This window comes from Streptococcus sp. SI1, from assembly GCF_030439945.1.
GTDB lineage: Bacteria > Bacillota > Bacilli > Lactobacillales > Streptococcaceae > Streptococcus > Streptococcus intermedius.
In genome coordinates this window covers 1-171,079 of record NZ_JAQFJE010000005.1, presented here as the reverse complement: position 1 = coordinate 171,079, position 171,079 = coordinate 1, and the positions used below count along the sequence as shown (strand labels likewise).

The following is a 171,079-nucleotide window of genomic DNA, read 5'->3' as shown; positions in this document are numbered from 1 at the left end:
TAACCCGAAGGTCGTAGGTTCAAATCCTGCTCCCGCAATAGGTTGGCTCGGTAGCTCAGTTGGTAGAGCAATGGATTGAAGCTCCATGTGTCGGCGGTTCGATTCCGTCTCGCGCCATTTGTTTGATATTAGGAAGGGTAGCGAAGAGGCTAAACGCGGCGGACTGTAAATCCGCTCCTTCGGGTTCGGGGGTTCGAATCCCTCCCCTTCCATCTTGTACGGGCATAGTTTAAAGGTAGAACTAAGGTCTCCAAAACCTTCAGTGTGGGTTCAATTCCTACTGCCCGTGTATAGAATTATGGCGGGTGTGGTGAAGTGGTTAACACACCAGATTGTGGCTCTGGCATGCGTGGGTTCGATCCCCATCACTCGCCTATTTTAATTTTATAGTATTGGGGTATAGCCAAGCGGTAAGGCAAGGGACTTTGACTCCCTCATGCGTTGGTTCGAATCCAGCTACCCCAGTTTAACTTGCCGGCGTGGCGGAATTGGCAGACGCGCTGGACTCAAAATCCAGTGTCCGCAAGGACGTGCCGGTTCGACCCCGGCCGCCGGTATAAAACTAGCTCAGTAGAAAGCTTATTCTACTGGGCTTTTTTTGATGTTTTTGTTTATCGTATCCCAAATTGTACACCAATTATAATCTATCCATGATAGATTATACGTCTTTGAACTCTTTATCAATTCTTTGTGTCATAGTATGACCATACACCTTTATCAACATTTGGATATCTTTATGACCTAGTATTTTTGCAACTACTCCCATATCAACATTGTTGTGTAATAAATATGAGCCGTAGGTATGGCGTAAACCTTTTGTAGTTATTATTGGTTGAATATTTAGTTCTTTTAAAATATTATTTTTAAGGGCTTTATTTGCTGTCGCAACAGATGGTATATCATGCTCTAATCCATAATGGAAAAAGAGAAATTTCTCGTTATTTGTCCGCACTAAAATAGCATTGATACGAGCTTGCTCTTTTTTTAGTTTTGTCAGAATCTTAATGGTTTTGTTATCTATTGGTATTGCTCGTATTGAGGTATCATTTTTAGGTTTTGTCTACTTCCATGTTGTAGTGTTATACCTTCTATGTGTATATAAATAATGGTGTTCTACTTTTCTTTCTTTGCTATATTAGTTTTATAATACTGGTTTAAATGTACTTCTATTTGATTTAATGTTAGAATAAAAATAAAATTTAATAATAATTATTAAGTAAGGGGAATTTTTTTTGGTTAACAATATATGTCCTGTAAAACTTACATTATCGCTAATATCCAATAAATGGAAAGTTCTTATAATTCATGAGTTGCTTAGTGGGAAGAAACGTTATGGTCAATTAGAACGGTCTCTTAATCCTATAACGAAAAAAGTATTAAGTGAAAATTTACACGAATTAGAAGAAAGTTCTTTAATTGGTAGAAAAGTTTATTGTGGAAAGCCCATTAAAGTAGAATATTATCTAACCGACTTAGGTCTTAGTTTAAAGCCAATTTTATATGCTTTAAGAGATTGGGGGGACACATATAAAAAGTAAATAATAAATAAAAAGAGAGAGTTATTAAGTTAGTTGTAGATTAATTAGATAATGTATATTCTTTTGCTCCATGTTCAAAATCAAAAGTTTTTACTGTCTCAATATCTACATAAAAAATTTCAAATATTGGGTTTTCTGGGAATTTGTATAGCTCTTTTATAGCTGGGTATTCTTCCATTGCTCGAGTTTTTAACGATAAATCATCAACAAAGTTAATTTTTCCGTTAATTGACAACACATTCATATAATCTGGTGTGTGTGAACAAAATGATATATAGGGATTCTCTATTAATTGCCTATAAGTGGGTTTATCATTAGTTGTTCCAAAATATACCTTATCATCAACAGAAAAGAGATATTGAAAAATTCTTGTTTGAGGTTTCCCGTTAGCTGTTGTTGCGAATACACCATAAAGGTTCTTTTTTAAAATTGAATGGAAATCAATCATATAGTTTGTACCTCCTTTTAGACTCTCTCTTTATATATTAATTGTATAATTCCTTAAATACTTTGTAAAGTAGGCACTTTTTAGGAAGTTGGTATTAAATAAGTAACCTTGACATCAAGAGATTTTTGGATCATAAAAATGAGGCGTTTAGATTAAGTGTAAAGCAATCGTACTTTCTGTTGCATTTTGTTATAAATTAGTGGCTAAGTTTATATTGTTATTATTTTTGGTCACCTATTTGGCCAACTTTATATTTAAGTTTGTAGTAAGGGGAATTCGTCGCAGAGGTGATGGGGATTGAATGTGGAAGAAAATACCCATAAGAACTGCGATGAAAAGCATCCAAACCATCATTAGAAAACCGCTATATGGAACAGCTTCATTTCGGCACAAACTTACTGGGAATTGAAGATTCTAGTATCATTTTTATAAATGTCGAACAGGCTAAGACTCATCAGATAATTCTAAGAAAGGCAGATTCCTTGTCTATTGCTCTGTAAAAATGGCTGAAGAGGATTTCCGAAAGCCTTCTAAAATCCCTTAATCTGGTAACAGTTGCCTATAAGATTTTGATCTTGATCTGCTTAAAAAGCAACGCTTCACATCTCAAGCCTGCGAGGAATGGCTATTGTGGAGACCTTTTTAGTAAAAAAGAAGCACTAAATTCTGTACAGTATTCACCAGAAAATGGTTCAAAAACAAATCACCAAGGTTTCTATGAAGACCACTGCCGTTCAGTCGGTGGTCTCTCCTTCATTTGTCATTCAAAATAGATTTTTCCTATTTGCTCCCAATTATGAGTTGGGACGAGGCTGCTTTTAAAAAGGCAAAGATGAGTTCTGCTGCGCCAGATTTTGACTCTAAAAAAGTCTTAGTTGTCGTCGAATGGAGAACTCAAATTATCATCTGAATCGTTCCCTACACTATCTTCGAAAGGTCAAGCACCAAGTTAAGGGTGCTACCATGGACGTGTTCAGTCCCATTTTGCAGATTGCCTTTATGACTTTCATCAAAGATAAGAAGAAAATTATCAATGTACTGGAGTTTCTTTATTCCAATGCAAAATTAGCAGTTGCCAACAACCTTCTAAAAGGAAGTAAGCGCCATACTTTTAGCTTTCAAAAATTTGAAAGCTATAAAATATGTATTTTCAGTGTTTTGAATATCAAAAAGGAGAAGACCAAAACAGTCCTCTCCACAGATTAAATCTAGCCACCCTACTACAGTTGACGAGATTGTGACAGAAAAATGTGGTGATACTAGAGAATTTTTGATTCTAATATCAACTATAAATGTGATTTGTTAGTTTTTCTTTTTATCTAATTTTTTACCCAAATCGATGATATATTGTTTCATGTCATCTTTTACTTGGGGATGTTTGAGGGCGTAATCAATAGATGTTTTCATAAAGCCAAATTTGTCACCAACGTCATAACGATCACCTGTGAATTCACGGGCAAATACTCTTTGTGTTTTATTGAGAGTATCAATGGCATCTGTCAGTTGGATTTCATTTCCAGCACCTGGAGCTTGTGTTTCCAAAATGGAAAAGATTTCTGGTGTCAAAAGGTAGCGACCAATAATCGCAAGGTCACTTGGTGCGTCTTCTGGTTTTGGTTTTTCAACAAAGGTCTCCACGCTGTAGAGTCCATTTACTCCTTCACCTTGCGGGTCAATAACACCATAAGACGAAACGTCATCGTGTGGTACTTTCATGACAGCAATGGTTGACGCATGTGTTTCTTCGTAATCATTCATTAACTGTTTGGTTAGCGGAACTGCTTTGTCGTTTGTAATGTCCATCAGATCATCACCTAACATAACGACAAAGGGTTCATTTCCAACGAAAGCTTTGGCTTGTAAAACGGCATCTCCAAGACCGCGTGGATGGCTTTGGCGAATGAAATGAAGGCCGATACCAGTTGTTTCATCTACGAGTTTTAAAAGGTCAGATTTCCCTTTTTCTTTGAGGTTATACTCCAATTCAAAGTTTGAATCAAAGTGGTCTTCAATAGATCGTTTAGATTTTCCGGTTACAACCAAGATGTCTTTGATACCAGATTTTAATGCTTCTTCGACAATAAATTGAATAGTTGGTTTGTCAACAATAGGTAGCATTTCTTTGGCGAGCGCTTTTGTGGCTGGCAAGAAACGAGTTCCAAGTCCAGCAGCAGGAATAACAGCTTTTCTTACTTGAGTCATATGACACTCCTTTTTTAGTAGCTAATTACGACCATTCGTTTTCAGCTTTAAATTCATTATTCATTATATCATAAATGGCGTCTTTTATGTTAAGGCTTTCATAAATTACGTGATAGATTGCTTGAGTAATTGGCATATAGACACCCAGTTCTTGTGCGAGTTCGTAAGCAGCTTTGGTGGTGGAAATTCCTTCGATAACCATGCCCATGTTGGCTTCAATATCTTCTAACTTTTCGCCACGACCAAGAGCATCACCAGCGCGCCAATTACGTGAGTGAACGGAGGTTCCTGTGACAATTAAATCTCCTACTCCAGATAAACCACTATATGTTAAGGGACTAGCACCGAGTTTGACGCCAAGACGAGTAATTTCCGCTAAGCCGCGTGTGATAATGGCAGCTTTGGCATTGTCACCGTAACCGAGACCATGAAGAGCACCTGCTCCGACAGCAATGATATTTTTTAGTGCACCGGCTGTTTCTACGCCAATGACATCTGTATTAGTGTAGAGGCGGAAGTAGTGATTGCTGAAAAGTTCTTGAACATATTTTGCTGCTTCTAAGTCTTTTGAGGCTGCTGTGATAAGAGTAATATCACGAACGATAGTTTCTTCAGCATGACTTGGTCCAGATACAACAATCACTTCGCTTCGTAAATTTGGAGACAATTCTTCTTCTAAAATCATGGAAAGTCGTTTATGAGTATCGGGTTCGAGTCCTTTTGAAGCGTGCATCACCTTAACTGGGTGATCAAGTACTTGAGCGACTTGTTTGGCTACAAGACGTGTAACTTTTGTTGGAACAACGAAAAGAATGGCATCAACACCGTCAAGAGTTTCTTTTAAGTCATAATAGGCAGTAATCTTTTCATCGAGAACGATATCCTTGAAATAGCGTTTATTGGTATGGTGTTCGTTGATTTCAGTGATTTGCTCGGCAATATTACCCCAAATACGAACTTCATGTCCATTATCATTTAATACTTGTGCCAAAGCAGTGCCCCATGAACCAGGGCCTAAAACAGCAACTGTTTGTTTTTCCATGTTCTTCTCCTTGTAGAGTTTTCTAGTTTTATTTTACCATAGAAAGCGATAAATTTCTTGTCTAATGTTGGGGGTGGATTGCTCGACAGATGAATGTTGGTAAGTCTTTCTATCTGGAATGCTTATTTAGAGATGTGTTAGAAGTAGTTTCTCTTGAAGAAGATGCGAGAAGAGAGAATAACTGTTAAGGAAAAAATCGTACAAGCGGGCCACTTGTTGTAGCAACCATTACTCTTTGCCTTACCGGTAAGATGGGAAAAATTCATTCTTCTGTTTCTTGTAAACACAATAAGAGTATTAAAGTTACTGTAGAACTGCCTATGATGTTTCCTCTTGTGATAACCATTTGATGAAAGATTATGTTGAGAGTATTGATGAGTTGATTTTGTGTGGGAGACAACATAGGCATCTTTGGTTTTACGAGGAATGAAAAAGAGATGATTAGTGAGACCTACAATATGACGCGAGACGAATTAGGACGGGATATAATGGCAAAAATGTTTCACTAAGAAAAATCAATGATAATAATTTATCAGGGGTTGCAGTTATTCAATGTTTCATTTTGGGCTCTCACTCAGCACATTGATAGCTATTACCTGTTAGGGTTTCTTGAGTTATTCAAACTGAGAAAGGGAATATTGTTAATCGTACTAGCCGGCTTGACCTTAGCTACCGAAGTATCAAAATGTCCTTTAAATCTTTGGCCAACAGCTTCTAATTTTAGAGTCTAAACAATGGTAGCAGATGATAGTCGTATCATTGGAATTCGAGGCTACCCAGCATTTTAGTCAATAAAGAAAACAGCCAGCTAGAACTTTTTCGGTACCTTTCTGTATGCATTATAAATTTAAAATGAATCTTAAGCTTCATTTAAGAAAATCATTCTATAATAAAACTATCAAATGAAGACCTCCTAACTTTATTTGATGAAATCCTAAACTTTTTCATAATAATCTCCCTATAAAGATCACCAAAAGGTGGTCTTTTTGTTTTATATTTTTGTCGTTGGTTTTGGATGATTTATGTTATAATGTACTACATAACTATTATTATGAAAAACAAAGGAACCAACAAATGATTAAGATGGATTTAGTGTCCTCAGATGACCAAGCTAGTTCCATGAACACGGTTTCCGCCAATCGCATTGCAGGATATCAGAGTGCGCTTAGCGCTCTAGAATCGTTTAGTAATGCTTCAGAACTGACAGGTGCAGCATATGATAGTGCAAAGCACTATGGAGCCAGAGTCTTGACTCCTTTGATACAAGGAGCAATCCTCTTATCTGAGGGAGTCAGTCAAGACACTATGGCGCTTCCGAACAAGTATCGGGCAGAGGTTGGCGAGGAAAGCCTGGATTCGGATGTTCTAGAATCCCAGATTCAAGCTTATGAAAGCAGCCTAAGCAGTTTGCGAGGAATTTACCGGTATTTGGAGCGCGATTGCAGCACCAAACCGTCTACGCTTCGGAGTATGTCTAGTCGCATGGCAAGTTTAAGCAACCAGAAGACTGAAGCTATGGAAAAATTAAGGAAGCTCAATGCCTTTGCGATGAGTTCCCCTACGGTCTTTAGCAATTTACCCGAGGTGAGCGCAGCGATGGATGTTGGAATCGGGCAAGTCCAAACAGCCTTTGCGAATTTCAATGGGAGTTTCCAAGTTCCATCGGCTGATCAGCTAGGTTGGGCGAAGACAATAGGAGTTGAATGGAAGAAGAAGGAGGAGCTTGACCGAGCTTATCAGAGAGTTTTGGATAAACTGAAGAACGGAGAGAAGCTCACAGATAAGGACATCAAGGCGATTGAGGCTTATCAGAAACGTTATCCAGGAAGAGAGTTGCCAGAGGATGTTCATGCAGCTCTAAAAGCAGAAAGTTATAATATCAAACAAGCCAAGGTATTAAAGAAGCAAATTACTGAGATTAAGAAAAGCAACCTACCCGCATCTAAGAAAGTGGATGCTATTGTTAAGGCATACGAAGATTATCTTTTTCATACGAACAAGAAAGCCTTTGAGGAATATTGGAAGAAACGGAAAGCTATAGGAGATGATTGGGGAAAAAATAATACTGAAATTAGAAATAAAAAGAAAAAGATAGAAAAAGAATTTTTTAAATCAGTAACTCCAAGAACTGATATCAAAACCATAGCTCAAAATATGGGCGATGATATCTTAGATGTCAAAAAAATAGAGGACGAAAAGAAAGCAGAACTCATTCACAAAGGCCAGAATATATGGAAAAGTCCCGGAGGCAGTGGATTAGTAGCTAGCTCCAGTGCTATTGGTTCAAAGCTTGGTGATAATGGAACCTTTATTGACTTGGTGAATACAAAAAACCACTAGATCTTAAAAATCGAATCTATGGCGACAATTATCCTTTTTCTGTTTGGGGGCGTCAATGGGAAAAAGGTATGACATCAGACTATATGGGAAATTATCTCTTTGGTTATGTCGGGAAGGGCTATTTGAGAGCCAATGATGTCTACCTAAAATTAGGGGCAGGAGCTGCACAAGGTATTTCAGATAAAAATCCTCTTAAATATATAAAAAATATTTTCAACGGGAACTATGGAGACAATTCTGGAGATGCGTCGGCCATTCAAGACGGTATGGATGCTTATAAGGAGGACCACAGATGATGTCAAACAAGAAAAAATTCAATTGGAGAGTCGGTTGTAATGTCATGCTCGTGGGATTTCTTGTAGGTGGTTTTCTCTTTTATCAATGGGCAAAAACTCTTGGGAAATACACTCTTCAATCAGGTCAGAGTGTGAAGTTCAGAGTCAATCCAAAAACAGAACAAGTTGAATTTTATTCGGAATTGATTTTGAAAAAGAAGGACAGAAATAAATTAAAATTAACAGGTGCAAGTGTTTGGTCCGAGGAATCTGGAGATATTCTATACGGAGTAAAAGAGAATAAAATTATCAGAATAGGTAGTTCAAGCAATAGTGAGAAAGTCCTTCCTAATAACCAAAAGAATATCCATTTGGTAAAAGATGGCATTGTAGTAAATTATCAGGGTGAAAAAGTTTTTGATGTTACCAATAATAAACCTTACACCATTACTATCACCAACGTAGATAGCAAACCAGCTCGTTTTGAGGCACAGGTGGTGGATAGGTGATGTAGCTAATAATGTAGGATTTCTATAAAAAGTACGGGAGTAATCGTGGCCGCTAATTTCATTGTTTTTGCGTGTTTTTTGCGAATTTAGTATAATAGAGGAAGCAAAAGTAGAAAAGAGAAAAATATGAGAATTCGTGGTTTTGAGCTTGTTTCAAGCTTTACAAATGAAAATTTATTGCCAAAACGTGAGACAGCTCATGCAGCTGGTTATGATCTGAAAGTGGCAGAGCGGACGGAAATTCCTGCGGGAGCAATTGTTCTGGTCCCAACAGGTGTCAAAGCTTATATGCAAGCTGGTGAAGTTCTCTATCTGTTTGATCGTTCGTCCAATCCTCGTAAAAAAGGCTTGGTATTGATTAATTCAGTTGGGGTTATTGATGGTGATTATTACAATAACCCTAATAATGAAGGTCATATTTTTGCCCAGATGAAAAATATGACAGACCAAACAGTTGTGCTTGAAGCTGGAGAACGTGTGGTTCAAGGCGTTTTTATGCCTTTTCTGTTAATAGATGGTGATAAAGCGACTGGCACACGTACAGGCGGTTTTGGATCAACTGGAGAATAGAGAAAGAAAATGGCAGACTATTTATTAGTTATAGATATGCAGTCAGACTACGTTGCTACTGGAAAAGCTTATGATAGTGAAGCGCTGACTGCGGCTGTTAATGACAAAATTGCTAGCTATTCAAGAGACCATGTGATTTATATAGTTAATCGTTTTTTCTGGGAATTAACAAGGAAACCGAAGAATTTTGCAATTGGCCTTTCCTTGGTGTCTGATAAAGTCTTTGAAAAGCGTCAAGCATCTTGCTTTACGAACCGAAACTTAACAAGATTTTTGGAGGAAAGTGGTGCAGAGAGTTTAGAATTTATTGGTGTTGATGGCAATGGCTGCGTCAATGCTTCAATTCTGGCAGCAGCACATAAGGGCTATCAAGTCTCAGTTGATTTATCCTATCTTGGCGTTATCAATAAGGAAAAATTTCAAAAGACACTGCAACAATGGCAGATTGCTGGAATAGTAACGAAAGGAGAATTACCATAGCTAAGAAAAAAACAACTTTTGTCTGTCAAGAGTGCGGCTATAATTCGCCCAAGTATCTGGGACGTTGTCCTAATTGCTCGTCTTGGTCTTCTTTTATTGAAGAGATTGAAGTTGCTGAAGTTAAAAATGCTCGCGTTTCACTGACAGGTGAGAAAACACGGCCAGTCAAGTTAAATCAGGTCACCTCCAGCCAAGCCACTAGAGTCAAGACCAATATGGAAGAATTCAACCGTGTTTTGGGCGGTGGTGTTGTACCAGGCAGTCTGGTTCTTATCGGCGGCGATCCCGGTATCGGGAAATCGACCCTACTTTTGCAAGTTTCAACACAATTAGCCAATAAAGGAACCGTTTTTTATGTTTCTGGTGAAGAATCAGCAGAGCAGATCAAATTGCGTAGCGAGCGTCTCGGTGATATTGACAATGAGTTTTATCTCTATGCTGAAACTAATATGCAAAGTATTCGTGCTGAGATTGAAAAAATCCAGCCTGATTTTTTAATTATTGATTCTATTCAAACAGTGATGAGTCCTGAAATTTCCAGTGTTCAAGGTTCTGTTTCTCAGGTGCGTGAAGTGACAGCAGAATTAATGCAATTAGCTAAAACCAATAACATTGCGACTTTTATTGTTGGACATGTGACTAAAGAAGGAACCTTAGCTGGACCGCGAATGTTAGAACACATGGTGGACACTGTGCTCTACTTTGAAGGCGAGCGGCAGCATACTTTTCGTATCTTACGAGCCGTTAAAAATCGCTTTGGTTCTACTAATGAGATTGGTATTTTTGAAATGAGGTCGGGTGGTTTGGTTGAGGTTTTGAATCCCAGCCAAGTTTTTTTAGAAGAGCGTCTAGATGGAGCAACAGGCTCAGCTATTGTTGTTACCATGGAAGGAACACGGCCTATTTTAGCGGAGGTACAAGCCCTAGTAACACCGACTGTCTTTGGGCATGCTAAACGGACAACAACAGGACTGGACTTTAATCGTGTTAGTTTGATTATGGCGGTTTTGGAGAAGCGCTGCGGACTTTTATTGCAAAATCAAGATGCCTATCTCAAATCAGCTGGTGGTGTGCGCTTAGATGAGCCTGCTATTGATTTAGCGGTTGCGGTAGCCATTGCTTCCAGTTATAAGGAAAAGCCAACTAACCCTCAAGAATGTTATATTGGTGAAATTGGTTTGACAGGTGAAATTCGTCGTGTTAATCGTATCGAACAACGTCTCAATGAAGCTAGTAAGCTCGGTTTTACCAAGATTTTTGTACCCAAAAATTCCCTGTCAGGTTTAACGATTCCACAAGGTATTCAGGTAGTTGGTGTGACAACTGTTGGTGAGGTTTTGAAAAAGGTGTTTGACGAAGTAAATAAAAACTGAGAGTTGGATTAAGAGATGAGACAGACAGTATTACCTTATTGTTAAGGAGGGTTTGTCTTTCTCTAATCTTTTGTCAATGAGAAAGAATAATAAAGTTTCATTATTTCTATTATTTCTTTTTGGCAACTATGTGGTATAATGGTAACGTTTAAAATAAAAACAGGCTTTTCCTGTTAGAACTATAAGATAGATACTAGGAGAAATGAAATTGGCGAATCAAATTCGTGTGCGTTACGCACCAAGTCCAACGGGACTTTTACACATTGGAAATGCGCGGACTGCGCTCTTTAATTATCTTTACGCTCGTCACTACGGTGGAACTTTTATTATTCGGATTGAAGATACAGATCGCAAGCGTCATGTGGAAGATGGAGAGCGTTCGCAGTTGGAAAATCTCCGCTGGTTAGGAATTGATTGGGATGAAAGCCCAGAAACACATGAAAACTATCGCCAATCTGAACGTTTAGACATTTATCAAGGTTATATCAATGAACTCCTTGAAAAAGGCTTGGCATACAAATCATACGTGACGGAGGAGGAGCTGACAGCAGAGCGTGAACGCCAAGAAGCCGCTGGTGAAACTCCTCGTTACATCAATGAATATCTAGGAATGTCTGAAACTGAAAAGGCAGCTTATATCGCAGATCGTGAGGCGAAAGGAATTGTTCCAACAGTACGTCTTGCAGTGAACGAAGCTGGTATTTACAAGTGGAATGATATTGTTAAAGGTGAGATTGAATTTGAAGGTGGCAACATCGGTGGTGACTGGGTTATCCAGAAAAAAGATGGCTATCCGACCTATAATTTTGCGGTGGTGGTAGATGATCACCTAATGAAAATTTCCCATGTTATTCGTGGGGATGACCACATCGCAAACACACCAAAACAATTAATGGTTTACGAAGCGCTTGGTTGGGAAGCACCAGAATTCGGCCACATGACATTGATTATCAACTCTGAAACGGGAAAAAAATTGTCAAAACGTGACACTAACACACTTCAATTTATCGAAGACTACCGTAAAAAAGGTTACATGCCAGAAGCAGTCTTTAACTTTATCGCACTTCTTGGTTGGAACCCAGGTGGTGAAGATGAAATCTTCTCCCGTGAAGAATTGATTAACCTCTTTGATGAACACCGTTTGAGCAAGTCGCCAGCAGCTTTTGACCAAAAGAAAATGGACTGGATGAGCAACGAATACATCAAGAATGCAGATTTCGAGACAATCTTTGCAATGGCGAAACCATTCTTGAAAGGAGCTGGTCGTTTGACTGATAAAGCAGAAAAATTAGTTGAACTTTACAAACCACAAATGAAATCTGTTGACGAAATCGTTTCATTGACTGATTTGTTCTTTGAAGATTTTCCAGAATTGACAGACGCTGAAAAAGAATTCATGGCAGGTGAAACAGTACCAACTGTTTTACAAGCATTTAAAGAAAAGTTGGAAGCGATGAGCGATGAAGATTTCAAATCAGAAAATATCTTCCCGCAAATCAAAGCGGTTCAAAAAGAAACGGGGATTAAAGGCAAAAATCTCTTCATGCCAATTCGTATCGCTGTTTCAGGTGAAATGCACGGTCCAGAACTTCCAGATACTATCTATCTGCTTGGACGTGAGAAATCAATTGAGCACATCGAAAATATGTTAAAGAACATTCAATAAATCCAGTTAAAACATCACATTTTTCAAACTTGTGGTGTTTTTACTTACTTCATATGATGAAATGTTTGATTTTATGTTATAATAACCCTTAATACTAAATCAAAGCGAGGAATGTCTATGACAGCGACTAAAATGACTGCTCAAGAAATTATCCAGTTTATCGCAGATGCCAAGAAACGTACGAATGTAAAAGTGACGTTTGAAGGCAAACTAGTAGGCGAAGTGTCAGATTCTGTTGTCAAGTTAGGCAATGTTCTCTTTGGGGACTGGGAAGACATTGAGCCACTTTTAGCTGATTTAATAGAAAATAAAGACTATGTGGTAGAGCAAGATGGTCGCAATTCGGCAGTTCCCTTGTTAGATAAACGCAATATCAATGCTCGGATTGAGCCAGGTGCTATTATTCGTGATCAGGTAGTAATCGGAGATAATGCTGTCATCATGATGGGAGCAGTCATCAATATCGGTGCGGAGATTGGTGATGGGACTATGATTGATATGGGTGCCGTCCTGGGTGGTCGTGCTATTGTCGGTAAAAACAGTCATGTTGGTGCCGGGGCAGTTCTGGCAGGAGTTATTGAGCCAGCTAGTGCTAGTCCAGTTCGGGTTGGAGATCGTGTCTTGATTGGTGCCAATGCTGTTGTTATTGAGGGAGTGCAGATTGGCAACGGTTCTGTCGTAGCTGCAGGTGCTATTGTGACAAAAGATGTACCAGAAAATGTCGTAGTAGCTGGTGTGCCTGCGCGTGTGATTAAAAAAATTGATGAACAAACTGAGAAGAAAACAGCGTTGGAAGATGCTCTTCGGATACTGTAAAGAAGGAATAGTATGATTGATTATCAAAAAATTCGTCGAGACTTGCACCAAATTCCAGAAATCGGATTAGAAGAGTACAAGACCCATGCCTATCTGATGCGAGTGATTGATGAACTTACTGCAGGTTTGGATTTTGTTGAGATTCGGGTTTGGCATACGGGGATTTTGGTTTTTATTAAAGGAAGTGCACCTACTAAGACGATTGGTTGGAGAACAGATATTGACGGTTTACCGATTGTTGAAGAGACTGGACTTGCCTGTGCTAGTCAACATGAGGGACGGATGCATGCTTGTGGACATGATATGCACATGACAATTGCTCTAGGGCTGTTGGAGCTACTAACTACTGAGCAGCCTAAGAATAATCTGCTTTTTCTTTTTCAGCCAGCAGAGGAGAATGAAGCCGGTGGCATGCTTATGTACGAGGACGGAGTTTTTGGTGACTGGTTGCCGGATGAATTTTATGGGCTTCATGTACGGCCTGATCTCAAGGTTGGAGAGATTGCTACCAATACTAAAACACTTTTTGCGGGAACTTGTGAAGTCAAATTAACCTTTAAGGGTAAGGGCGGTCACGCTGCTTTTCCGCAGGATGCTAATGATGCTTTAGTAGCGGCCGCTTATTTTGTTACTCAGATTCAGACGATTGTGAGTCGTAATGTGGATCCAATTGAAGGAGCTGTTATTACCTTTGGTGAACTACATGCTGGAACGACGAATAATGTGATTGCTGAAACTGCTTTTCTCCACGGAACGATTCGGACGTTGACGCAGGAGATGAATCTACTTACTCAGAGACGCTTGCAGGAAATTGCCGAAGGAGTGGCTCAGTCTTTCGGTGTAGAGCTTGATTTGGAATTAAAACAAGGCGGTTACCTTCCTGTAGAAAATAACCCTGAATTAGCTGTTGAATGTATGAATTTTTTCCGAAATGAGAACGGTGTGCACATGATTGAGATTTCGCCCGCTATGACTGGTGAAGACTTTGGATATCTACTCAGTAAAGTTAAGGGTGTTATGTTCTGGTTGGGAATTGACAGTCTCTACGCTCTTCATCACCCTCAGATGACACCAAATGAAGCAGCATTACCTTTTGCTATTGATAAATTTGGAAAACTTTTAAAGGCTAAGGTTAATGAATAGTATGGTTGGAAACCTTGGTGATATTTCTGAGTAAGGAGAAGGTAAATGAAAGTAAATTTGCGAAAAAACATCATCAGACAAATGAAGGAGCAGGAAGTTATAGCAAAACAACAGAGAGATGCTGTTCTTACTCAAAATTTACTGGAAACCCTTGCTTATCAACATGCTAGAATAATTGCGACCTACCTTCCTTTGCCGCATGAATTTAATACTATACTTTTCATCAAGCAGGCTCAAACAGATGGTAAACGGATTTTGATTCCGAAGACTTATCGCAATGGACGCATGGTATTTATGGATTATGATCCAAATGACTTGGAATTGACTGCTTTCGGTCTCTGGGAGCCAAGAAGTGAACGAGTAGTAGAGCAGACTCATATTGATTTGATTCATGTTCCGGGTGTTGCTTTTAACAAAAAAGGATATCGTATTGGTTATGGAGGTGGCTATTATGATCGCTATTTGGCTGAGTTTCAAGGGAAGACAGTAAGCACAATTTATCCTTGTCAATTAACAGATTTTCAACCAGATAATTATGATATTCCCGTTCAGGAGGTATTGATTTGTGAATAAACTGTATGATAAACAGTATCCTGTTACAAGTATCTTATTACTTGTAACGACAGGATTTTTTTTAACGATGTTTTTATTACGTGGCTTTGCGTACGCCAGCACTCAAACAATTTATGAGTTTGGTGCTATGCATGGGCGCAGTATCCAATATTTTCCGAGTCAAATTTGGCGTTTGGCCTCAGCTATTTTTGTTCATATCGGCTTAGAGCATTTTGCGATGAATATGATTACGCTATATTTTATCGGGCGGCAAGCTGAGGATATTTTTGGCTCGTGGAATTTTTTGTTTCTTTACTTGATGTCTGGTATCTTAGGAAATGTCTTTGTGTTCTTTTTCACTCCAAGTGCTGTGGCGGCGGGTGCTTCTACATCTTTGTTTGGGATTTTTGGGGCTATTATTACGTTGCGCTATGCAGTCCGCAATCCCTATATTCAACAACTCGGCCAGTCATATTTAATCCTTTTAGTGATGAACTTGGTGTTAAGTTTGACACCAGGAATTAGTTTGGCAGGACATTTAGGCGGAGCAGTTGGAGGAGCTCTGTGTGCTGTTATTTTCCCAGTTCGTGTGGACAAAAAAGCTTATCAAATACGTCAACGTATCTTAGCATTAGCTATCTATCTGATTCTAGTTTTAGGGATGATTTTTCTGGCTTTTAATCGAGGCATATAAAAAGAGGCTAGATAGATTGTTGTATTTCGCAGCAATCTGTTTCTACCTCTTTTTCGTTTATTTTTGTTGGCCAATTAAAATCTTTGCAGCAATTGTGATGTTGTCTAATGATGACCAGTCGATGTTTTTAATATTTATGTTGAAAAGGAGAGGGGTCATCTTCAGTAGAGCATTTTTTTCATTTTCTTTTAGTGAAAAAGTACCAGCAACGTCATAGGAATCTATAATGGTAAAGGACTCTTTGAAGTGATCAAGGATGTTTTGATTGGAATAGTTCGTGTTTGTTAATTTATCAGCTACAATACCTCGGATTTCTTGCAAGTGTTGGCTATTGGGAATAACTTTAATCAGCAAGCCGTTTTTCCGCAATACACGCTGAAATTCTTGGTAATTGGCAGGAGAGAAAATATCTAAAATCACATCCATACTGGTTTTCTGGATGGGAAGGCGTGCCAAATCTCCAACAAACCAGTTTACTGCAAGGCTGTGGTCGCTTTTGGCTGCTAACTGAATCGAATCCTTTGATAAATCAAATGCGTAGATACGGCTATCCGGCAGCAGTTGCTGTAAATGTCGTGCATAGTATCCCTCTCCACAGCCGATATCCAGAATATTGCTATGGTGTGAGAAGGAAGTTGCAATTTTTATTAGTTGATTTAAAATCGGCTGGTAAAATCCCGCTTCGAGAATCAATTGTCGATTTTGGAAGTTGGATTTATCATAGGCTTTGGACTGTTTTATCTGTGGTGCTAGGTTAACATAACCAAATTTCGCCAAATCAAAGGAATGGCTGTTTTGACATTTGAGGCTATTTGCTGACAAAAACAAGGCTTGTTGGCAAATTGGACAAGCAAAAAGATTAGCTGTTTCAAAACGTTTAAGTTTGACTTTCATGCAATTTCTCTTTCATGCAATTTCTCTTTCATCAATTTCTGTGTTTAGTGTAACATGTGGAAATGCTTTGGCAAGCAGGCAAAGAAAAATGAAGGCTAAAACAATCCACATTTTTAAATTATAGAGCAAAATAAACACTAGTCAATATGTTTTTGCTGAGTGAAAATGCAAAGAGGCTGGGACGAAGCTCCCCAACCTCAAAGGACATAGTGCAATCTGCCACGATGCAGTAGCTGATTGGTCTATTGGTTTCTTATTTTAGTAAGTCAAAACAAAATATTTTTTCTTGCCGCGACGAATGACAGTTAGTTCGTTTTCTAATTTGTCAGCATCCGTTAATGTATAGTTAAGGTCTTGAATACGTTCGCCATTGACATAAATAGCGCCATTTTGAACATCTTCACGAGCTTGGCGTTTAGAATTGACAACGCCAGCTGTTACCAAAACTTCCACAATATTGAGATTGTCATCTGTTTTCACTTGATAATTTGGCACCCCGCGAAGTCCTTGTTTCAGTTCTTTGACAGAAAGATTTTTAATATTTCCAGCAAAAAGCTGCTCGGTGATATTGAGTGCTTCTTTGTAGGCTTCTTCGCCATGTACAAGTGTGACCACTTCTCGTGCTAAGATTTTTTGTGCCAACCGTTCGTGGGGAGCTGCTTCAAATTGTTTTTTGATTTTTTCGATTTCATCAAGCGGAAGAAGAGTGAAAATTTTAAGGAAACGTACGGCATCAGCGTCCATGACATTCATCCAGAATTGATACATTTCGTAAGGGCTGGTTTTATCGGCATTGAGCCATACAGCATTGCCTTCTGACTTACCAAATTTCTTACCAGTGGCGTCTGTGATGAGTGGCACTGTAATAACATGACCTGTTTTATCTGCTTTGCGGCGAAGTAATTCTGTACCAGCAGTCATATTGCCCCATTGATCTGAACCACCGATTTGCAAAGTGACATCGTATTGTCGATTTAACTCAAAAAAGTCATAGCCTTGCATAATCTGGTAAGCAAACTCGGTATACGAAATGCCTGTTTCAATCCGTTTTTTTACGGATTCTTTACTCATCATGTAGTTGACAGTGAAATATTTTCCAACATCGCGTAGAAAGTCAATAAAGCTAATACCAGAGAACCAGTCGTAGTTGTTGACCATTTCAGCTTTGTTGTCGCCATTTTCAAAGTCAAGAAAACGTGATACTTGTGCTTGAATGCTGCGGACCCAACCTTCAACTGTGTCTTTTGTTTGTAAGCTCCGTTCTGTATCTTTAAATGATGGATCGCCAATTAAGCCAGTTGCACCGCCAACGAGAGCATAGGGTTTGTGACCAGCCAACTGTAAATGTTTCATGACAAGGATTGGTACAAGATGACCAAGATGGAGGCTGTCAGCTGTTGGGTCATAGCCAGAATAAAAGCTGACATTTCCTTCCGCTAGGGCCTTGCGCAATGCTTCTTCATCAGTTGTTTGAAAAACCAAACCGCGTTCTTTTAGCTCATCAAAAATGTGCATATCTGTCTCTCCTTTATAAAATTTCTAGTTATTGTAACATTGTATCACAAACAGGTACTAGAAGGTAGTAAAATCGTAAAAATAATTAAAAAATCAATGATTTCAGCCAAGGCTTGCTTTTCCTGTTGTCAGAAGTTTCATAAATTTGCTATAATAGGCACAGAAAGTTCAAGGAGAAAGAATGATTAAACAAGTGTTAGAAAAGATGAAATCCCTGTTTGCAAGGCTGTCTCAGCTGTCTCAAACAAAGTTTCATATCAGAAAAAAAGAATTAACTCTTTTGAATATTGGCGGCATTACGCTTCGAACTTTGAAATTGTTGTCGAATGTTGTTTTTGTATTGGTCTTTTTAGGTGGTTTGTTTGGGGCAGGAATTGCTCTTGGTTACGGAGTAAGAATTTTTGATAAAGTAGAAGTTCCGCAAAAAGATCAATTAGTTAAACAGATTCGGAATATTTCTTCTATTTCAGAATTGAAATATGCTGATGGAAGCTCTATTTCAGCCATTGACAGTGATTTAATGCGGATTGCAGTAGAGAGTAAGAATATTTCTGATAATGTAAAAAAGGCCGTCATTGCGACTGAAGATGAAAATTTCCACAAGCATAATGGAGTGGTTACAAAAGCAGTTTTGCGAGCCACACTAGGTTCTGTTGCGAAGATTGGTTCTTCCAGTGGTGGTTCTACCTTAACTCAGCAATTGATTAAACAGCAGGTTGTGGGAGATGCGCCGACCTTTAAGCGAAAGGCAACTGAAATCATTGATGCTCTGGCTTTAGAGCGTTATATGAGTAAAGAGGATATTTTAGCATCTTATCTCAATGTTGCACCATTCGGGCGTAACAATAAAGGGCAAAATATTGCTGGTGTGGAAGAAGCCGCTCAAGGAATTTTTGGAGTGCCTGCTAGCAAGTTGACAGTTCCTCAAGCAGCTTTTATTGCTGGGCTGCCACAAAGTCCGATTGTCTATTCTCCTTACACGGCTGATGGTAGTCGAAAAAGTGCTAAAGACATGACATTGGGACTCAATCGTGCAAAAAAAGTCATTTATAATATGTATCGAACTGGTGCAATTAGTAAAGATGAATACCGATTGTACAAAGATTATGATTTAAAACGGGATTTTCTACCTGCCGATCGCTCTTCAAAAAATTCGCATGATTACTTATATTACGTTGCTCTGAAAGAAGCGAAAAAGGCAATGTATGATTATTTGATTAGTCGGGATAATGTTTCACAACAGGAATTGAAAGATGACGCAACGGTCAAGGCTTATCAAGAATTAGCAGCAAAAGAGCTAAGCGATGGTGGCTATACTGTTACTACAACGATTAATAGAAAAGTTCACAATGCTATGCAAAAAGCGGTTGCTAATTTTGGTAGTGTATTAGATGATGGAACGGGTGCAGTTGAAGCCGGAAATGTTCTCATGGACAATCGTACAGGAGCTGTTTTGGGTTTTATAGGAGGACGTAATTATGCTTCTAATCAAAACAACCACGCTTTTGATACAGAGCGCTCGCCCGGTTCAACGATTAAACCGATTTTAGCTTATGGTATAGCCATTGACCAAGGTCTGATGGGAAGCGCCAGCATGCTGTCTAATTATCCAGCAAATTTCTCTAATGGTGATCCCATTATGCATGTGGACAGTCGTGGAACAGCGATGATGGATTTACAGGAGGCTTTAAATACTTCTTGGAACATTCCTGCTTATTGGACTTATAAATTACTTCGCGACAAAGGGGTCAATGTCCGAGGATATATGGAAAAAATGGGTTATCAGATTGATAATTATGATATTGAAAGCCTACCAATGGGAGGTGGTGTTGAAGTATCTGTTGCCCAACACACGAATGGTTTTCAAACCTTAGCTAACAACGGAGCATATCAAAAGCGCTATATGATTGAAAAGATTACGGCAAAAGATGGGAAAGTTGTCTATGAGCATAAAACAAAACCTGCTCAAGTTTATTCCAAAGCAACAGCGACAATTATGCAACATCTCATGCGCGGAGTTCTGAGTTCAGGTGCTACAACGACTTTCAAATCTCGTTTAACACAGATCAATAGCGGCTTGGCTAATGCTGATTGGATTGGGAAAACTGGGACAACTAACAATAATGGAGATATGTGGCTCATGGTATCTACTCCTAAATTAACATTAGGAGGTTGGATTGGTCATGATAACAATGCCTCAATGGCGGCTTTAACGGGTTACAATAACAATGCGCAGTATATGGCTCATTTGGTGAATGCAATTTACCAAGCAGATCCAAGTATTTGGGGTGTTAAAGATAAGTTTAATCTTGATTCTAGCGTTATTAAATCAAATGTCCTTAAAGCAACTGGTGAAAAATCTGGAAATGTCAGTGTGAATGGTCGTACGATTAATGCAACTGGCCAAACAGTCACAAGTTACTGGGCCAAAAACGGAGCGCCGACTACAACTTATAAATTTGGAATTGGTGGGACAGACAGTGATTATCAAAAAGCTTGGGAAGCACTTTTAGGTGGACGCTAAAATAAAAACACTTTCATAAGTAAAGGAGCTTGAAAAGCGGAGTAAATTAAGGTATAATATTATTAATAATTTGTCGTCTGCTTTATTTGAAATATTGTCCATATAAAGCTTACAGCAGTTAAATCATACTTTTAGAGTCAGATTTAGCTGCTCTTTTTGTGCCTATTTTTAGGAATTTTGTGTTTTGTCATCAAAATTTAAAAATTCTAAAAATTCAGCAGAAAGGACAAATGAAATTGCTACTTTATCCTAGTGATAGAGAATGTAGAAAGAAGGAGTAAAAAACTTGGCAGGACATGAAGTTCAATACGGGAAACACCGTACTCGTCGTAGTTTTTCAAGAATCAAGGAAGTTCTTGATTTACCAAATTTGATTGAAATCCAGACGGATTCGTTCAAAGATTTTCTTGACCATGGTTTGAAAGAAGTATTTGAAGATGTACTTCCTATCTCGAACTTTACAGATACAATGGAGTTAGAGTTTGTTGGTTATGAAATCAAAGAATCTAAATACACCTTAGAAGAAGCACGCATTCATGATGCTAGCTATTCTGCACCTATTTTTGTGACTTTCCGTTTAATCAACAAAGAAACGGGTGAAATCAAGACGCAAGAAGTGTTCTTTGGTGATTTTCCAATCATGACAGAAATGGGAACCTTTATTATCAATGGTGGTGAGCGGATTATCGTATCTCAACTTGTTCGTTCGCCAGGTGTTTACTTTAATGATAAAGTAGACAAAAATGGGAAAGTTGGTTATGGTTCAACTGTTATTCCGAATCGTGGAGCTTGGTTAGAACTGGAAACTGATTCAAAAGATATTGCTTACACTCGAATTGATCGTACTCGTAAGATTCCATTTACGACACTTGTTCGTGCACTTGGTTTCTCTGGTGATGATGAAATCTTTGACATTTTTGGAGATAGCGAACTTGTTCGTAATACGATTGAAAAAGATATTCATAAAAATCCGATGGACTCACGTACAGATGAAGCGCTCAAAGAAATCTATGAGCGCCTTCGTCCAGGTGAGCCTAAAACGGCAGATTCCTCACGTAGTCTTTTAATTGCGCGATTCTTTGATGCTCGTCGTTACGATCTGGCAGCTGTTGGTCGTTACAAAATCAATAAAAAGCTGAATATTAAAAACCGTTTATTGAATCAAACGATTGCGGAACCTTTGGTAGACCCAGAAACAGGGGAGATTTTAGTAGAAGCTGGAACAGTTATGACCCGCAGTGTCATTGACAGCATTGCAGAGCAGTTGGATAATGGTTTGAACAAAATCACTTATATTCCAAACGACTCAGCTGTCTTGACGAACTCTGTAGAGCTGCAGAAGTTCAAGGTTGTGGCACCAACTGATCCAGATCGTGTAGTGACTATTATTGGGAATGCTAATCCAGGTGACCGAATTCATACTATTACACCAGCGGATATCTTGGCTGAGATGAGCTACTTCCTCAACTTAGCAGAAGGCATCGGCCGTGTGGATGATATTGATCACTTGGGAAATCGTCGGATTCGTGCAGTAGGTGAATTGCTTGCTAACCAAGTTCGTCTTGGTCTTTCTCGGATGGAGCGTAATGTCCGCGAACGGATGAGTGTACAAGACAATGAAGTATTGACACCACAACAAATCATTAATATCCGTCCAGTAACTGCAGCTATTAAAGAATTCTTTGGATCTTCCCAGTTGTCTCAGTTCATGGACCAACATAATCCGTTGTCTGAGCTTTCTCACAAACGTCGTTTGTCAGCTTTAGGACCTGGTGGTTTAACACGTGACCGTGCTGGTTATGAAGTGCGGGATGTGCACTACACTCACTATGGTCGTATGTGTCCAATTGAAACACCTGAAGGACCAAACATCGGTCTGATTAATAACTTGTCTTCTTATGGGCATCTAAATAAATATGGATTTATCCAAACACCTTACCGTAAGGTAGACCGTAAAGCTGGCATAGTAACCAATGAAATCGTTTGGCTAACAGCGGATGAAGAAGATGAATACATCGTTGCACAAGCAAATTCTAAATTAACAGAAGATGGTCGCTTTGCAGAAGCGATTGTTATGGGACGCCACCAAGGGAATAACCAAGAATTTCCTTCAGATCAAGTAGATTTCATGGATGTATCACCTAAGCAGGTAGTTGCGGTGGCGACAGCATGTATTCCTTTCCTTGAAAATGATGACTCAAACCGTGCCCTCATGGGTGCTAACATGCAGCGGCAAGCTGTTCCGTTGATTGACCCACACGCACCATATGTTGGGACAGGAATGGAATACCAAGCAGCTCATGATTCTGGAGCAGCGATTATTGCACAGCACGATGGTAAAGTTGTTTATTCTGATGCTGCTAAAGTTGAAGTTCGCCGTGAAGACGGTTCCCTTGATGTTTATCATATTACGAAATTCCGCCGTTCTAACTCTGGAACGTCTTATAATCAACGCACGTTGGTGAAAGTTGGTGATATGGTTGAAAAAGGAGACTTTATCGCCGATGGGCCTTCGATGGAAAAAGGTGAAATGGCACTTGGTCAAAATCCAATCGTTGCTTATATGACATGGGAAGGTTACAACTTTGAAGATGCCGTTATCATGAGCGAACGTCTAGTAAAAGATGACGTTTATACCTCTGTTCACTTGGAAGAATTTGAGTCAGAAACTCGCGACACCAAGCTTGGGCCTGAAGAAATTACCCGTGAAATTCCAAATGTTGGGGAAGATGCTCTTCGCAATTTGGACGAAATGGGTATTATCCGAATCGGTGCTGAGGTGAAGGAAGGTGACATTCTTGTCGGTAAAGTGACACCAAAAGGTGAAAAAGACTTGTCCGCAGAAGAACGTCTACTTCATGCAATTTTCGGTGATAAGTCTCGTGAAGTACGTGATACATCCCTTCGAGTACCACACGGTGGTGCAGGTGTTGTTCGTGATGTAAAAATCTTTACTCGTGCAAATGGTGATGAATTGCAGTCAGGCGTCAATATGTTGGTGCGTGTTTATATCGCTCAAAAACGAAAAATCCGTGTTGGGGACAAGATGGCAGGACGTCACGGGAACAAAGGGGTTGTTTCCCGTATCGTTCCAGTAGAGGATATGCCTTATCTTCCAGATGGAACGCCGGTTGATATCATGTTGAATCCACTTGGGGTACCATCCCGTATGAATATCGGACAAGTTATGGAACTTCACCTTGGTATGGCTGCTCGCAACCTTGGTATCCACATTGCAACGCCGGTCTTTGATGGAGCTAGCGCAGATGATCTCTGGGATACCGTTCGTGAAGCAGGTATGGATAGTGATGCTAAGACAATCCTTTATGATGGTCGTACGGGTGAGCCCTTTGATAATCGTGTATCCGTTGGTGTCATGTATATGATTAAGCTTCACCACATGGTAGATGATAAGCTTCATGCTCGTTCAGTTGGTCCTTATTCAACCGTTACGCAACAACCTCTTGGTGGTAAAGCACAATTTGGTGGACAACGTTTTGGAGAGATGGAAGTTTGGGCTTTGGAAGCTTACGGTGCTTCTAACGTCCTTCAAGAAATCTTGACCTACAAGTCAGATGATATCAATGGCCGTTTGAGAGCTTATGAAGCTATTACTAAAGGTAAACCAATTCCAAAACCAGGTGTCCCAGAATCCTTCCGTGTCCTTGTCAAGGAACTACAATCGCTTGGCCTTGACATGCGCGTCTTAGATGAAGATGACAATGAAGTAGAACTTCGCGATTTGGATGAAGGCATGGATGACGATGTGATTCACGTAGATGACCTTGAAAAAGCGCGTGAAAAGGCAGCTCAAGAAGCGAGAGCAGCTTTTGAAGCTGAAGGAAAAGAATAAGAACTGATTCAATAGATAATAAAGAAAGGTAAGAAATAGTGGTTGATGTAAATCGTTTTCAAAGTATGCAAATCACCCTAGCTTCACCTAGTAAAGTCCGCTCTTGGTCTTATGGGGAAGTGAAGAAACCTGAAACAATTAACTACCGTACACTAAAGCCAGAACGTGAAGGACTCTTTGATGAAGTCATCTTTGGCCCTACGAAAGATTGGGAATGTGCGTGTGGAAAGTATAAACGGATTCGTTATAAAGGAATCATTTGTGACCGTTGTGGTGTTGAAGTCACTCGTACAAAAGTGCGTCGTGAGCGTATGGGACATATTGAGTTAAAGGCTCCTGTTTCCCATATTTGGTATTTTAAAGGAATCCCGAGCCGAATGGGCTTGACTTTAGATATGAGTCCTCGTGCACTTGAAGAAGTCATCTATTTTGCAGCTTATGTGGTAATTGATCCAAAAGATACACCGCTTGAACACAAATCCATTATGACAGAACGTGAATATCGTGAACGTTTACGTGAATATGGTCAAGGGTCATTTGTTGCAAAAATGGGAGCTGAAGCAATTCAAGATCTTTTGAAACAAGTAGATTTAGAGAAAGAAATTGTTGACCTCAAAGAAGAGTTAAAAACGGCAACTGGGCAAAAACGGGTAAAAGCTATTCGCCGTTTGGATGTTTTAGATGCCTTTCAAAAATCTGGTAACAAGCCAGAATGGATGGTATTAAATATCTTACCAGTTATTCCACCAGATTTACGTCCAATGCTTCAGTTGGACGGTGGACGTTTCGCCTCATCTGACTTGAACGACCTTTACCGTCGTGTTATCAACCGGAATAATCGTTTGGCACGTCTTTTGGAATTGAATGCTCCGGGAATCATCGTGCAAAATGAAAAGCGGATGCTACAAGAAGCAGTTGATGCTCTGATCGACAATGGTCGTCGCGGTCGTCCAATTACTGGGCCAGGTAGCCGTCCGCTCAAATCGTTGAGCCACATGCTTAAAGGGAAACAAGGACGTTTCCGTCAAAACTTGCTGGGTAAACGGGTTGACTTCTCCGGACGTTCGGTTATTGCGGTAGGTCCAACCCTCAAGATGTACCAATGTGGCGTTCCGCGTGAAATGGCGATTGAGCTTTTCAAACCGTTTGTGATGCGGGAAATTGTTGCTCGTGATTATGCGCAAAATGTGAAAGCTGCTAAGCGCATGGTAGAGCGCGGCGATGAGCGTATCTGGGATGTCTTAGAAGACGTTATCAAAGAACACCCAGTACTTCTTAACCGCGCACCGACTCTTCATCGTTTGGGGATCCAAGCATTTGAGCCGGTCTTAATCGATGGTAAAGCTCTTCGTTTGCACCCATTAGTCTGTGAAGCCTACAACGCCGACTTTGACGGAGACCAAATGGCTATTCACGTACCATTGTCTGAAGAAGCTCAGGCAGAAGCACGGATTCTTATGTTAGCTGCTGAGCACATCCTCAATCCGAAAGATGGTAAGCCAGTTGTTACACCTTCACAAGATATGGTATTAGGGAACTACTACCTAACGATGGAAGAAGCCTGTCGTGAAGGCGAAGGTATGGTCTTTAAAGATCGTGATGAAGCTGTAATGGCTCTTCGCAATGGTTATGTTCACTTGCATACGCGTGTTGGGATTGCGACGGATAGTTTAAACAAACCATGGACTGAAAATCAAAAACATAAAATTCTCTTGACAACAGTTGGTAAGATTCTTTTCAATGACATCATGCCAGATGAATTGCCATATTTACAAGAGCCATCTGCTTCAAATATGGCAGAAGGTGTGCCTGCTAAGTATTTCTTAGAACCTGGGCAAGATGTTAAAGAAGCAATCAGTAAACTTGACTTAAATGTACCGTTCAAGAAGAAAAATCTTGGAAATATCATTGCGGAAATCTTCAAGCGTTTCCGTACAACTGAAACATCGGCTTTCCTTGACCGCCTGAAAGATCTTGGCTATCATCATTCAACGCTTGCTGGTTTGACAGTAGGGATTGCTGATATTCCAGTTGTTGAAGATAAGGCTGAAATCATCGAAGAGTCACATAAACGTGTTGAACAAATCACGAAACAATTCCGTCGTGGGATGATTACAGACGATGAGCGCTATAACGCGGTTACTGCAGAATGGCGTGCTGCTCGTGAAAAATTGGAAAAACGCTTGGTTGCTAACCAAGATCCGAAGAACCCAATCGTTATGATGATGGACTCTGGAGCCCGTGGTAACATCTCCAACTTCTCCCAGTTGGCCGGCATGCGTGGTCTGATGGCTGCGCCAAATGGACGTATCATGGAGTTGCCAATCTTGTCTAACTTCCGTGAAGGTTTGTCTGTTCTGGAAATGTTCTTCTCAACTCACGGAGCGCGTAAAGGGATGACTGATACAGCCCTTAAGACAGCTGACTCAGGTTACTTGACTCGTCGTCTAGTTGACGTTGCCCAAGACGTTATCATTCGTGAGGATGACTGTGGTACAGATCGCGGTCTTGTGATTCGCTCTATTACTGATGGTAAGGAAATGATAGAGCCACTAGAAGAACGCTTAACTGGTCGTTATACGAAAAAATCTGTCAAACATCCTGAAACGGGTGAAACCATCGTTGGTCCAGATGTATTGATTACTGAGGATATGGCACGTGAGATTGTAAACGCTGGTGTCGAAGAAGTCACTATCCGTTCTGTCTTTACATGTAATACGCGTCATGGTGTCTGTCGCCGTTGTTATGGTATTAACTTGGCAACGGGTGATGCAGTTGAGGTAGGTGAAGCAGTTGGAACTATTGCTGCCCAATCAATCGGTGAACCAGGAACACAGTTGACCATGAGAACCTTCCACACAGGTGGTGTTGCTTCTAATACTGATATCACGCAAGGTCTCCCTCGTGTTCAAGAAATTTTTGAGGCTCGCAATCCGAAAGGGGAAGCAGTCATCACAGAAGTGAAGGGGGAAGTTACCGCTATTGAAGAAGATGCTTCTACTCGGACGAAGAAGGTCTTTGTTAAAGGTGCAACTGGTGAAGGCGAATATGTAGTGCCATTTACAGCCCGTATGAAAGTGGCTGTAGGCGACCAAGTTTCTCGCGGTGCAGCATTAACAGAAGGTTCTATCCAACCGAAGCATTTATTGGCTGTTCGTGATGTTTTATCTGTTGAAACTTACCTGCTTGCTGAAGTACAAAAAGTTTATCGCAGCCAAGGGGTAGAAATTGGAGACAAACACATTGAGGTAATGGTTCGTCAAATGATTCGCAAGGTGCGCATCATGGATCCTGGGGATACAGATCTTCTTATGGGCACTCTAATGGATATCACAGACTTTACGGATGCTAACCGTGATGTGGTTATCTCAGGCGGTGTTCCTGCAACGGCTCGTCCAGTCCTTATGGGGATTACCAAAGCTTCTCTGGAAACTAACAGCTTCCTGTCTGCAGCTTCCTTCCAAGAAACGACTCGTGTCTTGACGGATGCCGCTATCCGCGGTAAGAAAGATCATCTGCTTGGCCTGAAGGAAAATGTTATTATTGGTAAAATCATTCCAGCTGGTACAGGTATGGCTCGTTACCGTAATCTCGAACCGCAAGCTGTCAATGAAGTTGAAATTATCGAAGATACAACGGCAACAGAAACTGTGGAAGAGACTACTCCAGCAGAATAAGAAGAAAGAGTCGAATTTCTCGGCTCTTTTCTTCTTCAAATTATTTGTGAAAACTTTCCTTATATCAAGAAAATTTCTAGAAAATATGATATAATAGTTCCGTATAAAATAGAAAAAGGAGTTTTTGTAACATGGCAAAACTTACTGTTAAAGACGTTGACTTAAAAGGAAAAAAAGTCCTCGTTCGTGTAGATTTTAATGTACCATTGAAAGATGGAGTAATCACTAACGATAACCGTATCACTGCAGCTCTTCCTACTATTAAGTATATCATCGAACATGGTGGACGTGCTGTTCTTTTCTCTCACCTTGGACGTGTTAAAGAAGAAGCAGACAAAGAAGGCAAATCACTTGCTCCAGTAGCAGCTGATTTGGCCAAAAAATTAGGTCAAGAAGTTGTTTTCCCAGGTGTAACACGTGGTGAAAAATTGGAAGCTGCTATCAATGCTCTTGAAGATGGACAAGTTCTTTTGGTTGAAAACACTCGTTTTGAAGATGTTGACGGTAAAAAAGAATCTAAAAATGCTCCAGAACTTGGTAAATATTGGGCATCACTTGGAGATGGCATCTTCGTAAACGATGCATTCGGTACAGCTCACCGTGCACATGCGTCTAACGTTGGTATCTCAGCAAACGTTGAAAAAGCAGTTGCTGGTTTCCTTCTTGAAAACGAAATTGCCTACATCCAAGAAGCGGTTGAAACTCCAGAACGTCCATTCGTAGCTATCTTGGGTGGTTCAAAAGTATCTGACAAGATTGGTGTTATCGAAAACTTGCTTGAAAAAGCTGATAAAGTCCTTATCGGTGGTGGTATGACTTACACATTCTACAAAGCACAAGGTATCGAAATCGGTAACTCACTTGTAGAAGAAGATAAATTGGATATAGCGAAAGCTCTTCTTGAAAAAGCAAATGGGAAATTGATCTTGCCAGTTGACTCAAAAGAAGCAAACGCATTTGCTGACTACACTGAAGTGAAAGATACTGAAAGTGAAGCAGTGGATCCAGGCTTCCTTGGTTTGGATATCGGTCCAAAATCTATCGCTAAATTTGATCAAGAATTGACTGGTGCGAAAACTGTTGTCTGGAATGGTCCTATGGGTGTCTTTGAAAACCCTGACTTCCAAGCTGGTACAATCGGTGTCATGGACGCTATCGTGAAACAACCTGGCGTAAAATCAATCATCGGTGGTGGTGACTCTGCAGCAGCAGCTATCAACCTTGGTCGTGCAGATAAGTTCTCATGGATTTCTACTGGTGGTGGTGCCTCAATGGAACTCCTTGAAGGTAAAGTATTGCCAGGATTGGCTGCACTTACAGAAAAATAATTTTGACCCATTAGTCTCTATAAAATTATAATTTTGTAGAAAGGGATCAAAACTGAAATGTTAACAAAAAGGTGGCTATGTCACCTTTTTGTGTTAGCGGAGGTATTTGTGATGCGGTGGCAATGCAGCTATGAAACTTTTTGAAGGTAAAAAACCTCCAAGATTTGGAGCATTGACAGAGAAAGAAGATAGTATGGATGGCTATAAGCCACCTTTTTATCTCATGCTCTGACTGAATTTTGTAGGGAAAAGGTTTCCATTTATTTTTATAGAAAAAACAGATGAAATAGTTGCATATGGTTCATAAAACTGATATTATATACAAATGTATGAAATTAATTATACGTAAGGGAGGATTAAAATGAAGAAAAGAAAAGAAGTTTTTGGTTTTCGTAAAAGTAAGGTTGCTAAAACTTTATGTGGAGCTGTCTTAGGGGCAGCTTTACTTGCTATGGTAGATCAGCAAGTTGCAGCTGAAGAAACTACAAAATCAAATAGCACAACAAATGTAGCGGTTACAACAACTGGAAATCCAGCGACCAATTTACCAGAGGCTCAAGGGAGTGCGAGTAAGGAAGCTGAACAAAGTCAAAACCAAGCTGGAGAGACAAATGGTTCAATACCAGTTGAAGTACCTAAAACTGATCTTGATCAAGCCGCAAAGGAGGCTAAGTCTGCTGGTGTCAATGTTGTCCAAGATGCCGATGTTAATAAAGGAACAGTTAAAACAGCTGGAGAAGCAGCCCAAAAAGAAACTGAAATTAAAGAAGATTACACAAAACAAGCTGAGGATATTAAGAAGACAACAGATCAATATAAATCGGATGTAGCTGCTCATGAGGCAGAAGTTGCCAAAATCAAAGCTAAAAATCAGGCAACTAAAGAACAGTATGAAAAAGATATGGCAGCTCATAAAGCAGAGGTTGAACGCATTAATGCTGCAAATGCTGCCAGTAAAGCAGCCTATGAAACTAAATTAGCTCAATATCAGGCTGAACTAAAGCGTGTTCAGGAAGCTAATGCTACGAACGAAGCAAACTATCAAGCTAAATTGACTGCTTATAAAACAGAGCTTGCTCGCGTTCAAAAGGCCAATGCGGATGCTAAAGCGGCCTATGAAGCAGCTGTAGCAGCAAATAATGCCGCAAATGCAGCGCTCACAGCTGAAAATACTGCAATTAAGAAGCGCAATGCGGATGCTAAAGCTGATTACGAAGCAAAACTTGCTAAGTATCAAGCAGATCTTGCTAAATATCAAAAAGATTTAGCAGAGTATCCGCAGAAACTCAAAGAGTACAATGAAGAACAGGCAAAAATCAAAGAAGCTCTAAAAAAACTTGAGCAAGATAAAAACAAAGATGGCCACTTGACGGAGCCATCTGCTCAAAGTCTAGTGTATGATTCGGAGCCGAAAGCTCAGCTTTCTTTAGAAACAAATGGGAAACTTCTAACTGCTAGTGCTGTTGATGAAGCATTTAAGAAAGATGCAATACAATATGGTAAAAAAAATCTCCAGTTAGATAATTTAAATGTGGCACATTTGGAGAATAGCGCTACAGCTTCTTCATTAGAGTTATATGGAAATATTGGAAATAAATCAGGCTGGACTACCAATGTGGGTGGTAATACTGAAGTGAAGTGGGGTTCAGTACTTTTGAAACGTGGGCAAAGTGTAACTGCAACTTATACCAATCTTCAGAATTCTTATTATAACGGTAAAAAAATTTCTAAGATTGTTTATAAGTACACTGTGGATCCAGATTCAAAATTCCAAAATCCTAGTGGAAATGTATGGCTTGGCGTCTTTAGCGATCCAACTTTAGGTGTTTTTGCTTCCGCTTATACAGGTCAAGATGAAAAAAACACCTCTATTTTTATTAAAAATGAATTCACCTTCTATGACGAAGATGGAAAACCAATTAATTTTGACAATGCCCTTCTCTCAGTAGCCTCTCTTAACCGTGAACATAACTCTATTGAGATGGCTAAAGATTATAGTGGTAAATTTGTCAAAATCTCTGGTTCATCTATTGGTGAAAAGAATGGCATGATTTATGCTACAGATACTCTTAACTTTAAACAGGGTGAAGGCGGCTCTCGCTGGACTATGTATAAAAATAGTCAAGCTGGTTCAGGATGGGATAGTTCAGATGCGCCGAATTCTTGGTATGGAGCAGGGGCTATTAAAATGTCTGGTCCGAATAACCATGTTACTGTTGGTGCGACTTCGGCAACAAATGTTATGAGCCTTTCCGAAATGCCAAAAGTTAATGGCAAGGATAATACAGCAGGGAAGAGACCAAATATCTGGTATTCTCTCAATGGTAAAATTCGAGCAATCGACGTTCCGAAAATCACCAAAGAAAATCCAACACCACCAGTTGAACCAACAGCTCCAACTAAACCAACTTATGAAATAGAAAAACCATTAAACCCGGCACCAGTAGCTCCAAATTATGAAAAGGAGCCAACACCGCCGACACCAACACCAGATCAACCAGAGCCAAACAAGCCTGTTGAACCAACTTATGAGGTCATTCCAACACCGCCGACTGACCCTGTTTATCAAAATCTTCCAACACCTCCAGCTGTACCAACTGTTCATTTTCGTTACTATAAACTAGCTGTACAGCCACAGGTTAACAAGGAAATTAAAAATAATAATGATGTTGATATTGATAAAACTCTGGTGGCTAAACAATCTGTTGTTAAGTTCCAGCTGAAGACAGCAGATCTCCCTGCTGGACGTGCTAAAACGACTTCCTTTGTGTTGGTAGATCCCCTGCCATCTGGTTATCAATTTAATCTTGAAGCTACAAAAGCTGCCAGTCCTGGCTTTGATGTTTCTTATGATAAAGCAACTAATACAGTCACCTTCAAGGCAACTGCAGCTACTTTAGCTACGTTTAATGCTGATTTGACTAAGTCAGTGGCAACGATTTATCCAACAGTTGTCGGACAAGTTCTTAATGATGGTGCAACTTATAAGAATAATTTCACACTCACGGTCAATGATGCTTATGGTATTAAGTCCAATGTTGTTCGGGTGACAACTCCTGGTAAGCCAAATGATCCAGATAACCCAAATAATAATTACATTAAACCAACTAAGGTTAATAAGAATGAAAATGGCGTTGTTATTGATGGTAAAACAGTTCTTGCCGGTTCAACGAATTATTATGAATTGACTTGGGATTTGGATCAATACAAGAATGACCGCTCTTCAGCAGATACCATTCAAAAAGGATTTTACTATGTAGATGATTATCCAGAAGAAGCGCTTGAATTGCGTCAGGATTTGGTGAAGATTACAGACGCTAATGGCAATAAAGTTACTGGTGTTAGTGTGGATCATTATACTAGTTTGGAAGCAGCTCCTCAAGAAGTTAGAGATGTTCTTTCTAAGGCAGGAATTAGACCTAAAGGTGCTTTCCAAATTTTCCGTGCCGATAATCCAAGAGAATTTTATGATACCTATGTCAAAAATGGAATTGATTTGAAGATTGTATCACCAATGGTTGTAAAAAAACAAATGGGACAAACAGGTGGTAGTTATGAAAATCAAGCTTACCAAATTGACTTTGGTAATGGCTATGCGTCGAATATCGTTATCAATAATGTTCCTAAGATTAACCCTAAGAAAGATGTGACCTTAACACTTGATCCAGCTGATACAAATAATGTTGATGGTCAGACTATTCCACTTAATACAGTCTTTAATTACCGTTTGATTGGTGGCATTATTCCTGCAGATCACTCAGAAGAACTTTTTGAATACAATTTCTATGATGACTACGATCAAACAGGAGATCGTTATACTGGGCAGTATAAAGTTTTCGCCAAGGTGGATATCACTCTTAAAGACGGTTCTGTTATCAAGTCAGGTACTGATTTAACTCAGCATACGACAGCGGAAGTTGATGCAACTAAAGGTGCTCTCACAATTAAGTTCAAAGAAGACTTTTTACGTTCTGTTTCAATTGATTCAGCTTTCCAAGCTGAAAGTTATATCCAAATGAAACGTATTGCAGCTGGTACTTTTGAAAATACTTATATGAATACAGTAAATAAAGTTGCCTATGCGTCTAATACTGTTCGGACTACAACTCCTCAAGCTCCTCGGCCAGAAGTTCCAAAAAGACCAACTCCAGTGAGCTACTTAACTAACAAGCTATCATCAGCACCTGCTACCCTTCCTCAAACAGGAACAACTGATAGTTCTTATATGCCATATTTAGGAGTCATTGCTCTTCTTAGTGTGCTTGGTTTAGGTCAATTAAAACGTAACGAAAAATAGTAGATTAATAGTATTTATCTACATTAGAATAAAAGAGGCTAAGAAAATTGGATCTTAGTCTCTTTTTGTTAAACCAATTCTTATTGGAGCGACTAATTGTTAAAAACTCTAGTCAATCATGAATCCAATCAGATATATTAAATTGATAGGTGGAGATTGTAGTTTGAGATGATAGGGCCAATAATTGTAGTATAGTAAAGTAAGAGAGCTTTTTGCTTAATCTCAACGATGAGAAGAGTAGTAAATAAAAAATGTTAAGATACATTTCTCTTCTAGTGTTTTCTTTAGTAGAAAATTAGATTATTATTTGTTTAATGTTAAATTTGTAACAAGTTTAAAATACGTGTTTAAAATACTTGCAACAAAAATACAGTATTATAGACTAGGAAAGAAGAAGGGGTACTTTATGAAAACAAATCAATTAAATCGTCATTTAGGAAAATTAGCTATAGGTCTTTCTTCAGCTACTTTATTAGCTTTTTTTAGCCAGCAAGCCAATGCTGACACTTATACTGTTCAGTATGGTGATTCATTTTATGCTATTGCAACAAAATATGGGATGAGTCCATATGATTTGGCAGCTAAAAATGGAAAAACAATTTATGATACCATTCTTCCAGGAGATGTTCTGCAAGTAAATGGAGCTAGAGCTAATACATATCAAGTATCCAATCAAGCCACAACTGCACAAGCAACAAATGCAAATTCTGGTGCGGATTCTGATACAGAGAATGTTGTCTTAAATACACCTACAGCAACAGGAAATTCTTATCCAATTGGGCAATGTACGTGGGGAGTGAAATCCTTGGCACCTTGGGCTAGTAATTGGTGGGGGAATGCAAAAGACTGGGCTACAAATGCTGCATATTCAGGCTTCCGTATAGGAACAACTCCTCAAGTTGGCGCTATCGCTGTTTGGAATGGAGGCCAGTATGGTCACGTTGCCTATGTAACTGCTGTAGCCAATAATCGTGCTATCCAAGTTTTAGAGTCCAATTACAAACGTCAAAAACAAATTAATAATTATCGTGGATGGTTTGATCCAACGACATTTTATGGAAAGGTGACTTACATTTATCCTAATTAAGCTTTTCAAGTAGCAATGTATAGGAAAGATTATATCCCAGTATAACCTTTATATGTGAGTTTAAAATTAAGAGTCCTTTGCGACTCTTTTTGTTTTGTTTAAAGCAATTAACTAGATATTTATATCTAATTTTAGAGAAAATATGTTAAAATAATGATAAAAGGAAAGATGTGAATGGGTTATTTCAAGAAGTATAAATTTGATAAATCGAAATTTAAATTAGGCTTGCGAACCTTTAAGACGGGTGTCGCTGTTTTTATTGTTCTTCTGGTCTTTGGTCTTTTTGGCTGGAAAGGATTGCAGATTGGTGCTTTGACGGCTGTTTTCAGTTTGCGTGAAGACTTTGATAAGAGTGTTCATTTTGGAACTTCTCGTATTTTGGGGAATAGTATTGGTGGTTTCTATGCCTTGTTGTTCTTCCTTATCAATTATCTTTTTCATGAACAATTTTGGGTAACATTATTGATTGTCCCTATTTGTACCATGTTAACGATTATGACAAATGTTGCGATGAACAATAAAGCAGGTGTGATTGGCGGTGTTTCTGCTATGTTAATTATTACCTTGTCGATTCCGACAGGAGAAACTGTTTTGTATGTATTTGCGAGAGTATTTGAAACCTTTATGGGAGTTTTTGTTGCCATGATGGTTAATTCTGATGTTGATCGCCTGCGAAAAGTAGTGAAATTAAAAAGCAAAAATTAATGTTAGAAAATATAACATGATCCCTTGACATAGAAATTTTTTCGGACTATAATAGAGCATGAGAAAGGAATTTGCAATGAAGGAAAAGGAATTTCGTCGCAATATGGCTGTTTTTCCCATTGGTAGCGTTATGAAATTAACAGATTTGACGGCACGTCAGATTCGTTATTATGAAGATCAAGCATTGATTAAGCCTGACCGAAATGAAGGAAATCGACGCATGTATTCATTAAATGATATGGATCGCTTGTTGGAAATTAAAGATTACATTTCAGAAGGTTACAATATTGCTGCTATTAAACGGAAATATGCTGAGCGTGAAGCGAAATACAAAAAACCGGTGAGCGAGAAAGATGTTCGTCGAGCCCTTCATAACGACATTTTACAACAAGGTCGCTTTGCTTCTTCCCTTCCACCATTTGGTCGTATGCATTGACCAATATCAATTCTTTAAAATTTCATAAGGAGATACTCATGTCAATTACAGTAGCTGACATTCGTCGCGAAGTGAAAGAAAAAAATGTTACCTTTATCCGTCTGATGTTTTCAGATGTTTTAGGAACGATGAAAAATGTCGAAATTCCGGCGACAGATGAACAGCTGAATAAAGTTTTGTCCAACAAAGTGATGTTCGATGGTTCTTCTATCGAGGGTTTTGTGCGTATCAATGAGTCAGATATGTACCTTTATCCTGACTTGGATACATGGACTGTTTTCCCTTGGGGAGATGAAAATGGCAGTGTCGCAGGACTAATTTGCGATGTTTATACAACAGAAGGAACTCCCTTTAAAGGGGATCCGCGTGGAAACTTGAAGCGTGCTTTGAGACATATGGAAGAACTTGGTTTCAAATCCTTTAATTTGGGCCCTGAACCAGAATTTTTCCTCTTCAAATTGGATGAAAATGGTGATCCAACTCTTGAGGTAAATGATAAGGGGGGCTATTTTGACCTTGCTCCGACGGATCTTGCGGATAACACACGTCGTGAAATTGTCAATGTTTTAACGACAATGGGCTTTGAAGTAGAAGCTAGTCATCATGAAGTAGCTATTGGCCAGCATGAAATTGACTTCAAATATGATGAAGTACTTCGTGCCTGTGATAAGATTCAGTTGTTTAAACTGGTTGTTAAAACAATTGCTCGTAAGCATGGCCTGTACGCAACGTTCATGGCAAAACCAAAATTTGGTATTGCAGGTTCAGGTATGCACTGTAATATGTCACTTTTTGATCAAGATGGTCAAAATGCATTTTTTGATCCAGCAGATCCAAACGGGATGCAATTATCACAAACAGCTTATTATTTTCTTGGCGGCTTGATTAAACATGCCTACAATTATACAGCGATTATGAACCCAACTGTTAACTCATACAAACGTCTGGTTCCGGGATATGAAGCGCCTGTTTATATTGCTTGGGCTGGACGGAACCGTTCTCCGCTTGTTCGTGTGCCAGCTTCACGCGGTATGGGGACTCGTTTGGAATTGCGTTCGGTTGACCCAATGGCGAACCCTTATATTGCTATGGCTGTCCTTCTTGAAGTTGGACTTCATGGGATTGAAAATAAAATTGAGGCTCCTGATCCAATTGAAGAAAATATCTATGTGATGACAGCAGAAGAACGCAAAGAAGCAGGTATTACGGATCTTCCATCTACTTTGCATAATGCGGTGAAGGCACTAACAGAAGATGAAGTTGTAAAAAATGCACTGGGTAGTCATATCTATACAAGTTTTGTAGAAGCCAAACGCATTGAATGGGCAAGTTATGCAACCTTTGTTTCCCAATGGGAAGTAGATAATTATCTTGATTTGTATTAATATTGAAAAAGAGGTTGGGAAATAGTTCTCAGCCTCTTTTGTGGTCAATCTAATTTCATCTTTCAAGGTAGCTTTTCGTTATATTATGGCAAGTGAGTCTGATAGTCGAAAGCTTGTCTTGCTTTAGAGTATCATGCTGAACAATTTTATACATGGAGCAAATCTGTTTAAAAAATTTAAGATTTTCGATATAATAAATAGGACAAAGGGAGGCGAAGCAGATGTATTGTGTGATTGAAATGTATGGTAAAGATGAGCCTTGGTGGTTTTTTGATGGCTGGGAAGCTAATATTGTATCTATACAACATTTTGATAACTATTATACTGCTTTAAAGTATTATAAGCACCAATGGCTGAAGTTGGCAGCTGCTTTTCCTTTTTATAAAAGTCGAAGTGATTTGATGTCTATTTTTTGGAATGTAGGAGATTTGCGCTGGTGTGAAGAATGTGGCGATTCTATCCAGCAATATCATTCTCTTGCTCTGTTAGAAAACGATGACGTTATTCCGAAAGAGAAATTGCGACCGGGCTATAATAAACAAAATCATGTAGGAGCTCCTTGTGCTTGTCCTATAACTTTTAAATAATTTAAAAAATGGTGATTTTTCACCATTTTTTATTGTCTTCTGCGAATAGTATAAAGTGAGGAGGGGATATGGTTCAAAACATTGCACAAGATATTATTTGCCAAGCTAAGGAAAAACAGGCTCAAGATATTTATTTTATCCCAAAGGAAAATAGTTATGAACTGTACATGAGAATTGGTGATGAGCGACGTTTTATACAACAGTATGCATTTGAAAAGATGGCAGCGGTGATTAGTCATTTCAAATTTACTGCTGGGATGAATGTTGGTGAAAAACGTAGAAGCCAACTAGGGTCTTGTGATTATCAATACAGGGATAAGAAAACATCACTGCGGTTGTCAACAGTAGGGGATTATCGCGGATATGAAAGTCTTGTGATTCGTTTATTGCATGATGAAAAAGCAGAGTTGAAGTTTTGGTTTACTCAAATTCCAGAGTTGAAAGGACGACTCAAGCAACGTGGACTTTATCTTTTTTCAGGACCGGTAGGGAGTGGCAAAACCACTCTTATGCATCAGCTGGCTCAAGAACGTTTTGCCGATGAGCAAATCATGTCTATCGAAGATCCTGTTGAAATTAAGCAAGACAGAATGTTGCAATTGCAATTGAATGAAGCGATTGGCTTAACTTATGAAAGTTTGATTAAACTTTCTCTTCGACATCGTCCAGATTTATTGATTATTGGAGAAATTCGAGATACAGAAACAGCACGGGCGGTTGTACGAGCCAGCTTGACAGGAGTGACGGTCTTTTCAACGATTCATGCTAAAAGTGTGCGAGGCGTTTATGAACGATTGCTAGAGTTGGGAGTGACAGAAGCAGAGCTGAAAATTGTCTTGCAAGGTATTTGTTACCAACGTCTAATTGCGAAAGGAGGAATAGTGGATTTTGTCAGTGAAAGGTATCAAGAACACGATCCAAGCGAATGGAATAGGCAAATTGATCAACTTTATGCAGCAGGACATATCAATCTTGAACAGGCAAAAGCGGAAAAAATTATCCACAGTTAAGCAGAAAAAAGTCGTAGAGTTACTAAATAATTTTTTTTCTAGTGGTTTTCACTTGGCAGAAATTATTGATTTTTTGAAACGGAGTGCTTTGTTAGAAAAAGCCTATGTGGAAAAGATGAAAGAGGGTTTGGCAACTGGAAAGCCTTTTTCAGACATCATGGCAAGTTTAGGTTTTTCGGATAATGTAGTAACACAGCTTTCATTGGCAGAATTGCATGGAAATTTATCGCTCAGTTTGAGTAAAATTGAAGAGTATTTGGAAAATATCTCAAAAGTCAAGAAAAAGTTAATCGAAGTGGCGACTTATCCATTTATTTTATTCATTTTTCTAGTGTTTATTATGTTAGGATTGCGCAATTATTTGTTACCGCAGTTGGAGAGTCAGAATATTGCAACACAACTGATTAGTCGTTTACCACAAATTTTTCTGGGTTCAGTAGGAGTTGTTTTTGCTTTGTTTGCGATCGGTTTTTATTGGTTTAGAAAAAGCTCACAAATAAGAGTATTTAGTTTGTTGTCTCGCCTTCCTTTTTGGGGCACTTTTGTTCAAACCTATTTGACAGCTTATTATGCGAGAGAATGGGGGAATATGATTGGTCAAGGCTTAGAACTCAGTCAGATTTTCCAGATGATGCAAGGACAGCGCTCTGCTATGTTTCAAGAAATTGGAAAAGATTTAGAAGTAGCACTGCAAAATGGTCAGGAATTTTCACAAGTAGTTAAACATTATCCATTTTTTAAAAAAGAATTGGGCTTGATGATCGAATATGGGGAAGTGAAATCCAAATTGGGGTGCGAATTAGAAGTTTATGCTCAAAAAACGTGGGAGGTGTTTTTTAAACGTGTTCATCAAGCGATGAATATCATTCAGCCATTAGTATTTATCTTTGTGGCGTTAATGATTGTATTGTTGTATGCAGCCATGTTGCTGCCAATTTATCAAAATATGGAGGTTCAATTGTGAAAAAAATTAAAAATTTAAAGGTTAAAGCTTTTACTTTAGTGGAAATGTTGGTCGTGCTTTTAATTATTAGTGTTTTAATGCTCTTATTTGTGCCGAATTTGACCAAGCAAAAGGAAGCAGTAACAGAAAAAGGAAATGCAGCTGTGGTCAAAGTTGTAGAGAGCCAAGCGGAACTTTTTGAGGTCAATCATAGCAATGAAAAAGCAACGCTTTCAAAATTAGTCACTGAAGGCACGATTACAGATAAGCAGGCAGCGTCATATAAGGCTTACTATGCGAAACATACAAAAGAAACTCGTTCTGTTGCAGATTAAGGGATTTACAATTTTGGAAAGTTTGCTGACTTTGTTTGTAGCGAGTTTTTTATTACTTGCTGTGTCAGGGGCTGTCCGTTCTTCTTTTGAACAAGTGGAAGAGCAGATTTTCTTTCTTGAGTTTGAGCATTTTTACCGAGAAAGTCAGAAGTTGAGTAATGCTAGTCAAAGGCAATTGGACATGAATTTTTCTCGTGAGCGAATTTCTAATGGGTACAATTCTTTATCAATTCCTCGCTCGGTTCACGCTCCAGATGATTTAACACTTCGTTTTGATAAGGCAGGTGGTAATTCCTCGCTTGGTAAGATTGTATTTCAGACGAAAAGACAGACAATTACGTATCAATTATATCTAGGAAATGGAAAATTTAAGAAAACAATATGTTAGAGGGACAATTTTATTAGAAGCACTGCTTGCGTTAGCTATTTTTGCGACAATTGTAACCCTGTTGTTGGGACAAATTCACCAGTCTCGAAAACTAGAAAATGAGTTATTGAAAAAAGAAGAAGTCTTAAGGGTAGCGAAGATGGCCTTGCAAACAAATCAAAGGCATTTAACAATGAACGGTATTGAAGTACGTGTCGAAAAAAGCCAACAAGATATTCGGGTTTATCATGGGAAGGAGCTGATTTTTGGTGTTCAAAGCAAATAAAGTAAAAGCTTTTACACTTTTAGAGGCTCTGATTGCCCTATTCGTACTCAGTGGAAGTGTGTTGCTATTTCAATCTATGACGCGTCTTCTGGCTTCTGAAGTCCAAACTCGACAACACAGTGAACAGCGAGAATGGCTTTTGTTTGCCGATCAACTAGAAGTGGAGTTGACGCGTTCTTCATTTGAAAAAGTGGAGAATAATCGTTTATACATGAAGCAAGATGGTAAGGTAATTGCATTTGGAAAAGCAAGTGGACAAGATTTCAGGAAAACCAATGCGAATGGGAAAGGTTATCAGCCCATGGTTTATGATGTGAAAAAAGCAGAAATTTCACAGGAAAATGAGCTAGTTCGTATTCGATTACTGTTTAAGAGAGGATTGGAAAGGGAATTCATCTATCGTGTGGAAACAAAAAGTTAAAGCAGGTATTATGCTCCATGCCCTTTTTATGACAGCTGTCTTTAGCTTGCTTTTGCAATTTTATCTTCATCGTCAGACCGCTAGTCATAGAAATTTTACTCTAAACCGAGAACGACTACAGGCGTATGCAATGGCAGTTATCGCAAACGAAGATTCTAGACACAGAGAATTTGATAAAGGACATGTCCAAGAGCAACAAGGTGAGAAAGAGCTCATTCTGACAGTAACAATGAAGACAGGTCGCCATTATCAATTTCGTTTTCCGTTTGAGAAGACCAAACTAACCAATGACAATCGAGACAAATAATCGAGAATGGTACAGGAGCTACTAGTGAGCAACTAGGGATTCGCTCGCCAAAAGAATGAAATTTTGGTATGATAGGGAGCGGAGGATGCTATGAATTTTGAAAAAATTGAACAGGCCTATACACTCCTGTTAGAAAATATCCAAGAAATCCAAAATGCTCTTTTAACGAATTTTTATGATGCCTTGGTAGAGCAAAACGGGATTTATCTGGATGGAAAGACAGAGCTAGCCATTGTCAAAAAAAATAATGAAATACTAAACTCTTTGAAATTAAGTAAAGAAGAATGGCGCAGGAGCTACCAATTTTTACTGATGAAGGCAGCCCAAACGGAGCCTTTGCAAGCCAATCATCAATTTACTCCGGATTCTATTGGTTTTATCGTAACATTTCTCATTGACCAATTGAGTAATAAAGAACATATTGATGTTTTGGAAATTGGTAGCGGAATGGGGAATTTAGCAGAGACCATTCTCAATAATACAAAGAAAAATGTGGATTACCTAGGACTAGAATTGGACGATTTGTTAATTGATGTATCAGCTAGCATAGCAGATGTGATGGATGCAAAGGTTAGTTTTGTACAAGGTGATGCAGTGCGCCCACAAGTATTAAAAGAAAGTGATGTGATTGTTAGCGATTTGCCGATTGGCTATTATCCGGATGATCACATTGCATCGCGCTATGAAGTGGCTAGTACTCAAGAGCATACCTATGCCCATCATTTGTTAATGGAACAATCGCTCAAGTATCTGAAACCAGGCGGTTATGCGATATTTCTTGCGCCAAATAATTTATTAACTAGTAGGCAGAGTCAATTATTGAAAAATTGGTTGCAAAAGTATGTTCAGATAGTTTCAATGATTGCGTTGCCGGAATCCCTTTTTGGAAATGCAGCGTATGCCAAAACAATTTTTGTGCTCAAAAAGCAAGACGAACAAGCTATTCAGCCATTTGTTTATGCTTTGTCTGATTTACAAAATCAAGCTGCCTTATTGACTTTTAGCGAAAAATTCCAAAATTGGAGGCAAGAAAGTGAAATTTAAACAAGTTTTTGATATAATAAATGAAAACGCTTAAAAGAGGTAACTTATGTCAAAAACAATTTCAATCAATGCTGGAAGTTCCAGTTTAAAATGGCAATTATACGAAATGCCAGCTGAAAAAGTCATTGCTAAAGGGCTGATTGAACGGATTGGTCTCAAAGATTCTATTTCAACGGTCAAATTTGATGGTCGAGCAGAGAAACAAATTCTAGATATTGATGATCACACACAAGCTGTAAAAATTTTATTAGATGACTTGATGCGCTTTGACATTATTCGATCTTATGATGAAATCACGGGTGTTGGTCATCGTGTTGTTGCAGGTGGTGAATATTTTAAAGAATCTGCACTTGTTGACAGCGAAGAAGTGATTCAAAAAGTTGAAGAGTTGGCACTTCTTGCGCCCCTTCATAACAAAGCAAATGCAGCAGGTATTCGTGCCTTTAAAGAGTTGTTGCCGGATATTACAAGTGTTGTTGTATTTGACACATCATTCCATACGACGATGCCTGAAAAAGCTTATCGTTATCCATTACCAACTAAATATTATACTGAAAATAAGGTACGTAAATATGGAGCGCATGGTACAAGTCATCAGTATGTTGCGAAGGAAGCTGCTAAAGTACTTGGTAAGCCACTAGAAGAGCTGAAGTTGATTACTTGTCATATTGGGAACGGGGCTTCTATTACAGCGGTTAAAGAAGGTAAATCTGTTGATACTTCAATGGGCTTTACACCGCTAGGGGGAGTAATGATGGGAAGCCGCACAGGAGATATTGATCCAGCGATTATTCCTTATTTGATAGAGCATACAGAAGATTTTAACACACCAGAAGATATTAATCGTATTTTAAATCGTGAGTCAGGCCTCTTAGGGGTATCTGAGAAATCTAGCGACATGCGTGATATTCATGCTGCTATGCGAGCTGGTGATGCTAAAGCACAGTTGGCGAATGATATCTTTGTTGATCGTATTCAAAAATATATTGGTCAATATTTGGCTGTTTTAAACGGAGCGGATGCCATTATCTTTACTGCTGGAATTGGTGAGAATTCTGTGACGATTCGTCGATTAGTTATTGAGGGAATTTCTTGGTTTGGTTGTGAACTTGACCCGGAAAAGAATGTCTTTGGTAACTATGGAGATATTTCAATGCCAGATTCCAAGGTTCGAGTGTTGGTTATTCCAACGGATGAAGAATTGGTTATTGCGCGTGATGTTGAACGATTTAAAAATAAAAAATGAAATGTTAAAAGATTGAACTTAGAGCAATCATATAGCAGAAAAGGCTGGTTTTATCCAGTCTTTTTATTTCTAGTTATGAAGTAGCAGATTATTTAGATCATAGATTGAATGTTCAAGAGACAATGGTAAAAGTATACTTTGATCTTGTACAGAAAACATATAGATGCTTCATTGTTTACAAAAGATAACTAAATTTGCTTTTGAAGCCTTTTGGTTGTACCGCCCTTCTTTTTTGAACTATACCAATTCTGTTGTTGACAAATTCACAATAAAAGTATATACTGACTTAGCTTGTTTTGTATAGCTTATATTAGCCTATACCAATTTATAGAATAAAGGAGGATATAGCAATTTTTAATTGTTATAAGTATTAGTATGTGTGGAATTGTCGGAGTAGTTGGAAATCGGAATGCAACAGATATTTTAATGCAAGGTTTAGAAAAATTAGAATATCGTGGCTATGATTCAGCGGGAATCTTTGTGACAAATGGAAAAACATCCAGCTTAGTCAAATCGGTTGGTCGTATTGCTGACCTTCACTCAAAAATCGGTATTGATGTCTCTGGAACAGCTGGTATTGGGCATACGCGTTGGGCAACGCACGGAAAACCAAGTGAAAGTAACGCGCATCCGCATACTTCTCAAACTGGGCGCTTTGTTTTAGTGCATAATGGCGTCATCGAAAATTACCTAGATATTAAGAATACGTATCTTGCTGGACATGATTTGAAAGGTCAAACAGATACAGAAATTGCTGTTCACTTGATTGGAAAATTCATTGAGGAAGACGGATTCACAGTATTAGATGCGTTTAAAAAAGCACTGCACATCATTGAGGGTTCCTATGCTTTTGCTTTAATGGATGCAGAAGATGCGGATACAGTTTATGTTGCCAAAAATAAATCACCTCTTTTGATTGGCTTAGGAGAAGGCTATAATATGGTCTGCTCAGATGCTATGGCAATGATTCGTGAAACAAGTGAATTCATGGAAATCCATGATAAAGAATTGGTCATTGTGACAAAAGACAGTGTTCAAGTACAAGATTATGATGGTCATGTTATTGAGCGTGAAAGTTACACGGCAGAGCTTGATTTGTCCGACATCGGTAAGGGAACCTATCCTTACTATATGTTGAAAGAAATTGATGAGCAGCCAACAGTGATGCGTAAGTTGATTCAAGCATATACAGACGATAATGATCAAGTAGTTGTCAATCCAGCTATTATAAACGCTGTTCAAGAGGCTGATCGCTTGTATATTTTAGCGGCTGGAACTTCTTATCATGCTGGATTTGCAACCAAGCGGATGCTAGAAGAATTGACGGACACACCTGTAGAATTAGGGATTTCTTCAGAATGGGGCTACAGATGGCCATTACTGAGCAAGAAACCAATGTTTATCCTGATTAGCCAATCTGGTGAAACAGCTGATAGCCGTCAGGTTTTGGTCAAAGCGAATGCTATGGGAATCCCAAGCTTGACTGTAACCAATGTACCAGGCTCCACTTTGTCTCGTGAAGCGACTCATACAATGTTGCTGCATGCTGGACCAGAAATTGCTGTTGCTTCAACTAAGGCTTATACGGCACAGATTGCGACTCTGGCTTTTCTAGCAAAAGCAGTTGGAGATGCCAACGGCAATGAAAAAGCAAAGCAATTTGATTTAGTACACGAATTATCCATTGTAGCGCAAGCTATTGAGGCTACGCTATCTGAAAAGGATAGTATTGATGACAAAGTGCGTGCTTTACTTGCTACCACACGTAATGCTTTTTATATCGGGCGTGGTCAAGATTATTATGTTGCCATGGAGGCTAGTCTAAAGTTAAAAGAAATTTCCTATATTCAGTGTGAAGGATTTGCTGCAGGAGAATTAAAACATGGTACGATTTCTTTGATCGAAGATGGCACACCAGTGCTGGCCTTGATTTCTTCTGATGAGCAATTGGCTCGGCATACTCGTGGGAATGTATCAGAAGTTGGGGCGCGTGGTGCAAATGTCTTGACCATTGTAGAAGAAAATGTAGCAAAAGAAGGAGACGATATTATTTTGATGTCTGTTCATCCATATTTGTCACCGATTTCTATGGTTGTTCCAACGCAATTGATAGCTTATTTTGCTACACTACAACGCGGACTAGATGTGGATAAACCACGGAACTTAGCTAAGTCTGTTACCGTAGAATAGAGAAAAGAATCATCAAGTACAGTACTTGATGATTTTTTGTAGTATTGACATAAAGTTAAAAAGTTAATTTTGGTGAAATTGTGGAAAATGAAATTAGAAAAACTATTATTAAGATTATAGTTCAAAATATCAAAAATTATGTAATTTTTTACAAAAATCTATTGACTTTTTGTTTGGAATACTGTATAATTACAATTGTAAACGGAAAGAGACAAAATCCGTTACACTCGCCAAAACAAGATGAATTTCTAGAGGTATTTTGCTAAAAGAATTTCATCTCTATTTTGGGAGACAATAAAAATTATGTAAACTATTAAACTGCCTTTGATAAATATAAATCCAAAAGATAGAGTTGCTCACTTTGTCTTATATTTTAAGCAGTTTCAAAAATTATGTAAAACATAAGCGAGGTGCAGATATGAATAATAATTATAACAACTTTGATAATATGGATGATCTTTTCAATCAATTGATGGGAAGAATGGGTGGTTTTAACAGCGAAAATCGGCGTTATCTTATCAATGGACGTGAAGTGACACCAGAAGAATTTGCACAATATCGTGCAACAGGTAAATTACCGAAGCAAGTAGCGGAAGGTCAGGCATCACAAATGCAAGGACAAGCAGGTGAGCTTAAACAAGATGGTATTTTAATGAAGTTAGGGCGTAATTTGACAGAAGAAGCACGTCAAGATATGTTAGATCCTGTTATTGGACGCAATAAGGAAATTCAAGAAACGGCTGAAATTCTTTCTCGGCGGACGAAAAACAATCCAGTATTAGTCGGAGACGCTGGAGTTGGTAAGACTGCAGTTGTCGAAGGTTTAGCGCAAGCGATTGTTAATGGAGATGTTCCTGCAGCCATTAAGAATAAAGAGATTGTTTCTATTGATATTTCTGGTTTAGAAGCAGGGACACAGTATCGTGGTAGTTTTGAAGAAAATATTCAAAATTTAGTATCTGAAGTGAAAGAGGCTGGCAATATCATTCTCTTCTTTGATGAAATTCATCAAATTCTGGGCGCTGGAAGCACAGGCGGTGATAGTGGATCAAAAGGTCTAGCAGATATTTTGAAACCGGCTTTATCTCGTGGTGAACTGACAGTTATTGGTGCGACGACTCAGGATGAATATCGAAATACCATTTTGAAGAATGCAGCTCTAGCTCGTCGCTTCAATGAAGTAAAAGTCAATGCCCCATCTGCAGAAGATACTTACAAGATTTTGCAAGGAATTCGTGATTTATACGAAAAACACCACAATGTCATCTTGCCAGATGACGTGTTAAAAGCTGCCGTGGATTTCTCTATTCAATACATTCCGCAACGCAGCTTGCCAGATAAAGCGATTGACCTGGTGGATGTGACAGCGGCTCATTTAGCAGCTCAACATCCTGTTACAGATGTGCATACAGTAGAACGTGAAATTGCGGAGCAAAAGAAAAAGCAAGAAGCTGCGGTTGAAAAAGAAGACTTTGAAACTGCTTTGAATGCCAAGATGCGTATTGAAGAGCTAGAAAAAAAGATTGAAAATCATACGGAAGACATGAAAGTAACTGCAACTGTCAATGATGTAGCAGAATCTGTAGAACGTATGACGGGCATTCCTGTTTCCCAAATGGGGACTAGTGATATTGAACGGTTGAAAGAGATGAATGCGCGATTGAAGACAAAAGTCATTGGACAAAACGAAGCAGTTGAAGCAGTGGCGCGCGCTATTCGTCGGAATCGTGCAGGTTTTGATGAAGGAAATCGTCCGATTGGTAGCTTTCTCTTTGTTGGCCCAACTGGTGTTGGAAAAACAGAGCTAGCGAAGCAATTAGCGCTTGATATGTTTGGTACTAAAGAAGCCATTATCCGTTTGGACATGTCTGAATACTCTGACCGCACAGCTGTGTCGAAATTGATTGGTACAACAGCTGGTTATGTGGGGTATGATGACAATAGCAACACGTTGACAGAACGTGTTCGTCGGAATCCTTACTCTATCATCTTGCTGGACGAAATTGAAAAAGCCGATCCACAAGTCATCACATTGTTACTACAAGTTTTGGACGATGGACGTCTGACAGATGGACAAGGAAATACTGTCAACTTTAAGAACACAGTTATTATTGCTACATCAAATGCTGGATTTGGGTATGAAAGCTTTACTGGTGATGAGGAAAAGGATAGGAAGATTATGGATCGCTTAAAACCATACTTCCGCCCAGAATTCTTGAATCGCTTCAATGCAGTCATTGAATTCTCTCATCTTGGTAAAGAAGATTTAGCCGAAATCGTCGACTTGATGTTGGATGAGGTCAACCAAACACTTGCTAAGAAAGACATTATGCTAACAGTAACAGATGCGGCCAAACATTATCTAGCAGAAGAGGGATATGATGAAGTTATGGGTGTTCGTCCGCTTCGTCGTGTGATTGAGCAACAAATCCGTGATAAGGTAACAGACTATCATCTTGATCATTTAGATGCGAAACATCTTCTTGCATATTTGAAAGATGATGAATTAGTTATCGAAGAAGCGAAAGAGCATCAAACGAAAAAATAAACAGAAGGGTAACGCCGGAGCGGATTTCCGGCGTTTTTTAAGTGTGCTTAATTTTCAGGTCCAAGAGTGAACAGTTGCTTGTGTAATTCTTGGTCTTTTTGTTACCGCTTACATCTTTTATAATAGAGTTAGAAAGAACAAATAAAATAGAAAAAAGGAGAGTTAAAATGAACATCATTTTAAACATTCTGAACTGGTTCTCGCAAAACATTTTGCAGAATCCGGCCTTCTTTGTAGGTCTTTTAGTTCTAATTGGCTATGCTCTGTTGAAAAAACCAGCGCATGATGTCTATGCCGGTTTCATCAAAGCAACAGTTGGTTATATGCTGCTGAACGTTGGGGCTGGAGGTTTGGTAACAACTTTCCGTCCGATTTTAGCGGCTCTGAACTTTAAGTTTAAGATTGGTGCAGCGGTAATTGACCCTTACTTTGGATTAACAGCGGCAAATACAAAGATTGCAGAGGAATTTCCAAACTTTGTTGGAGCAGCAACAACGGCGCTGTTGATTGGTTTTGGTGTCAATATTCTGCTCGTTGCTCTTCGGAAAATTACAAAAGTGCGGACGCTGTTCATTACAGGTCATATCATGGTACAGCAGGCAGCGACTGTTTCATTGATGGTTCTTCTCCTTGTTCCTCAATTGCGCAATAGTTGGGGTGTGCTGGCAATCGGTGTTATCTGTGGACTTTACTGGGCTGTCAGTTCCAATATGACGGTGGAAGCAACACAACGTTTAACGGGTGGTGGCGGTTTTGCGATTGGTCACCAACAACAATTTGCGATTTGGTTTGTGGATAAAGTTGCAGGTAAGTTTGGTAAGAAGGAAGAAAATCTTGATAACTTGAAATTACCAAAATTCCTGTCTATTTTCCATGATACAGTGGTTGCATCTGCAACTTTGATGCTAGTCTTCTTTGGATCAATCCTCCTAATCTTGGGGCCAGATATCATGTCCAATGCAAAAGTCATTACATCAGGTACAGTTTACAACCCTGCTAAGCAAGATTTTTTCATGTATATCATTCAAACAGCCTTTACTTTCTCAGTTTATCTCTTTGTCTTGATGCAAGGGGTGCGAATGTTTGTAGCAGAATTGACGAATGCCTTCCAAGGTATCTCTAACAAATTGCTTCCTGGTTCATTCCCGGCTGTGGACGTTGCAGCTTCTTATGGTTTTGGTTCACCAAATGCGGTGCTTTCAGGATTTGCTTTTGGCTTAATTGGTCAATTGATTACCATTATGCTCTTAATTATCTTTAAGAATCCAATTCTGATTATCACTGGTTTTGTTCCAGTATTCTTTGATAATGCAGCGATTGCAGTTTATGCAGATAAGCGCGGCGGCTGGAAAGCGGCGGTTATCCTGTCCTTTATTTCAGGTGTATTGCAAGTAGCGCTTGGTGCTCTCTGTGTGGCACTTCTCGGTCTGGCTTCTTACGGTGGTTACCATGGAAATATTGACTTTGAATTCCCTTGGCTTGGTTTTGGTTATCTTTTCAAATATCTTGGCATTGTAGGTTACATTCTTGTTTGTGTATTCTTGCTGATTATTCCGCAGTTGCAATTTGCCAAAGCAAAAGACAAGGAAGCATACTACCGTGGTGATGTCCAAGCGGAAGAAGAATAAAAATAGATTTAATTAACGGAGGAAAATAATATGGTTAAGGTATTAACAGCATGCGGAAATGGCATGGGTTCATCTATGGTGATTAAGATGAAAGTAGAAAATGCTCTACGTAAACTGGGGCAAACAGATTTTACTGTCAATTCATGCAGTGTAGGTGAAGCAAAAAGCCTTGCTTCAGGTTATGATATCGTCATCGCTTCTCTGCATCTGATTCATGAATTGGATGGGCGGACAAACGGTCAATTGATTGGTCTAGATAATTTGATGGACGATAAAGAAATTACTGAAAAACTATCACAGGTACTGGAATGATGTGGCTGAGATTTATCTCAGTCTCATCGCTTAAGAAATTGATATAGAGGCTTTGGACAATTGTCCAAGCCTCATTCACTTAAAAAAGATATGTGGGACTAAAAACGTAGAAAAATGGGAGTTAGGGTGCTCTTTTATTAGCGCTAGCTTTCTACTTTGCAGTCTGTTTGAAGTTCCCATTTTCTACGAAAGGAAGAAGCAATGAATTTAAAGCAAGCATTGATTGAAAACAACTCCATTCGTTTAGGTCTTTCGGCTTCAACTTGGCAAGAAGCGGTCAAACTTGCTGTTGACCCGTTAATTGAAAGCGGAGCTGTTAAGCCTGAATATTATGATGCTATCATCGAATCGACAGAAGGGTACGGTCCTTATTATATATTGATGCCAGGTATGGCTATGCCGCATGCACGACCAGAAGCTGGTGTTCAAAGAGATGCGTTCTCTTTGGTGACGTTGAAGGAGCCTGTAACTTTCTCGGATGGGAAAGGGGTGAGTGTCTTGTTGGCTCTTGCAGCAACTAGTTCACAAATCCATACTAGCGTGGCTATTCCGCAGATTATTGCCTTGTTTGAATTAGAAAATTCAATCGCGCGACTAGAGGCCTGTAAAAGTGAGGAAGAAGTGTTCGCCATGATTGATGAATCAAAAAATAGTCCATATTTAGAAGGATTAGATTTAGATAGTTAGTAACTGGTTTGATTTAAGCCATTAGAAAATAGAAAGAGAAAAATTATGACAAAACGATTACCGAATTTACAAGTAGCACTGGATCATTCTGATTTGCAAGGAGCCATTAAAGCGGCTGTGTCAGTTGGCCATGAAGTAGATGTCATTGAAGCAGGGACAGTTTGTCTCTTGCAGGTGGGTAGCGAGTTGGTAGAAGTCTTACGCAGTCTTTTTCCAGATAAAATTATCGTTGCCGATACGAAATGTGCTGATGCTGGTGGGACAGTTGCTAAAAATAATGCCGTACGCGGTGCTGACTGGATGACTTGTATCTGTTGTGCTACGATTCCTACCATGAAAGCAGCTCTTAAAGCTATTAAAGAAGAACGTAGTAACCGTGGCGAAATTCAAGTAGAACTCTATGGAGATTGGACTTTTGAGCAAGCACAGCAATGGCTTGATGCTGGTATTTCTCAAGCTATTTATCACCAATCACGTGACGCTCTACTTGCAGGTGAAACGTGGGGTGAAAAAGACCTTAACAAGGTTAAAAAACTCATTGAAATGGGCTTCCGTGTGTCTGTAACTGGTGGACTTAGTGTTGATACTTTGAAACTCTTTGAAGGAGTGGATGTTTTCACCTTTATCGCAGGACGTGGGATTACGGAAGCAGAAAATCCTGCTGGGGCAGCACGTGCATTTAAAGATGAAATCAAACGGATCTGGGGGTAGAATCTATGGCACGTCCAATTGGTATTTATGAAAAGGCAACGCCTAAACATTTTACGTGGCTGGAACGATTAAACTTTGCCAAGGAACTTGGTTTTGATTTTGTGGAATTATCCATTGATGAGAGTGATGAGCGTTTGGCACGTTTGGACTGGTCCAAGGAAGAACGTCTAGAACTGGTTAAAGCAATTTTTGAGACAGGGGTGCGGATTCCCACCATTACTTTTAGCGGACATCGCCGTTATCCACTGGGATCCAACGATCCTGAAAAAGAAGCGCGTGCTCTTGAAATGATGGAAAAATGTATCGAGTTTGCACAGGACATTGGTATTCGTAATATCCAGCTGGCTGGCTACGATGTTTACTACGAAGAGAAGTCTCCTAAAACACGTGCACGCTTCCTTAAAAATTTACGTCAGGCCTGTACTTGGGCTGAAGAAGCGCAAGTTATCTTATCAATTGAAATCATGGATGATCCTTTCATCAATTCGATTGAAAAATATCTAGCTGTCGAAAAAGAAATTGACTCTCCTTATCTTTTTGTCTATCCTGATACAGGAAATGTCTCAGCTTGGGGCAATGATCTCTGGAGTGAATTCTACATTGGGCACAAATCTATCGCAGCTATTCACTTAAAAGATACTTATGCTGTCACAGAAAGTTCAAAAGGTCAATTTCGTGATGTGCCATTTGGTCAGGGCTGTGTCGATTGGGAAGCCATGTTTGATGTTTTGAAGAAAACAAATTATAATGGTCCATTTTTAATTGAAATGTGGTCTGAAAATTGTGAAACGGTAGAAGAAACGCGTGCGGCCATTAAAGAAGCACAAGAGTTCCTCTATCCTTTAATGGAGAAAGCGGGGTTAAAATAGAAATGGCAAAATTATTATCAGAAATGCGCCAACGTGTCTGTGATGCTAATAAATCACTGCCAGTACATGGACTCGTCAAATTTACTTGGGGGAATGTTTCCGAAGTTGACCGTGAAGCAGGGCTTATTGTTATTAAACCTTCTGGTGTTGACTATGACAAATTGACACCTGAAAATATGGTGGTAACGGACTTGGATGGAAATATTGTCGAAGGTGATCTCAATCCATCTTCGGATTTACCAACACATGTTGAGCTTTATAAGGCTTGGCCGGAAGTTGGGGGTATTGTTCATACGCATTCAACAGAAGCTGTTGGTTGGGCGCAAGCTGGGCGCGATATTCCTTTCTATGGAACAACACACGCAGACTATTTCTATGGTCCGGTACCTTGCGCACGTTCCTTGACAGCAGCTGAAGTTGATACTGCCTATGAAAAAGAAACTGGGACAGTTATTATTGAAGAATTTACCAATCGTGGATTGGATCCAGTAGCCGTTCCTGGTATTGTCGTTCGCAATCACGGACCATTTACTTGGGGTAAAAATCCAGAACAGGCTGTTTATCATGCAGTTGTGCTTGAAGAAGTAGCGAAAATGAATCGTCTCACAGAACAAATCAATCCACGTGTCGAACCAGCACCAAAATACATTATGGATAAACATTACTTGCGTAAACATGGTCCAAACGCTTACTATGGACAGAAAAAGTAAGAACAATGATAAGAAATATCTTAAGGAGTGGAACGATCACCATGATTGCAAAGTGTCATGCTGGTCAGTTCCACACCTTCCTTTTCTCATTTTGTCTCCGTAAAAACTCAAGATAGCCAAATAATAACGAGGTGTTTCAATTGCGTAGGAAGATGTGTGAAAAGATGTTATAATAATTTACAATCCCTTTCAAGGAGTAAATGATGATATTATTGGACCAAACAAGTTGTGACTTACTAAGATACCTCATTCAGTTGAAAGAGCCAGAAACGATTATGACGATTTCACGGGCAACCAATCAATCGCGGAGGAAGATTTATTATCATTTGGAAAAAATCAATGACGCTTTGGCAGAGGTTGGTGAAATGATTAGCAGTCGTCCGAGAGTTGGGATTGTGTTAACTGCACAGCAAAAGGAATTATGCCAATCCTTGCTGGAAGGAGTCGATTCTTATAGTTATGTCATGAGCATGACCGAGCGCATGCAGTTGACCGTTCTGTATATTTGTGTTGCAAACAAGCGTGTCACCATTGAACAACTGATGGAATTGACCGAGGTGTCTCGGAATACCGTTCTTAATGATTTGAACGAAATCCGCAATCAGTTAGCTTCAGAGCAGTATCAAGTCAACCTTACATCCACAAAAGCGCAAGGATATCTTTTGAAATGTCATCCGCTCAATAAAATCCAATATGTACATTCTCTCTTGTATCACATTTTTGCAGAGGGAAATCATAGTTTTGTTACGATTTTAACAAAGAAGATAAGGAATTTTGTTGGTGATGAAATTCTTCTGTCGGATGATTTACAAGACTTTCTTAACCAAAGGGTACAAGATGTAGAGCAAGATTTGGGTAAGAAAATCAATCGCCATGAAATCAAATTTATGTTGCAAGTCTTGCCATATCTTCTGTTGAGTTGTCGAAATATGGCTTTAGGTGAGGAAGAACAGGAAGATTTGAAGCGTGAGTTTACCTTGATTCGCAAGCGGATTGAATATCAAGCAGCTAAACATTTGAATAACAATTTAGGGGCGACATTTGGCTTGAAACTAAATGATATTGAGATTTCACTCTTAACTGTTCTTTTGCTTTCTTACCGGAAAGATCGGGATATTCATGCAACCAGTCAAGATTTTGTCCAATTAAAAGAAGCGATTGATGAGTTTATCTGGCGTTTTGAAGTTAGTTCGAACTTTGAAATTGAAAATAAAGAAGATTTGTTGCGGAATTTGTTGACGCATTGCAAAGCTCTACTATTTCGTAAAACCTACGGCATTCTGTCTAAAAATCCATTGACAAGACAGATCAAGGAAAAATATGCAGATTTGTTTGCAGTCACTAAGTCCTGTTCCGTGATTCTAGAGGAAGCTTGGCTTATTTCATTAACTGATGATGAAGTTGCTTACCTTGCCTTGCACATGGGTGGGTTCTTAAAACACAATCGTGCTGAAAAACAAGATGCCAAACGGATTTATTTAGTCTGCGATGAAGGAGTAGCTGTGCAGAAATTGCTACTCAAACAGTGCTTGTATCATTTACCAAATGAAAATTTAGGTGCTGTTTTTACGACGGAACAATTCAAGAGTGTGGAAGATATTTTAGATGTGGACTTATTGATTACGACAAATGATGGGCTGGAAACCACTTTACCAACGATACAAGTTCAGCCTATTTTGGATTATGAAGATGTATTAAATATTACTTCTTTTGTCAAAGATCAAACTCTTTCAACTAAAGGAGTACGATTTAGTCAAGAGTTAGAGCACCTTTTAGCGTCTTACATCAAAGATTCAGCTCGGACACAAGAGCTGAAAAATAAAATTCAAAAACTTGTAAATGAAGAATTATTATCAACTTCAACGGAAGAATGAAAGAATGGATGACTAGCTAGGGATAGAATTCCCGGCTTTTTTAAGTACTAAAAATAGTCCAATCTTGAACACAGCCTTGTGTTTTATTTGGTCTTTTTTTCTCTCTTAGAGCAGATTATACTAAAAATAGAAATATAACATTATCTTGAGGAGGAACAATCATGCCAAATGTAAAAGAAATTACAAGAGAATCTTGGATTTTATCCACTTTCCCAGAATGGGGCACCTGGCTCAATGAAGAAATTGAAGAGGAAGTCGTGCCTGAGGGTAACTTTGCTATGTGGTGGTTAGGGAATTGTGGTGTTTGGATTAAGACACCAGGTGGTGCTAATGTGGTTATGGATCTTTGGTCTAACCGCGGAAAATCAACAAAGAAAGTAAAAGATATGGTGCGGGGGCACCAAATGGCAAATATGGCAGGCGTACGTAAATTGCAACCAAACTTACGCGTGCAGCCAATGGTGATTGATCCATTTATGATTAATGAGTTGGACTATTATCTGGTATCGCATTTTCACAGTGACCATATTGATGTCAATACTGCAGCAGCGATTGTCAACAATCCGAAATTGAATCATGTTAAATTTGTCGGACCTTATGAATGTGGCGAAATCTGGAAAAAATGGGGTGTTCCAGAAGAACGTATCATCGTGATTAAACCCGGCGAAAGTTTTAAGTTTAAAGATATTAAAGTATCGGCTGTGGAATCTTTCGACCGGACTTGCTTGGTAACACTTCCAGTTGATGGTGCTGATGCCCAAGATGGTGAACTGAAAGGTCTGCCTGTAACAGATGAAGAAATGGCACGTAAAGCAGTCAATTATATCTTTGAAACGCCAGGTGGTACAATTTATCATGGTGCAGATTCGCACTTCTCAAATTATTTTGCCAAACACGGAAAAGATTTCAAGATTGATGTGGCTATTAATAACTACGGTGATAACCCAATCGGTATTCAAGATAAGATGACTTCGATTGATTTGCTTCGTATGGCTGAAAATCTTCGTGCCAAAGTTATTATTCCAGTTCATTATGATATCTGGTCTAACTTCATGGCTTCAACGGACGAGATTTTAGCCTTGTGGAAGATGCGCAAAGAGCGCCTCCAATATCAATTCCACCCATTCATCTGGGAAGTTGGTGGTAAATATACCTATCCGCAAGACAAAGACAGGATTGAATACCATCACCCACGTGGCTTTGATGATTGCTTCGAGCATGATTCAAATATTCAATTTAAGGCCTTATTATAAAATGTTAACTCGAAATTATCCGTATGCGTTGCGATATACGGATAATTTTCATATAATAGAAGATGGAATGTTATCGTTTTCCAAATGATTAATAGCTTATCTTTGTTGAAGATAAGTGCTTATATAAAAAGGAGAATTCAATGTCAAATTTATCTGTCAATGCCATTCGTTTTTTAGGAATTGATGCCATTGAAAAATCAAAATCTGGTCACCCAGGTGTTGTCATGGGCGCGGCTCCGATGGCTTATGACTTGTTTACCAAGCAAATGCGCATCAATCCAGAAGTGCCAAATTGGATTAATCGCGATCGGTTTGTTTTATCGGCTGGTCACGGCTCTATGTTACTCTATGCCCTTCTCCATTTGTCTGGTTTTCAAGATGTCACAATGGAAGAACTCAAGAACTTCCGTCAATGGGGTTCTAAAACGCCTGGGCATCCCGAATTTGGACATACTGCTGGTGTAGATGCGACAACTGGGCCACTTGGTCAAGGAATTTCTATGGCAACTGGTTTTGCACAAGCAGAACGTTTCCTAGCGACTAAGTATAATCGTGAAGGGTATAACCTCTTTGACCACTATACGTATGTAATCTGTGGTGATGGGGATTTGATGGAAGGTGTATCTGCTGAAGCAGCTTCTTATGCTGGACTCCAAAAGCTAGACAAGCTCATCGTTCTCTATGACTCCAACGATATTAATCTGGATGGAGAAACCAAGGATTCCTTTACAGAAAGTGTTCGGGCGCGTTATAATGCTTATGGTTGGCACACAGATTTGGTCAAAGATGGCACAGACTTAGAAGCGATCAATGCAGCGATTGAAGCTGCAAAAGTTTCTGGCAAACCGTCCTTAATTGAAGTGAAAACAGTGATTGGTTATGGTTCACCAAACAAACAAGGGACTAATGCCGTTCATGGAGCTCCTCTTGGTGCAGAAGAAGTAGCCGCTACTCGTAAAGCTCTTACTTGGGATTACGAACCGTTTGAAATTCCTGAAGAAGTCTACGAAGATTATCGGGTCAATGTTGCTGAACGTGGGAAAGCTGCTTATGATGCTTGGGTAAAACTTGTTGAAGCATACAAACAAGCCTATCCTGACTTAGCTGATGAAGTAGCTGCTGTTATTGCGGGACAAGATCCAGTTGAGATCAAGCCAGAAGATTTCCCAGTAGTAGAAACAGGTTTCTCACAAGCTACTCGTAATTCTAGCCAAGATGCTTTAAATGCGGCAGCAAAAGTACTTCCAACATTCCTTGGTGGCTCTGCTGACCTAGCTCATTCTAATATGACCTATATCAAAGAAGATGGCTTGCAAGATGATGCCCACCGCCTTAACCGCAACATTCAATTCGGTGTACGTGAATTTGCTATGGGAACGATTCTGAATGGTATGGCACTTCACGGGGGACTTCGTGTTTATGGTGGTACATTCTTTGTGTTCTCAGATTATGTCAAAGCGGCTATTCGTTTATCAGCTCTTCAAGGCTTGCCTGTAACCTATGTCTTTACACATGATTCAATTGCAGTTGGTGAGGATGGTCCAACTCATGAACCAATTGAGCACTTAGCAGGTCTTCGTGCAATTCCAAACCTCAATATCTTGCGCCCAGCAGATGCACGTGAAACACAGGCTGCTTGGTACTTGGCGCTGAAGAGTCAAACAACTCCAACAGCTTTGGTTCTCACACGTCAAAACTTGACAGTTGAAGCTGGAACTGACTTTGACAAGGTGGCTAAAGGAGCTTATGTGGTATATGAAACAGCAAATGGTTTTGATACAATTCTTCTGGCATCTGGTTCTGAAGTTAATTTAGCTGTAGCGGCTGCAAAAGAGTTGGAGGCTAAAGGAGAAAAGATTCGTGTTGTCAGCGTACCATCAACAGATATCTTTGATGCACAAGATGCTGCCTACAAAGAAGAAATTCTACCAAATGCAGTCCGCCGCCGTGTCGCCATTGAAATGGCTGCAAGTCAGTCTTGGTACAAATATGTTGGACTTGATGGAGCTGTGATTGGTATTGACAAATTTGGCGCTTCTGCCCCAGCTGCTAAAGTGCTTAAAGAATATGGTTTCACCGTTGATCATATCGCAGAAGTTGTGAAAAACTTGAAATAATGGTGATAAAGAGAAAAAACCGAGGCAATATCTCAAGCCTCGGTTTTTCTAACTAGAAACGCTATAATGAAACTCGAAAAGTATATTTTGAGGGTGTGAAGATACAAAAAAATATATGCTTTCTCGTCTGTTGATGGAATTAAATTTCCTATGTCCATTTGAATCTCCCTCGTTCTACCGTTCTTGAGGTTGTTGAAAAAATATTGTACTACTAGGGCAACAGGCCAAAAATCTTTTTTTAAAAATAGAACAAACATCAATTTTATTTAGTTAGTTTGAGGGATAAAAAAACGACAGGCATGAAGCATTCGGCAGAAGTTTTAGAAGAAAGGTGGCTATCTTTTACTCATAACAAGGAGGAACTTTTGTAGCTGGATTCAAGAGCAGTCACACATTCTGGGGTTCTTTTTTGCTAAGAGAAATACAGCGAAGCTGATTGTGAATGAGGAGGTTAATCCAAACTTGACTGTTGATTTTCATCTCTTTGTTCATACCGCAATGCTTAAGATTACTTATACTGACTTTCTACGTTTTTGAAAAAGCAAAGCACGTTATCAAAAGAAGTTGCTACTAGCTTTGCTTCAATAGAAATCCTTTTAGAAATTTAATCCTCTCCTTGTAAATTCTCTAGGAATCTGCTATAGTAGATAATATATGAAATCTAAAGGAGACTAAAATGGGTAACGGTTTTTCAATTTTAATTATGTTGGTTGTCATGATGGGCTTGATGTTCTTCATGCAACGTTCTCAAAAGAAACAAGCAGATAAACGGATGGAAAGCTTGAATAAATTACAAAAGGGATATGAAGTCATTACAATTGGTGGTTTGTATGGTACGGTTGATGAAGTCGATACTGAAAAGAAAACAGTTGTCCTTGATGTAGATGGTGTTTACTTGACATTTGAATTAACAGCGATTAAGACGGTGTTGCCGCTGACGGAAGGAATCACAGCAGTTGCCGGTGCAGACGGAAGTGTTGAGATGTCAGAAGATACAGCTATCGAAGAAGAATAGTGTTGGTTTAAATAGGCAAAAAGAATTGGAACTCCAGTTCTTTTTTACTTTTATTTGAAAAACTCCTTTATTAAACGCTTGGTTAATTGTGAGTTTATACTAGTCCAATGAAATAGATAGTGTACAAGTATAAATGATTCTTATCCACGAGACATTTTATACAATCAGACTGAAAATGCTTTGGTTATTTGGTAGTAGGGGACAACTGATTTGTCTTTTGAACCATGTAATCAGCACAATTTACTTATTTTTGACGAAGCATTTGTTAATTGTTAAATATTTCCTTGGCAGAGTATGGTTTTACATGGATAACCTTTTTATCTATCGCAACATGATGTGAATAGGAAGTTGGAATAAAACTTTTTGTTTATCCAATTTCTTTTTTTACTTGAAAAACTAGCATAAATCCCATTTTTAGAGGATTTATGATATAATGAACTGTAAAACTTTATTAGGAAAACAAGTACATGTTTAGTTTTAAGAAAAAAGAAAAAATAGAAATACCGTTACAAATACCAAGACATATCGGTATCATTATGGACGGGAATGGTCGTTGGGCTAAAAAGCGCATGCAGCCACGTATTTTTGGACATAAATCTGGAATGGAAACCCTGCAAAATGTTACTATTGCAGCCAAGGAATTAGGTGTTCAAGTATTGACAGTCTACGCTTTCTCTACGGAAAATTGGTCGCGCCCTGAAAAAGAAGTCAGCTTCATCATGAACTTGCCAGTTGAATTTTACGATCGTTATGTGCCTGAGTTACATCGAAATAATGTAAAAATTCAAATGATAGGGGATACGGAGCGTTTGCCTAAGGCAACTTATGAAGCTCTATGCAAAGCAGAAGAGCTGACACAACTCAATACGGGGTTAATTCTTAATTTTGCTTTAAATTATGGTGGACGTGCTGAGATTATTCAAGCTGTTAAGATGATTGCTCAAGATGTGCTAGATGCCAAATTCAGTCCAGGAGAGATTGATGAGGAAATGATTGCCAACTACTTACAAACCAGCAATCTACCTCGTTTGTTGCGTGATCCGGATTTGGTCATTCGGACGAGTGGGGAATTACGTTTGAGTAATTTCCTGCCTTGGCAAAGTGCGTACAGTGAGCTGTATTTTACAGATACTTTATGGCCAGATTTTGATGAAAAAGCATTGAAAGCAGCTATTAAGGAATATAGTAAACGAAATCGTCGATTTGGTGGTGTGTAGGAGAATTTATGGATAAAGATTTACAAAGACGTGTGATATTTGGAGGCATGGCACTTGCTATTTTCATTCCGATTTTGATGATGGGAGGACCTCTTCTGCAAATTGGGATGGGACTTTTAGCTATGCTAGGTGTTCATGAATTACTGCAAATGAAAGGGCTTAAGACAACTACTCTAGAAGGCATCTTAGCCATGTTGGCAGCTTTTGTGCTGACGATTCCGCTTGAAAATTATCTAAAATTTTTGCCAGTAGACGGGAATGTTGTGGCTTATGGATTGGTTGTTTTTGTCTTATTGGGTGCGACTGTTTTAGGGAAAAATTACAGTTTCGAAGATGCGGCTTATCCGATTGCTGCTAGTTTTTATGTTGGAATTGGCTTCAATGCCTTGCTAGATGCGCGTGTCGCAGGTTTTGACAAAGTGTTGCTAGCCTTGTTTATTGTCTGGGCAACCGATAGTGGAGCCTACTTGGTAGGGCGAAGATATGGTGTTCGTCGTTTAGCTCCTCGTGTTTCACCAAATAAGACTGTAGAAGGCAGCATAGGAGGAGTAGTTTCAGCAGTTTTAGTGACAGTTATCTTTATGTTATTTGATAAAAATGTTGCTGCACCTTATCATTTGCCAGTCATGCTTCTTTTGGCTGTATTCTTTAGTATCGCAGGCCAATTTGGCGATTTGGTAGAAAGTGCGATTAAACGCCACTTTGACGTTAAAGATTCAGGTAAATTTATCCCAGGGCATGGTGGCGTTTTAGACCGTTTTGATAGTATGTTATTTGTCTTTCCTTTGATGCATTTCTTTGGATTGTTCTAATGAGAAAGGCGAAAAGAATTTCCAGAAATGGAAATTCTTTTGTAAATGTATAGTGTAAGTAAACCTTAAGCAAATTGAGTTATTCTTGCTTTAGGTTATCTATATAGACTAAGTGAAATCCTTACCATGAGAAAGTAGAAAGGTTGGTGTAATGCAAGCAGGTATTATAGGAATCGTTACCTTTATCATTATTTTTGGAATAATCGTTGTTGTTCATGAATTTGGGCATTTCTATTTTGCGAAAAAATCAGGCATTTTGGTGCGCGAGTTTTCCATTGGAATGGGTCCGAAAATTTTTGCTCATATTGGCAAAGATGGGACAGCATATACTATTCGGATGTTACCGCTTGGTGGATATGTCCGTATGGCTGGCTGGGGTGAAGACTCAACTGAGATTAAAACAGGCACACCTGCTAGTTTATCTTTGAATGAAGCAGGAAAGGTTATCCGGATTAATCTTTCAGGCAAGAAAATCGATCAGACGGCCTTACCGATGAATGTGACGAGTTTTGATTTGGAAAATAGACTTGAAATTACGGGTCTGGTTCTAGATGAGCAGAAGACTTATGCAGTCGACCATGATGCAACCATCGTAGAAGAAGATGGAACAGAAATACGCATTGCTCCGCTCGATGTTCAATATCAAAATGCTAGTTTAGGTGGTCGTCTCATTACCAACTTTGCGGGACCAATGAACAATTTCATTTTGGGGATTGTAGCTTTTTTGCTGTTGATTTTTATGCAGGGTGGTGTTGCAGATCAACATACAAACCATGTTCGGATTTTACAGGGTAGTGCCCTAGCTCAAGCCGGTGTAAAAAATAATGACCAAATTTTAAAAGTTGGTCAAGCAGAGATCAAGAATTGGTCAGATTTGACTCAAGCTGTTCAGTCTGAGACGAAAGCTAGCAAAGGACAGGCAGAACTAACCATAACTGTTAAAAGTGGAAATAAAATTCAAAAGCTTACAGTTAAGCCCAAAAAAGAGCAAGGCAGATATTTATTAGGAGTAATGCCAGGCTTGAAGTCGGATCTTCCATCGATGATCGCAGGTGGGTTTAGCATGGCTTGGAATGCTAGCTTCCGCATCTTTGCAGCTTTGAAAAATTTGATTTTCCACCCAGATATCAATAAATTGGGGGGGCCTGTGGCCATTTACAAAGCTAGTAGTGATGCTGCCAAAGGTGGGCTTGAAAGTGTTATCGCTCTATTGGCTATGCTTTCTCTAAACATCGGTATTTTTAATCTCATTCCTATTCCCGCACTTGATGGTGGAAAGATTGTTCTCAACCTTCTTGAAGCCATTCGTCGCAAACCATTAAAGCAGGAGACAGAAACCTATGTCACTTTAGCAGGTGTTGCTGTTATGGTGGTGCTGTTAATTGCAGTCACGTGGAATGATATTATGCGAACCTTTTTTTAAACAGCCATTCTAAAATAACAAAAGGAAGAATTTATGAAACAAAGTAAAATGTTAATCCCAACGCTACGCGAAATGCCTAGTGATGCTCAAGTAATCAGTCATGCCTTACTATTGCGCGCGGGTTATGTCCGTCAAATATCAGCAGGTGTCTATTCTTATTTGCCGTTGGCCAATCAGGTGATTGAAAAAGCAAAGAAAATCATGCGCGAAGAATTTGAAAAAATCGGTGCGGTAGAAATGCTGGCGCCAGCCCTCCTTAGTGCTGATCTTTGGCGTGAATCAGGCCGGTACGATACCTATGGTGAGGACCTCTATAAATTAAAAAATCGTGAGGGTTCAGATTTTATCTTGGGACCAACTCATGAAGAAACATTCACCGCAATTGTGCGAGATTCTGTAAAATCTTATAAGCAATTACCGCTCAATCTTTATCAGATTCAAGCAAAATATCGTGATGAAAAGCGTCCTCGAAACGGATTATTACGGACACGTGAATTTATCATGAAAGATGGTTATAGTTTCCATGCCAATTACGATAGTTTGGATGTGACTTATGATGCGTATAAGACTGCTTACGAGAATATTTTTACACGAAGTGAGATTGATTTCAAAGGGATTATTGGTGATGGTGGTGCTATGGGTGGGAAAGATAGCCAAGAATTTATGGCGATTACACCCGATCGTACAGATCTTACTCGCTGGGTTGTCTTGGACAAGTCGGTCTCTAGCTTTGATGAGATTCCAGCAGACGTACAAGAAGCTATCAAGGAAGAATTGACAGGCTGGTTAGTGTCTGGTGAGGATACTGTTGTTTATTCGAGTGAGTCAGGTTATGCTGCAAATCTTGAAATGGCAACAAATGAATACAAACCAAGCAATCGTGTTGTGACCGAAGACGAATTGACTCGTGTAGAGACTCCAGATTGCAAGTCGATTGATGAAGTTGCTGCCTTTCTTCATATGGATGAAAGCCAGACAATCAAAACGTTGGTTTATATTGCTGATGAAAAACCGATTGTGGCTCTGCTTGTTGGAAATGATCAATTGAATGAAGTGAAACTGAAAAATTATTTAGGGGCTGATTTCTTTGAACCAGCAAGTGAAGACGAGGTTCGTGAGTTATTTGGAGCAAACTTTGGCTCACTCGGTCCAGTTCATCTCCCAGAAGATATTCAAATCATTGCAGACCGAAAAGTGGAAGATATCCACAATGCAGTAGTTGGTGCCAATGAAGACGGTTATCATTTGACTGGTGTCAATCCAGGTAGAGACTTCCTAGCAGAATATGTGGATATTCGTGAAGTGCAGGAAGGAGAAATTTCACCTGATGGACAGGGAATTTTGAAATTTGCACGTGGTATTGAAATCGGACATATTTTTAAGTTGGGCACTCGTTACTCAGAAAGTATGAATGCGACTGTTTTAGATGAAAATGGTCGGGCAGTTCCTGTTGTAATGGGCTGCTACGGCATTGGAGTTAGTCGCCTCTTATCAGCGGTTATGGAGCAACACGCACGTCTCTTTGTCAATAAGACCCCTAAAGGGGATTATCGCTATGCTTGGGGGATCAATTTCCCTAAAGAATTGGCACCATTTGATGTGCATTTAATCCCTATAAATGTCAAAGATGAGGAAGCTCTTGCGTTGACCGCCCAACTAGAAACAGAGTTGGTCAATGCTGGCTACGAAGTCTTGACAGATGACCGTAAGGAACGTGCCGGTGTGAAATTTAGTGATAGTGACTTGATTGGTCTGCCAATTCGTGTAACGGTCGGAAAAAAAGCAGCAGATGGAATCGTTGAAGTCAAAATTAAAGCAACTGGCGATACGATTGAAGTGAATGTGGAAAATCTCCTTGAAACACTGGAAATCTTAACGAAGAAAAATAATTAAAGACATCTAAAACGAGAGATGAATTGGAATTTAAAAACAGGAAAATCGCAATTGGAGTGTTCCAAAAGAGATTTTCCTGTTTTTTAAGTAGGCATTTTGCTTCGGCTTCTTATTGTGGGATAACGAACGACGGTTAAAGGAAAGATGATTTACTTTGTTTTCTTCTCTTTAGGTGTAAAAGATGACTGTTTAGGGCTTTCTCTGATGAAGGCATAAAAATTTTTTATACTAGAAGGTAAAGAAAGGAGTTAAAATGAGAAACATAAAAAATATTCTTCAAATGAGTTTGCTGATTGTTCTGATACAAATTGTGTTGGTATTGTTGACGATACCTTTTCCCAAAACGTTATCATTTCAGCAGTCAAGTTTTGTATTTTTGTTCATTCTATTTTTTTGTGGCTTATTTTATTTTCGCTATTTTTCCAGAGAATTAACAGACTTTAAAACAGAACTATTCACTACCCGTTGCTGGTCTTTACTGCGATTATCGTATTTCATGATGGTACTTATCAATGCGATAGGGGCTTATCTGATGATTGTAGAAGGATTGGTAGAAGTTTCAGCCAGTCAGCAATTACTTTTAGATCTTTTCATCCACTCTTCTCTTTTCCTGTTGGGGATTGATGTTGTAGCCCTTGCGCCTGAAGTGCGATCGACTCTTATTCATCTTTTAGTTTCAAAAGGACACGCACAAACGAGTTTTGTGATAGGAAGTTTGTTGTTGATTATTCTAAGAAATCCAGCAGGCTTAACTTGTTTTATCATTTATACGGGCTTAGGATGTTTGCTTTCACTCTTTATTCCCAAATCACTTCTTCGTTTGGAATTTTCCATTTTCAGTCATTTAGTGCGCAATAGTTTTTCTCTTTTTTTCTTACTCTTTTTTTGGTAATTTTTTTGCCATTCACTAAGTATATCAATGATTTTCGTGGGTTAAAAATGATGAGGCGGTAGAATATTAGAGCTAGCGTCTTATTTTCTACAATAATTCTAGGCAAAAAGGCGTACAAGAACATACTCATATTAGTCTGTTTTTGTAGAAAATCCACTTCTGTGGTAAAATGAGAGCATTATGGAATGGGTGAAAACGACAATGGAACAAAAAGAAGAACAACAGTTAGAATGGTTGCAGCAGCACCAAACAAAAGAGCCTCAATTGGACTTAGAACGAGTGAGACGACTTTTGAGCTTACGAGGCAATCCGCATTTACTAGTATCGGTTATTCATGTTGCAGGTACTAATGGGAAAGGCTCAACAATTGCGCATTTGCGTCAGCTATTGCAAGCAAAGAAGTTGCGTGTTGGAACCTTTACATCGCCTTCTCTTCTTTGTTACAACGAGCAAATTGCCATCAATGGCGTGCCTATTTCAGATGAAGATTTTCATTCTTTGTTGCAAACTTACCAACAGGTCATAGAAAATCATTTTACTGATCAACTCTTACAAGCCATAACAGAATTTGAAATCATCACGGTATTGGCTTATGAGTATTTCTTCCAGAATCAGGTAGATGTGGGCATAATGGAAGTAGGACTAGGTGGTTTATTGGACAGCACCAATGTGTGCCAACCGGATTTGACAGCTATTACGACAATCGGGCTTGATCACACAGCTATTTTAGGCGCTACATTAGCAGATATTGCGGAACAGAAAGCAGGGATTATTAAGCAAGGTGTTCCGTTGGTAACAGGAAAGACTGCTTCCGAACCACTGGCCGTTATTCACAATAAGGCTCAACAAGTTCAGTCTCCTCATGTCTGTTATGGGCAAGGCTATCAGGTGGAGCCTGTACAAAGTTCGGAAGAGGGAGAAGAATTCCTGTTTTCAAATGCATATAGGCTGAAAGAAGGCTATCAAAGTGCTCTTTTGGGTGTTCATCAAGTTGAGAATGCGGGACTGGCACTTGAATTGTGCGATCAATATTGCACCTTAAAAGGTTTGTCGTTGTTAAAGAAAGATGAGGTAAGGCGGGCATTGAAACAAACGTGTTGGCCTGCTCGCTTAGAGAAACTGTCAAGTGAACCGTTAATTGTATTGGATAGTGCGCACAATCCTCATGCAATGAAAGCACTGATTGCGTCTCTAGAAAGCCATTTTCCAGATTATCAAAAAAATATCTTATTTACTTGCATTCAGACTAAGGCATTAGAGGAAATGGTTACGTTGTTAAAAACGGTGGCTAAATCTCAGTTAGTGCTCACCGTATTTGAAGATTCAAGGAGTTTTTCAAAAGAGGAGATGCAAGATTTAGCAAAACGTGAAAAGTTAGCGTATACAGAGTGGATTCCTTATTTGAAACAATATAAATCGGCCAAGCCTGAAAAGAACAAGTTGTTACTCATCACAGGCTCTCTCTATTTCCTTGCAGAAGTGAGAAAATATCTACTGAATGACTAGTAAAAAGAGGTTTTCTAAATAGTTGAAATGTGATAGAATGAAAGAGCAATTTATTTGCAACAGAGTAAGTGGTCTGCGTTAAGTGTGTATGGATGGGATGTTGCCATACAACGAAACATTTGTGCGGTAGACCATTGCATCCGCTGTCTTTTTGACGGCTCCCAAAAGAAAAGGAGCGAATATGAAAAAAAAATCACCAACGTTGACAGTGCAACTGTTAGTTGCCCTTGCTATGATTGTGGCTCTCTGTTTTGTCTTAGAGAAGTTTTCAATCTTTCTCATCCCTCGTTTATGGAAAGTGAGCCCAGCTTTTATTGGGTATACCTTGATGGGAAGTGTTGCGGGACCTATTTTATCTGGCCTGATTTCTGCTGTTTATGATGTGGTATCTTTTTTCTTTGTAAACCAAGGTCATCCATTTATTATCTGGTTTACATTGATTGAAGCCTTGCAAGGAATTCTTTATGGTTATTTCTTTTATGGCAAAGAACTGCGATTTGAGCGGAAGAGAGATTGGCTATGGGTTACACTAGCAACTGTTGCTGTTATGGGAGTGGGTACATTCACCTTAACACCCTTAGCACTCCATTTACAATATGGTGTGCCCTTTGTCGGTTTATATGCTACTCGGGCATGGTCTGTTTTTGAAATTCCTTTACGAGTTGTTGCGACGATGCTCATTGTTCCACAATTACAACAAATCCCTGAATTACGTAAGTTAATGGGATTAAGCAATAAATAAAAAAGATGAAAGCAAAAAAGCTGGGATAGTTAATATCCGCAGCTTTTTCAAATGTAAATTTATAACCTAACTTATTTTATGAATATAAATATATTAGGCTTAGAGGTATTTTTTATATCTTAAATTGACAAAAACTACAGAATATGAAGTTTGGTAGAGGAAAGTTCAGGGCTATATGCGCAATAAAAACGTCCGCAACTGGGGGAAAGATCGTCATGAACTTGAATACTTATGTTATACATATCTTTGCTCGTACTGGTGAAAGTTGAGCGTGATTTTCACAAAATATTAATAACCTTGGATCAAATCAACAGTTGAGCGATCTAATTTCTTAACAAGAGCTTGTAAGAAAGCTTGGGCTTGGAGGAAATCATCTATAGCATAAAGAGTTTGATGGGAATGAATGTAGCGCGCACAGACACCAATTGTTGTAGAAGGAACACCGCCGTTTTTCAAATGAGCTGCGCCGGCATCGGTTCCGCCTTTGCCACAGTAGTATTGATACTTGATACCTGCTTCTTCTGCTGTTGTTAAAAGGAAATCTTTCATATTTGGTAACATAAGATGTCCTGGATCGAAGAAACGAATTAACGTTCCTTCTCCGATGGCACCTTGATCGCCATAAATGTCACCAGCTGGAGAACAGTCTACCGCAAGGAAAACTTCTGGGTCGAATTTAGTCGTTGAAACATGAGCCCCACGTAAGCCAACTTCTTCTTGGACGTTTGCCCCAACATAGAGTTCATTGTCAAGTTTTTGTCCAGCCAGAGCTTGAACTAGTTCACTCACCATGAGAACACCGTAACGATTATCCCAAGCTTTAGAAATAATATTTTTGCTGTTGGCGGTGAGAATAGCAGAGCTATCTGGCACAAGTGTATCTCCTGGCCGAATGCCGTAACTTTCGGCTTCTGCTTTGTCAGCAAACCCCCCGTCAAAGACAATATCTTCAATCCTTGGCAGACTTGGGCCACCTGTTCCACGTGTTAAATGTGGCGGAACGGAACCTGAAATGACAGGGATTTCGTCACCTGTACAAGTAAATAATTTAAAACGTTGACTGCTAACTACGAGGGGATTCCATCCACCGATTTGCACCACGCGAAAAGTTCCATCGGGTTTGATTTCACTTACCATGAAGCCAACTTCATCCATATGCGCAGCTACCAAGACACGCGGTGCATCAGTAGCTTTTGAATGCTTCACTCCAAAAATACCCCCTAAGCCGTCTGTTATAACTTCATCTACGTGGGGAGTGATTTTTTCACGCAAATACTTGCGAACAGGTGCTTCGTGTCCTGAAATAGCAGCAATTTCTGTGACTTCTTTGATTTTTGAAAATAATTCTGACATCATTAACCTTCTTTCTATTCTTATTTTATCATTTTCTATCATAGTTGGGTAGCGTTCAAAGATAAAAAGCAATAGTGTTTCGATTTGTCCCAATTTCTCTTTTGTGTTAAAATATTGTCATGAAAGCTAAAAAAATTTTATTAACAACAGCTGCACTTGCAGGAGTAGGGATTGCAGCTTATGCTACTAAAAAAACATTGGATGAACGAAAAGAAGCTGAGCAACGTGAACGCTTAGTCGCTGAAATTCGGGAAAGTTTGTCTGAATGGGGTCCGATTGCCACATTGTATGTGCAATTATACAAGTCAGACGAACACCGATTGGTTGGTGGTGTAGTATATGAAGATGATCGCCATATTTCATTTGTGTATGAAAATGGTGAATTGATTTATGAGGAAGAGAAATGATTATTCCGGAAACTGTTGAAGAATTAGCTGCGTTAGTCCATCATGAAGGAAAAACTGTTTTCTTTTTTACAGCTGAATGGTGCGGAGATTGTCGCTTTATTAAACCATTTCTGCCTGAGATTGAGGCAGAAAATCTTGATTTTACCTTTGTTGAGGTTAATCGTGATGATTATATGGAAGTTGCTAAAAAGTGGGATGTTTATGGAATTCCTAGCTTGATTGTACTGGAAAATGGGCAAGAAATTGGTCGTTTTGTGAATCAAGACCGAAAAACAAAAATGCAAATCAATGAATTTTTAGCTCAATTCAACTAAAAATAGAGGGGGAACAATGATTTTTACATATAATAAAGAGTATGTTGGTGACGTATTGATGGTGATTATCGCAGACCGCCAAGATGCTAAATTAGCTGTTGAACGCATGGGTAACGTGGCACGTGTTTATCGTTTGGATAGTGCAGAAACAGTCGCTTGGAATATTTTTCAGGTTTCTAGTCTTATTGATATCACCGAACGTGGTCAAGTTTTATTAACGGACAAAGAAATTGCAATTCTTAATCAAGAATTGAGCCAAGCAGGCTTTGAACAAAAATTGGTTAATGACCTTGAGCCCAAATTTGTAGTGGGTGAAATCGTTGAAATGGTAGCTCATCCAGATAGTGATCATCTCAATATTTGTCAAGTAAAAGTAGCTGCAGATAAAAAAGTTCAAATCGTAGCAGGAGCACCTAATGTTAAAGTAGGTCTGAAGACGATTGTAGCTCTTCCAGGTGCTATGATGCCAAAAGGAAATTTGATTTTTCCTGGTAAACTGCGTGGAGTAGAAAGTTGTGGTATGATGTGTAGCCCTCGTGAGTTACAATTGCCAAATGCTCCGCAAAAACGTGGAGTTATTGAATTAGCAAGTTCAGAAGCAGTAGGAACAGCTTTTGATCCAATCAAACATTGGCAAGGATAAGTATAAATTAATCGTGAATTTTCACGATTTTTTCTTTTTACTTACGAATAAATAGTTAGGAGGAAAAGAAAATGTATAATAAAGTAATTTTAATTGGTCGCTTGGTTAATACACCAGAGGTAAATAAAACAGCTAATGATAAATCTGTGGTACGTGCAACGCTTGCCATCAACCGTCGCTATAAAGGGCAAAATGGCGAACGAGAAGCAGACTTTGTAAATGTCGTTGTTTGGGGAAAGTTAGCTGAAACCTTAGCAAGTTATGCAACAAAAGGAAGTTTAATATCTCTTGATGGAGAACTTCGTACCCGCCGCTATGAGAAAGACGGTGTGACACATTATGTAACGGAAGTGCTTTGCAATGGCTTCCAGCTATTAGAAAGTCATGCCCAACGAGCGCTTCGTGAAAATAATACAGGCGCAGATTTAGCAGATTTGGTTTTGGAAGAAGAAGAGTTACCGTTTTAAGAACAATAAGAGGACTGGATCAAAATCCAGCCTCTTTTTTTATGGTATTTACATACTATAATTAATGAACCATGTAGATGGGGAAATAGTCTATTTTTATGCTTTTTTAGTTTCATTTTTCTTAGGTGGAATTTTCCTTTTTTGTACAAATATAATATAATAAACCTAGATGAAACAGAGTTTTCTATTTCAGAACGGTGCTAATAAGGAGGAAAAATGGGAACAGGTGAAGGGAAAAACCAATGGCATTATTATCGCAACTGTCTATTATTTTCATTATTTTTCCTTGTGTTGGCTAGTTTATTTTTCCTTTATGTAAAAGGAAATTCATCAGACAGTAGACAAGTCAAAATAGGTGCGACTTATATGACGATGAATAATGATTTTTATAAAACTTTGAATGCTGAAATCGAGAAAAAGACTAATCAACAGGGAAGTCGGCTTTATGTCCGAGATCCAGAATTAGACGAAGGCAAGCAAAGTCAACAAATTGATTATTTTATTCAAGAAAAAGTAGATGTTATTGTTATAAATCCAGTTAAGAGTGACAGTCCACAGATTCTAACTTCTTTAAATAAGGCCAGAAAAGCGGGAATAAAGATTATTGTCGTGGATGCTCCTATTAGCAAAGATGCTAAAGTTGATACCACCATTGTGTCAGATAATTATCAAGCTGGTGTGTTGATAGCTAAAGACATGATGAAACGATTGGCAAGTGCGAATATTTTGTTGTTGGAACACCATAACGCCGTGTCTGCTATGGATCGAATCCAAGGTTTTTTAGATACAATTAAGGGACACTCTACTTATCAGGTAGTATCTGAACGAGAAACATTAGGGCAAACAGAAGAAAGTATGCCTCAAGTAAAAAAGGCGCTAGATGAAGGAATACAATTTAATGTTGTGATGTCCTTAAATGATCGTGCTGCTATTGGTGCGCTTGCGGCCATAAAAGATCAAGGTGTGACGAAGAAGATTACTATCTATGGTGTGGATGGATCGCCTGATATTAAGAACTTCTTAGCCAATACCAATGATATTCAAGGGACAGTTGCCCAGTCTCCACTTCAAATGGGTAGAAAGGTGATGGAAGTGATTGAGCGCATGATGAATCATCAATCCTATAAAAAGGAGTATCTCATTCCCGTTCAGTTGGTCAATAAAGATAATATCGGTCAATATACCATTACAGGGTGGCAATAATGAGACGAAATAAAAGTATTTTTTATAGCAAAATTTCTTTAATGATTATCAATTTTATTGCCATTGTTTATAATGCCTCTATTTATCTCTTTGCTACAAATTACGTGGTGGCCAAAGGTTATGCTCATTCACTGCTAGGACGTTTAGATGCTATTCCGGGATCGCCCAGTTTTAGCTTTTGGATGGCGATTGCTTTTTATGCTTGCTTATTATTTGTCTTTTATTATCGTGAGAAACATCCAAACCAGCTATCCGTTTATGATAAAGTGACAATTATTGAAATTTTGTTGATGTTAGTCATCTTTTCTGTCCTGCACTCTTCTTACAATGGTCTGATTCTTTTGGTTTTTGCCGATATTTTTTACGGCTCTAAGGAATTTAATACCTCAAAAGATCGAAAATACTGGTTTTCCTTTATTATTTTAAGTTTTAGTATCTTGCTCTTGTCTAACTATGACTTGATGTCGCTTTTTGTTAAATTACCTTCATTAGATACTTATATTCGCTTTTGTCCAGAGTCTATTCGTATGGCGCTTCTTTTTGGGAAAAACTTTCTTTTTTCACTGAATCTAGTTGTCTTTATGATTTCTTTGTTGTTTTATATTTTATCTGCAATGACAGAGAAACACCATATTGAAGAAGAATTGCAGATGGCGGCACAAGCGAATCGCGAGCTGAATAGTTATTTAGCCTTATCTGAGAAAATTGCTGAAGATCGTGAAAGAAAGAGGATTGCAAGAGAAATTCATGATACTTTAGGACATGCTTTGACCGGAATTTCAGCTGGGATTGATGCGGTTAAAGTATTAGTGGATATTGATAAAGACCGTGCGAAAGAACAATTGCAAAATGTTTCTGTGGTTGTACGAGATGGCATCCGTGATGTGCGAGGTTCACTCAATAAAATGCGGCCGGGTGCTTTAGAAAATAATAGCTTAAAGGAAGCGTTGCTCAAAATTATTCGAGAATATGAAGCCATTTCTAATTTGGAAACCCATTTTCGCTACGAATGGGATACGATTGATTTGGATGTTGCAAAAGAAGATATTGTCTTTCGGGTGATTCAAGAGTCCATTACCAATTCGGTACGGCATGGGCATGCCAAAACGGTTTGGATTGAGTTGTTAGAAGAAGAGAATTATATCATGACTATACAAGATGATGGAGTAGGATTTGACGAGCTTCACTATGGTTATGGTCTAAAGCAAATGCAGGAACGTCTAGCGATCATTGGTGGTAGTGTCCATTTTGAAAATCGTAATGGCTTTTATACCTATATTGAAATTCCGAAAATAGGAGGAAAGAATGATTAAAGTTTTAATTGCGGATGATCAGGCCTTGATTCGTGAGTCTTTACAGATTGTTTTATCAGCACATCCAGATATTGAAGTAGTGGGAACAGTCGGAGATGGCAAAGAAGTGCTTGACAAACTGCATTATGTACACCCTGATGTGATTTTGATGGACATTCGAATGCCTGTTATGGACGGTGTTCTCTGTACAAAGGCAGTCAAAGAACACTATCCAGATATCAAAATTATTATTCTAACAACTTTTGATGACGATGATTTCATTTTTTCTGCTTTAAAATATGGTGCTTCTGGCTATATTTTAAAAGGAGTCTCTACTGAAGAATTATACCAAGCTATCCAAACAGTTTACAAAGGCGGAGCTATGATTAATCCGAACATCGCTACCAAAGTATTTAAAATCTTTTCGCAAATGGCCCAATCCAATTTTGTTATTTCTGTTGCGGAAGAAAATGTAGAAGATATGAGTCAAACTGAGTGGAAGATTATTCAACAAATTGGTTTTGGAGTTTCAAACAAGGAAATTGCAGCGAAGTTGTTCTTATCTGAAGGGACTATACGGAATTATTTATCTGGCATTTTATCAAAGCTAAACTTACGTGACCGCACGCAATTAGCAATATGGGCTGTACAGACAGGCATTACCCAGCGTGATTTTAATAAGGACAATGACAAATGAAGTGGCGATTTCGATATCTGGTAATTTTAATCTCAAGCCTTCTTATAGTGGCTCTGGGCTTTGTTTTATGGACATCTACTCAGAAGAAAATTTTGCGAATCGGAGTTTATGCTGGTAGTAGCTGGGATGTCCCAAATAGCCGTGAAAATAGAATATTAGACAATATTATTAGACGATTTGAAAAGTCACATCCACAAGTTAGAGTGGTCTATGAGAGTGGTATTCCTAAGAAAGATTACGATGGCTGGCTAGCTGAAAAAATTTTAAAAGGTGAACAGCCAGATGTGTTTATGGTTCCTGAAAATGATTTTTCGATGTTAGCGGCTTCGGGTGCCTTCAAATCCTTAGATTCTTTGCTCAGTAAAAAAGACGTTGCAGCTTACTATCCGGTTTCTTACCAAGCAGGACTATATCAAGGGCATAGCTATGCTTTACCGATTGAAAGCAATCCTGTTATGATGTGTGTTAATAAAGATCTGCTGGAAAAAGAAGGCATTTCGATTCCTGATTCGAATTGGACATTAGAAGACTTGTATGCTATTTGTCAAAAAGTCACAAAAGACACAAATGGCGACGGTTTGATTGATCAATATGGTATTACGGATTATACTTGGAAACAAGCTTTGGTAGCTTACAATGGTCATTTGAGAAATAAAAGTGGAATGAATGTCGATAGCGCAGAAATGCATCAAGCATTATCTTTTATCAGCAAATTAACTTCATTAAATCAACGGTATAAGGTAACATCAAATGATTTTGATGAAGGCAAGGTGGCTTTTTATCCTATGAGTTTGGCGCAATATCGGACTTATAAACCTTATCCTTATCATGTAGCGAAGTATTCTAGATTTTCTTGGACTTGTATTCCCATGCCAGCAGCTAAAGCAGGTATTCCTGCAACACAAGTGAAGACGTCTCTTTTGGCCATGTCTTCAAAGACGAAACAGGATAAATTAGCTTGGGAATTTATGAAGTTATTGGGTCAAAATCAAAAAAATCAGCAGGAATTATTTGAAAAGTCGCAGGGGACATCAGTCTTGTTATCAGTTGTTAAAAGCAGTCAGACGAAAAAGATTTTACAAGCAGATGATTTTGGCCTGAATTCACTGACTTCTCAAAGATTGGATCATATGATGAAACATTCTGTCTTAGATATTAGTCGAGAGGTGGATTATCACTCTCTGGAACGCATTGATCACTTACTTGAAAATGCTCTCAAGAACAATGAAATCGACAGTCGCTTGCCAAGTATTCAAAGAGAAATGGAAGAAACAGGCAAATAGAAGTTTAACAGTATTAAAAAGAAAATAGCTAAGTGAGTATTGAACTGCGCCCCAAAAGTTAGATTTTTGCGTCTAACTTTTGGGGCGCAGTTTAGCTCAAAGTTGGCTATTTTTTTATTTTTGAAAATCTAGATGACAAATGTCATATTTTAACTAACAAATGTCATCTCCACAAAGTGACATTTGACAATATGAAACCGATTCCAGCTTTAGTAAAATAAAGACAGGAAATGAAGGAGGAAAGAACATGAAATATCTGGTACTAGTCAGTCATGGTGGGCTAGCAGAAGGTGTACAAAGCTCTTTGAAGATGTTTGCTGGTGATAAGACAGATCAAGTCATTGCAGTAGGATTAAAAGAAGGCAAGTCTGTTGATGATTTTGCTCTTGATTTTCGACAAGCATTATCCGGTCTTAGTGTAGAAGATACGGTTTTGGTATTAGCAGATATTGTCGGAGGAAGCCCTTTGACAACAGCTTGCAATGTCTTAGCAGAACTCGATAAGTTAAGCACCGCAGTCGTACTTGGTGGTCTTAATTTGACAATGGGGCTCACGGGCTTAGTAATGAAAGATATGTTGGAAGGGAAAGAACTGGTTAAGGCTATTCTTTCAGAAGCTTCTGCGGCACTACAAGAATTTGAAATTGTTGCTAATAGCGACGAAGAGGATGAAGACGATATTTAAGAAAGAAAAAAAGGAGACTTATCATGACTATTTCATTTGTACGGATTGACGACCGTATGATTCACGGTCAAACGGTAACCCGTTGGGCAAAAGAATATCCTTGTGACGGTTTAGTTGCGGTCAATAATGCTGCAGCAGGAAATGCAGTTTTGAAACAAGCCTATAAAGCAGCTTCTGATAAAAAAACATTCGTTTGGACAAAAGAAGCATTTAAAGAAAAATCACAAAAAGTCTTGGATTCTGACAGTCGTTATTTCTTGATTGCTAAAAATCCAATTGATATGAAAGAAATATTAGTTGACCAAGGCTTTGTTCCTAGTGATATCAAAGAAATTATTGTTGGTCCAGCTAATGACCGTCCAGGTGCTACTAAATTAGGTAACAACCAATCCATTACACAAGAGGAAGCCGAAGCACTTGAAGCAATTCAAAAAGCTGGTTATAAAGTAAAATTCCAACTCTTGCCAGATGTATCTATCGGTTATTGGGATGATTTTAAATCTAAATTTGGTTTTTAATAAAATATAATAAGCATTAAGGAGGCTTTATTATGACAATTTCGTGGTTTCAAGCCGCTTTATTAGGGCTGTTTGCCTGTTTATCATCTATGCCTGGTCTAGGTGGTACCTCCATTGGGAACTATACTCTTGGACGTCCTCTTGTCGGTGGTCTCGTTTCAGGTTTAATCCTAGGAGATGTGAAATTAGGTATTATCTGTGGGGTTGCGATGCAACTTGTTTATATCGCCTTGGTAACACCTGGTGGTACCGTTTCAGCAGATGTGCGCGCAGTTTCTTACATCGGTATTCCACTCGCTATGGTAGCAATTAAATCACAAGGATTGGCACTCACTTCAGCAGATGCTGCTAACTTAGCTAAATCAATGGGGACACTTGTAGGTACCGTGGGTACAGTTCTTTTCTATGGTACAGCTACTATGAACCTACTTTGGCAACATATTGGTTGGAAAGCCGTTGAAAAAGGTGAATTTAAACGCTTATATGTGGTAGACTGGGGCTTTCCATGGATTTCCCATTTAGTATTCTCATTCTTGCCAACGCTTATTATGTGTAAATTAGGTGCTGATGCTGTTACTGCTTTAAAAACAGCTCTTCCATTGGATGGTATTCCAATGAAAACCCTCTTTACAGTCGGCTCTCTCCTTCCATGTGTCGGAATTGCTATCCTCTTGAAACAAATCGTTGAAAAAGCTGTTGATTTCATTCCATTCTTTGTTGGATTTACTTTAGCAGCTTCATTAGGACTTAACCTTGTATCTTGTGCAGTCATTTCATTAATCTTTGCAGTATTATTCTATGAAATTCAAATGGCAAAAAATGTAAGAGCACAAGCGGCTGCCAGTGCAAGTTTTGATGATGACGATGAGGAGGATATTTAAAATGGTTAAATTAACGAAAAAAACATTAGGAAAATCTTTTCATCATTGGTATTATGGGAACTTAACTTGCTTCTCACAAGAACACATGCAAACATTTGGTTATTTGTCTTCAATGTTGCCAATTGTGGAAGAATTATATTCTAAAAAAGAAGATCAAGCAAAAGCAATGCACACCTACACCGCATTCTTTAACACGGAGCCGCAATTAGGTGCATTGATTGTAGGGATTACAGCAGGTTTAGAAGAAGCACGTGCGAATGGGGCTGATGGAGTAGATGATGAAACAATCAACGGTCTTCGTGCTGGTCTCATGGGACCTGTTGCAGGAATTGGTGATTCACTGATTGTTGGTACCTTGATTCCGATTATACTAGGTATTGCTCTCGGTTTGTCAAATGGTGGTTCGCCACTTGGTGCGATTTTCTATATCGTGGTTTGGAACTTGCTCGCCTACTTTGGTATGAAATTCGCCTACTTTAAAGGGTACGAACTAGGAGATAAAGCAGTTGAATTTCTTGTAGGCCCTCAAGGACAAGCTATCCGTAAGTCTGTGTCTATCATTGGTGGTATGGTCATCGGTGCGGTTGCAGCGACATGGGTACCTGTTAAGACAGCTTTCAAATTGAAAGATTCTTCAGGGAAAGCCTTCTTGGTTTTACAAAGCCAATTAGATGGTGTTTATCCAGGTTTATTGACAGCTTTGTTTATTGTCTTTTGCTGGTGGTTGATGGCGAAGAAAAATCTCTCACCAATCAAAGTGATGTTGCTTCTCGTTGTAGTGGCCTTTCTCGGCGTATTGGTTGGCTTCTTCAATCCAGGATTGAAATACTAAAATAGGAGAAAAATATGACAGAACAAGAATTGATTCAAGGATATGAAACAGAAATTCAATACCAAAAACACATGCTTGACAATCTAGGGCGTTGGTTTAGTCTCTTCTTTACTATTGCTAGTATCGGTCTTGTTCTGGTTTATTTCTTCCGTCAGACCAATTTTATTGGCTTCATTGCTGGAACGATCCTAGCGGTCCTAGGGATTCTAGCAATGCTTGTCTTTGGTTATGGTATTTATAAAGGACGATTGAATCTTAAAAAAGTTATTGACGATTTTGAAGAAAAATTAAGATTGATCCAATAAAAACTTATTTGCTTTCCCCCTAAAAACTTTGTCGTTTGACAGAGTTTTTTTCTTGACTATTTCTGACCAAGTGATACAATAGAAAATGTAAATATTAGCACTCACATGTATAGAGTGCTAAAGTAAGATATTGGAGGTAAATAAATGCTTAAACCATTAGGAGACCGTGTGGTCCTAAAAGTAGAAGAAAGAGAACAAAAAGTTGGTGGTTTTGTCATTGCAGGCGCAGGACAAGATGCAACGAAGACGGCAAAAGTTATAGCTGTCGGGGAAGGAATTCGTACGCTCAACGGTGAACTCGTTGCTCCAAGCGTGAAGGCCGATGATACTGTTCTTATTGAAAGTCATGCAGGAATTGAAGTCAAAGATGGCGAAGAAAAATACCTCGTTGTCAATGAAGTAAATATCCTAGCGATTGTTGAATAAATTAAACACTTATAGAAAGAGGAATTGTAAAAATGGCAAAAGATATTAAATTTTCAGCAGATGCAAGAAGTGCTATGGTACGTGGTGTCGATATTTTAGCAGATACCGTTAAAGTAACCTTAGGACCTAAAGGACGCAATGTTGTTCTTGAAAAATCATTTGGCTCACCCCTCATCACAAATGACGGTGTGACTATTGCCAAAGAAATTGAACTCGAAGATCATTTTGAAAATATGGGCGCTAAGTTGGTGTCAGAAGTTGCTTCAAAAACCAATGATATTGCTGGGGACGGAACAACCACTGCGACTGTACTGACCCAAGCCATTGTCCGCGAAGGAATCAAAAATGTAACGGCTGGTGCAAACCCAATTGGCATTCGTCGTGGTATTGAAACAGCTGTTGCAACAGCTGTTGAAGCTTTAAAAGCAAATTCTGTTCCAGTTTCTAATAAAGAAGCGATTGCACAAGTTGCGGCTGTCTCATCACGTTCTGAAAAAGTCGGAGAATACATCTCTGAAGCCATGGAAAAAGTTGGCAACGACGGTGTCATCACTATTGAAGAATCAAAAGGAATGGAAACAGAGCTAGATGTTGTTGAAGGTATGCAGTTTGACCGTGGCTATCTTTCTCAATACATGGTAACAGACAATGAAAAAATGGTTGCTGATTTAGATAATCCATATATCTTGATTACAGATAAGAAGATTTCTAATATCCAAGAAATTCTTCCTTTGTTGGAAAATATTTTAAAAACAAGTCGTCCACTTTTGATTATCGCAGATGATGTAGACGGTGAAGCTCTTCCAACTCTTGTGTTAAATAAAATCCGCGGTACTTTCAATGTAGTCGCTGTAAAAGCGCCAGGATTTGGTGACCGTCGTAAGGCTATGTTGGAAGATATTGCGATTCTGACTGGCGGTACAGTGATTACAGAAGATCTTGGTCTGGAGTTGAAAGATGCAACCATTGAAGCACTTGGCCAAGCCTCAAAAGTGACTGTCGACAAAGATAGCACAGTGATTGTGGAGGGTTCAGGAGCTGCTGAAGCGATTGCTAACCGCGTGGCTGTCATTAAATCGCAAATTGAAAGTGCTACTTCTGAATTTGATAAAGAAAAACTACAAGAACGTTTGGCGAAATTATCAGGTGGTGTGGCTGTCATCAAAGTAGGTGCTGCAACAGAAACAGAACTCAAAGAAATGAAACTCCGCATTGAAGATGCTCTCAATGCAACTCGCGCCGCTGTCGAAGAAGGAATTGTCTCAGGTGGTGGAACAGCTTTTGTGAATGTTTTGGATGCAGTTGCTGCTCTTGAACTGGAAGCTGATGAAGCAACAGGTCGCAATATTGTTCTTCGTGCTTTGGAAGAACCAGTTCGTCAAATCGCTCTCAATGCTGGATTTGAAGGTTCTATCGTCATTGATCGTTTGAAAAACTCTGAAGTTGGTACAGGATTTAATGCTGCAACTGGTGAATGGGTCAACATGATTGAAGCAGGTATCATTGACCCAGTCAAAGTTACTCGTTCTGCCCTTCAAAACGCAGCTTCAGTAGCTAGCCTTATTTTAACAACAGAAGCAGTTGTTGCTAGCCAACCAGAACCAGCTAGCCCAGCTCCCGCAATGGATCCAAGCATGATGGGCGGGATGATGTAATTTAAGATATAGAGAGTTTAATGAGTAAAATGAGCTAGAAAATCAACGAATTATTTGATGGATAAGAGAAGATTTATTTTTCTCATGCAGCTCTTAACGATGTTTAATGTTGCACGAGATTGCTTTTCTGTTGAAGCGCAAGCGTGCTTTTGAATGATATAAAAAGCGAAGTGAGTGTGGATTCGATAAATCCAAACTCACTTTTTTAAAAGTTTTTAGCTGGGGTACATGTATGATCGATACAAAGAGAGCCAAAAAGAATCAGAACTTTATTTTTCTTGCTTGATAAATTAGTGCTGTTTGAAAAAGTTATTCTCTTTCGTCTATTTGTCTTCACTTCTTTTCTGTGGTAAAATAGTCTTACATTTCAAGGAGAAAACGATGATTGATGTTGAAGAAATTCTGAGTAAAATGAATCCCAATCAAAAGATCAATTACGATCGTGTGATGCAAAAAATGGTCAAAGTTTGGGAAGCAAATCAGAAGCGTCCTACGATTTTGATGCATACCTGTTGTGCACCCTGTTCGACCTATACTCTGGAGTATTTGACCCAGTATGCGGATGTGACCGTTTATTTTGCTAATTCAAATATTCACCCTAAGGCAGAATATCAGCGCCGTGCCTATGTTGCACAAAAATTTGTTCACGATTTCAATGAAAATACTGGTAATCATGTTCAATACTTAGAAGCTCCCTATGAGCCACAGGAATTTTTCCGGACAGTACACGGCTTAGAAGAAGAGCCAGAAGGTGGCGATCGTTGTAAAGTTTGCTATGATTATCGCTTGGATAAGACAGCGCAAATGGCTGTTGATTTGGGATTTGACTATTTTGGAAGCGCCTTGACAATCAGTCCTCATAAAAATTCGCAGACAATCAATAGCGTTGGAATTGAAGTACAGAAAGTTTACGCAACGCAGTATCTTCCGAGTGATTTCAAGAAGAATCAAGGTTATAAACGCTCGGTGGAAATGTGCGAGGAGTACGATATTTATCGGCAATGTTATTGTGGTTGTGTATTTGCAGCACAGGTACAAGGAATTGATTTAGTTCAGACTAAAAAAGATGCAGTAGCCTTTTTGAAAGGGAAAGATTTAGAAAAAGATTATTCGCATATTAAATTTACCGTTACCAACAGAGAGTCTTAAAATAACCTTGTATAGGAGTCTGTCGTACATCTTCTTATAAGGTTATTTTTGTTTGTACATTTAGAAGTTGTATATCTTGACCTCATCAATATATTGTGGTTCAATTGGGCCTGATACTCTGATATTGGATAGAATTTGGAGGTATAGGAAAATAGTGATTATGTTAGCGGGTATGATTGGAGTGGGGAAGACGACCTACACTTATCGATTAGCCGAGGAATTGGGAACGCAACCATTTTTTGAACCTGTAGAAGAAAATCCTATATGAGCAACCAAATGAAGAAAATGGACTAGTTGACGACTATCAACTGCTTTATAAGCATTATCAAAATTGGTATGAGGATTACAATTACAGTCCTAAAATGAGAATTGCAACGGATGATTTAGATATTGCAAATCTAAATGACTGGAATCATGTATACCAACAAATTCAACAAAAAATGAAAACGATTGGGCTTAAGAAATAAGCTCTTTATTCTTAAGCAATAACTCCAGTGGTGATTTTCCTCTCCCTAATTCTAGGATATCTTTATACTGATCGTAGTATACGTTTTTTTAAGCTATGGACTCGTGTAGAGGTTTTTATCGTCCAATTGGTAAATGGCAGAATAATGGAAGTGATCTATGAGTTTTTTTGTTGCACCTTATTTTGCATCTTATCATGTTAATAGAGGCTTCTGAGCATACGTTAGAGGGAAAGATTGACGCAGAATTTAATCGGATTCGATTGTTAAAATACAAAAGTGGGGCAAATTGCGTTAAGAACAATGAAAAAAGCCTATATAATAGGCTTTCTGTATGGAAATTATTATGCCCCTTACAGGAATTTTTTGATTATTTTCATATTTAAAATAATCAAAAAAGTTGAAATATAAATGATTTTCAGAAGATACTTGGGATGATTTTAAATCTGATTATTTTAAAATGGGACAATGTGGGACAAGTAGGACTGCTTAAAATTATGAATCATTAAATAAAAAAATTTTCAATTTTGTATAGTTGGAAACTTTTTCTATTACTTTTAATGACTAATTATCTTGAGATAAAAATTCTGAGATCAAAACTTCTTGACTAATCGATTCAGATAAAGCTTGTTTAAATGCTAATTTTCCTAAAGAATAGGATTTGTGGTCTATCGTTGGGAGTTTCAACAGTTGCCCAACTAATAAATTTTCCTGCCCAATAATATAGGGACATTTTTTCCCACTTTCTTCATATCCTTTCATTAGCCCTGCAGCAACTTCATCACTTGTAGCTAATACACCATCTATACGAACATCTTTTATCAATTGATAAGATAAATTTAGGCCATCATTAAAATCGTGGATATTTCCAAATACCATATGTGGATTCGATTGTTGCCCATAAACATCGTGATAAGCTAATAATGCGGAGTGATACGTAGCAGATGATTCATTATCTCTTGAAAATAACAAAACTAAGCGCTCCAAGCCTCGTGCTTTCATCGCAGAGAAAGCATCCACAAATGAAGAATAGCGATCAAGGTAAGCAGAGGATAGGAGCTGATATCCCTGCAATTTTTCACAAACCACTATTCGACCATATTTCGCATAAGTTTCAATAATCTCAAGACTAATGGCTCTTGAAGTGAAGATTAAAGCGGCAATAGCTTCCATTTTGAGTTGCTTCAGGTAGGATAGTTCTAATTCTTGGTTGTAATCTGAAGGCATCATAACAAGTTGATAGTCGCTAGCTTTAGCGGCATCTAGGAGACCATTTATTAAGTGTGTAAAATAAGGGTGGCGCGTGTGTGGAATGACGACACCTATTTTTTGTGTTTTGCCTCGACTGAGATCTCGCGCTAGTTGGTTTGGCATATAATCCAATTCAGCGATAAGATCCATTACTTTTTGCCGTGTCTCATCAGAAACATATGGATGGTGATTGATCACACGAGAAACTGTTGATTTAGAAACGCCTGCTTTTTTAGCTATATCACTAATACTTGTCATTGTTGGGCTCCTACTTTAAAAATTTATGAATCCCATATCCTACGCCATCTTCATCATTGGATTTCGTTATTTTATAAGCTATCGCTTTGATGTCATCAAACGCATTATCCATAACAATAGGGTAACCTACCATTTCAAGCATAGGCAAATCATTATGTCCGTCACCAAATGCAGCTGTTTCTTCTTTAGCCAACTGCTCTTTTCGAAGAATGTGCGCGATTCCTTTAGATTTTTTGGCTAAGAGATGTGTAATTTCAAGATATGTCTTACCTGAACGTTGAATTGTGATTTGCGGTAAGTATAAACTTTGAAGATATTTTTCCAGTTCTCGCATCGTCGCTTCATCGAAAGTAATCATCATAATTTTAAAAGTATTTCCTTGGCCTTCTAAAAACTGATCTCCATTATTAATAAAGGTTGGTGTTTGACGGGTTAGACTCTGTTCGTATTGGATTCCTTCATCTATTTTATCACAATACCAGTTGTTCAGGTCGTAATAAGATAAACTAACTTGAGGAAAGTGTTGACGTATCCCTCTCAGAAGTTGTTTTACTGTCTTATTTTTAATGGTTTGTACATGAATAGGCAGAACTTTATTATTAGCCCCTATTGTATAAATTAATCCTCCGTTAAAAGCGACCTGGACTCCTTTTAATTGAAGGGCATCTGTGGCCTCCTTCATTTCCATAGGAGCTCTAGCAGATACTAAAGTTATAGGAATCCCTGCTTCACGTATCAAGATCGCATTACTGTCACTGACCTGCCCTTCGCTATTTAATAGTGTTCCATCCATATCACAAAAAATACGTTTGATTGTCATAAAATTTACCTCTTTTACTTTTGAAATCAGTATAAACTATGGAACGCGTTCCATGTCAAGCGTAAATTTAAAAAAATTTTTGAGAAAATAAATCCTGTATGACGAATCTGATCTTTATATCAAGGTTTATAATTTTGTTACTGAACAAACTAGGGATTTTTCTCCATTCAACGGGTATTTATGTTGCTTGCAAAAGGAATTATATCTGAGTGGTTGCTTATATAATGAGGTATGAAAATAAAAAACGGGCAATAGAAACGTATGCCCATCTTTTGAAAGAGAAGAAAAAGAACATCAGATACTGCGACCCTTTTTAAGTGAGTATCCATTAGTAGAATTAAAGTAGAGAAGACACAAAAAAACCTTGATTACAAGGCTTTTTCTTCTTTATTTCTATGCCCCCTACAGGGCTCGAACCTGTGACCCATGGATTAAGAGTCCACTGCTCTACCAACTGAGCTAAGGAGGCAACAGAAAAAGCTGTATTGGTGCCGAACTTTCACGGTTTGTATTGAACCCGCGCAATTAAGCAGGTGGGCAACTCGCTCTAACTGAAGCTGCTTCCGCGTGAAACGGCCTGCAAGCTGTTAGAAGTCTTTTGTTTCCCTAATAATACAAAAAATAGTCGGTCAACACTTAAGTGTGAAGTCGTACACCACAGCGTTTCTATAATTATGATACCACAATTTTTGAAAAATTCAAGAGAAAAAATTGATTTTTTGCAAACGATACCATAATTTTTTAGTCTTTTTTGAGGTGATCAATCTTATCTTTCGTCATGCCAAGGGCTCGCTCGTATTTGCCATTTTCATTGGGAGTGAAATAATCGGCGTCTTTTATCTTGTCAGGCAGATAGTCTTGCTTGACCCAATTGCCAGGATAGGAGTGAGGGTAGAGATAGTCTAGTGCGTTGCCCAATGCCTTGCTGCCGGCATAGTGACCGTCGCGTAAGTGGCGAGGAATGGGCAGGTTTCCATTCTTTCGTAGGTCGGCTAAGGCCTTGTCCATGGCTAGGTAGGCTGAGTTGGATTTGGGAGAGAGAGCCAGATCGATAACAATATTGGCAATAAGGATACGGGCTTCAGGAAAGCCGATCCGTTGGGCAGCTTCTAGAGCTGTAACGGTATGAACTTGAGCGTCTGGATTTGCCAGGCCAATATCTTCGTAAGCGATAACGGTCAGGCGTCGAGCCAGGCTAGGCAGGTCTCCTGCCTCAACGAGGCGTGCTGCGTAGTGGAGACTGGCATTGACATCGGAGCCGCGGATGGACTTCTGCAGGGCAGAGAGGACATCGTAATGGCCGTCCCCGTCCTTATCCATGGTGATATAGCTCTTTTGCAGGCTGTTTTCCATCACATCAAGCGTAATGTGGCGGATGCCCTTGTCATCTTCTGGGGTAGAGAGTATGGCTAAGTCTAGCGAGTTATAGGCGGAGCGCAGGTCTCCGTTGGTAGAGACGGCGATGAAGTCCAGAGCTTCCTCATCTAGCTTCACTGGGAAATCAAAGCCTCGCTCCTTATCCGTCAAGGCTAGCTGAATGGCTTTTCGAATGTCGTCGTTGCTAAGGGGCTCCAGCTCAAATATCAGAACCCGGCTTCGAATAGCAGGGGTGACAGAAAAGAAAGGATTTTCTGTCGTCGCTCCAATCATGATGACCAGACCGCTTTCTAATAGCGGCAGCAGAAAGTCTTGCTTGGTCTTGTCCAAACGGTGAATCTCGTCCAGTAGGAGAACTAGACCGCCGGAAAATTTCGCTTCTTCAGCGATCTCTTGCAGACGCTTCTTGCTATCTACGGTGGCATTAAAGGTTCGAAAAGCATATTTGGTCGTGCCGGCGATAGCTGAGGCGATAGAGGTTTTGCCGATACCCGGTGGCCCGTAGAGAATCATCGAGGATAGGCGGTTGGCTTCAACCATGCGACGGATGATTTTTCCAGGTCCGACCAGATGCTGCTGGCCGATGATCTGATCAATGTCGGTCGGCCTCATACGCAAGGCGAGATTTTCTGGCATAAGATTTCCTTTCTGCAAGTGTTTTTCTTGGCTTTTTGTGTTACTATTGTAGATAGTAATATTTTATCACAATGAAAAGAGGAAATCATGGCTAAGTACGGTTTTTTGGAGATATTGGACGAGGAAATGGGAAAGAGCTTTCCTTTTGACTATGAGATAAACTGGGACAAGAAGAATCACGCAGTGGAAGTGGCCTTTCTCCTTGAGGTGCAAAATCCAGGTGGGATTGAGACGGTTGATGCTGAAGGCAATGCCTCGGCTGAGGATATTTACTTTGAGGAAGCCGTGCTTTTCTATAATCCGGTCCAGTCTCGTTTTGAGGCCGAGGACTATCTGGCTGCCCTGCCCTATGAGCCTAAGAAGGGGCTGTCACGGGAGTTTCTGGCTTATTTCGTGGATTTCCTAACCCAAACAGCTGAGTCTGGCCTCGATGTACTCATGGACTTCTTAGCAGATCCAGAGGCAGCAGAGTTTGAGATAGCTTGGAATGCTGAGGCTTTTGAAAATGGCAGAGCTGACTTGGCTGAGACAGACTTTTATCCTTATCCGAGGTATTAGGAGGCGCTTATGGAAAATGCAGAAGGACTAGATTTGCTGCACAAACAGATGGAATTTTCCGGCTGCAAGATTGCTTTGATATGTGATGATAGGCTACTGACTATCTTGCGAGATGATAAGGCAAGCATTCCATACCCTAATATGTGGGAGTTACCGGGCGGTGGCCGCGAGGGCGAGGAGACACCTTTTGAATGCGTCCAAAGAGAAGTTTTTGAAGAGCTTAGTTTGAAGCTTGAAGAAACGGATATTGTCTGGGCTAAGGAATATCAAGGAATGCTTGTTCCTGACAAAACCTCTATTTTTATGGTGGGAACCATCACTCAGGAAGAATTTGCCAGTATCACCTTTGGCGATGAGGGACAGGCTTATCAGATGATGGATGTGAGCCAGTTCTTATCAGATGACAAGGTTATTCCGCAGTTGAAGGACAGGTTGAGAGATTATTTGGAGGTGCGAGCATGATTCATATTGAACGGGCGGGAGCTGAGGATTTAGAGACCATTATCGCTATTCAGCGAGCGAGTTTTAAGGCCGTTTATGAGAAATATCAGGATCAATACGACCCCTATCTGGAGGAGCGAGAGCGGATTCGCTGGAAGCTGGTTGAGCGGCCCAATAGTTTTTATTATTTTGTCAAAGAGGCCGAGAAGATTCTGGGCTTTATTCGATTGAATACAAATGACGAACAGACAGCAGGCTGGATTGGGACAGTGGCGATTTTGCCAGAGTACCAGAATAAAGGATATGGCTCTGAGGGGCTTGGTCTGATTGAGGAGAAATTCTCCACAATTACGCAATGGGATTTGTGCACGGTTTTCCAGGACAAGGGCATGGTAGCTTTTTATGAGAAAAACGGCTATCATCAGACCCATACTGAGCCCGAAAAAGAGGGTATGGATATGGTCTACATGACGAAAACAATGAAATAAACAAAGAAAGGATTGTTCAGTTAAATTTCTAAACTGAATCCGCCCTAAACATTGTGGCCAAAAAGATGAATTTCTCATAGACGCAAGCGTCGTCAGAGAATTTCCTATTTTGGCTTTGTGTTTTACGGGCTTGGTATTTTAATGATGGATACTTGGCAGGAATTAACGATTGAAGTGAAGCGTGAGGCGGAGGAAGCGGCCTCTAATATTCTGATTGAGATGGGCAGTCAGGGGGTGGCTATCGATGACAGCGCAGATTATCTGGGGCAGGTCGACCAGTACGGTGAGCTTTTTCCAGAAGTTGAGCAGAGCGAGCGGGTCAAGATTACCGGCTACTACCCGGATTCAGTGGATATAGAGGCTGTTGCGGCCCAGGCCAATGAGCGTCTGGCTGAGCTGGATGGCTTCGGCTTGGAGACAGGAGATATTCAGCTGACTCGGCAGGAACTTGCTGAGGAAGATTGGGCGGACAACTGGAAGAAGTACTTTGAGCCGGCTCGGATCACCCATGACTTGACAATTGTACCGTCCTGGACGAAGTATGAGGCAACAGCAGGTGAGAAGATTATCAAACTGGATCCTGGCATGGCCTTTGGTACAGGGACTCACCCGACGACCAAGATGAGCCTCTTTGCTCTGGAGCAGGTCTTGCGGGGCGGAGAAACGGTACTGGATGTAGGCACAGGCAGTGGTGTTCTCTCCATTGCCAGCTCTCTCTTAGGCGCAAAGGATATCTACGCCTATGATTTGGACGAGGTGGCGGTGCGCGTAGCGCAGGAAAATATTGAGCTCAATCCAGGTATGGAGAACATTCATGTAGCGCCAGGTGATCTTCTCCGAGGCGTAGAAATCAAGGCGGACGTCGTCGTTGCCAATATCTTGGCCGATATTCTCATCCATCTAACAGAGGATGCCTATCGTCTGGTCAAGGATGAGGGCTATCTGATTATGAGTGGGATTATTTCTGAGAAGTGGGAAATGGTGTGCGAGTCAGCGGAAGCAGCAGGATTTTTCCTGGAAACGCATATGATTCAGGGCGAATGGAATGCCTGTGTATTTAGGAAAACGCAGGACATTTCAGGCGTGATAGGTGGTTAGATGCAGCAGTATTTTATAAAAGGAAACCCTCAGTCTCCGTTGGTTGTCACGGATAAGGACACGGCTAAACACATGTTTTCGGTTATGCGGCTCAAAGAGGGCGACCAAGTCACACTGGTCTTTGATGATGGCGTGAAGCGGCTGGCTCAGGTGTTAGATCCCAGCCAGCAGAACTTGGAAATCTTGGGGGAACTGGCAGACAATACCGAGCTACCGGTCCAAGTGACCATTGCTTCAGGCTTTCCTAAGGGTGACAAATTAGAGTTTATCACCCAGAAGGCAACGGAGTTGGGAGTGAGTGCTATCTGGGCCTTCCCAGCGGACTGGTCGGTGGCCAAGTGGGATGGCAAAAAGCTGGCTAAAAAGAGTGAAAAGCTGGAGAAAATTGCTCAGGGAGCAGCAGAGCAGAGCAAACGCAATCTGATTCCAGAGGTTCGGCTCTTTGATAAAAAGGCAGACTTTCTGGCGGCCTTGGCAGACTTTGACCGCATCATCGTGGCCTATGAAGAATCAGCCAAAGAAGGAGAAGCTGCTACTCTACTACAGACTGTGAAAGGTTTGGCCAAGGGAGACAAATTGCTTTTTATCTTCGGGCCAGAAGGCGGTCTGTCGCCAGATGAAATAGTAGCCTTTCGTCAAGCAGGCGCTGTATCGGCTGGTCTAGGTCCACGTATTCTGCGAGCTGAAACAGCTCCACTTTATGCGCTAAGTGCAGTTAGTGTGTTGACAGAATTGATACAATAGGAAAAAGTTGCTTTGATAGACATAATCTTTATTGTTCTTATCTCGTAACTTTGGTCTAAGATAAGTGAAATATTTGGTTGAGCGAAAAGGGATGAAATACGGAAACAAAGCTGCTAGCTAGATTCCGAATACTGCTTTTGCTTGAGAAAGAGAGGTGGTTCATCATGCCTTTATCTACTTTATTTGAGGTGGTTTTTGCTATTTTATTTATGTTTATACTGGATTTATCAGAGAGATACTATAAGCAGAAAAGCATTACCTATTTCGTTAGAGGGAGTGGGGCAGAACCAAAGTTTGAAAATTCTTAGTTTGTAGTTTTACCTCGCAGGCCTGATAGAGACTCTTTTGAATTTTTAAAGTGAATAGTTTAAGAAGTCAACCACTATGCTGTCGAATTTATTGTACGTATGTTGTGAAGCTGGAACTTTTTATACCAGCTTCTTTTTATCTGAAAATAAGCTAAAATAAGTCTTTCTAATGATGTTAAGAGGCATTGCAAAGGCTGTATGTTGAGATTACACGGACTGATTATAATTCAGCCACTTGCTTCTGTACTTCCTTGTTTTCATATTGCCTTAAAAGTGATAAAATGGTAGGAAGAACTGGAGAGAGAATATGCCAAAAGAAGTCAATTTAACGGGCGATCAAGTCGTTGCTCTTACTAAAAAATATTTATCACCAGAAGATGTTGCCTTGGTGCAAAAAGCTTTGGTTTATGCAGTAGATCGGCATCGTGGGCAATTTCGTCAATCGGGTGAACCATATATTATTCATCCGATTCAAGTTGCAGGAATTTTAGCTAAGTTGAAGTTAGATGCTATTAGTGTTGCTTGCGGTTTTTTGCATGACGTAGTAGAAGATACAAATGCGACTTTAGATGATTTAGATCGTGAATTTGGACATGATGTACGTGGGATTGTTGATGGTGTGACTAAACTTGGTAAAGTCAAGTATATGTCTCATGAGGAGCAGTTGGCTGAAAACCACCGGAAAATGTTAATGGCGATGTCCAAGGATATTCGTGTTATTTTGGTCAAGTTGGCGGATCGCCTGCACAATATGCGAACGCTCAAGCACCTGCGCAAAGACAAGCAGGAACGTATCTCACGTGAAACGATGGAAATTTATGCTCCATTGGCTCATCGTTTGGGGATTTCGAGCGTTAAATGGGAACTGGAAGATTTAGCTTTTCGTTATTTGAATCCGACAGAATTTTATAAGATTTCCCATCTGATGAAAGAAAAACGTCGGGAACGCGAAGAATTGGTTGACGAAGTAGTTTGCAAGATTGAAACGTATGCATCTGATCGTAATCTTCGTGGAAACATTTATGGCCGTCCAAAGCATATTTATTCTATTTATCGGAAAATGCAGGATAAGAAAAAGCGTTTTGATGAGATTTATGATTTGATTGCTATTCGTTGTATTCTAGATACACAAAGTGATGTTTACGCCATGTTGGGTTATATTCATGAACTCTGGCGGCCAATGCCCGGACGGTTTAAAGATTATATCGCCAATCGTAAAGCGAATGGCTATCAGTCCATTCACACCACCGTTTATGGTCCTAAAGGTCCAATCGAGTTTCAAATCCGAACCAAAGAAATGCACGAAGTAGCTGAATACGGAGTTGCAGCTCACTGGGCCTATAAAAAAGGTATTAAAGGTCAAGTTGATAGTAAAGAATCTGCTATTGGGATGAACTGGATCAAGGAGATGATGGAACTCCAAGACCAGTCTAATGATGCACAAGATTTTGTGGATTCTGTTAAAGAAAATTATCTGGCTGAAGAAATCTATGTTTTTACACCGGATGGAGCGGTCCGATCATTGCCAAAAGATTCGGGTCCGATTGATTTTGCGTATGAAATCCATACCAAAGTTGGTGAAAAAGCAGTTGGTGCCAAGGTAAATGGCCGTATGGTGCCACTGACTACGAAGCTGAAAACTGGAGATCAAGTTGAGATTGTCACCAGTACCAATTCCTTTGGGCCGAGCCGTGACTGGATAAATGTTGTAAAAACGAGCAAGGCACGCAATAAGATTCGTCAATTTTTCAAAAATCAAGACAAGGAACTGTCCATTTCTAAAGGGCGCGAGCTCTTGCAGGCACAATTTCAAGAAAATGGCTATGTAGCCAATAAATACATGGACAAAAAGCACATGGAAGAAGTTCTGCAAAAAACGAGCTACAAAACGGAAGAAGCCCTTTTTGCGGCAATTGGTTTTGGTGAGATTGGCGCTATTTCTATTTTTAACCGTTTGACGGAGAAAGAGCGTCGTGAGGAAGAGCGCGCTAAAGCGAGAGCGGAAGCCGAAGAGCTTGTCAAAGGCGGTGAGGTGAAGCGTGAAAATAAAGAAACGCTGAAAGTCAAGCATGAGGGAGGTGTCATTATCCAAGGTGCCTCTGGGCTTTTGATACGGATTGCCAAGTGCTGTAATCCAGTTCCGGGTGATGAAATTGTTGGTTATATTACGAAAGGTCGAGGTGTAGCGATTCACCGTAAGGACTGTATGAATCTACGAGCACAGGAAAATTATGAGCAACGTTTGATTGAGGTTGAATGGGAAGAAAATACCTCCACGAAAGAATACACAGCTCACATTGATATTTATGGTTTGAACCGCACAGGTCTCTTAAATGATGTGCTGCAAGTTTTGTCTAATACAACAAAAAATATCTCCACTGTGAATGCACAACCAACTAAGGATATGAAATTTGCCAACATTCATGTTTCTTTCGGAATCGCTAATTTATCCATGCTCACAACAGTTGTAGATAAGATTAAAAGTGTGCCAGAAGTTTATTCGGTTAAACGGACAAATGGTTAAGTGAAAACAGACAAATCGAAAAAGGCTACTCAAGTAATCTTTTGTGACTTTTTCGCAATATAAAAATAGAAAGTTCAAAATGAAAATTGTGATTCAGCGCGTGAAGCAAGCTTCGGTATCAATTGATAGCAAACTTTACAATCAAATTCAGCAAGGATTGCTGTTATTGGTTGGCGTAGCACCAGATGATGCTCAAGAAGATGTAGCATATGCAGTGAGAAAAATTACCAATATGAGAATTTTTTCAGATGATGAAGACAAGATGAACTTGTCCGTAAAAGACGTAAACGGAGAGATTCTTTCTATTTCTCAGTTTACATTGTACGCTGATACCAAAAAAGGGAATCGTCCTGCATTTACTGGTGCAGCGAAGCCAAATTTGGCTAGTCAGTTGTATGATGATTTTAACGAATTGCTAAGTCGCGAAATACCTGTCAAAACTGGTGTTTTCGCTGCTGATATGCAGGTTGCGTTAGTTAATGATGGGCCAGTGACGATTGTGTTAGATACGAAGAAACCGTGATAGCAAGATAAATAAAAAGGATTGAAGCGCAATAGCTTTCATAGTTATTTCGCTTCAATCCTTTTAAATTTTCTCCACATAAAGCTGTTGGGCGATCACAGAGTTGATTTGCAGCTCTTTTCCATTCACTTTGAGTGCATACAATTGTGTGTAAGGGTCGTATTGTTCGAGTATCAGCGTATCTCCCAAATGGAAATCATGTTTTTCCAAATATGTTAATAATTCAAATTCATCATGAACACGTGCTAAGCGATAGATACCAGGATCTGCAGCTTGCTCTAACGTCAGTTGATACTTTTCAACGAGTAGTCCTCCTTTAGTTGGAATAGTTCCACCATGAGGGCAAGTCTCTGGATAATCCATCATTTTTTCCAATCGTTCAACAAATAATTCTGATACAGTGTGTTCTAATACTTCAGCTTCTTCATGAATTTGATCTGTTGTGGTGTATTGTAAATTATGTACTAGAAAATATTCAATTAAACGATGTTTACGATATAGTTCAGAGACAAGATGGAGACCAAGATTGGTCAATAAATAGCCCTTGGTCTTGTCTTTTAGAATTAATTTTTCGGAAATCAATTTCTTAATCATTTCTGTGACTGCCGGAGGAGATACTTGCATTTGAGCGGCAATTTCTTTATTTGTAATTTTTTCGGCATGCGTACCAATCTCATAAATACACTTAAGATAATCTTCTTTGTTTGGGGTCATATTGTCTTATTACTCCTTATCTTATTAGTATATCAAAAATAGCTTAAGAATACAGACGTTAACTACTTGTTTCAGAAAATGAAATGATTTTTCCTTTAAGGAAACTGTCATGTAAAAAGGAACTAGCAATCAATGCTGGCTCCTTTTACACTTCTTATTTGCTAAGACCTTCGGCGATTTTATCCAAATTCCATTTCATCATGTCGTAGTAGCTATCCCCTTTTTTCCCTTTTTCAGCGATTGAGTCAGTGAAAATCTTGGCATAGATTGGAATTTTTGTATCTTTTGAAACGGTCTTCATTGGACGTTCATCGACACTACTTTCGACAAAGAGTGAAGGAACTTTGGTTTTACGAAGTTTTTCAACTAAAGTTTTGATTTGGTCTGGAGTTCCTTCTTCTTCTGTGTTAATTTCCCAGATGTAGGCAGAAGGTACGCCGTAGGCTTTAGAGAAGTATTTGAAGCAGCCTTCGCTGGTAACAATCATTTTCTTTTCAGTAGGAATATTCTTAAATTTTGCTTTTGCTTCCTTGTCTAATGATTCGAGTTTTGCAGTGTAGGCTTTCAAATTCTTTTCGTAAGTTTCTTTATTTTTAGGATCTTTTTCAATCAACCGTTTTGCAATATTTTTCGCATAGATAATTCCGTTTTCAAGATTTAGCCAAGCGTGTGGATCTTCTTTCCCTTTTTCATTTTGACCTTCCAGATAGATAACATCCACTCCATCACTTACAGCATAGTAATCTTTGTTTTCAGTCTTTTTCGCATTTTTGACCAATTTTGTAAACCAAGCATTTCCGCCGGTTTCCAAATTGATACCATTGTAGAAAATCAAATCAGCCTTTGATGTCTTTTTCACATCTTCTGGTAATGGTTCGTATTCATGTGGATCTTTTCCGACAGGAACGATACTGTGCAGATTAATTTTATCACCGGCGATATTTTTTGTAATATCAGCGATGATAGAATTGGTGGCAACAACATTCAATTTTGAATTCTTGGTAGATGTTCCTTTTTGACCAGCACAAGCAAAGAGTCCGATGACAGCCAAAAATAGAACGGTGACAAAACCTAATTTTTTCATATAAGGTTCTCCTTTATATAAATTAATACTAATTTTCGTTTAGCTTGGGTTTGTTTTTTAGTTTATTAAATCGTTGTTTTGGAGCGATAAAGAAACTAATGGCAAAGATAATGGCGGATGTCAGGACAATACTTGAGCCAGCCGCAACATTAAAGGTATAGCCAATGAAAAGTCCTAAGACAGATGCAAGTGCCCCCAAGCTAGAAGACAAGATAATCATGGTTTTAAGACTGTTTGCATAAAGATAAGCAGTAGCAGCAGGTGTAATCAGCATGGCAACAATCAAAATCGTTCCCACACTTTGCATAGCTGTAACTGCAACCAGCGTCAAGAGAATCATCAAGAGATAATGATAAAGATTGACTGGCATCCCCATCGCTTTTGCCAGAAGTGGATCGAAAGATGTAATCAATAATTCTTTGAAGAATAGTCCAATAATAATTAGAACAGCGATTCCTACACCAATTGTAATCCACATATCAATGTCTTGCACAGCTAAGATATTTCCAAAAAGAATATGGAAAAGGTCGGTTGAACTATTAGCAACTCCAATCAAAATGACTCCAAGAGCTAAAAAGGAACTAAAAGTTATTCCAATGGCAGTATCACTTTTGATAATTGAATTTCCCTTGATATAAGTGATAATGATTGAGGCTAGAAGTCCAAAAATAATGGCTCCTATAAAGAAGTTGATTCCTAAAATAAAGGAGAGTGCAACTCCCGGCAAGACCGCATGTGAAATGGCATCGCCCATCAAGGACATGCCCCTTAGAATAATGAAGCAGCCAACTGCTCCAGCAACAATCCCGATGACAATGGCCGTAATCAGTGCATTTTGTAGAAAATGGAATTTCTGCAGTCCATCAATAAATTCTGAAAACATATTAGAGACCTCCATTTACAAAAAGCTGAGAGCCATAGGCTTTTTTCAAGTTTTCTTCTGTGAAAGTTGATGAAGTTTCTCCAATGGCAATGAGTTCTTTGTTCAAAATTAAAACTTGATCAAAGTAATGTGGGACTTTTCCTAAGTCATGGTGAACGATGAGAATCGTTTTTCCTTGTTCTTTTAGACTGCGTAGCGTTGTCATGATGATTTCTTCACTGATTGAATCAATCCCAACGAATGGTTCATCCAGAAAGATACAGTCAGCTTCTTGTACTAGACAGCGCGCAATCAAGACCCGTTGAAATTGCCCTCCTGACAATTGGCTGATTTGGCGTTCAGCATAATCCTCTAAGCCGACAATGCGTAGTGCATTTGCCACTTTTTCCCATTCTTTATTTGTTAACCTGTGGAAAAGTTTCACTTTTGGATACAATCCAAGCGACACACATTCTTTCACTTTGATTGGAAAGTTGTAGTCAATGTGAATTTTTTGTTCCACATAAGCTACATGGCTAAGTACTTTTGAGAATTCTTTATCATCAAGGTAAGTTTGTCCAACATGATCAATGATGCCCAACATTCCTTTTAAAAGGGTGGATTTACCAGCCCCGTTTGGGCCAATAACTCCCATGATAGTTGGGCCTTGGATTTCCAAAGAAATCTGATTGAGAGCAAGTGTTTCCTGATAGGAGACACTTAAATTTTCGATACGTATCATTTTATACACCCCTACCGTTAATATACATTAATTCGAAAATTAAGTCAAGTTAATTTTTGGATTTTTAAGAAAAATTAGAAGGAAGATTTATCAGACTAAATCTATTTTGATAAAAGTTTGATTATTCAGAACTTTTCTGTTAGGATTAAGTTAAAACAATGAAAGCGAGAATAAGATGACACGTTTACAAGATGATTTCTTTGACTATGTCAATGGTGAATGGGAAAAAACAGCAGTTATTCCTGATGATAAGCCAGTGACAGGTGGATTTATGGATTTGGATCAAGATATTGAAAAGTTGATGCTAGCTACAACTGACAAATGGTTGGCAGGCCAAGATGTACCTGAAGATCCAATCTTACAAAATTTTGTGAAATACCACCGTTTAGTAGCAGATTTTGACGAACGGGAACAAGCAGGGGTTGCTCCTGCAATGCCACTTGTAGAAGAGTATAAGAAACTTAGTTCTTTCAAAGAGTTTGCAGGTAAGATTGCTGAGTATGAAATGGCTGGGAAACCGAATTTTTTACGATTTGATGTTGCTCCAGATTTTATGAATGCTCAAATGAATGTGCTCTGGGCTGATGCGCCTGGCATCATTCTGCCAGATACGACCTATTATGAAGAAGGAAATGAAAAAGGTAAGGAACTGCTGGCAATCTGGCGGAAAATGCAGGAAGAATTGTTGCCTAAATTTGGTTTTTCGGCAGAAGAAATAAAAGAAATGTTGGATAACTATCTGAAATTGGATGCCAAATTAGCCAAGTATGTTCTTTCTAAAGAAGAAAGTTCAGAGTATGTGAAATTATATCACCCTTATGATTGGGCAGATTTCACTAAGCTTGCACCTGAATTGCCGCTGGATGCAATCTTCACAGATATTTTAGGGCAAGTTCCAGATAAGGTGATTGTTCCTCAAGAGCGTTTCTGGAAAGAATTTGCAGCTGAATATTATTCAGAAAAGAATTGGGCTGCTATTCATGCGGGATTGAAATTATTTGCTGCTGGTGCTTGGACGGCTTATCTAACAGAAGAAATTCGCGTTCTTTCTGGCACCTATGTGCGAGCTATTACAGGTGTGCCTGAGGCTCGTGCTAAGGAAAAAGCAGCGTACCAAATGGCGCAGGCACCATATAATCAAGCTCTCGGCCTTTGGTATGCGGGGGAAAAATTCTCACCGGAAGCAAAAGCAGATGTAGAGCATAAAGTCGCTGCTATGATTGATGTTTATAAGTCGCGCCTAGAAACGGCAGATTGGTTAGCTAAGGAAACACGTGATAAAGCGATTGTCAAGCTCAATGTCATCACACCACATATCGGCTATCCAGAAAAATTGCCAGAAACTTATGCGAAAAAAGTAATTGATGAGAAATTGAGCTTGGTGGAGAATGCTCAAAACTTAGCAAAAATTTCTATTGCGCATACATGGAGTCAATGGAATAAGGAAGTGGATCGCAGTGAATGGCATATGCCAGCTCATATGGTCAACGCTTATTATGATCCACAGCAAAATCAAATTGTGTTCCCAGCAGCCATTCTTCAAGCGCCGTTTTATGATTTGCATCAATCTTCGTCAGCTAATTACGGTGGGATTGGTGCAGTAATTGCTCATGAAATTTCACATGCATTTGATTCAAATGGAGCTTCATTTGACGAACACGGAAGTCTAAATAACTGGTGGAAGCCAGAAGATTATGAAGCTTTCCAAGAACGTACTCAAAAAGTGATTGAACAATTTGATGGTCAAGATTCTTATGGAGCTAAAGTTAATGGGAAATTAACTGTGTCAGAGAATATTGCAGATCTAGGTGGTATTGCGGCAGCACTTGAAGCAGCTAAGAAAGAAGCAGACTTTTCTGCAGAAGAATTCTTTACGAACTTTGCTCGTATTTGGCGCATGAAAGCTCGTCCAGAATACATGCAAATGTTGGCAAGTGTGGATGTACATGCTCCTGGGAAACTTCGTACAAATATTCAATTACCAAACTTTGATGATTTCTTTACGACTTTTGATATTAAAGAAAGCGATGGTATGTGGCGCAAACCAGAAGATCGCGTGATTATTTGGTAATGGCGTCACTTTACTTAAAACCAGTTGGATTACCAGCTGGTTTTTTGTTTGAGAACGGAGAAGTAGACTTTTCCTAATTATACCTTTCAAAATCCTTTGAAAATGGTATAATAATAACATCATAAAATTGGAGTACATCAATGACTTTTTATAATCATAAATCAATTGAAAAAAAATGGCAGAAATATTGGGCGGAGAATCATACGTTTAAGACTGGGACGGTTGTATCAAAACCTAAATTTTATGCGTTAGATATGTTTCCTTACCCGTCTGGGGCTGGTCTTCATGTGGGGCATCCTGAGGGCTACACAGCGACAGATATTCTCAGTCGTTTCAAACGTGCACAAGGCTATAATGTCCTTCATCCAATGGGGTGGGATGCTTTTGGACTTCCAGCAGAACAATACGCAATGGATACAGGAAATGACCCAGCTGAATTTACAGCTAAAAACATTGCTAACTTTAAACGTCAAATCAATAGCCTTGGTTTCTCATATGATTGGGATCGCGAAATTAACACAACAGATCCTAACTACTATAAGTGGACGCAGTGGATTTTTACAAAATTGTATGAAAAAGGTTTGGCATACGAAGCTGAAGTGCCAGTTAACTGGGTTGAAGAACTAGGAACGGCTATTGCTAACGAAGAAGTGCTTCCCGACGGTACATCTGAACGTGGTGGTTATCCAGTTGTTCGTAAACCAATGCGTCAATGGATGCTTAAAATCACAGCTTATGCTGAACGCCTCTTGGAAGATCTAGATGACCTTGATTGGCCAGAATCTATCAAAGATATGCAACGGAACTGGATTGGTAAATCAACTGGTGCTAACGTGACTTTTAAAGTCAAAGATACAGACAAAGATTTCACCGTATTTACAACTCGTCCAGATACACTTTTCGGTGCTACCTATGCTGTTCTAGCACCAGAACATGCTCTTGTTGATGCTATTACCAGTCCTGAACAAGCTCAAGCCGTTGCTGCTTATAAACGTGCGGCTAGCCTTAAATCTGACCTCGCTCGTACAGATCTTGCCAAAGAAAAAACAGGTGTCTGGACTGGTAGCTATGCCATTAACCCAGTTAATGGTAAGGAAATTCCAATCTGGATTGCCGATTATGTGCTTGCTAGCTATGGGACGGGAGCTATTATGGCAGTTCCTGCGCATGATGACCGCGACTGGGAATTTGCAAAGCAATTCGATTTAGAAATTATTCCAGTTCTCGAAGGTGGAAATGTTGAGGAAGCAGCCTATACAGAAGACGGTCTTCACATCAACTCTGGCTTCCTAGATGGCCTCGATAAAGCTCAAGCTATTGACAAAATGGTTTCATGGCTTGAAGCAGAAGGTGTTGGTAATAAGAAAGTCACTTACCGTTTGCGTGACTGGCTTTTCTCACGTCAACGTTATTGGGGGGAACCAATCCCAATCATTCATTGGGAAGATGGCACAACAACAGCTGTTCCAGAAGATCAACTACCACTTGTATTGCCAGTAACAAAAGACATCAAACCTTCAGGAACAGGTGAAAGTCCACTTGCTAACTTGACAGACTGGCTGGAAGTTACGCGTGAAGATGGTGTCAAAGGCCGTCGTGAAACGAACACCATGCCGCAATGGGCAGGTTCAAGCTGGTATTATCTGCGCTACATTGACCCACACAATACGGAAAAATTGGCTGATGAAGAACTGCTTAAGGCATGGCTACCAGTTGATATTTACATTGGTGGTGCTGAACATGCCGTGCTTCACCTGCTCTATGCACGCTTTTGGCACAAAGTTCTATATGACCTTGGTGTTGTTCCAACTAAAGAACCCTTCCAAAAACTTTTTAACCAAGGGATGATTTTGGGAACAAGCTATCGTGACCACCGTGGCGCCCTTGTAGCGACAGATAAAGTTGAAAAACGTGACGGTTCTTTCTTCAGTATCGAAACAGGTGAAGACTTGGAACAAGCTCCAGCTAAGATGTCTAAATCTTTGAAGAATGTTGTTAATCCAGATGATGTAGTGGAGCAGTATGGTGCAGATACTCTTCGCGTTTACGAAATGTTTATGGGACCGCTTGATGCCTCAATCGCATGGTCTGAAGAAGGTCTTGAAGGCTCACGTAAATTCCTCGACCGTGTTTATCGTTTGTTGACAACAAAAGAAATTGTGGCTGAAAATAATGGCAACTTGGATAAAGTTTATAATGAAACTGTCAAAGCCGTTACAGAACAACTTGAAGCCATGAAATTCAACACGGCTATCGCTCAATTAATGGTTTTCATTAATGCTGCAAACAAAGAAGACAAACTCTTTGCTGACTACGCTAAAGGTTTTATACAATTATTAGCACCATTTGCGCCACACCTTTCAGAAGAATTGTGGCAAACATTGACACAATCTGGTGAATCAATTTCATATGTTCTTTGGCCAACGTGGGACGAAGCTAAGTTGGTTGAAAACGATGTAGAAATTGTTGTTCAAATCAAAGGTAAAGTTCGTGCAAAACTTGTCGTACCAAAAGATTCAAGCCGTGAGGATCTTGAAAAACTTGCTCTTGCTAACGACAAAATTCAGTCCGAAGTGGAGGGTAAGCAAGTTGTTAAGGTAATCGTTGTACCTAATAAGTTGGTCAATATTGTGGTGAAATAAATAGAAAGAAGAAAGGGTTCTGATATCATTCAGAATCCTTTTTGCTGTTCTTGCTGGATGTGTAGTATTGTTCTTCTGCTTACACAGTTTTTCCATATAGGCCATTGAGAAAAGCTAAAAGATCATTGAAATTGTAGATTTTGGTTACTAGACAGCTTTCAATGAGTTATATTGTTATTTCGTTTATCTTTTATTACTGTTTAAAGTTGCAGATAAAGAAATGCAGTTTGCATCAAGAATACCATATGGTTTTTTATTGGCTTCGTCAGTTTTATCTGTAACCTAAAAGTACTGCTTTGAGATTACGGATCACTGCCTATTATTTTATTATTTCAAGATGATAGACTAAAATGGTCGTCCAGCTCATTTCGCTACTAAAAGATTATAATAAGATGGTCATCAGCGGATTTGTTTATTGTTAACTCAGATTATTTTGAAACACACGATATTAATGAATAAAGAGAACTATTGGCCCTGTTGAAATCAAAAAGGCAAGCAAAGAGGTATTTTGTAGAGCGTCTTATTTTACTTACACTAGTGACAGGATGAGGGCTGCAGATAAGAGAGACTTACATAAAACTAATATAATTCTATTTGCACTTGGACAGTTTCCTAGATTAAATGGAAAATAAATTTAATTTTTATCAAAAAAATAGAGAACTTTTTACATGAAACCCTTTACATTTTATCGACAAATGTATATAATATCTACAGAAAACGTTTGCACAGATAATAAAATGTTTATGTAAGCTAAAAAATAAAGGAGTTTTCTTTTTATGAAGAAAGTTTATCATCTACAATCTCGAACAAATGAAAAGCGTCAGCATTTTGTAATTCGTAGATGGAAAATAGGGGTAGCGTCCATTGCTATTTTTGCTAGTGTCTTTTTAGCAGGAAATGTATTAGCGCAAGCAGATGAAACTCACAGTGTAGAAAACAGCAGCTTGTCTTCCACATTAGCTAGTGTTGCCAATTCATCACATATAGCTTCAACTAGAGAAGACGCATCAGACAAACTAGATTTGACACCAGCGCGTTTTGTGCAAGAAAATAGTCCAAGTTCAACGACGAACGCTGCTACAACAAGTCCATCAGCAAAAAAAGAATCCACTGAAAAGAAAGAAGATGCTGTTGCAAATTCTGCTGAAAAAGCAACTCCTGTTGTAGAGACGAAATCAGAAGATAAAATTGCAGAAGGTAATATCCGTTTGCACTTTAAGACACTTCCGTCAGATAATTTAGCTAGTCTTGGTTTGTGGACTTGGGATGATGTAGAAACACCTTCTAGTCAAAAAGGCAGCTGGCCGACAGGGGCAACGAGCTTTTCAACAGCCAAAAAAGACGATTATGGCTATTATCTTGATGTGAAAATGGCTGAAAAGCGTAGCAAAATTAGTCTCTTAATCAATAATACAGCAGGTACAAATCTGACTGGAGATAAGACGATTGAATTGCTGAGCCCTAATATGAATGAAGTCTGGTTTGATAAAGACTACAATCCTCATCCTTATGAGCCCCTAAAAGAGGGGGTGGTACGTATTAACTATTATCGTACTGATGGTAAGTATGACAAGAAATCGCTTTGGCTTTGGGGAGATGTAGAAAACCCTAGTAAAAATTGGCCTGACGGAGTGGATTTTGAAAAGACTGGGAAATATGGTCGTTATGTAGATGTTCCCTTAAAAGATGCTGCAAAAACGATTGGATTTTTACTTTTAGATGAAAACAAATCAGGAGATGATGTGAAGATTCAACCCCAGGATTATAATTTGACAAATTTGAAGAAAAATAGTCAAATTTTCCTTCGTGATGCAGATCCAAACATTTATACGAATCCTTATTTTGTTAATGATATTCGTATGACAGGAGCACAACATATCGGCTTGACAGAGGTTGAAGCAACTTTTTCAACTCTTGAAAATGCTAAAAAAGAAGATATTTTAAAAAATCTAAAGATTACAGACAAAAATAAGAAAGAAGTAGCGATTAAGGATGTGATACTTGATGTTAAGAATAAAAAAGCTAAAATTGTTGGCGATTTTGGACAAGCGCAAGCGCCTTATACGATAAAGTATGGTAATGACCAATTTACAACCAGCATGAATTGGCAGCTGAAGGATAGTATTTATAAGTATGATGGTGAATTGGGAGCGCGTGTTTCTCAAGCGGGCAAACAAGTGGATGTAACCTTCTGGTCACCAAGTGCAGATCAAGTAGATTTGGTGATTTACGATAAAAACGATCAGAACAAGGTTGTTGGCAAAGTAGCGATGACAAAAGGGGAAGCTGGTACTTGGAAGGGAACATTGACACCACAAACAAATCTAGGAATCAAGGATTACCGTGGTTATTTCTATCATTATGAAATTACTCGCGGGGGTAAAAAAGTTCTCGCACTAGATCCTTATGCCAAATCTTTGGCAGCGTGGAATAGTGAAGATGCAGAAAAAGGCGAGTCCTACAAGATTGCCAAAGCAGCCTTTGTCGAGCCAAGTGAATATGGTCCAAAAGATCTGACCTATGCTAAGATTCCTAACTTTAAGAAGCGGGAAGATGCTTTGATTTATGAGACACACGTTCGTGATTTTACCTCAGATCCAGCTATTTCAAAGGATTTGAAATCTCAATTTGGGACTTTCTCAGCTTTTATTGAGAAATTGGATTATTTGAAAGACTTGGGAGTGACCCACATTCAACTCCTGCCAGTCCTGAGTTATTACTTTGTCAATGAATTGAAAAATGCTGAGCGCATGGACAAGTACGCTTCCAGCAACAGCAATTACAACTGGGGTTATGATCCACAAAACTATTTTTCATTAACAGGAATGTATTCAACAAATCCGAAAGATCCAGCTAAGCGTATTGAAGAATTTAAAAATCTTGTCAATGAAATTCATAAGCGTGGTATGGGTGTCATCATGGATGTGGTCTATAATCATACTGCCAAGACTTCTATTTTTGAAGATTTAGAGCCAAATTACTATCACTTTATGGATGCGGATGGTACACCGAGAACTAGCTTTGGTGGTGGCCGCTTGGGGACAACACACTACATGAGCCGTCGTGTTTTAGTAGATTCGATTAAATATTTGACTAGTGAATACAAGGTAGATGGTTTCCGTTTTGATATGATGGGGGATCATGATGCAGAGTCTATCCAAAAAGCCTATGAAGAAGCGAAAAAATTAAATCCAAATCTAGTGATGCTGGGGGAAGGTTGGAAGACGTATACAGGGGATGAAAATAAGCCAGTCCAGCCTGCGGATCAATCTTGGATGAAATCCACTGATACCGTTGGTGTCTTCTCAGATGATATTCGCAACACCTTGAAATCTGGTTATCCGAATGAAGGAGCACCTGCCTTTATTACTGGTGGCAAACGCAATGTAGAAAGTGTTTTTAAAAATATCAAGGCACAGCCAACCAATTTTGAGGCGGATAGCCCAGGAGATGTGATTCAATACATTGCTGCGCATGATAATTTGACACTCTTTGATATCATTGCCCAGTCGATCAAGAAAGATCCTGCGGTGCCTGCAAATAATCAAGAGATTCATCGTCGTTTGCGCCTAGGCAATATGATGGTTCTAACTTCGCAAGGTACGCCTTTCATTCATTCTGGACAAGAATATGGGCGGACAAAACAATTCCGGGATCCAGCTTATAAATACCCTGTACCTGATGATAAGGTACCGAATAAGTCACATCTATTGACCAATGCAGACGGAACACCGTTTGAGTACCCATACTTCATTCATGATTCCTATGATTCTAGTGATGCAGTCAATCATTTTGATTGGACTAAGGCGACTGATTCTGGAAAATATCCTGAAAATGCCAAGAGTCGGGCCTATATGAAAGGTTTGATTGCCCTACGAAAATCAACGGATGCCTTCACACGCAAGACGAAAGCTGAAGTCGATCAAAATGTAACTCTCATTACACAGTCAGGTAAAGACGGTGTTGGGAAAGAAGATCTTATCCTTGGCTATCAAGTTGTAGCTTCAAATGGAGATATTTATGCTGTCCTTATTAACGCAGATAGTAAGGAACGGAAATTTAATTTTGGTGAAGGGTATAAGCATTTAGCGCAGGCAGAAATTGTAGCAGATGCTAATACAGCAGGGGTAGCAGCTATCTCTAATCCAGTAGGTGTGAACTTAGGAGCAGACGGTGTCTCATTAGCACCATTGACAGCCACAATCTTGCGCATTCAAAAAAAGAGTAAACCAAATCAAGAAAAACCAAACGGGGAAGATAAACATCAAAGCGGACTTTCTAGACCAAAAGAAGATTCTGGGCAAGCGGCGCCTTCTTCAACACAGAGAGAGACTTCAACTGAGAAGATCCAGCAACAGCAAATAGCAAGAGCAAAATCAGATAAGTTCTTGCCGTCTACGGGAACAACGGTTTCAATGATTGGCATTTTTACAGGAATTGTCTTGCTTTTATCAGGTGTATGTATTCTTAAGAAAAAGAAATAGAACTTTCATAGGACGGAAGCTATGTCGGCTGTAAGACTTCTAATCTCTCTGCAGTTGCTAGCCTCAGATGGATTTGCCGAATCTTTTTTGCCAATCTATTTTTCGTCTGTATATTTGATTAGAAAACTTGAAATGTTTTTCTGAAAGCGCTATAATTTTGATAGATTAATATTAGGAGGATGGGTTTTATGAAATCATCTAAAGCCACAATCACAATTTTTTCAGCTCTTGCTTCAGTTATTTTATTGACTAGTTGTGGAACAAAAGCAGCCGATAATAAAACTACGCAAAGTAACACATCTGACAATAAAGTCACCATGACGCATGATCAATTGCGTTCAAGAGAAAATACCATGGGCACACTTTGGTATCAAAAATCTGATGAAGCCAAAGCCCTGTATTTGCAAGGTTATAATGTCGCAACGAACCGTCTGAAAGAATTGCTGCAAAAACCGACAGATAAGCCATATTCAATCGTTCTTGACTTAGATGAAACGGTCTTAGACAATAGCCCTTATCAAGCTCAAAATGTCAAAGACGGCACAGCTTTTAATCCTAAAAATTGGGATGCTTGGGTACAGAAAGCTTCAGCTAAAGCTGTTCCTGGTGCGAAAGAATTTCTTCAATATGCTCATCAAAATGGTGTTCAAATCTACTATATTTCTGACCGTGCGGCAAATCAAGTAGATGCAACGATTAAGAACTTAGAAAAAGAAGGTATTCCTGTACAAGGGAAAGATCATTTGATGTTTTTAGAAAAAGGCGTGAAATCAAAAGAAGGTCGCCGTCAAAAAGTTCAGGAAAAAACGAATCTGGTTATGTTGCTAGGAGATAATCTGGTTGACTTTGCAGATTTCTCAAAGACATCAGCTGATGAACGTGGCAAGAAATTGGAAGAATTAAAGAAAGAATTTGGCGAAAAATTCATTATCTTCCCAAATCCAATGTACGGTTCATGGGAAAGCACAGTTTATAAAGGCAAAAAATTAGATGCGAAAGGCCAAATTGAAGAACGCCAAAAAGCGTTGCAAGGTTATAAATAATAAAAAGAAAAAACAGAATGTCCAAATAAGGGCATTCTGTTTTTTCTTTGTCTTTTAGCTTGTGCTTTGTGAATGTATGAAAAAGTGGACTAAGATTTGCTAATTTTATTATAGTAAAGATGCTTATATTTTCCAGATGCTTACTCTTAAGCTAGCTAGCAAGATGTGACTTAAAATAAAAATGGTTTACACTAATGAAAAGACAAAGGGGATTCTTTATTTTTTAATCGAAAAATCCTTTGTTTTATGGTAAAATAGTGTCATTACAAGGCGAGGGAAAAAGATGTCATCAACGTTTGAAATTTTAATGAATCAAATCAATATGCCACTTGATATGAGACAATCAAGTGCCTTTTTACATGCAGAAATTGAGCAAGTTCTGGTGCATAAAGTCAGCCATATCTGGGAATTTCATTTTTCTTTTGAAGAAATTTTGCCGATTGACATATTTCAAGAATTGAAAAAGTGCTTGAAGGAAGAATTTTCTAAAACGGGGAATCAAGCAGTTTTTGAGATAAGGACAATAAACAAAGATTTCACAGATGAGCTATTGCAGGCTTATTATCAAGAAGCTTTTACAGAAGGTCCTTGTACTAGTCAGGGATTTCGCAGTATGTATCAAGGGTTGAAGGTGCATGCTGAAGGAAATCAACTAGTGATTGAAGGCCCTTCAAGTATTGATACGGCTCATTTTCAGAAGATTCATTTGCCAAATTTGGCAAAACAGTTGGTCAAGTTTGGTTTTCCACAGTTTCAATGTCAGGTTAAGGCAAGCGATGCTTTAACACAGCAGCAAGTCGAAACTTTCCAAGCTGAGAAAGAAAAGATTGTACAAGCAGCGAATGATGAAGCTCTAAAAGCCATAGAAGCGCTGCAGAAAATGGCAGCTCCACCTGTTGAAGAAAAGACAAGTTACTCTGGTTTTCAAGCGAAAAAAGCTACTGCACGACCAAAATTGGATAAAGCTGAAATCACGCAGATGAATGCCATTCAGACTGAGGAAAATCGGATTGTCTTTGAAGGAATGGTTTTCGATCTTGAAAAAAAGGTTACTCGCACAGGGCGCGTACTCATTAATTTTAAGATGACCGATTATACTTCTAGCTTTGCGCTTCAGAAATGGTTTAAAAATGAAGAAGAAGCTAAGAAATATGACATGATTAAGAAAAATTCATGGTTGCGTGTACGTGGAAATATTGAAATGAATAACTTCACGCATGATTTGACTATGAATGTACAAGATGTACAGGAAGTGGTGCATTATGACCGTAAAGATCTCATGCCTGAAGGTGAGAAACGGATTGAATTTCACGCGCATACCAATATGTCAACTATGGATGCCCTACCAGAAGTCGAAGATTTGATTGCGACAGCTGCGAAGTGGGGGCATAAAGCAGTTGCGATTACTGACCACGGCAATGTGCAGAGTTTTCCTCATGGTTATAAAGCTGCTAAAAAAGCCGAGATTCAGTTGATTTATGGCATGGAAGCCAATATTGTTGAAGATCGTGTGCCCATTACTTACAATGAAATAGATATGGAGTTGGGAGAAGCCACTTATGTTGTCTTTGACGTAGAAACGACTGGTTTGTCTGCTATTTATAATGATTTGATTCAGGTAGCAGCCAGCAAGATGTACAAGGGCAATGTCATCGCGGAATTTGACGAATTTATTAATCCAGGACACCCTTTGAGTGCGTTTACGACAGATTTGACGGGAATTACAGATGAACATGTTAAAAATGCGAAACCACTTGAGCAAGTTTTACAGGAATTTCAGGAATTTTGCAAAGATACGGTACTTGTCGCCCATAATGCTACCTTTGACGTGGGCTTTATGAATGTTAACTATGAGCGTCATGGCTTGCCGAAAATCACCCAACCAGTCATTGACACGCTGGAATTTGCCCGCAACCTCTATCCAGAATACAAGCGGCATGGTTTGGGGCCTCTGACTAAGCGTTTTCAAGTATCGCTTGACCATCACCACATGGCCAATTACGATGCGGAAGCAACAGGCCGACTGCTATTTATCTTCATCAGAGATGTAGCAGAAAAGCGTGGAATTACCAATCTTAATAAGTTGAATACGGATTTGGTGGATGAAAATTCCTATAAAAAAGCACGAGTGAAACACGCTACGATTTATGTGAAAAATCAAACAGGGTTGAAGAATATTTTCAAATTGGTCAGTCTGTCCAATACTAAATATTTTGAAGGTGTACCACGGATTCCGCGAACGGTTTTGGATGCGCATCGAGAAGGCTTGGTTCTAGGAACTGCTTGTTCAGAAGGAGAAGTGTTTGATGCGGTTGTTTCACAGGGCCTGGATGCAGCTGTCGAAGTAGCGAAATATTATGACTTTATCGAAATCATGCCTCCAGCGATTTATGCTCCATTGATTGCCAAAGAGCAGGTTAAGGATATGGAGGAGCTGCACACAATCATCAAGAATTTGATTGAAGTTGGAAAACGACTAGACAAACCAGTTCTGGCTACCGGAGATGTGCATTATATTGAGCCTGAGGAAGAAATTTATCGGGAGATTATCGTTAGGAGTTTGGGACAAGGTGCCGTGATTAACCGGACCATAGGTCACGGTGAAAATGCTCAACCAGCTCCGCTTCCCAAAGCACATTTCCGTACAACCAATGAAATGCTGGATGAATTCGCTTTTTTAGGTGATGAACTAGCTCGACAAGTGGTCATTGAGAATCCCAATCAGTTGGCGTTAACCTTTGAACCAATTGAAGTGGTAAAAGGGGACCTCTATACACCATTTATTGATAAATCTGAAGAAAAAGTCGCTGAGTTGACTTATGCAAAGGCTTTTGAAATCTATGGTAATCCACTACCAGATATTGTAGATCATCGAATTGAACGGGAATTATCCTCTATTTTAGGGAATGGTTTTGCCGTGATTTATTTGGCTTCACAAATGCTTGTACAGCGTTCTAATAAACGAGGCTATTTAGTTGGTTCGCGTGGTTCAGTTGGCTCCAGTTTTGTGGCGACCATGATTGGGATTACTGAGGTCAATCCTTTGTCGCCTCACTATGTCTGTGGCAAATGTCAATACAGCGAGTTCATCACGGATGGCTCCTATGGTTCTGGCTTTGATATGCCAGATAAGGACTGTCCAAAATGCGGCCACAAGCTGAGCAAGAATGGCCAGGATATTCCTTTCGAGACCTTCCTTGGATTTGATGGGGACAAGGTCCCTGATATTGACTTGAACTTCTCTGGAGAGGATCAGCCTAGTGCCCACTTAGACGTTCGAGACATTTTTGGGGAGGAATATGCTTTTCGGGCTGGTACTGTTGGTACAGTTGCTGCTAAAACGGCCTATGGTTTTGTCAAGGGCTACGAGCGCGACTACGGGAAGCTCTATCGGGATGCCGAAGTTGAGCGTCTGGCTCAGGGAGCTGCCGGAGTTAAACGAACGACTGGACAACACCCAGGGGGAATTGTGGTTATTCCAAACTATATGGATGTCTATGATTTTACACCAGTTCAATACCCAGCGGATGACTTGACTGCTGAATGGCAAACAACCCACTTTAACTTCCACGATATTGATGAGAATGTCCTAAAACTAGATGTACTTGGTCATGATGATCCAACTATGATTCGGAAGTTACAGGATTTGTCAGGAATTGATCCCAATGATATTCCTATGGATGATGCTGGCGTCATGGCCCTCTTTTCTGGGACAGACATCCTGGGTGTGACTCAGGAGCAAATCGGTACGTCAACTGGTATGCTAGGGATTCCGGAATTTGGAACCAACTTTGTACGGGGCATGGTGGATGAAACTCACCCAACAACTTTCGCAGAATTACTTCAATTATCAGGCTTGTCTCACGGTACCGACGTATGGCTGGGAAATGCACAAGATTTGATTAAGCAGGGGATTGCCGACCTGTCTACTGTTATTGGTTGTCGGGACGACATCATGGTTTACCTCATGCATAAGGGCTTAGAGCCTAAAATGGCCTTTACGATTATGGAACGGGTGCGGAAAGGCATGTGGCTCAAAATTTCTGACGAAGAAAGAAATGCTTACATTGCTGCTATGAAAGAAAATAATGTACCAGAATGGTACATTGAGTCATGTGGAAAAATCAAGTACATGTTCCCCAAGGCCCATGCAGCAGCCTATGTTATGATGGCCTTACGGGTGGCCTATTTCAAGGTGCATCATCCGATTTATTACTACTGTGCCTACTTCTCCATTCGGGCCAAAGCTTTTGAAATTAAGACCATGAGTGGCGGACTTGATGCTGTCAAGCGCCGGATGAGCGAAATTGCTGAAAAGCGCAAGAATAATGACGCCTCCAATGTAGAAATTGACCTTTATACGACTCTGGAAATCGTCAATGAAATGCTGGAGCGTGGCTTCAAGTTCGGGAAGCTGGATCTCTATAAGAGCCATGCGACTGAGTTTCTCATCGAAGGAGATACCCTTATCCCACCTTTCTCTGCTATGGATGGTCTGGGTGACAACGTTGCCCGCCAAGTGGTCAGAGCGCGGGAAGAAGGCGAATTCCTCTCTAAGGCAGAACTCCGCAAACGTGGCGGTCTCTCTAGCACCCTAGTCGAAAAAATGGACGACATGGGCATTCTGGGCAATATGCCCGAGGACAACCAGTTGAGTCTGTTTGATGAGTTTTTCTAAAATATAGAAAGAGGTTTTTATGAAACTTACCATTTCCGCTCAAGATAAGCCAGCGCAAAAAGTGTTTGATTACCAGCTGGATCTTGACCCAGATACGATTTTGAAAATGACCACTTTGATTTGCGGTACGGTGGCAGCGGTTAGCCTGCTGTCCTTATTTAAAGAAAAATAACAAAAGAAAAGGAGAAGTAGAATGGTTAGAAAAGGAGAAGTAGAATGGTTCTGCCAAATTTTAAAGAAAACTTAGAAAAATACGCTAAACTATTGGTTGCCAATGGTATTAATGTGCAGCCGGGTCACACGGTGGCGCTCAATATTGATGTGGAGCAGCGTGAGCTGGCTCACTTGATTGTCAAGGAAGCCTATGCTCTGGGAGCTCACGAGGTCATCGTCCAGTGGGCGGATGATTTGAGTACACGTGAGAAATTCCTCCATGCGCCGATGGACCGCTTGGACAACATCCCTGGCTATAAGGTGGCTGAGATGAACTATCTCCTTGAAAAGAAAGCCAGCCGCTTGGGTGTTAGTTCATCGGACCCAGGTGCTTTGAATGGCGTGGATGCCGAGAAATTATCGGCTTCTGCTAAGGCTATGGGGATAGCTATGAAGCCGATGCGAATTGCAACCCAATCCAATAAAGTCAGCTGGACAGTCGCTGCAGCAGCTGGTACAGAATGGGCTAAGAAGGTCTTTCCAGATGCAGTTAGTGATGAGGAAGCGGTAGACTTGCTCTGGGATCAGATTTTCAAAACCTGCCGTGTCTATGAGGATGATCCAGTTGCAGCTTGGCAGGCTCATGAAGAAAAACTCAGCTCAAAAGCTAAGATTTTAAATGAGGAGCAATTTTCTGCTCTGCACTACACAGCTCCTGGGACTGACTTGACATTGGGCTTGCCTAAGAACCATCACTGGGAATCAGCTGGTGCAGTTAATGCACAAGGCGAAAGATTCTTGCCAAATATGCCGACAGAAGAGGTCTTTACAGCACCAGACTTCCGCCGGGCTGATGGTTATGTAACTAGCACCAAGCCTCTTAGCTATAATGGCAATATCATAGAAGGTATCAAGGTGACCTTCAAGGACGGCCAGATTGTGGACATTACTGCTGAAAAGGGCGATCAGGTTATGAAGGACCTTGTCTTTGAAAATGCTGGTGCGCGTGCTTTAGGTGAATGTGCCTTGGTACCAGATCCAAGCCCGATTTCCCAGTCAGGCATTACCTTCTTCAATACTCTCTTTGATGAGAATGCTTCTAACCACTTGGCGATCGGTGCAGCTTATGCTACTAGTGTAGTTGGCGGAGAGAATTTCTCTGAAGAAGAGTTGGCAGCTGTAGGTCTCAACCGCTCGGATGTCCATGTGGATTTTATGATTGGTTCTAGCCAGATGGATATTGACGGTATCCGTGAAGACGGCAGCCGAGTTCCTATCTTCCGTAATGGAGACTGGGCAATCTAAGATTTCAAGTTGCTTTGAATGGCGATTTCAATAATGACATTCTTGAGAAGCCTTGCTAGAAACATAGAAAGAAGGAGCATATATGATTGGTAGTATGTTTGTTGGTTTCATTGTTGGACTGATTGCTGCTGCAATCACCAATCGTGGAGAGAGCATGGGCTGTCTCGGAAAAATCCTCTTGGGCTGGTTTGGATCCTTGATTGGTCAATTTCTTTTTGGTCATTGGGGGCCAATGCTTGCTGATACGGCTATTGTTCCATCAGTCCTGGGTGCTGTTATTCTCTTGGCTATTTTTTGGAGACGGGATAGTTAGAATAGAAAAAATACCTAGATAAAGACTATCTAGGTATTTTTGATAATGATGTACAAGCTATTTACTCAATCACCAACATGCCATCTGTCACTGCAAACGGGTCTTTTTCGTTGATGCGGTCGTAGAACATAATGCCATTGGTATGATCAATTTCGTGTTGTACGACAATGCTATTGTATCCTTTTAGTTTGATTCGGTGTTTTTTGCCATCCTTGTCAAAATAGTCAACGGTGACTCGTGCATGACGAACAACATAGCCCGGAACTTCGCGGTCAACGGACAGGCAACCCTCGCCTTCAGCCAGCGCTGCATCTTGAACGGAATGCGCCACTACTTTAGCATTATACATAACGGTTTGTAGAGCATAGGCTTCTTTAGGGGGATTTCCTTCTTTGTCTGGCAGGTTTGGAACCAAAACGGCAATAATACGTTTGGACAAATCTAGTTGTGGTGCAGCTAGACCAACTCCACCCCGGAGTCCCATCTTTTCAGCAGTGACTGGATCTTGTGAATTTCTCAAAAATTGGAGCATTTTTTCGCCTAAGATAATTTCTTGATCTGTAAGTGGAAAGGTGACATCTTCTGCTACTGCTCGCAGCGTTGGATTCCCTTCACGAATGATGTCATTCATATCAATTGAATGAGCTGGTTTTGTTAATTTTTCAATAACAGACATAATCTCTCCTTTGTTTTAAAATTGGATATTTATTCTAAATAAAATTCTTTTTTATATGATAAATATAACACAAAACAAAGGAGAAAGAAAGAAGAAAGGAAACAAGCAAATCGGACAATCAATAGTAATGTAAAGAACGTGTGTAGATATAAAGAAATAAATTATCAAAAAAATAGTAGGATATACTTGCTATTTTAAGTAAAAACAGGTATGATGAGTAATTGGATGTATAAAATAGTATTACTTATTCAATATTATTTTGAAATTAATAATACATTTTGTAAAGGAGAAAAAATTGAAAACTCTACTATTTGGAAATACAGGGTATGTGACCGAAGAGTTTATACAGGAAGCCTTTCCAAAAGATATGGTTTATCTCTTAGGAGAGACACATTTAAAAAATTCAAAAAAATTGAAGTTAACAGTCTTCTCTGAAGCAGAGAAAACTGATATGGAAGAAATTTTAAGAACATATCGATTTGATCGCATTCTTTATTTCTCTAATTCTTTAACTTATAAAAATCATCAAGTAGGAGAATTAGAGAGATTGCAATCTTTTTTGAATGTTGTCAAGGGGTTGGTTTATTCGAAGATTCTTTATATAACAGGACCAGAGGTGCTGAACCGTCCTCAAGAGTTAGAAATAGCAGCGGAGAGCCTTTGTCAGCATTGGGTAAAGGTGAATAGACAATCTCTTAAAATAGTCCGTAGTCCTTATTTATATTCTGCCAGACTGCCAGAAGATTATTTTTATCGTTTATTCGATAAAGTTCACGAAAATAGAGCTATTTCTATTGAAGAACATCCGGATGAAATTGCGAATTTTATCAATTCAGAAGATTTAGCAGAGCTAATCAGCAAAATTTTTGATAGTTGGGATGATCAGACAGAAATTTTAAATATCTATAATCCGTTTGAAATTACTTTTCAGCATGTTGCAGAAAAGTTAGAAGAGCTGGCATTCTCTAAAAGTAAAATAGTGATTGATTCCAAATCGCCTGAACCTTGCCTTTATCACTCAACAGATAAAGATAATTTAAGGCACCGTTATGGCTGGTTTATTCATTATTCACTTTTAGACGATTTAGCAGATTTATATAAAGATTTTGTTAAAGAAAATAAAGCGTCGAAACATCTGGAATTCAATCGTTTAAAAGCAGTTGTATATACGATGCGTTCTCATAAGACTTCCCAAAAGATAGCTGAGATTTTGCTTGCTTTTTTCTTGTCTGAGGTATTGAGCGCAATGTTGAACGGTTTTAATCAATTGAAAATGCTGGATGTCCGTTTACTTTTTATTACCTTGGTTAGTACGATTTTTGGAACAATCTATGGAATTTTTGCAAGCTTCCTTTCTATAATTGGTCTATTTGCAGCAACTATTCTTGCTGGGGGGAATTGGCAATCAATCGTTTATAATACAGACAGATGGATTACCTTTGCAGCTTACATGTTTGTTGCTCTTATTTGTGGTATTATCCAGATGAAATATCAAGATGAGAAAGAAATGTTAGAAAAAGAAAATCAGTTGCTAAATGATAGAAATGAATTTTTATCTATCTCATATGAGGATGCAGTTTATGATCGTGAACAATTAGCTCAGCAAGTTGTAAGTAATCAAACTGGTACCAGCAAGCTGTTTTCTATTTTTCAACAATTAGATAAACCAACAGTAGAAGCTGTTTTAAATGAAACAAAGAAAATTGTTGCAGAACAACTGGAAACAAATAGTGTCAACATATATTCATTATCTGAGTTTTCTGGCTTCAACCTAAATAGGTATCCGATATTAGCAGAAGAGTTGAAAAATGATGAAGTTTGGGTCAATAAGAATTTGATTCCAGATTATCCAGTTTATGCATTAAAAATAGAATCTGCTTCAGGGTTAAGCTATCTTTTGTGGATTGAGGATGTTTCTTATAGTCATTTATCTCTTTCGCGTATGCACTTCTTACAAATGATTGGTGGAGCAACAGCTTCTATGTTAGATAAAGCTGGTTATCATCAAGCATTTGTCAACCTCAAAAAGACTACAGTTTTAGGAACTACTCCTAATGGCATCAAATATGGAGGGTGATAAATGGAGTTTATTGTTTCTCTATTCTGTGTGATTTTAGATTTGGCATTATGTATCCATTCGTACTATTTGCTCAATTCTAAAAAAATTAAATTGCCCCTATTTTATACCATCTTTCCCATTGCGATACCATTTTTAGGTTATCTTTTACTGTGGCTTATAAATCCATCTAGACATGACGATACATCAAATGTGTCTCATCTTGCACAAGAGGCGGATGTTTGGACAGAGCTAAGTGGAGTTGAAAATAAAAATGGGCTAGGAAATGCATATGAGAATGTCGAAGACCTCATCCCATTAGAAGAAGCGCTGTTGTTGCAAGATAAGGAAACAGCACGGTGGATGATAATGGAAATGGTTAGTCGGACTCCAGATCGATTTACCGAATTGTTATTTTTGGCCCGCAAAGATGAAGATACAGAAGTCGTGCATTACGCTACGACTCTTATTGCGGAAGTCTCAAGACAGTATGATATCCGTTTGCAAAAGTTAAATAAACGGTATCATCAAAATCCTGATGATTTCCAAGTTTTAGCAGAGTACTGTACTATTTTAGCAAGCTATTTACAAAAAGGGCTTGTAACGAAACGATTGGAAAAACTACTTAGAAAAGATTACTCAGATCTTCTGGAAAAAAAGATTCAACAAAAAGAAGAGTTATCTGATTATCTGAATTTTATTAAAAATGAGTTGTTGCTTAAGCATTATATACGTGTTAAGGAATATCTTGATTTGATTTCAAGAAAGTGGGGACAACACGAAGAAATTTATATGTTATATCTACAATATTATTATGAAACGAAACAAGGAGAAAGGATAAAAGAATTGATAAAAGCTATAGAAAAAAACTCGATTTATATTTCAAAAGAGAACCGAGAATATTTAGCTTTTTGGCAATTTTAAAGGCTGATAAGAATGAAAAAGAAAAAAAGGTATTGGCTTATTCAAGGGAGTCCATTATAGTAGCGGTCATCTTTCTTTTATTAGCTGCAGTTTTGTGGATTCAAAAAAGCGGAGAACGTTATACGGTTTCTACAAATAACAATACATATCTAAAAGGAAATGTTCCCACTTCTAAAGCAGTTTTTGAAAGTTTAGCAAAAGAAAATCTTGTTCTTTATGATGAAAATAATGATACAAGTAGACGTGCAAAAGAGCAATTTGCACAGATTCTTAAGGACATGAAGCAGGGCTACCAATTAGTTAATGTTGCGAAAGAATCTCTTCCCAGTTTTTCAAATTATAAAAAAGTTATCGTACTTTTAAGTGATTTAGAAACCGTGGGCAAAAAAATACAGGAAATGGTTGATTGGGTTGAACAAGGGGGGAATGTTCTATTTGGAGTGACGCTAGTTAAGGACAACACTTCCGCGTCTATTGAGAAAAAATTAGGCGTGGTAAGCTCCAATTATGAGAACTCTATAGTAAATAATATTTATATTGATAAAGATTTCATGATTGGTGGTGGAAAAAGTTATCCAATTGACGGCGGTTTTGAATCAGCCTGGACAGTCTCGCTTTCATCAGATACCAAGGTTCATGCGTGGACAGACAATAAGGCTCATACTCCTCTTGTTTGGGAGAAAAAATATGGCAAAGGAAAGTTTGTTGTAGATAACTTTGGAATTTATGAAAGAGCAGTTCGCGGTATTTATGCTGCTTCTTATAGCTTATTGACGAATGCGACAGCTTATCCTGTTATCAATGGTGCTACGTTCTATTTAGACGATTTTCCTTCCCCTGTACCTGCAGGTGATGCTACCTACATTAAACGAGATTACAATACCAGTATTGCTGATTTCTATACGAATATTTGGTGGCCAGATTTATTGAAGTTATCTGAAAAGTACGGCATTAAATACACTGGTGGTGTCATTGAGAATTATGAAGATGATACATCAGGTCATGTAACTGCGCAAAAAGATATAGAACGCTTTAAGTACTTTGGAAAATCTCTTTTAGCAAATGGTGGAGAGCTTAGTTATCATGGGTATAACCACCAACCCCTTTCTCCTAAAGATACTGATTACGGAGATGAATTTCCAACTTATAAAACTTGGAAAAATAAAAAAGCAATGGAAGCTTCTATTCGTGAGTTGATGAGATTTACGAAGTCACTCTTTCCAAAGGGGGAGAAGTCCATTTACATTCCACCTTCAAATGTCCTTTCAAAAGAAGGAAGAGAAGTTTTGAGAGAGAAGTTTCCAGAAATTAAAAGTATTGCTAGTAATTATTTCCCAGGAAAATTCACCTATTCACAAGAATTTGAAGTAGCAGACGACGGCCTGATTGAACAACCGCGAATTGTTTCAGGGGCATCTTGGGATAATTATTCTAAATTAACTGTTTTTTCAGAATTAAATATGCATTATGTGTTGACTCACTTTCTTCATCCAGATGACGTAATGGATGAAGATAGAGGTGCAAAACAAGGCTGGAAAAAACTGTACAAAGATTTCACTAATGAGATTGCATGGGTTGATAAAATGGCACCTAATATTAGAGATTTGACGGGTTCTGAAATGGCAGGCGCTATTCAACGCTATGGTATTTTAAGTGTTCAACAACAGAAAACTGATAGTGGTTTGGAATTAACTCTAGGTAATTTCCATGATAATGCCTATGTGATGCTTCGTTTGAATGAAGGCAAGCCAGGAAAAGTGACTGGTGGGAAATTAGAACATTTAACTGGAAATCTTTATTTAATACATGCTACTTCTGCAAAAATAGAAATTGAATTGAAGTAAAAAGAGAAGATAAAAATGAGAATCTGTTTGGTTTTAGAGGGTTCCTACCCCTATGTACATGGAGGTGTGTCTACTTGGATGCATCAATATATCACAGAAATGAAAGAACATGAATTTATCATTTGGGTTATTGGAGCCAATGAGGAAAAGAAAGGCATGTTCGTCTATGAATTTCCTGAGAACGTTGTAGAAGTTCATGAAGTATTTCTGGATAGCTTAACTAGCTCAAAAGTGATTGATAAAAAAAGTGAAGAATTATCTCATGAAGAGTATGATGCTTTAAAACAATTAGTTTTTTGTGCAAAACCTGAGTGGTCTCTTATTTTCGACCTCCTTCAAGAAGGAAAAGTTCAACGAGATGACTTTTTAGTGAGTGAAGAATTTTTTCAGATGATTCAAGATTTATGTGAAAAAAAATATGCTGCACAGCCTATGTCAGATATATTTCATACTATCCGATCTATGCTTTTTCCATTATTAACATTGTTGTCTAGTGAGATCCCTGTTGCAGATGCTTATCATGCTATTTCTACTGGTTATGGTGGTATTTTGGCAACATTAGCTAGTACCCGTATGAATAAGCCATTGTTGTTGACAGAACATGGAATTTATACGCGGGAGCGTGAGGAAGAAATTATTCGTGCAGATTGGATTTTACCTTCTATGCGTAAGCAGTGGATTGATTTCTTTTATATGCTATCCGATGCAATTTATTCTAAGGCAGATTGTATTACGAGTCTTTTTTCAAAAGCTCGTGAAACACAAATTGCTCTTGGTTGTGATGCGAAAAAATGTCGAGTTATTTCAAATGGTATTGATTATGAAAGCTTTTCTAATATTCCTTTTGAAAAAGATGATGATAGTTGGATTAATATTGGAGCTGCTGTCAGAATGGCTCCAATTAAAGATATTAAAACGATGATTTATGCTTTTTACGAAGTATCCTCCCAGATGCCCAATGTTCGCCTTTATATTATGGGAGGGGTGGATGATGAAGCCTATGCAGAAGAATGTTATGCTTTAGCACGTAAGTTGAAATTAGAAAATCTCTTCTTTACTGGGCGTGTTAATATCAAAGAATATCTCAAAAAAATGGACTTTATGATTTTAACGAGTATATCAGAAGGGCAACCATTGTCTATATTGGAGTCAATGGCTGCTGGAAAACCTTGTGTTACAACGGATGTTGGCTGTTGTAAAGAATTATTAGGGGGAAAGCTAGACGATACATTAGGTTCAGCCGGCTATTGTGTGCCACCAACAGACTTAATGAGCTTAGCACATGCAATGCTTGTAATGGCAAGTTCAGAAGAAAAACGCCTAACGATGGGACAAATTGCTAAAAAAAGAAGTGAGCAATTTTATCAATATCATCAAATGATTGAACAATATAGACAATTATATAAGGAGTATGTAAGATAATGGCAGGGATAGGATTCGAACTGCGAAAAGTATATAATAAAGGTGGATTCCTTTCAAAACAAAAGGCTTATGGTTATGCAGGTGTTGCATATGTGGGACCAATGCTTCTTGGGATTTTACTTATTTTGGCAGTTGTCATTCTAAGTGTGCTGGGACGACTGAGTAATACTGCACGTGATCATTTACTTGGTTTGATTTCGTATTCGATCTTAGCTTCCTTAGCGATTACCAACCTATTTTCAATGATTGTGACTCGTTATGTGGCAGATATGCTCTATGAGAAAAAATTTGAAAAAATTTTGTCTTCTTATTTTTCCTCAGGGGCAATCATGTTAGGTATGGGATTTGTGACTTATGGAATTTTCCTCTTTATTTCGGGAATTCCTCTGTTAGAAATTCTCTTAAACTTGATCTTGTTTAGTGAACTATGTATGATTTGGAATGCTGTGAATTATTTAACGGCTGTAAAAGATTATCGTAGTATTCTAAAAACCTTTGCCATAGCAATTTTGATTACTGTCGTGATTGGTTTAACAACACTCGTCTTAGCCATTCCGTATGGTTTGTTATTTAGTGTTTGTACTTCTTATGGCTTCATTCTTGTACAAATGATTCGTATTTTATATAGACATTTTCCGAAAAACTATACTACTAATTTTGAATTCTTTGTTTGGTTTGATAAATATCTAGAACTTTTCAAAGTAGGCATTTATATGTTTATTGGACTTTTTGCACATATCGTTATTAATTGGTTTGGTCCACTTAGTAAAGGAATCGGAGGACTTTTTCATACCGCTCCGGTTTATGATGTTCCTGCTATGCTCGCTTATCTAGTGACTTTGGTATCTACTGTAAACTTTGTGGTATCTGTTGAGGTGAAATTTTATCCAAAATTTAGAGAATACTATCATATGTATGATGGAGTAGGGAGTGTTAAAAAAATTAATCAAGCTGAAATTGAAATGATGAATACCTTACGGAATGAATTGAAATATTTATCATGGAAGCAGCTTTTAGCAACTTTACTAGCTATGTTTGTGGGAATTGTTCTGTTGACAGTTTTACCACTTGGCTTTAATAGTCAGATGAAAGGTTATTTTCAAACACTTTGTTTAGGCTATGGGGTTTATGCTGTAGGGAATATTAATTTATTAATGTTACTTTACTTTGTTGATTATAAAGGTGCAAAGAAATGTGCAAGGTGGTTTGCAGTGCTCTCTGCTGTTTTTAGCATTTTTACTCAGTTTATGGATACCACTTTTATTGGATATGGTTTTTTATTAGCAGGTCTTGTACTCTACCTTACGACAACTACTAGATTGAGTGAATATACAAAAGAGCTTCCTTATCGTATTTTAGGAAGTCAGGAAGTCTTTTCTCAGGAAGGAGAAGGATTCTTTACGAAATTAGTGACTATTTTGAAAGCGAGGTCAAAAGATGGATAATAAGTGGATCAAATTTTTACTGGTTTTCGGTTTGATGGCACTTGCATTTGTTTTTTTAGCTATTTCTAGTAGTGGAAACAAGACAAAACAATCAACTACAAAAAAAGTAAAAAAAGAAAAGGTAGCAAATATCAATGATCAGCACCTCAGTGATAAAGAATCTTTGTATACTCGAAAAAGGCCTGACGTGATTACCATGTATTTAACGGTAAGGCGTGGAAATACTGCTGAGAATACGAATCATTCTTGGCGAGAACTCAATCAATATTCAGCTTATGATTATGAAAAAATGGGGGTCAAGCGTTATCAGGTTGCAGGGCTTTTACAAGTAGGAAATGAAAAAGGTCCTGTAGCTGGTGAGTTTGGATTTGACGAGGAAGTTCCAAATGCGACTGTTCAAATTCGAGGTCAAAGCTCCAGTTGTTCAAAGCAAAAAAGTTATAAGATAAAACTCAAAAAAAGTAAGGGGACTTGGGAAGGGCAGCGAACGATCAATTTGAATAAGCACCCTTACGAAGCTCTTCGCTTTCGAAATAGACTGGCGTTTAAATTGATGGAAGGTATTCCACAAATTGTTGGGCTTCGTACTCAATTTGTTCATCTGTATGTAAAAGATGAAACAGGAAATGGCTCAAAGAATTTTGAAGATTATGGTCTTTATACTCAAGTTGAACAATTAAATAAAACTGCTCTTGAAGCACATGGACTAGATAGAAGTGGTCATTTATACAAAGTAAATAATTTTGAGTTTTATAGAGAAGCAAATATTATTCGAAAGGAAAATGATCCTAGGTTTGATAAGAAAAAATTTGAATCTCGTTTGGAAGTGAAAGGCGATCATGACCATACAAAATTGATTGATATGTTGGAAAAGCTAAATGACAAGTCAATCAAAATTGAGCACCTTCTAGAAAAGTATTTTGATGCAGAGAATCTTCAATATTGGTTGGCCTTTCAAATATTGATGGGGAATACTGATAGCCAAAACCGGAATATGTTTCTGTATAGCCCCCTACATGGGAAACGTTGGTATATTTTACCATGGGACTTGGATGATTCGTTGCGTAAGGGTGAGCGAGTGCTTCGCCGGTCGGATGCATTGGGTGTCAACACATGGCAATATGGTGTTAGTAACTACTGGGGAAGTGTTCTTTTTCAACGCCTCTTAAAATCAGAACGATTTAGAACAGGTTTGGAAAAGATTGTGGAAAAGTTGTATAAAAATCAGCTGAGCCCTAAAAATATTGGTGATCTGAGTAAAAATTATGCTGAGATCGTGAAACCTTACTTATCACGTATGCCTGATATGGAGCGAATGCCTATAAAAGAAGAGCAATATAATAAGATTCTAAATGCATTGCCAAGGGAGGTTGAAAAAAATTACCAAGCTTACAAGAAGAGTTTGCAGACTCCTCAACCATTTTATATTGACCAACCAAAAAATGATAATGGGAAATTAGTTCTTAAGTGGATGCCATCTTATGATTTCAATCACAGGAAAATCACTTATCATGTGGAGTTAGCTAAAGATCCTAATTTTAAAGATAAGATTCTTGACAAGAAAGGTCTAACAAAGACAAGTGTTACGACAGATCATCTTCCAAAGGGACAATATTTTATGCGCGTGATTGCGACAAATTCTGATGGTAAATCACAAGCTGCATTTGATCAATATCGTGTAGGAACTACCAGTCTTTTTGGTGTTTTGAGTTTTTATGTGACGGAAGATGGTAAAATAAAGGTTGATGTCTATGAAAGCAAATAAAAAAGAACAGTTTCGACATGAAGCTAAATACTTAATTGGTTTGAAAGAAAAAGAATTATTGACACAGCACTTTGATTCCATCTTGTCTTTGGATAAATACGCTACAAATGGTGGCTATACAATCCGTAGTCTATATTTTGAAGATTATTGGAATAGTAGTTACGAGGAAAAAGAGGCTGGCATTTTGATGCGCAAAAAATACCGCATCCGAGTGTATAATTTCAGTGAACGTAGTATCAAGCTGGAAAGAAAGAGAAAATTCGAAAATTACATCTATAAAGAAGCAGCTCCTCTAACACGCGAGGAAACAGAGAAAATTATTCAAGGAGACTATGCATTTCTTCTTCATAGTCCTCATGCCTTGTGTCGTGAGTTTTACTTTGAGTGTATGACAAATGTGATGCGACCTCGCGTTATTGTTGACTATGAGCGAGAACCTTGGGTGTATGATACAGGAACAGTTCGTTTGACGTTTGACTCCAATGTACGGGCAGCTATTGGTAGTTATGATATATTTGATGAATCGCTACCAACACTTCCTGTATTACAACCAGGGAAGCTGGTTTTTGAAGTCAAATATACAGAATTGTTGCCACAAATTATAAAAAATATTATTCCACCGCAAGCTTCGGAGTTTCTCGCAGTATCAAAATATGTACTATGTTATGAAAAAACACGTTATTTACATGATTTTGAATATTGGTATGATACAGATCATTAATAGAAATTGGAGAGAAGGATGAGTGTTCAAGATATTATTAAAAAATCGGTTTTGAGATCGGAAAATTTTACAACTCAAAATGCTGGGAAAATTGTTGCTACTTTGCTTTTTGCAATTGCTCTGGGAGCGTTTATCTACTTTGTCTATCAAAAGTTTTTTACAGGAGTCGTTTACTCAAGAAGTTTTGCGATGACCTTGATTGGGATGTCAATTTTAACAGCTATGGTTACTTTGGCCATTAGTTCGAATGTCGTGATTTCGCTGGGGATGGTTGGTGCGTTGTCTATTGTGCGTTACCGGACAGCAGTTAAGGATCCTATGGATTTGTTATATCTCTTTTGGTCGATTACGACGGGGATTACGATTGGGGCTGGTATGTATATACTCGCTATAGTGGCCGCAGCAGTTATTTTTGGAATGTTAATTATTTTTAGTCGTCTGCAACATCAAGGTAAGGTTTATATCGTAATTATTCATTATCAGGGAGATGAGACTGGTGATAAGATTATTCAATCATTTGGAAAAATTAGACATTTTGTAAAATCAAAAACTCTTCGAGGTGATACTATTGAAATGGCTGTAGAAGTGTTATGTAAAAAGGAAAACTTCACGTTTATAGAACAAATACGGGACATAAAAGGGGTTGCAGATGTAACACTTATCCAGTATAATGGAGAGTATCACGGATAAGATTGGAAATGGAATGAGTAAAAAATTGCAGCTTGGCTTGGTAGTTTTAATTATGGCAATGGCTTGTGTCTTATTTTTCATACCTACTTCTTTTAAGAACACTAAAAAGCATATAGAGCAAACATTCAGTTATTCTGATAAGGCCTTGTCAAATCCCTTGATGGGTTATGCCCCTTCAGCGAAAGAAACAGATATCCCCAAAGATGCTCAGCTTGTTCATGTAAATGTAACATGGAAAGAATTGGAACCTCAAAAAGGAGTCTATGATTGGAAAACGATTGAGGAAAAAAATCAGTTGAATCGCTGGCGCAAAGAAGGGAAATATATTATTTTTCGCTTTATTTTGGATTATCCTAAAAGAGGAATGCATGAAGACATTCCCTCTTGGCTGATTAAAGAAATGTCTGATCCTGGAGACCGATACAATTCGTCTTATGGAAAAGGATTTTCTCCTAATTATGCTCATAAAACTCTGATCAGTTATTACGAAAAGGCTGTCGCAGCTATGGGGAAACGTTGGGCCCGAACCAAGCAATTCGCTTTTATTCAAATGGGTAGTCTTGGTCATTGGGGAGAATGGCACGTGAATGATGAGGCAAATATTCGTAAATTACCAGAAGCTGATGTTAGAGAGAAGTATATCACTCCATGGCTAAAGGCTTTTCCAAAAGCAAATATTTTGATGCGTCGTCCATTCGCCACAGCCAAAAAGCATGGATTTGGTCTTTATAATGATGTGGTTGGAGATGAAGAAAGTAAAAAAGTCTGGTTAAATTGGATTCAATCGGGTGGTGATTACGATCAAGAAGAAGCTAAAAATGGCTTGGTTGCAATGCCTAAAGCCTGGGAAACAGCTCCAATTGGTGGTGAATTTACCAGTTCGGTTAGTATGAAGACGTTAATGAGCCAGAAATTACCCCAGATTGTTAGGGAACTTCAAGAATCCCATACAACTTTTTTGGGGCCTAAAATTGCTGAAGTCCTAGATGGTGTCAATGATACAAGCTATAACGAGATCTTAAAAAATATGGGTTATCGTTTATTTGTACCAAATATGAAACTAATTTCGAGTAAGAAGTCCACTAAGCTTACACTGTCAGTTACAAACAAAGGGGTTGCCCCTCTTTATCGTAATTGGACTATGAAAGTTTACGTTTTGAATAAGTTGGGCGCGATTATTGAAAGTAAAACCATACCGATTGATCTAACCAAACTTTTGCCGAATCAAGAACAAAAGGTTCAAGCGTCTCTTTCCACTGCTAATATTACTGGAAAAGGCTATAAAATTGCTTTAGGAATTATTTCTCCACTTACTCAAAAGCCGGCTGTTTGTTTTGCTAATAAAGGACAAGAAAATAAAAAATGTTAACTTTATATGAGGACTAAAGCTACTGAAATCAATGTTGTATCTTATGTGCAGCCTTGATTTCTTTTTTGTTTTCATACGTTGCTAGATTGCGTCTTTTCGTAAAAAACTGTATGATAGTGATAGTGTGATTTTAGAAAGAAGATAAGATGAAAAGATTCATGGGAAAAGCTAGCATTTTGGCTTTATCATTGGTTTTAACAACAGCATTTTCAATTTCTAGTAGCTTGCCGGCTATGTTCCAGTATTATAAGAATTACTCTTCTAGCCAAGTAGAATTATTAGTCTCTTTGCCGTCCATTGGAATTATGTCTTTGTTGATGTTTAATAGTGTTTTGGAACGCTTTGTATCTGAGCGGTTCATGATTATACTAGGGCTAATTCTGTATTCTATTTGTGGTCTTATCCCATTTTTCAATCAATCTTATAATCTCGTTTTTGCTTCGCGCTTTGTATTTGGCTTAGGTTTAGGTATGATGAATCCTCGAGCAATTGCCATTATTAGTGAGCGCTTTCAAGGGAGAGAGCGTGTGCAAATGTTGGGGTATCGGGGATCGGCAGAAGTTGTTGGAACGGCCTTATTGACGTTGATAGTTGGGCAGCTTTTACGCTTCAATTGGACAACAACATTTTGGGTTTATGCAATTGGCTTTATCGTTCTAGCACTGTATCTTATGTTTGTTCCTTATGAAAAGAATGAATCCGATAAGCATAAACATCTCAAATCTGTCCGTAAAATGACTAGAAAACAAATACATTTGAGTATCTTTTTAGCTTTCATAGCTGGTATGATTGTTTGTGCTAATGTCGCTATCACTTTACGGATCCCTAGTCTAGTCTTACAGGCAGAGATTGGAAACGCTGAAACAGCCAGCTGGATTCTTAGCTGTATGCAACTAGTGGGAATTTTGGCTGGTGTTAGCTTTGCTAGCTTAGTGAACGCGCTGAAAAATCGCTTGTTGACGATAACAGGAATAGTTTTTGGTCTAAGCCAAATAATGATTGGCTTGTCAAGTCAGATTTATTTCTTAAGTTTGAGTGCTCTTTTGGCTGGTTTTGCTTATAGCATATCTCTAACTGCGGTCTTTCATATTATATCTGAGAAAATTCCTGCTTATTTGGTAAATCGTGCAACAGCAATTGTCGTTTTGGGTTGCAGTAGCGGTGCTTCGGTATCAACATTCGTCTTATCTTTGATTGGAATCATTTCTTCTACTCCAACTTTTATTTTTAGTGTGCTAGGTGTTCTCATGATGGGAATTTCAACTTTAGCCGCTATTGTCGCTAATCAAGAAGATGGAGAAAAAGATGCGATTAGATAAGTGTTTAGTAGAAATGGGGCTTGGTTCACGAACAGAAGTCAAGCAACTTTTAAAGAAGCAACAAGTTTTGGTCAACGGGAAGGTTGTCACATCAGCGAAAGTACAAGTAGATGAATATCAAGATGAAATTTCAGTCAATAAGCGAGTATTGGACTATGAAAAATTTGTCTATTATCTTTTAAATAAGCCGAAAGGTGTCATTTCAGCTACTGAAGATGCTAACCATCAAACAGTTTTGGATTTGTTAGATGAAAGTGCACGCCAGAAAGAAGTTTTTCCAGTTGGACGACTTGATATTGATACTCACGGACTTTTGTTATTAACCAATAATGGTGCTTTGGCACATGCGATGTTGTCTCCTAAAAAACATGTAGCAAAAGTTTACCGTGCAAAAGTAGATGGCATCATGACGGAAAAAGATAGGACACGCTTTGAAGCAGGGATAAAGCTTAAGGACTTTACCTGTAAACCTGCGCAATTGACCATATTGGAAACAAACGAAGAACAGGGAACTTCTCTGGTGGAGATTACAATTTCTGAAGGAAAATTTCATCAAGTGAAGCGAATGGTTGCAGCTTGTGGTAAAAAAGTAGCAGACTTAGAGCGCCTTGCTATGGGACCATTAACTTTGGATAAAGAGTTGGCAACAGGAACTTTTCGTCGTTTGACACAGGAAGAAATAAAAAGTCTCAAACGATTTGGCGTAGAACTCTTATAATTTGTATCAGTTGACAAAAACTTTCCTTCTTGGTAAAATAAGAATGTCGTAGAGACAAATAACTTCTTCTTGGTTGCAGGCATGCCAAACCTGTCACTCGGATGAAGCGTAAAGAAAAGGAGCTTATCATGGCAATCTCAAAAGAGAAAAAAAATGAAATCATTGCACAATATGCACGTCACGAAGGTGACACTGGTTCAGTAGAGGTACAAGTAGCTGTCCTTACTTGGGAAATTAACCACCTTAACGAACACATCAAACAACACAAAAAAGACCACGCTACTTACCGTGGTTTGATGAAGAAAATTGGTCGCCGTCGTAACTTGCTTGCATACTTGCGTAAAAACGACGTTAACCGTTACCGTGAGTTGATCAACTCTCTAGGACTTCGTCGTTAATCTGCTTTATTTTCCACTTACATTGCGTTGTCACCTTACCTCGATATACTCAACAAGTATAATCTTCGGTTGCGGTTCCTAGCACTGTAAGGTAAAATAAACCAGATCTTCTCCCTTCGGGGAGATTTTTTTGTTTCACTAAAATTTTTGTACAATCTTCGGCTTGTCTATAAACGTTTTATCCAGCAAGAATCATGATGCTAAGGGCGCCAAAAATCCGTATGAAAATAGGGAAACGATACAGTGTTCGATGAACACAAGGAGTTTCATCTTTTTCACTAGGATTTTAGCCCGAGCTCAAATCAGCTCTCTGACTTCAGAGGGCTTTTTGTTTTTATCAGCATGCTTAGGCCCTTAGGCCGTGTTCAATTGAGCATATCTTGAAAATAAGGCTACTCTAAATTGGGTAGCCTTTTTGTTTTGTATGGATTTTAGCCCAAGCTCAAATTAGCTCTCTGATTTCAGAGAGTTTTTATTTTGTGACTTTTTAATCCGTCTCGCTCCGTAAGATGCGATACAATAAAGATATTCAGGATTACGATAAAGTGAAAGGGGAAAAATATGCCGTAAAAAGGTATATAGTTTATTTTATACAAAATAAAAGAGAGTGAGACAGAACCCATTTTGAAAAAAATCTAGTCCGTTGTCTTACTCCTACGAGGATGATTAGGCGCTCTCCGAGCTTGAAAAGCAATAGACTTGAGGATTTGCTTTGTAAAATCCACCAATTCAAAGTCGTGTTTTTTACACATCCTTACGGATGTTTTATTTCCGACAACCAATAATTCAGTAGACTATTGGGGTGGTCAGCTGTAGCATCGTTAATTTATTAAACTATCTTCTTTGAAGCTAGAAACTTTCGTCCCAGTCTCCAATCATGTGTGCTTGTAAACTACCTGTTTGATGAGAATTATGATGGAAAATAATGTTGCTTTTTACAAGATTTCATTTCTTTTTTTAATATATTTAGTAGAGATGTATTTTACCAAGGCAATCCCGCTTCTGCAATTTCCTTTTTTGAAGCATATTGACCATTTGAGCGATGCCATCTGCCCCTTTTATCTCTAAAATAGCCACCAGCAGATACAGTTTCTTGTTGTTGGGGTGCTGTTTGTCTCTCTGACTCTTGTCGAGCCTGCTCAGCTCGTTGCTGAATTGCATTTTGTACAAGATTAATTCGATGCTGAACAGCTCCTCTTTTACTTGGATCGGCAATTTGTTCAACGGCAGCTTGAGCTGGAGCAATATTCTCAGTTACTTGATTATTCTCAAGTTGTTTAACAGTCTGTTCGCCCTGCTGGATGATGCGCTGAATTTCAGCTTCTTTTTGAGCCTGTTCTTCTCTAGCTTTTCTCTCTGCCACCCCTTTTTGTTTTCGCTCTTCCTCCGCTTTCTTCTCTTTCTTTTCTTTTTCGAGTTTTTCTTCTTTTTCTCTACTAGAATCGGAGTTTGAGGAGGAACTGCTTGCTTTTGAAGAGTTTGAAGATGAAGTTCTAGATGTAGATGGCACTACTTGGGTTTGACTTTGTTGGCTTTCAGAGGATTCAATATTGAATTTACTTACTGTATAGATTCCTAGTATTCCTATTATCGCTACAGCAATTGCTATATTTCTTTTGAAAACACTTGGATTTCGCTTGGCGAAATACCAAATACCAAAAACACCACCTAGAAACATTAATGGCATTGTAATTGGAGACAATAAGATGATTAGAACAACACTCATGATAGCAAGAACGATGTTGAGCCTAGAATTATTTTTCCACTTTTTCATATTTCCCTCACATATATTGGTTTGCGGAAATATCATATCATAAATTGGTATCGTTTTCAATAACTAGGAAGTGAAATTTTTCAAATTGCAACAAACTTAAAAATTTTGTTTTAAAGCACTTAATATAAAAGAACTTCAAATTAAAATTTGAAGTATGGACAATCTACTCTCCTAATTCCTTGCTGTATTGGATAATTTGCTCTACCGTATCAGACAAGAACTGAATTGTGTCGCGGAGTGGTTTGTCTGTGGAGATGTCGGCTCCGATGATACGAGCAGTCTCAAGTGGCGTTTTACTTCCACCAGATTTGAGGAAGTTGAGCCAATCGCGAGCGCCATTTTTGTCATTTTTCAAATGAAGATAGCCGGTAGTAGAGATGACAAGTCCAGCAGAGTAGGTATAACTGTATAGTCCCATATAATAGTGACTTTGCCGCATCCAAGTGAGCGCAGCATCATCGTCGATTTCGACTGCATCCCCCCAAAACTCGGTAAGAACTTCTTTCATAATACTGTTAAGCTTTGTTGCTCCAAAAGTTTCGCCTGCTTCAACGAGATTATAAACCCGGCGTTGGAAGGCTGATTCCAAGAGATGGGTGATAAAGTTATGGAAGTAAGTGTCCGTTAGACGGTGAGCGAGTGCAAATCGCTTTTGACGTGGATTGTCAAATTGATGTTCCAAATAGTCGCTAAGTAAGAGTTCGTTGAAGGTAGAAGGAGCTTCTACGTAATAGGTCGACATGTGGGTATTGAAATAGCTTTGACTATTGTCAGAGAAGATGAACTGACCAGAGTGACCAATTTCATGAATCAGAGTATACACATCACTCATACGACCTGTCCAGCTCATAAGAACATAAGGATGCACGCGATAAGGATCAGTGGCATAGCCGCCAGAGTCCTTGCCAGCATTCGCTGCAAAATCCACCCAGCGCTCTTTTTGGTAATTGGCAATTTCGCGTGTATATTCTTCTCCGAGTGGAGCAACGGATTTCATCACTAAGTCATAAGCGTCTTCAATAGTGACATCAGGATTGAGTGCACTATCCAAGTCCAACTTCCAGTCAGCAAAGGTCATTTTTTCAAGGCCATTGATCTTGGCGACATGTTTAAGGAACTTTTGTGCAACAGGTGCAAATTCAGTCATGATGAGGTCAATTTGCCGATCGAACATAGAGCGATCTACCTCTTGCTCAGCCAAAAGGTAGTCAAAGACAGAGTCATAGCCTTTCATATCTGCTAGAAGCTTTTCAGATTTGACCTGAGCCAGATAGGCAGCAGCAGCGGTATTTTGGTGCTGACGAAGGCCTTCTGAGAAAGAGCGGAAAGCTTTTTCACGGATTTGAGCATTTTCGTGGTTTTGATAGAAATTCTCATAGGTAACAAAGCTGTTTTTATAAACTTTGCCGTTTACTTCGAAGTCAGCCATGGCAAAGTCGCCAGCCCGCATCTTAGTGTAAATATCCTGTGGGCTGTAAAAAACTTCACTAAGATTTGTCATAGCCTTTTCGACATCAGCCCCTAAGTAGTGAGCTTTTTGGATTTTTGCTTGGCGAATTGCGGCAGTCAAATGTGGTAGTTGTTCGAGACGATTAAGAATTTCTTCGTCAGCATTGACTAAGGCTGCATTAAAGAAGCTGAGAGCAACACTAGCTTCTGTTTCGAAATCTGTACCAGCTTGAGCAATCTGGGCAAAACTTTCATCGCTATAGTCTGTTGTTTGTGGCATAAAACTGTAGTTGCCGATATGGCTTCTTTCAATATAGATTTGTTCCAATTCGGTAAAGGCTTTTTCAAAATCCTCAAAAGTATGGAGATTGTCCTTATAATCCCGTATGAACTGGTTAATGTCTTCACGAGTTTTTTCAATCGCCCGTAGGAAATCTTCACGGTCTTGATAGAGAGCTGTTAAGTCCCACAGTTCCTTTTCTGGAAATTCAGAACGTTGTTTTTGTTCAACCATATCTATTCTCCTTGTTACTAGCTTTCTCTCTAGTATAGCAAAAAATAAGAATAATAGATAACATTTCAAAAATTCTTGCTAAAAAGCTATTTTAAGGCTTTTTCTTTTGGTATAAAATATGATAAAATAAAGTTTATACGTGCTTGATACAAAGATGAGGATAGACAAAGTATAAAAAACATTTAAGCTTTCTATCAACAGTCGCGGCTATGGCAAAAGGTGTGCTGAACAGGATAATGAGTTATTTTATTGAAACAAAGCTTATACCTAATTATGCAAGCAGAAATTTTTGGAGTGGAACTCAGGATTCATTTTTAATATCCTAAATCTATCTTGATCTTTGTAGGCAAGACGTATAAAAAATTAGAAATTGAGCATAGACTCAAAGAGGAATAATTATGGTAAAACAAATATTTAAAACCACTTTTGCTGGCAAAGAATTAGTGGTTGAAACTGGACAAGTGGCGAAGCAAGCGAACGGTAGCGTAGTGGTGCGCTATGGCGAAAGTACCGTTTTGACAGCAGCCGTTATGTCAAAGAAAATGGCGACTGGCGATTTCTTCCCGCTTCAAGTCAATTATGAAGAAAAGATGTACGCGGCTGGGAAATACCCTGGTGGCTTTAACAAACGTGAAGGGCGCCCTTCGACGGACGCGACTTTGACCGCTCGCTTAATCGACCGTCCCATTCGTCCCATGTTTGCGGAAGGTTTCCGCAATGAAGTTCAGGTTATCAATACCGTTCTTTCTTATGATGCAGATGCTTCAGCCCCTATGGCAGCTATGTTTGGTTCATCTCTTGCGTTATCAATCTCAGATATTCCTTTTAACGGACCAATTGCTGGTGTGCAAGTTGGCTATATTAATGGAGAATTGGTTATCAATCCAAGTCAAGAACAAAAGGAAGCTTCGTTATTGGAGTTAACTGTTGCAGGAACTAAAGAAGCGATTAACATGGTGGAGTCTGGTGCCAAAGAATTATCAGAAGACCTGATGCTGGAAGCTCTCCTGAAAGGTCACGAGGCAGTGAAGGAATTGATTGCTTTCCAAGAAGAAATCGTGGCAGTAGTTGGAAAAGAAAAAGCAGAAGTTGAGCTTCTTCATGTGGATGAAGAATTGCAAACGGAAATTATAGCAGGCTATAACGCTGATCTTCAAAAAGCCGTTCAGGTAGAAGAAAAATTAGCTCGTGAAGCCGCAACGCAAGCAGTCAAAGACGAAGTAATAGCTCTTTACGAAGAAAAATATGCTGACCACGAAGAATTTGACCGCATCATGCGTGATGTGGCTGAAATTTTAGAGCAAATGGAGCATGCAGAAGTACGACGTTTAATTACTGAAGACAAGGTTCGTCCAGATGGTCGAAAAGTAGATGAAATTCGTCCACTAGATGCTGAAATTGACTACCTGCCACGCGTGCATGGTTCTGGACTCTTTACTCGTGGGCAAACGCAGGCTTTATCTGTCTTGACATTGGCACCGATGGGCGAAACACAAATCGTTGATGGCTTGGATCCAGAATACAAGAAACGCTTTATGCACCACTATAATTTCCCACAATATTCCGTAGGAGAAACGGGACGTTATGGTGCACCTGGACGCCGTGAAATCGGTCATGGAGCTCTTGGTGAACGTGCACTAGCGCAAGTGCTTCCTAGCCTAGAAGATTTCCCTTATGCGATCCGTTTGGTAGCAGAAGTTCTTGAGTCAAATGGTTCATCTTCACAAGCCTCGATTTGTGCTGGGACACTTGCTCTTATGGCTGGTGGGGTACCAATTAAAGCACCTGTAGCTGGGATCGCCATGGGGCTCATTTCAGATGGTAGCAACTACACGATTTTAACAGATATTCAAGGCTTAGAAGACCATTTCGGAGATATGGATTTCAAGGTGGCCGGTACACGTGAAGGAATTACTGCTCTTCAAATGGATATCAAGATTGAAGGAATTACTGCTGAAATCTTGCAAGAAGCATTGGCTCAAGCTAAGAAAGCACGTTTTGAAATTTTAGATTTGATTGAACGTACGATTCCAGCTCCTCGTCCAGAACTCGCTCCAACTGCTCCGAAGATTGATACTATTAAGATTGATGTTGATAAAATCAAGATTGTCATCGGTAAGGGCGGTGAAACGATTGACAAGATTATCGCAGAAACTGGCGTAAAGATTGATATAGACGAGGAAGGAAATGTGTCTATTTACTCTAGCGATCAAGATGCGATTAATCGTGCTAAGGAAATCATTACAGCTCTTGTGCGTGAAGCGAAAGTAGATGAAGTGTATCATGCAAAAGTTGTTCGAATTGAGAAATTCGGTGCTTTTGTCAATCTATTTGACAAGACAGATGCCTTAGTACACATTTCTGAAATGGCTTGGACGCGTACTAATAAGGTTGAAGATTTAGTGCAAGTTGGTGACGAGGTAGACGTTAAAGTCATTAAAGTTGATGAAAAAGGTCGTGTGGATGCCTCTATGAAAGCATTGCTTCCGCGCCCTCCTAAAGAGGACAAGGAGAAAAAACATCATCATAAAACACATAAAGAGCATAAAGTTGTTCGAGAAGAAAAGGCACAAGACTAGAAATGTTACTGCACCTTTGCTTTCAGTCTAAAGCCGGAAAGGAGTCAGCATGAGTTGGTGGAAAGATACGATAGCGATTGTAAAAGAAAATGATCCAGCAGCTCGCTCCTCGCTCGAGGTGTTGTTGACTTATCCTGGTATTAAGGCTTTAGCAGCTCATCGGATTTCTCACTTTCTTTGGAATCATGGTTGTAAACTCTTAGCTCGGATGCACAGTCAATTTTGGCGTTTTTGGACCCAGATTGAGATTCATCCGGGAGCAAAGATTGCTTCGGGTGTCTTCATTGATCACGGGAGTGGTTTAGTGATTGGTGAGACGGCTGTTGTGGAAAAAGGAGTGATGCTTTATCATGGTGTTACTCTTGGAGGAACTGGCAAAGATGCTGGGAAACGTCACCCAACGGTTCGCCAAGGTGCACTCATTTCCGCTCATGCACAGCTCATTGGTCCAATTGAAATCGGTGAAAATGCCAAGGTAGGAGCGGGTGCAGTAGTGGTAGCAGATGTACCAAGTGATGTGACAGTTGTTGGTATACCGGCTAAAATCGTCCGTGTGCATGGTCAAAAAGATACTCCAACTATCAAGAATTTAGAAGAAATCCGCGAAGAAAGTTATTACTCATCTAAATTGTAGTGAGAGATGGTTGAATGTAGGCTCAAAAGAAGGTGTATATAGCGTGCTATTAGAGGAATTTGAAGATGTAGCTGGGGTTATTGAACCAACAGATAGGCAGATTATTGACAAGGGTGAAGTGTGTGAAACCATCATCCTGTCCTTTAACGGGGAAATTCTGAAACGTTTGATTGAGTCAGAAGAAGTCTATCCAGGAGGCTATTTGAAAAGCATAAACGGACAGCATCCATGGTATATTTATGGCCAAGGACCTAGTAAGCTAGCAGTTATGTTGGCTCCGATTGGGGCTCCCATGATAGTCGGCCAACTGGAGGAGTTGGCGGCCAGAGGCTTCAAGAATTTCATCATTCTAGGTTCCTGTGGCGTTTTGGACCGCTCAATTGAGGCGGATAAGATCATCCTGCCTGCAGCCGCTTTGCGAGATGAAGGAACTAGCTATCACTATGCCCCACCGGGTGACGAAGTAGCCTATGACGAGTCTCTGCTGGTCGAGCTGGAAGCCATCTTTGACAAGCACGATATTGAGCATATCCGCACCAAGTCTTGGACGACGGATGCCTTTTATCGGGAAACGCCTGAGAAAGTCAAGCGTCGCTTGGCTGCTGGAGCCAAAGTGGTGGACATGGAAGCTTCAGCTATCATGGCTTGGAGTCAATTTCGCAAGACCAAGGTCTATCAGTTCTTCTACACAGCTGACTATGTGGATCATCATAACCGAACCTGGGATGCCCGCCATGAAGAACGGAAGGCTGATGCCATGACCTTTTTCACGATCGCTTTGGCAATAGCAAAGGAACTAGAAAGGAACTGAGTAGAAACAGAAAGTTTGACACTAGATGACTGCTTCTGCAGTTGATTTTATCTGCTTTCCAGTCACTCTCAGTATCGTAAAATATGATCAAAATCTATGATACTATGACTCGCAGCCTGCGTGAATTTGTGCCCATTGAGGAGGGAAAGGTTCGCATGTATGTCTGCGGTCCGACGGTTTATAACTATATCCATGTCGGTAATGCCCGCTCAACAGTAGCTTTTGACACGGTTCGTCGCTATTTTGAGTATCGAGGCTTTGAGGTCAATTATATTTCCAATTTTACAGATGTAGATGATAAGATTATCAATCGAGCCAAGGAAGAAGGCATCACACCAAAAGAAGTGGCTGACAAGTACATCGCGGCTTTTCGTGCTGACGTTGAGCAACTAGGTGTTAAGCCAGCTACTCAGCATCCGCGCGTGATTGATTTTATGGAGGCTATCATTGACTTTGTGCAGACTTTGGTGGATAAGGGCTACGCCTATGAGTCAGAAGGCGATGTCTATTTCCGAGTGGAAAAGTCTCACAATTATGCCAAACTAGCCAACAAAACCTTGGCTGACTTGGAGTTAGGTGCTTCTGGTCGGACAGATGAGGAGACTGCTCGTAAGGAAAATCCAGTGGATTTTGCTCTTTGGAAGGCAGCTAAGCCGGGCGAGATTTCCTGGGACAGTCCTTGGGGAGCAGGTCGTCCGGGCTGGCACATTGAGTGTTCGGTTATGTCGACAGAGATTTTGGGTGATACCATTGATATCCACGGTGGCGGGGCAGACCTAGAGTTTCCTCACCATACCAATGAAATCGCCCAGTCAGAGGCCAAGACGGGTCAGACCTTTGCCAACTACTGGATGCACAATGGCTTTGTCAACATTGATGACGTCAAGATGTCTAAATCTCTAGGCAATTTTATCACCGTTCATGATGCCCTCAAGACCATTGATGGTCAGGTGCTGCGTTTCTTCTTTGCGACCCAGCATTATCGCAAGCCGATTAATTTTACAGAAAAAGCCGTTCATGATGCCGCGACTAATCTCAAGTATTTGAAGAATACCTATGAGCAGCCTTTCACTGGTCAGACAGATTCAGCTCAGCTTCAAACCTTGCTGGACAAGTTCACTGCCGCTATGGACGAAGATTTCAATGCGGCCAACGGTATCACGGCTGTCTTTGAGCTAGCCAAGTGGATTAACTCAGGCAATTACACCGCTGAAGTCAAGGAAGCCTTTGCCAAGCTCTTAGAAGTTTTTGGTATTGTCTTTGTAGAAGAAGTCCTAGACGCGGACGTTGAGCACTTGATTGAGGAGCGCCAGATGGCGCGTGCTAATCGGGACTTTGCGACTGCAGACCGTATTCGGGATGAATTAGCTGCTCAGGGCATTAAGCTCTTGGATACCAAGGACGGAGTGAGGTGGACCCGTGACTGATGTCAACCTGATTAACGGCATTGCCCTCGCCTTTGAGGGAGATGCTGTCTACTCCATGTATATCCGACGTCACCTGATTTTTCAGGGGCTCACTAAGCCTAATCAGCTGCACAGGGAAGCGACCAAGTACGTTTCTGCCAAGGCTCAGGCCAATCTCATCTCTCTCATGCTGGAAGAAGGGATTCTGACAGAAAAGGAAGAGGAGATTTACAAGCGTGGCCGTAATGCTAATAGTCACACCAAAGCCAAGAATGCGGATATTGTTACTTACCGTATGTCTACAGGCTTTGAAGCAGTCATGGGCTACCTGCATATGACTGGAGCTATTGAGCGCTTAGAAGAGTTAATTGACTGGTGTATTGTCAGAGTGGAGAACACAAATCATGATAAAAAGTAATTTGTTAGAATGGTTTCCTCAAGGGAAGCTTCAATCCAATCCGAGCGTAAAAGAAGATGAAGTGGCAATTCCCTTATCAAAAAATCAATGGCTGTTATTAAAAATAAGTAGCTTGACAGAAAGAGAACAACAGCTTGTTTCTTTACTGACTGGAGAAGAGTCAGCGTTTGATGGTGGACCTTGGTATGATTATCTGGTTCATAGTCGTGGCAAATTGCCAAAAAGTGTACAAAAGATACAATTTGTCCATTGTCATTTATTCCATTATGAAAACGAAACAATAGGATCTTGGTTAGAAATGATGCGAACCATATTACCTAATAGAATAGCAGATTTTCAGCTATCGTCTCAGGATTATATCTTTGTACTAGATCAAACGCAACTTATCCCCGTAAAAGCTGTCCTTCGTGATACTTTATCAGCCATCGAATATGACTTTAGCTTAACTCTGACAATTCAAATCGGACAGATTTGGTCTCAAATGTTTGAAGAGAGCTACTTTGAGCTATTTCAAGCAGAGAATGCCCTTTTTACTAAGTGGTGGGAACAGGCTCAGCATTCTAACGTGCATTCTTTTTCACAACTTTTTTTGTGGGGGATTAGCCAAAGAGATTTCATATCGCCAATATTAACGCAGAAACTTCATCAATTGATTGAAAGTCAAGATCAATTTGTTGATATTATTGTCGCTTTATGGGAGAATGCAGCAGTTGTAACTAAGGCAGCTCAGCAGTTGTATATTCACCGTAATACTTTACAATATCACATTGATAAATGGGAAGAATTGACGGGGTTACAACTCAAAAATCTGACGGATTTGACCTTGTGCTACCATATTGTTATTAATGATTTAGTGTAATGTTTTGTGCACCCTGCACAAAACATTTTTTTTATTTTGTTCACATTGCCATAGGATAATGAAGCGTTTTCATATATAATAAAATCATAATAGTAAAGGAGTTCCATTTTATGGTAGAGTTAAATTTAAAAAACATTTATAAGAAATATCCAAATAGTGAGCATTATTCAGTTGAAGATTTTAACTTGGATATTAAAGATAAGGAATTTATTGTTTTCGTTGGTCCTTCAGGATGTGGGAAATCTACTACACTTCGTATGATTGCTGGACTTGAAGATATCACGGAAGGTGAATGTTCAATTGCTGGCCGCGTGGTCAATGATGTTGCGCCAAAAGATCGTGACATTGCCATGGTTTTCCAAAACTACGCTTTGTATCCACACATGACTGTGCATGATAATATGGCTTTTGGTTTGAAACTTCGTAAATACAGCAAGGATGATATTGAAAAACGTGTAAATGAAGCAGCAGAGATTCTTGGCTTGAAAGAATTTTTAGATCGTAAACCAGCTGACCTTTCAGGTGGACAACGCCAACGTGTAGCTATGGGACGTGCTATTGTTCGTGATGCAAAAGTATTTCTTATGGATGAACCGCTTTCTAACTTGGATGCTAAATTGCGGGTATCTATGCGGGCAGAAATTGCTAAAATCCACCGTCGTATCGGAGCAACCACTATCTATGTTACCCATGACCAAACAGAAGCAATGACTTTGGCTGATCGTATCGTTATCATGTCTGCAACAAAGAATCCTTCAGGAACGGGTACAATTGGACGTGTAGAACAAATCGGTACCCCACAAGAAGTTTACAAAAACCCAGTTAATAAATTCGTGGCAGGATTTATCGGAAGCCCAGCTATGAACTTCATCAACGTAACTTTAAAAGGTGATGAAATTGTAGCACAAGACCTTTCTCTAAAAGTACCAGAAGGTGCCTTGAAGGTACTTCGTGAAAAAGGCTATGAAGGCAAGAAACTCATTTTTGGTATTCGTCCAGAAGACATCAATACAGAAGCTGCTTTCCTTGAAACCTTCCCAGATTCAGTTGTACATGCTAAAATTTCTGTATCTGAATTACTTGGTTCTGAATCTCATTTGTATTGCCAAGTGGCTGACAATGAATTTATTGCTAAAGTAGATGCTCGTGATTATCTTAAAGCTGGAGCTGGTATTGATCTTGGTTTCGACTTGAACAAAGCGCATTTCTTTGATCCAGAAACAGAAAAGACGGTTTACTAATTTACAATGCATTTAGAATAATGAATAAGAAGATGCAGGAAGACTTGTTTTTACAAACGCTTCCTGCGTTTTTATGTAGTCATAAAAATAGGATTAAACTGTAAAGTGATTTATAAATAAGAAGAAGCATTTTAAATTTTATGTTATACTAAAGTCATGGAAAATAACGATATTGTCTATGGTGTACATGCTGTAACCGAGGCCTTGATGGCTAATACGGGAAATAAACTTTATATTCAAGATGATCTTCGTGGGAAAAATGTTGCTCAGATGAAAGATTTGGCAGCAGAAAAAAAGGTTTCTATTTCTTGGACTACCAAAAAAACATTACAAGAAATGACAGGTGGTGCCGTTCATCAAGGTTTTGTTTTGCGTGTTTCAGAATTTGCTTATACGGATTTTGAAGAGATGTTGAGAATGGCAACTCAGGAAGAAAATCCTCTATTACTCATTTTAGATGGTCTAACAGATCCGCATAATTTAGGTTCGATTTTACGGACGGCTGATGCGACAAATGTTACAGGTGTCATTATTCCAAAGCATCGAGCGGTCGGTGTCACACCAGTTGTTGCCAAGACCTCTACTGGTGCCGTGGAGCATGTTCCGATTGCTCGGGTGACCAATTTGAGACAAGTTTTGGACAAGCTGAAAAGCGCAGGTTTTTGGATTTTTGGAACGGATATGAATGGGACTCTGTCTACCAAGTGGAATACAGCAGGTAAATTAGCTCTGATTATCGGCAATGAAGGTAAAGGAATTTCTGCTAATCTTAAGAAGCAGGTGGACGAAATGATTACCATTCCCATGAATGGACATGTACAGAGCCTTAATGCTAGTGTGGCAGCGGCTATTCTCATGTATGAAGTGTTTAGAAATCGCTTATGAAAAGGCAAATTTTACTAGTTTATGCTTGCCAGATGACTGCCTTTTGAAAAGAAACTGGTCCATTTTTAAACCAAAGCAAACGGAGTATAGAGCGAATTTTTTTCCTGATAAATTGAGGAATGAGGCTAATTTTTAAGCTTTGGAAAGAATTTGTGACTTCAATGCTCAAGATATGCTTAGTGTTCGTCAGAACTGATTCAGTGTGACAGTCGTTTTGATTGATAAGAACGAAATGGTAGATGATGGCATTGAATATGAAGTAGCAAACCACGAGCTCAATCATCTGTGGTAATGAGCAATTTTAATGAGCAGTGGGATAATTTTACCTAAGGGACTTTACGTGTTTGGGTATGTAAATTGGGAAACCCACTTTGTGACCCTATAGGTAAGGCAAGATTACGCAATTTACAGAAAATGATGGAGAAAAAAGAAAGATGACTTTTAAGATTTTAACGGATTCAACAGCAGATCTTCCAGAAAGCTGGGCTTTAGAAAATGATGTTCAAATTCTCGGTTTGACCATTCAGCTGGATGGAGAGACGTATGAAACAGTCGGAGATAAGAAACTAACGAGTGAGCAGCTTCTTTCTAAAATGGAAGCCGGTAGCCAGCCGACAACTAGTCAAATCAATGTTGGCCAGTTTGAAGCTATCTTTCGTCACTATGCTGAGATTGGCATGCCAGTCCTTTATATTGCTTTTGCATCTCTTTTATCAGGCACTTATCAGAGTGCAGTCATGGCACGGGATATAGTTTTAGAAGATTTTCCAGAAGCTGTCATCCAAATGATAGATACCAAGGCTGCATCTATGGGAGAAGGTCTTTTAGTGATGAAAGCAGTAGAAGCAAAAGCTGCTGGGCAAAGTTTAGAACAGGTAGTAACCTTGATAGAATCCTTACTGCCAAAAGTGCGTACTTATTTCCTCGTGGATGATTTGAACCATCTCATGCGAGGCGGACGGATTTCAAAAACGGCAGCTCTCATGGGGAATTTGGTCAATATCAAGCCGATTATTTCTGTTAAAGCAGATGGTAAGCTAGATTCTGTGGCTAAAGTTCGTGGCAAGAAAAAAGCTCATGCTGAAGTAGTGCGCATGACTTTGGAAGGTATTTCTGATCCACGTGTGGTAATTGCTTATGCAGGGGCAAACAGTCAGGATGTAGCTCAAGTATTAAAAGAGCAACTTCTTCTGTCAGATCAAGTTAATGAGGTTTTAGTTCTACCATTAGGGCCCGTTATTGCCACCCACACTGGTCCTGGAACTTTGGGATTATTTAGTATTGCCCATGAAAATCAAGATTAAACGGAATGAAACCGTTCTTTCATAAATAATTTACCAAATATATTGACTTTTACCCCTAAAATTTGGTATGATAGTAGGCGGTATTGTTTACCCCATTTGTAAGGCCCCGGAACCTTCCAAATAACTTGCGGACCGGAACATCCGCCCTGTAAACAAAAACGATATTCATATAGGAGAAATCATGAACAAAACAACATACATGGCTAAGCCAGGTGAAGTTGAACGGAAATGGTATGTAGTAGACGCTACTGATGTACCTCTTGGACGCCTTTCTGCTGTTGTAGCAAGCGTACTTCGTGGAAAAAACAAACCAACATTCACACCACACACTGATACAGGTGACTTCGTAATCGTTATCAACGCTGAAAAAGTTAAATTGACTGGTAAAAAAGCGACTGATAAGATCTACTACACTCACTCTATGTACCCAGGTGGATTGAAACAAATCTCAGCAGGTGAGCTTCGCTCTAAGAACGCTGTTCGCTTAATTGAAAAATCAGTTAAAGGTATGCTTCCGCACAATACTCTTGGCCGCGCTCAAGGTATGAAGCTGAAAGTATTTGTAGGCGCTGAGCACACTCACGCTGCACAACAACCAGAAGTTCTTGATATTTCAGGACTTATCTAAGGAAAGGAACAAATAAGCTATGTCACAAGCACAATATGCAGGTACTGGACGTCGTAAAAACGCTGTTGCACGCGTTCGCCTTGTTCCAGGAACTGGTAAAATCATTGTAAACAAAAAAGATGTTGAAGAGTACATCCCACACGCTGATCTTCGCTTGGTTATCAACCAACCATTTGCAGTTACTTCAACTGTTGGTCAGTATGACGTTTTCGTAAACGTTGATGGTGGTGGCTACGCTGGTCAATCAGGAGCTATCCGTCACGGTATCGCTCGTGCCCTTCTTCAAGTAGACCCAGACTTCCGCGATTCATTGAAACGCGCAGGCCTTCTTACTCGTGATGCTCGTATGGTAGAACGTAAGAAACCAGGTCTTAAGAAAGCTCGTAAAGCTAGCCAGTTCTCAAAACGTTAAGAACCAGCTACAATACAGACTTTACAGCACTTCATGGTTCACACCATGGGGTGTTTTTTTAGTGATTTTTAGCAAAATTCACACCACTTTTCACACCAAATTCACACCATTACTTTTTAAGGTTACGGTAAGCAATTTCACCAACAGCCATTGGTATGACATTTGAAGTATTGACATAGGTTTTAGTTGTGAGAGTGTCGCTATGCGTTAGAGCTTCTGAAATGTCCTCTAGTGATGTGCCAAATTGTTTGGCAAGAGTTGCACCCGTATGACGTAATTTATGAGGTGTGGCATGTGTTAATTCCTTATGACGGCGTTCGACTGACTTCATCTTATTATTAAGATAATCAGCGTGTAAGGGACTATTAACATTCCCTTTTGTATCAATATAAGTAAAAACATACTGTTCATCAGATTGGATAATATTGAATTTTGCCAGCTCCAATTTTTGTTGCTTTTTCCAAGCACGGAGTAAATCAGCTAGTTCAATGGGAATATGGAAAGTTGTCTTTTTATTTCCTTTGGTTGATTTTGGATTTTTATACTTGTCCAAGGCTTTCACTAACTGAATTTCCTGTTTCTTGATGTTAATGTGTTTCCATTGTAAGGCGTAGCTTTCAGATTTTCTATCTCCTAAGAAAAAGGTTGTATAGAATAACACATAATCTTTGAACAGGAGTTTGTCGTTTTCTAAATCTTCTTCAAAAGCTGTAAACCACGCTTGTAGTTCTGATTGTGACAGATACAAATCTTCATCATTTTTAGCCTCTTGTAGTTTGATTTTTTTAGTTGCCTTAATACGGCTAATGGTTCTAGAGAGACGATTAGTTTCGATATATTCTAATTCCTCAGCCCAATCAAAAATAGAGTTAACATAGCTTCTGATGACTTTGAAGTTGGCATATTCTTCTGCTTTTTGGGTCAATAGGTTCAAAACAACTTGTTTATTTTGATTGAGAAAATCAATAGAATAATTTCCAAGCAAGGGTAGGATATGTTTTCTAAAGACAATTTCTGTACCGTCAATAGTAGCTTGTGAAGGTGGTTTTGTGGTAGATGTTGTTTGACCTACTTTATAGGATTCCCACCAAATATTGTGATAAAAATCGGAAAAGAGGATTGAACCATTTGTTTCCAATGAGGTTGCATCTCCGCTTAAAATTTTATCAATCCTGTTTTGTAATTCAAGTTCGTATTTTTTAGCCTCACTCCTTAGTTTGAAACGTTTTTCAATCACTTTTTTATCAATTCCCAATGATGATTTGACTTCTTCTGGGATATAGATACGTAAGCGATAAGTTCCATTTTTAGTTTTTGTAATTGACATAGTATTCTCCTTTTCTTGAATTGAGCTAGAAAAATACCGTGGCTTAATTATATCAAACCACGGTTATAATGCTACTGATTTTGTAACCAGTGATTGAGTTCGGCTCTATCAAAGCGGACAGTTTTTCCAACTCGAATAACAGGTAACCCCTTTTTTATCCAAGAATCAAGCGTATTATTGGCAATTCCTAGATACTTACAAGCTTGTTGCTTGTTCAAGAATGGACTTTCAGCATTGTTACTATCCAATTTATTTTTTATTTCATTTTCTATAAGCTGGCTAATTAACAGTTGTAGCTGATGAATTTGTTCATCTGGTAAAATCACTTGCATAGCCTTTTTTTGTCCTTTCATGATATAATATTAGTAGTTATTATTTCAAGGCGATTTGTTTAGGGCAAGTCGTCTTTTTGCATGCCCCAAGTGTTGGGGCTCTGGTATTCACGAACATATTGGTCGATTTCCTTTTCATCACTGCTAGTAAATTTTGATAGTCCCAATTTTAAGAGGCTTTGGAGATACTGGTCTGCTCCTTCAAGTGTTGTTGCCTCGTACTTAGCCACGTAGAGTTTGGCTAAGGTTTTTGAGACCTGTTTTTCCGTCCATTGTTCAGACTGTTTCAATGTTGGCTTAGTGCGTTCAATACTCAATCGTGTTTTGATTTCTGTTTGGAGATAATCCTGCCACCATTTAACAGGAGGGCGTCTGCGCTTGTTTGAATCTTTGTCATTGGGTCTGACAAAGCGGTAGTGTCCATTAATAGCTTCAAAATAAATAGCTGCTAGAGGTCTTTTAAGGGCAATTTGTTGAGCTATGATATTGGCTTTGCCTTGCCAACAACGGAGCTCTGCTCTGACCCAAGAGTTGGTATTATCAACGACCTTACCTTTGCCTCTTTGTTCCATGAGTTTGTTGTAAACACACCATTGCTGGCTTCCTCGTGCGCCTATGGTGACGGTCTCACCAACCCGTTCCCCTGTTTCAAGGATTGAACGCTCGTAGTAGTCAACATGCTGTGCTCTGGTGATACACAAGCCCCGTTTACAGTAAGCGTAGAGTGTTTGAACCGATAAGGCCTTATCATAGATGTCATTGGCAATATCTATTCTAGTAAAATTCACTTGATATTGATATAACCGATTAACCAAGGCAACCCAATTATTTTCATTACCATTAAGAAATTCTTCATATTGCCGACAGCCTTGTCCTTTGAGTTCCAGATAGACCCCCATCTTATCTAAGGCTTGGTTAAAGTAAACTTTGATGTCTGAACAGGCATAGTGGCGTTGATACTTATTTATTCCCCAAACATTCAGCGCAAACTTATCTTGGGGAATGAGCAGTATCTCTTCTAGCACCTCTTCTGGTGGAACATCTTTAACAGTGACAGCGAAGTAGTCAATCCTCACGCTGTTGTCCATGTTTAATCACCAATTACTTTAAGGTCACTAGCAACTAGTTTCACACCACCCCAAGTATTTCGTGCCATATTCCACATGAGGCGAATTTGGGGATTGACCAGTTCGACTGTTTTATCCAGCAAGCCATCATCTTCTGCTAATTTTGTGATTTTGTCGAGATTGTCATGAATTTCAAGGGTGATAACCTTGAGTTCCTCAACAGAGATGTTCAATTCTTTAAGAGCTTTGATTGTGTTAGCGTCTTGCACTGAACAAATCAATTTATCTGGTTCGTCTGTACGCACTTGTTCGCCATTAACTTCACGGTATTTATTGCGGATACGAGCCGAGATAATCACAAGGTGTTTTGGCAGGTCAAATTGTGCTTTATCAAGGTTCAATTCGCCAAGTTTTATTGTTGTATCGGTAAGTGTTAAGTTTGACATAATAGTGTTCTCCTTTGTGGTTTCAAAATGGTCATCTTTTCTAAACGTACGCAGAATTAGCGTTGAACCCCACTCCCCCAAGGGATTTCAGCGAAAACTTCAACTGATTGGCTTTAACCCCAGACGTATCAAGGGTTTAGCCCTACTTTTGTGTACGTTCGTACCCCCTATTTAGTAAAGAAGAGATAAAAGGAAAAGAAACAAACTACGAACGTGCGGTCACAACCGAGTTTGACGAAATTTTGAAGGCGCTGAATGATTTAAAAAACTCTCAATTGTTTTATGATTTAATGTACTTAACTCGAGGACCCCAAAAATTTACGGCGGATGGCGACCCTTTATACGTCGACCCTCGACATCCAGACGGCCCCTATTCTACAAGCTTTGACCCAGGAGACCAATATGCTTATGGCAAGTCACCTTTACAGTTATTACTAGAAAATAAAAATGAACTAGAGCGTTTGAACGATAAATTATATGGTGAAAAAACAGGGAATAATTTTTATTTAAGATAATTACAAAAAAAAGATTTTAGTTGTTCTGTACTAAAATCTTTTTTTTGTAAAAAGCTAATATTATCTCATATATTTTCTTGAAAATTCTAAAAAAAAGAGTATAATAAGATATAAGAAAACGCTTCCAAACAAGAGTGAGGTGAAAAAAATGAAAAATAAAAAGTTTAATAAGTTATTGATGATAATAAGTTTTATAGCTTTTCTTATTACTTATTATTTAACAAGCTATCAATATTCTAGTATCGTGGGATTGGTTTATACCTTATTAATAACTATTCAAGTTTTAGTATTCTTTAATAACAATGTTAAGAATAATTTACATTGGTTGTTGACACTAGCGTTTGCAGTAATTATGGTTTTAAGCGTTGTTAACTCTAGTACGGTTATAGATACAAAGCTATCTTTATTCCTTTTGTGTAGTGTAGTTATCTTTATTGGTAATTTATGTTCTCTCATTCCGTATAATCCATTTATTGGTATAAGAATTTTTTCAACAAGGAATGATGAAGGAAATTGGAGAGCAACTCATAATATTTTAGCTGATTTAAGTATACCAATTAGTTGTTTGATTTTGTTTCTCTCGAACTTTCTAAATCTGAATACTGTAGTAACAATTTCGTTTATTATATGGTTAATTTTACCAATCATTTATTCTATATGGATTTATCCTAAAAAAGGAAGAAATTAATATGAAATCAATCAAAAGAAATCCAAATGCAAGAATCTTTGATAAGTCTAATATAACAGAATTCGAATTACCTCTATTAACCAATAAAGAAAATAGTCAGCAACAATATAAAAATGCTGATTTAGACCACTCAACTGATTATGATTATAATAAATTCTTCTTAGATTTATTAAATGATGAAAAACTTAAGCAAATCGCGGATTCACAAGACAAAAAGATATTTCTTAAGTATATTTCAGATGAATTTCAATCAGCTTTTCCTAATTATCAAGACGAATTTGGGGATATTGCAATTCAAAGAGTTTGTACAAGAGATTGGTGCACTGCTTCATATGCGCTTTTTGTAGTTGTGGCTGTAGTAGCAGTTAATATTACAGTAGCTGCTGTGGATACGACTGTTCCCTTTAGAAATGTAGAAGAAGAAAACGTATTTTTAAATGGAACAATTACTTTAGCTACTGTATTAGGCAATGATAATTTTGCAAGCAATGTTAGAAGTTATATTGGTACTGAATTAAGCCAAGTAGGAATTGAATTATAAATATTATTGCCCTAAGTAAAAAATTATTAGGGCAATAATATTTTCTAAGGAGGAAGAATATGGTAATTAGTGTTGTAGACCCTAAAAGTATTGGTATATTAACAACAATGAAGTGTACTGCTGCATGCCAAGAATGCTGTTTTGAGTGTTCGCCAAATAGAAAAGAAAGAATCACCTTTACTGAAATCAAAAAAATTATTGATTCTATAGTTATTGCTTTTCCAACTATCAAAGTGGTAGCTTGGACAGGTGGGGAATGTACCTTATTAGGAGATGATTTGATTAATGGAATTTCTTATGCAAAAGGAAAAGGGATTTTATCTAGGATAGTCTCTAATGGATGGTGGGCGACTTCAGATGAAAAAGCTTTTATGTTGCTGAAAAAATTGAAAGAGGCAGGATTAGACGAAGTAAATATTTCAACAGGAGATAATCACCAAGAATTTGTTCCAGAAGATATTGCAATAAGAGCTGCGGTTACGGCTGCTGAGTTAGGAATATCTACTATAATATCTGTAGAAAAAAGAGGGAATGCTAAATTTAAGAAAGAGGATATTTTTAAAAATAAGATTTTTCAAAAATTTGCTGATAAAAATATTAATACAGATTTATTGAAGATTATTGACCCCGTTTGGGTATCTTTTCATTCTGATAATATATATGATTATGGAGAACTTAATCTATCTAATAATCTTGGAGGTTGTGATTCAATTTTTGAAACTCTATCAGTATCTAAAAATAATGAAGTTGCATTATGTTGTGGACTAAGTTTAGATTACATTCCTTCTCTCGTTTTTGATGATATACAATCTATGTGCGATAAGCCTGAAAATACTAGATTAAAATTTTATAACACATTTAATGACTTTTTAAAAATTTGGATTTATGTTGAAGGACCGTACAAAATTTTGCAAAAGGTTCAGAAATGGGATAGTAACATTGAGGTTCCTAATTTTATTCATCAATGTCTATATTGTTCATACTTGTATAACAATATAGATGTTCAAAAAGTAATCTCAGAGCACTATAAAGAGGTGCAAAATAAAGTAATGGAGAAATTTTATAATAAAGCTAAATGGAAAAAAATAAGTGTCAATATTATTTAAAAAACTGTCCATACCTAAGAAGTCTTACTTTAAGCTCAATCATTATTTCAATATTTTACGCATATGTTCCTCTGATTATTATTTATAATTGGACCAATTATAAATTCATGTTAAACTTAGTATTGTTAAGTATAGCGGCAGAGATAATTAGGTACTATTTAATCAGTAAATTTTCAATATCAATACTAACCTGCACAAGGAATATGTATAGGTTTAATAATTATAAAAATCAGCTGAATAAGGTAATAGATTTTGGTGAAAAAATAGACTTGATAAGTTATAATTTAATTAACATTATCTTTGGAGTCATACGGTATATCCCAGTAATTATAGTTTCTATTTTAATCTTGTTCCAACGAGCTGATAGCATTAAATTCTTTATACTGGTATCAATGATAGTGTTAGTAATAGAATTACTGATTTATGGATATGATAAAAAATTTAATAAATTATCTAAAAAATATCTTTTAACAAAAAACTGGGTCTACTCTAAGCTATCAGATCAGGGGCAATTAGATGCTGTCGACACTAAAAAACTACAATATTTAGAAAAGCAAATTATCTTATACTCTAATTTAAGAGGGATTTTAGTTAATGGTAGGTTACTCTTCGTTTTAATTTTTACACTATATGAATTCATTAATAGCCAAAACATCACATTTCTGATGTATTCCATTTATTTTTTCTACTCTGTTGATAAGTTATATAATATTTTACCAAATATCAGAAAAGTATCTGCATTGATTTTGATATTAGAGTAGGTGAGGTGAGTAAATATATGAAAATAAAAATCGTAAAAAGATATTGTTTTTCAATAATATTCCTTTCTATAATAATTATGTTAGAATCAATTCTATCAATTACATTACCTTATTTATCTAAATTACTATTGGATGAGGTCATTATTGATAATCATTATAGTTTATTAAGTATAATAATTATCTCTTTTGCAGTTATTATTGTATTACAATTACTTTTGGGAAGTTTGATATCAAGAGGAAGTGCAAAAATAGAAACTGATATTAGTTTCAAATTGAGAGATAATATCATAAAAAAGTGCCTTAATTTAAAAATAATAAATGCTAGTCAAAGAAGTAATATTCAGACTGTTTTGATTCAGGACACTGAATCATATGCAACCAATTTAGTTAACATATTTTACACCATATTTTCAAATAGTATTAGGGTAATAGGCTGTTTAATGTTGGTATTTTATATTAATCCTTTACTAAGTTCTATATGCGTGTTTTTCCTATTTTTTTATATTATATGGATTATTTTTATTGGTGAAAAAATTAAATCGCTGACTAATAAGACACAATTATCAAAAGAGAAAATAATACAGACTTCTGATAATATTCTTTACAATATCCTACCTATTCGGTTATATAATTTGTTTTCACATTCGTATCCTAAATATTATAAGTCTATTGAGGATAATGCTAATTTTGTAAAAAAAACTAGAAATTACACTAATTATATTTCCATCGTTTCAGCTATTATTATTTCAATTGCAACATTTGTTCCATTGTTTGTAGGGGTGGGTTTAATTAAAACATCTATTTTAACAGTAGGTGATTTAGTTGCTTTCAATGCTTATACAAATATGCTATTTAGCCCGATTACGCTTTTAATAGGTACTATATCTACAATAAAAACAACTAAAATATATGAAAACAGAATTATTAATTTGTTAGACTATTTAAAGCAATTTTATGTGGAGAAAAAAGGAAAAATAAAAAATAGTTTTACCAATAACTTTTCTCTAAAAGTACGTGGTGGGGAAATATGCGGAGGAGAAAAATTACTGATTAAAGATATTGATTTTACTTGTCATTCAGGAGATGTTGTTCAGATAGTAGGTGATAATGGATGTGGAAAAACTCTTTTCTTACAAACGCTTATGAGGATTGTTGATTTTAATGGAGATATCTTTTTGGGTGACAAATTAATATCAAATAGAGAAATAGAAGATATTAATGAAGACATAGTATATGTATCAAATGACTTAAAATTTGTAGAAGGTAGTTTTTCAGATAACATTTTTGGTGACATTTCTATTAATGAAATTTTGGATTTAGTTTGCTTGACCGAGCGTCTTTTGAAGGTAGGCGATATCAATTCTCTAGATATGGAGACGATTCAAAAAAATTTCAGTTCGGGAGAAATTCAAAAATTGCAAATTGCTAGAGCGTTAATGAAATCTCCTAAGGTGCTATTATTAGATGAGATGTTCTCGCATATTAGTCAAGGTGATTCTGATGTTATTTTGAATAGAATTCTAAGTAAATTCCCTCATACAATAGTAATAATTGTTGAGCATCATTATCATTCCGATTATGTTTCAATGGTTTATAAAATAAAGGATTTGCATTTAGTAAAAGAATTAATTTAGATTAAGTTTACTTCTACATGAATATATTTTTAACTAAGAATATCCTAGTCGACAAAAGTAAAACTAGTCAATATCAAAATAAACAACTCCTTTTATCAGCTACCGTATGTAGCTGATAAAAGGAGTTGTTTTTATAATCACTAGTAGGAAATTATTACGTACGTTCAAGTAGAATTAATTAAAGGATAGATAGTAGCAGCTAAGGATAGCAAACTAATTTACAATTTTTCCAGTATTTTACCAAATAATTCTTCTAACTTTCCTAAGTCTCCATAGACTGTTCCGTCCATATAAAGATTGTAAACCTCGTCATCTTGCTCTACACGTATTTGTGCAGAATAACCTTTTGATAGTGCTAAGGAACGAATAACTTCTCGTTGAGTTCGTCCATTCCCTTCTCGAAAGGGATGGAAATAATTAAGATTATCAAGAATTTTTGCTAATTGTTTAATAATTTTATTTTTTGAATTAGCAGTTTGATAATAGGTATGAATAAGATGGTTGATATAGTCTTGGGCAGTACTGAAAGATTGTATTGGCATAAAGGGATTCCCGCTTTTTGAGATATTCACCTCGCGATATTGTCCCGCCCAAGCATAGACATCTTGAAATAAATATTTATGAATGGCTAAAATATCACTAATAGAATAGACTTCAATGGTTTTCAAGCGCAAGTCTGCAAGCCTTCTAGTAACGAATAAGTGCTCATTCCGGTAGGCTTCTTTAATATTTGTAATATTTTGTTTGTTGATTAAGACTGTAGAATTTGGATAGGTATATTGGTGATTAGGGTCAATGTACTCATAGCCTTTGTATTGATTTTTAACCAATATTCAATTCCTTTCGTCTGTTGATAACATAAGCTTTTAAATCAATCACATCTTGAACAGTAGGTTCATAATTTTCAATCATTGATGACCCAATAGCATACCAGACGGTATCAAAATCTGAAAAGTTATCAAAGGGAATCCCTAAAATTGTTAATTCTTCTTTATTTACATCAAGAGTCATGGCACACCTCCTTGTATAAAGTTATCTTTATTATACCATAAAATCGGTATTTTCACCTAAAGGATAGAGACTGTTATTAAAGTATGAATTTATGATAAAATGGTTTTATTATAAAAAAGAAATAATGGGGGTGTAGCATGGAGCTATATATTACAGAAGCTTTAATAAAAGCAGGGATTGAGTTGGGAACTCTAACATTTAAAGGAACAACAACACTAGTGAATAGTAAAATTCAATCATTAAAGGAAGAACGTAATGCTGATAAATTACGAAATACTTATGATGAAATTGTAAATGAGTTACTTTCGGAACGAGAACAGGCAATCAGAATTGCTCAGGCATATAAAGAAGAATATGAAAAAGTACATATTGATGATAAAGATATTGAGTATTTGCACAACACTTTAGAACGGGTTATTTCTCTGCTATCTTCATTTACTAGTGTTGAAGATGGGAAAGAAGATTCAATGAAACAGTTAGTTGCTTTACTTAATAAGGATACTTTAAAGACTATGCAATTATTGGGATTTAATTACAAGGAGGCAATAGGAGAACCTCTAACGGAGGTTTGCTCAAATGCTATAAGAAATAAATTAGGAGGTCTATCATCTAAGAAAAACGTACGTAACAAAAAATAATTTAACCAATGGTGTGAACTTTTAGTATTTATCAGCTCAATTCTTTGTAATTTTGGGGTAAAATTCACACCATTCAGATGAAATTAGTTGAGATTAATTGAAATAACGCTTTCAGAAAAGCGTAGAAATGCTTGATATTAAAGGCTTTTGAAATTTAGTCAAACAAAAGTCGTTCAAACCAGGTCTTAAGAAAGCTCGTAAAGCTTCACAATTCTCAAAACGTTAATTAGTTACTGGACAGCAGAATACAAACGAAAACACTTTGCATCTTGCAAGGTGTTTTTTTCTATGAGAACTGGCGGTGCGCAATTAGGATAGCTCTAGCGACTTTAGTCGCATAGAGATATGCTATGCACAGTTGCCTCAAGAAAACAATGCTTCTTGGTCCACCCTGTTAGACAAGCTTCAAAACCAAGGAATCCAACAGGTTTCTCTTGTAGTTACAGATGGCTTTAAGGGGCTTGAGCAGATTATCAGTCAGGCTTACCCATTAGCTAAACAACAATGTTGCTTAATTCATATTAGTCGAAATCTAGCTAGTAAAGTGAAACGAGCAGATAGAGCGGTTATTCTGGGGCAATTTAAAATGATTTATCGTGCTGAAAATTTAGAAATGGCAGTACAAGCTTTAGAGGACTTTCTCGCCGAATGGAAACCAAAGTATAGGAAAGTCATGGAAAGTCTTGAGAAGACGGATAATCTTTTAACTTTTTATCAGTTTCCCTACCAGATTTGGCACAGCATGTATTCGACAAACCTCATTGAGTCTCTTAACAAAGAAATCAAACATCAAACGAAAAAGAAGGTTCTTTTTCCTAATGAGGAGGCTCTGGAACGTTACTTAGTTACGTTGTTTGAAGATTATAATTTCAAGCAAAGTCAACGAATCCATAAAGGGTTTGGTCAATGTTCTGATACACTTGAAAGCTTATTTGATTAACACTCCGTAACTCTACTTGAGTGTTTACACATAATTATTGACAGTATCAAAAAATAAAGTATATTGTTTTCATCATAATATAATTAGATATCAGTATAGAGAATTTTATCTATATATCAGATATCAGCAATTGCTTTTGCTGTCATTTTTCGCTACAATAGTTACAAGGAGGAAATAAACATGTTAAAAGAAGTATTAAACGTCGCAAAAGTTGCGAAAAAATCATCTCTCTTCTTAGGAGGGGTAGCATTTGGGACGCTTGGCTTGAAAGTCTTAGCAAGTAAAGAAGCTAAAAAAGCCTATTCTAAGGCCTTGGCTAAAGGTTACAAATTGAAAGATGGACTGGATGCATCTGTTTCTGTTGTAAAACAACACGGTGATGATGTTTTACAAGACGCTAAATATTTATACGAACAGGAAAAGAAAGAAGAACAATTAGATAGCCTGATAGGTGAATAATATGTCTTTTAAAGTGCTACACAGAGGATATCAACATATCCGATTGTCATCCTCGTTTTCACTGACCTTGGATATTCAAGCTTATCTTCGTTCCTTGGCTAGAGATGAAAAAGGGATCGACTCTATTCAGTTTTATATGGATCAGCAGCACTTTACTCTACGTATGAGAGAAGGCTTCTCTGTATTAGAAAATGCAGAGGCCTTTTTAAAAAGAATTGATAAGGGGAAAGTTTCGGACTTGATGACTCTTCCCATTCGTAGAGAAGAGAGTGCTTATTCAATTGTATCGGGTGCAGCGATTAAGCGTTGTCTGTTTCGAAGTTTTGTACCCTACCCTATTCGTTATATTTGGACTTGTTATCAGGCTTTGGGTTATGTCAAAGAAGCCTATCAAACTTTAGCGCGCAAGGAACTAACCATGGAAGTCTTGGACTGTTCGGCCATTTTGTTGTCCTTGTTTATGAACCAATCCAAGACAGCTAGCAACATCATGTTTATGCTTGATCTGGGTAATCATCTGGATCAGTGGTCTTTGAAAAAAACAGCAACAGATTTGGAACAAAGCCTTCTTGCTAAAGAAAGTGATGTTTTCTTAGTGCAGGGAGACATGGTCATCAGCATCAAGAGTTCTGATGTTCAAGTAGGTGATGTATTAGTTGTCTCCCAAGGGAATGAAATCTTGTTTGACGGCCAAGTGGTTTCAGGATTAGGCATGGTCAATGAGAGTTCCTTGACTGGAGAGAGCTTCCCTGTTGAAAAGAAAGAGGGAGATTCTGTATGTGCGAATACTGTTTTGGAAACAGGAGAGTTAAGAATTCGTGTGACTGATAATCAGATAAACAGTCGTATTTTGCAACTCATCAATCTGATGAAAAAATCTGAAGAGAGTAAGAAGACAAAACAACGTCATTTTATTAGGATGGCAGACAAGGTTGTAAAATATAACTTCTTAGGTGCTGGTTTGACTTATCTGTTAACAGGTTCGTTTTCAAAAGCCATTTCCTTTTTATTGGTGGATTTTTCATGTGCTCTAAAAATATCCACACCTGTAGCCTACCTTACGGCCATAAAGGAAGGTCTAAATCGAGAAATGGTTATTAAAGATGGTGATGTATTAGAAAAATATCTGGAAGTGGATACTTTCTTGTTTGATAAAACGGGTACCATCACGACGAGTTATCCTTTGGTTGAAAAGGTTCTTCCTTTCGGAGATTATACTGAGAAAGATATTTTAAGAATAAGTGCATGTTTGGAGGAACATATCTATCATCCTATTGCCAATGCAATTGTTAAACAAGCTGAAATTGAAGGCATTGAACACGAAGAAATGCATGGCAAGCTTCAGTATGTTGCAAGCAAAGGGATTAAATCGCAAATTGATGGTCAATCGGTTGTCATTGGAAATTATGTACTAATGCAAGACGAACAGGTAAGAATTAGTTCTGAGCAGCTGGCCTTGATTGAGCAATATAAGACTCATTACAATTTATTGTTTTTGGCTTATAAGAAAGAATTAATTGGGATGTTTTGTATCCACACTCCCTTGAGAAGCGAGGCGAAAGCTGCATTGAAAAAGCTAAAACGCCAAGGGAAAAAACTGATTCTGGCAACTGGTGATACGTTGGCTAGAACAGAAGAGTTGGTTAAAGATCTGCCATTTGACAACGTCTATACTGATTTAAAACCAGATGGTAAGTTTCAGTTGGTTCAGGAATTACAGAAAGCTGGCCGAACTATTTTGATGGTTGGAGACGGGTTAAACGACTCTGCTGCCTTGACGCTTGCAGATATTGGGGTTGTGATGAATGAAAGTGCTGATATTTCTAAGCAGATGAGTGATATTTTATTATTAGATAATCGTTTAGATTTCTTCGAGGAATTGAATTCTTTATCTGAATCGTTGCAGAAATTAATTCAAAGAAATATTCAAGAAACAGTTGTAATAAATGGAAGTTTAATTGGATTTGGGTTGTTAAATTGGTTAAGCCCATCTAATCTTTCGATATTGCACAATCTGACTACTTTAAGAATCGTCCTTCGTAGTCATTCTATTAAAAGTAGGTAAGAGACCGAGAAGCTGAGGTTATAAAAACTAAAAGGAGTTGTCTCATTTGAGAATAACGGCTCTTTGTCAACTGTAGTGGGTTGATGGAAAATTATACCCTGGAGAGGACCAAATTGGTTCTCTCCTTTTTGATGTTCAATGCAATGAGGATTCTAGTTTTGAAGTTTTAAAGTTCCGGAAGCCAAAAGCATTTCGTTTGATGATCTTGATGAGGTTATTAGTAGCTTCTAGTTTTGCGTTTGAGTAGGGCGGTTCTAGTGCATTTATGATCTTGCCCTTATCTTTCAAAAAGGTCTTAAAAACAGTTTGAAAAATAGGATTTACACAAGAAATTGTTTCTTCAATAAGCTCAAAGAGATGGTCAGCTTGTTTCTCTTGAAAATGAAAGAGTAATAGTTGATAGAGGTCATAGTGCTCTCTAAGTTCTTGAGAGTATGCAAGAAGGTTTTCGAGAATCTCTTTATTGGTCAAGTGTGAGCGAAAAGTTGGGAGATAAAAACGTTTATCACTGAGTTTACGGCTCTCCTGTTGAATGAGTTTCCAGTAACGTTTTAGTGCCTTATGTTTGTGTGATTTCCGATGGGATCGCAACACCTTGGGCGGTTTGCAGATGCAAAATTGGAAAACCAAGCATACGGTAGTGGATGGTCAACGTCTGTACTTTGACGGGACTGGAGCACAACTGTTCGGTAACTGGATTAAGTGGTTTCTTCTAACCATCATCACGTTTGGAATCTATGGCTTCTGGTTGCAAATAAAAATGGAGCAATGGATTGTCAAACACACTCATCATGTTTAATCATTAAACTGCGTCTTCTTTTATAGGAGATACCGTTCTTCCTTCTTTGAATAAGGAATCTAAAATTTCTGGCTTTCTCTATCTGTTCAATTGATAGATTTCTTCAGAAAAAGGCTGTAAAATTTTTGATATAATGTTAAGGATGGACTGATGGCTACTTAAAGGAAAATTTTCAAAAGAATAATAGGTGAGAATTTAAAGTATGTAAGATTGGACAGAAGTCTCTCTACCATCATCCAGGCAGAAACAAAATTATATGAAATAAAAGGAGTAACCGATGACCGGAAACTATTCAACACGGGAATACCGTGAGAAATTATATGATGATCTTCATGTTTGATTAAGAGATACAGTGATTTTGATGTGTGCGATTTTTATTGCCTCTATAGGTCTAAATATGAATTCAACAGCTGTCATTATTGGAGCCATGCTGATTTCCCCTCTTATGACACCGATTGTTGGACTCGGATTTGGTTTAGCTATTTTTGATACGCGTTTAATCAAGCAATCTCTAGAGGTTTGATTTACTCAAGTATTGGTCAGCTTGCTTGTATCGACTCTGTATTTTTGGATTTCTCCCTTATCTTATGCAAGTAGCGAGTTGATTGCACGAACCTCTCCAACCATTTGGGATGTTCTCATTGCTATTGCTGGTGGGATAGCAGGTGTCATTGGTTCAAGAAAAAAAGAAGCAAACAATATCGTGCCAGGAGTAGCCATTGCAACAGCTTTGATGCTACCTATCTGTACTGCAGGCTATGGTTTAGCTAATAGAAATGTACGATTTTTATTTGGGGCTCTCTATCTTTTCTTGATTAACTGTGTCTTTATCATGCTAACCAACATTGTTGGAACAAGAATTTTGATGAGAAAATCTCCTTTAAGTTCATTTAAAGAGCTAAACATTAAAATGAAAATTGGCTTGATATCCTTGATTGTATTATTGGTTCTTACAGCCAGTTATTCAGCAGTCACTCTGACGATAGATCAAGCGCGAAAAGAAGGGATCAAACAGTTTGTAGGAAAAGAGTTCGCCAATCATACGGTCATTAATCAAGTCTACAAGTCAAGGAATAATGAATTGGTCTTGACGGTTGTTGGAGATCCAATTTCAGAAGAAGAATTAGAAACCATTCGCCAAAAACAAGCCTCTTACGGTATTCAATCTGTTCAATTGAAAGTCAATCAAGTCCATAATTCGACAAAATTAGATAGTGAGACGACCAAGGAATTTTACGAAAACATTGACAAGTATATCGATCAAAAACTCTCTGAAAAAGATTCACAAAACGATCTCGTAAAAGAAAATGAAGCAGACAAGGATTGAGGACGATGAACTGAATAGGTTTTTATGCCGTGTTTTTCTTGTTTGTTCTTCTTTCTTACCTATAACGAAATAAAATTGATGAATACGAGATTTTTCTTTAGATGAAAGAAAGTACATAGAAGTAAGGGGTAGTATAAATGAGTAAAGTATTTTACTGAAAATTCAATTTATAAAAAAACAACCAGAAAGAAAATATTAATTTTGCGGTTTTTCTTTCTGGTTGTTTTCTGATAACGGAGGTTTGCTCAAATGCTATAAGAAATAAATTAGGAGGTCTATCATCTAAAAAAATGTATGTAACAAAAAATAATTTAACTAATGGTGTGAACTTTTTAGTATTTATCAGCTCAATTCGTGTATTTTTAGGATAAAGTTCACACTATTTAAATGAAATATTATTCAAATTAGATGATTGTTCTTTCTGAAAACGTGGGAAAACATTGATTTTAAGCCCATCTTGAAACTTATTCAAATAGAAATGTTTCCAACTAGGTCTTAAGAAAGCTCGTAAAGCTTCACAATTTAGTAAACGTTAAAACTTATTTACATTTATTGAAAGCATTTCGTATCCAAAATACGGGATGCTTTTTCTGTCTAGCTTAATTTTATAAATTGGATTTTACCTTGACAATTCAAGCTAGAGGAATAATTCTTATTACTACATGAGTAGTGTAAAGTATGCCAGATTAACTCAAAAAGCATACATTTTGTAATTAGATACCAAAGTGACTTTTTTTATGTAATTATTTGAAGGTTGAGTTACTCGTTATTGACTCGATTATTGGACTCGCATTGTTTTACTTTTACTTCCCAATATAAATAGAAATATTTTAAATATTTTGGTAGAATAAAAAAAAAGGAGGTATATTATGACGCAACGTATAAAAGTAAATAATAAAGTTTTATCAGCATATATTCATAATTCTAATACTCCTATTGAATTAATACGTAAAAGATTGCCTAATATAGATAAATTTTTATCTGGAGAACTAGATCCGACATTTAATCAATTATCAATACTTTCAAAACTTATTAATGTTCCTACTGGATTGTTAGTACTCAAAGAAAGAATTACTCCTATTAGTTTAAATATTGATTTTAGAACTTTAAATTCACAATATTTATCTGACATTAGTCCGGAATTAAAAGCTACAATTCTTGAAATGCAAGAAAAACAAGACTTTTTGAGAGATACAGTTGAGAATGAATGTTATTTCGTTGGTATGTTTGATTTTGATAGTAAACATGAAGAAGTAATAGAAAAAGCACGAACTCTTCTGGGAGCTGAGATTACAAAAAATCGATTTAACCATTATAGAAAAGTGTTAGGTAATTTAGGAATATATATTTTTTTAAATGGTAAGTATAAAGATAACACTCATCGTCCATTAAATATTAAAGAATTTAGGGGCTTTGTTCTGTCTGATAAAAAAGCGCCTATTATTTTTATCAATCAGTTAGATTCTAAAGCAGGTCAATTATTCACGCTAATACATGAATTTATTCATGTATTGTATGGTGATAGTGACTTATTAGAAAGCGAAGAGTTGAGTAAACGAAATAAAAAAGAGGCGATAATAAATTCAGTAACAGTTGAAATTTTAGCTCCAAAATCTTTAATTATAGATTTATTTGATGAAGAGAAAAATATAAAAGATAATTTAGAAATCATTTCAAAGAAAACTGAGGTTAGTAAGTTTGTTGCTCTAAGGCGTTTATATGATTTATCAATGATTTCAAAAGATACTTATCAATCTATAAATTATGAATTAGAGGAAGAATTTAAGCAAATACAAAAACTCAGAAAACCTTTCAACGGTGGGAATTATAGTAATAATCTTAGATTCAGAATCGACAATAACTTCTTTAAATATGTGAATAATGCTGTCCAACAAAATAAGATTACATATACAGATGCTTTTAATATTGTTGGAGTCGGTTATAAAGGATATAAGATATTGAGTAAGGGAGAGGGATAAATGTATTTATTAGATTCAAATATATACATCAACTTTTATGATAGATATTATCGTAATGAATTTTTCCCAACTTTCTGGCTTAATTTTGTGAGTATTTTGAATTCAAATGTAAAAATTCCTGATATAGTGGTTTCAGAGAATTATCAAGATCCATGGTTTAGGGACTGGTTAGTGATAAATACGAAAAAGATTTAATAGACCATAAATCTTATGCTAGAGAGTGGAGTGAAGTAATTCAATATATTCAAGATAGTCCTTTATATAAAGATACTGCTCTCTTATCGGAAAAAGGTTGGGCAAATGAAAAAATTGCAGATCCCTGGTTGATTGCTATTGCTAAAAGAGAGAATTATACAATCGTAACTGATGAAGTTAAAAATATTAATCTCAGTGATAAGAATCCTAGTAAAAATGCTAAAATTCCAGATGTATGTGAAAAATTTAAGATTAGATGTATTTCTATGAATCAATTTTTTGCAGAAATTGGACTATCTATCTGATGCTGATCTAGTTGAATTATAGTAGTATGGAATCTTTGACATGAATATATTAGAGGTCGAGAGTTATTGAAATAGGCTCATTGTCAACTGTAGTGGGTTGATAAAAAGTTACAATCTGGAGAGGACTAAATTGGTTTTCTCCTTTTTAATGTTCAAAGTGATGAGAATTATAGTTTCTATAACCGTCAATTTCTTGTAAACCCTTTCATTTTTTTGTATAATATATTTGAAAAAGGGTGACATAAAGTAGTAATAATAAAAAAATTATAAAGGAGGTTGCAGTCATGAAAAAAATGTCTGTAAAAGAACAACAGACTGTCGTTGGTGGAGCAGTTTGGGTTTGTCTGATGACCATGAGAGAAGATATAGAGGTCATAAAACAATCGTTCGTGCATAATCTTTAGGTCACTTGATTATTTTCAAGTGGCTTTTTTCTTAAAAAGTGGATATTAGGGGTTGCTATAGTATTACTAGTGAAAATATGATTTTGAGGAAAACTTATGAAAAATTATTTTAGAGGAGTAATGCAACATGATGCTCAAGACTGTGGTGCAGCATGCTTAACCTCCATTATACATTTTTGGGGGAATAATGCTCCTATGTCTTTGATAAGGGAAAAAATGAAAGTTGACAAATCGGGCTCTAACTTTTATACAATTGGGATAGTAGGGGAGCAATTTGGGTTAACTTCAACAGCCTTAAATGGTACACTTGATGAGTTATTAGAAGAATTAAAAAATAATAGATTACAGCTTCCTTTTATTGCACATTTTTTAAATAATCATTCAAAAGGGCATTTTGTTGTGGTTTATAAATATAGCAATTCAAAAATAACTATATTTGATCCTGGTGAGGGCAAACAAGTATTAACTTTTGAACAATTTAATAAGAAGTGGTCAGGTTCAATTTTAACTTTTTCAAAAAATGATTCTTGGGAGGATAATAATCAGTTTAATAAAAATTATATTAAACTTATAAATGTCATAGCCTCAGAGAGGAAAAAATTTTTTTACACAATTTTATATTCTTTAGGAATATCATTAATTTCAATAGCTGGAGCTTTCTTTTATAAAAATGTTATAGATAATATGATACTAAATAATGGAAAGTCAAATACTTTTGACGGAATTTTAGGTCAAATTATCTCAAGAATCGATTTATTATTATTGGTTCTTGTCATACTCTATTTTTGTCAGTTAATAATTAGCCTATTAAATGGTTTTGTATTAGCAAAAATGGCCGAAAGAATCAATAATAACTTGATGTTACTTTTCTTCAGTAATATGATTGGCTTACCGCTAGAGTTTATAGATAGAACTGATTCAGGAAGTATATTATCGAGGTTTCATAATATTACTGAAATTCAAAATCAAGGAATTAATATGATTTTGTCAATGGTTTTAGACACTATATTAGCAATAGTAGGGGCAATCATCTTGTGCTCTATTAGTCCAATTTTATTTATGTCGGTAGTTGTAATATTAGTTATTTATGTATTTATTACAATTATCTTTATTTCACCATTGAAAAATGTTAATCGAAATGTACAAAAAGAGCACTCTGATTTATTAACAATAATTAATGAAGTATTATCTGGAATTGGAACTATAAAATTACAACAGGGAGAAGGAAGATTCATTCATAAATTTCATGATACAACTCTAGAACTTTCTAAAGGTCTTTTTAAAATTTTAAGTTTAAAAAATATTTTAAACTCTTTGGTTGTATTAGTGGAGTCAATAGGTACATTAATAATTATTTGGATAGGTAGCAAATTAGTTATATCTGATACTATCTCATTAGGCGAATTAGTAGCTTTTGAATCACTAACTACTTTTTTTATCATACCTGTAAAAAATATTATTAAATCATTTGGAGAATTTCAAAATACATTAGTTTCTATTGGAAGAGTTACTGATATTTTAGAAATCGAGAAGGAATATTCAGACAGTAAATCTAATAAAAGTTTTACTAAACAGATAAAAACAGTCCAGCTAAAGAATGTAGATTATCAATATAATTTAGTTAATAAAAGTCTCGATAACATTGATATTACAATAAATACAGGTTCAATTATTGGAATAACTGGAACAAATGGTTCTGGGAAAACTACACTATTGAAAATGATAGGTACTCTCATTAATCCAAAGAAGGGAGAGATCATTTATGAGGGGACAAAGCTTTCAAAAGATCGATTACCTGATATAAGAAGTAAGTTAGCATACGTTAGTCAGGATCCCTATGTATTTGAAGGGACACTGAGAGATAATTTAACTTTGGGAAATTCAATGATTGTAGATGAAGAAATCAATAGGATTTGTATCGAATTTGGTTTATTTGAACTTACATCAGAGGGAAATGGGCTAGGGCTATTTCTTCTAGAAAATGGAGAGAACTTATCTGGTGGTCAAAAACAAAAAGTTGGTTTAGCTAGAGCTATACTAAGTAATCCTGAAATTTTATTATTAGATGAGGCGACAAGTAGTTTGGATAAAGAATCCGAGAAAAAAGTTTTTGAATATTTAAATTCAATTAAAAAAAATATGATAATAATAAGTATTTTTCATGAAGATAGCTTCATGAAATTTGTAGATAGATTTATTGTTATGGATAAAGGAAGAATCATTTATGATGGATTTCCCTTAGATAAGTAAATAAATAGTATGTTTGAATATAAACGTTGTTAACTAGAAGGGAAGACGAAATGGCACTATTACAAATTATTGGTCTAAATAAATCGTATAACAAAAAGAAAGTAATTGAAGATTTGTCATTTGAGTTGCAGAGTGGCGAAATAATGGGACTCATTGGACAAAATGGTTCTGGGAAAACTACAATATTCAAGACGATTTTAGGTTTAGTAAAAAAAGAATCTGGTGAAATTAAAATCAATGGGAAACTAATTGAAGGGAAATCAAAGGGCTATTTGAATACTATTGGTACGATTATTGAATATCCTACATTTTATGAATCTTTAACAGCTAGACAGAATTTAATGCTTATTTCTAGTCTTTATGATGAAGTAAACTTATCAAAAGAAGATCTTTTAAACTATCTGCATTTAGTTGGTTTAGACAATAGTGTGGATTGTAAAGTATCTAGTTTTTCATTAGGTATGAAACAACGTTTGGGGCTTGCTCAAGCCTTAATCCATCAGCCAACTATCTTATTATTAGATGAACCATTCAATGGATTAGATCCCATAGGAATGAAAGAGTTTAGAGACTTGCTCATTGAATTGTCTAAAAAAGGAGTTGGGATTGTAATTTCGAGTCATTCATTGGAAGAATTAAGTAAGTTAGTAGATACAGTTACAATTATCAATCAAGGGAAAGTAATTTTCCAAGGGAAAAAGACAGAATTTTTATCACTTGGATCTATAAAGAACGTTTGGTTGTTGAAAACTGATAACTTAGAACTTACAAAGTCTATCTTAAATAACTTAAACATTGTTTTTTCTGAGAGAATAGAGCAACTTGAGTTATCTTTAGATATAGAATCAATGAAAGAGGTAAAGGAGAAATTACTCACAGAGTTATTACGTCAGGATATCTCCATCATAAATTTTTCTGAGAAACAAAATAATTTTGAAGATATTTTTATCAAAATGCAGAGAGATATGGAGGTTTGATATGCTTAAATTAATAAAGATTGAGTTGTTCAAATTATTTGCTGGGAAAAAGATTTTCTATGTTTTTGGAGGGTTTGTTTGTGTCATTTCTCTATTGATACTGTATCTAAGAATGGTTGCACCAGAATCTTCATTTGGAAATGTTTTTAAAACCTCCAGCGATACATTTTCGATATTTGCTTTGATAGTCGGAGTTACAGTAGCATTAGTACCGTTTTATCAAGAAATTCAGCAAAAAACAATTAAATCATTGTTAGTCACACCGGTTAAACGAGTAGAAATTTTGTTTTCAAAATTGTTAGCATCTATTTTTACCTCATTCTTAATTTTAATTGTTTTAAGTTTAACATCTTTTATAGCGACAACATTACTATTTGGATTTTTTAAAGTTGGAGCTTACTCTTCATCTGCAGATAATATGTTTACTTTTACAGCTGGATTAATTCAAATTATTACAACGTTTCTTACAACTATTTTTTATAGTACTACAATTATTTGTTTATTTTTGATAACAAATTCTTTATCGAGTACCCTAGTTGGAGTTGTTTTGTTAAGAGGTTTAGGAGAACTGATTTCAAGAAGTTTATTAGACAAAAATAACTTATTATTATCTTTTAGCCCATTAGGAGTATTGAATATTTTAAACCCTGTTTCAAGGAATATTTCGATAATTAGCTACACCATTCAACTACTTTTAACTGTTATTTATTCAATAGTAATTTTTTACATTGACACTAAACTATTTGAAAACAAAGAATTCTAAATCTATAAAAAGTACAAAACAGTAACAATTCAAATGGTGTGAACTTTTTGGTGAAATCTAGCTCAATTCGTTTATTTTTAGGGTAAAATTCACACCATTCAATTGAAAGTTATTTAAATTAGATGAAATATTTCTTTCTTAAAAACATGTGGAAACATTGATATTAAGCATATATTGAAATTCATTCAAATACGAGGTGTTCAAACCAGGTCTTAAGAAAGCTCGTAAAGCTTCACAATTCTCAAAACGTTAATCAATACGATTATATCAAGGTTTCAAGACATTCAAGAGAACTATCTTGGGTGTCTTTTTTGGCTAAAAAACAAGAGATTCCCCGAAATTTCCCTGAGCCATTTTTTGAGATTTCTAAAAGCAATCTCACCGACTGTTTGATTAACTGTGTCAGTTGTGTTTACATATGTTTTAGTAACTTGTTTATCACTATGGGTAAGTGCTTCTGAAATCTTCTCTAAGGATATATCAGCACGTCTTGCTAGAGTAGCACCAGTAGTCTTAATTTGTGTGGGGAAGCTGGTGAAAGCCCAAGATATCGTCTTCGTATAGAGTTCATTCTATGATTTAGTAGTCTATATGAAGAGGAACATTAACCCCATTTGATCTATTGTTGTATGTAAAGAGAAATTGTTTTTCACTCTGCTTAATTCCGAATAGTTTTAGTTGCCGTCTTTGTTCTTTTTTCCATTCGTTTAGAATATCCATAAGTTCTTTTGGTGCTCTAAACAAGGTTATTTTGTTACCTTTTGTAGATTTTAATTTTCCAAAACGATCTAATGCTTGTTCAATTAAAATTTATATGTTTCCATTGGAGAGCATAGGACTCAGATTTTCTATCTGATAAGAAGAACGTAGTATAGAATAAAGCATACTTATTAAACTAGCTCTTACAAAATCTCCAATTTTTCTCCCAAAAATAAGCTACTTTCTTAAGTAGTCTAGATTGTCCAAGTGCTTTTAAATCAACAAAGTAATCCTAACTAAAATATCAAATTCTCGGCTGCTAGTATAGTTGAAAAGACAAGGCTTAGAAACTTTGTCTTTTCTTTTCAATATCTGAGCTTAAGGTTACTAAAAATTTCTAGTTTCTTTTTTTGATGGTAATTTTAGGTAACGAAAAAGAGAAGAGGTTCTATCCTTCTTCTCTCTAAAACTCACTAACCAATACTAATTTTTAGTTCTTGCTTAAGAGCTACAGCTAATTTGCTCATAGTTTCAATACTAGTGTTATGTCCTCTTTCAATACGAGCGATAGTTGATTGAGGAACATGGGATAGTTCTGAAAGTTGGCGTTGTGTTAGACCGGCTTTTGAACGGGCATTAGCAACAGCTAACGCACTTTCTAAAATGACTTTTTCAGCTTGGTAGCCCTCATTAAAAGAATTATCACTAAGTTGTTCATTTAAGAAATCATTGAATTTAATTGTTTCCATTTTTCTGTTCCCCTTCAAATTCTTTTTTGATGAGTTGTGCCTTTTTAATTTCATTAATTGGTGTTTTTTGGGACTTTTTGGTAAAACCATGAGTAATAATATGTCTATTATCCACAGCATGAAAGTAGAGAGCACGTTGAATATTAGATGATACTTTGGAACGAATTTCAAAAATATCACTATTTAATTTCTTTACCCATTCCATATGCTGGGCAGTTAATAGTCCATGTTCTTGTATCATGCTAATAGTTGCCAGTAGTTTTTCTTTATCTTTTTGTGGTAAGGATTTATAAAACTCTACAAATTCATTATGACCATTTGGTCTTGTATAGAACTCAAATATTGGCTTTTTCATTGTATCTCCATGATAGCATATATTGTTCAAAAAGACAACTGATATTTCCTCAACCATTTAAAATAAACTTGATAGTTTATTTGTCAATGCAACTTGTTTGCTTGGATGTAAGTGTGAGCAAGTGTCAATTGTAGTTGTTATAAATGCATGTCCGAGACGTTCTTTCACAACTCCAATTATTTTTAAGACAGGCTGATAAGATTAAGGAAATTGCAAATGATGTTAATTTTATATTGGAACATAAGAACATATTAGATAAAGGTTCTTGATTTGAAAAAATTAAATAAAAACAAAGCTTAAAATAATTTGCTAAGCTTTGTTTTTTTTAGGTTAAGTATGTTTAATAAACAGAATATGTAATATTTTGAAATGAACATATTTTTTGGCTTTTCAGCATATAGTTTTATATACTGAAAATGGGTTTACTATTAAACCGGATATCCATAAAAAAGATAGTAAAAAAGTATCTTTCTACGAGTTAGAAGAATACCATAAATTAACTAAATTAATTATAACAGAAGAAAAAGGTGTTTTATTATGAAACTCACTTATGAGGACAAAATCCAAAACTATCGGCTTAAAGCGACTGTCAGAAAAATATGGGGTTAAACTTTTAAATCTTACATACCTAATTCGATTCATTGATTGCTAAGGATTAGAAGCTGTCAAAAAAGGAAAAAACCGTTATTGCTCTCCTACCTTTCCTCTGCCAAACGCTATGGAGCTCTCAAAATCCATAATAGCTGTATTGAGTCGTTTCATACCACGATCAAAAGAGAGTGTATCTAAGAAATATTTAGGGGAAATTATATCAACTAATACCGACCAGAATAGGAATATTTAAATATTCCTTCTTTTCGATCGTCATTACTAGATTCTAAAGAAAGAAAACGTTTTAATAAATTTTCGAAAAACTATAGCATAAATTTAATTTATTTGCTATAATGTGGCCATAAGGTTGTATGAAAAGGAATAACAAGGGATGGCAATAGCGATTTTGCAGACAATTTTTGGCCAGACGGGCAGATTTATGGTTCTGTTTTTTCGTGATGTAAGAAGTTGTAGTCGGCAAGAATATGTACGTGATGGATAGATATGTATTCTTGTCGATTTTTGTATACATTTTTTCAAAAAAATAAAAAACAAAAAATTATAAGGAGTAATGAAATGAAAAAGAGAAGAGGACAATTTTTCAAAAGTGCAATTTCGTTTTTGGTTGTATTTTTGATGGTAATAGTAAGTATCATTTACCCATCTTCAAAAATTAAAGCAGATGGATTTCCTAATGATGCTACGGGAGTATCGCCAAATGGTAAATATTACTCGGCAGGGAGAGAAAACCGTTTAGGAATGGTTACATCAGATGAATTGCATACAGCTACAGAACTATTCGGTTTTTGTATGGCAAATAGCAAGAAATATCCAGGATATGATTCAAAAAAGGATGAGTATTTTGGGGTGTATGAACAAATCTTAAACCTCAATAAAGAAAGCTTTAATAAGCTTGTTAGAGATAATCATACGTATGGTAACATTCCTACAAGTCCAGAGGAACTTTGGGATAAAGTATCTAAACTGATTTATATTTATTTGAAAGACCCTACAAATGTTATCGGACAAGCTGGTTGGACGAATCCACAGGATGCAATGTATGAATTTTATACTGTTGTACAAAATGAAATATGGCGTTATACAGATGGACAAAAGGTGGATAAAGATACTAATTCATATTTGTATTATAAATATTCAAAACAAGGTCAAAAAGCAGTGTACTTACTGCGTGACGCTGTGAATAGCATCAGTATACCTAGTAATTTTGAACTTCGTGGCTATAAACCTGAATGGGTTCAAGGTCAAAAAGGATACCAAGCTATTGTAACTGGTAGATTGAAAGTAGATCAACCTGTCGGGGAAATAAAGACTACAGTAACAGCAGGTGGAAAAACCTCAAGTGAAAACGACATTGCTACATTGAAGGCGCAAGACGTTATAGGTGGGGTTGAAGTCTCTGATAAGATAACATATAGTGGTCTTTATCCAAATACAGAATATGATGTTATAGGTGAAATTTACGAAGTAAAAGATGGAGAACTTGTTAATCCAGGACGACCGGTTTCTGTAGTCAATAGTGGTGACGATTTAAAAACAGATGCAACAGGAAAAGGGAAATGGACATTAAACTTTGGAAAGCTTGATTTAGAAGCAGGAAAATCCTATGTGGTCTTTGAAAAAGTTGTTTCATTAAAAAACGTGATAGATACAGATGGAGATGGAAAACCGGATAAAAAACAAGAACTATCGCATAATGATCCAAAAGATAAATCGCAAACATTTACAATTTTACCTAAGGAAATAGTTGAACAAGATGTTGTCTTCAGTAAGGTGAATGTGGCTGGTGAAGAAATCGCTGGTGCGAAGATCCAACTGAAGGATGCGCAAGGTCAAGTCGTTCATTCCTGGACTTCTAAAGCAGGTCAAAGTGAAACAATCAAACTGAAAGC

140 protein-coding genes, 7 tRNA genes, 10 pseudogenes and 1 riboswitch are annotated in these 171,079 nt (G+C 38.0%); of the genes and pseudogenes, 128 read left to right on the top strand and 29 right to left on the bottom strand.

Annotation, left to right across the window (positions count from 1 at the left end):
* Positions 1-44: 44 nt before the first annotated feature.
* From PCY10_RS07635 to PCY10_RS07610, 6 genes are all read left to right on the top strand, one after another.
* A tRNA-Phe gene (locus PCY10_RS07635) sits at positions 45-117 on the top strand.
* 14 nt (positions 118-131) lie between these two features.
* Positions 132-212 (top strand) — tRNA-Tyr (locus tag PCY10_RS07630).
* A 6-nt stretch (positions 213-218) separates the two neighbouring features.
* Positions 219-289 (top strand) — tRNA-Trp (locus PCY10_RS07625).
* A gap of 12 nt (positions 290-301) precedes the next feature.
* Positions 302-374: transfer RNA gene (locus tag PCY10_RS07620), tRNA-His, on the top strand.
* 19 nt (positions 375-393) lie between these two features.
* Positions 394-465, top strand: a tRNA-Gln gene (locus PCY10_RS07615).
* A gap of 8 nt (positions 466-473) precedes the next feature.
* Positions 474-557 (top strand) — tRNA-Leu (locus PCY10_RS07610).
* A gap of 101 nt (positions 558-658) precedes the next feature.
* Here the strand turns inward: PCY10_RS07610 and PCY10_RS07605 are convergent.
* Positions 659-1,120: pseudogene (locus tag PCY10_RS07605) on the bottom strand (tyrosine-type recombinase/integrase); the annotation flags it as partial.
* A 112-nt stretch (positions 1,121-1,232) separates the two neighbouring features.
* On the opposite strand from PCY10_RS07605, the gene PCY10_RS07600 reads away from it, so the two are divergent.
* Positions 1,233-1,538 carry a helix-turn-helix domain-containing protein gene (locus PCY10_RS07600; RefSeq protein ID WP_003073925.1) on the top strand — a complete coding sequence of 102 codons (306 nt, stop codon included), beginning with the start codon at positions 1,233-1,235 and terminating at the stop codon, positions 1,536-1,538.
* 40 nt (positions 1,539-1,578) lie between these two features.
* On the opposite strand, the gene PCY10_RS07595 is transcribed toward PCY10_RS07600, so the two are convergent.
* The gene (locus PCY10_RS07595; protein WP_003073927.1) at positions 1,579-1,986 is read right to left on the bottom strand and encodes a pyridoxamine 5'-phosphate oxidase family protein; all 408 of its coding nucleotides are present in this window, start codon (positions 1,984-1,986) and stop codon (positions 1,579-1,581) included.
* 368 nt (positions 1,987-2,354) lie between these two features.
* Between PCY10_RS07595 and PCY10_RS07590 the strand changes: the two are divergent.
* A pseudogene (locus PCY10_RS07590) lies at positions 2,355-3,192 on the top strand (hypothetical protein).
* Between the two features lie 96 nt (positions 3,193-3,288).
* Here PCY10_RS07590 and galU read toward each other — a convergent pair.
* Together galU and PCY10_RS07580 are read right to left on the bottom strand one after the other, a co-directional pair.
* The gene (gene galU, locus PCY10_RS07585) at positions 3,289-4,188 is read right to left on the bottom strand and encodes a UTP--glucose-1-phosphate uridylyltransferase GalU (protein ID WP_020999214.1); all 900 of its coding nucleotides are present in this window, start codon (positions 4,186-4,188) and stop codon (positions 3,289-3,291) included.
* A gap of 25 nt (positions 4,189-4,213) precedes the next feature.
* Positions 4,214-5,230 carry an NAD(P)H-dependent glycerol-3-phosphate dehydrogenase gene (locus PCY10_RS07580; protein WP_003076007.1) on the bottom strand — a complete coding sequence of 339 codons (1,017 nt, stop codon included), beginning with the start codon at positions 5,228-5,230 and terminating at the stop codon, positions 4,214-4,216.
* Between the two features lie 1,074 nt (positions 5,231-6,304).
* Between PCY10_RS07580 and PCY10_RS07575 the strand changes: the two genes are divergently transcribed.
* The 11 genes and pseudogenes from PCY10_RS07575 to PCY10_RS07525 all read left to right on the top strand — a co-directional run bounded on the left by PCY10_RS07575 (position 6,305) and on the right by PCY10_RS07525 (position 15,648).
* Entirely contained in the window at positions 6,305-7,570 is a 1,266-nt protein-coding gene (locus PCY10_RS07575) for a hypothetical protein (RefSeq protein WP_301558967.1), read from the top strand.
* An 11-nt stretch (positions 7,571-7,581) separates the two neighbouring features.
* Positions 7,582-7,866: pseudogene (locus PCY10_RS07570) on the top strand (polymorphic toxin type 44 domain-containing protein); the annotation flags it as partial.
* Complete coding sequence (locus tag PCY10_RS07565; RefSeq protein WP_301558969.1) at positions 7,866-8,354, top strand: hypothetical protein; 489 nt, start codon at positions 7,866-7,868, stop codon at positions 8,352-8,354. The pseudogene PCY10_RS07570 and the gene PCY10_RS07565, both read left to right, overlap by 1 nt.
* Before the next feature lie 126 nt (positions 8,355-8,480).
* Positions 8,481-8,924 (top strand): dUTP diphosphatase, encoded by a 444-nt coding sequence (locus PCY10_RS07560; protein ID WP_003073939.1) that lies wholly within the window; start codon positions 8,481-8,483, stop codon positions 8,922-8,924.
* 9 nt (positions 8,925-8,933) lie between these two features.
* On the top strand, positions 8,934-9,404 hold the full coding sequence (locus PCY10_RS07555; RefSeq protein ID WP_125455617.1) for a cysteine hydrolase family protein: 471 nt from the start codon (positions 8,934-8,936) through the stop codon (positions 9,402-9,404).
* Positions 9,362-10,777, top strand: a complete 1,416-nt coding sequence (radA, locus tag PCY10_RS07550; RefSeq protein ID WP_301558966.1) for a DNA repair protein RadA — start codon at positions 9,362-9,364, stop codon at positions 10,775-10,777. Before PCY10_RS07555 ends, radA begins: the two co-directional genes overlap by 43 nt.
* A 208-nt stretch (positions 10,778-10,985) precedes the next feature.
* Complete coding sequence (gltX, locus tag PCY10_RS07545) at positions 10,986-12,443, top strand: glutamate--tRNA ligase (RefSeq protein ID WP_105255965.1); 1,458 nt, start codon at positions 10,986-10,988, stop codon at positions 12,441-12,443.
* Positions 12,444-12,560: 117 nt separating this feature from the next.
* Positions 12,561-13,259 carry a 2,3,4,5-tetrahydropyridine-2,6-dicarboxylate N-acetyltransferase gene (gene dapD / locus PCY10_RS07540; RefSeq protein ID WP_301558965.1) on the top strand — a complete coding sequence of 233 codons (699 nt, stop codon included), beginning with the start codon at positions 12,561-12,563 and terminating at the stop codon, positions 13,257-13,259.
* A gap of 12 nt (positions 13,260-13,271) precedes the next feature.
* Positions 13,272-14,402: an N-acetyldiaminopimelate deacetylase gene (locus tag PCY10_RS07535; RefSeq protein ID WP_009569532.1), complete on the top strand. Its 1,131-nt coding sequence runs from the start codon at positions 13,272-13,274 to the stop codon at positions 14,400-14,402.
* 45 nt (positions 14,403-14,447) lie between these two features.
* The gene (locus tag PCY10_RS07530; protein ID WP_021003269.1) at positions 14,448-14,975 is read left to right on the top strand and encodes a 5-formyltetrahydrofolate cyclo-ligase; all 528 of its coding nucleotides are present in this window, start codon (positions 14,448-14,450) and stop codon (positions 14,973-14,975) included.
* Complete coding sequence (locus PCY10_RS07525; RefSeq protein WP_021003268.1) at positions 14,968-15,648, top strand: rhomboid family intramembrane serine protease; 681 nt, start codon at positions 14,968-14,970, stop codon at positions 15,646-15,648. The genes PCY10_RS07530 and PCY10_RS07525 overlap by 8 nt, the downstream gene beginning before the upstream one ends.
* Positions 15,649-15,705: 57 nt before the next feature.
* On the opposite strand, the gene PCY10_RS07520 is transcribed toward PCY10_RS07525, so the two are convergent.
* Together PCY10_RS07520 and tyrS are read right to left on the bottom strand one after the other, a co-directional pair.
* Positions 15,706-16,542: a putative RNA methyltransferase gene (locus PCY10_RS07520; RefSeq protein ID WP_021003267.1), complete on the bottom strand. Its 837-nt coding sequence runs from the start codon at positions 16,540-16,542 to the stop codon at positions 15,706-15,708.
* A 258-nt stretch (positions 16,543-16,800) separates the two neighbouring features.
* A complete protein-coding gene (tyrS, locus tag PCY10_RS07515; RefSeq protein WP_021003266.1) occupies positions 16,801-18,057 on the bottom strand; it encodes a tyrosine--tRNA ligase in 1,257 nt (418 codons plus the stop codon).
* A gap of 181 nt (positions 18,058-18,238) precedes the next feature.
* Here tyrS and pbp1b point away from each other — a divergent pair, with 181 nt between their 5' ends.
* The 38 genes from pbp1b to PCY10_RS07325 all read left to right on the top strand — a co-directional run bounded on the left by pbp1b (position 18,239) and on the right by PCY10_RS07325 (position 68,294).
* Positions 18,239-20,581, top strand: a complete 2,343-nt coding sequence (gene pbp1b / locus PCY10_RS07510; RefSeq protein WP_021003265.1) for a penicillin-binding protein PBP1B — start codon at positions 18,239-18,241, stop codon at positions 20,579-20,581.
* A 286-nt stretch (positions 20,582-20,867) separates the two neighbouring features.
* Positions 20,868-24,434 (top strand): DNA-directed RNA polymerase subunit beta, encoded by a 3,567-nt coding sequence (gene rpoB, locus PCY10_RS07505; RefSeq protein ID WP_021003264.1) that lies wholly within the window; start codon positions 20,868-20,870, stop codon positions 24,432-24,434.
* Between the two features lie 38 nt (positions 24,435-24,472).
* Entirely contained in the window at positions 24,473-28,111 is a 3,639-nt protein-coding gene (gene rpoC / locus PCY10_RS07500; protein WP_301558964.1) for a DNA-directed RNA polymerase subunit beta', read from the top strand.
* A gap of 131 nt (positions 28,112-28,242) precedes the next feature.
* Positions 28,243-29,439 (top strand): phosphoglycerate kinase, encoded by a 1,197-nt coding sequence (pgk, locus tag PCY10_RS07495; RefSeq protein ID WP_021003262.1) that lies wholly within the window; start codon positions 28,243-28,245, stop codon positions 29,437-29,439.
* A 361-nt stretch (positions 29,440-29,800) separates the two neighbouring features.
* Positions 29,801-33,736: an antigen I/II family LPXTG-anchored adhesin gene (locus PCY10_RS07490; protein ID WP_021003261.1), complete on the top strand. Its 3,936-nt coding sequence runs from the start codon at positions 29,801-29,803 to the stop codon at positions 33,734-33,736.
* Between the two features lie 406 nt (positions 33,737-34,142).
* Positions 34,143-34,823 (top strand): CHAP domain-containing protein, encoded by a 681-nt coding sequence (locus tag PCY10_RS07485; RefSeq protein WP_003075761.1) that lies wholly within the window; start codon positions 34,143-34,145, stop codon positions 34,821-34,823.
* Positions 34,824-34,997: 174 nt separating this feature from the next.
* Positions 34,998-35,528 (top strand): aromatic acid exporter family protein, encoded by a 531-nt coding sequence (locus PCY10_RS07480; RefSeq protein ID WP_009569519.1) that lies wholly within the window; start codon positions 34,998-35,000, stop codon positions 35,526-35,528.
* A 76-nt stretch (positions 35,529-35,604) separates the two neighbouring features.
* On the top strand, positions 35,605-35,964 hold the full coding sequence (locus PCY10_RS07475; protein WP_003073972.1) for a MerR family transcriptional regulator: 360 nt from the start codon (positions 35,605-35,607) through the stop codon (positions 35,962-35,964).
* A gap of 38 nt (positions 35,965-36,002) precedes the next feature.
* Positions 36,003-37,349, top strand: coding sequence for a type I glutamate--ammonia ligase (gene glnA / locus PCY10_RS07470; protein ID WP_021003260.1), 1,347 nt, complete (start codon positions 36,003-36,005; stop codon positions 37,347-37,349).
* A 221-nt stretch (positions 37,350-37,570) separates the two neighbouring features.
* On the top strand, positions 37,571-37,936 hold the full coding sequence (locus PCY10_RS07465) for a DUF1033 family protein (RefSeq protein WP_003075933.1): 366 nt from the start codon (positions 37,571-37,573) through the stop codon (positions 37,934-37,936).
* 68 nt (positions 37,937-38,004) lie between these two features.
* Positions 38,005-38,946 carry a competence type IV pilus ATPase ComGA gene (gene comGA, locus PCY10_RS07460; protein WP_301558963.1) on the top strand — a complete coding sequence of 314 codons (942 nt, stop codon included), beginning with the start codon at positions 38,005-38,007 and terminating at the stop codon, positions 38,944-38,946.
* Positions 38,888-39,910 (top strand): competence type IV pilus assembly protein ComGB, encoded by a 1,023-nt coding sequence (gene comGB, locus PCY10_RS07455; protein WP_021003258.1) that lies wholly within the window; start codon positions 38,888-38,890, stop codon positions 39,908-39,910. Before comGA ends, comGB begins: the two co-directional genes overlap by 59 nt.
* Positions 39,907-40,224, top strand: a complete 318-nt coding sequence (gene comGC / locus PCY10_RS07450) for a competence type IV pilus major pilin ComGC (RefSeq protein WP_003075998.1) — start codon at positions 39,907-39,909, stop codon at positions 40,222-40,224. Before comGB ends, comGC begins: the two co-directional genes overlap by 4 nt.
* The gene (gene comGD / locus PCY10_RS07445; protein ID WP_260468480.1) at positions 40,214-40,612 is read left to right on the top strand and encodes a competence type IV pilus minor pilin ComGD; all 399 of its coding nucleotides are present in this window, start codon (positions 40,214-40,216) and stop codon (positions 40,610-40,612) included. The genes comGC and comGD overlap by 11 nt, the downstream gene beginning before the upstream one ends.
* Positions 40,584-40,877 carry a competence type IV pilus minor pilin ComGE gene (comGE, locus tag PCY10_RS07440; RefSeq protein ID WP_003073987.1) on the top strand — a complete coding sequence of 98 codons (294 nt, stop codon included), beginning with the start codon at positions 40,584-40,586 and terminating at the stop codon, positions 40,875-40,877. Before comGD ends, comGE begins: the two co-directional genes overlap by 29 nt.
* A complete protein-coding gene (gene comGF, locus PCY10_RS07435; RefSeq protein ID WP_003073990.1) occupies positions 40,861-41,298 on the top strand; it encodes a competence type IV pilus minor pilin ComGF in 438 nt (145 codons plus the stop codon). The genes comGE and comGF overlap by 17 nt, the downstream gene beginning before the upstream one ends.
* The gene (gene comGG / locus PCY10_RS07430) at positions 41,279-41,605 is read left to right on the top strand and encodes a competence type IV pilus minor pilin ComGG (protein ID WP_021003256.1); all 327 of its coding nucleotides are present in this window, start codon (positions 41,279-41,281) and stop codon (positions 41,603-41,605) included. Before comGF ends, comGG begins: the two co-directional genes overlap by 20 nt.
* A gap of 90 nt (positions 41,606-41,695) precedes the next feature.
* Positions 41,696-42,649, top strand: a complete 954-nt coding sequence (locus PCY10_RS07425; protein WP_021003255.1) for a class I SAM-dependent methyltransferase — start codon at positions 41,696-41,698, stop codon at positions 42,647-42,649.
* Positions 42,650-42,695: 46 nt separating this feature from the next.
* Positions 42,696-43,895, top strand: a complete 1,200-nt coding sequence (locus PCY10_RS07420) for an acetate kinase (RefSeq protein ID WP_117275612.1) — start codon at positions 42,696-42,698, stop codon at positions 43,893-43,895.
* Between the two features lie 375 nt (positions 43,896-44,270).
* Complete coding sequence (gene glmS / locus PCY10_RS07415) at positions 44,271-46,085, top strand: glutamine--fructose-6-phosphate transaminase (isomerizing) (protein ID WP_301558962.1); 1,815 nt, start codon at positions 44,271-44,273, stop codon at positions 46,083-46,085.
* 418 nt (positions 46,086-46,503) lie between these two features.
* On the top strand, positions 46,504-48,633 hold the full coding sequence (locus PCY10_RS07410) for an AAA family ATPase (RefSeq protein ID WP_021003252.1): 2,130 nt from the start codon (positions 46,504-46,506) through the stop codon (positions 48,631-48,633).
* Positions 48,634-48,800: 167 nt separating this feature from the next.
* Entirely contained in the window at positions 48,801-50,261 is a 1,461-nt protein-coding gene (locus tag PCY10_RS07405) for a PTS ascorbate transporter subunit IIC (RefSeq protein WP_009569486.1), read from the top strand.
* Positions 50,262-50,291: 30 nt separating this feature from the next.
* A complete protein-coding gene (locus tag PCY10_RS07400) occupies positions 50,292-50,573 on the top strand; it encodes a PTS sugar transporter subunit IIB (protein ID WP_003074022.1) in 282 nt (93 codons plus the stop codon).
* Between the two features lie 201 nt (positions 50,574-50,774).
* Positions 50,775-51,260 carry a PTS sugar transporter subunit IIA gene (locus tag PCY10_RS07395; protein ID WP_003074024.1) on the top strand — a complete coding sequence of 162 codons (486 nt, stop codon included), beginning with the start codon at positions 50,775-50,777 and terminating at the stop codon, positions 51,258-51,260.
* A gap of 45 nt (positions 51,261-51,305) precedes the next feature.
* A complete protein-coding gene (locus PCY10_RS07390) occupies positions 51,306-51,971 on the top strand; it encodes a 3-keto-L-gulonate-6-phosphate decarboxylase UlaD (RefSeq protein ID WP_301558961.1) in 666 nt (221 codons plus the stop codon).
* Positions 51,972-51,976: 5 nt separating this feature from the next.
* Entirely contained in the window at positions 51,977-52,840 is an 864-nt protein-coding gene (locus tag PCY10_RS07385) for an L-ribulose-5-phosphate 3-epimerase (RefSeq protein ID WP_009569485.1), read from the top strand.
* A 2-nt stretch (positions 52,841-52,842) separates the two neighbouring features.
* Positions 52,843-53,550, top strand: a complete 708-nt coding sequence (locus PCY10_RS07380; RefSeq protein WP_003075831.1) for an L-ribulose-5-phosphate 4-epimerase — start codon at positions 52,843-52,845, stop codon at positions 53,548-53,550.
* Between the two features lie 203 nt (positions 53,551-53,753).
* Entirely contained in the window at positions 53,754-55,424 is a 1,671-nt protein-coding gene (locus tag PCY10_RS07375) for a transcription antiterminator (RefSeq protein WP_021003248.1), read from the top strand.
* A 161-nt stretch (positions 55,425-55,585) separates the two neighbouring features.
* Positions 55,586-56,677, top strand: a complete 1,092-nt coding sequence (gene ulaG, locus PCY10_RS07370) for an L-ascorbate 6-phosphate lactonase (protein ID WP_021003247.1) — start codon at positions 55,586-55,588, stop codon at positions 56,675-56,677.
* 140 nt (positions 56,678-56,817) lie between these two features.
* Positions 56,818-58,794 carry a transketolase gene (tkt, locus tag PCY10_RS07365; RefSeq protein WP_301558960.1) on the top strand — a complete coding sequence of 659 codons (1,977 nt, stop codon included), beginning with the start codon at positions 56,818-56,820 and terminating at the stop codon, positions 58,792-58,794.
* A gap of 676 nt (positions 58,795-59,470) precedes the next feature.
* Positions 59,471-59,809: a preprotein translocase subunit YajC gene (gene yajC / locus PCY10_RS07360; RefSeq protein WP_003074039.1), complete on the top strand. Its 339-nt coding sequence runs from the start codon at positions 59,471-59,473 to the stop codon at positions 59,807-59,809.
* Positions 59,810-60,276: 467 nt separating this feature from the next.
* Positions 60,277-61,026 carry an isoprenyl transferase gene (locus PCY10_RS07355; protein WP_003074042.1) on the top strand — a complete coding sequence of 250 codons (750 nt, stop codon included), beginning with the start codon at positions 60,277-60,279 and terminating at the stop codon, positions 61,024-61,026.
* An 8-nt stretch (positions 61,027-61,034) separates the two neighbouring features.
* On the top strand, positions 61,035-61,838 hold the full coding sequence (locus PCY10_RS07350; RefSeq protein WP_020999184.1) for a phosphatidate cytidylyltransferase: 804 nt from the start codon (positions 61,035-61,037) through the stop codon (positions 61,836-61,838).
* A 151-nt stretch (positions 61,839-61,989) separates the two neighbouring features.
* Positions 61,990-63,261 (top strand): RIP metalloprotease RseP, encoded by a 1,272-nt coding sequence (gene rseP / locus PCY10_RS07345; protein ID WP_021003245.1) that lies wholly within the window; start codon positions 61,990-61,992, stop codon positions 63,259-63,261.
* 33 nt (positions 63,262-63,294) lie between these two features.
* The gene (locus PCY10_RS07340; protein WP_021003244.1) at positions 63,295-65,154 is read left to right on the top strand and encodes a proline--tRNA ligase; all 1,860 of its coding nucleotides are present in this window, start codon (positions 63,295-63,297) and stop codon (positions 65,152-65,154) included.
* 253 nt (positions 65,155-65,407) lie between these two features.
* Entirely contained in the window at positions 65,408-66,046 is a 639-nt protein-coding gene (locus PCY10_RS07335) for a CPBP family intramembrane metalloprotease (protein WP_117276392.1), read from the top strand.
* 201 nt (positions 66,047-66,247) lie between these two features.
* On the top strand, positions 66,248-67,552 hold the full coding sequence (locus tag PCY10_RS07330) for a folylpolyglutamate synthase/dihydrofolate synthase family protein (RefSeq protein WP_301558968.1): 1,305 nt from the start codon (positions 66,248-66,250) through the stop codon (positions 67,550-67,552).
* Between the two features lie 58 nt (positions 67,553-67,610).
* A riboswitch (THF riboswitch) is annotated at positions 67,611-67,700 on the top strand.
* A gap of 33 nt (positions 67,701-67,733) precedes the next feature.
* A complete protein-coding gene (locus tag PCY10_RS07325) occupies positions 67,734-68,294 on the top strand; it encodes a folate family ECF transporter S component (RefSeq protein WP_003074069.1) in 561 nt (186 codons plus the stop codon).
* 288 nt (positions 68,295-68,582) lie between these two features.
* On the opposite strand, the gene pepA is transcribed toward PCY10_RS07325, so the two are convergent.
* The gene (gene pepA, locus PCY10_RS07320; RefSeq protein WP_021003241.1) at positions 68,583-69,647 is read right to left on the bottom strand and encodes a glutamyl aminopeptidase; all 1,065 of its coding nucleotides are present in this window, start codon (positions 69,645-69,647) and stop codon (positions 68,583-68,585) included.
* Positions 69,648-69,766: 119 nt separating this feature from the next.
* On the opposite strand from pepA, the gene PCY10_RS07315 reads away from it, so the two are divergent.
* The 17 genes and pseudogenes from PCY10_RS07315 to PCY10_RS07235 all read left to right on the top strand — a co-directional run bounded on the left by PCY10_RS07315 (position 69,767) and on the right by PCY10_RS07235 (position 82,871).
* Complete coding sequence (locus tag PCY10_RS07315) at positions 69,767-70,054, top strand: DUF4651 domain-containing protein (protein ID WP_003074072.1); 288 nt, start codon at positions 69,767-69,769, stop codon at positions 70,052-70,054.
* Positions 70,051-70,368 (top strand): thioredoxin family protein, encoded by a 318-nt coding sequence (locus tag PCY10_RS07310; RefSeq protein ID WP_003074074.1) that lies wholly within the window; start codon positions 70,051-70,053, stop codon positions 70,366-70,368. The genes PCY10_RS07315 and PCY10_RS07310 overlap by 4 nt, the downstream gene beginning before the upstream one ends.
* Before the next feature lie 16 nt (positions 70,369-70,384).
* Positions 70,385-71,011, top strand: coding sequence for a YtpR family tRNA-binding protein (ytpR, locus tag PCY10_RS07305; RefSeq protein ID WP_021003240.1), 627 nt, complete (start codon positions 70,385-70,387; stop codon positions 71,009-71,011).
* Positions 71,012-71,082: 71 nt separating this feature from the next.
* Positions 71,083-71,478 carry a single-stranded DNA-binding protein gene (locus tag PCY10_RS07300; protein ID WP_021003239.1) on the top strand — a complete coding sequence of 132 codons (396 nt, stop codon included), beginning with the start codon at positions 71,083-71,085 and terminating at the stop codon, positions 71,476-71,478.
* Between the two features lie 216 nt (positions 71,479-71,694).
* On the top strand, positions 71,695-72,681 hold the full coding sequence (locus PCY10_RS07295) for a sugar ABC transporter substrate-binding protein (protein WP_112384782.1): 987 nt from the start codon (positions 71,695-71,697) through the stop codon (positions 72,679-72,681).
* Entirely contained in the window at positions 72,681-73,994 is a 1,314-nt protein-coding gene (locus tag PCY10_RS07290) for a sensor histidine kinase (RefSeq protein WP_048785640.1), read from the top strand. The genes PCY10_RS07295 and PCY10_RS07290 overlap by 1 nt, the downstream gene beginning before the upstream one ends.
* A complete protein-coding gene (locus tag PCY10_RS07285) occupies positions 73,987-74,670 on the top strand; it encodes a response regulator transcription factor (RefSeq protein ID WP_021003237.1) in 684 nt (227 codons plus the stop codon). The genes PCY10_RS07290 and PCY10_RS07285 overlap by 8 nt, the downstream gene beginning before the upstream one ends.
* Positions 74,667-75,953, top strand: a complete 1,287-nt coding sequence (locus PCY10_RS07280; RefSeq protein WP_021003236.1) for an ABC transporter substrate-binding protein — start codon at positions 74,667-74,669, stop codon at positions 75,951-75,953. Before PCY10_RS07285 ends, PCY10_RS07280 begins: the two co-directional genes overlap by 4 nt.
* Before the next feature lie 247 nt (positions 75,954-76,200).
* The gene (locus tag PCY10_RS07275) at positions 76,201-76,638 is read left to right on the top strand and encodes a PTS sugar transporter subunit IIA (protein WP_003075885.1); all 438 of its coding nucleotides are present in this window, start codon (positions 76,201-76,203) and stop codon (positions 76,636-76,638) included.
* Between the two features lie 23 nt (positions 76,639-76,661).
* Positions 76,662-77,156 (top strand): PTS sugar transporter subunit IIB, encoded by a 495-nt coding sequence (locus PCY10_RS07270; RefSeq protein ID WP_003074092.1) that lies wholly within the window; start codon positions 76,662-76,664, stop codon positions 77,154-77,156.
* Positions 77,157-77,188: 32 nt separating this feature from the next.
* The gene (locus PCY10_RS07265; RefSeq protein WP_003074095.1) at positions 77,189-78,037 is read left to right on the top strand and encodes a PTS sugar transporter subunit IIC; all 849 of its coding nucleotides are present in this window, start codon (positions 77,189-77,191) and stop codon (positions 78,035-78,037) included.
* Position 78,038: 1 nt separating this feature from the next.
* Entirely contained in the window at positions 78,039-78,869 is an 831-nt protein-coding gene (locus PCY10_RS07260) for a PTS system mannose/fructose/sorbose family transporter subunit IID (protein ID WP_003074096.1), read from the top strand.
* A 14-nt stretch (positions 78,870-78,883) separates the two neighbouring features.
* Complete coding sequence (locus tag PCY10_RS07255) at positions 78,884-79,174, top strand: hypothetical protein (protein ID WP_009569461.1); 291 nt, start codon at positions 78,884-78,886, stop codon at positions 79,172-79,174.
* 144 nt (positions 79,175-79,318) lie between these two features.
* A complete protein-coding gene (gene groES / locus PCY10_RS07250) occupies positions 79,319-79,600 on the top strand; it encodes a co-chaperone GroES (RefSeq protein ID WP_301558959.1) in 282 nt (93 codons plus the stop codon).
* A 32-nt stretch (positions 79,601-79,632) separates the two neighbouring features.
* The gene (gene groL / locus PCY10_RS07245; RefSeq protein WP_020999170.1) at positions 79,633-81,255 is read left to right on the top strand and encodes a chaperonin GroEL; all 1,623 of its coding nucleotides are present in this window, start codon (positions 79,633-79,635) and stop codon (positions 81,253-81,255) included.
* A 381-nt stretch (positions 81,256-81,636) separates the two neighbouring features.
* Positions 81,637-82,404, top strand: coding sequence for an epoxyqueuosine reductase QueH (locus tag PCY10_RS07240; RefSeq protein ID WP_021003234.1), 768 nt, complete (start codon positions 81,637-81,639; stop codon positions 82,402-82,404).
* A gap of 154 nt (positions 82,405-82,558) precedes the next feature.
* Positions 82,559-82,871 (top strand): annotated as a pseudogene (locus tag PCY10_RS07235) (hypothetical protein).
* Positions 82,872-83,432: 561 nt separating this feature from the next.
* Here the strand turns inward: PCY10_RS07235 and PCY10_RS07230 are convergent.
* From PCY10_RS07230 to PCY10_RS07215, 4 genes are all read right to left on the bottom strand, one after another.
* On the bottom strand, positions 83,433-84,377 hold the full coding sequence (locus tag PCY10_RS07230; protein WP_021003233.1) for a LacI family DNA-binding transcriptional regulator: 945 nt from the start codon (positions 84,375-84,377) through the stop codon (positions 83,433-83,435).
* A 10-nt stretch (positions 84,378-84,387) separates the two neighbouring features.
* Positions 84,388-85,197, bottom strand: a complete 810-nt coding sequence (locus PCY10_RS07225; RefSeq protein WP_021003232.1) for a Cof-type HAD-IIB family hydrolase — start codon at positions 85,195-85,197, stop codon at positions 84,388-84,390.
* 396 nt (positions 85,198-85,593) lie between these two features.
* Positions 85,594-85,666: transfer RNA gene (locus PCY10_RS07220), tRNA-Lys, on the bottom strand.
* A 272-nt stretch (positions 85,667-85,938) separates the two neighbouring features.
* Positions 85,939-87,210 (bottom strand): replication-associated recombination protein A, encoded by a 1,272-nt coding sequence (locus PCY10_RS07215; RefSeq protein ID WP_301558958.1) that lies wholly within the window; start codon positions 87,208-87,210, stop codon positions 85,939-85,941.
* 87 nt (positions 87,211-87,297) lie between these two features.
* Between PCY10_RS07215 and PCY10_RS07210 the strand changes: the two genes are divergently transcribed.
* The 7 genes from PCY10_RS07210 to dtd all read left to right on the top strand — a co-directional run bounded on the left by PCY10_RS07210 (position 87,298) and on the right by dtd (position 93,894).
* Entirely contained in the window at positions 87,298-87,768 is a 471-nt protein-coding gene (locus PCY10_RS07210) for a DUF3013 family protein (protein WP_021003230.1), read from the top strand.
* 9 nt (positions 87,769-87,777) lie between these two features.
* Positions 87,778-88,230, top strand: a complete 453-nt coding sequence (locus PCY10_RS07205) for an NUDIX hydrolase (protein WP_301558957.1) — start codon at positions 87,778-87,780, stop codon at positions 88,228-88,230.
* On the top strand, positions 88,227-88,697 hold the full coding sequence (locus tag PCY10_RS07200; protein ID WP_021003228.1) for a GNAT family N-acetyltransferase: 471 nt from the start codon (positions 88,227-88,229) through the stop codon (positions 88,695-88,697). The genes PCY10_RS07205 and PCY10_RS07200 overlap by 4 nt, the downstream gene beginning before the upstream one ends.
* Positions 88,698-88,841: 144 nt before the next feature.
* The gene (gene prmA / locus PCY10_RS07195) at positions 88,842-89,795 is read left to right on the top strand and encodes a 50S ribosomal protein L11 methyltransferase (RefSeq protein ID WP_021003227.1); all 954 of its coding nucleotides are present in this window, start codon (positions 88,842-88,844) and stop codon (positions 89,793-89,795) included.
* Positions 89,796-90,539: a 16S rRNA (uracil(1498)-N(3))-methyltransferase gene (locus tag PCY10_RS07190; RefSeq protein WP_021003226.1), complete on the top strand. Its 744-nt coding sequence runs from the start codon at positions 89,796-89,798 to the stop codon at positions 90,537-90,539.
* A gap of 615 nt (positions 90,540-91,154) precedes the next feature.
* Positions 91,155-93,371, top strand: a complete 2,217-nt coding sequence (locus PCY10_RS07185) for a bifunctional (p)ppGpp synthetase/guanosine-3',5'-bis(diphosphate) 3'-pyrophosphohydrolase (RefSeq protein ID WP_021003225.1) — start codon at positions 91,155-91,157, stop codon at positions 93,369-93,371.
* Positions 93,372-93,450: 79 nt separating this feature from the next.
* A complete protein-coding gene (gene dtd / locus PCY10_RS07180) occupies positions 93,451-93,894 on the top strand; it encodes a D-aminoacyl-tRNA deacylase (protein WP_021003224.1) in 444 nt (147 codons plus the stop codon).
* A 63-nt stretch (positions 93,895-93,957) separates the two neighbouring features.
* On the opposite strand, the gene PCY10_RS07175 is transcribed toward dtd, so the two are convergent.
* From PCY10_RS07175 to PCY10_RS07160, 4 genes are all read right to left on the bottom strand, one after another.
* Entirely contained in the window at positions 93,958-94,608 is a 651-nt protein-coding gene (locus PCY10_RS07175) for a metal-dependent transcriptional regulator (RefSeq protein ID WP_021003223.1), read from the bottom strand.
* A gap of 154 nt (positions 94,609-94,762) precedes the next feature.
* The gene (locus tag PCY10_RS07170) at positions 94,763-95,692 is read right to left on the bottom strand and encodes a metal ABC transporter substrate-binding protein (protein ID WP_020999161.1); all 930 of its coding nucleotides are present in this window, start codon (positions 95,690-95,692) and stop codon (positions 94,763-94,765) included.
* Between the two features lie 28 nt (positions 95,693-95,720).
* Complete coding sequence (locus PCY10_RS07165) at positions 95,721-96,575, bottom strand: metal ABC transporter permease (RefSeq protein ID WP_003074228.1); 855 nt, start codon at positions 96,573-96,575, stop codon at positions 95,721-95,723.
* Position 96,576: 1 nt separating this feature from the next.
* On the bottom strand, positions 96,577-97,296 hold the full coding sequence (locus PCY10_RS07160) for a metal ABC transporter ATP-binding protein (protein WP_021003222.1): 720 nt from the start codon (positions 97,294-97,296) through the stop codon (positions 96,577-96,579).
* Between the two features lie 175 nt (positions 97,297-97,471).
* Here PCY10_RS07160 and PCY10_RS07155 point away from each other — a divergent pair, with 175 nt between their 5' ends.
* The 8 genes from PCY10_RS07155 (at position 97,472) to PCY10_RS07120 (ending at position 113,985) form a co-directional block, all read left to right on the top strand.
* Complete coding sequence (locus PCY10_RS07155; RefSeq protein WP_003074232.1) at positions 97,472-99,367, top strand: M13 family metallopeptidase; 1,896 nt, start codon at positions 97,472-97,474, stop codon at positions 99,365-99,367.
* A 140-nt stretch (positions 99,368-99,507) separates the two neighbouring features.
* Positions 99,508-102,009 carry a leucine--tRNA ligase gene (gene leuS / locus PCY10_RS07150; RefSeq protein ID WP_021003221.1) on the top strand — a complete coding sequence of 834 codons (2,502 nt, stop codon included), beginning with the start codon at positions 99,508-99,510 and terminating at the stop codon, positions 102,007-102,009.
* A 776-nt stretch (positions 102,010-102,785) separates the two neighbouring features.
* On the top strand, positions 102,786-106,493 hold the full coding sequence (locus PCY10_RS07145) for a pullulanase (protein WP_021003220.1): 3,708 nt from the start codon (positions 102,786-102,788) through the stop codon (positions 106,491-106,493).
* A 188-nt stretch (positions 106,494-106,681) separates the two neighbouring features.
* Complete coding sequence (locus PCY10_RS07140; RefSeq protein WP_003074238.1) at positions 106,682-107,536, top strand: 5'-nucleotidase, lipoprotein e(P4) family; 855 nt, start codon at positions 106,682-106,684, stop codon at positions 107,534-107,536.
* Between the two features lie 283 nt (positions 107,537-107,819).
* Positions 107,820-112,214, top strand: a complete 4,395-nt coding sequence (locus PCY10_RS07135; RefSeq protein ID WP_021003219.1) for a PolC-type DNA polymerase III — start codon at positions 107,820-107,822, stop codon at positions 112,212-112,214.
* A 19-nt stretch (positions 112,215-112,233) separates the two neighbouring features.
* Positions 112,234-112,386, top strand: coding sequence for a hypothetical protein (locus PCY10_RS07130; protein WP_021003218.1), 153 nt, complete (start codon positions 112,234-112,236; stop codon positions 112,384-112,386).
* A 44-nt stretch (positions 112,387-112,430) separates the two neighbouring features.
* The gene (locus PCY10_RS07125) at positions 112,431-113,672 is read left to right on the top strand and encodes an aminopeptidase (RefSeq protein ID WP_021003217.1); all 1,242 of its coding nucleotides are present in this window, start codon (positions 112,431-112,433) and stop codon (positions 113,670-113,672) included.
* Positions 113,673-113,754: 82 nt separating this feature from the next.
* On the top strand, positions 113,755-113,985 hold the full coding sequence (locus tag PCY10_RS07120; protein ID WP_003074255.1) for a GlsB/YeaQ/YmgE family stress response membrane protein: 231 nt from the start codon (positions 113,755-113,757) through the stop codon (positions 113,983-113,985).
* A 61-nt stretch (positions 113,986-114,046) separates the two neighbouring features.
* Here PCY10_RS07120 and def read toward each other — a convergent pair whose 3' ends face one another.
* Positions 114,047-114,661, bottom strand: coding sequence for a peptide deformylase (gene def, locus PCY10_RS07115; RefSeq protein ID WP_021003216.1), 615 nt, complete (start codon positions 114,659-114,661; stop codon positions 114,047-114,049).
* Between the two features lie 295 nt (positions 114,662-114,956).
* Between def and PCY10_RS07110 the strand changes: the two genes are divergently transcribed.
* From PCY10_RS07110 to rpsO, 12 genes are all read left to right on the top strand, one after another.
* Positions 114,957-116,738: a hypothetical protein gene (locus PCY10_RS07110; RefSeq protein WP_021003215.1), complete on the top strand. Its 1,782-nt coding sequence runs from the start codon at positions 114,957-114,959 to the stop codon at positions 116,736-116,738.
* Positions 116,739-116,741: 3 nt separating this feature from the next.
* Positions 116,742-117,641 carry a hypothetical protein gene (locus tag PCY10_RS07105; RefSeq protein ID WP_301558956.1) on the top strand — a complete coding sequence of 300 codons (900 nt, stop codon included), beginning with the start codon at positions 116,742-116,744 and terminating at the stop codon, positions 117,639-117,641.
* Positions 117,629-119,485 (top strand): DUF2194 domain-containing protein, encoded by a 1,857-nt coding sequence (locus PCY10_RS07100; RefSeq protein ID WP_125121680.1) that lies wholly within the window; start codon positions 117,629-117,631, stop codon positions 119,483-119,485. The genes PCY10_RS07105 and PCY10_RS07100 overlap by 13 nt, the downstream gene beginning before the upstream one ends.
* A 15-nt stretch (positions 119,486-119,500) precedes the next feature.
* Positions 119,501-120,907, top strand: coding sequence for a GT4 family glycosyltransferase PelF (pelF, locus tag PCY10_RS07095; protein ID WP_112384779.1), 1,407 nt, complete (start codon positions 119,501-119,503; stop codon positions 120,905-120,907).
* Positions 120,907-122,352 (top strand): exopolysaccharide Pel transporter PelG, encoded by a 1,446-nt coding sequence (gene pelG / locus PCY10_RS07090; RefSeq protein ID WP_021003212.1) that lies wholly within the window; start codon positions 120,907-120,909, stop codon positions 122,350-122,352. The genes pelF and pelG overlap by 1 nt, the downstream gene beginning before the upstream one ends.
* Positions 122,345-124,117 (top strand): CotH kinase family protein, encoded by a 1,773-nt coding sequence (locus tag PCY10_RS07085; protein ID WP_301558955.1) that lies wholly within the window; start codon positions 122,345-122,347, stop codon positions 124,115-124,117. The genes pelG and PCY10_RS07085 overlap by 8 nt, the downstream gene beginning before the upstream one ends.
* Positions 124,104-124,838, top strand: coding sequence for a polyphosphate polymerase domain-containing protein (locus tag PCY10_RS07080; protein ID WP_003074274.1), 735 nt, complete (start codon positions 124,104-124,106; stop codon positions 124,836-124,838). The genes PCY10_RS07085 and PCY10_RS07080 overlap by 14 nt, the downstream gene beginning before the upstream one ends.
* Positions 124,839-124,856: 18 nt before the next feature.
* The gene (locus PCY10_RS07075; RefSeq protein WP_003074277.1) at positions 124,857-125,528 is read left to right on the top strand and encodes a DUF4956 domain-containing protein; all 672 of its coding nucleotides are present in this window, start codon (positions 124,857-124,859) and stop codon (positions 125,526-125,528) included.
* A gap of 13 nt (positions 125,529-125,541) precedes the next feature.
* Positions 125,542-126,897, top strand: coding sequence for a DUF4832 domain-containing protein (locus PCY10_RS07070; protein WP_301558954.1), 1,356 nt, complete (start codon positions 125,542-125,544; stop codon positions 126,895-126,897).
* Positions 126,898-127,043: 146 nt separating this feature from the next.
* Entirely contained in the window at positions 127,044-128,216 is a 1,173-nt protein-coding gene (locus tag PCY10_RS07065; RefSeq protein ID WP_021003210.1) for an MFS transporter, read from the top strand.
* Complete coding sequence (locus tag PCY10_RS07060; RefSeq protein ID WP_021003209.1) at positions 128,203-128,934, top strand: pseudouridine synthase; 732 nt, start codon at positions 128,203-128,205, stop codon at positions 128,932-128,934. The genes PCY10_RS07065 and PCY10_RS07060 overlap by 14 nt, the downstream gene beginning before the upstream one ends.
* Positions 128,935-129,062: 128 nt before the next feature.
* A complete protein-coding gene (rpsO, locus tag PCY10_RS07055) occupies positions 129,063-129,332 on the top strand; it encodes a 30S ribosomal protein S15 (protein ID WP_001018251.1) in 270 nt (89 codons plus the stop codon).
* A 982-nt stretch (positions 129,333-130,314) separates the two neighbouring features.
* Here rpsO and PCY10_RS07050 read toward each other — a convergent pair.
* Together PCY10_RS07050 and pepF are read right to left on the bottom strand one after the other, a co-directional pair.
* Complete coding sequence (locus tag PCY10_RS07050; RefSeq protein WP_301558953.1) at positions 130,315-131,106, bottom strand: hypothetical protein; 792 nt, start codon at positions 131,104-131,106, stop codon at positions 130,315-130,317.
* A 163-nt stretch (positions 131,107-131,269) separates the two neighbouring features.
* Positions 131,270-133,069, bottom strand: coding sequence for an oligoendopeptidase F (gene pepF, locus PCY10_RS07045; protein ID WP_301558952.1), 1,800 nt, complete (start codon positions 133,067-133,069; stop codon positions 131,270-131,272).
* Positions 133,070-133,467: 398 nt separating this feature from the next.
* Between pepF and pnp the strand changes: the two genes are divergently transcribed.
* The 11 genes from pnp to rpsI all read left to right on the top strand — a co-directional run bounded on the left by pnp (position 133,468) and on the right by rpsI (position 144,246).
* Positions 133,468-135,648 (top strand): polyribonucleotide nucleotidyltransferase, encoded by a 2,181-nt coding sequence (pnp, locus tag PCY10_RS07040; protein WP_021003206.1) that lies wholly within the window; start codon positions 133,468-133,470, stop codon positions 135,646-135,648.
* A gap of 49 nt (positions 135,649-135,697) precedes the next feature.
* The gene (cysE, locus tag PCY10_RS07035) at positions 135,698-136,282 is read left to right on the top strand and encodes a serine O-acetyltransferase (RefSeq protein ID WP_003075768.1); all 585 of its coding nucleotides are present in this window, start codon (positions 135,698-135,700) and stop codon (positions 136,280-136,282) included.
* A gap of 43 nt (positions 136,283-136,325) precedes the next feature.
* Positions 136,326-137,093 carry a nucleoside phosphorylase gene (locus tag PCY10_RS07030; protein WP_021003205.1) on the top strand — a complete coding sequence of 256 codons (768 nt, stop codon included), beginning with the start codon at positions 136,326-136,328 and terminating at the stop codon, positions 137,091-137,093.
* 83 nt (positions 137,094-137,176) lie between these two features.
* The gene (gene cysS / locus PCY10_RS07025; RefSeq protein ID WP_021003204.1) at positions 137,177-138,520 is read left to right on the top strand and encodes a cysteine--tRNA ligase; all 1,344 of its coding nucleotides are present in this window, start codon (positions 137,177-137,179) and stop codon (positions 138,518-138,520) included.
* The gene (locus PCY10_RS07020) at positions 138,513-138,917 is read left to right on the top strand and encodes a Mini-ribonuclease 3 (RefSeq protein ID WP_041787552.1); all 405 of its coding nucleotides are present in this window, start codon (positions 138,513-138,515) and stop codon (positions 138,915-138,917) included. The genes cysS and PCY10_RS07020 overlap by 8 nt, the downstream gene beginning before the upstream one ends.
* Positions 138,904-139,776, top strand: a complete 873-nt coding sequence (locus PCY10_RS07015) for a helix-turn-helix domain-containing protein (RefSeq protein WP_301558951.1) — start codon at positions 138,904-138,906, stop codon at positions 139,774-139,776. The genes PCY10_RS07020 and PCY10_RS07015 overlap by 14 nt, the downstream gene beginning before the upstream one ends.
* Positions 139,777-139,886: 110 nt before the next feature.
* Entirely contained in the window at positions 139,887-141,017 is a 1,131-nt protein-coding gene (locus PCY10_RS07010; protein ID WP_003076129.1) for an ABC transporter ATP-binding protein, read from the top strand.
* A gap of 156 nt (positions 141,018-141,173) precedes the next feature.
* Positions 141,174-141,902, top strand: coding sequence for a 23S rRNA (guanosine(2251)-2'-O)-methyltransferase RlmB (rlmB, locus tag PCY10_RS07005; RefSeq protein WP_003074306.1), 729 nt, complete (start codon positions 141,174-141,176; stop codon positions 141,900-141,902).
* 434 nt (positions 141,903-142,336) lie between these two features.
* The gene (locus PCY10_RS07000; protein ID WP_021003200.1) at positions 142,337-143,206 is read left to right on the top strand and encodes a DegV family protein; all 870 of its coding nucleotides are present in this window, start codon (positions 142,337-142,339) and stop codon (positions 143,204-143,206) included.
* Positions 143,207-143,387: 181 nt separating this feature from the next.
* A complete protein-coding gene (gene rplM, locus PCY10_RS06995; RefSeq protein WP_002893769.1) occupies positions 143,388-143,834 on the top strand; it encodes a 50S ribosomal protein L13 in 447 nt (148 codons plus the stop codon).
* Positions 143,835-143,853: 19 nt separating this feature from the next.
* Complete coding sequence (gene rpsI, locus PCY10_RS06990) at positions 143,854-144,246, top strand: 30S ribosomal protein S9 (protein WP_020999137.1); 393 nt, start codon at positions 143,854-143,856, stop codon at positions 144,244-144,246.
* Positions 144,247-144,355: 109 nt separating this feature from the next.
* On the opposite strand, the gene xerC is transcribed toward rpsI, so the two are convergent.
* The 4 genes from xerC to PCY10_RS06970 all read right to left on the bottom strand — a co-directional run bounded on the left by xerC (position 144,356) and on the right by PCY10_RS06970 (position 147,418).
* Positions 144,356-145,573, bottom strand: coding sequence for a tyrosine recombinase XerC (xerC, locus tag PCY10_RS06985; RefSeq protein WP_020999136.1), 1,218 nt, complete (start codon positions 145,571-145,573; stop codon positions 144,356-144,358).
* A 71-nt stretch (positions 145,574-145,644) separates the two neighbouring features.
* Positions 145,645-145,905 carry a helix-turn-helix domain-containing protein gene (locus PCY10_RS06980; RefSeq protein ID WP_020999135.1) on the bottom strand — a complete coding sequence of 87 codons (261 nt, stop codon included), beginning with the start codon at positions 145,903-145,905 and terminating at the stop codon, positions 145,645-145,647.
* 59 nt (positions 145,906-145,964) lie between these two features.
* Positions 145,965-146,993 (bottom strand): replication initiation factor domain-containing protein, encoded by a 1,029-nt coding sequence (locus PCY10_RS06975; RefSeq protein WP_020999134.1) that lies wholly within the window; start codon positions 146,991-146,993, stop codon positions 145,965-145,967.
* A gap of 2 nt (positions 146,994-146,995) precedes the next feature.
* Positions 146,996-147,418, bottom strand: coding sequence for a hypothetical protein (locus PCY10_RS06970; protein ID WP_020999133.1), 423 nt, complete (start codon positions 147,416-147,418; stop codon positions 146,996-146,998).
* A 663-nt stretch (positions 147,419-148,081) separates the two neighbouring features.
* Between PCY10_RS06970 and PCY10_RS06965 the strand changes: the two genes are divergently transcribed.
* The 4 genes from PCY10_RS06965 to PCY10_RS06950 all read left to right on the top strand — a co-directional run bounded on the left by PCY10_RS06965 (position 148,082) and on the right by PCY10_RS06950 (position 152,663).
* On the top strand, positions 148,082-148,621 hold the full coding sequence (locus PCY10_RS06965) for an SdpI family protein (RefSeq protein ID WP_301558950.1): 540 nt from the start codon (positions 148,082-148,084) through the stop codon (positions 148,619-148,621).
* Position 148,622: 1 nt separating this feature from the next.
* Entirely contained in the window at positions 148,623-149,162 is a 540-nt protein-coding gene (locus tag PCY10_RS06960; protein WP_020999130.1) for a hypothetical protein, read from the top strand.
* A gap of 59 nt (positions 149,163-149,221) precedes the next feature.
* Complete coding sequence (locus PCY10_RS06955) at positions 149,222-150,268, top strand: radical SAM protein (protein ID WP_020999129.1); 1,047 nt, start codon at positions 149,222-149,224, stop codon at positions 150,266-150,268.
* A 778-nt stretch (positions 150,269-151,046) separates the two neighbouring features.
* Positions 151,047-152,663 carry an ABC transporter ATP-binding protein gene (locus PCY10_RS06950; protein ID WP_020999127.1) on the top strand — a complete coding sequence of 539 codons (1,617 nt, stop codon included), beginning with the start codon at positions 151,047-151,049 and terminating at the stop codon, positions 152,661-152,663.
* A gap of 218 nt (positions 152,664-152,881) precedes the next feature.
* Here the strand turns inward: PCY10_RS06950 and PCY10_RS06945 are convergent, their stop codons facing one another.
* Both PCY10_RS06945 and PCY10_RS06940 read right to left on the bottom strand, forming a co-directional pair.
* Positions 152,882-153,493: a Fic family protein gene (locus tag PCY10_RS06945; protein WP_020999126.1), complete on the bottom strand. Its 612-nt coding sequence runs from the start codon at positions 153,491-153,493 to the stop codon at positions 152,882-152,884.
* Complete coding sequence (locus tag PCY10_RS06940) at positions 153,486-153,674, bottom strand: hypothetical protein (protein WP_009569395.1); 189 nt, start codon at positions 153,672-153,674, stop codon at positions 153,486-153,488. The genes PCY10_RS06945 and PCY10_RS06940 overlap by 8 nt, the downstream gene beginning before the upstream one ends.
* 137 nt (positions 153,675-153,811) lie before the next feature.
* Here PCY10_RS06940 and PCY10_RS06935 point away from each other — a divergent pair, with 137 nt between their 5' ends.
* The 4 genes from PCY10_RS06935 to PCY10_RS06920 all read left to right on the top strand — a co-directional run bounded on the left by PCY10_RS06935 (position 153,812) and on the right by PCY10_RS06920 (position 157,776).
* Positions 153,812-154,312 (top strand): hypothetical protein, encoded by a 501-nt coding sequence (locus tag PCY10_RS06935; RefSeq protein ID WP_009569393.1) that lies wholly within the window; start codon positions 153,812-153,814, stop codon positions 154,310-154,312.
* Between the two features lie 337 nt (positions 154,313-154,649).
* Positions 154,650-155,252 carry a transposase gene (locus PCY10_RS06930; protein ID WP_257995438.1) on the top strand — a complete coding sequence of 201 codons (603 nt, stop codon included), beginning with the start codon at positions 154,650-154,652 and terminating at the stop codon, positions 155,250-155,252.
* A gap of 180 nt (positions 155,253-155,432) precedes the next feature.
* Entirely contained in the window at positions 155,433-155,711 is a 279-nt protein-coding gene (locus PCY10_RS06925) for a DUF6110 family protein (protein WP_003075836.1), read from the top strand.
* Position 155,712: 1 nt separating this feature from the next.
* Positions 155,713-157,776 carry a heavy metal translocating P-type ATPase gene (locus tag PCY10_RS06920; RefSeq protein WP_301558949.1) on the top strand — a complete coding sequence of 688 codons (2,064 nt, stop codon included), beginning with the start codon at positions 155,713-155,715 and terminating at the stop codon, positions 157,774-157,776.
* Between the two features lie 91 nt (positions 157,777-157,867).
* Here the strand turns inward: PCY10_RS06920 and PCY10_RS06915 are convergent.
* Positions 157,868-158,355 (bottom strand): annotated as a pseudogene (locus PCY10_RS06915) (transposase); the annotation flags it as partial.
* Between PCY10_RS06915 and PCY10_RS06910 the strand changes: the two are divergent.
* The 7 genes and pseudogenes from PCY10_RS06910 to PCY10_RS06880 all read left to right on the top strand — a co-directional run bounded on the left by PCY10_RS06910 (position 158,331) and on the right by PCY10_RS06880 (position 166,775).
* Positions 158,331-158,575: pseudogene (locus PCY10_RS06910) on the top strand (DUF898 family protein). The pseudogenes PCY10_RS06915 and PCY10_RS06910 overlap by 25 nt on opposite strands.
* Before the next feature lie 277 nt (positions 158,576-158,852).
* Positions 158,853-159,902: pseudogene (locus PCY10_RS06905) on the top strand (DUF389 domain-containing protein).
* A gap of 869 nt (positions 159,903-160,771) precedes the next feature.
* Entirely contained in the window at positions 160,772-161,881 is a 1,110-nt protein-coding gene (locus PCY10_RS06900; protein WP_021003196.1) for an ImmA/IrrE family metallo-endopeptidase, read from the top strand.
* A pseudogene (locus PCY10_RS06895) lies at positions 161,882-162,381 on the top strand (DUF4411 family protein).
* Positions 162,382-162,881: 500 nt separating this feature from the next.
* Complete coding sequence (locus PCY10_RS06890; RefSeq protein ID WP_041787548.1) at positions 162,882-165,035, top strand: peptidase domain-containing ABC transporter; 2,154 nt, start codon at positions 162,882-162,884, stop codon at positions 165,033-165,035.
* Between the two features lie 50 nt (positions 165,036-165,085).
* Complete coding sequence (locus PCY10_RS06885) at positions 165,086-166,012, top strand: ABC transporter ATP-binding protein (RefSeq protein ID WP_009569386.1); 927 nt, start codon at positions 165,086-165,088, stop codon at positions 166,010-166,012.
* A gap of 1 nt (position 166,013) precedes the next feature.
* The gene (locus tag PCY10_RS06880) at positions 166,014-166,775 is read left to right on the top strand and encodes an ABC transporter permease (RefSeq protein WP_021003193.1); all 762 of its coding nucleotides are present in this window, start codon (positions 166,014-166,016) and stop codon (positions 166,773-166,775) included.
* A gap of 293 nt (positions 166,776-167,068) precedes the next feature.
* Here the strand turns inward: PCY10_RS06880 and PCY10_RS06875 are convergent.
* The 4 genes and pseudogenes from PCY10_RS06875 to PCY10_RS06860 all read right to left on the bottom strand — a co-directional run.
* Positions 167,069-167,661, bottom strand: a pseudogene (locus PCY10_RS06875) (tyrosine-type recombinase/integrase); the annotation flags it as partial.
* Positions 167,662-167,947: 286 nt separating this feature from the next.
* On the bottom strand, positions 167,948-168,223 hold the full coding sequence (locus PCY10_RS06870) for a helix-turn-helix transcriptional regulator (RefSeq protein WP_041787545.1): 276 nt from the start codon (positions 168,221-168,223) through the stop codon (positions 167,948-167,950).
* On the bottom strand, positions 168,210-168,578 hold the full coding sequence (locus tag PCY10_RS06865) for a type II toxin-antitoxin system RelE/ParE family toxin (protein ID WP_021003192.1): 369 nt from the start codon (positions 168,576-168,578) through the stop codon (positions 168,210-168,212). Before PCY10_RS06865 ends, PCY10_RS06870 begins: the two co-directional genes overlap by 14 nt.
* Positions 168,579-168,635: 57 nt before the next feature.
* A pseudogene (locus PCY10_RS06860) lies at positions 168,636-168,749 on the bottom strand (integrase); the annotation flags it as partial.
* Between the two features lie 996 nt (positions 168,750-169,745).
* Between PCY10_RS06860 and PCY10_RS06855 the strand changes: the two are divergent.
* On the top strand, positions 169,746-171,079 hold a 1,334-nt coding region (locus PCY10_RS06855; protein ID WP_301558948.1), incomplete at its 3' end, for a thioester-forming surface-anchored protein.

Excerpts from the sequence above, each read along its gene's own strand:
- PCY10_RS07595 (WP_003073927.1), bottom strand. The coding sequence starts at position 1,986 with ATGATTGATTTCCATTCAATTTTAAAAAAGAACCTTTATGGTGTATTC.
- galU (WP_020999214.1), bottom strand. The coding sequence starts at position 4,188 with ATGACTCAAGTAAGAAAAGCTGTTATTCCTGCTGCTGGACTTGGAACT.
- PCY10_RS07580 (WP_003076007.1), bottom strand. The coding sequence starts at position 5,230 with ATGGAAAAACAAACAGTTGCTGTTTTAGGCCCTGGTTCATGGGGCACT.
- PCY10_RS07575 (WP_301558967.1), top strand. The coding sequence starts at position 6,305 with ATGATTAAGATGGATTTAGTGTCCTCAGATGACCAAGCTAGTTCCATG.
- PCY10_RS07565 (WP_301558969.1), top strand. The coding sequence starts at position 7,866 with ATGTCAAACAAGAAAAAATTCAATTGGAGAGTCGGTTGTAATGTCATG.
- PCY10_RS07560 (WP_003073939.1), top strand. The coding sequence starts at position 8,481 with ATGAGAATTCGTGGTTTTGAGCTTGTTTCAAGCTTTACAAATGAAAAT.
- PCY10_RS07555 (WP_125455617.1), top strand. The coding sequence starts at position 8,934 with ATGGCAGACTATTTATTAGTTATAGATATGCAGTCAGACTACGTTGCT.
- radA (WP_301558966.1), top strand. The coding sequence starts at position 9,362 with ATGGCAGATTGCTGGAATAGTAACGAAAGGAGAATTACCATAGCTAAG.
- dapD (WP_301558965.1), top strand. The coding sequence starts at position 12,561 with ATGACAGCGACTAAAATGACTGCTCAAGAAATTATCCAGTTTATCGCA.
- PCY10_RS07535 (WP_009569532.1), top strand. The coding sequence starts at position 13,272 with ATGATTGATTATCAAAAAATTCGTCGAGACTTGCACCAAATTCCAGAA.
- PCY10_RS07530 (WP_021003269.1), top strand. The coding sequence starts at position 14,448 with ATGAAAGTAAATTTGCGAAAAAACATCATCAGACAAATGAAGGAGCAG.
- PCY10_RS07520 (WP_021003267.1), bottom strand. The coding sequence starts at position 16,542 with ATGAAAGTCAAACTTAAACGTTTTGAAACAGCTAATCTTTTTGCTTGT.
- tyrS (WP_021003266.1), bottom strand. The coding sequence starts at position 18,057 with ATGCACATTTTTGATGAGCTAAAAGAACGCGGTTTGGTTTTTCAAACA.
- pbp1b (WP_021003265.1), top strand. The coding sequence starts at position 18,239 with ATGATTAAACAAGTGTTAGAAAAGATGAAATCCCTGTTTGCAAGGCTG.
- pgk (WP_021003262.1), top strand. The coding sequence starts at position 28,243 with ATGGCAAAACTTACTGTTAAAGACGTTGACTTAAAAGGAAAAAAAGTC.
- PCY10_RS07490 (WP_021003261.1), top strand. The coding sequence starts at position 29,801 with ATGAAGAAAAGAAAAGAAGTTTTTGGTTTTCGTAAAAGTAAGGTTGCT.
- PCY10_RS07485 (WP_003075761.1), top strand. The coding sequence starts at position 34,143 with ATGAAAACAAATCAATTAAATCGTCATTTAGGAAAATTAGCTATAGGT.
- PCY10_RS07480 (WP_009569519.1), top strand. The coding sequence starts at position 34,998 with ATGGGTTATTTCAAGAAGTATAAATTTGATAAATCGAAATTTAAATTA.
- PCY10_RS07475 (WP_003073972.1), top strand. The coding sequence starts at position 35,605 with ATGAAGGAAAAGGAATTTCGTCGCAATATGGCTGTTTTTCCCATTGGT.
- glnA (WP_021003260.1), top strand. The coding sequence starts at position 36,003 with ATGTCAATTACAGTAGCTGACATTCGTCGCGAAGTGAAAGAAAAAAAT.
- PCY10_RS07465 (WP_003075933.1), top strand. The coding sequence starts at position 37,571 with ATGTATTGTGTGATTGAAATGTATGGTAAAGATGAGCCTTGGTGGTTT.
- comGA (WP_301558963.1), top strand. The coding sequence starts at position 38,005 with ATGGTTCAAAACATTGCACAAGATATTATTTGCCAAGCTAAGGAAAAA.
- comGB (WP_021003258.1), top strand. The coding sequence starts at position 38,888 with ATGCAGCAGGACATATCAATCTTGAACAGGCAAAAGCGGAAAAAATTA.
- comGE (WP_003073987.1), top strand. The coding sequence starts at position 40,584 with ATGGAAAATTTAAGAAAACAATATGTTAGAGGGACAATTTTATTAGAA.
- PCY10_RS07425 (WP_021003255.1), top strand. The coding sequence starts at position 41,696 with ATGAATTTTGAAAAAATTGAACAGGCCTATACACTCCTGTTAGAAAAT.
- PCY10_RS07420 (WP_117275612.1), top strand. The coding sequence starts at position 42,696 with ATGTCAAAAACAATTTCAATCAATGCTGGAAGTTCCAGTTTAAAATGG.
- glmS (WP_301558962.1), top strand. The coding sequence starts at position 44,271 with ATGTGTGGAATTGTCGGAGTAGTTGGAAATCGGAATGCAACAGATATT.
- PCY10_RS07410 (WP_021003252.1), top strand. The coding sequence starts at position 46,504 with ATGAATAATAATTATAACAACTTTGATAATATGGATGATCTTTTCAAT.
- PCY10_RS07405 (WP_009569486.1), top strand. The coding sequence starts at position 48,801 with ATGAACATCATTTTAAACATTCTGAACTGGTTCTCGCAAAACATTTTG.
- PCY10_RS07400 (WP_003074022.1), top strand. The coding sequence starts at position 50,292 with ATGGTTAAGGTATTAACAGCATGCGGAAATGGCATGGGTTCATCTATG.
- PCY10_RS07395 (WP_003074024.1), top strand. The coding sequence starts at position 50,775 with ATGAATTTAAAGCAAGCATTGATTGAAAACAACTCCATTCGTTTAGGT.
- PCY10_RS07390 (WP_301558961.1), top strand. The coding sequence starts at position 51,306 with ATGACAAAACGATTACCGAATTTACAAGTAGCACTGGATCATTCTGAT.
- PCY10_RS07385 (WP_009569485.1), top strand. The coding sequence starts at position 51,977 with ATGGCACGTCCAATTGGTATTTATGAAAAGGCAACGCCTAAACATTTT.
- PCY10_RS07380 (WP_003075831.1), top strand. The coding sequence starts at position 52,843 with ATGGCAAAATTATTATCAGAAATGCGCCAACGTGTCTGTGATGCTAAT.
- PCY10_RS07375 (WP_021003248.1), top strand. The coding sequence starts at position 53,754 with ATGATATTATTGGACCAAACAAGTTGTGACTTACTAAGATACCTCATT.
- ulaG (WP_021003247.1), top strand. The coding sequence starts at position 55,586 with ATGCCAAATGTAAAAGAAATTACAAGAGAATCTTGGATTTTATCCACT.
- tkt (WP_301558960.1), top strand. The coding sequence starts at position 56,818 with ATGTCAAATTTATCTGTCAATGCCATTCGTTTTTTAGGAATTGATGCC.
- yajC (WP_003074039.1), top strand. The coding sequence starts at position 59,471 with ATGGGTAACGGTTTTTCAATTTTAATTATGTTGGTTGTCATGATGGGC.
- PCY10_RS07355 (WP_003074042.1), top strand. The coding sequence starts at position 60,277 with ATGTTTAGTTTTAAGAAAAAAGAAAAAATAGAAATACCGTTACAAATA.
- PCY10_RS07350 (WP_020999184.1), top strand. The coding sequence starts at position 61,035 with ATGGATAAAGATTTACAAAGACGTGTGATATTTGGAGGCATGGCACTT.
- rseP (WP_021003245.1), top strand. The coding sequence starts at position 61,990 with ATGCAAGCAGGTATTATAGGAATCGTTACCTTTATCATTATTTTTGGA.
- PCY10_RS07340 (WP_021003244.1), top strand. The coding sequence starts at position 63,295 with ATGAAACAAAGTAAAATGTTAATCCCAACGCTACGCGAAATGCCTAGT.
- PCY10_RS07335 (WP_117276392.1), top strand. The coding sequence starts at position 65,408 with ATGAGAAACATAAAAAATATTCTTCAAATGAGTTTGCTGATTGTTCTG.
- PCY10_RS07330 (WP_301558968.1), top strand. The coding sequence starts at position 66,248 with ATGGAACAAAAAGAAGAACAACAGTTAGAATGGTTGCAGCAGCACCAA.
- PCY10_RS07325 (WP_003074069.1), top strand. The coding sequence starts at position 67,734 with ATGAAAAAAAAATCACCAACGTTGACAGTGCAACTGTTAGTTGCCCTT.
- pepA (WP_021003241.1), bottom strand. The coding sequence starts at position 69,647 with ATGTCAGAATTATTTTCAAAAATCAAAGAAGTCACAGAAATTGCTGCT.
- PCY10_RS07315 (WP_003074072.1), top strand. The coding sequence starts at position 69,767 with ATGAAAGCTAAAAAAATTTTATTAACAACAGCTGCACTTGCAGGAGTA.
- PCY10_RS07310 (WP_003074074.1), top strand. The coding sequence starts at position 70,051 with ATGATTATTCCGGAAACTGTTGAAGAATTAGCTGCGTTAGTCCATCAT.
- ytpR (WP_021003240.1), top strand. The coding sequence starts at position 70,385 with ATGATTTTTACATATAATAAAGAGTATGTTGGTGACGTATTGATGGTG.
- PCY10_RS07300 (WP_021003239.1), top strand. The coding sequence starts at position 71,083 with ATGTATAATAAAGTAATTTTAATTGGTCGCTTGGTTAATACACCAGAG.
- PCY10_RS07295 (WP_112384782.1), top strand. The coding sequence starts at position 71,695 with ATGGGAACAGGTGAAGGGAAAAACCAATGGCATTATTATCGCAACTGT.
- PCY10_RS07290 (WP_048785640.1), top strand. The coding sequence starts at position 72,681 with ATGAGACGAAATAAAAGTATTTTTTATAGCAAAATTTCTTTAATGATT.
- PCY10_RS07285 (WP_021003237.1), top strand. The coding sequence starts at position 73,987 with ATGATTAAAGTTTTAATTGCGGATGATCAGGCCTTGATTCGTGAGTCT.
- PCY10_RS07280 (WP_021003236.1), top strand. The coding sequence starts at position 74,667 with ATGAAGTGGCGATTTCGATATCTGGTAATTTTAATCTCAAGCCTTCTT.
- PCY10_RS07275 (WP_003075885.1), top strand. The coding sequence starts at position 76,201 with ATGAAATATCTGGTACTAGTCAGTCATGGTGGGCTAGCAGAAGGTGTA.
- PCY10_RS07270 (WP_003074092.1), top strand. The coding sequence starts at position 76,662 with ATGACTATTTCATTTGTACGGATTGACGACCGTATGATTCACGGTCAA.
- PCY10_RS07265 (WP_003074095.1), top strand. The coding sequence starts at position 77,189 with ATGACAATTTCGTGGTTTCAAGCCGCTTTATTAGGGCTGTTTGCCTGT.
- PCY10_RS07260 (WP_003074096.1), top strand. The coding sequence starts at position 78,039 with ATGGTTAAATTAACGAAAAAAACATTAGGAAAATCTTTTCATCATTGG.
- PCY10_RS07255 (WP_009569461.1), top strand. The coding sequence starts at position 78,884 with ATGACAGAACAAGAATTGATTCAAGGATATGAAACAGAAATTCAATAC.
- groES (WP_301558959.1), top strand. The coding sequence starts at position 79,319 with ATGCTTAAACCATTAGGAGACCGTGTGGTCCTAAAAGTAGAAGAAAGA.
- groL (WP_020999170.1), top strand. The coding sequence starts at position 79,633 with ATGGCAAAAGATATTAAATTTTCAGCAGATGCAAGAAGTGCTATGGTA.
- PCY10_RS07240 (WP_021003234.1), top strand. The coding sequence starts at position 81,637 with ATGATTGATGTTGAAGAAATTCTGAGTAAAATGAATCCCAATCAAAAG.
- PCY10_RS07230 (WP_021003233.1), bottom strand. The coding sequence starts at position 84,377 with ATGACAAGTATTAGTGATATAGCTAAAAAAGCAGGCGTTTCTAAATCA.
- PCY10_RS07225 (WP_021003232.1), bottom strand. The coding sequence starts at position 85,197 with ATGACAATCAAACGTATTTTTTGTGATATGGATGGAACACTATTAAAT.
- PCY10_RS07215 (WP_301558958.1), bottom strand. The coding sequence starts at position 87,210 with ATGCCAGAAAATCTCGCCTTGCGTATGAGGCCGACCGACATTGATCAG.
- PCY10_RS07210 (WP_021003230.1), top strand. The coding sequence starts at position 87,298 with ATGGCTAAGTACGGTTTTTTGGAGATATTGGACGAGGAAATGGGAAAG.
- PCY10_RS07205 (WP_301558957.1), top strand. The coding sequence starts at position 87,778 with ATGGAAAATGCAGAAGGACTAGATTTGCTGCACAAACAGATGGAATTT.
- PCY10_RS07200 (WP_021003228.1), top strand. The coding sequence starts at position 88,227 with ATGATTCATATTGAACGGGCGGGAGCTGAGGATTTAGAGACCATTATC.
- prmA (WP_021003227.1), top strand. The coding sequence starts at position 88,842 with ATGGATACTTGGCAGGAATTAACGATTGAAGTGAAGCGTGAGGCGGAG.
- PCY10_RS07190 (WP_021003226.1), top strand. The coding sequence starts at position 89,796 with ATGCAGCAGTATTTTATAAAAGGAAACCCTCAGTCTCCGTTGGTTGTC.
- PCY10_RS07185 (WP_021003225.1), top strand. The coding sequence starts at position 91,155 with ATGCCAAAAGAAGTCAATTTAACGGGCGATCAAGTCGTTGCTCTTACT.
- dtd (WP_021003224.1), top strand. The coding sequence starts at position 93,451 with ATGAAAATTGTGATTCAGCGCGTGAAGCAAGCTTCGGTATCAATTGAT.
- PCY10_RS07175 (WP_021003223.1), bottom strand. The coding sequence starts at position 94,608 with ATGACCCCAAACAAAGAAGATTATCTTAAGTGTATTTATGAGATTGGT.
- PCY10_RS07170 (WP_020999161.1), bottom strand. The coding sequence starts at position 95,692 with ATGAAAAAATTAGGTTTTGTCACCGTTCTATTTTTGGCTGTCATCGGA.
- PCY10_RS07165 (WP_003074228.1), bottom strand. The coding sequence starts at position 96,575 with ATGTTTTCAGAATTTATTGATGGACTGCAGAAATTCCATTTTCTACAA.
- PCY10_RS07160 (WP_021003222.1), bottom strand. The coding sequence starts at position 97,296 with ATGATACGTATCGAAAATTTAAGTGTCTCCTATCAGGAAACACTTGCT.
- PCY10_RS07155 (WP_003074232.1), top strand. The coding sequence starts at position 97,472 with ATGACACGTTTACAAGATGATTTCTTTGACTATGTCAATGGTGAATGG.
- leuS (WP_021003221.1), top strand. The coding sequence starts at position 99,508 with ATGACTTTTTATAATCATAAATCAATTGAAAAAAAATGGCAGAAATAT.
- PCY10_RS07145 (WP_021003220.1), top strand. The coding sequence starts at position 102,786 with ATGAAGAAAGTTTATCATCTACAATCTCGAACAAATGAAAAGCGTCAG.
- PCY10_RS07140 (WP_003074238.1), top strand. The coding sequence starts at position 106,682 with ATGAAATCATCTAAAGCCACAATCACAATTTTTTCAGCTCTTGCTTCA.
- PCY10_RS07135 (WP_021003219.1), top strand. The coding sequence starts at position 107,820 with ATGTCATCAACGTTTGAAATTTTAATGAATCAAATCAATATGCCACTT.
- PCY10_RS07130 (WP_021003218.1), top strand. The coding sequence starts at position 112,234 with ATGAAACTTACCATTTCCGCTCAAGATAAGCCAGCGCAAAAAGTGTTT.
- PCY10_RS07125 (WP_021003217.1), top strand. The coding sequence starts at position 112,431 with ATGGTTCTGCCAAATTTTAAAGAAAACTTAGAAAAATACGCTAAACTA.
- PCY10_RS07120 (WP_003074255.1), top strand. The coding sequence starts at position 113,755 with ATGATTGGTAGTATGTTTGTTGGTTTCATTGTTGGACTGATTGCTGCT.
- def (WP_021003216.1), bottom strand. The coding sequence starts at position 114,661 with ATGTCTGTTATTGAAAAATTAACAAAACCAGCTCATTCAATTGATATG.
- PCY10_RS07105 (WP_301558956.1), top strand. The coding sequence starts at position 116,742 with ATGGAGTTTATTGTTTCTCTATTCTGTGTGATTTTAGATTTGGCATTA.
- pelF (WP_112384779.1), top strand. The coding sequence starts at position 119,501 with ATGAGAATCTGTTTGGTTTTAGAGGGTTCCTACCCCTATGTACATGGA.
- pelG (WP_021003212.1), top strand. The coding sequence starts at position 120,907 with ATGGCAGGGATAGGATTCGAACTGCGAAAAGTATATAATAAAGGTGGA.
- PCY10_RS07085 (WP_301558955.1), top strand. The coding sequence starts at position 122,345 with ATGGATAATAAGTGGATCAAATTTTTACTGGTTTTCGGTTTGATGGCA.
- PCY10_RS07080 (WP_003074274.1), top strand. The coding sequence starts at position 124,104 with ATGAAAGCAAATAAAAAAGAACAGTTTCGACATGAAGCTAAATACTTA.
- PCY10_RS07075 (WP_003074277.1), top strand. The coding sequence starts at position 124,857 with ATGAGTGTTCAAGATATTATTAAAAAATCGGTTTTGAGATCGGAAAAT.
- PCY10_RS07070 (WP_301558954.1), top strand. The coding sequence starts at position 125,542 with ATGAGTAAAAAATTGCAGCTTGGCTTGGTAGTTTTAATTATGGCAATG.
- PCY10_RS07065 (WP_021003210.1), top strand. The coding sequence starts at position 127,044 with ATGAAAAGATTCATGGGAAAAGCTAGCATTTTGGCTTTATCATTGGTT.
- PCY10_RS07060 (WP_021003209.1), top strand. The coding sequence starts at position 128,203 with ATGCGATTAGATAAGTGTTTAGTAGAAATGGGGCTTGGTTCACGAACA.
- rpsO (WP_001018251.1), top strand. The coding sequence starts at position 129,063 with ATGGCAATCTCAAAAGAGAAAAAAAATGAAATCATTGCACAATATGCA.
- PCY10_RS07050 (WP_301558953.1), bottom strand. The coding sequence starts at position 131,106 with ATGAAAAAGTGGAAAAATAATTCTAGGCTCAACATCGTTCTTGCTATC.
- pepF (WP_301558952.1), bottom strand. The coding sequence starts at position 133,069 with ATGGTTGAACAAAAACAACGTTCTGAATTTCCAGAAAAGGAACTGTGG.
- pnp (WP_021003206.1), top strand. The coding sequence starts at position 133,468 with ATGGTAAAACAAATATTTAAAACCACTTTTGCTGGCAAAGAATTAGTG.
- cysE (WP_003075768.1), top strand. The coding sequence starts at position 135,698 with ATGAGTTGGTGGAAAGATACGATAGCGATTGTAAAAGAAAATGATCCA.
- cysS (WP_021003204.1), top strand. The coding sequence starts at position 137,177 with ATGATCAAAATCTATGATACTATGACTCGCAGCCTGCGTGAATTTGTG.
- PCY10_RS07015 (WP_301558951.1), top strand. The coding sequence starts at position 138,904 with ATGATAAAAAGTAATTTGTTAGAATGGTTTCCTCAAGGGAAGCTTCAA.
- PCY10_RS07010 (WP_003076129.1), top strand. The coding sequence starts at position 139,887 with ATGGTAGAGTTAAATTTAAAAAACATTTATAAGAAATATCCAAATAGT.
- rlmB (WP_003074306.1), top strand. The coding sequence starts at position 141,174 with ATGGAAAATAACGATATTGTCTATGGTGTACATGCTGTAACCGAGGCC.
- PCY10_RS07000 (WP_021003200.1), top strand. The coding sequence starts at position 142,337 with ATGACTTTTAAGATTTTAACGGATTCAACAGCAGATCTTCCAGAAAGC.
- rplM (WP_002893769.1), top strand. The coding sequence starts at position 143,388 with ATGAACAAAACAACATACATGGCTAAGCCAGGTGAAGTTGAACGGAAA.
- rpsI (WP_020999137.1), top strand. The coding sequence starts at position 143,854 with ATGTCACAAGCACAATATGCAGGTACTGGACGTCGTAAAAACGCTGTT.
- xerC (WP_020999136.1), bottom strand. The coding sequence starts at position 145,573 with ATGTCAATTACAAAAACTAAAAATGGAACTTATCGCTTACGTATCTAT.
- PCY10_RS06980 (WP_020999135.1), bottom strand. The coding sequence starts at position 145,905 with ATGCAAGTGATTTTACCAGATGAACAAATTCATCAGCTACAACTGTTA.
- PCY10_RS06975 (WP_020999134.1), bottom strand. The coding sequence starts at position 146,993 with ATGGACAACAGCGTGAGGATTGACTACTTCGCTGTCACTGTTAAAGAT.
- PCY10_RS06970 (WP_020999133.1), bottom strand. The coding sequence starts at position 147,418 with ATGTCAAACTTAACACTTACCGATACAACAATAAAACTTGGCGAATTG.
- PCY10_RS06965 (WP_301558950.1), top strand. The coding sequence starts at position 148,082 with ATGAAAAATAAAAAGTTTAATAAGTTATTGATGATAATAAGTTTTATA.
- PCY10_RS06960 (WP_020999130.1), top strand. The coding sequence starts at position 148,623 with ATGAAATCAATCAAAAGAAATCCAAATGCAAGAATCTTTGATAAGTCT.
- PCY10_RS06955 (WP_020999129.1), top strand. The coding sequence starts at position 149,222 with ATGGTAATTAGTGTTGTAGACCCTAAAAGTATTGGTATATTAACAACA.
- PCY10_RS06950 (WP_020999127.1), top strand. The coding sequence starts at position 151,047 with ATGAAAATAAAAATCGTAAAAAGATATTGTTTTTCAATAATATTCCTT.
- PCY10_RS06940 (WP_009569395.1), bottom strand. The coding sequence starts at position 153,674 with ATGACTCTTGATGTAAATAAAGAAGAATTAACAATTTTAGGGATTCCC.
- PCY10_RS06935 (WP_009569393.1), top strand. The coding sequence starts at position 153,812 with ATGGAGCTATATATTACAGAAGCTTTAATAAAAGCAGGGATTGAGTTG.
- PCY10_RS06925 (WP_003075836.1), top strand. The coding sequence starts at position 155,433 with ATGTTAAAAGAAGTATTAAACGTCGCAAAAGTTGCGAAAAAATCATCT.
- PCY10_RS06920 (WP_301558949.1), top strand. The coding sequence starts at position 155,713 with ATGTCTTTTAAAGTGCTACACAGAGGATATCAACATATCCGATTGTCA.
- PCY10_RS06900 (WP_021003196.1), top strand. The coding sequence starts at position 160,772 with ATGACGCAACGTATAAAAGTAAATAATAAAGTTTTATCAGCATATATT.
- PCY10_RS06890 (WP_041787548.1), top strand. The coding sequence starts at position 162,882 with ATGAAAAATTATTTTAGAGGAGTAATGCAACATGATGCTCAAGACTGT.
- PCY10_RS06885 (WP_009569386.1), top strand. The coding sequence starts at position 165,086 with ATGGCACTATTACAAATTATTGGTCTAAATAAATCGTATAACAAAAAG.
- PCY10_RS06880 (WP_021003193.1), top strand. The coding sequence starts at position 166,014 with ATGCTTAAATTAATAAAGATTGAGTTGTTCAAATTATTTGCTGGGAAA.
- PCY10_RS06870 (WP_041787545.1), bottom strand. The coding sequence starts at position 168,223 with ATGGAAACAATTAAATTCAATGATTTCTTAAATGAACAACTTAGTGAT.
- PCY10_RS06865 (WP_021003192.1), bottom strand. The coding sequence starts at position 168,578 with ATGAAAAAGCCAATATTTGAGTTCTATACAAGACCAAATGGTCATAAT.